This window comes from Caulobacter sp. FG121, from assembly GCF_057809815.1.
This window is the reverse complement of record NZ_JBMDKR010000008.1, coordinates 1-169,847: the sequence shown is the minus strand read 5'-3', so window position 1 is coordinate 169,847 and position 169,847 is coordinate 1. Positions and strand designations below refer to the sequence as shown.

The following is a 169,847-nucleotide window of genomic DNA, read 5'->3' as shown; positions in this document are numbered from 1 at the left end:
CAATGACCTGGCGGGGTCAAAAGTGGAGACGAGTGCGCGTTAGACTGACAGCACCACCTCGTGCATCGCGCGAAGCTTCGCCGGGAGGCCGTCGGACGCGGTAAAGGCGATACGCAGTTCATGGGCGTCCATGGGATATTTCCCGCGACTGTTGCGGCCGAAGAACTTGTCGTTGGGCTTCACGCGGTGGGGGGCCGTCAGGCTGCCGGGGGTGCGGATGACCAGGGCCCCTCGGCCCGCCTCGAACGGAATCCAGCGGAACCGGACGCCCGTGAGGCGGGGATCCACACCATCGCGCAGGAGCTGTTCCAGGCGCAGGATCGCCGCCTCCACATCGGGAGGATCAAGGCCGGGCGCGGCCTTGGCGACGCCTTTCAAGTCCTCGATCCCGAACACCAGATCGCCGCCCTGGGCGTTGGCGAGGGAGGTGACATCGGCCAGGAATTCGCGAATGTCATCGTTTTTCCCCCCTGGCAGGTCTCGCTTGAACTCCAGCGTGCGGCCTTCCTCCGCCTTGGCGCGGCAGAGTTCGAGAATGTCGGCTTCGGAGAGGGCGTCCACGGGTCTCGGGATCATGGCGTTCGCGTCATCCGGATGATTTGAAGAAGGCCATCCTGGACGCCCTGGCCCGAGGTTAGCCGTGACAACTTTGGCGTAGCGTCTCGCCCTCGCGCCCGCAATGCGCGACGACCGTCCCCGCTTCGCGACTTGGCGCGACCCGATTCGGTCCGCGACCCCCGGCGCGATATTCCCATGCCAGTCGACATCAGATCGGCTGAGGGGCATCGAAAACCCCTATTCCGCAATCGCCTCGGGCGAGGTCGTGCGCGCCGTCTGCACGGCGAAGACCACGCTCTTGTCCCCGGCCATCGCCGCCTCCAGGAAAGTCATCAGCATCGCAGCCTGGACGCGGTTCGTCCCAACCCAGCCCCGTTGGACCAAATCCTTGAACGCGCTGGCGGTCAGGTGGCGTCCGATATTCTGCGGCGTCACGCAGAGCCCGCCGCGGAGCCCCCGCACGCGGGGGTCTTCGACAAGCCGCTTCCAGTAGCTGAGCGGCAAGTAGTGGCCCGGCACCAGCCCCTCTTCGTCATGGGTGAAGAGCCTGCGGCAGAATTTGAAGAAGAAGGGATCGGGTCCCAAACGAAACCCGTCGCAGCTGAGGTCTTCGTCGCCCTCGGCGAGCCGGGCCGCCGCCTGGTCCATGCGGGCGATCTCATGGGCGAGCTGCGGGTCGGGCCGGTATCCGCCCTCGCCATCCACACCTTCGAAGGTCTTGTACTGCACGAAGACCACGGACCCCAGCGTCTCATTGACGTAGATGAGGTCGACGCCCAGCTGCCGTTCAAGGTCGAGCTTGTTGGCCAGGATGACGGTCAGCCGGCTGTCGGGCCCTTCGAAGGTCCTGGCCGGATAGCGATGGCGAAGGGTCAGGTTCCAGTCCTTGGCCCCTTCGAGATCATGCAGGACCAGCATGTCCTCCAGCGCGCGCAACTCATCGGCCTGGTCAAAAATCGAAGCACGGCCCGGTTCGAGGACGCCAAACTGCGCCGGCGTGTCGAGCCCCGCGCGGGGGATCTTCGCCAGGTCCAGCGCGGTGCGCACCGCATCCCGCTGAAAGGCCCAGTTGGCCCGCGCTCGACCCGGGTCGGCGCCGCCGGCGCTGCGTCGGCGGATCAGCCCCATCGCCGCCGCGTGGGCTTCAGGCGCCGCGGCCTCGAGCGCGCCCAGGACGCGATCCAACGCCTGGGGCGGCAGGTGGCCACCGAACGTCACCGCCTTTCGCGCGTGCGCCACGCGGCCGCCCGTCAGGCGCCGCAGGAGCTTGTCGATGCTGACCGGCGCCGGAAGCTTCACCACTGAGCCGAGGTCGAGGCGGTCACGGCCGGATCGGGCGAGGTAGCGCACCTCGCCACGCGCCACATGGGTGATCTCGCCGGCCGTGAAACTCAGGAAACTGAGAAGTGGCTGGCCGCGGAGGGCCTTGGTGATCGTCGGAACCTCTTCGTGGCAGACACCCCAAACGTCGAGATCATCCTGCAGCGCCTCGGTCCGGCTCGGATCCAGGCGCAAGACATAGCCGAACTTGGGCGCCCAGACGCCGGTCCAGAACGTTTGGAGCAGCTGGGACGCCATCTCACGCCCGTTCCGCGACGAGGCGATCATAGGCCTCAAGGACATAGGTCACATAGCTGCGCGCGAGGTTGCAGTAGAGCCGGGCCTCTGTCTCCAGGACTGGCTTAAGGTCGCTGACATCGGCGCCATGCCGGACGCCACCGCCCGATGGGGAGGACAGGAACCCGTGGAGGGGCCGGATCCAGTCCAGGACCTGCGCCATCACGCTCTCCCGGGCCTGGGCGCGGAATTCGTCGGCGATGCGGTTGAAATAGCGCCCCTGCACGGTCGCCGCCTCGGTCAACGGCGTGCCACGCAGGGCCGTCACCGCTGTTTCCAGCAGCCACATGGATTCCTGCACGGCCTGCCGCGGCTTGCCCGCCGCCAACAGCTGATCGGCTTCACGCCATGAGGCCTGTATCGCTTGTCGCGCCTCCGCGTCGAGCGAGAGCGCCGGGGGCGCGGAGGTGATGGCCAGGCCCTCCCGCAGCGCGACAAGGTTGGGCGGCGCGATCGCGAAGGCGCCGCCATAGCGCTGAAGGACCTGGTTGATGATGGGCCAGGCCGGAAGAAGCGCTTCGGGCCACGCCGTGCGCACGGCCTCCAGGCCATCGTGCAGCGCCTCGAGGAACAGAGGTTCGTTGGCGGCCGCCGCCTGCATCTCGGTCAGCAGATCCTGCCGCGCGAAGTTTAGATTGGAACTCAGCCAGACCGGGCGCTGCGCCGCGAGCCCGAAGTGTCGCTTCAAGGTCTCGTACATCGGCTGGGGCGGACCCAGGGGGGAAATGCGCTGGATCAGTCCATACATGGCCTCCACCGCCGCAGGCGGAAGCTGGGTGGGCGCTTCGAACCGCCAGTTCCCGTCAAAATTCAGCATGCCCATCCACGGCTTGGCGCGGTCCGTCCCTGATCCCCGCGAGACCTAAGGCGAAGGAAGCGCCATCGCAACCGCGGCGCGTGGCTGATGACCTCGCGGCCTAGACGCAGCCGGGACAGAGCTCCAGCACCGGGCATCCTCAGCGATTGATCGGCCGAGGCGATGGATGACGTCTTGTGACATGGTGCGCCGTTCCAATGCCGAGATGGACGATGGGCGAAGACGACGACGAACCCGACCCCCTTGATTTCGCCGTCCCACACCGGATTGGCGTTCCGCGAACCTGGCTTGGCAGTTCGCCGTCGCAAACGGATGGCCATCCGAGGATCACGGTTCGACAAGACCGGAAAGACGTGGGGGAGCGGAAGGCGGTCTCCGCCGCGATGCTGGCTGAGATCGCCGAACTGTTGGAGACGACCGCCGCCGACCTGGCTGGCGAAGCCGACGCCTTGGCCCAGCGCGGCTCCACCGACGATCGGGCGCCGCGCGAACGGTGCTCGACCCTGGACGTCACGGCCCTCCTGCAGGCGTTTGCGGAGGTCCCGCAGCCGCGATTGCGCGCCGCCATCGTCCGAATGGCGCGCGTCCTCGCTGACAAGGCCAGTTTTGAATCCGACGCCGACCCAGAACGCTGAGGACACCTATCAATCGCGGCCCAGCGGATAGGGCGACGAGCCCCTCAAATGGCCGGCGCTCAAGTCACGAGATCCGGGCCGGACACCAGGAACATGCGCGCAGCGACTGACCGGCGGACGCAGGCTGCCCGCGAGGGCGTCGTCGAGACCCATGACGCTCAGCCTCCCGCTGGTCGACGGCCGCGCGGTGTCCGGATCTGAAGCCGCAGCTCGGGGGACGAAGGGCGACGGCTTGGCGGCGGGAAGGAGCGAGGCTGGCATGGCGCGTCCAAAGGCTGGAAACAAGGGCCTAAGGTTCGGCCTGGGAACGCCAGGGCGGTAGGGCCGAGACGCCCAAGAGGGGAGGGGCGCTCGGCCGCTCCGCAATTCAGCTTGCCATGATGCTGTTTTAGCACTTACTACAGCGCCACGGTCGCTCCTGAAGCGACGCGACCCGCCGATCCCAGCAGAAGGTCTGCCCCATGCGTGAAGCCGTCATCGTCGCCGCCAAGCGGACGCCTATCGGGAAGGCCTATCGCGGCGCCTTCAACAACACCTATGGCGCGACCTTGGGCGCGGAAGCCATTCGCGCCGCCGTCGCTCAGGCCGGAATCGATCCGGGCGAGGTGGACGACATCGCCATGGGTTCGGCCCTGCAGCAGGGCACCACGGGCAACAATATCGCCCGCCAGGCCGCTCTTCGCGCCGGCCTGCCCAACACCGTTTCCGGCATGACCATCGACCGGCAGTGCAGTTCGGGCCTCATGGGCGTGGCGACCGCCGCCAAGTACGTGATCAACGATGGCGCACCGATCGCGATCGGGGGCGGCCTGGAGTCGATCAGCCTGGTGCAGAACGGGCAGATGAACACCTTCATGGCGCAGGATCCGGCGCTGAAGGAACGCGTGCCGGAGTTCTGGACGAGCATGATCGAGACCGCCGAAGTGGTCGCGGAGCGCTATGGCGTCAGCCGCGACGCCCAGGACGAATATGCCCTGCTGTCGCAGCAGCGCACGGCCCAGGCCCAGGCGGAAGGGCGTTTCGCCAGCGAGATCGTCCCGGTCACCACCACCATGAAGGTGGTGGTCAACAAGGAGACCGGCGAGACCGCGGACAAGGAGATCACCATCACCGGCGACGAGGGCAACCGGCCCCAGACGACCCTCGCCGACCTGCAGGGGCTGAAGCCGGTCTTCAAAGGCGGCCACTTCATCCAGGAAGGCAAGTATGTCACCGCCGGCAACGCCTCGCAGCTGTCCGACGGCGCCGCGGCCGTCGTCTTGATGGAGCGAAAGGAGGCCGAAAAGCGTGGCCTTGAGGCCCTCGGCGCCTATCGCGGCATGGCGGTTGCAGGCTGCGGTCCGGAGGAGATGGGCATTGGGCCGGTCTTCGCCATTCCCAAGCTGCTCGAACGCAATGGGCTCACCATCGACGATATCGACATCTGGGAACTGAACGAGGCGTTCGGCAGCCAAGTGATCTACTGCCGCGACAAGCTGGGGATCGATCCCGAGAAGTACAACGTCTCGGGCGGCTCCATCTCCATCGGCCACCCCTATGGCATGACCGGCGCCCGCTGCGCCGCGCACATCCTCTACGAAGGCAGGCGCCGCAAGGCGAAGTACGGCGTCGTCACCATGTGCGTCGGCGGTGGGATGGGCGCCGCGGGCCTCTTCGAAATCTTTTAGAGTTATCGCCCACGACGCCGCCTTCGATCGACGTTTCCTCGAGCACTTCTGCGAGTCCTTCGCTACCAGCGCCTGGCCGCGATCGAGCTGCTCGCCCTTCCTTTGCCCCGCTGCGGCCAGCTCGCCCTGGCCCAGCTACTGGATCGCGCCCTCGCCCCGATCTGGCGGATCTGGGCCGAGAACTCACCTTACGACCTGAAAGATCTGCTCAAGGCGCGCGGCCACCGCTGGAACGGGGAGGGGACCGCCGCGCCCAAGGCCTGGCTCGTCGATGTCGCAGACGCCGACCGCGAGGCCGAGCTCGACTTTCTCAAGACCGAGCCCTACCGCAGCGAGATCGACGGGCTGGTCCGCCGCATCGACGCCTACGACCGGTTTTCGGACCGCTACCGATCGCGGCTGGAACTACGCAATGATTTCCCGGCTTTCGCCGCCCTTCGTGCTTTTGGAAGACCGCCTGAGCCACACGGGAGGGCGCCTCTACAAGGATCCCGTCCGGATCCTGCGCTGCGACGCCTCGGACGAAATCCCCGCCACCCTCTTAGAACTCCAGGCTGCGCTCGACGAAGGCCTGCACGCCGCGGGCGTCCTGGCCTACGAGGCGGCCGGGGCCTGGGAGCCGGGTCTCTCCGGCCAGGACCGCCACGTGCGACCCGATCCACTATTCTGGTTCGGGCTGTTCCGCGACTTCGAGACGCTGAGCGGCGAGGACCTCGATGCGATGTTCGGCGCCCTTAGTCCTCGCCCCAAGCCTTGAGCACCATGTCCCTCGGGAGGGGGTCTCCGAGCAGATTAACCCACGCGGATTTTTCAGGGTCCCAGCTGACGGCGATCAGTTCAGCGCCGCCATCGAACCTGAACCACCCGCGGATGACGCGGCCGTCCTTTGGCGCGGTGTCGGAAGGGTTGGGAGTGATCATCGGGGAACTCTAGTCCGCGCTGCCGGCAACTCTATCCCATCTCGCTGCACGCGGCGCCGGCGGGAGGTGCGACGAACACGGCCGCGGGGGGTGACTTAGTTGGCCTTGTTGGGGCCGATCCCGATATACGCTCTTGGGCTCAAACCCCGCGATAGGCTGTAGGACCGCATTGGGCTCTTAGCCGCCCCTCGGAATGCCCGGTTGCGGGCCGGCACTAAACCCCAAATCTGCTGCGATCGGAGTGGAGCCTCATGCGGTTCGGGAGACACGCTGCACCTGCGCAAGTCCACAGATCATTGGGCAATTGTGAGCCGTTGCGGGGCTTAGATTTCGTGGGTCTTGCCTTCCGCAATGGAGCGAATTCGGACCTCGTTTGGGCAGGAACGCTGCGCGAGATTCGCCGCCAAACCGCCTAAGTCCTGTTTCCAAGGGGGCTGTTTACATTTGGCCAGGGTGTGGGGCCAACGAGGGCTGAGTGTGGGCGGTCGCGCCTGAACGGGAAGGGACGCGAGTCTAGGCTGGTGGCTGTGAGGAGGCGCTTTGAGATCGGTAGCAAGACAGGCTACCCACCGTTCCATCGCCGACCTGTACACACCTCCAGTTGGGATTCAGGCGGTTGATCGCCGGCGCATAGCGGTGGGCTGCTGTCTGACCAATGCGGTTGAACATCCAGATCAGCCCAGGTCGCGGCCCCCGTGTTGCGGCGAGGATATCCCGATTGGCGTCGTGATCGACCGGCACTACCAGAGACGTCACGCGCACGGGCCGATGCGCCCGCGTGAAGAAGACGCCGCCGAGGTGACGCAGGGTGTCCGGCTCCATGATCGGCGCGAGTTCATGATCCCAGACGAACACCACATCCGAGACGTTTTGCGCCATCAGGGCGTCTGAGCCGGTTTCAAACTCGTAGCGGGCCAGCTTTTGGACTGGCCCGAGCGCATCCAGCGCAGGCTTCAGCGCCGCGCCGAGACAGATCGTGATCAACCCCAGATACGCCAAGCTTGGACGAGGACTTGCGGCGGCGATCAGCACGGCCCCTAGCAGCAGCGAGGGCGCGAGGGAAATCAGGTAGCGCGGGGAAATGCCTGGGCCCAGCAGGCCGAACGTCAGCATGAAGGCCAGAGCCAATGCGCCCGCGGCGGCGGTGAGCACCAGCGGACTGGATGCGCCATCGCGTGCACCTTCGGGCTTCGATCGGCCCAAAAGCCAGATGGCCATGAGCGTCACGGCCATGGCGGGCAGGATCAGCGGTTGCGTCGGTCCGACCGCGAAGGCGACGAGCTCAAGCGCTCGTCCCGCGTCCAGAGGCGGATGCCATACTTTGGAGAGTTGGGAGTACTGGGCCAGTCTCGGCGCGTGATGGACGATCCACGCCAAGGTCGGGACGAAGGCCAGAGCCGCGGGCCAGGTGCGCAGCGCCGCCTGACGGTGGCGGCCGAGATAGACCAGCCCCTGGGCCAGGGCCACGAACAGCGCGTAGTAGTGGACAAGGATCGCCAGCGCGCAGATCGACGCCCATAGCGTCGCGCGCCGCAACCCGGGCGCATGCAACAGGCCGGCGAAGGCCAGGCACTGGGCGGTCGAGACTGCCAGGAGCAGCGCGTAGCAGCGGGCGTCGAGAAAGAAGCCGACCCCCCACCAGCCATAGATCAGGGCTGCCCAGCAGAGCGTTGCGTTCCGGCTCAGGCCTGCGGGACGCCCGACAAGCGGCAGGGCTCCAGCGATAACGACGGCAAGGAGGCTGGGCGCGCGCAGGGCCAGATCGGACGCAGCGAACAAGCCGGTCCATCCCCGCAGCAGCAGGTAATAGGCCGGGCCGTTGGAATCGAGCCAGACCTGACGCCAGAAGTCCGGCCAGTCCGGGCGCGCGATGATCGTCAGGGAAAAGGCCTCGTCGAACCACAACGGTTCGGTCGCGGCAAATCGCACCCGGGCGATGAGCAGGAGCGAAGCCGCCAGCGCCAGGCCGGCCATGAGCCAGGAGCGCCCCGCCGCGCCGGGTGTGCGCCAAGGTCCGAACTGTGACACCGCTGGCTCGTCCCCTGCCCATACGCTTAGGTCACATTCCTCGGTTGTGTGAACTTTAGGGCGAGTTAACGGCGACGCGCGCGGCTCACGTGCGTGTGATTTTGGGCGGTACGCAATTAAGGATTGCGAAGACTCTGCTCGCTAAGGCTGTCGGGGCGTACCCTTGCCGCTTCGACCGAGTTTCCTGCATGCCCGTTCCGGATTTTGTCGTCGAACATGTTCGCCAGGCCCTGGAACTCGGTTTGCTGGCGGTGGGATTCTTTGTTCTGGCCCTTTTGGTGAAAGGGGTTCGTGCGGTTTCGGATGGCCGCGCCGCCCTGGCCGAAACCCGCAGCAATCTGGGCCTCTATATCCTGGACGCGCTGACGGTCTCGCCGGCCATCGCCTTGGCGAGCACAAGCTTCTACCAGTTGCTGCACGCCCCCGGCGCCATTTACGCCGGCGAAGCGGTCTGGGCGCAGGCGCCCCCGATCGTGACCGGGATCGCGGCGGTGTTCATCTGCGACTTCCTGGGCTACTGCAATCACAGACTGTACCATACGGCGTGGCTCTGGCCGTCTCACGTTATCCACCACAGCGACACCCGTTTGACCTGGTTCAGCCTGGTGCGTTCGCATCCTGTGGACCGGTTCGGCGCCCTGTTCGACGTGATCGGCCTGATCCTTCTGGGGCTTCCGGATTGGGCGGTGGTTACAGCGGTGCTGGTCCGCCACTACTGGGGACACCTGATCCACGCGGACCTGCCCTGGACGCTCGGCCGCTTCGACCTGATCTTCGTCTCGCCGGCGATGCACCGTTGGCACCATGCGCTTGAGCAGCGCGGCGCGGGCGTCAACTTCGCGACGGTCTTCTCGGTCTTCGACCGGCTGTTCGGGACGTTTTATGCGCCCGGCGTATGCACGGGCCCGACCGGCGTCGACGATGTGATCGCGCCTGGCCTCGGCGGCAAATATCTGCACCCCTTCAAGGCCTGGCTGTCGCCCCTAAGGGCGGCGCGCCTCACGCCGCCTGCAGCCTAGACACCCCGGCGAGTACGGCGTCGCTCGTGTCGACGACATCCAGCGGTGGGACCTTCAACATCTATCTAGGGCGGCAATGCCGGGCTGCAGCGGGGTGGAGGTTTGTCGCGCCCATCGGTGAACCGGCTGCTCGACCCATCTGTGCAGGATCCACGCGGCCGCCAGGCAGAAGCCGACATACGCCACCGGCAGGCCGGAGGCCGCGATCCCGCTCGTCCCGTCTGCGCGATGCGACGCCATCCAGAGGAGGGGCGTGAGATGCACTAGATAGAGGGGGAAGGATATCTTCCCGAGAAGCACGACGGGCGCGGACGACAGCCAGCGGTCCACTTCCCCCGTCTGGAACGACAGGGTCAGGATGAGCGCGGTAAACAAGGCCGGCGTCCACAACAGGCCGGCAGGGCTCTGGAGAGCCATGATGGTTGCGCCGATCGCGGCAAGGGCTCCGACCCGGGCGAACCTCGCCGCCTGGTCGCCCAGGACGATACGGGCCTGGCAGATGGCCGCGCCGGCGGTGAAGCAACAGGTCATGCGTATCAGCGCCGAAAGCTGGTCGATCGTATTCTTCCCCACGAGTCCCGCGGCCACCTGGAACACCGCCAGGACGCCGAGGCTTGTCGCCGCGACGAGGATCGCCGTTCCAGCCGACCGCTTCGCCAGGACCCAGGCGAGCCCTGGGAAGGCGGCGTAGGCGACGAGCTCGACGCTCAAGGACCAGACGGGCTGGTTCCAATCTCCGCCGGGAGATCCGAACCAGCGGGTCGCGAGACAGGCGGTCCTGACCAGGGCGGGAAGCGAGAAATTGTCGGGGTTGCGGGCCCTGGACCACGCGACGAAGCCGGGATCGGCGCAGGCCAGCAGGACGATGAGCCCGAGCACGACGAGGCTGACCGGATAGACGCGGGCGAGCCGCAGAATGGCGAACCGCCGGACCGCCGCCCCCGACGGATGAACGAATTCCGCAGCGTGCACCCACATCAAGATGAAGCCGGAAAGGACGAAGAACAGGTCGACGCCGACCCATCCGACCTGCAGCAGGCCAAGCTCACTCACCCAGGGCGCGCCGACCTGCGGCGCAAACCGCGCGACGTGATAAAGCAGGACCCAGAGGGCGGCGACGCCCCGAAGGCCCGTGAGACTTGGAATAGTCCGCATGGCGATCCCCGGTGCGGCCACACGGTTGCACCTATGGATTGCTAAACCCTCAAGGCCCGCAGCTCTGCGTTTTCTTGCAAGCCCGCAGATCGACTGCCGCCCGCGACGGCCAATTGAAATTCCGAAACGTCTCGCGAGAAATTTTTCCGCGAATACACGTCAAGATGAAAGCGCCGACTGGCGCCACATAAAATCGTGAACCCACCGGAGTGCGCCTCAGGATTGAACAACCTGAGCGGGCGCGGCTTACTGCGCAGGTTGAGCAGGGGATTCTGATGGGCGGGCTGCGTATGGGACGAGTTGGATCCGGCGGTTTCTCGCGGCGAGAGGCGGCCTCGCTGACGCGGCCTGCCGGTACGGGGATATTCAGGGCCCTTGGCTTGGCTCTCCTGGTGCTCCTCAGCGCTCAAGTCATGGCGTTTTCCGCACACGCCGATCCGAACGGCGTGTGGCACGTCGGCTACCCGTCTGGGAATACGATGACCTTCCCCGACGCCGGTTCAGCTTGCAACTACGCCTTTAGCTCTTGGCATGCCACCGACCCCAACACGGCCCCGGACGGGATGGCGTACTACGATGACCAAGACATTTTGTGCGGCTGGCACAATACGATCCCGACCGGGCCCCCGTTCCAATATCAGCCGATGGCCTGGCTGGTCTGCAACAGCGGATACCAGGTGCAGCGTCGGGCATGCGTCAAACTCCCGGCTGGAGACCAGTGCACACCAACGCCGAACCCCATCGACATCCTGACGGGGGACAAGCGGTTCACGGTTGAGGACTATTCCACGGCAGACCGCGCCCTGCGCCTAGTGCGGAAATTCCAGTCCCAGCCCTATCCCGATCTGGATCGGAATTTCATCGAGTATCCCCTGGCCCTCACCAACTGGCGATTTGATTTTCAGTATGAGGTGCAAATCCCGCGGACCTTCAGCAGCGCCGGTTTGATCAGTCTGCTCGCGCCGGACGGCCACGCCTATCTATTCCAGAAGCAGACCGACGGCTCATTGATGCCGTACACGCCCGCCGCGCGTCCGCTTCCGCAGCCGGACTATCGACTCCAGTTCCTTGACACCTGGCCCACCAGCACCCCTTGGACCCTCGTCTACTCGAAGAGCCATTGGAAGATGACCGACGCCGACGACAACGTCTGGCTGCTGGAAACCTTCCTGGACCCCAAGCTGGGCGAGTATCGCATCGCGCGTCCGACCCAGATGACGGCGAAGTCGGGCCTGGTGCTGACCATGGCCTACGCCACCAACGGCACCCTGACGTCGATCTCGGACAATCGTGGAAAGTCCATCAGCTTCACCTGGGCGACAAAGTTCGGTTTCCCGAATGGCATCTCAGAAGCCACCTTGCCGGGTGGCGAGAAGCTGACCTACACCTACGAAAATTCGACCTCGTCAAACTTCGAGTCCGACCGTTTGAAGAAGGTAGAGCTGAAGAACGCGTCGTCCGTGGTCGTCGACAGCACCACCTATGACTACGGCAACACGAACTACCCGCTGGCGGTCACCGGGACCCGCGACAAGGACAACACCCTGCGCTGGAGCGTCACCTACGACGGGGACGGCTTGGCGACCTCCAGCTTCGGCCCAGGCAATGCGTTCAAGAGCGACGTCGCCTACGGCGGCTTTGGGACCAGCTTCACCCGTACGGTCACCAACCCGCTGGGCAAGCAGACCATCTATAACTACACGCGATCCGGCTCCACCACCTACGACCCCAAGCTAACCGGCTATACCGGCACAGCCAGCGCCAATTGTCCTTCGAGCGCCAGTTCGATGACTTGGGGGACTGACCGATTCATCGCCTCAGCGGTGGATGAGGAAGGTCGCACGACCTCCTACACCCGCGACACCCGCGGCCGGCCGACCCAGATCAAGGAGGCGGCTGGGACCGGCGTCGAACGCATCACCAACATCACCTGGAACTCGACCTTCAATCAGCCGGCTCAGATCGTCGAGCCGAAGAAGACCACTGACTTCACATACGACACCCAGGGTCGCCTGACGTCGAAGACTGAAACCGACACCACCAGCTACACCACGCCCTATTCGACCAATGGTCGTACGCGAACCTGGGCCTATACCTGGAGCACGACGGGTCAGCTTTTGACAGTTGACGGGCCTCTGTCGGGAACGGGCGACACGGTTACCTATACCTATAACACCAACGGTTTCCTCGCTTCGGTGACCAACGAGGTAGGACAGGTCACCACCGTTTCGTCGTGGAATTCCCGCGGTCAGCCGCTGACGCTTGCCGACCCCAATGGCGTTGGCACGACGCTCACCTATGACGCACGAAGTCGACCGTTGACGGTCACCCGCAACCCCGGCGGAACCCAGTCGCAGTATGCCTTCGAATACGACGCAGTCGGGAATGTGACGAAGATCACCCTGCCGGGCGGCGGCTACCTCCAATACGCCTACGACACCGCCAATCGGCTGACGCTGGTCACCAATGACCGGGGCGAGACACAGACCATCACCACCGATCTGGCCGGTGACATCACCGCCCAGGTGATCAAGACCTCGGGCGGCACAATCACTGCCCAGCAGACCGCCGCTTATGACGAGCTGACCCGCATCATCCAGTCGGTTGGGGCTGGGTCGCAGACCACCGGCTTCGCCTATGACAAGGTCGATAATCTAAAGACCGTCACCGACGCGCGCAGCAAGGTGTGGGGCCAGACCTTCGATGCGCTGAACCGGGTGACGGTCAAGACCGATCCCGAAAGTCACACGATCCAAACCGTCTATGACGCGGCCGACCAGGTCACTAGCCACAAGGATGGCCGCGCGCTTGAGACAACCCGTGTGGTCGACGGCTTTGGCCAGATCATTCAGGAGATCAGCCCCGATCGTGGCACGCTGTCCTATTGGTATAGCGCGGCTGGCTTGCTGACTAAGGTGGTGGACGGCGACAGCCAGGAGACCGACTACGCCTATGACAACGCCGGCCGCCTGGTGACATCTACCTATCCTGGGGCCAGCGCCGAGACGATCACCTACAGCTACGACGCTACCGCCAGCGGCAACAAGGGCATTGGCCGGCTGACCGGCGTGACCGAGGAATCCGGCTCGACGGCGCTGACCTATGATGCCCAGGGCCGCATCACCCAAGACGCCAAGACCATCCAGAGCAAAAGCTACGCGGTGTCCTACGCTTATGATGCCAATGGCAAGGTCACCCAGATCACCCTGCCGTCCGGTCGCACAGTGACCTACGCACGGGCCTCTGACGGTTTGGTCTCGGCGATCAGCACTAAGGCGACGCCGTCGAGCTCAAGCGAGAGCCTAGCCTCGAGCGTCAGCTACCGACCGTTCGGGCCGCTGGCCCAGCTCACCTACGGCAACGGCCTGGTGCTGACCCGCACTTACGATAACAACTACTGGCTGACCCAGACCGAGGTAAAGGCGACTGGGGTCACCCGCCTCGACCTTAGCTTCGGCCGCGACGCGAACGGCCAGCTTACGAGCGTGACCGACAACGCCTCCAGCGGCCGAGGTGCCACCTTTGCCTATACTGACGCCGGTCGGCTAAACGCCGCCACGGGCCCCTGGGGCGGCGACGCATATACCTACGACGCCGCGGGCAACCGCACCGACAAGGCGCGCACGATCGGCGCCACGACCACCCACGAGACCCCGATCCTGGCGGGGTCGAGCAATCGCGTGACCACTGTGCAGGATGCCACGGCGGCGACCCTGCGCACGCTCACCTACCGTACCGGTGGCGACCTCTCACAGGACGCCCGCGCGGGCGGGCCGACCTATGCCTACCAGTACAACGCCCGCAAGCGTCTCGTTGTGGCCAAGAAGGACGGTGTCGATGCCGGCTACTACGGCTACGACTACCTGGGTCGCAGGGTCTGGCGCACGGTGCTCGGGACCTCAACGGTGCAAAGCCACTACGTCTTCGACGCCGACGGCCACCTTCTGGCCGAGCAAGACGGCGCCACCGGCGCGGTGGTGCGGGAGTATGTCTGGCTCGACGACACACCAGTGGCGATGATCGATTCATCCTCCGGAACGGCCCAGACCTACTTTATTCACACTGGCCAGATCGAAGAGCCGTTGGTGATGACCGACAGCGCCAAGGCCAAGGTTTGGGATGGCTATGTAGAACCTTACGGCCAGGCACAGGTCTTTGGGACGCCGAGCGCAGGGTTGGATCTGCGGCTGCCCGGGCAGTGGTCGCAGGCAGAGACAGGCGGATTGAGCCAGAACTGGATGCGGGATTATGACCCGAGCTTGGGTCGATATGCCCAAGTTGACCCGATCGGACTTGCTGGTGGGCAAAACGTCTACGGCTACGTCGATGGAAATCCGCTGAATCTAACTGACTCGAAGGGACTGGCGGGAGCGATGCCGTTTCCCCTCATTCCTCCGATTCCTATGAGTCCCATCGGAAGTGGCCAATCCAACGCCAGCCGAATGGATGCGACGCTTCAGAATCTCAAAGAAGACTGCGAGTGCGCAGTTTTGTATGCTAAGATTAACTGGTTTCTTTATAAGCTGAAGCGCGCGTACAACGATTTGCTCGTGGATCAGTATAAACTGCCAGAGACTGGGACTATGAGCCGAGAGGGACACATCAAGGCATATTTTAGCTTGCAGCAGGGGCTTATAAACAACGTGCGCGCCGCAAATACACGCGGTTGCTTCCGCTATAATCCCGAGGCAGATAAATGGATGCACGTCCCGCCTCCCGTTCGCATTCCTCCCGGTGTGCGGTTACCGACATGGTAGACCTTGTTCCTGGCGACGAAGCGCTTGCGGAAGCGTGGGTAGCCTTCAATGCTCGCGCGGACCCTCGGTCCGACGGATCAGCCGAAGAATTGTTCGCGCGGGCGAGTCCTGAGGATACCTGGGCGGATCAGAAACTACTTGAAATATGCGCCATAGACGTTGATCGAGCTTACTCAATTGTGACGCATATCTTATCGACGCACGAGGATGCTTGGCTTGCGGCTGCGCTCGGGGCTGGTCCACTTGAATGGCTTCTTCTTGATGCCGGTACCCACGTTGTTCGGCGGATCAAAACAGACCTCCCGACCGTGCCTCAACTGAAAGAGGCTCTCCGTGCGACGTCCACATCTGGCATGTCCCCGGAAGTCCTCAACGCAATATCCGGCATTATTCAAACCGGGCGGTAGGTTGCCGCGTTGCCCTTGCTACAACGATGTTGTTCGGAGCGCTCTGTGTGGGACTAAGTGGGAGGCGGGCTCTTCCAGGTCACAAATGGCTCAACTTGGCCGTCTCATTGGTGCTGCATCTCGCAATCCTGGCTTTCCTGTTAACGACCGCCGGACCAAGATCGTATGGCCAGGCGGCAGGAGGCAATGGAACCGGTATTTCGGTTTCTCTCGTGGACGGTATTCCATCCGAAGGGCCGAATTCCCTTGCCCTCCATCGACCAGAAGAGTCGACCCATGTCGGCCAAGATGGCGTGCTGGGGGCAGTCGAAGATCGTAACGACCAGCCGGACATGCCCCAATCGAGCAATCTGGAGCTGGCGACGTTCACACCTCCGCCACTGGCTGAACGGCCCAAGTCGCAGGAGGCCAATGGCAGCGGTGGTGGTGGTGGCGAAACGTTGACCAGTAACGGTGGGGTGAAATCTGTTGGTGGAGATCCCGCCGCTGGGGATGAAATTCTTACACAGATCGCGCGCTGCCTTCCCCCGGATCAGCGGCCAATACTCACTCTATCAAATCTTGTTCTTGAAGTCGGCGGGGACGGTGCCTTGAAGGCTGCGCCTTATGTCTCGTCGACCCTGCCGGTGCTGTCCGCCGCCGACCGTCTCGCCGCAGACCGCGTTGTCCAGGCAGCCCTCCAGTGCGGGCCCTACGACAAGCCCAACTTCAAGAATCGCGTGATCTCGGCCGTAGTGGATTTTTCGGCTATTCAACCGACAGTGGTCGCGGCAAACCTATCGAATGGCGGGGCCGGGGCAGTCTCCACGAGACCATGAGGCGGGATTCGCAGCCGTCGATGCCATGGCGGCCTTGGCCATCGCCAGCCTGGTCGGGGCCGTGGCGGTCGAGGAGCGAATTTGGGGGCAAGTTGTGAGCGGCGTAAGGCCTAGAAATTGGGAAAGCTGCGCTACCAAAAGGACAGTCCAGCGCTTCGCGACGACCCTTTCGGTTGTGCTCATCTTTAGCGGTTTCGGCGCAGGGGGCCTCGCCAGGGCGGACGTTCTAGATATCGATCCAGACGGGATCCAGTCCTGGCATACGGTAGCTGCCGGCGCCGGAGGCTCGGCCGACGGGTCACCAAAGCGAAGTCGTCGGGATTCCGCAAGGCCCTCAAATGCCTTCAGGCAGTGGTCTTCGAGACCGGACCCAACTATCGCCCAGATGATCACGGCGGCGTCAGAGCGGTTCGGGGTGAGCCAATCTCTGGTCGAAGCGGTCGCCTGGCAGGAGTCGCGTTTCAACCCGACGGCGGTCTCGCCTAAGGGGGCCAGGGGCGTCATGCAGCTCATGCCGGCGACCGCCCGCGAGCTGGGGGTCGACGCTGGCGACATGGAGTCGAATATCCACGGCGGCGTCGCTTATCTGGGCCGGCTATTGACCCGCTATGGCGGCGATCGGGCGAAATCCCTCGCAGCTTACAATGCGGGACCCGCGGCTGTGGATCGCTACGGCGGATTGCCACCTTATCGCGAGACTCAATCCTACGTAGCGGCCATATTGGGCAGGCTCGCCCAGCCCTCAGGCCCATTGCTCGTCGCCCACCCCGCGCAGGACTACGCCGTGAAGACACCGACTCCACACAGCGCCGCAGCCACGATCACCGCCATGACCGCGCTTACCATGGCCCTCCCGGCCGCGGCCCAAGCCAATGCGGACCCTGCGGGGTCTGGCCCGATCGTCGCGGCCCTGCAGTGGGTTCAGGGGACGCTGCTCGGAACCCTGGCGACCACGGCGGCCGTCATTGCGGTCGCCGTGGTCGGCCTCATGATGCTGACCGGCCGGATCGAGTGGCGGCGTGGCCTGACCGTCGTCCTGGGCGCGTTTATCGTCTTCGGCGCGGTCGCGATTGTCTCCGGCATGCGCGGCGTGGCGCTCGGCGGCGGCTGAGCCCATGGCGCGGCTTGAGTCGGATCCCATTTTCGCGGTTTTGACGCGCCCCCAGATGATCGCTGGCGTGACCTATAGCTATGCGGTCTTCAACCTCATCGTCACGATCGAAGGGTTCCTGATCACCAAGTCCTTCTGGGCCTTGCTGGTCGCCGCCCTCCTGCATGCGGTCGGCTATCTGGGCTGCCTGCACGAACCGCGCTTCTTCGATCTTTGGATCACCCGGGTGAGCCAGTGCCCGAGGATTAGGAATTTCCGGTTCTGGTCGTCCAACTCCTATCGGCCATGACCTCGCGGTACCACACGACCTATGCCTCAAAGGTGCTGGCGCCGAAGGAAGCGCCCATTGGAGACCGCCTGCCCTATGCGCAGCACCTGGACGAGGCGACGATCCTGACCCGCGAGGGCCTTTTGGTCCAAGTGGTGCGGCTGGACGGATTTCCGTTCGAAACCGCGGATGATGAGGAGCTGAACTACCGCAAGCAGGTCCGCGACAGCCTCTTCCGCGGCTTGGCGAATTCGCGCCTGGCGCTCTATCACCATGTCGTCCGGCGACGCTCGGCACCTCTCCTTGAAGGTGAGGCGGATCAAGCGTTTTGCGTCGAGCTCGATCAACGCTGGCGCGCGAAACTCAACGAACGCCAGCTGTTCACGAACGAGTTGTTCCTTACCCTGGTCAGGCGGCCGCTCCAAGGCAACGCGGGCCTGGCAGAGCGCCTCTTCGGATCTCGGACGCGCGATCAAGCGAAGCTGTCGCAGGACTTGCGCGCGCTCCATGCGGCGCGAGAGACCCTCATCGCGGCCCTCTCTCCGTATGGCGCCCGAACCCTGACCACCTATGAGGGGGAGGGTGGCCTCTATTCCGAGCCCTGTGCGTTCCTGGCGTCGCTCGTGAACGGCGACACACGGCCGGTCCTGGTCCCGCAGGGCGACATCGGCCAAACCCTGGCGGATCGCCGGCTGAGCTTCGGACTGGACGCCATGGAGGCGGCCGCTTCTGGGCACAGCCCTGCACGGTTCGGCGCCGTGGTTTCGCTCAAGGATTATCCGGCACGATCGAACCCGGGCATGCTGGATGGCGTGGCGCGGCTTCCGTTCGAAATGGTCGTCACGGAGAGTTTCGCCTTCGTCGATCGGCAGGTGACGCTTGAGCGCATGGGCTTGGCGGGCCGCCGCCTAAACGCCGCGCGGGACGATGCCTTCAGCCTGCGGGAGGAGCTCGCCGCCGCCAAGGATCAGGTCGGGGCAGGTCGGGCCGCCTATGGCGAACATCACCTCTCGATCCTGGTCCGCGCCGAAAGCCTGGACGAGCTTGACGCCGCAGTCGCCGAGACGCAGTCGGCCCTGGCGGAGATGGGGGCGGTCGCCGTCCGCGAGGACGTCAATCTGGAGGCTGCGTTCTGGGCCCAGTTGCCGGGCAACTTCAAGTACATCGCCCGCAAGGCGCTGATCTCGACGGCGAATTTCGCGAGCTTCGCGTCGTTTCATAACCACGCCACCGGTCGCGCCGAGGAAAACCACTGGGGACCGGCCGTCACGGTTCTCGAGACCACCGCCTTCGGTCCGTACTATTTCAACTTCCACAACGGCGACCTTGGCAACTTCACTGTCATCGGGCCGAGCGGCTCGGGCAAGACGGTGCTGCTGACGTTCCTGCTCGCCCAGGCCCGCAAGTTCCGGCCGAAGGTGATCTACTTCGACAAGGACCGGGGCGCGGAAATCTTCCTGCGGGCCATCGGCGGCCGGTACGACGTGCTTCGGCCAGGGGAAGCGACCGGCCTCAATCCGCTTCTCCTGCCGGATACGGGCGCCAACCGAGCCTTTCTGGCGGAGTGGCTCGCGCAGCTGCTGTCGACCGGCGACCATGTCCTGGGCGCTGAGGACCGTGCGCTGATCGCCGAGGCCGTGGACGCCAACTTCGCCCAACCCGCCCACCACCGGCGGCTTCGCTTTCTGCGGGAGCTGTTTCACGGGGTGCGGCGGCCGAGCGCCGGCGATCTGGCCGCGCGGCTGCAGGCCTGGTGTGACGATGGCGAGCACGCCTGGCTCTTCGACAATGCCGAGGATCGCATCGACTTCGCGCTCGACGCCTTCGGCTTCGATATGACGCGGATGCTCGACACGCCCGCGACCCGCACGCCGGCCATGATGTACCTATTCCACCGCATCGAGCAGCAGCTGGACGGGACCCCCACGATCATCGTCGTGGACGAGGGCTGGAAGGCGCTCGACGACGAGGTGTTCGTGCGGCGACTGAAGGATTGGGAGAAGACCATCCGGAAGCGCAACGGGGTGATCGGCTTCTGCACCCAGAGCGCCGCCGACGCCTTGGAGAGCCGCATAAGCTCCGCCATCGTCGAACAGGCGGCGACGCAGATTTTCTTTCCCAACCCCAAGGCGCGCGCGGTCGATTACGTGGAGGGCTTTGGGCTATCGGAGCACGAGTTCGATCTCGTTCGCACGCTGCCTGACACGTCGCGATGCTTCTTGGTCAAGCAGGCGGACCATAGCGTGGTCGCGCGCCTGGATCTCACGGGCCTGAACGACGAGCTTAAGGTCCTGGCCGGCACGGAACGCTCGGTGCGTCGCCTCGACGCCTTGCGTGACGAACTGGGGGACGACCCAGCCGCCTGGCTATCCGCCTTCGTCGCCCCAGAGGTCTCTCGACGGGCGGGGGCTCGCACATGAGCGCGGTGTGCACGCCCACTGGGGGCGCGGGTCTCGTGCGCGACGTCTTCGACGCCGTCGACTGCAACGCCCGGACATTTTCCGAGGCCGGCTACCACGCGCTGGCGGGGCCGCAGTCCGTATTCCCAATGGCCTTGACGATCATGCTCACCGTCTATGTGGCGTTGATCGGGTACCGCCTGCTGATGGGCGCGGGCGGCATACGGTTCGCCGATACGCCGCTGATCGCGCTGAAGATCGGCGCCATCTTCGCGCTGGCGCTCAATTGGACTGTGTTCCAGACCACGGTCTTCGATCTCGCGTTCGACGGCCCGCCTCAGATCGCGAGGATCATCACGTCGCCCGTAACTGGCGACGCGAACACCACCGATCCGCTCGCCGCCGCGCAGAGCGCCTATGACGAGCTGAGGGCGAGCGCCCAGGAGTACAGTCGAATCGCCGGGTTCAACCCGAATGCGGGCTTCAACCTCCAAGGTGGCGCGGCCACGGCGCTCCAACGGGCCTCCGTGGCGATCCTGGCGGGAACGGCTGGGATCCTGTCGATTGCGGCCATCGCGATCGGTGTGCTGACGGCGGTCGGACCCATCTTCATCGCGCTGTTTCTGTTCGGCGCGACCCGGGGATTGTTCGCCGGGTGGGTGAGGGCGCTGACCGCTGCGGCTCTCGTGCCCCTCTGTTGCTGGGTCGCCAATGGGATGATGCTGGTGACGATCGCGCCGCGGCTGATCCTACTGGCGCAGCAGCGCGCAGCCCATCAACTCGACCCGGACACGGCGACGTCGGTCGCAGCCCTCATCTACATCTTCGCGGGGGCTCAGATCGCCCTTTTGGTCGCCTGCGGAGCCATCGCAGGCGGGTTCAAGATCAGCACGCCATGGCGCGCTGGAGAGATGGCTCAGAATGCACCGGCGACAATTCAGCCGGCTGCGGCGCAGCAGCCGTCTCGGACGGACATCCTCGCGCAGTTCGTTCAACGGTCGTTCTCCGCTGATGCCGGTCTGCGGCCTGCATCGAGTTCGGCCGGTGTCGACCGGGGGGCTTCGGGAAGCCGCGCGCTATCCGGAAGGCCGCCATTTGAGGCGATGACGCGGGTTGGCGAAGTGGCGCGGCGCGGCCGGCCCGTCGGGCGTTCGGGTCAACGTTCAGGGGGGCGTCGATGAAACGGGCGGTGGTTTTCCTCGCAGTCTGTTGGCTGTTCGTTGCGGTGTCAGCGTTCGCCGCGGTGACGCCGTCGCCGGGCCCGGGCGATCCCCGCTACCGGGTGGTGCGCTACGATCCCGACCAGGTTGTCTCGCTCAGGGCGACGTTTGGCTATCAGCTCGCCATCGAGTTCGGCGAGGATGAGCGCATCGAGAACGTCTCGATCGGCGATAGCTTGGCGTGGCAGGTGACCCCAAACCGCAAGGCCAACATCCTGTTTCTCAAGCCGGTGGAACGCGCCGCGCCGACGAACATGACCGTGGTCACCAATCTGCGTCGCTACGGCTTTGACCTTAGCGCAGGGGCCGCGAAGCGAACCGGCGTCGTCTTCGGGCTGCGCTTCGAATATCCAGAACCGATCACCTTGGTGGCCGAGCTCGCGCCTGAAATCCGCCCCGCACCGCCTCAGGACGTGAACCATGCCTATAGCTATGCGGGCGTCGGCACGCACCTGCCCACCCGGGTCTTCGATGATGGGCGCTCCACCTATTTCACCTTTGCCGAAGACGACGCCTACCCGGCCATCTTCGCTGTTGAAGCCAACGGCGCGGAGGCTTCGGTCAACGTCGCTGTCCGAGACGGCTATGTGGTCGTCGACCAGGTCGCACGCGGGTTCGTACTGCGGCACGGGGGTGAGTTGACCCGGTTGTTCAACGACGGATATCGCGAAGCGGGGCCTGGGTCGTTAAGTCCCACGCCGCGCCGGCCACAGAAGGGGAAATACTGATGGCGGCCCCTCCAGAATTCGGCGGCGCCTCGCCGGTGTTTCAACGATCCTCGCAGACAACGCCTATGGTGGCGGCGAAGGCGCCCAGCCTGGGGTTCGCCGCGGGCATTGGGGGCATTGCGCTCCTCGCCGTGATCACGTTTGGCTCGCTGACTCAAGCGCGGATGGCGCGAGCGTCCGTGACGCCAAACAAGCCGCCGCCGCCGCCGACGCAGGCCATCATCCGGCCGAATGTCGTGACCGAACCTCAGCATTCTCCCCCCCCCGCGCCCACGCCAACTCAGCCGGTCGTTGCCGCGCCGAAAGTGCCTGAGCCGGATCCCGTGGCGCGCTGGCACGCGCCGGCCGTGGTGGTCGACCTGGCGCAGAACACGCAGACAGCGCCCGACATGCCTGCGGCCGTGAGCGCGCCTGTGACCCATCCGCTGGCGCCAGTCGATGCGTCCGCTTCTGATCGGCAATTCGCCAACCGGGTGGCCGGAAGTCAGCCGGAAACCGTCTACGCCACCCGCCTGCCGGACGTGGCGCTCGTGGTGACCCAAGGAACATTGATCTCCGCGGCTCTTGAAACCGGTATCAATTCCGATCTCCCCGGGTTCGTCAGAGCGGTCGTCACTCGTGACGTCCGTAGCTTTGACAGCTCGGTGGTCCTGATCCCGCGCGGGTCCACGCTGATTGGCGAGTACAAGAGCGGTGTCGCCCTGGGGCAGTCCCGAGCCTTCGTGGTCTGGTCGCGACTGCTCACGCCGGACGGGGTTTCGATCAATCTTGGCTCGCCCGGAACGGACGCCGTCGGGCGGGCGGGGCTGCAAGGCGAGACCAATAGCCACTTCCTGCAGCGGTTTGGCGCAGCGGGCCTGATGTCGGTGCTGACCACCGGGCTCCAGGCCGTCGCCAACAATTCCAGCCGGGGCTCGACGGCGATTGTCATCGGCTCGCCGCAGCAGGCTACCAACGTCGCCAACATCGCCCTCCAGAAGCAGATCGATATCCCGCCGACGATCACCATCGCCCCTGGCGCGGTGGTTCGCGTTTTCGTGGCGAAGGATCTCGACTTCTCAGGGGTGGTGCGGCGCTAGCATGACCGCCAACGTCTACCTCAAGAGCTATCTCGAACCGTTCGAGCCGTGGCTGTCGCGGCCGGATGTCACCGACATCCTCGTGAACCAGCCTGGCGAAGTGTGGATCGAGACGGCGGCGGGGACGATGAGCCGGGTGGATGCGCCTGACCTGACCGATACGGCGCTCACGCGCCTTGCGCGTCAGGTCGCCGCCGGCTCGAGCCAAGGGGTCAACCGCGAGCAGCCGTTGCTTTCGGCGAGCCTGCCGGATGGGGCCCGAATCCAAGTGATTGGCCCGCCTGCGACCAGGCGGGGAGCCGCCCTCGCGATCAGGAAGCATTCCGTGTCGGACCTGTCACTGGCGTCGCTAGCGGAAGGTGGGATGTTTGGCAGGCCCGACGGACGCCGCTCCGTCGAGGAATCGGATGCGGAACTGCGCGCCCTGCTCGATCAGGGGCAAACCCTCCAATTTCTTAGCCAAGCCGTGAAATTGAAGAAGACCATTGTCGTTTCGGGAGGCACGTCCTCCGGCAAGACGACCCTGCTCAATGCGCTCGTGAAGGAAATTGAGAGAGGGGAACGCCTCCTGGTCATCGAGGACGCGCCGGAGATACGGCTTGAGCACCCGAATTCTTTGGGTCTGCTCGCGGTCCGCGGAGATTTGGGCGAAGCGCGGGTCGGCGTCGAGGAACTCCTGCAGGCCTCACTGCGCATGCGCCCAGACCGCATCCTTCTTGGAGAGCTGCGCGGCAAGGAAGCCTTCGCCTTCTTGAGGGCGGTCAACACAGGTCACCCTGGATCGCTCACGACGGTCCACGCAGATTCGCCGGCCGGCGCCCTGGACCAAATCGCGATGCTGGCCTTGCTCGGGGGTGCCGACGTCAGCTGGATTTCCCTAAGGGATTACGCCCGCCAGGTTGTCGACGTCATTGTTCAGCTAAGCCGGTTCGAAGGGCGACGCTTCGTCAGCGACATAGTGTTCGAAGGCCGAGGGGCGCCGTGAACACGAACCAGTCCGAGTGGCCCTAGCCATGCTTGCCGAAGGTCTGCTTGCGGCCCAGTTCCCAACGTGATCTCGGGACCCACAGCGGAAGTCGCCGGTTCGAATCCTGTGAGTCGAAACGAACCGAACGACAGACCATCTGAACGTCGGGTTGGGGCTCATCAGCGACGTTGGGAAGGTCCGCAGTAGGGCAACGGCTGTGCATCCCTTGGCGACGCGCGCCCCCGGCCGTCAGTGACTCGTCAAGGCAATGAGAGAGGTACACGGGGATCGAGTTCTTTTTTCGTTCCGCCGATTTGGGTATCATCGGGCATGGCTAGTGGATTCGAATTCAAGCTCGGCGGCCGCAAGGTGAACCAGAAGCAGTTCTTCGACGGCATCCGTCAGCAGATGCTCGACAAGGCGCTCAATCACATCGAGGACAAGGTTCGCGGAGCAGCCTCTTCGATCGTTGATCCTGCGACCGGCAAGCGGCCGGCGGTCTTTGTTCGACGGCGCGGCAACGACGGCCATGTCATTCGAACGGAGGGCTCCCCCGAATTCGCGCGTGAGTTGGAACGTCGCCTCGGCGTCGACAAAGGATCAGTGGAGACAACGATGGCCGTGGCGCCGACGCCATACGTCTACCTCGCGCACGCGTCGGAAGATCACGAGACACTCGCCAAGCCACTCGCGGAAAAGCTAATGGCCGCGGGGATCAATGTCTGGCTCGACGGCTGGGAGATCCGTACCGGCGACAGCCTACGTCGGAAGATGGAAGAGGGGCTCACTGACTGCACGCACTTCATGGTGCTGCTCACGCCCAAGTCGCTCGGAAAGCCGTGGGTCGAAACCGAGATCGACGCAGGTTTCCTGAAAGCGGTGCAGGGCACATCTCGCTTCATCGGCCTTCGGCTCGATGTCGGAATCAAACAGCTGTCGCCTTTCCTTCAGACGCTCCGCTGTCCCGAGGTTGACCTATCGGATGATGCAGCGGTCGCGGAGATCGTGGCCGATATTCATGGTGTCAGCGCAAAGCCTGCTTTGGGCCCGAAGCCGCGCTACGTGCAGACAGCACCTCAGGGCGTCGATGGCTGGTCCAAAGACGCCGTCGCGGTCGCCCGGTATCTCGTACTTGAGAGCAAGGGCGGCACGTCCTTTGATCCTCAGACGACGGTCGCAAAAGTGGCCGAGGCGACCGGCCTTCCGGAGCAGGATGTCAGGCTGGGTTTGCTGGACTTAAAAGAGAGCGCCCTCGTCGATACCTCGGGCGCGAACCGCTCCCACTTCTGGCCGAAGGCCTCGCTGTTCGTTGAGTTCGACCGGCACTTTATGGACTTTGATAATTCGAAAGACGCCATCGCTCTCGCCAATCGGCTGGTCAGCGAGGACGTTAATAAAGTGAAGGTCGCAGAAGTCGTTGCGGGCTGGTTTCCGGAGTGGCCCGTCAGGCAGCTAAACAGCGCCATCGCATATCTCGACGATGCCAAGGTAATAGAGGTGCAGCACATTCTCAGCGAGCGGCCCTACGGAGCCTATGAGCTCTATGTCACCGATCGCACGAGGCGGTTTGTCCGCGATCACGGCTAGGACGCATAGCGCAGGAGTTGTTGGTCTAACTTAGGCGGTAAGATGTGCGTTGTAGTACAACGCTCACTTGCCAGGGAGGCCGGCTGCGCGCCTCCCCGGGATGCCCGGCGCGTCACGCCAGGCAAGGCCGATCGTCAGGTAGACGCGATAGTCGCGCTTCGCCGCGGCGGCATTCGCCATCGAGCGGGCCGTTTCCACGGTCGGATGGTCCGCGAAGTTTGGAGGAGGGGCGAGGCCGAGTATGCCGAGGACCGTTCCCGCGAGGAAGGCTTTCTGGGCGAGTGCCCTGGCAAGCTGCGCGCGCATAGGTGGCACCTTCTCAGCGCCGCTCTGCCTACGCAATGGCAGACAGACAAGGAGCGCATGTCTGCTTGCGGCCCCGAAGCCAAGGTCCGCAAGTGGCGCATTTCAGCAGTCTCAAGTCCGACTCGTTGGCCAACGAGGGGATCGAACCGGCGAGCTTCGCCAAAGGCCCATTCAAACTCCCGCCGAAGGGAGGCCCCGCTCAGAAGCGTGCGAGCAGAGCGCGGGCCGCGTCAGGTGGAGAACCTCGGAGCCGCTGCCGCCATCGATGGTGTCCGCGTTCGTCATGTTGGTGGAGATCGTGCCGTCGTCGACGCCGCTGTTTAGCTGATCGTGCCCTCGGCCCCCGAAGATCGCATCGTCGCCCGCCGCACCTGGCGATTGGATGAGGCGGGCTGGAGTAGGGGGGCGGGAACGGTCCCGAGACGCCAGATTGATCCGAAGCGCCGGCCGCCCTAGGTTCGGGAAATGCGGAAAGCCGACCTTGCCGAGCGCCACCACCAACGTGGCGGCGCCCATAAGATTGCGGGTCGGCTTGAGCCGGCGGAGAAGGAATTTCGCGCCGCGCTGGCCCTCGACCCCAGCCGCGCGATCTTCCGGTACTCGCTGGGGACGCTCCTGCTGAGGCGGGGGCGCTACGCGGAAGGCTTCCGGCTCTACGAGAGTCGTCACGAGATTCCAGAGTTCCGGAATCCGAAGCCGCAACTGCCCTTTCCCGAGTGGCGGGGGGAGGACGTCGCCGACCGACGGATCGCGATCTGGCCCGAGCAGGGTTTCGGCGACCAGATCCAGTCCGCCCGTTTCGCCCCCGTCCTGAAGGCGATGGGCGCGGAGGTGATCCTGCTCTGCTCGCCTGGTTTGGTCCGCCTCTTCCAGGGCCTCGACGTCAGCGTGGTCTCCGCCTCAGGGGCGGTGGAGTTTCCAGATCCCGATGCCTGGGTGATGTGTGAATCGATCGCCGGACGGCTGGGTCTTTCGGTCTCCACCCTGCCGAACGCACCCTATCTGCATTTCCCGTCGCCGCAGCGCTCCGGGCCGTTCCGCGTTGGACTGTGCACACGCGGCGACCCGCGCCACGCAAACGACCAGCATCGATCTCTCTCGCAGGCTGACGCCCGTCGCCTGTATGACATGCCGGTCGAGATCGTCAGCCTGCATCCTGAGGACAGCGGCGCGAAGGACTTCCAGGAGACCGCTGAAATCATCTCAGGCCTCGACCTGGTTATCTCGGTCGACACCTCCGTCGCACATCTGGCGGGCGCCATGGGCAAGGCCTGCTGGGTGCTGATCCCCGCGTTCAACACCGACTGGCGGTGGCTTGAGCGGCGCGCCGACTCCCCCTGGTACCCCTCGATGAGGCTGTTCCGGCAATCAACGCCAGGCGATTGGGCGCCGATGATCGAGGCGATCTCGTCGGCGATATCAGAAGCCGCCGGATAGCTCCGCCGGAGAGACGCCTAAGCTGTTTGGCCGCGGCGCCCGCGCAGCGTCGCGCCGATAGCCGTGAAGCCCAGGATCATCATCGTCCAGGCGGCTGGCTCTGGAATGGCCACAGGATCCAGCGCGATGAACTCGTAGTGCCCACCTTCACCCGGCGCGGTTATTCCGTAGAGATGCCCGACGCCGTCGGAATAGCCATATTCCGCGTAGCAGGTGGCGATGCTGGGACAGGTGGGGTCGTAGTAGTACGACTCATTTCTGATGGTGAACGTCACCAAGCCGGGGACCGCGGTCTGCGTAAAGGTGATCTCCGGGTATTTCCCGTAGCCGTCCGACTTCTTCTCGCACGGCGGCGCCGCCCCTGATTGGGGGACGTAGCAGGACTGGTCAAAGACAAAGCCCTCGTTAACTCCTCCAGCTATGCGGTTCAGTATGTACTGGACCTGGTTCATAGTTCCGCTGTCCGACGTAAAGCCGGCGTATTGGAACATGAACGTCTGCTGATACCCCGCAGCCGGGGCGACGTAGTGCCAGTTGTAGGCGGCTTCCTCACCTGGCGCGACGTCAGCCGAATAGACGACGGTTGCGGCCGCCGGCGTCGCCGCAGATGCGAGCGCCAGGACGGCGGCCCATTGAACAAACTTCATTTCCCACCCCCAAACACGACCCGTCCTGTCGCGGATTCGCTGTTGGTTGCATATCGTTCTCGCGCACAGGTTGTACGCGGAAGGGCTGTGTGCGGGGTCGGCGGGAGGGCGCAACCAACAGTCCGGGCGGCGCCTCTGGGGGGCTTCACGCCGCCGAGGCGGGGGAGCCCTGGCATATAGACAGGGCCGTGTGGACCCGGGGTCATGGTCAGCACCGACCGGCGGAGCGCGTGGCGGCCGGTCCAGGACACGTGGACCCAGCCGCTGGCCGGATCGGCGGCGCGATGGCCTTCCAGGATCAGTTGATCGAAGTCCAGATGGTCGCGGATCCAGGCCGCCAGCACGAGGTTGGAATGACCGGGCGCCTCGAGATCGGCCGCCTCCGCGCGCCGATGTTGCGAAGTGGGCGTGCTTCCCACCGCGCGGTTGACCGCGTCCGACCGGTAGCCGCTGTGCACGATCACCCGCCCGAAACGACCCCGGACCGGCTCCAGCACGTGCAGGCACAGGTCCCTGGCGTTGAGCACCAGGCCGGGTGGGATGGCGTTGGGCAGGCCGGTCTTGGTGTGCTCGAACTCGGCCAGCTCGAAATGCTCGGAGAGCCTCATGCGTCGCCTCCGTTGGGGGTTTCGGTCTTGTGGTTCATGGCCAGGGCCGCGCCCCCGGCGGCGATCAGGCCGCCCAGGCCGATGGCCACGCCCTGGGGGTCGAAGATCTGGCCGCGGGCGGTGGCGTAGGTCTCGCAGGCCATGAACCAGACGACGCCCAGCGCCCACAGGGCGCGCTTGAGGTCGAAGGTGTGGCCGTCGGCCTCGGTGAAGAGGTCCTGCAGAAATCGGAACATGAGGCGCGTCTCCCTGGCGTCATTGAGATTCGGCTGGCGTTCGACGATGCGGCCGGGTCCTCCTGGACCCGTCGCGCCGGGGCTCCGGCGCCGATCAGGGCCTTGGGCGGAGCGGCCCGGCCTGGTGTCGGGCGTCGGTGGGACTGGTTGCGGCGCCGAGCCCGGCCGCAGGCGTGTTCGAGCTGTGGGTCGAGGCACATGGGCCTGCGGCCGCGGGGCGTTGGCGTCTCCATGGGGATGCGTGCGGCCGACACCGCCGATGCAGTCACCCTAGAACAGAAAGGGAATATCCTCAAAATATTCTGTAGGAAAAATACAGTGGACGCCGCCGTAAACGGGAAGCTTCCTCCCGGGCGACCTGGGGCCTCATCGCTCCGCTCTGGACCTGCGGCGTGGGCCGGCGTTCTTCTGCGCCAGACCAAGGACCAGGTTCAGCACCTCGCGGCGCTGGACGTCGTTAAGCTGGCTCCAGGCGACGACCAGCGGCCTGTTGTCCCCATCCCGGGCGAAGGCGGCGACCACCTCGTCGTCGGGCGCGACGGTGGGGCCATCCGGCAGCAGCGCCGCCACCGTGGTCTCCAGGGCGTCGGCCACCCGCACGAGCCCCGCGGCCGAGAGCCGGTTGACCCCGGTCTCGTACTTCTGGACTTGCTGATAGGTGACCCCGATGCGGCCGGCCAGGGTCGCTTGGCTCATCCCAAGCTTGCGTCGGCGGATCCGGATGCAGCCGCCGACAAAGACATCGATCGGGTCGGGGCTCGGCATGGCCTGGGGACTCTCGCGGGCGCGGCGGCGCGGTTGGCCAGATGTCGTCGATTCTGCCGCGTCCGCACCGCCGGCGCCAGTCCGCGGAACGCTCACGCCGCCGATCAGGCCGTCGCGCGCCGGCTGGCCGGGCCCAGCCCGTGCATCGCCACCCACTGCAGCAACATGATCGTCTAGGCGAACGAGGCGCGCCTAGGCGGGCGCCTCGACCCTGTCCCCGTCGACGATGATCGCCTCGCCGTCGCGCAGGGTGCGGTGGGGGACGCCCTGGGCGGCGAGGTGGGCGGCGGCGCGGGCCGCGGCCTCGGCCTCCGGATGGTCGGACCCGAAGTGGGGGACGATGACGTAGTCGACCAGGCCCAGGCCCTCCCAGACCGGATAGGGGTCGTAGTCGGGCATGACGACGTCGGGTTCGTCCATCAACTCGATGCCGCGCAGGCTGGAGCCGGCGACCACGGCGCCGGCGCTCCAGCCGCCATAGACCAGGCTGTCCTCGGCCAGGCGGCGGCGGAGGATTTGGTCGAAGCCGCTCTGGCGCATGGCGCGGCGCAGCAGGAACGAATTGCCGCCGACCGCCCAGACCAGCTGGGCGTCGGCCAGCGCCGCCTCGAGGCCGGCGGGGTCCCAGAAATGCTCGCGCAGGTCGAGGTCGCGGGCGTCGACGCCGTGGTCGCGGAAGTGGGCGATCGGATCGAAGATGCGCTCGGCGTAGGCACGCCGGGCGTCGGGCGGGATGAAGTCGACGGCGTTGGAGATCACCACGCAGCGGGCGCCGGGGCCGGCCATCTGGAGGAGGCGGTCGAAGCGGTCGCTCATGCGGAAGGAGGAGAGGAACAGCCGCATGGGACCTCGCTCGGGGAGGGGCAGGATGGCGGCGCCCGGCGGGGTGGGCAAGGGACCGCGAAGGTCCGCCTCCGCGGCGAGCGCCGCAACTGCATCGCGCGGCCCAAGCGAACAGCTGTGTATAAAAGCTACAATTTCAGTTGCACGTTCCCTGTATGTTCCATACAATCCATCCTATGAAACACGAACCCTTGTCCCATCCCGTCAAAGCCCAGGATTACGCGGCCCTACGTCAAGGCGGGACGCAGGCCGACCGCGCCCGGGTCGAACTCGGTCTCGGGCCGGCCGCCGCCCGGGGAATGGAACGCCTGCTGCAAACTCGGACGGCGCGGGGCGCCGGCGACCGGCATCTGCCGAAGTTCGCGCGGCACGACCGGCATGTGGCCGAGGTCCTGGCCCAGGGCGGGTTCTGGGCGTTGTCGGAGCGGCGGATCGGCAAGTCCGCATTCGTCGTCTGCCTGCCGCTGCTGCCGCCGGTGCGGCCATGAGCTTCGAGGAGTCCCGGCTCGCGGCCTCGATCGTCAGTCGCGCGCTACGGCGCCCCGACCTGGCGCGCCGGGGCCTGTTCCTGCGCGAGCTGATGACCCATGCGGCCGCCGGACTCGCCCTGATGGAGGGCGAGCGCACGGCCGGCGAGGCAGTCTATCGCATCGCCGACGCGGTGGTGGATCGGCGCCGGGACTGAGCTTTGCGCGCAAACTTGGCGAGGCGCGGGCGGGCATGATAGAGTTGTATGTAAGATACATACAGTTGGCAAATTGCAAATGTATGTTACATACATCCTCAGGCCGGACCTCAATCGCGCCAGCCGCCTGCGCTCCGCTCGCGTCGCCCTGGGTTACCCGACCGCGTCGGCGGCGGCGGACGCGTTTGGCTGGAACCGTAACACCTATGCGTCCAACGAGAACGGCAACGCGCCCTACTCGTTCGGCAAGGCCAGGACCTATGCGGCGGCTTTCGGCGTCGATCCCATGTGGCTATATGACGGCGCCGAGTCGACAAGACCGGTCGCACCCCCCGCCGGGCCGCCGGCGCCGCCCGCCGCGCCGGCGGAGGTCCTCGTCCCGGTGCTCGGCCGGGTCGGCGCGGACACCGAGGGTACGGTCCTGTTCGCCACCGGGCAGGGGGCGGGGGACCTCGCGCCCTTGCCGCCCGGGGGGTCGAAGAAGGCTGTGGCCCTGCTCATCGCCGGCCATTCGATGCGCGGCCTCGCCGACGACGGCGGCCTGATCTATTTCGAGGACCAGCGCAGCGCGCCCAGCGCCGACATGCTGGGCCAGGTGGTGGTGGTGGAGACCGCCGACGACGAGGTGCTGGTCAAGCGCCTGCTGCGCGGGTCGCGGGCCGGGCTCTACGACCTGGAGAGCATCCGCGGGCCGACGCGGCGGGACTGCAAGCTGCGCTGGGCCGCCCACATCACCGCGATCATCCCGCCGCACCAGGCGCGCAAGATCCTGCGCCCCGCGAACATGTGAGGCCGCGATGGCCGGCCCGTCCGCCCCGGACCCCGCAGGCCGGCCCGCCGCGCAATACATCCGGATGTCGAAGGAGCATCAGCGCTACTCGCCGATGCACCAGAAGGCGGCGATCGCGACCTATGCGACCGAGCACGGGCACCGGATCGTACGCACCTATGCCGACGAGGGCGTCAGCGGGGTGTCGATGCGCCGCCGCGCCGGGCTCCAGGCCCTGCTGGCCGACGTCCTCGCCGGCCAGGCCGACTATGAGACCGTGCTCGTCTATGACGTCAGCCGCTGGGGGCGGTTCCAGAACCCCGACCAGGCCGCCCACTATGAGTTCCTCTGCGCCGAAGCCGGCGTGCAGGTCGAATATTGCGCCGAGCTGTTCGACAACGACGGCAGCCTGACCTCCGGCCTGCTCAAGCACCTCAAACGGGCGATGGCGGCGGACTACAGCCGCGAACTGTCTAGGAAGGTCCGCCAGGCGCAGCGCGGGATCGCCCAGCTGGGTTACTGGCAGGGCGGCCGGGCGCCCTACGGCCTTCGACGCCGGCTGGTCATGCCGGATGGGCAGCTCGGCGCCGTCCTGCAGCCGGGCGAGGCCAAGGGCGTCCAGAGCCACAAGGTCATCCTGGTCCCGGGGCCCCGGCGCGAGGTGGTCACCGTCAACCGGATCTTCCGCCTCTACGCCTTCGGCGGGCTCGGAACCCGACGCATCGCCAACCTACTGAACGCTGAAGGCCAGGTCGCAGGAAACGGCAAGCCCTGGACCGAGGTCTCGGTGAACTCGGTGGTGACCAACGCCGCCTATGTGGGCGATCTCGAATACGGACGGCTCCGCGCTCGCCTGGGCGCCAGACCCGAGCGCCAGCCGCGGTCGGACTGGGTCATCGTCAGGGGCGCGTTCGAGGCCATCGTCCCGCGCCGGGAGTTCGACGCGGCGCAGGCGGTGCGAAAGGCCCGCCACCCCATGCCCTCGTCCGAGGAGGTTCTCGCCCTCATGCGGCAGGTCTACGAAAAGCATGGAGTGGTGACCTTCAAGCTACTACGCGCCGCCGGGCCCACCGGGACCATTCATTTCATCAAGCGACATGGCGGGCTGAGGCTGGCCTGCGAGGCCATGGGCGCGCGCCTGATCGACCGGCCCCGGATGCACCGGATCACGGTCGCGGACACGCTCGCCCTGGAGCGGTTGGCGGCGCTCTATGGGCGCCACGGCTATATCTGCGAAGCCCTGATCCGGGCCGACCACACCATGCCCTCACTGAAGACCTACCGCGCGCGATGGGGCGGCCTAGCGGAGGCCTATGCGCAGGTCGGGTTCTTCCCGTTGCGCGAGGCCGGCGGCGTCCTACCCAGCGATCCGCGCCGGGCGCTATCCGTAGCCGTCCAGCGCGTGAAACGCAGGGTGCTCGCCGCGCAGGCTGCTGAGGCCACCCGTTAGAGCTATCAGGGCCGGCGGGGACGGCCTTCGGCGCTAGCCAGGCCACTGCCTCATCGGCGTGCCGGCGGAACGTCGAGGACTCCGGGGCCACGTCGATGGCGGACCTGATGCTGCGTGGCGCCCGGTGTCCGCTTGCGGTCGCGCCGCCAAGGTCCGTTCCTGGCGCATGGCGGACCCATCCCTACTGACTGAGGCAGGACAGTGGTGCGGTGCGTCGCTGAGTGTCGTCGGGTGCGCTTGGGTGGGCTCGTGGGCCTTGGCGGCGACGAGCGATCAGACGCCGGTTAGTCGTTGAAGGACGGTTCCGACCGGGGCGCACCACAGGGGGCGCGCCAGGATGCCGTCCAGGATGCGCGCGTGGGTGGCGAGGCTGACGTCGCCTGTGGTTCGCCAGTTGGGAAGCACCTCGTGGAACACCAGGATCGCCCAGCCGCCCTGCCTGAGGGCGAGGTCGAGATAACGTTCCGCCGGCTCGGCATCGTCGGCATGTTCCGTGGGTTCGAACCCGTGCAGGAAGAACCGGTCGGCCGTGACCCTGTCGGGGCGATTGGGGAGGCCGTCGGTGGTGCGGGCGGCGCGGAAGGTGCGGCTGACCAGGTCGCCATAGCGCTTTTCCCGATCGGCCCGGCGCCCCGGACCGAGTTCGGTGTCGTCGCAGGGATAGGCATAGATCCGGGCGGGCGTCACCCCCAGCTTCGACAGGATCTGGTCCTCCATCGGGCGCAGCTCACGGGCGGCGAAGCCCTCCGGCGTCTCGCGACGCAGGTCGCAGGGATGCGAGATCGTATGGTTGGCCATCTCGTGACCTGTCGCGGCGGCGGCGCGCCAGCGGTCCCATCGGCCGGCCATGTTGTCGGAGGTCAGGAAGAAGGTCGCCCGCAGCCCCCGCGCGTCGAGCTGGGGCAGGGCGTTGTCGAGCTGGCTGGTCAGGCCGTCGTCATAGGTCAGGCTGACGGCGGCGGGCCGCCCATCCGGGTAGGGAGACGCCGTCCCGGAGCGGCCCGGTCCGCCCAGAAGGGCCAGGGACAGGCCTGCGGATATCCGGATGAGGCGGCGGCGCGTGAGGTCGGGTCGGGTCAAGGGGTTGGGTTCGCGGCTCTGGCGGCCTAGCGACCGAAGGCCAGGGATACGTTGAGTCCGCCGAACGCGAAGGCGTTGAGCAGCAGGCCTTGCGCGGCGATGGCGCGCGCGGCGCCGAGCACCAGGTTCAGGTCGATCTCAGGATCGCAGCCGAGGTGGTTCAGGATCGGCGGGGCGAGGCTCGCCTGGAGCGCCTGCAGCGCGATCACCGCCTGCAGGGCCGCCGAGCCGCCGATCAGGTGGCCGTGGGCGCTCTTGGTGGCGATGACGGGATGGCGCGCCATGGCGTCGCCGAAGACGTTGCGGAGGGCCTTGGCCTCGTTGGCGTCGTTGAGCGGCGTGCCGGTGCCGTGGGCCGAGACCAGGACCTCGTCCATCCGGTCGAGGCCGGCGGCCGCGGCCGCCTGGCGGATGGCGGCGCTGGGGCCTTCCAGGCTGGGCTGGGTGATATGGCCGGCGTCGGAGGTCATGGCGCCGCCGAGGAATTCGCCAAGGATCGGCGCGCCGCGGGCCTGGGCGTGGTCGTAGGCTTCCAGGACAAGGGCCGCGCCGCCTTCGCCCATGGTCATGCCGTCGCGATCCTTCGAGAACGGATGGCAGGGGCCGGCGGACAGCGCCTGGATCGCCTGCCAGCCGCACATGCTGCCGGGGGTGGCGATGGCCTCGGATCCGCCGACCAGGGCCACCTCGACGAGGCCCGAGGCGACCAGTATGGCGCCCTGCAGGATGGCGTGGGCCGAGGAGGCGCAGGCGCTGGAGGTCGAGAAGACCGGGCCGTGGACGCCGAACTGCATGGCCACGGCGCTGGCGGGGGCGGAGACCATCACCTTGGGCACCATGGCCGGGTGCATGCGGCTGGTCTTAAGGCCGTAATAGCGCTCATATCCCTTCTCCAGGGTGGCCAGGCCCCCCATGCCGTGGCCGGTGACGATCGCCGTGCGCTGGTCGAGCACGCCGTCGCCGACCAGTCCGGCCTGGTTGAAGGCCTCGAAGGCGGCGGCGAGCTGCATCAGAGCGAAGGGGTCGAGCAGGCCGCTGATCTTGCGGCCCATGCGCGCCTCCAGTCCGGCGGCGTAGCCCGGTGAAGTCATGGCCGCCGGCAGCACCAGGGGCTCGGGACCCTGCTCACCGGGATCGAAACGCGTGGGGGCTATGCCGCAGACGCCGTCGCGCGCCGCCTGCCAGTTGACCTCGGCGCCGGCGCCGAGGGCGGAGACCGCGCCAAGTCCGGTGACCGCGACGCGGCGGCCCAGGCTCACTTGGGCTCTCCCGCCGCTTTGATCTTGGCCAGCAGGTGATCGACCATGTCGCCCAGGGTCTCCATCTGGGGCATGTCGCCTTCCTCGATCCGGACGCCGGTCTTCTCCTCCAGCTCGAACAGCAGGCTGATCACGTCGATCGACGAGACGCCCAGGTCCCCGAGCTTCGCCTCGCGGGTCAGCCGGTCGCGGTCGAGGATCGCCTCCTCGGCCAGCATGTCGAGCAGTTCGGACTCGGTGATGTTCATCTCGATCTCCGGGGATGGAGGGTTATGGCGCCGGCCAGTGATAGGTGACGCCCAGGCTCAGGTTGGGGAGGCTGCGGGTCCGCAGGATCGGGTTGCTGTCGAGCGGGCCGATCAGCCGGTCGAAGGAAAGGGCGCCCACGATCTGCAGGCGGTCGGTGACGCGCCCCGCCGCGTCGAGCTCAACGCCGGCGGTGACCATGTCGTTCTCCTGGAAACGGGGCAGGTTCATTTGCCGGGCGGCGCGCGGGCGCAGGCCGAAATAGGCGTTGGAATAGGCGCTGTCGGCCCAGGAGAGGCGGGCCTCGGCGCCCAGTTTCCAGTCGCGGTTGATCTGGCCGCCGGTGTCGAAGGACAGGTCGCCCGACCAGCCCTGATAGCCGTTGATCGCCCGGCGCAGGCGCAGTTCGACCTCGCCGAAGGGAACCCGGGCCGCGGCGAACCCGCCCGGCTCGAAGGCGCCTTCCAGCTTGTGGGCGCCGCGCGGCAGGCGGTCCGCATAGGCCTGGCGATATTCCAGCACCGGGCCGGCGGACCAGCCACCGACCTTCCAGGCCGACCACTTCGCGCCGTCATCGAGGCTGAGCTGCAGGCGGTCGCCATAGCGGATCTCGGCGACGGGGACGGCCTCCAGGGTGACGTCACGGCCCCCCAGATGATCGGGCCGCAGCCGCGCCACAGCGCCGAGATCGGCGCTCCAGCCGGGGTTCGCCGCCTGGGCGTGGGCGGCGCCGGCCCAGGCTAGGGCCAGGCTGGGAAGGGCGAGGCGCATCATGCCTCCGCCTCCGCCTCCGGCTCGGGCCGCGCGAGCCAGACCCCGGCCAGGATCGCCGCGGCGCCCACGATTTGGGGCAGGCTCGCCGCCTCGTGGAAGCCGAACCAGCCGAGCGCGATCACCAGCAGATAGCTGACCGCGGTGAGGGGGAAGGTGGCGCTGAGTTCGGCCCTGGCGAGCACGTACATCCACGCCGCGAAGCTCAGGATCTCCAGGAGGACGAGCCCTCGCGCCCAGGGCTCGGCCGCCGCGCGCACGAACCAGGAGGTCCCCAACGGAACGCCCAGGAGCGCCTTGGCCGTCCGCTCGGCGCAGAGCTGATAGGCGAGCCCCAGGACCGGCACCGCGGCGAAGGCTGCGATCCACAGCCGGCTGAGGCGAGGCGGGGGGCGGGTCGGGGCGGTCATGCGGCCTCCGACAGAGGGTCGGCCGACAGGCGCGGGGCGATCCACTGCAGGGCGTGGTTGACCAGGGGGTTGCGGTGGCGGAACCGCATGGCCGTGGGGGTCAGGGTGCTGCCCAGCCGCAGCTTGTTCGCATAGCCGGCCTGGCCGCACTGATAGCGGGTGAAGCCGCGCTCCAGGCAGAGCCGCAGGTTGGTGAACCAGCTCACGAAATAGAGGTTGAGCGCGCGACCGTGCGCCGCGTCCATACAGAAGAACTTGTCCAGCAGGGTCTGGTGGTCGTGCAGCAGCAGATTGGCGGCCAGCAGCTGGCCCTCGGCGCGGTAGAGGACGCAGATGGCGCGGCCCCGCATCCGGTCGAGCACCCCGGTGAAATAGGCGGCGGTCAGATCTTCGAACTGCATCGCGGCCCGGGCGCGGGTGTCGGCATAGAGGGCCAGCACCTCGTCCTCCAGCCCGTCCAGGTCTTCGCGGACCTCGACGGTGACATGGTCGAGGCCCCGCAGCTTGCGGCGCATGTCCTTGCGCGTTCCGGGCGACAGGCGGGCGAGATAGGTCTCCAGGTCCGGGAAGTCGATGTCGAGGTGGGCGGTCGGAAGCCCGGTCACCGGTCCGAAGCCGTGGAGACGGGCGACGGTGTTCCACAGGCCCGCGTCCGGTTCGGGGGTGTCCTTGATCGCCAGCAGCCCGCAGCGCGACGCCAGGGCGTCGGCCTCGAACGCCGACAGCAGCGCCCGCAGGGCGTCCTGGCGCGTGGCCGGGCCGAGGCCGGGGGCGAAGCCCAGCCCGACATCCTCGGTGCAGGGCGATCCCAGGGATCCGAGGCGCAGGGTGAAGGCCCTGGGGGCGATCCGCCGCACGGCCGCCACCGCGCCGCGGGCCCGCCGGGTCAGGGTGGTGTCCAGGGCGTAGTCGCTGACGAAGCCCGGCGCGGCGGCGATCGGCCGGCCGTCGGCCTCGACGAGAACATAGCGCCAGGCGAAGCCCGGCAGACCGGCCTCTTCCACCGCCATGAGATAGTCGAACCCTTCCAGGGCGTCGGGGAAGCAGACCTCCCAGCGCGCGCGGCCGATGTCCGCCAGGGACCTGTGGACCTTCGTGTCAAACATGCGCCCGCGCCCTCGCGGCCTGGGCGGATTCGGCCGGAAGACCGAAGAAGGCGGCGGTGAGGTCGCCGACCAGGTTCCGCTGGCGGTCGACGTGGATCATGTGGAAACAGTCGTCCAGCAGGTGGGTCTCCACTGGGCCGCCCAGGACGGCCCGCAGGCGATCGGCGTTGCGGGGATGGCTCATGTCGTCTTCGGTGGCGTGCAGGATCAGGGTGGGCTGACGCACCTGGCGGCCGATCCGGTCGATGTGCTCGGCCAGGGCGTGCTGCTCGTACATGGCCCCCAGGGGCACGCGGTCCAGCGCGCCGGGGATCAGGGGGTTGGCCGCATTGGCCACGCTCTGGCGCAGGAACTCGTCCTTCAGGCCGAAGGGATAGGGCTCGGGGAAGCTCAGGCTCCGGAGGCCGGGCAGGCGGGCGAAGGGCTGCACGAGGGGCGTGACCCGGGCATACCAGGCCGGCATGTTCCAGCCATCGTAGCGATAGGTCATGGAATAGACCGCCGTGGCCTTCACCGGCGCCTCGGCCGCCAGGGCCAGGCCCAGGGCGCCGCCCAGGCAGATGCCGGCCGCGTAGACGTGGTCCAGGTCCGCCGACAAGCGGGCATGGGCCTCACGGACGGTGTCCAGCCAGTCGCGCCAGGTCGTGCCGAGAAGATGAGCCTCGTCCCGGCCATGGCCCGCCAGCATCGGCGCATGGACGTCGAAGCCCTTGCGATGCAGCCGCTTGGCCAGGAACTTCATCTCGCCCGGCGCGCCGGTGAGGCCGTGGATCAGCAGGACGCCCTTGCCGTGGCCCGCCCGGAGCCGGAAGCTGTAGTCCTTCATGGCCGGGGCGCCCCTGTTGCGGGGCGGTTGGCGCGGGCCAGGAAGCCCAGGGCGTGGGACGTGCCGATCACGTGGGTTCCCGCGGCCTGCTGGGCATCGGCCGCCGCGCGGCGCAGGGCCGGAAGTCGCGTCCAGTGGACGGCCGGCCGGTAGTGGTGCTCGGCGTGATGGCCGTTGTTGAACCAGATCAGGTTGTAGAGCGGGGCATAGGTCGACACGCCCCAGGCGGCGGGTTCGTCGGGGTTTCCGCCCAGGTGCTCGTAATAGCCGTTCAGCTGCGAGAGGCAGTCGCCGAGATAGTAGAAGGGCAGCAGGAACAGCACGGCCTTCCAGTCGACGACGGCCATGCCGATGACGAAGAGCGCCACCCCGGCGATCTCGATGCGACCCCACAGCGCGTCGAAGGGGCGACGCGCCTTCAGGGCGGTGTGGATGCTGCCGCCGCCCTCGCGGAAGAAGCCGAGGAAGACATAGGACCAGACGCCTTCGGGTCGTCCGTCGCGGCCGTGGCGATAGATCGACAGCCAGTCGCGGGTGGTCCCATCCGCACCGGGGCGGTCGCTGTTGCCCTCGTGATGGCGGTTGTGGACATAGGTGTAGAAGGTCTGGGAGAAGCCGATCGCCAGAGATTCCAGCAGGGCGAAGGCGTAGTTCAGCGGCTTCCAGCGGAAATAGGGCGTGTGCAGGTGGTTGTGCGCCACGCTGTTGACGTTCCAACTGATCGCGAGCGCATAGGCCGCGCCGCAGATGAGGTTCGCCCAGGGCGGGCGGTGGGCGAAGCCGGCGACGATCCAGATCACGAAGGCCAGGTGGGCCACGGCCGCCAGCACCGAGATCGCGTCCCACGGGGACCAGGCGAACAGGCCGTGCGTTCGGCGGGGGAGGCGAAGGTCGAGGTGGGTCATGGCGGCCGACCTCACAGTCCGGACAGGCTGACGCAGGTGACGCCGACCGCGATCAGCACCGCGCCGACCATTTGCCGGCAGCTGGGCCGCTCCCGCAGCAGCAGCATCCCTCCCAGTGGAACGCCCACATAGGTCAGGGTCATCACGGGGTAGGCGAGGCTCAGGGGCGTCTGTTGCAGCACGAGGATCCAAGCCACCACCTCGATGGCCCAGATGGCCATCCCGGCCCAGATCAGGGGCGCGAGCAGGATCGCGGCCACCGGGTGGCGGTCTGGCGAGGCCCGGTTCGAGCCGGCCTTGAAGCAGAGTTGCTGGACGCTCTCGGCGGTGACGCAGAAGGCCAGCAGGCCCAGCGCGGCCGGCGTCAGATGTTGGCCGGCCGCCATCACGCCGCCTCCGCGAAGAGGTCGAGTAGGCGCAAATTGATCGCCTCGTTGACGGCGCAGGCCTTGGCGCCCTCCGGGGCGCGCCAGGGCTGGTCGAGCAGGGCCTCGCCACGCTTGCGCAGGGCCGCCAGGAGGCCGCCGCCATAGGCCGGTTTCGACCAGTCGCCCACCACGTCGGCGCCGATCAGCCGGTGGCGCGCGAGGACGGCGTGCAGGATCGCGAACAGGTCGTCGGCCGCCAGCCGGCCCTGGTCCCAGTTGGTGGCGGCGTCGGCAGGGCGCAGCACGTCCTTGTCGAGGGTGATATAGACCCGCTCGGTGACGATCTCGCCCAGCAGCCGGTCGAGGAAGGCGGCTAGGCCCAGGGTCTCGATCGTCGGCCAGGTCCGGTTGGCGAGGGTGAGGGTCTCGCCGTCGTCCGGCGCGCGATAGGCGTAGAGCACCAGGCGGTCTTCCAGGATCAGCGACAGGTCGCCCTGGCGGACCCGGGCCGCGCCGATGTCCGAACTGCAGACGCCCGCGGTCACCACCTTCGCCACGCCGGGGGTCCGGGCGGCGGCCCCGACCCAGGAGCCGCAATGCAGACCGTTGGCGTAGCGCACCCAGTCCGGGTGGTTGTCCAGGTGCAGAACCGTCACCGGCGGGCCCGGGGACGCTTCCAGGGCGCGGGCGAGGAGGGTGGGGGTGACATGGTGGAAGTCGCCGGACCCGGCGAAGACCAGCCGCGGGCCGAGGCAGGCGGGCAGGCGTTCGCCCAGCCGATCCCGTAGGGTGGCGAGAGGACCCGGCCGGCTCCAGAGCCGCAGGGCCGGCCCAAGATCGGCGCACGCCACCGCTTCGCCCCCCGCCGCCGCAGCCCGTTCGCGCAGGCGGACCTGGCCCGCCAGGGCGTCGTCGAGCTGGAGGTGGGCGGCGCGCACCTGGGCGGCCTCAGGCGGCGACGCAGCGGCGCAGCAGGGCGTCGAGCAGCTTCAGGGCCAGGTCGATCTCGCTCCGTGTGATCTCCAGGGACGGCGCGAAGGTGATGACGTTCTTGTGGTAGCCGCCGACGTCGAGGATCAGGCCGAGCTTTTCCCCGTCGATCTCGACATCGCCCTTGAGGCCTTCCTCGGAGATCTGGTCGAGCAGAGCCTTGTTGGGCGTGAAACCGTCGGCCTGGCAGATCTCGGCGCGCAGGGCCAGGCCCAGGCCGTCGACGTCGCCGATCTGGGGCCAGCGGCGCTGCAGGTCGCGAAGGCCCTCGAGGAAATAGGCGCCCTTGTCCATGACCAGGGTCTCGTAGTCGGTCTCGGCCATCATCTTCATGGCCTCCAGCGCCACGGCCGTGCCCATGGGGTTGGCGTTGAAGGTCGAGTGGGTGGAACCGGGCGGGAAGACCCCGGGGTTGATCAGGGCCTCCTTAGCCCAGAGGCCGGACAACGGATTGAGCCCGTTGGTCAGGGCCTTGCCGAACACCAGGACGTCAGGCTCGACGCCGAAGTGCTCGATCGACCAGAGTTTTCCGGTCCGGTAGAAGCCCATCTGCACCTCATCGACCACCAGCAGGATGTTGTGGCGATCGAGCACCTTCTTCAGCTCGATGAAGAAGTTGGGCGGCGGGATGACATAACCGCCCGTGCCCTGGATCGGCTCGACATAGAAGGCCGCGAACTCGGCCTGTCCGGTCTTGGTGTCGAGCACGCCGTTGTATTCGGTCTCGAACAGGCGCTCGAACTTGCGCACGCAGTGGAGGCCGTACTCCTCCTTGCTCATGCCCTTGGGGCCGCGGAAGTGGTAGGGGAACTCGATGAACTGGGCGCGGTCGCCGAAGTGGCCGAAGCGCCGCCGGTACCGGTAGGACGAGGTGATCGCCGAGGCGCCCAGGGTGCGGCCGTGATAGCCGCCCTCGAAGGCGAACATCAGGCTCTTTCCGCCCGAGGCGTTGCGCACCAGCTTGAGGGAGTCCTCGACCGCCTGCGCGCCGCCGACATTGAAATGGACCCGGCCCTTGGAGCCGAACTTCCGCTCGGCATCGCGGGCGATCACGGCCGCGAGCTCGACCTTCTCCCGGTGCAGGTACTGGGAGGCGACCTGGGGCAGCCGGTCGAGCTGGCGATGGGCGGCCGCGTTGAGGCGCGGATTGCGGTAGCCGAAATTGACCGCCGAGTACCACATCTGCAGGTCGAGGAAGCGCCGGCCCTCGGCGTCGAACATGAAGCTGCCGTCGCAGCCGTCGAAGAACTTGGGCTCAGGCATGTAATGCACCGTGTCGCCCCAGGAGCAGTACTCGGCTTCCAGCCGGCGCAGCTCGGCTTCGTCGATCTCGGTGTCGAGGGTGTCGTACATGGGGAAGCCTTGATCAGCCCGCCGCCGCCCGGCGCGCCGCGAGCGTCCGGTCGAGGGTCTGGGTCACCTGGTGGAAGTCGTCGATGAGGTGGAAGGCCATGCCGCGGTCGGCGGCGTAGTCGGCCAGGGCGGACCGGGCGAACAGGATGTCGGCGCGGCCGCTGACGCAGAAATCGGACCGGCCGTCGCCGATGAAGACCAGGGGACCGGCCTCTCCTGGGGCGGCGGCGTCGACCACCGCGCACTTGCAGACGCCGGAGCCTGCGGCGCAGCCGGCGCGGGCCCAGGGCTGGTCCAGGCCGCGCGCTGCGGCGTCGCCGACCAGGCGGTTGGAGATCACCGGCAGGTGGCCCAGGCCATGACGCTCTAGGATCCGGCGGATGAAGCGGTCCACCCCGTCGCTGACAACGGTCAGGGGGACGTCCTGGTCGGCGCACCAGGCGGCGAAGTCGACGAAGCCGGGGGTGAGGGCGACCGCGTCCAGGGCGCGGTCGAGGTCGGGATCGCTGACCTGGATCAGGGCGATCTGGGCGCGCATGCAGTCGGCGGCCGTGATCCGGCCGGCCAGCCAATCCGCCTCGAGGGTCTCCCACGCAGGTCCCGCGAACAGGGACAGGATGTGGTCGGTGGTGTCGAGCCGGGAGATGGTGCCGTCGAAGTCGCAGAAGATCCGCATGTCGCCCGCGCCGGTGGTCGGAGGCGGGAGGTCTATGCGGTGAAGCTGATGCGAAACTGATGCAACAGAGACGAAATCTAGGCGGCGGCGAACAGCACCCGCGCCTCGAGTCCGGGGCGACCGTCGGCGCGGCCGCGCAGTTCGAGGCGGCCGCCGACCAGGCGCAAGGCTTCGGCAACGATCGACAGGCCAAGGCCGACGCCCTCGGCGTCGGCGTTGGCGCCCCGATAGAAGCGTTCCAGCACCCGTTCCCGCGCCTCGGCGGGGATCCCGGGGCCGCCGTCCGTGACCGTGAACAGCCAGCCATCCGGGTCGCGGGCGACCATGACCTCGATCTCGGCGTCGGGTGGGGAATGGCGCAGGGCGTTCTCGATCAGGTTGGCGAATATGAGCCGCAGGAGGGCCGGATCGCCGCGGACAGGGGCGGGGACGCCCGTGAACACCAACTCCACCGCCTTGGCCTCGGCGAGCGGCGCGAGGTCGGCCAGCGCGGCCGCCGCCTCCAGGCTCAACTCGCCCGCGCCCATGGATTCGGTCTCGCTTTCAAGCCGGGCCAGGGTCAGCAGCCGGTCGATCAGCAAGGCCGCGCGGTCGGCTCCGCCGGACAGCTGCCGGATCAGTTCCTGACGTTCAGCGAGGGAGGTCTCCCGCTCGATCATCTGGGCCTGCAGCTTCACCACCGCCAGGGGCGTGCGGAGCTGGTGGGCCGCCTGGTCGACGAAACTGCGCTCGCGATGGAAGGAGCGCTCCATGCGCTGCAGCAGCAGGTTGACCGAGCGCACCAGGGACGACAGGTCGGCCGGCCATGCGGCGACGTCGAGGGGCGACAGATCGCGTGAACTCCGCTGCCCCAGCTCGGCCGACAGTCTGCGCAGGCCCACCAGGCCGCCATTGAGGGAGAGCCAGATCAGCAGGGCGGCGGCCGGGATCATCAGCAGCAGGGGCACGGCCAGTTCCAGGGTGATGCCGCGGACCAGGGCCGCGCGGATGCCCAGGCGCTCGCCCACCTGCACCGCCACGGGCTGCCCGGTGAGGTGGAGGGTGTAGATCCGCCACTTCCGGCGTCCCTCCACCACATCCTCGAAGCCATCCTGCGGCGCCGGCGCGTCGACCTGGGGCCCGGTGTCCGATCGCATGACCAGGCGGCCGGCCTGCCAGATGCGGAACATCCGCCAGTCGGCATAGTCGTCGAAGGCCTTGCGGTCCTCCGCGCTGATCAGGGGGGCGTCATCGACCTGGAGTTCCTCCGAGGCGTCCGCGCCGGCGCGTTCCTGGAGTTCGTCGGCCATGAGGGCGCGCAGCACATTGGCGCCCACGATCAGCTGGCCGTCATAGACCTGATCGATGCGTTCCCGGGCGCTCTGGAAGGCCAACAGTCCCACGGTCAGGACGATGGCCAGGAACAGCAAGCCGACGCGCCCGAACAGCGCCCCGATCAACGAGCCCTGCGCGCGCATCAGGCGGGCGCTCCGATGATATAGCCCAGGCCTCGCACCGTCATGATCACTCCGGCGCCCAGCTTGCGCCGCAGGGCGTAGACCGCGACCTCGACCGTATTGCTCTCGATGCTGGCCGCGTCGTCATAGAGGGCGCTCTCCAGCTCGGCCTTGGACACGAACCGGCCCATCCGGCGCGCCAGTTCCGTCAGCACCTTGAACTCCTTCGCGGTCAGGGCGACGGCGGCGCCGTCCTTGAGCACCGAGCGGGCGGCGAGGTCCAGGGTGAGGTTCCCGATACTCAGCACGTCGCTGCCGCGCAGGTCGCGACGGCGGATTTGCGCCCGGATGCGCGCCAGCAGTTCGTCCAGGTCGAAGGGCTTGACCATGTAGTCGTCAGCCCCGGCGTCGAGCCCGTCGACCTTCTGTTCGCGGGAATCCCTTGCGGTCAGCACGATCACGGGGGTGGTGTCGTGTTCCGCCCGCAAGGCCTTGAGGAAACCGACGCCATCGAGGACGGGGAGCCCCAGATCCAGGATGATGGTGTCATAGCCGCCGTCCCGCGCGACCATCAGGCCGTCGTCGCCGGTAAGCATCAGGTCGACGACATAGCCGGCCTGATGCAGCGCGCGGCGCAGCGATCCGCCGAGCATCTGATCGTCTTCCACGATCAGCAATCGCATATCGTCCGCCCCAGAAAGCGCCGACCCGATCCGGCTTGGCCCACCGACGCCGAGATTGTGGAGGATTTGGGACATCGATCGCCGGCGCGGGTACGCGGGCGGGCTGTTTCTTTTGATCAGACACCCGAATTCTGCCTGACATCGAAGTCGTGCAATGCGGTCGTTCCGCGGACTCCCTTGGGATGACCTCACACCCGATCGTCTATGGTGGCATGGCGCGGAGGTCAGCTTCCCGGCGCAGAACCAAGTTCCGCTCCTGGCGCAATGCCGCCGCGTTCTATCGGATGGGCTTTAGCCAGACTCGATGATCCGGCTGCACGCAGCCCTTAGGGCGATGCCAAACTGGCGGTCTCGCTATCGAGCTACGTATCGCAATCGGAACAGTGGCGAAACCTACGCGATGATCGGAAAACGTCATCGCCTAATTTATCTTATCGGAAATTCGACCTAATCTGGCCCGATTGAACGCACGGTCGCCCGCCATGCCGACGCCGCTCCTACGCGCCATCAATCGCGGTCTGGCGCGCCGTCGCCGGTCAGACCTGCACGAGCGAAGCCCAAACCATCAACCCCACGTTGACTCTTTTCAGCACTGGCGCCAGCGTTCAGCAAGGCTGTGCCGCTTGACCGGTGCGCTTGGCCGGCGTCAGCGCTTTGGGGGCGATCATGACCAACCTGTTCTTCGTGCACGGCACAGGCGTTCGCCAGGCCGGCTATCTGCAGACCCTGTCCGACATCAAAAAGGGCCTCGCAAATCAGGGGCGCGCCGACGTGGCGGTGTCCGGGATCTCATGGGGGGAGATGGAGGGCGTCAAGGTCACCGCCGACCTGATCAAGAAAATGCTTCCGGACGTGGGCGCCGCCAAGGGTGACGATCCCACCAGCCCCGAACTGATGGGGGCGCTGTGGGCCGAGCTCATGGACGATCCGCTTTTCGAACTGAGGCTGGTGGCGCTTCGGTCAAGCGGCCCGGTGCTTGCGGAACCCGGAGAGATGCTGGCCAGCGATGTGCTCAAGAGCAAGCTCAGGGCGATGGCGTTCGACACACCGCCGGCAGGCGGCGTGGACCCGAAGATGCTGCTGACCGTGGCTGCCTGGCTCTCCGATGGGGGCGGCTCGCATGTCCTTTCGGACGCGGCGAGCGCCCGGGGTGTGGCCAACGATCCGGTGCTCGTCGAAGCGACCGCCCGGGCGCTCGTGGCTTACGCGCTGCTGCTCTCGCGCGGCGAACCCGGCTTGGGGCCCGACGCATTGTTTCTCGTGGAGTCCCGGGCCGAACTCGTCAGCCAAGTCGAGATTCTGCTGAGCGAAGGGGTGATGGGCGTCGATGACTGGCTGAAGGACAAGATCAAGGACTGGGCCCTAGCCAAGGCCACCGCCTTCGGCCGCGACCGCCGCGATGGCCTGATGACGTCGGTGAGCCCGGGCACCGGAGACATCCTGCTCACCCAGCGCCGGGGCGAGCGCGTGCAGGCCCTGCTGAAGGCCGAGATCGAGAAGTTGGCCGGGCCGGTCGTGGTCATCGGCCACAGCCTCGGCGGCGAGCACCTCGTGAACCTGGTCACCGGTCCCAACCGCCCCGCCAACGTGACCAAGTTGATCACTGTCGCGTCGCAGATTTCCTTCTTCACCGCCTGCGACAGCATGGCGACAGTTCGGCTCGGCGCGCCTCTGCCGGCCGCCTTCCCGCCGTGGCTGAACTTTTATGACCGCAACGACTTCCTGTCGTTCTGCGCGGCCCGCTTCTTCACCGGCGGACAGGGAATTGAAGACCGGGAGATCATCTCAGGGGTCCCCTTCCCCGACTCTCATGGCGCCTACTGGAAGCTGCCGGCGCTCTACGAGAAGATCGCTCAGTTCATCTAGGAGGATTTCTCGTGAACGCCGCCGCCATCGTCGTGGGTATCGATGGGTATTCCGACTTGAAGCCCTTGGCGGGGTGCGTGCAGGACGCCTTGGACGCCGTCGACTGGCTGCTGAACGTCGGCGTTCCCGCCAAGCGCATCCGCCTGCATATCGCGCCGGCGGCCGACGCCCCGCCGGCGGACCTCCCCGCCGGAATCGTCCCCCTGGACGCCACCCGCGATGCGATCTGGGAGAGTGTCTACGGACTGAAAGACGACGCCGGAGACCGGCTCTATGTCTTCCTCTCGGGCCACGGCTACTACCTGGCGGCCACGGGCCCGATCTTCCTCGCCCAGGATTGGAGCCGCGCACGCAGCGGCAAGAACCTCGACATTCGGCCCTATGCGGACTTCTTCCAGGGCCTGGCCTTCAAAGACATCCTGTTCGTGGTCGACGCCTGTCAGAACTACGACGTCGACCCGATCTATCGATCCGGCATCACGCCGTCGGGGCCTGACGACAAAAGCGTCCTGCCCCGCCCTACCCGCGGTCTTCTGCTGTGTTGCGCCGCCGAGCAGGAGCACTATGCCCCCGTGGTCAATGGCCGAGGTCTATTGACCGGGACCCTGCTCAAGTGGCTGCGCAGCGCGCCTAAGGCCCTGCCGCCCGCCGCGGGAGACGCCCTCGTCTTCGACTGGGCGACGGGCAAGGCCCAGATCGACCTGTGGCCCCTCTTCAAGTTCGCCATCGCCCCAGAGGTGACCGCCGCCGCCCTGGCGGAGAAGCATGACCAGAAGCCGAGCATGGTCGGCCTGGGCCGGCTGGCGACCGAATGGGGCCTGGTCGCCTGCGATGCGGACATCGGTGCAGTGACGCCCTTTCGCGTGACCGCGGAGGACCTGGCCGGCCTGCAGTCCATTCGGATCGGGCTCACCCCGCCGGCGCGCGAACTCGAACTGCCGCTGGTCACCAACCCGCCCATGCCGTTCCAGGGTTTCGCCCCTGTCGGCCGACGGATGGTGGCCTATTGCACGCCGCGGGACAGCTGGGACGCCGATCCGGCCTACCGGGTGGTCCAGAAGATCGCCGGCGACGTGGACCTGCATTTCGACCTGCGCCAGCCCGGTCCGGATCCGGAGCTCGACAGCTTCAACATCAAGATGATCACCGCCGCCGGCTCCGCCGCCTACGGTGTCACCGCGGCAGATTATGAGGCGGTGGGCCTTGGCGAGGGCTCCGGCGGGCGGGCGCCGGGGGGAACGCTCCTTGACCTTGGGGCTGCCAATATTTTTGGCGGAGAGGATCAGGGTGGCGGAACCGCCTTCCCCGGCTTGGGACACGAGCATCTCCGATCTCCCGGCGGGCGGTTCGGACTCGATCAAGGGCGTCCTAGCCTGAATTTTGACGCCCCGGGACTGGGCGCCGGCGCGGTGCGGATCGAGCATCACGAAAGCGGGCCCGACCTCCATCTCGGACCTCAGGACTGGCGCCTCGGACAGGCTGCGGCGCGGGTGATCCGCGACCGGTTGACGAAACAGGTCTCCGCCCGGCTGCCTGGAACGGAGTTCATTGTGACGCCGCCGGGGCGGCGGTGGAGCTCGTCGTCGCCCAACCTCCAGCTGACCTTCCCCGACGGGGGCAAGACGGCGATCGCCGGATGGCTCGGATCGGAGCCTCTGATCCGGGTCGAGCGGATCGGAGCCGGACCAGGCGAGGCCACGAAACCGCTCACGGCGGACCGTCTCCAGCAGCGCGGCTGGCTGCGCCTCGATCCGGGCTCATATCGCATTGTCGTCGATATGCCCTGGGGACAGGGGGTGGCTGTCGCGGAGGTCGGCGAGACGCCGCAGAGCATGGTCCTGCCGGTCCCGGTCGGCACGCCACCGCTGCGCAACCTTGCGGGCGGGGAGGTGCGGAGTCGGAGCTACCGGGGCGCCCTCGTCTTGCAGGGCGAGACCTCGCACCCCGCCGATGGACAACCCACAAGCCCAAACGATCTTGAGGTCGTCACCTTCGATATCCTGCAGGCCGGAAGCGGCCCCAGCTTGCGGGTCGAGCCGCGTTCGGACCTGCCTTGGGCGGAATGGGACATGATCATGGGCGCCGGCCGGCTGGGCGCCGTCGCGCTCGACGCCGCCCTGGCCCGCCTGGGCGAAGATCGCCAGGATCGGGCGGATCTCAACCTTCTCAGGCTAGGCTTGGCCTATGCGGCGCGGGCCCAGGGCCGGCGGGACTTGATCATGCCGTTCCTCACCGCGCTGAGCGACAGGTTCGCGCGCACCTCCGACGCGCTTCTCCTGCGCCTCGAGGCGGAAGACCAAGAGACCGACATGGCGCTCGCTCCGCCGGTTCTACGCTGGGGGGCTCCCCTACTTGACCGGCGGGCCCGCCAGACCAAGGCGCTCGGCGCGCTGTTCCCACTCTCCACTGTGGCGATCTATGGCTTCATGGAGCGCCAGGCCCGAGCCCTCACGACGGCCTAGGCGCCGAGCGACGCCCTGGTCCCTCACCTCGACCACGGCGGCGCCAGCCCGCGGGACCGCTTCGTGAATCTGGGCTCTATTGTCGTGAACATGTCCGCCCTCGACTGCTAGGCGCGCCGTGGCTCAGGGGCCCCTCAAGGGCCGATGAAGGTAGCCGCTCAGATCGTTTTCCGAACGCCTGAGCTCGGCGATCCGGGCCGCGATCTGTGGACGCGCGACATAGGCGGCCAGTTCTCTCCAGGTGGAGATCTGCGCTTGAGCGCCGTCGGAGGCTCCAATGGTGTCGCATTCCGGCTCGGGCAACGGCTTGATCGAGATTTGGCCGATCGAGTGCAGATAGTCGGTCAATTCGTCGACGTTCACATCCGCCCCGTCGAGGGCGATCTGGCGGGCCAGCTCAACGCGGTTGAAGTCGCCGATCAGGAGATCGGGGCGGTTGAGGCGCACGAAGGCGATCCTGGAGGCCAGCGAGCCCATATTGTGCTGCCGATCGACCGCGAGGATCAGGCCGGCGCGGAACTTCAGCTGCGGATCCGCAAGCTGGCCGTGGGACAGGGTGATGATGTTCAGCCCGTAGCCCTGCAGGTGATACTGCGCCAGGTAGAGTTGGGTGTTCCGCGGGATCATGAAGCCGTGTGAGCGGATGGTCGCGTTCGTGCTGGGCGTGGGCCGCATCCAGGTCCGCACATAGATGAAGGTCTCGAAGAGGTCTTTGGCGACCTCCGTGCGGATCAGGGACAGCCTGAGCTTGCTGATCACATAGCTCTCTCCGCTTAAGCCCAGTCGGATCGCCGACCACTCGCCCAGAAAATCGCGATCCTCCAGCTCGCTGTCAGACGACGCGGGTTTGAGGCCCGCGAACAGATCGGAACTGAGGAGGGGCGCGAACGCCGCCTCGGTGACGCCATGGCCTCCCCGGCTCATCAGATGGTAAAACTCATGGCCCATCCGGATGACCTCGGCGCGGTTGAACGCCGTGCGGTTTTCCGCGTCGAGCTGCACCACCCGTTCGAAGGCGCGAAGCGGTTCGCAATACTGGCTGAGGACGGCAGGCACCGGAGGGCCGAAACAGGGGTGACCCCGGCGCAGCAGCACCAGGGCCCCATGGAGATAGTGCCCCAGCATCCGCGGGTTCTTCGGCCGATGATCCTGATCTTGGCCGAGGAAACTCCGCAGGGCTGCCGGCGAAGGGCCGGCCTTGAGACAGGTGAGCCAGCCGGCGGTCTCGAACAGCTTTGCAAACTGCTCCGGCGTGATCCGGTGGGGATTGTCTTTGCTGAACATGGCGACCAGCAGGGCGCGAACCATCATCAACCGCTCCGGCGAGCGCCAGATCGCCAGGCACACGCGGTCGACATCGGCCGCGACATGGGGCGGCGCCTCCGTCCTGTTGAGTGCTTCGAGAATTTCATCCAGGGCGGCGATCGCCCCGGCCTTCACGTCGGCCTGCGTTTTCTGCGTGACTCCCAACCCTCGCGGCACTAAACCCCCCAGCGCAATCTTCTCTTGTGCAACTGGTGTCTACGACAACGCCCAAGCTTGTAAAATAGACCTTCGAACGCCGCCGATTTTTGTGAATCCCGGCCGAGCGCAAAATCTAGCTGAACAGTCCTCGCGCAAATTTCGGTCTGCCCACTGAGCAGTCTTCAGCGATTCGTCGCCAGACGATTAACTATGTAAATTCAAATATTTAGCCCGACCCGAATGGGTTTTTGGGTCATTCCCCCACATGCGCGAGTATGCCAGTCGGCGCCCTTGCGCCACCAACATGGCTCACGGGGAGGAATCTGAATGAACAGACTGACGGCTCTCAAGAATCCTGCGGATGCGGTCCGCACGGTTTCGAATCGGAACGCAGGGCGGACCCAGGCCGCCGTCCGCGGCCTTCGGGCCGGCCTCTCATGGTCGGTGGCGGGCGTCGGGTCTGCTCAGATCGCCCTGAGCCAGTTCCTGCGCCAGCTCTCGGCCCACGTCATCGGCGTTTGGGTGTAGGAGGGTGGAATGTATGGAGTCCTTCAGCTCCTGCTCGTATCCGCCACGTCCGGCGGCCTGGGCGTCGTCGCCTACCGCGTCTGGCGCGCTCATCTCGACACCAAGGTGCGGCTTCGCCAGATCGACGTCATCGGGGACCTTCCCCCGGAACATCAGAAGGAAATCCTGACCTCGGGCTACTACCCCTTCTACGATCCCAAGGAGCCGCCCCCCGGCTTGGGCCCCCGGGTCGCAAGGAGCAAGGCCAGACCGTCGGAAGGCGGTGTGGATCGCCAGGTTCATTAGCGGGTTTCGCGCGCGCCCGCCGAGTTTCGCCACTGCTCCCAGGCACGGCCCAAGGGTTCATCCTGAGGCCGACGGACGGACTTCCCGAAAGGCGCCGGCGTGAGCCCTGGCCCCCCAGTTCGACGCGCCCCCGCTCCGGCGTTCGCTCCGCCGACATGGCTGGGGTCGGAAGCTGCGGACCGCGACCTCGCTCGCCCCCTCCTCCGATAGAACGGCGGTCCAGCCCTGATGTCTTCGGAGATTTTGTCGCCAATGCGATGGCCGACTTCCGTTGGGGCAGTTCAGCGCCCCACCCTCTCAATGGAACGGGCCAAAGGAACTAGGTTACGGAACAGGCGCGCCAGCCCCAGGGATGGATCGTTGCTCCGCCGGGCGCGCCCGCCTAGCTGGCGCGGGCCGTCAGCCTGTCTGTGGCGGCGGCGGCCTGCATGGCGCGCCCCAAGGCGCCGTAGAGCTCGGAGGGGTCGATGGGCTTGGCCACCACCTCCTCGATTCCCGCCGCGCGGCGCGCATCCGCATCTTCCTGGCCCACCGCGCCGGTCACCGCGATGACGGGCGTCGCGGCGTTGGGACCTCTGCCTGTGCGCAGGCGACGGGTGGTTTCATAGCCGTCGAACCCCGGCATGTTCACATCCAGCAGGATGATGTCAAAAGCCCGCGCTGTGGCAAGCTCGAGGGCCTCCGCGCCGGTTTCGGCGAGGGTGATGCTGGCTTCCAAGGGCTCAAGCAGCATGCTCAGCAGCCGGCGATTGACCTCGTGATCGTCGGCGACGAGGATTTGCAGGCCGAGGAGTTCGTCGGCGGCGTCGCTGCGCTCCGCATCGTCAGGCGGCGCGCTCTCGAATTCCGCTTGAGTCATGGGGACGCGCAGCGTGAACGCGGCGCCGGCGCCGAGGGCGCTCTCGACGGTGAGATCGCCCTGCATTGCGATGGCGAGATCTCGACTGATGGCCAATCCAAGACCTGTCCCGCCATACTGGCGAGCGATCGAGGCGTCGGCCTGCGAGAAGGGCTGGAACAGCCGACCGAGCTGCTCTGGCGACATGCCGATACCCGTGTCCCTCACAGTCACGAACAGGTCGCCGTCATAGCGGAGGCTGATCGCGACGCGGCCGTCTTCCGAGAACTTCAGGGCGTTCGAAATCAGATTGTTGAGCACCTGCTTCAACCGTGTGGCGTCACCGATCACGCGCGCGGGGACCGCGCGGGCGCCTTGAACGATCAACCGCACGCGTCGCTTGCGCGCCTCGGCGCGCCAAAACCATGCCGTGCCCGCCAATGTGCGGCGCAGATCGAAAGGCACGGCCTCGACGGTCAGACGTCCAGCCTCAAGTTTCGAAAAATCCAGGAGATCGTCCAGGAGTGTCCTCATCATGCGGCTGCCATCCAAGATGAGCTCGGCAGAGCCGCGCTCCTCCGCGCCGCCGGCGCGATCGCGCAGGGCCAATGCGCCCGCCTGGATAGCGCTCATGGGGGTTCGAAGCTCGTGGCTCACAATGGCCACGAACCGCGACTTGCTCTCGGTTGCGGCCTCAGCCCGGTCGCGCGCTTCAATCTCTGATCGGAGGACCCGGGTGAACCACTCCCACATCATCAGGCAGGTCGCCGTGGCGCCGCCGCCGCCCAGCGCCAGAATGAGAGCGTCCATAGGCGCCCCGCCGCGGTGAAGCACGATGAGCGGGATGCCCAGGCAGAGGCAGAACGCGACACTGATCAGCGCGGGCGCGAACAGCACGAGCGAGCCTCCGCTGCCGATCATCGCCGCAACCAGACACATCACCGCGAAGGTAGAGGCGAAGGTCATCCCAAGCATGCCGGGCGACATGGCGACGAAGACTTGCAGAGCCAGGAGCGCGAGAGCTTGCAGGGAAGCCACGGCGATACCGAGGTAGACCTGCCCGCGGCTCCCCAGACGTCCAAGCACTCGGCCGGAAAGGGCTGCAAATAGGAGGGCGTCAAGGCTGAGGAATGCGGCGAGCCACCCGAAGGCGAGCACCGGCCCAATGCGCGAGGTGGCGATGACATCGATCACGGCGCAGACCAGGATCACCCGCGGTAGCTGACCGCGCCATTGAACCAACGCGGCCTCAAGCCGTCCGTCGTGCTCTACAATAGTGTTGACCCCTGTCTTCACGGGGCGATGCTATCGGCGGAGCCTAAAGCAGGTATTAATTCAGGTGCGACCTGAACGCGCAGGCATTCAGGCCCGCGAACCTCTTTGGAAACACCCAGGGTCATTCGCGGCCCCGAATCTATGCTGACCGACGCCAATGGCGTCGCACATGGCGGGACGATTGGGACGAGTTGACGCACTGTGCTGGATCTGAACGGCGTCCACCCGTTTTGCTGGTCCAGTCGAACCGGGCGCCTTCCCACCCTTGGCCGACAGTTGCGCTTTCATAACCAGCCATTATCTAGCGCACGAGAAACTTGTGCGGCAGGAACTGGCTTGAAACACCGTAGCGCCGGGATGCAATTGTCCTTCGCCCTATACAGCGCGGCAAATCGGATGGTGCGTCTGCACAAGCCGATCCTTGAGCCCTTGGGCCTCACATTTCCCCAGTTTCTGGTGCTTCTGGAGCTGCTGGACAAGGCGCCCCGTCCCGTCGGCGAGCTAGGCGCCGGGCTGGATATGGATACGGGGACCATCACGCCGCTGGTCAAGCGCCTCCAAGCGGCGGGCCTGGTGACCCGTGTCCGAGATCGGGTCGACGAACGGCGGGTCATGGTCGACCTGACGGCGCGAGGTTCGGCGCTCGAGGCGCAGCTTCGCGCCGTGTCCGGCGAGATCCAGTCGGCTTGCCAGCTCACAGACAAGGGCCTGGAGGACCTCCGCCGCAGGCTAGAAGACCTCGCCCATCCCGCGGCGGTGATCCCCGTCCTCCCCTGAAGGCATGCCCAATATGATGATCGGCATTATCGGCGTCGGAAATATCGGCGGGACTCTCGCCAAGAAACTGCGGGCCGCAGGCCATGAGATTCGCGTCGCCAATTCTCGAGGGGTCGCAGGCGTTGCGGCGTTCGCCGCCGAGGTTGGTGCGATCCCATCGGACATCAGAGGTGCTGTCGAGGGCGCTGACGTCGTCATCCTTTCAATCCCCTTTTCCGCGATCGCGGCGCTGCCGAAGGATCTGTGGGGCGCGCTGTCCAAGGATGCTCCCATCATCGACACCGGGAACTACTATCCCGGCCTGCGCGATCCTCGGATCGCGGAGATTGACACCGATCTGCCGGAAAGCGTCTGGGTGTCGCGCCAGCTCGGCCGGCCGGTCATCAAGGCGTTCAACAATATTCTGGCCCATTCCCTCGCTGAGCTTGGCCGGCCGCGGGGATCGAGCGGTCGCCTGGCCGTGGCCGTGGCGGGCGACGACGGCAAGGCCAAGTCGATTGTCGAAGGCCTAGTGGACGAAGTTGGCTTCGACCCCGTCGATGCGGGGGCGCTGGCGGACTCGTGGCGACAGCAGCCGTCCACGCCAGCCTATTGCTGTGACTACGACGCTGGGCAGATGCGCGAGGCCCTGGCCGCCGCCCGACCCGGCGAGGCGCCGGAAAAACGTGATCGGATGGGTGAGCATTTGGCGAGGCTCCCCCCGGCGCCCAGCCACGCCGACATCATCGCGATGAACCGAAGGGTGAATGCCGCGCCTGAAGCCGACAGACACGGCATTCCCGCAGAGCCAGACAGGCCCGCTACTCGAGACGGATGAGCTTCGTGGCCGCAGGCGGCTCCGCCAGCCAACCCTCCAGCTGCCGAGACAAGGCGCTCGTGTAGGGTTGAGCGAAATGACTCTTGAGAGCCTCTGGGTCGTCCCACACCTCGTAGAGACACAGATCTCCTTCCGCTTCCCGGTCGGTGTGCAGCACAAACTCGCGGCAACCGGCCTCCGCGCGGGTCTGGGGCACTATCGCTTGCAGCGCGTCTTTGGCGGCTTGGCGATTTTCCGGCTTCGGCCGAAACCGCACGAACAGGACGACGGGGTCGCTCATGGGATGGGTTCCTGGATCATCGGGTTGGGAAGAAACGGCGGCGGCGTCCCATAGGCGGCCAGCACCCAGGCGACGCGAATGCGGATGAAACCTTTAGCGCCCTTGTGATCCGGCCAAGCAGGTCCTCTGCGGCCGGGCTGTCATGTCCGAGGTCGCCGACCTTGTCGTCCCCCGGGCCCGCCAGGCGAAGGGGCCGCACATCTAGGGGCGACGGCGAGTGACTCGCCGTGCCGATGAAATTGCGCCGGCCGCGGCGCGTGATGCTGTGACATTTGGGCTGAGAGGTAGCTCGATGTCCGGAAGTGGCGCCTCGATAACCCGGTCCATCAGGGTGCGCAGGTTTGCAGCTTCATGTACGCCAAAGGCAGAGGCAAAACCGGCCTGGGCCCTTTGCCAAGCCGGATGGGCCGCCAATAGAACCGCGAAGCCGCGATCGGTAATGGCTACCTCCCGCGCGCGCCGATCGTCCGCGCTAATAGTAATTTGAAGCAGGCCATCACGCTCAAGGGGGCGAAGGTTGTGGCCAACAGTTGCGCGATCCATGGTCATCGCATTCGCCAGGCGAGCCATGGTCATCGGCCCCTCGGTATTCAGGAATCCTAGCAGGGTATACTGCGTCGACCTGAGGCCCGTGCCCGCGAGACACTGGTCATAGTATCGCGAAACTTTTCGAGCTGCGCGCCGCAACTGACTACAACTGCAGTCTCTGGGAAAGTCGCTGATTTCAGCGCCACTATTCGCCAAGCTCAAGATGCTCTCCTCCACGCTCCGCGAGCCGGGGCGCCTGGTTTTCCTAGCATCGAACCCTCTTGTCGCGATGTCAAAGTTATATTGGTGTTGTTTCGGAACTCATGGCCTGTTAGGCTCATATGCGCCTATTTGGAAAGGTGGACTCTGGATCGTTTACGCCGCCCGTCGTCGCTCTGAAACCCCGCACCGGGTATCTGCAGCCCACCCGACGGAGCGCAGAACTGGCGTTGAATCATAACAAGGACTGTGAGGAAACGGATCATGGAGAATGGCGCGATCGACTGGCGTGCCGCGGCCCGGGCTGAGGCCTATGCCATGCCGCTGGAGCACATCGACCCCGTTGATAGTGAACTCTTCCGGGCGGGAACGTTCGAGTTCTACTTTGAACGTCTGCGCGCCGAGGACCCCGTCCACTATTCGGACAGGAACACGGACGGCCCATATTGGTCGGTCACCAAATACAACGACATCATGTTTGTGGACACGCACCACGACCTATTCTCCTCGGAGCCAGCCATCGTCTATCGCGACGTGGAAGAGCTGCCGCTGCCCATGTTCATCGCCAGGGATCCGCCGCGGCATGAAGCGCATCGGCTGGCCGTAGCGCCCGCCATGGCCGGCCCGAACCTGAAGGAACTCGAGCCCCTAGTCCGCGATCGGGTGGGCGGCATCCTGGACAGCCTGCCGCGCGGTGAAACCTTCGATTGGGTGGACCGGGTTTCGATCGAATTGACGTCGCAAATGTTGGCGACGCTCTTCGATTTCCCATTCGAAGATCGTCGGCTGCTTCCCCATTGGTCCGACGTGGCCACCGCTGGCGATTTGGAACTGGACTATCAAATCGCCCAGATCAGGGAGTGCGGGGCCTATTTCACCAAGCTGTGGAACGAGCGGGTGGACGCGCCGCCGCGCCGCGACCTGATCTCGATGCTCGCGCACAACGAGTCCACACGGCACATGACGCCCGAGGAATTCATGGGCGACGTCCTCCTGCTGGTCATCGGCGGCAACGACACCACCCGAAATTCGATGACCGGGGGGCTCCTGGCGCTCAACCAGAACCCCGCAGAGTACGACAAGCTCATCGCCGACCCGAGCCTGGTTCCAAACATGGTGTCGGAGATGATCCGCTGGCAGACTCCCCTCGCCTACATGCGCCGATTGGCCAAGCAGGACGTGGAGCTCGGCGGCAAGCGCATCCGCAAGGGCGACAAGGTCCTGATGTGGTACGTTTCGGGCAACCGGGACGAGGACGTCATCGCGCGGGCGGGCGAGTTCCTGATCGACCGCCCCCGCGCGCGCCAGCATCTCTCCTATGGATTTGGCATCCACCGGTGCGTGGGAAGCCGGCTCGCCGAGATGCAGCTGAGGATCCTCTGGGAGGAAATCCTCCCCCGGTTCCCGAAGATCGAGGTGGTGGGAGATCCGGTGCGCGTCGCGTCGTCGTTCGCCAACGGATACAGCCACCTGCCCGTACGCATCCCAGCGTGAGCGCGCCGCGATCGGCCAGAGGGGCATTCCATTTCGGCGCCGATTTCGGAATGCGGCCCCGGCGGACGCGATCGCCGCCCCAAAGGCCGCGCTTCGAGCTTGAGACCCAGCCAGAGCATAGTTGAGATAGGCAGACCATGAGCGACGCACCCATCCTCGTAACCAGCGCCGGCGGCCAGACCGGCTCGATCGGACGCAGTATCGTTCGCGGACTTCGCGCTCGCGGATTGCCGGTCCGCGCCTTCGTGCGAACCGACGATCAGCGGGCGCAGGACCTGCGCGACATGGGCGCCGAGGTGTTCGTGGGCGACCTTCTCAACCCCCGCGATGTCAGCGAGGCGGTGAAGGGGGTGAAGCGCATCTATTTCAGCATGAGCCTCAACCCCTACTATGCCGATGCGACCATCCTGATGGCGGCGGCGGCGAAGCGCGAAGGCGGCTGCGAGATCTTCGTGAACATGTCGGACTTCGAGCAGTGCTACATGACGCTCGACAACATGGCCCTGCCCGACGCCGAACGCATCGCGGTTCTCGGGGCGGACGTGCAGTGGTCCCCGCAGCAGTTCGTGCACTGGGCCGCGGAGCGCGCCCTGGATTGGTCGGGCCTGCCCGTTTGCCATATCCAGGCGGCCATGTTCGTCGAGAACCTTATCACGCTGTGGATCCCGGCGATGACGATCAAGCAGGATGACACGATCCGCCTGCCGTTCGGCGACGCCAAGACGGCGCCCGTGGCGACCGTGGACGTGGCCGAGGTGTGCGTCGAGGTGCTGGCCAATCCTGCGGGCCACGCCGGCAGGTCGCACAAACTGACCGGCCCGACCCGCAAGAACTGGTACGAGTTCGCGGAGGATTTCTCCGCCGCGCTGGGGCGCAAAATCACCTATGCGCCCACGACCCAGGAACACTTCCGAGAGCTTTTGCGGACCCTCGTGCCATGGATCCCCGACCATCCGGCGCTCCATCTTGAAAACCTGGCGCGGCAAAATGCTGGAGATCGGTACATCGCCGAGGTCACTGATGACGTCCAGCGCCTGCTTAACCGGCCCGCCACAACGTTCAGAACCGTCCTCGAAGCCGAAACCTGGCGGTTCGAGAAGGGCGCAGCGGACGTCATACGACATCGCGACCTGAAGAATATCGAGCGGGAAGTTAAGCCGACGGGCTGAACGCCAACGGCCGGACGGCGCGCGACCTGGTGGGCCCGCAGATATCACCTTACAGGCAGCCGCCCTCTGAAAGATTGTCGGGCGCACCAGACCCAACCGTATTCCTGCTGGCCGCCCGATCCCGCAGATCAACAGCGTCGAGCAGCGCGAGCGCGCTCACACTGCTGAGGTCGACATCGGCGTCATTCCTGCGGATGGACCAAGGAGCGCCTTAGTGGGAGCCATTGTCTCGAGACGGGCGCTCACCTCCGGGGATCTCCAGCTTGACTAGGTGTTAAAAACCAACTTACTTGCAACTGGCCGTTTCTGCGCTGAGGATTGATGACATGACTGAATTTCGCCGAGTGTCAGTCGGAGAGATCGAGCTCAATGTGGCCCTTCAGGGCGAGGGCCCCTTGGTGGTCATGGTCCATGGCTTTCCCGAGTCCTGGTATTCGTGGCGCCACCAGATGGGCCCGATCGCGGCTGCGGGCTTCACCGCCTGCGCCATCGACGTGCGCGGCTACGGCGGGTCGGACAAGCCGCACCCTATTGAGGCCTACGATCTCGAGAGCCTTTCTGGAGATGTCGCCGGATTGATCAAGGCCTTGAGCCCCGATCAGCCCGCCGTCGTCATCGGGCACGATTGGGGCGCACCGGTCGCTTGGACCACCGCCTTGGTCCATCCGGAGCGGGTGCGGGCTGTGGCGGGCCTGTCGGTGCCCTACGGCGGGGTGCCGACGCGCTCCCTCAGCGACATCATTGACGCCGTCTACAAGAGCAAGGGCCGGTTCTTCTACATGGACTATTTCGCGGCCGAGGGCGTGGCCGAGGCGGAACTTGAAGCCGATGTTCGCGGAGCCGTGCGACGGCTCTACTACGACTGGAGCGGCGAGACGACGACGGCGTGGCCCTCGGACAAGCGCCTGGGCGACAAGGTTCTGACCGGCCTTCCCGATCCCTCCCCCTTCCCGGCTTGGCTCAGCGAAGCCGATATCGACTTCATGGTCAGCGAACTCGAACATTCCGGCTTCCGTGGGGGCCTGAACCGTTACCGCAATCATGATCGCGACTTTCGGTTCTTGAGCCAGTTCAAGGGACGGCGCATCGAGCAACCCGCGCTCTTCATCGCCGGCGACCGCGACCGGGTCCTGTCCATGTTCGGGGACCGCCTGAACATCATGAAAGCTGAAGTGCCCAACCTGCGCGGGGAGCACTTGCTCTCCGGCTGCGGACACTGGACCCAGCAGGAACGACCAGCAGAGGTCAATAATCTGCTGCTGCCGTGGTTGGCCAGTCTGTAGGGGCGGCCATGGTCCGCGCGGCCGGGCGGGGATAGCTGGTTCGACTAGCCGTCACCGATCGCGCCGCCCGTTGCGCCGTTTAATCGCTCTCGGAAACGGGGCGCCGCGCGCCGGATGCGGCGGAGCCTCAGGGCAAAGCTTCGGCATGCCGATCCCGACCGGAACCCTCGCGTCCTTCCGTTCGACATGTCTTGGCCCTCAGCGTTGATCGCGCCAAGGCGCTCGTCAGGCCAGTGGCTTTCACTCAGCGAATGCGGATGTGGCTGTAGGAACGCGGAAAACCCTCCGCCTCGCCGGGTGGCTCGTCTGTCCACCGCCCCAGAAGCGCTTCGACAACGGAGCTGGGATCCGCGGATATGTCGGTGGGCCGTTGGGGGCGATAGAAGACGCCGAAACGACAGATCGGCAGATCCTCCCCCTTGACCCTGGTGACGGCGGCGCGCCGTCCGATCCAGCGGCCTGTTGAGGCGGAAGACGACGTCAGACTGCCGTTCCTCCAGGGCGCCGGCTGTAGGTGGCGCACCCTTGGCCATTGTGGGCCTGCAAAAGGCGATGCTCTGAGGTCAGCTCAGTGTGTCCTCGCAGATCGTCCTGCGGGCGGCCCAGAAACATCCGAATGCGGCGACGCCGAACAGGCTCCCGACCACCAGCGCCCATCGGACCCCTTCTGCAGGCCCCAAGCCGAAGCCGTGATTGAACAGGTCTGAGCAGGCCCCGATGGTGATCGGCCCAAGTCCAAATCCGAGCAGGTTCACGAGGAAGAGCAGGACGGCCGCCGCCGTTGCGCGCATCTGGGGCGGCACGACGGATTGGGCGGTCCCGTAGACGGGTCCGAACCACAAGGTCCCGAGGAAACCATTTAAGGGCAGGAGGGCTAGGCCAGCCGCCGCATGCGGTGCTGTGACGGCAAGAACAAAAATGGGGATGGAGAGCAGACTGGCCGCCGCAGGCGCAAGCATCCAGGCACGCAGGTCTCGGCTTCCGAGCCGATCCGACAGCCAGCCTCCGCACAAGGCCCCAAGGGCTCCGCTCACGCCGTTGATCAGGCCCAGGGCGAGACCCAAGAATCCCATCGATCGGATATGCAGCCCGAAGCGTTCGCCTGTTTGGGCGGCAAGTGCGGCGATCTCAGCGGGATGATTCCGCAAGAAGAACGAAGCCGTGAACGGAGCCGCCCCGAAGGCGACGAAGGCCGTGATCGCGCCCCCCATGGCCACCAGCCAGAATGTCCGTCGCCGGGCGAGATAGGCCATGGTCTCGCCGAACGTGGCGGCCGTCGCCGCGAGATGGGCCGCGTCCTGCGCCAGCCGCCGCCGAGGCTCGCGCAGTGTTGTGAAGGCGAGCGCGGCAAAGATCAGCCCAGGCGCGCCTGCGATCAGGAAGGCGACCCGCCAGCCATAGGCGTCGGCCACCAGGCCGCCAAGGGCCAGGCCAAGAAGCGTGCCGATCGGCGTTCCCATGGAGTAAAACGCCAAGGCCGAGGCGCGTTTTTCCCGCGGCACATAGTCGACGATCAGGGAATGGGCGGGGGGCGTGCATCCCGCCTCGCCGACGCCAACGCCGACCCGGAAGAAGACGAGCTGAGCAAAGTTTTGGGCCAGGCCCCCCAAGGCCGTGAACACGCTCCAAACGGCCACGGAGGCGCCAATGATCATTGGGCGATTGCGCCGCTCTGCAACCCGGGCGATGGGAATTCCCAACAGGGTGTAAAACATTGCGAAGGCCAGACCGGTCAGCACGCCGAGCTGCCAGTCGGCGAGCCCCAGATCATGCTTGATCGGCTCGGCGAGGATCGTGACGATCTGACGGTCCAGGAAGTTGGCGATGTAGATGCTGAGCAGCAGCACCATGGCGTAGCGCCTATAGGCGATCGACAGGGGACCGCCCGGGGGCGCCTGGACGTCCACTGGGTCGGCGATCTGGGTCGGCGGCGCGGTCATGGCATATCCTGGCGAATGGCGGCGGCCGCGCTCGGCCGGCGCCCACCCGTGAGCCCAGCTGGCGGCCGGGAATGGCTAGGCGGCCACCTGTTCCTTCAATGTCCCGAGCAACGCGACGACATCGGCCGGCTGCAGCAGCGCACGTGGATTGACCGGGGCAAACACCGACTTCACAGCGATTTCGCCAATTCGTGGGTAGTCCGTGGGCTGGATGCCCACGTCGCTCAGCTTGCCCGGCAAGCCCAACTCCTGAACCAATTGCTCCAGGGCGATGGCGGCGCTGCGTCCGGCGGCGCCCAACGCCGCTGCAATTCGGCGCTGCGCATCCTGGGTGGCCGGGAGATTGTATCGCAGGACGTGCGGCATCAGGACCGGGGTGATCAGGTAGTGCGGGACGCCGAAGGTGCCGCCAAGCACGTGGCCGATGGCATGACTCGCGCCCATCGGGACCCGGGTCTGCAGGCCAAAGGCCGAAAGCCAGGAGCCATATTGCGCAAGACGTCGCGCCTCCAGATCCAGCGGGTCGGCTTTACAGCGGCGCAGACCCTCCGCAAGCGTGCCGATCCCTTCGGTGACGACGGCGTCCACCAACGGCGTGCCAAAGCCGGAACAGAGGGCTTCGATTCCGTGGTCCATCGCTCGCGTGCCGGAACCCAACCAAAGGGTCTCGGGCGTGTGGAGGGTGATCTGCGGATCGAGAATAATTGAGAGCGGCATCATCAAGGGGTGGTGGAAGATCTGCTTCCAATCCCGCCTGGTGTCGGTCACCAGGGCGCCGGCGTTGTACTCGCCGCCGCTCAGCGTGGTGGGGACGACGATCGAGCGCACCGTTGGCGCCCGGAAGGCCTTCGAGGCGATCGGCGCGCCCGGCGCGCCCGCGGTCAGTTCGTAACCGTCGAGGCCGTCTTCCTCGAAGATTTCGTGCTCCATGCACATGGTGACGATCTTGACCACATCGACCACCGAGCCGCCGCCCACGGCGACCAGGAGGTCCGCCCCCGCCGCGCTCGCCGCTTTGGCGATTTCCACGGCGCTCGCCCGGGTCGTGTGCTGAGGCACGCCAGCGAAGGCGCCCGCGTACCGGTCGCCCAACTTCGCGCGGATCTTCTCAATCTCATCGGTCGTCGTGTCCAGCGTATGGCTAACCACGAGGTAGACGCGCTTGGCGCCAAGGCGCTGCGCCTCCCCAAGGACCGCGTCCGCTGAGGGTTGCCCGAAGATCACCCGATCCATCGGCGGAAATTGTTGCACGCCCGCGAGCCGCATCTTTCGCTCCTCCCTGGTCTTTCTATCCCGTGCGCGATGCGCGACAGGTGTCACTGACGGTAAGCGAAAACGAGAAGAACGATAGTGCCAAATTCGCACTCAATAGCGATTTTGGCGGTCAGACAATCGCCGGCTTGAACTCGCAGGCGAGACGCCACGGGTCAGCGCGGCCGCGAGCGCCCGCGCCGCACATGGGCGCGGCTCCCTCTCAGTCGCGGCGCCGGATCGCCAGGCGTTCGCCTGTCGTCACACACCAGCTTCTCGTTCGGAACGCCCCGGCTCGCCGCGGCGGTAGAGCACCTGGCTGGGGAAGGCCTCGCTCAGGTCCCAGAAGTCGATATCGTCGATGGTCCGACCCTGGCGCCCTGAGCCCTGGGCCACACCCTCGGCGGTCTCGACCATCGAGGGGGCGAGACTCGGCGCAATCGCCCCAGCTCCCGCTCGACCGCCACGACGCGGCTGACGGGGTCGTTCCGGGCCAGGCTGATCTGCGGCAGTGACGCCGCGCGGGTGATGACGGGCCGGCCTGTCACGGAGTGAGTGACCGACAATCCGAACGCGACCCGCGGGCGGCCTCGCCGGCCTAGGCGGCCTCTACGCCCCCGCTCTGCAGAACGATCTCTTCCTCGACCTCGCGGAGCCGATCCTTGCCGAAATAGAGCTCCTGGCCAACCAAGAAGGAGGGGCTGCCAAAGACGCCTGCGTTCACGGCCGCCTCGGTGTTCGCCATCAACTTGGACTTGACCTCCTCCGTCTGGGCGAGCCTCAGGATCTCGTCCTTCGGCAGACCGGCTTCCACCAACGATGCGGCGTAGACCTCCGGGTCATCCATCTTGCGACCCCGCATCCACATGTCGTCGTAGATCTGCGCCACGAACGCGTCGAACACTCCCGCCACCTGGGCCGCGACAGCCCCTCGCATCAATTGCAGGGTATTGATCGGGAAGTGCGGATTGAATTGGAAGTCGGAGAGCCCATGCCTCTTGAGGAAACGCGCGATCTCAATTCGATCGTACGCGGGCTTGTTCCTGATGTTCGCGAACGCGGTCGCCGGAGACTGATTTCCCGTCAGCTTGAAGACGCCACCCAGCAAGATGGGCTCATAGACGAACCTCGCCTTCGTCCTTGCTTCGATCGCGGGCAGCACACGGTGACACATATAGGCGTTTGGGCTGCCGAAATCGAAATAGAAGGTGACGTTCATCGATGACTTCCTGCACCCGCGCCCAGCGCGACGCCAGCCGCACCCTAAGTATTTTAATAGCACTGACAGAGGTTGCCTGCGAATTCAAGCTGTTTCCGCGCGCCGGCTGCCCCAGACAAATGTCGTCACCCCCCATCGGGGATCTCGGAGCCCAACCTTGTGAGCAGGCTCCTCTCCGTCGGCGATCGGGCCGCGCCACGAACAGGGGGCGGACGTCCGAGCGAGGAAAATTCGGTCGCGCGTGGCCATTAGCGGGTATCCGAGAGAGGCGAGACCGCCTCCATTCGACGACCGTCTTGCCTTGCTGGGGCTCGCATCGCGCTTCCTGACCAGTCGGCTTGCGCCATCGACTTGGGCGGCCCCCTGGCGATCGGACGCTTCGACTGAGATCTTTCGCAGTCCTCAGTTCCATTATCCTACTGGCGGTGCTAGATTTCGCAGAATGGCTCGCCGGCCAACGGTCGCATGGAGGAGAAAATGGACCTCGCCTTTGACGCTGCAGACGAGGCTTTTCGGCAGGAGGTGCGAGCTTTCCTGGCGGCGAACTTGCCTCGCGAGCTGGCCGAACGGGTTCGGCTGGGTAAGACCCTCAGCAAAGCGGACTTCGAGGGGTGGCAGGCGACGTTGAACGCACGCGGCTGGCTCGCCCCACATTGGCCGAAAGCTTACGGGGGCCAGGATTGGACGGCGACCCAGAACTTCATCTGGGACTACGAGTCCTCGCTTGCCAACGCGCCTCCCACGATCGCCTTCAGCTTCAAAATGCTGGCCCCAGTGCTGATCAAGTACGGGTCAGAGGAACAGAAACAGCATTGGCTGCCGCGTATGCTCAGGGGCGACGACTGGTGGTGCCAGGGCTATTCCGAGCCCGGCGCCGGCTCGGACCTTGCGGGGGTCAAGACCACGGCCGTACGGCAGGGCGACCACTACATAATCAACGGTCAGAAGACTTGGACCACCTACGCCCAGCACGCGAATATGATCTTCCTTCTGGCCCGAACGGATAGCTCGGGGAAGAAGCAGGATGGCATCTCCTTCATCCTGGTGGACATGGATCAGCCTGGCGTGGACGTGCGGCCCATCATCACGCTGGATGGGGACCACGAGGTCAATGAGGTCTTCTTCACGGACGCCCGCGCTCCGGTGGCCAACCTCGTCGGCGAGGAGGGCAAGGGTTGGACGTATGCGAAATATTTGCTGACCTACGAGCGCACGAGCATGGCCATGGTCGGGGCGTCGTCCGCATCGCTCGAGCATCTGCGGGCGATTGCTCAGCAGGAGACCAAGCGCGACCGGCCCCTCGCAGAAGATCCCTACTTCGCGGCTAGGTTCGCCAAGGCCGAGATCGAATTGGAGAATCTCAAGACGACGACCCTTCGGGTTGTCGCCGCCGCGGCCGCCGGCGGAGCGCCCGGAGCCGAAAGCTCCATGCTGAAGGTGAAGGGGACAGAGATCGCGCAGGAAATCGAGGCCCTCAGTCGTCGCGCCCTTGGCCCCTATGCGTTGCCCTTCCAGCACGAGGTTCTCGCGCCCGGCTCCAACGCCGAGCCCGTGGGCCCGGACTACGCGCCTGGCGTCACGCCGGCCTACCTCAACAGCCGAAAGCTGACGATCTACGGCGGCTCAAACGAGGTGCAGCGCAACATCATCACCAAAGCCATCCTCAAGCTCTGAGGCGGGACGCGTATGCCGAGACTGCGGACGGCCGACTCGCAAATTCGGCCAGACATTCTCAGTCGCGTCTTCGCCGAGCGCGGTCGCGAACCGCGGAAGGTGGACCATCACTTCGAATGCAGTGTCGCCCCCTAGCGAACGCCTCCATCACCGCCTTGGCGCTCGCGCCGCCAGGTCTGGCGGCGCCTTGGGAAAATCAACCGTTCAGGGTCTTAGCGACGCTCGCGTGATCGCCCAAAAGCTGCGCCATACGCGACAGTTTGACATAGCATCGCAATGAATGCCTAAGTGTTGAAAACCTACCCACCCGTCGTCATGAGCGAGCCGCGCGAGGGCTCGACAGCTCGAAGCGACACACCCCGTTGGAATCAAGGAACCGAGACATGAGCTTCAGGGCTTTGGTGGCGCGTAAGACTGACGGCAAGATCACGACCCATCTTGAGACGATGGAAGACGCCGACCTGGGCCCCGGCGACGTGACCATTGCGGTCGAATGGTCGACGGTGAACTACAAGGATGGGCTCGCGGTCACTGGCGCCGCTGGGGTCATCAGGACCTTTCCTCTGGTTCCCGGCATTGACCTGGCCGGCACGGTGGCGGCTTCCACGGATCCAAGGTTCGCCGCGGGCGACCGGGTTGTCGTCAACAGCTGGGGCCTGAGCCAGACTCATCATGGGGGCTACGCGGAACGAGCCCGGGTCAGCGGCGATTGGGTGATCAAGCTGCCTGAGGCGATCTCGACCCGCCACGCCATGGCCATCGGGACGGCGGGCTATACGGCGATGCTGAGCGTCCTGGCGCTCGAGCATGGCGGTGTCCGGCCGGACCGAGGCGATGTCTTGGTCACAGGCGCGAGCGGCGGGGTCGGCTCGATCGCAATCGCGCTGCTCTCCCGCCTCGGATATCGGGTGATCGCTTCGACCGGTCGGCTCGACGAGAAGGACTATCTCACCTCGTTAGGGGCGTCCCAGATCATCGACCGCGCGGAGCTGTCGGCGGCGGGCCGGCCCATGGGCGGGGAACGCTGGGCGGGCGCGATCGACTCGGTCGGCAGCCACACCCTGGCCAATGTCCTGGCGCAAACCCAGTATCGTGGCGTTGTCACCGCCTGCGGGCTCGCCCAGGGCATGGACCTGCCCACGACGGTGATGCCGTTCATCATGCGAAACGTCACCCTCGCGGGCATCGACTCCGTCAACGCGCCGCACGAGGTGCGCCTAGAGGCATATGACCGCCTGGCGACCGATCTCGACCTCGGCAAGCTGGAGGAAACCATCACGGAGGTGGGTCTCGAAGACGCACCTAGGGTGGCGCAGGCGATCCTGCGCGGCGAGGTGCGCGGCCGCACCGTAGTCGATGTTCGTCGATGAGGCCTTCGCGCGACCGGTGACCTTGCCCCCGGCGTCCCGGATCGGGCCGAGACGGTTGCGAAGGCCCCCTCCCGTGCCGAAAGGCCGGCGGCCCGGCCCTCCCTACTGTCCTCGTTGATCTTGAACCGTCCGGGATTCACGCGGCCGGGCGCTCGATTGGTCCGATCCCGCAGATGCCTTGGCATGGGTCGGGTGCGGTGCTGCCGCAGGTCCAGCGGCGGCGATGCCGGAGACGAACCGGCCAGGAAGGTGCTCCGCCGAGCGATGCTTGCCAAGCCTTGCGGTGTCGTGTTGGGCATGCGCGGGAGGTCGGCGCAGACACAGGCCTCGAGGGGTCGCGATTGGTCAGCGGAAAAGGGCGCTGGGAACGTCTCGCTCGCCAGACGGCGCCTGGCGAAGCCTGCAGCGCATAAGTCGGATGGCAGGGTTGAGGCGCTCGAACCCGAGCTCCCGACAAGTCGCCTAGGCCCGCCATGGATTGACCCAGGTCGCCCGGGCGGTTCGATGGCGCGGCGCGCCCCATCCCGCTGCTAGGCTATAGCGGGCACGGCTGCGAAGACGTCCCGCGATGGGTCTCGGCCTGCGGAAATGTCAGGAAGGCGTCGGCGCCCGGCGCATCTGCGCGGGCGCCGCGCGCCTTCGCCGATTGAACGTCGGCGACGCCATCGCGCCGCCGACCATGGGAGGATCAGAAGGCCCGTTGCGGCATGAGGTTGCGAACTTCACGATGCTGAAGGTGGTTCAGCGCGTCTTTCTGGAAGCGCCAGGTTTCGGCCTCGATGACGGCCTTCAAGGAGGTGGCGGGGCGACCGAGCAACCGCTCCACATCGTCGGTGACCTCGGCGATATACCGGTCCCCGCCGTTCTGCCGCGCCAGGTTCATAAGGTGCTTCGCCGGATGGTCCTCAATGGGCGGCGCCGCCTTGTACAACAGCTCCCGGAACTCCTCCAGGGTCGTGGGCACATAGGTGATCTTGCGTCCGAGCGCCGCCGAGAAGTCTTCCGCGAACTCGTACCAGTTCTTGCGGGTCGGGCCGGTCAGTTTGTGCGATTTCCCGGCATGGTCCTTGGGGTTCAAGAGCGCCTCCACGCAGACCTCGGTCACGTCCACGGTCGCCACGGGCGCCGTCTTGGCGTCGCCGAACGGCAGGCGGATCGTGTCATCCTCCTTGATCGTCATCGCCGGGATCCACAGCGTGATGGGATTCTCGACGAACATGGCCGCCTGGATATGGCAAACGGGCAGGCCCGACCAATCCAGGGCGCGCTCCGCGGCCCAGTGCACGAACTGCTGCGGGGACCACTGCACGTCCGCCCCGAGAACCGCGATGCGTTCGGCGTCGGGCAGGGCCATGTTGTCGAGCGTCATGTAGCACTGCTCGAAGTCCGACATGTTCACGAAGATCTCGCAGCCGCCTTCGCGCTTCGCCGCCGCCGCCATCAGGATGGTCGCATCGGCATAGTAGGGGTTCAGGCTCATGCTGAAATAGATGCGCTTCACCCCCTTCACCGCCTCGCTGACATCGCGGGGGTTGAGAAGGTCGCCCACGAACACCTCGGCGCCCATGTCGCGCAGGTCCTGCGCCCGCTGATCGTCGGTTCGCACGAAGGCGCGGACGGCATGGCCGCGCTCAAGCAGGCTGCGGGCGATGGTCCGTCCGACACTGCCGGTCTGGCCGCCGGCGCTGGTCACGAGGATCGGAGATGTGCTGGTCATAGAGTTACCTTTCGGAGAGATCGCTCGCGCTTTCGCGGCGCATCAGGGGTTTGAGGGAATCTCGAGTTGGCCGACGTCGGCCAATTGGGACCGTCGTCCATCGTCCAGGGGGCTGGGACTCGCACCTGCAGGCGGCGGTCGCCGTTCGCCGAGGCCGACGCCCCCGTTGCCGGGAAGCGCTGCTCGATATCTGCCCTGAAATCGAACGCGGGGCGTTACGCATGACCCGATAGGTGCATCTGCCATCCGAGCGTTCCTCGCCTTCGATTCTTCAGGGGCCGCAGTGCGGCGAGCCTATGCGCCGACCGCTAATTATGGGCATATAAGCCTTATCATCCGGTCAGTGCCGAAACAAGACTTACTGGCCGCGATGTATGGGCGCGCCGCGAGCTGCAGGGGGCCTCGGCGCCGGATTCTGGGGCTCGACCTCAAGACCCGAGGTCGGTCGCCTCGCGCCCGGATTCTCGCCCACCTGCTTCGCCAGCTCCGCGCCTGCAAGCGGCGATGGGCGAGACGCCGGATCTGGCCCATAGGGCCGACGGCGCCTCGCCCCGCCCCCATAGCCCTCTGCGGCCTTCGAGCTGCCGGCGAACGGGCGTGACGGAATCGCGCTCGTTCGCCGGCAGCCAAGACTACCAGCGCTTGGTCAGTGACAGGCCGTAGGTGCGCGGGTCGACGTAGAAGGCGTTCCGGAACGAGCCGGCGCTTTCGTCGTGCAGATAAAGATCGGTGATGGCCTTCTCGTCGGTAAGATTTTTGACGAAGCCGGCGATCTCCAGGCCCTTGCCGTCGCTCGCGACCGTGAAGGTCAGGTTGACGTTGTCCCAGGCTTTGATCAGGTCGGATGGCGCATTGTAGATGCGCGCAAAGGTCTTGGTCTGGTGATAGTAGTCCGCGCGTAGGGTGGCGTCCCATTCGCCCATGACCCAGCTATATTGGGCGCCGAAGGAGGCGGTCCAGTGCGGGGCGTTGGGCAGTTCCTTGCCATGCAGCGGCACGAGAACCCCATCGGAAATCAGGGCGCCGTAGGGGTTGGTGCCGGCGGCGAGGGCGCCGGTGCCATTGATATTGGTCCCTGCCCCCGCGGAGCTTGCGACGTCGCAGACGCCTGCCAGGACCCCGGGAATGCCGGAGATCAGGAAGGGGTTGTTGGCCGCATTCGAGATTGCCAGGGCGTTCTGGGCGCCGGCCGTGGTGACCACGCAGTTCGAGCCGAAGCTGTTCTTGACCAGCGTCAGACCGCTCTGCCCGCCTGTCCGGTCCGCCACGTCGACCGAGCCTCCATTGGCGATCTTCGTATCCAGATAGCCGATCGAAGTGTTCAGCCGCAGGCCCTTGAGCGGCTGCCAGATCGCCTCAAATTCCGCGCCGTCGACCTTGGCGTCGATGTTTTCATTGATCGAGGTGCGGCTTTGAATCTTCGAAACCTGGTAGCCCTTGTAGTCGTAGTGGAAGGCGCTCAGGTTCACTTGCAGGGTGCCATCCAGCAGTGTGTTCTTGGAGCCAATCTCATAGGAGTTGATCAGTTCCGGCTGGAACGTCGCCGGATAGGCCTGCACGCCAAGGCCAGGGCTGAACGGCGGGTTCACCCCACCGGCCTTATAGCCGCGAGAATAGAAGGCGTAGATCAGGGTCTCGTTGGTGAAGGCCAGGTCCGGCTTCCAGTCGAACCCAAACCGGCCCGTAGGCTTCTTGAAGGTCGCCTTGAGCACCGCGGGTTGACCGGGGAGCGCGCCCAGCAGGCCGATGCCAGGCTGCTGGATCGCACCCGGATGGTTGTCGATACGCTTGTCGTCGACCGTATAGCGTAGGCCCAGCGTCCACTTCAGGGTGTCGGTCGCCTGCCAATAGAGTTCGCCGAACGCGGCGTACGATTCCAAGACGTACGGCTGCGGAAGGTAGAGATAGTTGTGGCCGAGCCCGGTCGGATCGCGATTGGGGTCCACCGCGACGCATGGCGCCGCAGTGAAGCAATTCGGATTGCCGGTTTTGAGCAGGTTCTGGATCTGCGCAAACGCGGTCGAAGCGTTGAACGGCACCGCATAGACGAAGTCGCTTCGATATTTCAGATACATGCCGCCGACGTTAAAGTTGATCGGCCCCTTGTAGCTGGACTGTAGCCGGATCTCCTGGCTCCATTGATCGCTGTGCGTATTCGAGGAGTCGTAGGCCGCTTGCGAATTGAAGGCGCCGAGTTGCGGGTCATTAATGACCCCCCCCGGCAACACCATCGCATAGAGCGCCGCATAGCCCGGCACGCCCGCGAACACATTGACGGGGTTGGGGACGGCGTTGAACGGGACTGTCGCGGTGTAGCGGGTGAAGTCCTGTCGGTTGGTCTGGTCGTACAGGGCGTAGACGGTGAGCGAAGACAGTTTGACGTCGGGCGTGACGTCGAACTCCGCGTTGAGTTCATAGGTGTCCGTCTTGGACTTGTAGCGCGGGTTGAAGGGGGACTCGATGTCGCGGATATCCGACGATTGCACCTTGCCCGCGTAGGAGTCGCCGGTCTGTAGGCCGGTGAATGCGGCGAAAATGCCATTGACGGTGCCTTGCGAGTTCACGGTGCCCAGGGCGTTCGGCGCATAGGGCGAAGTCGCCAGGCAGCCCTGGTTGAAGAAGCCCCGCTGCACCTGCGCGATCGGCGGGATGGCGGAATAGGCCGTACCGCCGATGTTGGCCGGCCCTGGATCCTTCACGCAGTACTGCTTGCCGATCCGCGAGCGGCCGTCATCCTCTTCGAAGTGGTCCAGAAGCGCCCAGGCGCGGAAACGGTCCGATGGCGTGAAGCTCACGGTCAGCCGCCCGTCCCACAGTTTACGATCGTCGACGTCCGAGCCGGTGACCGTATTTTTGCCGAAGCCGTCGCGTTTCAGAAAGTAGCCGGCCGCGCGAACGGCGAAGGCGTCGCCCAGCGGCACGTTGATCATGCCGCGCAGCTTCTCGGCGTTGTAGTTCCCATACTCGGCGCTGATGTTGGCCTCGAAGGCGTCTTTCGGCCTGGCGGTCAGGAGGTTCACTACGCCGCCGGTGGCGTTGCGCCCGTACAATGTGCCCTGAGGCCCGCGGAGAACCTCCACCCGCTCCATGTCGAAGAATTCGGTTTCGAACAGATTGTTGGCGATTAGCGGAGCGTTGTTCAGATGGATGCCCGTGCCGGCGTCGCCTGAGGCGGCGAGGAGCTTGGAGCCGATCCCACGGATTTGGAAGTTGTAGCCGGAGAAGTTGTTCTTCGAGAAGTTCACGTTCGGCACGGCCAGCACGAGATTAGGGCCGCCGTCGATCTTGGCCCTCTCGAGCGATTTCTGGTCGAACGCGGAGACCGCGATCGGCACGTCCTGAAGGGCCTCCTCCTTCTTCTGCGCCGTGACGACCAGCTCTTCGATCACATTGCCGGAGTTGGTCTGGGCCACCGCCGGCAGGGCCGCCGTCATCGCGGCCGCGCACGCCCCGCAGGCGAGCAGAATTCGGCGCCCCGTCTGCGCGAATACCGCGGTCGACGTGACGAAGGGCAAACCCGCGCGCGGGAGACTCGTAGGCATCCTGATTGTTCCTTCCCTCTAACCCACCCGGCTACATTGGCCGGAGCCCGCGCCGCTCGGCACGAGCTTGAATGTGAAAACCGCACTCACCAGCGCGTCCGCACATAAGGGCATACGAGTCTATTTTTGTGAAGTGACGTCTCTCGGCTAGACGGCAGTCAGTACGAAATCATTACTCTTTGGGTTCGACTGTGGCGCAACCGCCACGAAACCGCGTCGCAGAAGCCGCAGGCCGCCTCGCTGAAGCGGCGGCGTAAGTCTGATCGAACACGCGCCTCGATGTCGGAGCGGGGGCGTTGGCGTGACCTGGCTCGCGGGGCGATCTTCCGCCCGGGTGAGATCGTCGGCCGCCCCCGTGCCCCTGATCGGCCTTAGGACCTGGGACGACTTCTCACCACGGCCGCGAAATAGAGGATTGGCTAGGCTGACCGCCTAGCCTAATGATGGGTGCCGATATAGCACCCATAAACATTGCGACGATCGACGCTCTGCCCCAGTCGCCTGCATCGGGATCTCGGATCTCGGCTTCGGTGAAGATTGCTGCAGTTCCCGAAGCCGGTCGTCATCTGCGTTAGCTGAGGCCATGGAGGATTCGCAATGCCCAGTCCCGAACACGAAGCGTTAGCCGCCCAATTTCGCGTCGGTGCGCCGGACGCAAGCCAGAGCCCAGAAGAGCTCCGCACCGGCTTTGAGGCGATGGCCGGAATGCTATCGCCGCCTCTGGATGACGCGGTGTTCGAGGCGGTCGATGCGGACGGGGTCCCGGGCGAATGGGTGAGCCTGCCGGGCGCCTCGCCATCCAAGGTTCTTCTCTACCTTCACGGCGGTGGCTACGTCTTTGGATCTGCGAAGGCTTATCGCGGCCTGGTCTCTCGCCTGTGTCGAGCCGCCGGCGTTAGGGGCTTGTCGCTGGACTATCGGCTGGCCCCTGAACACAGATTTCCGGCGGCAGTCGATGACGCTGTGGCGGGCTACCGATGGCTGCTTTCCCAGGGGGTGGCGCCAGACCAAATCGTGATCGCAGGCGACTCCGCCGGCGGCGGCTTGACCTTGGCCACGCTCCTCGCGCTGCGAGACCAAGGGGAGCTCCTCCCGGCGGCTGGGGTGTGCATATCGCCATTCACCGACCAAGCGATGGAAGGCCGCTCCATGGTCTCCAAGGTGGCGCTCGACCCTGTTCTGAGCCCCGAACTCGTCGCTGCCGTCTCGGCGCACTACGTCGGCCCGGCGGGGGACGTGAGGTCGCCTTATGTGTCACCTCTCTACGCCGAGCTTTCCGGCTTGCCGCCCGTCCTCATCCTCGTCGGCACCGCGGAGATCCTGCTCGACGACTCCATACGTTTCGCGGAAGGCGCCAAATCCGCGGGAGTGGAGGTGGAGATCGACGCTTGGGACGGCATGACCCACATCTGGCCGTTCTTCGCAGCGATCATTCCTGAAGGCCGGGAAGCGGTCGACCAGATGGGCGCCTACATTTCCCGTAAACTCGGCTGACGACTTCCGGCTTCGGAAGGGGCAGAGGCGCTCGCTCGCTTGTCGATCGCTTATGACCGCGCCGGCGCGGTCTGCGCTGGATGGGATTCAGATTGTCCAGCGCCCCTCCCCGCCCCTTTTGGCGCCAAACGGCTCAGTCCGCGCTACCGGCGCCAGTAGGGGCCTTCAGGGTTGGGCGGACCACGCGCCGTTCGCGGCGCCGAGGGCGCGACGTGGATGAGGGCCGTCTCATGTTCAAGGATGGCGTTTGACGAGCGTCTCGACGGCCTGTCGCCTAGCCTGGGATCGCATTGCCTCTGAAATTCCAACGCGTGTCAGGCTTGCGGCGGAATAGCTCCCCCGCGAGAACTCCACCTCTCTGCGTTCGGCCGTGAGGCCGCCCGCAGGTGACAGTATCGCGTCCAGTCTGGCCGAACTTGTCCGCGAACCGGTCACGCGCCGCGGATCACACTCCGTGTCGGCCCGATCATCGAATCCGCTTTGCGAGCAAACCACGGGGCGAGCTTCACAGTCGCTCCAGGGTCGCCATCTTACGGAGAAAGGCCGAAACCGCGCGTACCGGAGCAAGGCCCTTCAGTTCGGCCGGCGAGACGAGCCAATAGGTGCGCGCAAAGCTGACCCGGTCGTCCAGGATGGGACGGAGACTTGGCTCGTCGCGCGCCATGTAGCGCGGTAGGATCACGAGCCCGGCGCCCGCCATGGCGGCTTGCTTCTGCGCGTTTATGCTCGTGCTGTGGATGCCCCGGCGCGCGCGAACCAGGCTTGGGTCCAGAACCGGCAGATTGTTCGCGACAAGCAAATAGTCCACGTAGCCTATGAGCGAATGATCCCGTAAATCTGAGACCTCCGTGATGTTTGGATGTTCGGCGAGATATTTCTGCGCGGCATATAGACCTAAGCTGTAATCAGCCAACTTAACTATTGTATATGGCCCTCGCGCCGGGCGATCGATCCTTATCACGATGTCTGCTTCGTTGCGTGAAAGTTGAATGACGCGCGGAAGCACGAGCAAATCGATTTCGATCTGCGGATATTTCTGATTCAGCTGTGCAAGGTGGCGCGGCAGAATATGCGATCCGTAGCCTTCAGAGCAGCCGATACGCACCCGCCCGGCGAGCCGGCTGGCGCTCATCTCAGTCGTGAGCGCCACGTGACTGAATGCGCGCTCCATGTCGGCGGCGGCTGGGAGCAAGCGCTTGCCGCTTTCGGTAAGTATGAATTCCCGACGTGAGCGTTCGAACAAGGGGCCGCCGACTTCGGCTTCCAGGGCCTGGACCCGCCTTGCGACGGTCGTGTGCTCCACGCCAAGCCGTCGAGCCGCGGCGGTGAGCGTGCCCGAACGCGCGAGTTCTAAAAAGAACCTTAAATCATCCCAGATCATGACATTCCTGTGCGTCTTCGCACACCTACTCTGCAACGGCGGAGTGTTCAATACAGCTGGAGCAGCTGCTAGCGTTCAACGCGATACGTAACAGTCAGCCAAGTCACGAAGATAGCTGAATAACGTGAAACGGGGAGGCCAATGGCCAGCATCACTTTCATCGGATTGGGAGCGATGGGCGCCCCAATGTCCGAGAACCTGATTGCTGCTGGCCACTCGCTTTGTGTGTTCGATCTGGACCATCGCGCCATGCAGCGCCTTGAAAGGCGAGGCGCGCGGATCAGCTGCTCGGCGCGTGAGGCGGTGACGGGTGCGTCGACGATCATCACCATGTTGCCCAATGACGGCGCCCTTCGCGACCTCTACCTCGGCCCGTCTGGTGTGCTGGCGTCGCTCTCCGCCCAAACCCTGCTCATCGATTGTTCGACCATCTCCCCGGAGACGACTCGCGAGGTCGCGGCGGCCGCCGCGCGACAGGGTCTTGGAATGATCGACGCCCCGGTGTCCGGAGGCGTCTGGGGTGCGCGCGACGCCACGCTCACCTTCATTGTCGGCGGCGACGCGGCCACGGTTGCGGCGGCGACGCCCCTCCTCCGCGTAATGGGCGAGAAGATCATGCACGCCGGGGAAAACGGCGCCGGTCAGATCGCGAAAATCTGCAACAATATGCTGGCGGCGATCATCATGGCGGGAGCTGCGGAGACCCTGGCGCTCGGTGCGCGGAACGGAGTCGACGCGGCGCTCCTGTCAGAGATCATCCAGGTGAGCAGCGGTCGCAACGGCTTGATGGAGCGCTGGAATCCCTGGCCCGGGGTTCATCCCGACGCTCCAGCGAGTTGCGACTATGAGGGAGGTTTTCAGCTTCGCCTGATGCTGAAGGACCTGTCGCTGGCCTTAGGCAACGCCGAGCTCCAGCGCGCTGTCACCCCTTTGGCGGCGCTTACGCGCAGTCTCTATGAGTTGCGGGCCGCCCAAGACGCCGGCGCCGGCCAAAAAGACTTCTCGTGCATCCAGGAGATGTACGCCCCCTGCGTCCGCTGAAGGTTCGCAGTCCTCCCCCCACTACATTTCGAAAGTCTGTTCCGTGAGCACACTGCATTTGATTGATGGCCAAGCTGTTTCTGCGGGGGAGCGGTCCGGCCCTGTCTTCAACCCCTCGACCGGGGTCAAGCTCTACGATCTGGCCTACGGTGACGTAGACGTCGTCAATCGGGCGGCGACGACGGCCGCGCATGCGGCAAGCGCGTGGGGCGCAGCTTCACAGGCGTCACGGCAGCAGGTCATCTTCCGAATGCGCGATTTGGTTATCGCCAACGCCGACAAGCTCGCTCATGCCATTGGCCTCGAGAGCGGTAAGACCCTTCCTGACGCCCAGGGCGAGATCAGCCGGGCGCTCGAGGCCCTGGAGTTCGCGACCAACGCCGCCCAGGTCACCAAAGGCGAATATTCCAGGAATGTCGGCGGCGGCATCGACGTCTACTCGATCCGCGAGCCGGTCGGGGTGGTCGGATGCATCGCGCCTTTCAATTTTCCGGTCATGGTGCCGCTGATGATGGCCAGCATGGCTATCGCTTGCGGCAACGCGGTGGTGGTCAAGCCGTCCGAGAAGACCCCCTACGCGGCTTTCCTGCTGGGCGAACTCTGGAGCGAGGCTGGGTTGCCGCAGGGGGTCTGGAACACGGTCAACGGAGACAAGCAGGTCGTCGACGCCATTCTTGAGCATCCGGCGATCCCGGTCATCAGCTTCGTGGGTTCCACGAGCGTCGGCGAATATGTCTATCAGCATGGGTCCGCCTTCAATAAGCGCGTCGCCGCCTACACCGGCGGGAAGAACCACATGATCGTCATGCCCGATGCCGATCTGGAGGCCGCCGCCTCGGCGTTCGTGAGCTCCGCCTATGGATCGGCGAGCCAGCGCTGTATGGCCATCTCGCTGCTCCTCACGGTGGGCCAGGAGACGGCTGAACGGCTCATCGGTCTGCTCACGCCGATGATCAAAGCGCTTCGGGTTGGCGCCTTCGACGATCCACGGGCGGACTTTGGTCCGGTCGTCTCATCAGACTCCAGGCTCCAAGTGTTGGGGGCGATCGACAGGGCGATTGACGATGGCGCCAAGGTGATCGTGGACGGCCGGTCGTACGTGCCGGCGGATGGCGGAAATGGCTTTTATGTGGGCCCGACCCTGCTCGATCACGTCACGCCGGACATGGGCCTCTATAAGCGCGAGATCTTCGGGCCGGTTCGTGGCGTTCTCCGCGTGGAGACCTTGGAAGACGCCATCGAAATCACGAACGGGCATGAGTACGGGAATGGCGCTGTTATCTTCACTCGCAGCGGACCGGCCGCGCATGCCTTCGTGACGAGCGTGAAGGCCGGCATGCTCGGGGTCAATGTCGCTGTGCCGGTGCCGGTCGGATATCACAACTTCGGCGGCCTACGCCGGTCCAAATTCGGCGACGCTCACATGTTCGGACCGGACGCGGCTCGGTTCTATACCGACCTCAAGACGGTTTCGCAGCGCTGGCCCGAGATCGACGCGCGACAGGGCGTGTCCATGGCCTTTCCGACCAACGGCTAAGGTCCTCGGGCAGGTCCAGCCCGACAGGCCCTAGGTTTCCATAGGAGTCGATCCATGGCCTTCGCCATCCGCATTCACAAGACCGGCGACCCGAAGGTGATGGAGCTGATCCCGCTCGACGAGGTCGCGCCGGGGCCCGGCGAGGCCTGGGTTGAGCAAGAGGCCATCGGGGTCAATTACCTCGACGTGACACATCGAAACGGCGCCGTCCCCATCGCGCTGCCGAGCGGGCTGGGCATCGAGGCGGCCGGGAGGGTCGCTGCGATCGGCGAAGGCGTGCAAACTGTCGCCGTCGGCGACAGGGTGGCCTACGCTCTTGGTCCGCTTGGCAGCTATGCGAGCGGGCGGCTCTATCCGGCGGAGCGCCTCCTGCGCATCCCCGATCGCCTGAGCTTCGATGACGCGGCCGGCCTCATGGTCAAGGGCCTGACGGCGCAGTATCTGCTGCATTCCACCTACGCCGTCGGGCCGGACACGACAGTGCTGATGTATGGCGTCGCCGGCGGGCTTGGTCAGATCATGGCGCCCTGGGCGAAGAGGCTCGGCGCATATCTGATCGGCGTCGTCTCGAAGGAGGCCAGCGTTGAACGCGCAAGGCGGCTCGGGTGCGATGAGGTGCTGGTCTGGGGGACCTGCGACCTGCCCGCCGAAGTGAAGCGCTTGACCGAGGGGCGGGGCGTGGACGTGGTCTATGATGGCGTTGGCCGCGCCACGTTCGAAGCCTCCGTCGCCAGTCTGCGAGTCCGCGGAACAATGGTGTCGATCGGCGCCACGTCTGGCGTGCCCGCGCCGGTCGACCTTCGCACCATCAACCAGTCTTCGCTGTTTCTTACGCGTCCCAGCCTGGTTCACCACACCACCGCGATCGCCGAATACGCGCAGCGGGCGCGGGACCTCTTCGAGGCTGTGGAACGGGGCTGGGTCCGGTGTCAGATCTGGAAAGAACTGCCGCTCGCGGACGCCGCAATCGCCCATGAGCTCCTTGAGCAAGGCAGGTCCGCCGGGACCATTCTGCTGAAGCCCGCATGACGAGAAGCCAACAGCCGAGCCTTCCTGACGCCACAAACGTGGTCAAACGAATCGAAAACCGAAAATGAGCCAGCCGACGTCGAACCTGCTTGATCCCAGTACTTTGACGGGTCACTTGCTTGCGCAATACCGCAGCCCGGAAGCAAGCCTGGCCAATCTGCTCTGTGACCGGCATGACCCGGCGGCGCTTGCCTATCGCATTCTGTCGGCAGATCTTTCGGCCCAAGATCTGAACTATGGTGAGTTGCGCGAGGCGTCCGAACGCTTTGCCGCCGTGCTCGCCGGCCTGGGCGTAAAGCCGGGCGACCGAGTGGCGACACTCATGGGCAAGAGCCGCGACTATCTCACGACGCTCGTCGGCATTTGGCGCTTGGGGGCCGTGCATGTGCCGTTGTTCACGGCGTTCGCGCCGCCGGCCATCGCGATGCGGCTCTTGGCGAGCCATGCCGCGGTCGTCGTTTGCGACGCCAGCCAGCAGGCGAAGCTTGAGGCAGGTGAAGATATTCCGGCCACAGCGCCCTGGCAGGTGATCACGACCGGTGAACCAAGCGACGCTGCGCTGTCATTCCAGGACCTGATGAGCCAAGCGGCTCCAGGGTTCCCGGCAGCGACGCTGGGCGGCCGGGCCCCGATGATCCACATCTACACCTCCGGAACGACGGGGCGCCCCAAGGGTGTTGTCGTGCCGACGGCCGCGCTTGCCGCCTTCCATGCCTATGCCGCGCTTGGCCTCGACCTACGGGCCGACGACCTCTACTGGTGCGCCGCTGATCCGGGCTGGGCGTACGGGCTTTATTTTGGTGTGCTCGGCTCATTTACGACCGGCGCGCCCAGCTTGATGCTTTCAGGCGGTTTCTCCGCCGAAACGACCATAAGGGTGCTGGCCGAGCAGGGTGTGACCAATTTCGCGGCCGCGCCCACCGTCTATCGTGCGTTGCGAGCATCGAACATCCCGGTCCCCCCGGGCTTGAAGCTTCGCTGCGCCTCGAGCGCGGGCGAGCCGCTCACCCCGGAAGTCAACGAATGGGCCGTCCCGGCGCTCGGTGTGCCGGTCTACGACCACTACGGCCAGACCGAGGCGGGCATGCTGATCAACAACCACCATCACCCGTTGCTGAAGCGACCGCTGAAGCCCGGGTCTATGGGGCAGGCGATGCCGGGATGGCGGGCGGCTGTGCTCCACGCGAGTGAAGCGCGGGAGATCGGCGTTGGAGAAGTCGGCCGCGTGGCGATGGTGTTGGAGGACAGCCCTCTGGCATGGTTCGACGGCTATCACGGAGAACCCGAGAAGAGCGCAGAGAAGTTCGCCGGCGGCGGGCGCTGGTATCTGACGGGCGATATCGGACGCATCGATGAGGACGGCGATTTCCACTTCTCCTCCCGGGATGACGACGTAATCATCATGGCGGGTTACCGTATCGGCCCGTTTGACGTTGAATCGGTGCTGGCGCTTCATCCGGCCGTGGTCGAGAGCGCGGTGATCGCCGTTCCGGACGACGTCCTCGGCGAAGCTATGGAAGCGGTCGTCGTCCTAAGGACAGGGCACGCCCCGTGCGACGCGATGGCGCGTGAGCTTCAGCAGTGGGTGAAGACGCGCTATGCGGCGCACGCCTACCCGCGCCGGATTCAATTCGCGAACGCCCTTCCGAAGACGCCCTCGGGCAAGGTCCTGCGCTTCCAGCTTAGGCAGGAGCGACGCGCGGCGCTCCAGGCGGCAAAGGCGGAGCCAGCGCAATGACCAACCTTCCCACGCCGGGGCCGCTCTCGGTCCACGAGGCGGTCACCGGCCGCAAATCGATCCGCAGTTTCCTCCCGGCGGCCGTGCCCGAGGAGATGGTGAAAAGCATCTTGGCGGGGGCCAGCAGGGCGGCGTCCGGCACGAACATTCAGCCCTGGCATGTGCACGTGGTCATGGGCGAGGCTCGCGACCGCATGAGCGCAGCAGTCCGCGCCGCCGCGGAAGCTGGGGACGTGAGTCTCGAGTACCGCTATGCGCTGGAGGTTATGCGCGAACCCTATCTCTCAAGACGGCGCAAGCTTGGGCATGAGTTGTACAGGCTCTACGGAATCGACCGCCAGGATTTCGCGGCGCGCCAACGGGCGATGCTGCGCAACTTCGACTTTTTCGGCGCCCCCGTCGGCCTCTTCTTCACAATGGAGCGGGACATGGTGCCCGGCTCGTGGCTCGACATGGGCATGTTCATGCAAAGCGTCATGGTGCTGGCGCGCGGCCATGGCCTCGAGAGCTGTGCGCAGCAGGCCTGGTGCGACCATGGCGCGATCGTCCGTAAAGAACTGGGCCTGTCCGATAGCTATATCCTGCTCTCAGGAATGGCCCTTGGTTATGCAGACCGAAGTGCGCCTGAAAACGGCCTCGTGACCGACCGGGTGCCGGTCGCCGAGTTCGCCACGATGCATCGCTGAGTCGGCGCCAAGACCTTTCACCTCCGCGCTTCGCGCAGGTCGCCCGCCCACCGCCAAACCGGCATCGGATCGGCGCCCACGCCGCGTGCGACCTGTGGCTAACCCGGCGCCGCTTCCAGCAAATTGAGCGCCGCCTGGGCCAATTCTGGTGCGCGGTTTACGGGGTCGCGCTCGCTGGCCACCGTCCCGCTTTGGGTTCGCCGGTGGACACCCTGGGCGATCGCGGCGAGCCGGAAAACGGCGAACGCCATGTAGAAGGTCCAGTCCCTGATCTCCGTACGGCCCGTGCGGCGGCAGTAGGCGGCGACGTACTCGGCCTCGGTCGGGATACCACTCGCCTGGAGATCTATGCCGTCCAAGGTGCCCCAGGTGGCGTTGTCGGATCGCCATAGAAATGCGTTGTAGGCGAGATCGGCCAAGGGGTGCCCGATGGTCGCCAGCTCCCAATCCAGAACGGCCAGCAGCTTTGGCTCGGTGGGGTGGAAGAGGGCGTTCTCGAGCCGATAGTCGCCATGGGCTATGGTCGCGTCCTCGTCAGACGGAAACCGACCCGGCAACATCGTGATGAGACGCTCCATGGCGGGAAGGTGGTCGGATTCCGCGGCGCGGTACTGCTTCGTCCAACGGCTGTGCTGGCGCTCGTAGTAGCCGGTTGCGCGACCGAAGTTGTCGAGCCCCAAGGCCGCATAGTCGACCAGGTGGAGCTTGGCGAGGGTGGCATTGAGTTCATCGTACACCGCGCTGCGTTCGGCGGGGGTCAGGCCCGGCAGCCGGGCGTCACGGAACACCCGGCCCTCCACATAGTCCATGACGTAGAACTTAGTGCCTATGACCTCTGGATCCTCGCACAAATGGCGCATCACCGGCACGGGAATGTCTGAGGCCCTCAGAGCATCCATGATCCTGAATTCGCGGTCCACCTGGTGAGCGCTTGGCAGAAGCGGCCCCGGCGGCTGTTTGCGCAGCACGTAGCGCGCGGGGCCGCTGGCTGTAATCGTTTCGAGCAGGAAGGTTGGATTGGACGCGCCGCCCTGGAATTGACGTACGACCATATCCACGCCGAACGCTTCGATGTTGGCGCGGAGGTATCGCTCCAGCCGCTTTTCGTCGAAGCGGTGCACAGGGGCGATATGCGCCGAGAGCGGTGGATGTGGCGACATGACTTGTTCCTTGAATCACGGGGAGATTGATCGCATCCGCCATAGCTCGACCGTGACCAGAGGGTGCTCGGGAGCACGGGCTGCGGGGGGACCACGATCAACCTGGCGAGAAGCCGCTGCGGCTTGGGCCGGCCCGATTTTGGCCTAGAGCCCCTTGAGGATGCCCTCGACCATCTTCTTGGCGTCGCCGAACAGCATCATGGTGTTGTCACGGAAGAACAGTTCGTTCTCGACGCCCGCATAGCCGGAGCTCATGCCGCGTTTGACGAACAGCACGGTGCGCGCCTTTTCCACGTCCAGGATCGGCATGCCGTAGATGGCGCTGGTGGGGTCGGTCTTGGCGGCCGGGTTGGTGACGTCGTTGGCCCCGATGACGAAGGCCACGTCGGCGGTGGGGAACTCGGCGTTGATGTCCTCCAGCTCGAAGACCTCGTCATAGGAGACGTTGGCCTCGGCCAGCAGCACGTTCATGTGGCCCGGCATGCGCCCGGCCACCGGGTGGATGGCGTACTTCACCTCCACGCCCTCTTCCTTCAGCTTGTCGCCCATTTCGCGGAGCGCGTGCTGGGCCTGGCTGACCGCCATGCCGTAGCCGGGGACGATGATCACCTTGGACGCGTTCTTCATGATGAAGGCCGCGTCGTCGGCGGAGCCCTGCTTCACCGGCCGGGTCTCGACCTTGCCGCCGGCCGCCGCGGCGCTGTCGTCCGCGCCGAACCCGCCCAGGATCACCGAGATGAAGCTGCGGTTCATGGCCTTGCACATGATGTAGCTGAGGATCGCCCCGGACGAGCCCACCAGGGCCCCGGTGATGATCAGCGTCACGTTCTCCAGCGTGAAGCCGAGCGCCGCCGCCGCCCACCCCGAATAGGAGTTCAGCATCGACACCACGACGGGCATGTCGGCCCCGCCGATCGGGATGATCAGCGTGATCCCCACCAGGAGCGAGAGCGCGAAGATGCCCCAGAAGGCCCAGATGGCCGCGCCGCCGCTCATCACCAGGATGACGATCAGGGCGACGATGCCGAGCGCGATGGCGATGTTCAGCAGGTGCCGCGCCGGCAGGATGATCGGCGCGCCGCTCATATTGCCGTTCAGCTTGGCGAAGGCGATCACCGAGCCGGTGAAGGTCACCGCCCCGATGGCCAGGCCGAGCGACAGCTCCACCAGGGAGTTGAGGTGCACCTGGCCGGTGGCCGTATCCAGGATGCCATAGGCCGCCGGCGTATGGATCGCCGCCACCGCCACCAGGCAGGCGGCCATGCCCACCAGGGAGTGGAAGGCCGCCACCAGCTGCGGCATCGAGGTCATGGCGACCCGGCGGGCGATCACCGCGCCCACCCCGCCGCCGATCGCCACGCCGCCGCCGATCAGGGCCAGGGTCAAGGCGTCGAGCTTGCCCTGGCTGAACAGGGTCACCAGGGTCACGCCCACGGCGATGGCCATGCCGATCATGCCGTTGCGATTGCCCGCCTGGCTGGTGGTCGGCGAGCTCAGGCCGCGCAGCGCCAGGATGAACAGGACGCCGGAGACAATGTAGAGGATGGCCGCGAGATTGGCGTTCACTTGGAAGCTTCCTTCTTCGCGGGCTCTTTCTTCTTGTACATGGCCAGCATGCGCTGGGTGACCAGGAAGCCGCCGAAGATGTTCACCGCGGCGAAGGCGGCGGCGACCGCGCCGGCCCCCTTGGAGATCAGGATCGAGCCGGTGAGCTCACCCCCCGGGCTGTGCGCCGCGGCGGCCAACAGGGCGCCCACGATGATCACCGAGGAGATGGCGTTGGTCACGGCCATCAGCGGCGTGTGCAGGGCGGGGGTCACGCTCCAGACCACGTAGTAGCCGACGAAGATCGCCAGCACGAAGATGGCCAGGCGGAAGACTGTGGGGTCGACGGCTTCCATCGGTTCCTCAGGACTGAAGGTTGGGATGCACGACCTTGCCGCCCTGGGTCACCAGGGCGGCCTTGAGGATCTCGTCCTCATAGTCCGGGGCGAAGGCCCCGTCCTTGTCGAGCAGCAGGGCCGAGAAGGCCAGGAGGTTGCGGGCGTAGAGGGCCGACGCGTCCGTGGCGATGCGGCCCGGCAGGTTCGCCACGCCCAGGATCTTCACGCCGTTGGCCGTGGTGGCGACCTCGCCCAGCTTGGCGCCTTCGACATTGCCGCCCTGCTCGATGGCCAGATCGACCAGCACCGAGCCCGCCTTCATCGAGGCGACCTGGGCGGCGCTGACCAGGCGGGGCGCCGGGCGGCCGGGGATCAGGGCGGTGGTGATGACGATGTCCTGCTTGGCGATATGGCTGGAGACCAGCTCGGCCTGCTTGGCCTGGTACTCGGCCGACATCTCCTTGGCGTAGCCGCCGGCGGTCTGGGCGTTCTTGAACTCCTCGTCCTCGACGGCGAGGAATTTGGCGCCCAGGCTTTCCACCTGTTCCTTGGTCGCCGGCCGCACGTCGGTGGCGGTGACCACCGCGCCGAGGCGACGGGCCGTGGCGATGGCCTGCAGGCCGGCGACGCCGACCCCCATGATGAACACCTTGGCCGCGGCGACGGTGCCGGCGGCGGTCATCATCATCGGCATGGCCTTGCCATAGGCCTCGGCGCCTTCGATGACCGCGCGGTAGCCGGCGAGGTTGGCCTGGGAGGACAGGACGTCCATCACCTGGGCCCGGGTGATCCGCGGCACGAACTCCATGGCGAAGGCCGTGGCGCCCTTGTCGGCCAGGGACTTCAGGGCGTCCTTCTCGATGTAGGGATTGAGCGTGGCGATGACGACGGCGCCGGCCTTGAGCGCGGCGATCTCCTCATCGACCGGGGCGCGGACCTTGAACAGGATGTCGGCGCCCTCGATGGCGGCCTTGGCGGTTTTGGCCAGGGTCGCCCCCGCCGCCTCGTAGTCAGCGTCCTGGAAGCTTGCAGCCGCGCCGGCGCCCGCCTCGACGGTGACGGCAAATCCGGCCCCGATCAGCTTCTTGACCGTCTCGGGCGTCGCAGCCACGCGCGTCTCGTCGCCGCGGCGTTCCTTGGTGACGGCGATGACAGCCATTGGACGGGCTCCTCCTGGGGAAGTTCGAGGCTGGCCGTCTCCTACCAGTCCAGCAGACTACGGTAAATGCCATATTAGAACTGACTAGAGACACGGGTGATTATTCAGACCGCCTCAGCTCTTCAATCGGCGCCCATTCGACACCCCACGGGGCGGCTCCGAACGGTCGTACGACTTCGGAGCCTCCCAAAATGTCCCGCGTGGGCTAGCCGCCCCTCCTGGAGCGCCTTGGAAGGTGTAGGAAGGTGACACGTTGGAAACCGACGATGTCCACCGCGCCACGATGCCAGGGGCGGACGTCGGGACTCACGCGGCAGACTTTTTCGCGGGCGCCATCATCGGCGCCTCCGACGCAGCTGGGCGGCCTTCTTCGAATCGGAAGGCCACGCCAGCCGGTCGGCGCAGGGATCTTCGGCCTCGTGGGTGAAGCCCGAAGGGCGACAGGTAAGCGCTACTCGTCGCCCCGAGGGGTCAAATCATGTTCGACATGCCGAGCGCGGTGAGGAAGTCGTTTTGAATGGGCGTTACGGCCGCGTTCAGCCGTTCCACGCCGAGATCCATGCCCTCAGGCATGACGACCGTCCGCAATGGCCGACGCTCCTTGGCCTCGACCAGCCGTGCGATAGCGTCAGCGACCATCTGGGGTCGGGGTGGATTGGCCGGATCGTCGCCGTCGCTGCCATGGGCCTTGATCTGGCCCGGGATCGCGGCGACGTCCCCATAAGACGCCAGCACGCCTTGGTCGGAGGGCTCCGGACTGGACGAGAGAAGATTGCTCGGGAACGGGCCCGGCTCGACGATGACCGAGTCGATTCCGAAGCTGGACAGCTCGTAGCGATAGGCTTCTGCAAGGGCTTCGAGCGCGAACTTGCTCGTGGAGTAGATGCCGAAGAAGGGGAAAATCACGCGCCCCATCAGTGAAGTGACATGGACCAGAAGCCCGCGGCCGGCGGCGCGCATGTGCGGCAGAACGGCGCGGTCGGCGCGCACGGCGCCGAAGAAATTGACCGCGAATTGCCGTTCGACATCCGCCACCGTGTAGGCTTCCGTGACCCCGACGGCCATGGTGCCTGCGTTGTTGATCAGCACGTCTATTTTTCCGTGCTTCTTGATGACCTGGTCGATCGTCGAATTGACCGACGCCTCATCCGTGACGTCCATTTCAAGGACCTGCAGCGCATGTCCTTCCGCTTTTGCCGCCTCGATGAGCTCGCGCCGGACTTGGTCATTTCTTCCGCCGACATCGCGCATGGTCGCCACCACCAGGTGCCCTCGCCTCGCAAGCTCCAGCGCCGTGAGCCTTCCAAACCCACTGCTTGCGCCGGTCACGACAACTACTTTTTCGCTCATCGACCCTGTCCTTCCATCTGAGAGGTGTCGCCGGGGTATAGACAGACCGGTCTGTCCTTGCAATCGAAAACGGACAGACTAGTCTGTATGAGGCTTTGTAATTTATGAGGCGTGAGAAATGCGTGACGGAGACGTGGCGGAGTTTACGGCGCTCGAGGCGCAGCCGCTGACCGCCCTCACCCCGCGCGAGCGGATATTAAAGACGGCTTCGGACCTGTTTTACCGCTTCAGTGTCCACTCTGTCGGGATCGACCGCATTATCGCCGAGAGCGGCGTGGCGAAGATGACATTTTACAAATACTTTCCGTCGAAGGCCAACCTCGTCGCGACGTACTTGCACCTCAAGAGCGCTGCCTGGTTTCAAATGCTGAAAGACGCGACTCAAAAACCTGGACTCGACCCGTTGGAGCGCATCCTCGCAATATTCGACGCGCTGGACGTGTCCTTTCAGTCGCCGTCGTTCCGCGGCTGCCCGTTCGTGAAGGGGCTGGCGGAGTTCGGACCGGAGGCCAACGCGCCGGACGTCCAGGCGACCATCACCGCCTATTTCGAAGGCCTGCACGAATTTGTGGCCTCGCTCGTCGAACCGCTCGCCTTGAACAAGCCTGAAAAGGCCGTGCTCCAGATCCTGTCGCTCATCCAAGGCTCGATCGTGATGGCGCAGTCGACGCGCGCGCCGCTCCTCGCGCAGGCAAATCGCGATGCCGCCAGACTCTTGCTAGAAGACGCGGCGAGCTAAGCGTCCTCGCCCCGGGAAGCCGTGCAATTGGGCCGCCGCTGATGTTCGTCGCCAGGACGTGCCCCCTTCGGAAAATCTCCATCCCGACCGCACGGGCGGCGGGGAGAAGGTGCAGCGTCACGCGCTTGGCAGCGGTCGCGCCGCCGGTTCGCGGCGAACTCCACGGTCATGCGCCCAGGTGGCTGGAGCCAAGACCGGCGCGGCGCGCGATTTTGGCAACCTGCCGCGAACGATCACGCGCCCCCGCGTCGCCGGACCACAGCCCTTCTGCAGGACAGCAATGTGATCGCAGGCGCCGCGAAGGTGTCAGATCGGGTCTCGGACACAGCACGCTTCCGGACAGGTCGATGGAGTACGGTCATGGCCTAAAGGGGGATTGTCGGGCCGTGTACTCTATCCCCACACGGCCCGGCGCGCCCGCTTCCGCCGCCTATTCACCAAGGCTCGCCCGCAGGCCGAATCTCGTGCTCAAAGGTCCAGGCGTCCTTCGGCTGCTGGTGCAGCGCCCAATAGGCTTCGGCGACGGCCGCAGGACGCATCAAGACGCGGTCGGGCAAGGGGCCGTCGCCGGCGGCCTCGCGGATCCGCTCGCGAACCCAGGCGGTGTCCACGCCAGAGTCGATGATCAGGTGGGCCACGTGGATGCCCTTCGGCCCGAGTTCTCGGGCGGTCGATTGAGCCACGGCCCGCAGGCCAAACTTGGCGCTCGCAAAAGCCGCGTACCCAACGCCGCCGCGCAGGCCCGCCGTCGCCCCGGTGAAGAAGATCGATCCCGCCTGACGCGGCAACATGTGCTTGGCGGCTTCGCGGCCGCTCAGGAAGCCGGCGAAGCAGGCCATCTCCCACACCTTGCGGAACACGCGCGAGGTCGTGTCGACGAGAGGAAAGTTGACATTGGCGCCGATGTTGAAGATCGACACCTCCAGGGGGGCCGTGCGCTCGGCCTCCTCGTAGAACGCGATCATCTGCTCTTCGTCGCGGGCGTCGAGGCCGCGGGTCACGACGCGTCCCCCGGCCGCCTCGATTTCGGCTTTCAACGGCTCAAGTTTTTCCGCTTGGCGGCGCCCGACGAAAACCGTGTAGCCCTCGGCTGCGAACCTCTTGGCGATCTCGCCGCCGATGTAGTCCCCTGCTCCGACAACCACGGCGGTGGCGTTGCGAGCGGGCGTCTCTGACTTGGATGGGCCTGACATCTTCAATCCTGTGGCTTGCGCGCTGGACAGGCGTCGCCCAGCTGGCGCGACGACCGCGTGGTGGCCGGCGACATACAGGTAGTGCGTTCTTTTTTCATACTCGTCAAGTCGTCAAGCTGGGCGGCGCCTTCGGCTTTGCCTTCTCGTGTCTCCGATGAATCGATTCCGTTGAAGGACCTGGGTCACCTCGCAGCTACATCCAGCGCCGCTCCGAAACGTGCGCACGACTGCAGCCCGAGATCCCCCAGACAGGCTCGGGGCGGGGCGAGTGAATCGGCCCCACCCTCCCCGCCGCGCCACGCCGATGCCGCGCAACGACGCAGAAGGAGGTCGCCAGCCCGAACACGGCCGACGCGGCCCTAAGCCTCTTCGCCTTCCGGACGAAGGACCTGATCAGGAGATCATTTCTCCAGATTTGGGTGCGATACGGACCTTTGGCGTCAAGCCGTGGCGCTGAGGGCGATGTAGCGCTCGAGGTGGTGATCCTCGTCGCCCAGCTGATGGTCCAGCATAATGAGGCGTTTCACATAATGTGAGAGCGGCAGCTCCCAGGTCATGCCGATGCCGCCGTGCAGCTGGACGGCTTCCTGCGCCACGAGGGCGGACACCCGCCCGAAGGTGTATTTCGCCGCCGACAGCGCCCGCTCGCGGGAAATGCGTGGTGCGTGGAAGGCCGCCACGGCGTTCGTCAGGGCGGACCGCGCCTGCTCGATCTCGATCAGGAGCGTGGCCATCCGGTGCTGCAAGGCTTGGAAGCTGCCGATGGGCTGGCCGAACTGCTTGCGGGTCCGGAGGTATTCCGCCGTCATCTCCTTCACCACGTCCAAGGCGCCGACGCCGTCCGCACAGAGGGCGATGACGCCTGCGCCCACCGCCTTCTCGATGACCCCGAAAGCTCCGCCGACCGTGCCCAGGAGCCGGTCCTCGCCGACCTCCACCTGGTCCAGAATGACTTCGGCGCTCCGCGCGCCATCGACACCCACACTCCCCCGGATCGATAGTCCCTGAGCCGTGGCGGGGATGAGAAAGAGGGAAAGGCCAAGTTCGTCGTCGGACGCGCCAAACGCACGCGCGGACACGATGAGCTGGTCGGCGGCGTCGCCATAGGACACAACCGACTTGGCGCCTGAGATTCGCCAACCGCCGGCATCCGCCATGGCCACGGTCTCCACCCGGCTGAGGTCGTAGCGGCTTCCGGGCTCTTGGTGCGCGAAGGCGACGACGGCGTCACCGGCGATGATGCCTTGCAGCAGGGCCTCCGCCTCCGCGCCCCCGACGCTGGCGAGACAGGTCCCCGACAGCAGGTTGGCCAGGAACGGGCCCGCGACCGAGGCGCTTCCCAGCGCCTCGAACACCGCGGCGATGTCGTCGGGACCGCCGCCATAGCCACCCAGGTCCGGATCGAAGAGCGCCCCTAGCGCGCCCAGTTCGGCGAACTGCCGCCAAGCCTCGATGCTGTAGCCTGGGGCCGTATCGGCCAGTCTTGTACGCGCCTCCAGCGGGTAACGCTCGGCGACGAAGCGGCGGAGCGTGTCAGCCAGCATCCGCTGATCGGCTGTGGGATTGAAGTCCATGGCAAGTGTTCCGCTCAGAGCTTGAGGATGGCTTTGGTGATGATGTTGCGCTGCACCTCGTTTGAGCCGCCGTAGATCGTCAGCTTTCGGCTGTTGAGGTAGGCCGGCGTGACGCCAGGCGCGTAGTCCGGGCCCACAGGCTCGGCGTTGGAGCCGGGCGCGAGAACTTCGTGCTGGAAGGGCAACGCATAGGGGCCAAGGGCGCGACGCATGAGACCTCGGATCTCCTGGTGCACCTCGGTGCCCTTCACCTTCAGCATGGAGCTCTCGGCGCCGGGCGCTCCGCCGGCGGCCGCGGCGGCGACAACCCGAAGGGTCGTCGTCTTGAGGTTCTCCAATTCGATCTCGGCCTTGGCGCTTCGCGCGGCGAATAGGGGGTCATCGGACAGCGGCCGTCCGCCTTTGGTCTCGGTCCGGCCAGCGTCCCTGAGCAGCCCGAGCGCGGCTAACGAAGCGCCCACCATGGCCATGCTGGTGCGCTCATAGGTCAGCAGATACTTGGCGTAGGTCCAGCCCTGGTTCTCTTCCCCGATCAGGTTGGCCACAGGGGCGCGGGCGTCGGTGAAGAAGACCTCATTGACCTCGTGGTCGCCGTCCAGGGTGATGATCGGCCGAACCTCGACACCCGGCTGGTCCATGTCGACCAGGATGAAGGAGATGCCCTCCTGACGCTTGCCGGTGCTGGCCGTGCGCACCAGGCAGAAGATCATGTTCGCGTGCTGGGCGAGGCTGGTCCACGTCTTCTGCCCGTTGATGACATATTCGTCGCCGTCACGAACCGCTGTGGTCTTGACCGCGGCAAGGTCCGATCCGGCGCCGGGCTCAGAGTAGCCCTGGCACCACCAGTCGCTACCGTTCAGCATCCGCGGCAGCCAGTGGGCCTTCTGAGCTTCCGTCCCGAACTTGATCAACACGGGCGCCAGCATGCTGAATCCGAATGGGATCGTGCGCGGTGCGTGGGCCAGGGATGTCTCGTAGTCCCAGATGAAGCGCTGGGTCACCGACCACCCCTGGCCGCCATACGCCTTCGGCCAGTGGGGCGCCAGCCAGCCGCGGGCGTTGAGGCTGGCTTGCCACGCCTCGGTCTCGCCTTTGCTGAGGTGTTTGCCGCGCTTCACCTTTTGGGCGATGTCCGGCGGCAAGGTCTCTGCGAGGAATTTCCTCACGTCCTGACGGAAGGCCTCGTCTTCGGCGCTAAAGGTGAGCTCCATTTCCTCATCCTGGTCGGCGCAGCCCCCGCATTGGTCGAGGTTGGGCTGTCTGTCGGTGTTGATTTCCTACCTACTTGGCACGGATTAGTCGGCGCTTCAACCGACCGAACATTCATAAAATGCGGCAAATCTTCTGGGCCTGGCGCAGACAAGTCGGTTGTAAGGTTGCAAGTCGGTTCTATTTTGTGATTATTCAACGGCGACCAGCCGGATGAAACCATGCGATACAAGGCCGGACACAAACCGACGACCCGTGCGCGGCTCCTGACCGCCGCCGTAGAGTCGATCCGCACCCGAGGCGTGGCCGCGACCACCATCGGCGGCGTGAGCGCAGCGGCCGGCCTCACGCATGGCGGCTTCTACGCACATTTCCAGTCTCGAGACGAGTTGGTCGCGGCGGCGATCCAGGAGATGTTCTCGTCGCAACGGGCCGCCATGCCCCCCACGACCTCGGATGCGCGTCAGAGCTTGGCCGCGTATGTGGATTTCTACCTGAGCCGGGCGCATCGCGACCGCGTGTCCGCGACTTGTCCAGCCCCCCTGCTGATCGGTGAGGTCGAGCGGGCCGCAGATCCGGCGCGCTCAAACTTCGCCCAAGGCGTCGGCCGGCTTACGGCCGTGATCCGCCGGCAGCTCGTTAAGGCCGAGTGCTGTTCAGCTGACGAGGAGGCTCACTCCGTACTGGCCGAATTGGTGGGGGCCTTGGCGCTCGCGCGGGCCGAACCTGATCCCGAGCTGTCTGATGCTCGCCTTGAGCACTCCCGCCGCGCCATCAGACGCAGGTTGGGGCTGGGTCAGCCTGCCCCCGACGACGAAGCGCCCAGGGCCTAGCATCTCAGGATTGTCGATGGCCTCACACGCGCACGAGGAGCTCGACCGCGCCGTGGCGCATTGGTCCCCCGACCTGGCGGCGGCGATCGCGATCGAGAGCTTCCCGGCGCGTCAGGCCTGGCTTGCGACGTCGTCCCAACCGCGATGCCCTGAAGATATCGCCTCGGGGCTCCGCAGATTGGGACCTTATGGAAGTCTCGCTTAAGTCCGATAGGGAATGACGACCGGAAGGCGTTCGAAGCCGTGCACGAAGGAGGACCAATTCATCTCCGGTTCTCCGACGACATTGATTTCCGGGAAACGTTTGAGAATTTCTTCCCATATGATCGTGATCTGCATTTCGGCCACCCGATTGCCGACGCACCGGTGAACGCCAAAGCCAAAAGACATGTGCTGCCGGGAGCGTTCTCGGTCGATGATGAACTCGGTCGGCCGGTCGACCATTTCTTCGTCGCGATTGCCCGAAATGTACCACATGGCGACCCGGTCGCCCTTCCTGATGGTCTTTCCGCCGACCTCGACATCTCGCGTCGCGGTCCGCGCCATGTGGGCCAACGGCGATTGGCAGCGGATCGTCTCGGACACCATCGGCAGGATCAAATCCGGATTGGCGCGCAGTTTGGCGTATTCGCCCGGATTCTGATTGAGCATGAACACGCTGCCGGAGATCGTGTTTCGCGTCGTGTCGTTCCCGCCGACAATCAGCAGCACCACGTTGCCCTGAAAGACCTCAAGCGTCATGTTTCTCGTGGCGGGATTGTGCGCCAACATCGAGATCAGATCGTTGGCGGGCTCAGCGTCGAAGCGCTGGTTCCAAAGACCTTGGAATGTCGTGAAGCACTCCACAATCGCGGCGCCCTTCTGCTCCCAGGTTTCCACCAGGCCGTGGCCGGGCAGGATCGTCAGCATGTCAGACCAGTAGGTGAGCTTGCGACGCTGCTCGAACGGGAAATCGAATAGGGTGGCCAGGGTCATCGCCGTCAATTCCTTCGACACGAGGTCGACCCAATCGAATTCCGTCCCGATGGGCAGCGAATCGAGGATTTGACCCGCGCGCTCGCGCACCTGCGACGCCATCGCTTTGAGGTTGTGGGGACTCATGGCGGGGCTAACCGCTTTGCGGGCCGAGCTGTGCTCCGGCTCGTCCATGGTGATGAAGCCAAGATTGGCCTTCGGGCGCTTGCCCAACACCCTCTCCGTCTCCGCCTGGCCGGCGAGCGAGTCGAGGATGATGCCTTGGGCCGATGAGAAGGCTTCATGGTTGGTGTCGACCGCCAAGATGTCGTTCCACTTGGTGATTGACCAATAGGGTCCAAACTCGCTGTCGGGCGTAAAGTGGACGGGATCTTCGCGGCGCAAGCGCTCGAACACAGCCCACATCGCGCCATTGTAGAATCGATCCGGTCGGGCGGGGTTCAGCTCTGAGAGAGGCGTGGCGGCGATTTCCGCCGCAACATCGCCGGCCCGGGCTTTCAACGCGACGTTCATAGCTTCCTTCCCAATTCGAATGCGCTCAGACGACCAGGTCGCGCCCGCGGCTCATTGAATGAGCCTTTTTGACCGGAGAACTTGTTCGCTGTCCTTGAGACCGTGTCAATGCCAGTGCGTGCTCATATAGGACCCGCTAACACTTTCTCCTGCGGAAAGGCCGCGTCCGGGCTCCATGAAACTGCTGATATTATGTTCAATTTCCGCCACTCTCACCCGCTTGCCCGGCTCGCTTTTTCACACTGTATGTGACTTTGATGCTTGATGTCGCAGCGAGCATATGGCTCCTGGGCGTGACGAAGAGCAGCGCCCGGATGATTGACCGTCTTGGCGCGCCTCCGATCCGAGCGGCGACGCGACAATGCCTGAGCACCCGCCGTGGTGGCCGGTCCGGAGCGGGACGATGCGCTACGGCCAAATGGTCTCGCCGCCATTCATGGAGCACCTGCCGCAGCACATAAGGCACCGCTATGTAACGCGACGACATCGCAGCACCTGAACACTGGGAGATCTTCAATGAAATACTATCTCTGCAAGTACATCCCGCCTCGGGCCGATTTCCTGGCGACGATGAGCATCGAGGAGGGCGCCTGGATGCAGCAGCACGCCGCTTACATGGACGGCTTACTTGAGCAGGGCGTGATCGTCGCCCATGGGCCTGTGATGGATCCCACAGGCGGCTACGGCGTGTCGATCTATCAGATCGCCGATGACGCAGACATCGCCGCCTACACCTCGCAGGACCCGATCATCAAAAACGGCGCGGGCCACTACGAACACTATTCGATGCCGCGGCTGCGGTCGCGCGCATAGGCCGGCGGCCGCGCGTCAACCCCTTCGCCGACGGTTAGATCCGCCCTGACGGCCCATGCCTCCGCAGCCCGAATAGTCGCCGCCCAGGCTTCAACGGAAAGGTGGTTCGCAGGCCCCGCCGAGGCCTGGCTCGGTGACCGCATGTATGACGGCCGAACTCCGTTTGGCCGGCCGAAGAGGCGCGAAAGGGATCGCGGCCGGCGGGCCTGAGGCTAGAGGACTACGATGCGCTCGGAAGGTTGGGAGGCATAGAGGTCTTCAACGAGTTCGGCCTGGCTGGTCAGCACTGCGCGCTGGTTCACATTGCCCTTGTCGGTGACTTCGCCAGCCCCCAGGGAGGGCGGATCTTTCAAGATGGCGAACGCCCCGATGCGGCGGGTCGCGCCGGTGTTCCGGACGTTGTAGGCCTGCAGTTGTTCCGCGACCCGCGCCCGCAACGCCGCCTCCAATCCCTCGCCGCTCAGGCCGCTATCCGCCAGCTCCGCTAGCAGGGCCGGCGCGGTCCAGATCAGGAGCCGAATGTCGGTCTGATCCTGACCGGCGACGACGGCCTCGGCAATGGTCGGGGCGGCGGCGATGACCGCCGATCTCAGCTCTCCCGTGATGACCCACGACCCATTCGACAGCTTGAAATTCTCGCTCAATCGGCCCGCGAAGCGCAGACCCGCGCGGGGGTTCAGGGGATCAACGAACTTGACCGCATCGCCCACCTTGTAGAAACCCTCTTCGTCAAAGGCGGCTTCAGTGAGATCTGGCCGGCTCAGGTAGCCGGGCATGACATTCGGTCCACGGGCGCGGAGTTCGTAGCGATCTCCCGCAGGCACCAACTTCACCTCCACGCCAGGATTGGGCAGGCCAATCTCGCCGCGCCCCTCGCAGGCCCAATAGGTGCTTGAGATTCCGGGCGCAGTCTCCGTCGCGCCATAGCCGGACGTCACTGCGACCTGGCGGCCCCTCGTGGCGATCGCCTGTTCCTGCAGCCGTTCCCAGGTCTCTCGAGGAAGGGCCGCGCCGGCGTAGAGGAGTCTGCCGATACGCTTGAAGAAGCTCGTGCGCAGCTCGCCGTCATGCTCCATCGCCTCAACGAGCATCTGGATGCCGGCCGGCACATTCTGGGCGTAGGTGACCGATATCTCCTTCAGGTTCCGAATTGTCCGGCCGATCAGGTCCGGGGTCGGACGTCCGTCGTCGATATAGAGCGTGCCGCCGTCCCGCAGGATTCCGTGGAGCGTGTTGTTTCCGCCCATCGTGTGGTGCCAGGGCATCCAGTCAACCATGACCGGAGGATCCTCCAGGCGCACGAGCAGGCTCGCGCTGTGGATGGCGCTACAGAGCATCCGTTGGGTCTGCGGCACGCCTTTGGGCGTCCCGGTCGAGCCAGAGGTGAACAGAATCTTGGCGACCGCGTCAGGTCCGCTCTCGCGCAGGCGGACATCCACCTCCGCCGTGGCGAGGGACTGCTCAAGCGCTGCGAAACTCGTGGTCGTTGCGTCGGCCTCGACACTCACCCACTCCGCATTCGCGAGGCCCGGCGCCGTCCGGACCCGGTCAAGCCCCCGCGTGGACTGCACGAAGACCATGGCCGGCTTCAGGACCTCTGCGATTTCTATGAGTCGCCCCAGACCCTCCGGGTGCACGCCGTAGGCCGGCGAAATTGGCGCGACCGGCACCCCCGCCGCCATCCCCGCGAAGGTGATCAGCGCATGCTCAATCGAGTTGCCGGTGAGGACGGCGATAGGTTGGCTTTGCGTGAGGTTCCGGGAGAGCAGGGACTGAGCGATGGCGCGCACGCGGCGCCAAGCGTCGGCGTATATCAGCCTGCGCCATTCGCCAGAGCTATCGCGTTCGGCCAGGAACGTCCGGTTGGGCGCCTCGTTCGCCCAGTGGGACAGGTACTCGCAGAGATGTCTTCGGCTCTCGGTCAGGGGGATCGGCGAACGCAGGATAAGACAGCCATCGGCGCGGTAACTGATATCCACGGCCTGAGGCGCGAATCCGCTCTCTACGTCCAGGACCGCACTCAAGCTCTCACTCATCGCTTCCTCACCTTCGCCACGTGCTTCGCGGCGGCGCCCTTCGCGAGCTTCTTCCGATCCGGAGGCCCGCCGGAAGCTTACTCTAGTGCGTTCTTTTTTGGCATCCGTCAAGGAGAGGGAGGGGTGCGGGCTCTTCCCTCGACCGCATCGTCTTAAATCGGCGCATGAGGGCTGGGCGCGACCGGGCGATAGTCGCGTCGCCGCCCAGCTCAGACACCGAGGAGCCCTCCCCCGGCCGGTGGCGCGGCGTCTCGAGACGATGCCGCCTTAGAGCCATCAACTTGCGACCGTCTTTGCGCGAGACGGTGGCTGAATCTGTGCGCAAGCCTGCGGCGCGAGAGGGCCGCTACGATCAGGCGACCGCCGCGGCCTTGCTCTTCCCCTTGGCCTTCGGCTTGGCGTCGTCTTTGGCGGAGGCCTTCGGGGTCGTCGATTTGCGGCGCAGGTTCGTGGCGAGCCCGATGGGCATATGCTGTGGGTGGCGAGCGCCAGGTCCAGGCGTCGTGCGGACCTCGCGTGGATCCAGGGGTTCCTGGCACTCCGAACACACCATCACGGGATCGAACTGGTGATCGCACTTGATGTGATGGTGGAGCAGCGGCCGGCCCTTCTTGCCGGCCATGTGGACATCGCCCCAATGAACGATGGACATGATCACGGGGTAGAGATCCAAACCCTTGGAGGTAAGGCGGTATTCGTAGCGGGTGGGATTGGTTTGATAGGCCACCTTGGTCAGCACGAAGGCGTCTACGAGCTTACCCAGCCGATCGGCCAGGATGGGGCGGCCGATGCCAAGCCGTTCCTGAAAATCGTCAAACCGCCGAACCCGCAGGAAGCAATCCCGCAGGATCATGATCGCCCAGCGGTCGCCAATCACCGACAACGTGCGGGCCACAGAACATGCCTGATCCTCAAGCTCGCTCCACTGCAAGGGTAGTCTCCATTTCAATATTTTAGGGCCGGCCAATACGCCGAACACAAATGCCGAATACGAACTTATATCACACGCTGGTCGCCATGTTCCACCCCCGGTGGCGGCGCGAGGCGGAAACCGGGGCCGAACAGGATGAAACCCGACCACTCTTTCTTATCGGGAGTCTATTTCCAGCTCCTATGTATCGCCCGGCTTCCAGATGGATCGGCTACAGGCCGCGCCGCTGTGGGGCCTAGCTCACGTGACGCCGCCTCCAACCGAACGGTCCATCAGCCCTTCGAACGCTTCGATTAGGTGCTGTCGAGCGTGCTGGTCGCCCATCAGTCTCCTCGCATGGGAGTAGCCAAGGAAGTAGCTGCGGAGCTCAAAATAGGCGGCGCTTGCCTCGGTCTCGGACAAGGGCGGATCGCGAAGCAGCCGCATATCAGCCGCGACAGCCGCACGGAAAGCCGCTAGCCGCGCCTTAAGCAGATCGCGAGCGGGGCCGGGCTGGTCATCAAGCTCGGTGCTCAGCACCCTCAACGGACAACCGGCCGAGCGGCAGATTTCGTCTTCCCAGTCCAGCCAGTGCGCAAATAGAGCCTTCAGCCTCGGTCGGCCCGGAGGGTGGCCTCTGGCCGGCGCCTCGACAGCCTGGGCGAAACGTTGAGTGGCCTCGGCGACAATCGCCAATTCAAGATCCGTCTTGCAGCCGAAGTGCCTGATCACCCCGCTCTTGGAGAGCCTCGCCCGCTTCGCCAATTCGCCAAGACTTAACGCCGCCAACCCGCGGTGCGCCGCTACATTGAGCGCCGCATCCACGATCCGCGCCCGAGTTTCTTGGCCCTTACGCAAAGATGCGCCTCTTTGAGGCGGCCGATCCGCGCGCCATGCGGAATAGGTTCGCGCCGCCGGCCCACGGCTCGACAATTCCAACGCCGAGGCGCCGCAAGGACCGCGGCGGCGGCCGGAATGGTTGAGTCATGGCCCTTCCCTGGAAGGTGCAGGTGGGCCTGGATCGCCGGAAGGCCCTCTCTGCGACTCCAACGGCATTCCCGCTCCTCACGGACGGACGAGGCCCGATTGCCTCGCCAAATGAGCCGCCAAAACCTCGCGCGGCGTTCTCCTGGGAACGTGCCCGAAAATCACGGGCCAGCCGGGCGCGCGCAACGCATCGTCGACGATCAAGACCATTCTGTTTTCACACTATCTCAGCCGGGCGGTTTTCGCTCCCGTCAACCCGCGCGCGCGGCTGCGGCCGGGCGACCTCGTCGCGCTGCTCGAAACAACGGCAGAGCAGGACGCCGCAAGGCCCGGCTGAGCCGCGCGCCCCGGCGCCCGGGGCGAAACCGAGGACCTGTACGGGTGGGTGGGGGACTCCGACCGCCACCCTCGACAGCAATGCGCCCCGATTTCGCAGGCCACCGGCCCGACGCACTCGGGCGTCGGGCTTTCTGGGGTCGGAACCGCCTAGATCAGGACGGTTTCGCGTGGGGATTGGGCCAAGGTCTCGATCTGCCCGTTCAACGCTCCGGTCAGGCGAGCTCGAATGATCGCTTCCGCCTCGGACATCATCCGCTCTATGAGCGCCTTCACCGTGGGGATGTCGTAGATGAGCCCGGCGACCATCCCACAGCTCCAGGCGCCCGCATCCATGTCGCCGTCCCGCATGACGCGCGGATAAACGCCGGCGACCTCTTCGGCGATGTCGCTGAAGGTGATCGCTGAGCCTAGCGTCTTCTCCTTCTGCACCAGGCGTTCGACCCCGGCGTTGATCAAGACCCGTTCGGTGTTACGCAGGGGACGCATTACGAGCCGGGTGTCCAGCTCGCTTGCGGCCAGGAGCGCCGCCTTGACATTGGCATGGACGGGCGCGTCCTCGGTGGCGACGAACCGGGTGCCCATGTTGACGCCATCCGCGCCCAGGCTGAGCGCTGCAACCAAGGACCTTCCGTCAGCCACGCCGCCCGAAGCGACGAACGGGATCTTAAGCTCGTCGGCAGCCCGCGGCAGGAGGATGAAGTTGGGAACGTCGTCTTCCCCCGGATGGCCGCCGCATTCGAACCCATCGACGCTGACCGCGTCACAGCCGATCGCTTCCGCCTTGAGCGCGTGACGCACCGACGTGCACTTGTGGATCACCTTGATCCCCGCTTCCTTGAGAGCGGGAAGCCATTGCTGCGGATTGTTGCCCGCGGTCTCGACCGCCTTGACGCCACTGTCGATGATCACTTTGACATACCCCGGATAGTCTGGCGGAGTGACCGAGGGCAGGAAGGTTAGGTTCACGCCGAATGGCTTGTCGGTCATTGTGCGACAGCGGGCGATTTCCTTTGCCAAGTTCTCGGGTGTGCCCTGGGTCAGAGCGGTGATGATTCCCAGGCCGCCGGCCTCGGAGACGGCCGCCGCCATCTCGGCGAATCCGACATAGTGCATGCCCCCCTGAATGATCGGGTGCTTTATCCCGAAGAGGTCCGTGATCCGGGTTCTCATGGTCGCATCCTTCCGTGTCGTGCGGCGCTGGTCTTGCAGGGGGTCAAGATCCACCATGGATCGACCTTACTAGATACGTTTTTGGCACTCACTGCGGTGCCTGGCAAGGCCCGCATGCCCCGGGCGTCGGCCCGCCGGCGCCCGATCGACGGGCGCGAGCTGCGGGGTTGATTTCAAATTCGAACGCGATAAAGAGCCGATGCCCCTGTGGGCGGAGTGCTCATCCGCGACGTCGGCCGCCCGGCGATCCGATCGTCAGAAGCTTCGGCCCGCAGATCGGCAGACCTGAACGAGAGCCATCTTCATGCGCCGCGTTGTCGTCACTGGGCTGGGCGTCGTCTCGCCTCTGGGCTGCGGAGCAGAGTTGGCTTGGGCCCGGCTCCTGGCGGGGCGGTCGGGCGTCCGCTACATGGCCAGTCGCCCGGGATGGCCGACGAGCACGCAATCGCCTCGCGTCGCGGGCGCCATTCTCGGGCTCGACCAAGATCCCGAGGGCGGTTTCGATCCCGAGATCGTGTCCAGTTCGCGCGAACGACGTAAAATGGATCGCTTCGTTCTGTTCGCGCTCGCCGCGGCGGATGAAGCGGTTCGCGCCTCGGGCGTCCTGAACGGCGGTCAGACGGACCGGGCGCGGATCGCGACGGTCGTGGGCTCCAGCCTCGGGGGACTTGAATCCATCGTCGATGCGGTCCCAAGCTGTCAGGGCCTGGGGGCTCACCGGTTGTCGCCCTTCGCCTTGCCCACCTTCCTTGGAAGCATGGCGGCCAGCTGGATCTCGATCCGACACGGCCTTATGGGACCCCTTGGCGCTCCGGAAGGCTCGTTCGCGGCTGGCCTTCAAGCCTTGGGCGACGGGGCGCGCCTGATCCGCGCCCATGAGGCGGACGTGGCGATCTGCGGCGCCTCCGAAGCTTGCCTCCATCCCTTGGTGTTTGGCGGTTTTGGCGCGGCGAAGGCGCTGGCGCCGTCAGGCGAGCGCTCGCCCGAAACCGTGTCCCGGCCCTTCGATCAAGGACGGGCGGGATTCGTCCTCGCCGAGGGCGCGGCCGTGCTTGTGCTAGAAGCCATGGACCACGCTGAAGCCAGGGGGGCGCAGCCGCTGGCGGAACTCGTTGGTTACGGGACCAGTGCGGACGCCCACCATATTACGGCCGCGCCCAGCAGTGGAGAGGGCGCGCAGCGCGCCATGAAAGTCGCCCTGGCCCAAGCAGGCGTGCCGCCGGCGGCCATTGGCTATGTGAACGCCCATGCCACATCGACCCCGATGGGGGACGCCTGCGAGCTTCGTGCAATTCGCGCTGTGTTTGGCGAGGCCAGGACCGCGATCGGAGCCACAAAGTCGGCGACCGGTCATCTGCTTGGCGCGGCGGGCGCACTCGAGGCGGTGTTCACGGTGCTCAGTCTGAGAGATCAGCGCCTGCCGCCTACCCTGAACCTTATGACCCCGGACCCCGCAGCGACGGGAATGGATCTGATTCGGGCCACACGTACGGTCGATGCGCTCGCCTATGCCATGACCAACAGCTTCGGATTCGGCGGGGTTAACGCCAGCGCCATTTTCCGACGTTTTACACACTGACCGTGGCCCTAGCGGCGAATACCCAGGGTTCGATGGGCTCCTCAAACGCCCGCGTATCGGCAGACGCACTGCGCTCCCGCCTCAAGGAATTTAGTGGGTTGTGGGTATTTTTTTGACACTCATAAGGCAAATGTGTCTTGACTAGGTGGTCGCCTGAGTGGCTTTTGCCGGGGCCGTTGCGACCAAGACCGTCGCCCTGGATAGAACGGGACACCACGCATGCCTCTTTGGAAAGTTTACCACCCCGTTGGGGCCTACAGCCGAGAGGACAAGCAGGCCTTTTCGACCAAAGTGACCGACCTCTACGGGCGGATCATGCCAAGGTTCTATGTGGGCGTGGTGTTCCAAGAGGTCGCCGACGAGTCGTTCTTTATCGGCGGCGAGTCGCGCTCCAATTTCGTGCGGATCTGGATCGATCACATTGCGCGTGCTTTTCCCTCGCCCGAGGCGGCGGTCCGCTTCGTGGACAAAGCAAATGAGGTCATCGCGCCTTGGGTGAAGGACCGCGGCCTCGATTGGGAATTCCACATCGACGAGACGCCGTTCGAGTACTGGTCGATCCAGGGCCACTTCCCGCCTAGGCAGGGGACGAAAGACGAGATGCGTTGGATGCAGGAAAATCGCGCTTCGCCGCGCACACACCCCTGAACCCGCCCCAAACCTAGGATGGACGGCGCCTCATGAGTACGGCTGAATCTGGCGGCCTCGCCGTCATTACCGGAGCTTCGTCGGGGATCGGCGCGACCTACGCCCAGCGGCTGGCCGCCCAAGGCCGAGCCCTTTTGCTCGTGGCCCGCCGACAGGATCGTCTCGCGCAGCTCGCGGCTGAATTGATCTCGCGGTACCGGACGCCTGTACAGACCTTGGTGGCTGACCTCGAACAGGTTCAGGACCTGTCACGCCTCGAAGAGGTCTTGGAGACCGAACATGTCGCAATGCTGGTCAACAACGCTGGCGCTGGCTCACTCGGACCGACGGCGCATAGCACCGCCGACCGGCAAGAACGATTGATCCGCTTGAATGTCGTGGCGCTGACACGTCTCTCGCTCGCGGCCCTGACGGGGTTCCGCAAGCGGGACGCCGGGGTGCTGGTCAACATCGGCTCGATCATCGCACATGCGCCGTCGGCCGGCGCCGCGGCCTACAGTGGCTCCAAGGCCTATGTCGCGAATTTCACCCGATCCCTGCAGCAAGAATACGCTGGCAGCGCGATCCGAATTCAGCTCGTCATGCCTGGCCCGATCCGCACCGAGTTCTTCTCCTCGCAGGGCATGAGTGACGCAGTGTTCCCGGATTCCGCATTCCTCACTGCAGAACAACTGGTCGATTCCGCCCTTGCGGGCCTGGCCGCCGAAGAGCCGGTCACAACCCCCTCCATGGCGAACCCTGAGGTTTGGGATGCGTTGGAGGCGGCCCGGCAGCAATACCTGGCCGCGACGCTTTCAGGCCAGGTGGCGCCCCGATATCTCGGCGCACGAGCTGACGCCTAGGGGCCGCCCAAGAGATCTCTTCTCCGCGCAAACCGCAATTTGACGACCCTGGAGGAGGAGCTGAGGCCACGACCCTCGATCCCGTTCTACGCGTGGGACGGCCTTTGGGGGCCCAGCATCGCCTGTGGTTCCGTCGAAGCCCTGGCGGATGGTGAGAGCGGCGCCATCTTCTTGGCGGCGTTCCCCCGCCAAGCCGATTCTGACCGCCGCCTGTCCGCAATCTGAAATCAGGTCCTCCCCGCATGGACGGCGTGGATCTGGGGCTCCTGCGCCCCCAACGACGTGTTGAAGCTCGCCTGAGCTCAGCGCCATGCAGCACGAGCGACCATCGGTCTCGCCCAAGGCCCGGACTTCTTTCCCGCAGTCGCGCGGCGCCACGCTGGAGCGTCATTGGTCCAGGCCACGGGATGGGGCGGCAAGCCTTATGGCGTCAGCGCGATGAGGTCGCATGCGACGGCAAAACGAGTGTTGTTTTCGAACCGACGCAATGATAGGTCTTATATGCCCATTCTTACGGATGGCGCAGTTCGCGGGTCGCCACCAGGGGCTGCCGCTGCGGTTGTTGCGCAACCGGGCGGCATGGCGTCGACCTGATGCAATGATAAGACCGACGAGGAAACGGACAATGGACGACGGCGCGATCGACTGGCGTTTGACGGCCCGGGCGGAGGCCTACGCCGCGCCTCTGGAAACGATCGATCCGGTCGACAGCGAAATCTTCCGCAACGGAACCTTCGAATTCGTTTTCGAACGCCTGCGTTCTGAGGATCCGGTCCACTATTCGAACAACAATCCGGACGGGCCCTATTGGTCCGTCACGAAGTATAACGACATCATGTTCGTGGACATGAACCACGAACTCTTTTCGTCGGAGCCCGCGATCACCTATCGCGATCCGCCCGCGGATTTGCCGCTCAACATGTTCATCGCCATGGATCCCCCGCGCCACCAGGCGCAGCGCGCGTCCGTCGCGCCTGCGCTGAGCACTCACAATCTAAAGGAAATGGAGCCCCTGATCCGGGGTCGTGTCCGGTCGATCCTGGATGGCCTTCCGCGCGGTGAGACGTTCGACTGGGTGGATCGCGTCTCCATTGAACTCACGTCTCAGATGCTCGCCACACTGCTGGATTTCCCATTCGAGGACCGGCGCCGACTCCCGCACTGGTCCGACATCGCCACCGCGGGCAACCTGGACCGCAGCTATGTGGTGGGCGAGCTGATGGAATGCGGCGCGTATTTCACGCGCCTTTGGAACGAGCGGGTGAACGCGCCGCCGCGGGGCGACCTGATCTCGATGCTCGCCCATGGGGAGGCCACGCGGCACATGACCCCCCAGGAATTTCTCGGCAACACCATCCTGCTCATCATCGGCGGCAACGACACCACCCGTAACTCGATGACAGGGGGCCTGCTGGCGCTCAATCAGAACCCTGCAGAGTACGACAAGCTCCTCGCCAATCCCACGCTGATCCCGAACATGGTCTCAGAGATGATACGTTGGCAGACCCCGTTGGCCTATATGCGGCGCGTCGCAACACGGGACGTTGAGCTTGGCGGCAAGCAGATCCGCAAGGGCGACAAGGTCCTGATGTGGTACGTGTCCGGCAACCGGGACGAAGACGTCATTGAGCGAGCGAACGAATTCCTGATCGATCGTCCGCGCGTCCGCCAGCACCTGTCATATGGCTTCGGCATCCACCGGTGCGTTGGGAACCGGCTCGCCGAGATGCAGCTGACGATCTTGTGGGAAGAGATCCTAAGCCGCTTCCCAAAGATCGAAGTCGCCGGCGAACCCGTCCGCTCCGCCTCGTCCTTCGCCAACGGCTTCAGCCACTTGCCCGTGCGCATTCCATTGTGATGGCCGGCCGCGGATCACCCCAACCATAGGATTCCGACTTCCGGGCAGCTCTAGGGCCAGGGTGTCAGCGCACAGGCGCGGGACACCCAGCGCCGCCAAGAATCTCCCGCTCCGTCCATCAGTGAGAAATGCAGACCATGTGTGGCGCGCCGATCCTTGTAACCAACTCCGGACGTCAGGTCGGCTCCGTCGGCCGCAGCATCGTTCGCGCCCCTCGCGCCCAGGGGCTGCCGGTCGTCGCCTTTGGGCGCGCCAGCGACCGCCGCGCCAAGGCTCTCTGCAACAAAGCCAAGTTCCTCCGCCCGCCGCATCTCCTCCCAAACGGAATAGCGGGCCAACTCGGCCTGATAGGGGCATATGCCCTTATCAGGCCGGTTCTTTCGTTATTTGCCCGCCCATGAACCACGGCGTCGCCCCTAGCCGACGCTTCGACTGAATTCGAAGTCCCTGTCCGAGCCAACACCCCTCCCCCCCTTTGAGCCCTGCCTTCCCGGAGATACCAGATGAAAGCCGCCGTCCTGCGCCAAGTCGGTCAGCCCTTGCAGATCGAGGACGTTAAGATCAACAAGCCCGGGCCGCACGAGGTGTTGATACGCACCGCCGCCGCCGGGGTGTGCCACTCAGACCTGCATTTTATCGAGGGGGCCTATCCTTATCCGCTTCCCGCCGTGCTGGGGCACGAGTCTTCCGGGATCGTCGAGCAGGTGGGTTCCGAAGTTAGGACGGTAAAGCCCGGCGACCATGTGGTGACCTGCCTTTCTGCGTTCTGTGGACACTGCAACCACTGCCTGACGGGTCACATGTCGCTCTGCGTTTCGCCCGAAACGCGACGGGGAGATGACGATGAGCCGCGGTTGGCTTCGACGACCGGCGGCCTCAACCAATTCCTGAACCTGTCGTCGTTCGCCGAACACATGCTGATCCACGAACATGCGTGCGCGCCGATACGCAAGGACATGCCCCTCGATGTGGCGGCCCTCCTCGGCTGCGCGGTGACCACGGGCGTCGGGGCGGTGATCCACACCTCCAGCGTCCGACCGGGCGAGACCGTCGCCGTTGTCGGTTGCGGCGGTGTTGGTCTGGCGGCCGTCAATGGCGCGGCCATCGCCGGCGCCGGCCGCATCATCGCCATCGACACCCAGGCCAGCAAGCTCGAGCTTGCGCGCGCCTTTGGCGCGACGGACGTGATCAACGCCTCCGACGGCGACGTGGTCAAGCGGGTGCAGGAGCTGACGGGCGGTGGCGTCCAGCACAGCTTCGAGGCCATTGGCCTGAAGACTACGACTGAGCAGGCGTTCGCCATGCTGGCGCGTGGCGGCGTCGCCAATGTGATCGGCATGATCCCGGTGGGGACGAAGATTGAACTCGATGGCTACGAGTTCCTGGGCGAGAAGCGAATCCAGGGCAGCTTCATGGGGTCCAACCGCTTTCCGGTCGATCTGCCCCGGTTCGTCGACTTCTATATGCAGGGCAAGCTTCATCTGGATCAGATGATCTCCCGGCGCATCAAGCTCGACCAGGTCAACGAAGCCTTCGCCGAACTCAAGCGCGGCGAACTGGCGCGCAGCGTCATCATATTCGACGCCTAGCCCGCGCGCCGAGGTGGATGCGGCGGCTCCGAATTCCGTCGCATCTCACTTGCCGCGTCCCCAGCCAATTTTCCAGCAGGACTCACTCCATGCCGCAGATCACCTACGTCGAGCACAGCGGGCGGACTCACACCCTCGACGTCGACATCGGCGTCAGCATCATGGAAGCCGCGGTCAAGAACAGCATCCCCGGCATCGACGCCGACTGCGGCGGGGCCTGCGCCTGCGCCACGTGCCATGTCTACGTCGATGCGGCTTGGCTTGACGCCCTGCCCCCAAAGTCCCCGACCGAGGAGCAGATGCTGGAGTTCGCGGATGGCGCGACGGCCAGCAGCCGACTGTCCTGCCAGCTCAAGGTCACCGCCGCGCTCGATGGCATCCGCCTCACCATGCCCGAAAGCCAATAGCCGACGCGTCCGGCGGCGATGGATCCCGCTTCAGCCTAGGAGCGGCCCAAACGCCGCTCCCTCCCTCAGATAGAAGGCCAACACCATGAGAGACTACCGCAAGCTCTATATCGACGGCGCATGGGTCGACAGCGTGGGGGGCTCGTCGCACGATATCGTCAATCCCGCGACCGAGGCCGTGATCGGGCAGATCAGCCTGGGGACTGTCGAAGACGTCGACCGGGCCGTGGCGGCGGCGCGGCGTGCGTTCGTAGGCTTCTCGCGGAGTTCCCGCGCGGACCGGCTGGGGCTGCTGAACGCCATCCTCGGGGGTTTCGCGGCGCGCCAGCAGGAGCTTGCGGACGCCTTGGTCGAGGAGCTCGGGGCGCCGGCCAAGCTGGCGCTCGAGGCGCATGTCGGCTCTGGGCTCATGCACCTGATGACCGGTATCGAAGTCCTGAAAACCTACCCGTTCGAAACGCCGGCCAGCGCGCGAACCAATGTGCGGCGGGAGCCGGTGGGCGTGGTGGGGATGATCACGCCGTGGAATTGGCCGATCAATCAGGTGATGTGCAAGATCGTGCCCGCCATCGCCACCGGCAACACGATGGTCCACAAGCCGTCAGAGGTCACCCCGTTCACCGCTCACATCATCGCCGAAATCCTCCACGCCGCGGGCGTGCCGGCCGGCGTCTACAACCTGGTCGACGGCGAAGGCCCGACCGTTGGGAGCGCCATCTCCTCCCATCCTGGTGTGGACATGGTGTCGTTCACCGGCTCGACGCGCGCCGGCGTCGACGTGGCCAAGCGCGCCGCGGACACGGTCAAGCGCGTTCACCAGGAACTGGGGGGCAAGTCGCCCAACATCGTGCTGGAGGGCGCGGACCTGCCGCAGGCGGTCGGTGAGAACATTCACCGCCTGCTGATGAACAGCGGTCAGACCTGTCACGCCCCCACGCGCCTGCTGGCGCCGCGCGCGCGGCTTGAGGAAGTCAAGGCGATCGCCGCCCATGTGGTCGGCACGCTGCCCGTCGGCGATCCGACCGAGGGCGCCTTCCTTGGGCCGGTGGTCTCGGAGCGCCAATGGACGCGCATCCAGACGCTGATCCAACAGGGGATCGACGAAGGGGCCACCCTGGTGACGGGCGGGCCGGGCCGTCCTGAAGGTCTCGCCAAGGGCTACTATGTCCGCCCCACCGTGTTCGCGGACGTCACCAACGACATGACGATCGCCCGCGAAGAGATCTTCGGTCCGGTGCTCTGCATCATCGGCTACGACGATGTCGATGAGGCGGTCCGCATCGCCAATGACACCCCGTATGGCCTGGCCGCCTATGTGCAGGCGTCGACGGACGCGCAAGCGGAAGAGGTCGCCGCACAGATCGAAGCCGGGATGATCTACATCAACGGCGCGGGCGAGGACGGCGCCGCCCCGTTCGGCGGGTACAAGATGTCAGGAAACGGGCGCGAATGGGGAGAAGCCGCCTTCGGCGATTATCTCGAAACCAAGGCCGTCATCCATCGACCCGCAGCCAGCTAAAGTGTTAGAACAGCATCTATAATGGGAGCGCCGCGGGCCCGACACATCACGGTCGATCGGTCCGCGCGCGTCCCAGACCGCGAGGGCTCGCCACGTTCGGCGGCGGCGCCAGCCGGACTCGAGCATTTCGGGTCTGAAGGCTCCTCGGAGGGCGGAACGCCTTCCGCTCAGATCGTCGCGGCTGGGGTCGCCAGACTGTGGGCCCCGACGAGCCTGAACGCCTGGATGCATGCCCTCGACAGCCGGTCTTCGGTCGTTCTGGCGATCGTGCAGCGCGCAATCCGCCCGATGGGGCTGGCGCGACTCCGGAGCGCTCCCGAGACAGGGCCCGCTTCGCTTCCCAGGGCCGCCCCCTCGCGCCCGCGGCGCCTGCCCAGTTTTCGATGTCCGAGCGGCGAGGCGCTCCGGCAGCCGGCGCCGAGAGTCCGAAGAGGCAGCCTGATCGTCTCGTCATTGTCCTCCAACGAGGGTTGGCCCGGTTGTCGACAGCGCTACGGAGTGGCGCACCATGAAAGCTAAGCCTATCGTCCGGATGCGCCGCTCGATCGTCGGCGCGCTTCGGATCGTCGGCGACAAGTGGACCATGCTGCTGGTCCACGACATGGCCCTGGGCGTTCGCCGCTTTGATGAGCTGCGCGCCAACACCGGCATCCCGCGCAGCACCCTGACCGCCCGCCTGAGGAACCTCGAGGCGCGGGGCCTTGTCGAGCGGGTGCGCTACCAGACCCGGCCTCCCCGCGACGAATATCGCCTGACCGACATGGGTCATGGCCTCTGGACGGTGACCACGGCCCTGCGCGAATGGAGCGACCGATGGGACGTCTCCGGCGACGGCGCGCCCACCGTCTGTGTGATCGACCGCGACACCGGCCATCAGCTCCGTCTGGACCTGGTGGATCCGCTGACCGGTCAGGCCGTGCCGCGGGAGCGGGTCGAGCTGCGCGCCGGCCCGGCCGCCGACGAGGCGGTCCGCGCCCTGCTCGAGAGCCTCCGCAAAGGTAGCCTTGCCAAGGCCGGATGGCCGCAATTCTACTTCGATTTCCAAAGCCCCCAAAGCTATCTCGCGCATAGCCAGCTGGAGACGCTGGGGGCTCCTGTTCGGCTCGCGCCGATCTCTGTGGGTCAGTTGATGACATTGACCGACAAGGTGCCGGCCGCGTCCAACAGCGCGGCCGAGGCCGCCTATGTGAGCGCGGATCTCGGGCGCTGGGCCGCTCGCTACGGTGTGCCCATGATCCCTCCAGACAGGGGCCAGCTGGACCCCGAGCTTCTGCTTCGCGTGGTGATGGCGGCGCCCGACGAGGTCGTGCGGGCCGCGGCGACGGACGTGATCTTCAAGGCGGTTTGGGGTGGGCAGGGCGACGCCTCGCCTGGCGGGCTAGAGGCTCTGTTGGCGGCCCACGGCTTGCCCGCCGCCGAGCTCATCGCCGCTGCGGGCCAGGGTCCGGCGATCGCGGCGTTGTCGGCGGCGACGGAGGCCGCAGCACGGCGCGGCGTGTTCAGCGTGCCGACCTTCATTGTCGACGGCGAGATATTCTTTGGGAACGACCGGCTCGATTTCGTGCGCGAGCGCCTGACGTCCCAGGTGGAGTCCTAGAGGCCTCTCTCGGAGGCTTCGTGGACCCGCACGAGAAAAGGATAGCCGCGGGACGCCGACAGGCCAGGAATCAGCCTTCCTGGCCTGTCGGCCCGACCATCGCCTGCCGCCAGACTCGGTCCTTTGGCGCATCGGACGCGGATCCTGCGAACCTCAGCGGCTGAGCGCTCTGCTGTCCTCGAGCCCGCGGAGGATCGTGGCGACAACGGCGTTCCGGCTGGCTCTGGCGTCCAGGGCGGGCGAAAGCTTGCCCGCCAGGTCCAGCGCGAGAAGCCCATGGAGGGTCGCCCAGAACAGATGACCGGCGAGTTCCACCTCCGCGGCGGACGAGCACACTTGGTGGGAGCGCGCCAAGCCTAGCACCAAGGCCGACCGCACCCGACCCGTCACCGCGTCCAGGTCCGCATCCATCCGGTCTTGCGCAGGCCCGAGCTCGAACATCAGGCGATAGACACCAGGGTGTTCGGCCGCAAAGGTGAAGTAGGCGTCAGCGAGTTGGGCGTTCGACGCATCAGGGCGCGCGTTCACCGTTTCAAGCGAGGTTGCGAGGCGCTCGAACGCGCGGACGCACATCGCGTTCATCAGGGCCTGTTTGGTCTCGAAATAGCGGTAGGGCGTCATGGCGCTGACGTTGAGCTTGGCGGCCACCGCGCGCAGGCTCACGGCATTCGGCCCCCCCGCTTCAAGCAAGGTCTCGGCGGCATGGCAGAGACGAACCCTGAAGGCCGCGACCTCCGCGTCGTTCAGGCTCTTGGCCACTGGACGTCCCCTCCCAGCTGCTTCCCAGAAGGCTTCGCGGCCAACGCCAAGGGGTACCTCTAGAACTAGTAAGTGTTATTTTGACATCTAATGGCCGCGCGAGCAACCTTCCGTCCGTGGCCCATGGTGCGGCGTTGGCGGCGCCACGCCCGTCCCTTCTCGACCAGGGCCAGGAACATGCTGGACGGTCTGCTCACCATAAGAACGTCTGTGAGCGGACATATTCTCAGCGAAATCGCGAATGGCGCCCTGAGCTTGACCGTCAATAGGGTCGAGAAGAGGAACGCCATCACCGTTTGGGCGCCTGTCGTGTCGGCCGGGATCTTGCAGCCTCGGGCGAGCCCTTCTCGGCGGCCTGCCTAAAGTTCCACCTGAGGTTTCTCGCATCGGCGCCTGAGCGCGCCGATGTCGGCACGCACGTGCAACTAGGCTACCGCATCCAAGATCTCCACGAGGTGATCTTGCTGCACACAAAGTTGCTCACCATGCCCTGCCGATAAGAGCTTATCTTAAGGTCGGGGCCCCCGGCGCGGCGAAGCGCTTCGGTCGCCGTCCCCGAGCGCGCGCGCCTTGGCTGGACGGCGTCCCTTCTCTCCGATTTTGCGGCGCCGGGCCAGCAGGTCGTCGATGGTGTCGTAGCCGACGCAGAGGCGGATCATGTGCACGGTCATGCCGCGGCGGCCTTCTTCAGCCGGGCCAGGGCCACGCCCTCGCTGACCTGGTCCCCGGCGCTGACGCTGAGCGCCTCCACCTCCCCGTCGAAGGGCGCGGTGAGCGCGTGCTCCATCTTCATGGCCTCCAGGGTCATCAGGGCCTGGCCGCGGGAGACCTTGTCGCCCACGGCCACCGAGACGGCCACCACCTTGCCCGGCATGGGCGAGACAATGGCGCCGTCGCCGCTGACCTCGTCGAGGCTGCGCAGAGGCGGCTTGGTGGAGAGCACGTAGGTCTCGCCGCCCTCGAACACCACCACCGCGTCCTCGGTCATCAGCACGTCGGCCTCGAGGTCACCCTCGGGCAACGGGGCGTCGATGGGACGGCCGTCGAGAAACAGCCGCACAGTGGTCTGGGCGGGCGCGTTCATGCGGAAGCCGGTGAGGCCGCTCCAGGGCGACGCGGTGTCGTCCTGAGCCTCGCTGAGCGTCGCGGCGGCGGCCACCGACAGGATGTCCATGGACGGCAGGGGTTGGGCCGCCAGGGCCTCCAGGCGGGCCGGGATGAAGCCGGTGTCCACGTCGCCCGAGATGAAGTCCGGATGGTCCAGGCAGCGGGCCAGGAAACCGGCGTTGGTCCGCACCGGCCAGACCTCCACCTCGGCGCAGGCCTGGGCCAGCTCGTCGCCCGCCCCCTCGCGGGTGGGGGCATAGGCGATCAGCTTGGCGATCATCGGGTCGTAAAACGGGCTGACCTCGTCGCCCTCCTCCACCGCCGAATCGACGCGGATGCCGTCGGGCGTGTGGAAGTGTTCCAGCAGGCCGATGGAGGGCAGGAAGCCGGCGGCGGGGTTCTCGGCGTAGAGCCGGGCCTCCATGGCATGGCCGGTGAGCTTGATCTCGTCCTGGGCCAGCGGCAGAGGCTCGCCGGAGGCGACGCGGAACTGCCATTCCACGAGGTCGACCCCGGTGACGGCCTCGGTGACCGGATGCTCCACCTGCAGCCGGGTGTTCATCTCCATGAACCAGATGCGGTCGGGCTTCAGCCCCTCCGACGCGTCGGCGATGAACTCCACCGTCCCGGCGCCCACATAGCCCACCGCCTGGGCGGCCTTCACCGCGGCGGCGGTGACGGCGGCGCGGGCCGCCTCGCTCATGCCGGGGGCCGGGGCCTCCTCGATGACCTTCTGGTGCCGCCGCTGCAGGGAGCAGTCGCGCTCATAGAGGTGGACCACGTTGCCGTGGCTGTCGCCGAACACCTGCACCTCGATATGGCGCGGGCGGGTGACGTATTTCTCGATCAGCACCCGGTCGTCGCCGAACGACGATGCGGCTTCCCGCTGGCAGGAGGCCAGGGCGGCGGCGAAGTCACCGGCGGCCTCCACCTTGCGCATGCCCTTGCCGCCGCCGCCGGCCACGGCCTTGATCAGCACCGGATAGCCGGTCTTGTCGGCCTCGGCCTGCAGGCGGGCCACCGACTGGTCCTCGCCCAGATAGCCCGGGGTCACCGGCACGCCGGCCTTGTCCATCAGCGACTTGGCGGCGTCCTTCAGGCCCATGGCGTTGATGGCGCTGGGCGGCGGGCCGATCCAGATCAGCCCGGCCTTGACCACCGCCTCGGCGAAGGCGGCGTTCTCGGACAGGAAGCCATAGCCGGGATGGATCGCCTCGGCCCCCGTGGCCTTCGCGGCGGCGATGATCTTCTCGCCCACCAGATAGCTTTCACGGGCCGCGGCGGGGCCGATCAGCACCGCCTGATCCGCCTCGCGCACATGGGGCGCATCGGCGTCGGCCTCGGAATAGACCGCCACGGTGGCGATCCCCATTCGGCGGGCGGTCCGGAAGACCCGGCGGGCGATTTCGCCGCGATTGGCGACCAATATGGACTTCAGCATGCGCTCAATGAACCTCAGCCGGTACGTCCTTCAAGGATCGCACCGGGATTTCGGAGAAATAATTCCAGCGTCTTCAAGCAACCCAGGAAGGCTTCTTCTTCTCCAGAAACGCGCGGACGCCTTCCTGGCCCTCCTCGCCCACTCGCGCCCGGGCGATGCGCTTGGATGTTTCTTCCATCAGGCCGTGATCGATCTTCTGGAACGCCACGTCGTTCACCAGGGCCTTGGAGTCGGCCACCGCACCCGGCGCGCAAGCCATCATCTCGGTCGAAATCCGCGCGATCGCGGCGTCCAGGCCCGCGGCGTCGGCGACCGTCTCCGTGATCAGGCCGACCTTCTCGCCATGGGCGGCGTCGAACACTCGGCCGGTGGCCAGCAGGCCCCGCGCGTTCCGGGGCCCGATGGCGCCCACCACATAGGGGCTGATGGTCGCCGCGATCAGGCCGAGCTTCACCTCGGAGAAGCTGAACTTCGCGCCCTCGACCGCCACCGCCAGGTCGCAGGCCGCCGCCAAGCCGCAGCCCCCGCCAAACGCTCCGCCCTCGACCAGGGCCACGGTCAGCGCCGGGATGTCCCACAGGCTCTTCAGCATGCGCGCCATCTGCAAGGCGTCGTCCTTGTTGTCAGCCTCGCTCCATTCGGCCGCCTCGCGCATCCATTCCAGGTCGGCGCCGGCCGAGAAGAACGACCCCTCCCCCTTCAGGAACACGACCCGCACGCCCTCGGCCCCTTGCAAGGTCTCGAAGGCTTCGCGCAGGGCCGCGATCAGTTCGGCGTTGAAGGCGTTGCGCTGGGCCGGGCGGTTCATGGTCACGACGGCCACGCCCTCGGCGGTCGCCGAGATCTGCACGAGCTGAGAGGTGGCGTCCGAATCGACGCCCTCGACAAGGGGATCGGCGATGGGGTTGGTCATGCGGCCTCCTTGAAACCTCAGGCTACATCCTGAAGACGCCGAACCGCGTCTCCGGGATCGGGGCGTTCAGCGCCGCGGAGATCGACAGGCCCAGCACGTCGCGAGTCTGGGCCGGATCGATGATCCCATCGTCCCACAGCCGGCCGGTGGCGAAATAGGGATTGCCCTCGTCCTCGTACCTCTGCCGCACGGGGGCCTTGAAGGCCTCCTCCTCGGCCGGCGTCCACTTGCCGGCGTCGCGGTGCACGGTGGCCAGCACGCTGGCGGCCTGCTCGCCGCCCATCACCGAAATCCGGCTGTTGGGCCAGGTCCACAGGAAGCGCGGCGAATAGGCCCGGCCGCACATGCCGTAGTTCCCGGCTCCGAACGAGCCGCCGATGAGGACGGTGAACTTCGGCACCTCGGCGCTGGCGACGGCGGTGACCAGCTTGGCCCCGTCCTTGGCGATGCCGCCGGCCTCGTACTTGCCGCCCACCATGAAGCCCGAGATGTTCTGCAGGAAGACCAGCGGAATCCCGCGCTTGCAGGCGAGTTCGATGAAGTGCGCGCCCTTCAGCGCGCTCTCGGAGAACAGCACGCCGTTATTGGCCAGGATCGCCACCGGCTGGCCCCAGATGCGGGCGAAGCCGCAGACCAGGGTCGTGCCGTACAACGCCTTGAACTCGTCGAACTCCGAGCCGTCGACGATGCGGGCGATCACCTCGCGCACGTCATAGGGCGCGCGCACGTCGGTGGGCACCACGCCATAGAGCTCTTCGGGATCGAACAGCGGCGGTTTCGGCTCGGCCATCACCACCTGGTCCGGCTTCTTCGTGTTCAGGTTGGCGACGATGGAGCGCACGATCTGCAGGGCGTGCTCGTCGTCGGCCGCCACGTGGTCGACCACGCCCGAGCGCCGGCCGTGGGTGTCGGCCCCGCCCAGCTCCGTGGCCGAGATCACCTCGCCGGTGGCCGCCTTCACCAGCGGCGGGCCGCCCAGGAAGATGGTCCCCTGGCTCTCTTCGCCGGACCCGCGCACGATCACCGTCTCGTCGCTCATGGCCGGCACATAGGCCCCGCCGGCGGTACACGAGCCCATGACGCAGGCGATCTGGGCGATGCCCTCGGCGCTCATCCGCGCCTGGTTGAAGAAGATGCGCCCGAAATGCTCCCGGTCCGGGAACACCTCCGCCTGGTGCGGCAGGTTCGCCCCGCCGGAATCCACCAGATAGACGCAGGGCAGCCGATTCTGCATCGCCACTTCCTGGGCGCGCAGATGCTTCTTCACGGTCAGCGGGAAATAGGCCCCGCCCTTCACCGTGGCGTCGTTGGCGACGATCATCACCTCGCGGCCGGAGACCCGGCCGATCCCGGTGATGACGCCCGCGCCGGGGGCCTCGTCGTCATAGAGCCCGTGGGCCGCCAGGGCGGCCACCTCCAGGAACGGCGAGCCCGGGTCCAGCAGGCGCATCACCCGCTCGCGGGGCAGCAGCTTGCCCCGGCCGGCATGGCGCTTGCGGCTCTCCTCCGGGCCGCCCAGGGCGGCGGTTTCGGTGCGATCGCGCAGGATGGCGACCAGGGTTCGGTTGACCTCGGCATTGGCCTTGAAGGCGGCGCTCTTGGGATCGATCTTGGATCGCAACTTGCTCATTTTGGGAAAGCTCCCGCCCGGCTGACGGACGCCACTGGCGGCTTGCCCAGCAGGCCGGACATCCACCTGGCGGTGTCGATCAGGCCCCCCAGGTCATAGCCTGTCTCGAAGCCGGCGCGCTCCAGCATGTAGACCAGGTCCTCGGTGCCGATATTGCCGGTGGCGTCGGGGGCGAACGGGCAGCCGCCCAGGCCGCCGCAGCTCGCGTCCAGCACGTCCACGCCCGCCTCCACGCCGGCATAGGCGTTGGCCAGGCCGGTGTTGCGGGTGTCGTGGAAGTGCAGGCGCAGCGTCTTGTCGCCGATCACCTTGCGCACCGCCTCGATGCGTTTTCGGACGGTCCAGGGATCGGCCACGCCGATGGTGTCGGCGAGCGCGATCTCGGCGATGTTCAGGGCCGCAGCGTCGCGGGCCAGGGCGACCACGTGATCCTCCGAGACCTCCCCGTCGAACGGGCAGCCGAAGGCCACGGAGAAGGTGGCGCTGATCGGCGGGCCGCCCTCGGCGTCGCGCTTGGCGGCGATGTCGGCCAGGGCCTGCATCTGCTCGGCGGTCGAGGCGCCCTGGTTGCGGATGCCGAAGCCGTCGGTGGCGCAGACCACCACATTGGCCTCGTCGCAGCCGGCGGCCACGGCCCGGTCCCAGCCGCGCATGTTCAGCACCAGGCCGATGCGGGACTTCGAGGCGTCCCGCGGCAGGGCGGCGGAGACCTCCTCCGCGCCGGCCATCTGCGGCACCCGCTTGGGATTGACGAAGGACACGGTCTCCATCCGCCGGGCGCCCACCGCTTCCAGGCGCTTGATGAACTCGACCTTCTGCGGGACCTCGAGGCTGGTCTTTTCGTTCTGCAAACCGTCGCGGGGCCCGACTTCGACGATCTCGATGAAGCGGCTCATGGGGCGGGCCAGCCGAGCGCAATTTCAAAGGCCGCCTCAGTTCGCGCCTCAACCTCGGCCACCGTGACGCCGGGCGCGAGCGCACGCAGAGCTATTGGCGTCTTGCCCCGGTTGACCTCGAAGACGCCGAGTTCGGTCACCACAAGGTCGACCACCTTCTGGCCGGTCAGCGGCAGGGAGCAGGCCTTGACCAGCTTGGGGGCGCCCGACTTCTCGGTGTGCTCCATGACCACGACCACGCGCTTGACGCCGGCCACCAGGTCCATGGCGCCGCCCATGCCCTTGACCATCTTGCCGGGCACCATCCAGTTGGCCAGGTCGCCATTGGCGGCCACCTGCATGGCCCCGAGGATCGACAGGTCGATATGGCCGCCGCGGATCATGGCGAAGCTGTCGGCGCTGGAGAAATAGGACGAGCTGGCCAGTTCGGTGATGGTCTGCTTGCCCGCGTTGATCAGGTCGGCGTCCTCCTCCCCCTCATAGGGGAAGGGACCCATGCCCAGCATGCCGTTCTCCGACTGCAGGGTGACGCTCATGCCGGCCGGGATGTAGTTGGCCACCAGGGTCGGGATGCCGATGCCGAGGTTCACATAAAAGCCGTCGCGCAGTTCCTGGGCGGCGCGGGCCGCCATCTCGTCGCGGGTCCAGGCCATCAGACAGTTTCCTTGGAACGGACCGTGCGCTGCTCGATGCGCTTCTCGAAGCTGGCGCCCTGGAAGATGGCGTCCACATAGATGCCGGGCGTGTGGATGTTGTCCTTGTCGATCGCACCGATCGGGACCAGGTGCTCGACCTCGGCGATCGTGACCTTGCCGGCGGTGGCCATCATCGGATTGAAGTTCCGCGCGGTCTTCCGATAGACGAGGTTGCCCTCGGCGTCGCCGGTGTGGGCCTTGACGATGGAGAGGTCGGCGGTGAGGCCGCGCTCCATGACGTACATCTCGCCGTCGAATTCGCGGACTTCCTTGCCCTCGGCCACCAGGGTGCCGACCCCGGTCTTGGTGAAGAAGGCCGGGATGCCGGCGCCGCCGGCCCGGATGCGCTCGGCGAGCGTGCCTTGCGGGTTGAACTCCAGCTCCAGCTTGCCGGACAGGTAGAGCTCGGCGAACAGCTTGTTCTCGCCGACGTAGGACGAGATCATCTTGCGGATCTGGCCGGCGCCCAGCAGGACGCCGAGGCCGAAGCCGTCGACGCCGCAATTGTTGGAGACCACGGTGAGGTCCTTGACCCCGCTGTCGCGGATCGCCGCGATCAGGTTCTCGGGAATGCCGCACAGCCCGAAGCCGCCCGCCATGATCGTCATGCCGTCGAAAAGCTGGCCCGCCAGCGCCTCGACCGCATCCTTGCGTGTTTTAGCAGCCATTCGACATTGCCTCCTGGCGCGATTGGGCCTGCAGTCGGACCGGGACCATCAAGCGACCCCCATCGGTTCGGGCTCACCCGAAACCTGTTTCGTCAGGCTGATCCCGACCGGCCGCATGCCGAGGTCGGCCATCAGGGCCGCGTCTGTGTCCTTGTCCGGGTTGGCGGTGGTCAGCAGGCGCCCGCCGATGAACATCGAATTGGCGCCGGCCAGGAAGCACAGGGCCTGCAGTTCGCGGCTCATGTGCTCGCGCCCGGCCGACAGCCGCACCACGGTCTTGGGGCAGACGATCCGCGCCACCGCGATCATGCGCACGAACTCGAACCCGTCCACCGGGGTCGCCCCCCCGAGCGGCGTGCCCGGGATCGGCATCAGGTCGTTGATCGGCAGGCTGTCCGGATGGGCGGGCAGGGTGGCGAGCGTGTGCAGCAGGCCCACGCGGTCCCGGCGCGTCTCGCCCATGCCGACGATGCCGCCGCAGCAGGTGTTCATGCCCACCGAGCGCACGGCCTCCAGGGTGTCCAGGCGATCCTGGTAGGTCCGGGTGGTGACCACCTTGTCGTAATAGTCCGGCCCGGTGTCGAGGTTGTGGTTGTAGTAGTCGAGCCCGGCGTCCTTCAGGCTCTGGGCCTGGTGGCGGGTCAGCATGCCGAGCGTCGCGCAGGTCTCCAGGCCCAGCGCCTTCACCCCGGAGATCATGGCGGCGACCTTGGGCACATCGCGGTCCTTCAGGTCCCGCCAGGCGGCGCCCATGCAGAAGCGCTGGGCCCCGCCGGCCTTGGCCTCGCGGGCGGCTTCGATCACCGCATCGGCCTCCATCAGCTTGGAGGCCACGGTGGAGGTCTTGAAGTGCTGGCTCTGGCTGCAATAGCCGCAGTTCTCCGGGCAGCCGCCGGTCTTGACGCTGAGCAGCTGCGACAGCTGCACCTCGGCGGGGTCGAACCAGGCGCGGTGGACCTCGGCGGCGCGGAACACCAGTTCGGCGAAGGGCAGCTCGAACAGCGCCTCCACCTCGTCCAGCGTCCAGTCGTGACGGGGCTGGGCGGAATTTTCGGAAACAGCGAACCGGTTCATGCCCCGATCAACTCGCGCCCGATCAGATAGCGGCGGATTTCGTTGGTGCCTGCCCCGATGTCGTACAGTTTGGCGTCGCGCAGCAGGCGCTCCACGGGGAACTCCTTGGTGTAGCCGGCGCCGCCCAGGGCCTGGATCGCCTCGGCCGCCACCTTCACCGCGTTCTCCGAGGCCATCAGGATCGCCCCGGCTGCGTCGAACCGCGTGGTCATGCCGGCGTCGCAGGCCCGGGCCACCGAATAGACGTAGGCCCGCGAGGAGTTCAGCGCGACGTACATGTCGGCGATCTTGCCCTGCATCAGCTGGAACGAGCCGATCGGCTTGCCGAACTGCTTGCGCTCGCGGACATAGGGCAGGACCACGTCCAGGCAGGCCTGCATGATGCCCAGCGGCCCCGCCGACAGCACCGCCCGCTCATAGTCCAGGCCGCTCATCAGCACGCCAACCCCGCCGTTGAACGGGCCCATGACGTTCTCTTCCGGGATTTCGCAGTCCTCGAACACCAGCTCGGCGGTGTCGGATCCGCGCATGCCCATCTTCTCCAGCTTGGGCGAGACGCTGAACCCCTTCATCCCCTTCTCGACGATGAAGGCGGTGATGCCCTTGCTGCCCTCGCCCGGCGCGGTCTTGGCGTAGACCACCAGGGTGTCGGCGTGGGGCGCGTTGGTGATCCAGAACTTCGTGCCGTTCAGCACATAGCGGTCGCCCCGCGGGTCGGCCCGCAGACGCATGGAGACCACGTCGGAGCCCGAGCCCGCCTCGCTCATGGCCAGGGAGCCCACATGCTCGCCGCTGATCAGGCCCGGCAGGTAGCGGCGCTTCTGGTCGTCGGAGCCCCAGCGGCGCAGCTGGTTCACGCAGAGATTGGAGTGGGCGCCGTAGCTGAGCCCCACCGAGGCGGAGGCGCGGGACACCTCCTCCATCGCCACCACGTGCTCGAGATAGCCCAGGCCCAGCCCGCCATATTCCTCCTCCACGGTGATGCCGTGCAGGCCGAGCGCGCCCATCTCCGGCCAGAGGGCGCGAGGGAAGGTGTTGGTGGCGTCGATTTCGGCGGCCAGGGGGGCGATGCGGTCGGCGCAGAAGCGCGCGGTCGTCTCGCGGATGGCGTCTGCGGTCTCGCCCAGGGCGAAGTCCAGCGAAGGTCCGCCGCCGAGATTTGAAAATCCGTCCATGCGCCAAGCCTATCGCCGCAGGATGGCGAAGAAAAATTGTCCTTTCGAGACCAAGAGCATAGATTGCATCAATGATTGACCGATACCAGCTGCGCTACTTCCTCGCCGTCGTGGATGCAGGAAACTTTTCCCGCGCCGCGCAGCAGGTGAATGTCACGCAGCCCACCCTATCGGTGGGCGTCGCCAAGCTGGAGGACAGCCTCGGGGCCCGGCTATTCCTGCGCAACAGCCAGCGTGTTCAGCTCACCGAGGCCGGCGTTCGATTGCTGGCGCATGCACGCGCCATCGAAAGCGAATTCAACTCCCTCGAAGATCGTGTCATCGGGCGCCAGCCCAGCCGGACCCTACGCGTCGGGGTCCTGTCGACAATCCCGGTCCGCCTCATCGCAGGCCTCGTGGAGCGCAACAGGCGCACAGAGGCGTCACATCCGATGGAACTCATCGAGGGGAGCGAGCGCGATCTCGTAGGTCGGCTTCAACGGCGTCGCATCGATGTCGCACTGACCATCGTTCGGCGAGAAGAGACCCGCTTCGAAGCGGAGGTTCTCTATGAAGAAGGCTACGCCCTTGCCGCGCCGGACTGGCATCCTCATGCCGGCGCAAGCTCGATTTCCGGCGACCTCCTGGCCAACGAGACCATGATCGTGCGACGCCATTGTGAAGTTCTGTCGGAGACGAGTCGCTACTTCACCGAACGGGCTGTGCGGCCGCAGTTCAGCTTCCGGTCCACCAACGACGAGCGGACCGTGGCGCTGGTGAAGGCGGGGTTGGGCGTGACTGTCATCCCCGACAGCTACGCCGAGCCCGGCTTGGCCCTGATCAAGCTTTCCGGCTTCAATCAGACGCGCCGGATCGGCATTCTCTTCGCAAGCTCCGAATTTGCAGCCGACCGCCGTTCAGCCGGCCTCGAGGCGCTGAGGAGCTTGCGGCCCCAGCCCCACAACGCCGAGTAGCCGCAGGGCCGCCATGGTTTTCCCGAGTCGCCTGCAAGCGGCCCAACACAGCACCGGCCCATTCAGGCATAAGTTTCAGCGAGAGCTCTGGTGGTCGCGTTCCTGACAGCGCCGTGAAGGGCCAAGACCGCAATCAAGCCAAACTATTCCGCCAGCGGAGTCTTTCTCCCGACTCGATGACCTGTCTTTCGAGCTCGCGGGCTTGCCCACATCACACGATCTCCGAAGAGGCGGTGTCGCTCATGCCCGCCTGCTCCGCTTCGCGCATGGCGAACTTCTGAATCTTGCCGGTGACGGTCATGGGGAAAGTGTCGACGATGCGAATCTGCGCAGGAATCTTGTGGTGAGCAATGCGCTCCTTGCACCATTCGCGAATGGCTTGCGGATCCATCGGCTCACGCAGCCGAACCCACGCGCAGACCTGCTCACCGAAGCGCTCTTCGGGAATTCCAAAGACTGCGACCTCGGCGATCTTTGGATGGGTCGCGAGGAAAGCCTCGACCTCTGCGGGGTAAATGTTCTCGCCCCCACGGATGATCAGGTCCTTGATGCGACCGACGATGCGGATGCGCCCCTTCTCATCCATCGTCGCGAGATCGCCGCTGTGCATCCAGCCATCGCAGATCGCTGCAGCTGTCGCATCAGGCTGGTTCCAATAGCCCAGCATGACTCCAGGGCCCCGTGCGCAATATTCGCCCGGCGCGCCGAGAGGTACGACATCGCCGTTCTCGTCGACGATCCGCGCCGAAACGTGCGAGATGACCGTTCCGACGGTTTCGGTCCGGGTCTCTAGATCCGCATCCGGTGAGGTCAGGGTGCTCAGCGGGCTTGTCTCGGTCATGCCGTAGCCGATTGCGATGTCGACGAGGTTCATGTCCTCAATCATCCGCCGCATCATCGCTGGTGGGCAGGGCGCGCCCGCGGCGATGCCGGTGCGCAGCGAGGATAGGTCCGTGCCGCCGAAGGCCGGGTGGTCAAGGATACTTAGGAACATGGTCGGCACGCCGTGAAGGGCGGTGCAGCGCTCCTGTTGCAGGGTGGCCAGCACGACAGCGGGATCGAAGGCCTGTCCGGGGAACACCATCGTCGCGCCGCTTGTCAGGCAAGCCAGCACGCCCAGCACCATGCCGAAGCAATGGTAGAGAGGCACCGGGATGCACAGCCGGTCCTCGGGACCAAGCCGCATGCCTGCGGCCGCACTTGCACCATTGTGGAGAAGGTTCCTGTGACTGAGCGTTGCGCCCTTCGGCGCCCCGGTCGTCCCGCTGGTGAACTGGATGTTGATGGCTTGGTCGGCGTCAAGCACGGGCCAAGCCAATTCCCCCTCGCTCAGGAGGAGGGTTTCGAAACCAATGCAGGCGGTAACGCTGGGGCCGCCAATCTCAACAACATGACGTAGATCGGGGAACGCCGGATCGAACAGCGGCCCCGCTGCCCCTCCCGCGACCGCAGGCACCAGCTCGGTCAGCATTCTGACATAGTCGGATGTCTTGAAACGTGTCGCGGCGATGAGCACCCGCACGCCGGCGAGCCTGAGGGCATGCCCAAGCTCGTGGGTACGATAGGCCGGATTGACGGAGACAAGGACGAGGCCAAGGCGCGCAGTCGCCAGCTGGGTGAGAACCCATTCGGCGCGATTGGGGGCTAAGATCCCGACGCGATCGCCGGTCTGAAGTCCCAGTCCAGCCAGGCCGCGGGCGAGTTCGTCTGTGCGGTCCCGCAGCTCTGCCCACGTCCAGCGCACGTCCTGCCATGGAACAACGAGCGCTTCTCGGTCTGGAAACCTGTGCGCAGTCTGATCAAGCTGGTCGCCAATAGAACCGCCGGGGATCGGCTGGTCGGTCGGTCCGGCCACGTACGATAGCTTGGTCATGCGGCGCTGCGTTGTTGGCCCGCAGAATGGGCGCGGCTTGGGTTTCCGCCACTTCGGGGGGTTGCAACCGCGGCGGTGGAGGGGAGCAGATTGCTAACGAGAAAATGGAAAGGCTGCACGAAATGCCTTGAATTTGTTTAGCTTTACTTCAGCAATGGAACAACTGTTTCGCCTTTGAGTCAAACCAAATATGCATTCCATTTTTTGAGCTCGAAGAAACTGTGGGCGGCCCACGAAGGGATCAACACACCTGAAGGGGAGAGGAGGTGGCGGAAAGCGGCGGGCGATGTTCCCATCGGCGCGCCGACGTCCGGACATGAATCAGGTTAGGCCATTGTCGGGATCACGAAACTCTGGTCGAGCAACGCGCCCCCCTTGGGCCAGCGCTGGGTGACGATCTTCTGGCGGGTGTAGAACCGCACGCCGTCCTGGCCGTACTGGTTCAGGTCGCCGAACCCCGACCGCTTCCAGCCGCCGAAGGAGTGGTAGGCCACGGGCACGGGGATCGGCACGTTGATCCCCACCATGCCCACCTCGACCTGGTCGGCGAATTCGCGGGCGGCCTCGCCGTTGCGGGTGAAGATCGCCACGCCGTTGCCGTACTGGTGGCGGGTCGGCAGGGCCAGGGCCTCGGCGAAGCTGTCGGCGCGCACCATCTGCAGCACCGGCCCGAAGATCTCCTCCTGGTAGCTGCGCATGTCCGGCGTCACGCGGTCGAACAGGGTCGGGCCGACGAAGAAGCCGCCTTCCGAGCCCTGCAGGCTGAAGCCGCGGCCATCGACCACCAGCTCGGCCCCCTCCTCCACGCCCATCCGGACGTAGTCCTCGATCCGCGCCTTGTGGGCGGCGCTGACCACCGGGCCATAGTGGGCGTCGGGATCGCTGGAGACGCCGATGCGCAAGCCGTCGATGGCCGTGACCAGCTTCTCGCGCAGGGCCGTCGCGGTCTTCTCGCCGACCGGCACGACCACCGGCAGGGCCATGCAGCGCTCGCCGGCCGAGCCGTAGGCCGCCCCGATGATGTCGGCCACCGCCTGGTCCAGGTCGGCGTCGGGCAGCACAACGCCATGGTTCTTGGCGCCGCCCATGGCCTGGCAGCGCTTCCCGGCCGCCGCCGCCCGGGCATAGACCGACTGGGCGATGTCTGACGAGCCCACGAAGCTCACCGCCTTGATCGCCGGGTTGTCGAGGATGGCGTCGACCACCGCCTTGTCGCCGTGCACCACGTTCAACACGCCGGGCGGCAGGCCCGCCTCGATCATCAACTCCGCCAGCCGCACCGGCACGGAGGGGTCGCGCTCCGAGGGCTTCAGGATGAAGGCGTTGCCGCAGGCGATGGCCGGTCCGAACATCCACATCGGGATCATGGCCGGAAAGTTGAACGGGGTGATCCCCGCCACCACGCCCAGCGGCTGCCGGACCGAATAGACGTCGATCCCCGGCCCTGCCCCTTGCGTGTAGTCGCCCTTCAGAAGGTGCGGAATTCCACAGGCGAATTCAATGACTTCCAGCCCCCTCATGATGTCGCCACGCGAATCGGCGACCACCTTGCCATGCTCCGAGGAGAGCAGCGCCGCCAGCTCGTCCATGTGGAGATCCAGCAGCCGCTTGAACTCGAACATCACCCGCGCCCGGCGCTGCGGATTGGTCGCCGCCCAGCTCGCCTGGGCAGCCTTGGCGCTGGCCGCCGCTACGTTCAGCTCGGCGGCGTTGGCCAGGGGAACCCGCGCCTGGACCTTGCCGGTATTGGGATCGAACACGTCGCCGAAGCGGCCGGAAGCGCCTTCGACGGCGCGGCCGTCGATGAAGTGGGTCAGGGTGCGCATGGGGGTCAGGCCTTCCTGGCGATCCAGTCGTGGGCGGGGTCGTTGCGGAAGATCCACTCCCGCTTCGGGCCGGCCATGACGTTCAGATAATAGAGGTCATAGCCGTGCGGGGCGCCGACCGGATGGTAGCCGCGCGGCACCATCACCACGTCCCCGTCCTCCACCGCCATGGTCTGGTCCAGGCTGCGGTCGTCGGTGTAGACCCGCTGGAAGGCGAAGCCTTGGGGCGGGTTCAGGCGGTGGTAGTAGGTCTCCTCCAGCGCCGTCTCCTCCGAGGGCGTGGCGGTGTCGTGCTTGTGCGGCGGATAGCTCGACCAGTTGCCGCCCGGGGTGATCACCTCGACCACCAGCAGGCTCTGGGCCGGCTCGGTCTGCGGCAGGATGTTGCGCACATAGCGGGTGTTGGTCCCCTGCCCGCGCACCTCCCGGCTCATCTTCTCCGGATCGATCAGCCGGGCCTCGCCGGAGGGCGTGGCCGGCGCCGAGCAGACCGCCAGCTCCGCCTTGCCGTGGGCCGTCACCGTCCAAGCCGCGCCGCCCGGCGCATAGACCGCCGCGGGGGCCACGTCCTCGAACACGCTGGTCCGGCCGCCGATACGGGCGAACCTCTGGCCGCCGACCGCGATGTCGACCGTCCCGGTCAGCACCACCAGGCAGACCTCGCGCCCCGCCTCGCCGCCGCTCAGCACGGCGTCGGGGGCCAGCTCATGCACCTTGAAACCCACATGGCTCCAGCCGGCGCTCTTCGGCGTCACCTCCAGCACGCAGCCCGTCGTGTCGGGCGCATGGGGGCGGACAAGCAGGTCGGTCATCTCAAGCCGCCTTCTTCAGGCCGGCGGCCGCGGCTTCGCGCTCCAGAGTGCGCAGGCCGAGCTCGCCATAGCTGCGGGGATTGGCGATGGCGGGGTCCTGTTCGGCCTCCACCACGATCCAGCCGGAATAGCCGATATCGGCCAGGGCGCGCATCACCGCGCCATAGTCCAGGCCACCGTCGCCGGGCACGGTGAACATCCCGGCCAGCACGCCTTCCAGGAAGCTCCGGTTGCGCGACTTCACCCCGGCGAACACGTCGCCGCGGATATCCTTGCAGTGGACGTGGGCGATCCGTTCGGGATGGGCCCGGATGGCCTCGACCGGATCGATGCCGCCCAGGGCCGCGTGTCCGGTGTCGAGGGTCAGGCCGACGCTGGCGCTGGTGGCCTTCAGGAAGGCGGCGAGGTCGTCCGGGCGCTCCACCACCGTGCCCAGGTGGTGGTGATAGGCGAACTTCAGCCCCTGGCCCTGAATGTAATCGGCGAAGTCCGACATCCGCGCGCCGAACCTCGCCCAGCCCGCGGCGTCCAATCTGGGGGTCGTCGACAGCGGCGCGCCGCGCTCGCCATGGATGGCGTTGCTGGTCTCGGCATGGACGAACACCGTCGAGCCCATGGCCTTGAGCAATTTCAGATGGTCCTGCGCCGCGGCGATCTCGGCCTCGGCGTCGTGGACCAGCAGGTTGCCGCTGAACCAGCCGCCCACCAGGTCGAGCCCGTAGCCGGCCAGCAGCGGCTTCAGCACCGCCGCGTCCTTCGGGAACTTGCCGCCCAGCTCGACGCCGGCGAAGCCGATGTCGCGCGCATCGACCAGGATGGTCTCCAGCGGGGTGTCGCCGCCCAGCTCCGGCATGTCGTCATTGACCCAGGCGATGGGGCTCACCCCGAAACGGATGCTCATGGATCAGTCTCCCGTACGCTGGTCTTGGATCTTGGCTTCGTAGGCTTCACGCGCGGCGCGCACCTGGGGCCGCGCCGACACCTCCGGCACCGCCACGTCCCACCAGGCGCCGCCGGCCTCGGTGACGGTGACGGGGTCGGTGTCGATCACCACCACATAGGTCTTGTCGCTGGCCCGGGCGCGCACGAGCGCGGCCTCCAGCCCGGCGATCCCGGCCACCTTCTCCGACGCCGCCCCCAGGCTGGAGGCATGGGCGGCGAAATCGATGTCCGGCAGCACCTCATGGCGGGCGTCGGCCAGCAGGTTGTTGAACGGCGCCCCGCCGGTCGACTGTTGCAGGCGGTTGATGCAGCCGAAGCCGCGGTTGTCGAGCACCACAAGGATGAGCTTCTTGCCCATCATCACCGAGGTGGCGATCTCGGAGTTCATCATCAGGTAAGAGCCGTCGCCGACCATGACGATCACCTCGCGGTCGGGGGCGGCCATCTTCACCCCCAGCCCGCCGGCGATCTCGTAACCCATGCAGGAATAGCCGTATTCCAGGTGGTAGCCGCCCACCCGGCGGGTCCGCCACAGCTTGTGCAGTTCGCCCGGCAGGCCGCCCGCCGCGCAGACCACCACGGCGCCCTCGTCGGCGCCGCGCCACACCGCCCCGATCACCTGGGCGTCGGACGGCGACTCGGCGTTCGAGCTGGCGGTGGCGGCTTCCCAGGCGCGGTTCCAGGCCGAGACCCCGGCCGTTCCGGCGGCGGTCCAGGCGGAGGGCGCCGTCCAGCCGCCGAGGGCCGCCTCGAGAGCCTCGATCACCGCGCCGGCGTCGCCCACCACCGGCAGGGCGCCGTGCTTGTGGGCGTCGAAGGCCCCGACATTGACCTGGACCAGCCTGCGTCCGGCCCTGCCGAACAGGGCCCGCGATCCGGTGGTGAAGTCCTGCAGCCGCGTGCCGATCCCGACCACCAGGTCGGCCGCCTCGGCCGCCGCGTTGGCCGCGCTGGAGCCGGTGACGCCCACCGAGCCCAGGGCCTGCGGGTGGTCCCAGACCAGCGAACCCTTGCCCCCTTGCGTCTCGGCCACGGGAACCCCGGTCGCCTGGGCGAACCGAGCCAGGGCGTCCTCGGCCCCGCTGTAGCGCACTCCGCCCCCGGCCACGATCAGCGGCGCCTTGGCCGCCTTCAGCAGGCTCACGAGGTCCGCGATCTCGCGCGGATCGGCGGGCTGGCGGCGCGGACGCCAGACACGGCGGGCGAAGAAACCCTCCGGGAAATCGAAGGCCTCGGCCTGGACGTCCTGGCAGAAGGCCAGCGTCACCGGCCCGCAGGCGACCGGGTCGGTCAGCACCGCCAGGGCCCGCGGCAGGGCGGCCAGCAGCTGTTCTGGCCGGGTGATCCGGTCGAAATAGCGCGACACCGGGCGGAAGCAGTCGTTGGCGCTAACCGTGCCGTCGCCGAAATCCTCGACCTGCTGCAGCACCGGATCGGGCCGCCGGCTCGCATAGACGTCGCCGGGCAGGAACAGCACCGGCAGGCGGTTCACATGGGCCAGGGCCGCGGCCGTGACCATGTTGGTGGCCCCAGGCCCGATCGAGGTGGTGCAGACCATGGCGCGGGTCCGCGCCATCTGCTTGGCGTAGGCGATGGCCGCGTGGGCCATGGCCTGCTCGTTGTGGGCCCGCCAGGTCGGCAGGACATCGCGGGCGCCGTGCAACGCCTCGCCCAGCCCCGCCACATTGCCGTGGCCGAAGATCGCCCAGACCCCGGCGAAATAGGGAACCTCGGCCCCGTCCAGCTCGACGAACTGGTTGGCCAGGTAACGCACCGCCGCCTGGGCGCCTGTCAGCCGGATCGTGCTCACGCCGCCCGCTCCACCTTGCCCCGCGCCGCGCGCCAGGCCTCAACCAGGAAGACCAGCCGCTCGGCCAGCATCTTCACGGCGGCTGCGTCGTCGATCTCGCCGGCCAGCCAGGCCCGCGCCGGCGCCTGCCAGATCGTGCGGCCGACTGCGAAGCCTTTGACCGCGCGCACCGGCGCGGTGGCCTCGAAGACTGCCAGCAGGGTCTCGGTCGGCTGCGACAGGCCCAGCAGCACCACACCGCGGCACAGGGGATCACGTCCGGCGATCACCGCCTCGATGTTCCGCCAGGCCGCCGGGTCGTCCATGGGCTCGAGCTTCCACCAGTCCGGCTTCACGCCCAGATCGTACAGCCGCTCCAGCACCCGGGCGATGGTCATGGCGTCGACCGCCATGCCGGGCGGAGCGATGATCTCGACCAGCAGTTCGTGGCGGGTCTTGCGGCAGGCGTCGAACAGCCGGACCAGCTGCCGCTCCTGGCGCTCGCGCAGGTCGGCCGGGTCATCGGGATGGTAGAAGACCAGCACCTTGACCACATGGTTCAGCGGCCATTCCGCCAGCTCAGCGCCGACATCGGCCGAGCTCTCGAATTCCACCGGTCGCGACCTCGGGACCTCGATCGGCCGGCCGATCCAGTAGGGATAGTCGCCAGCCTTGGCGAGCGCGTCGAAGCCGAACCGCCCGTCCAGCAGGATGCCGAACCGCGGATCGCCCTGGGCGACCGCGTGCAAGGCCTCGAGCGTCAAGTTCTTGAAGGCCGGCAGGCGGTTGGCGTCGGCGCCCAGCTCGGCGACCAAATCCTCGAACTGGCTGCGATGGTCGATGGCAAGCACGGTCAGCTCATCATAAGTCCCCTGCCGGGTGGTGGCCCAGTGGATGTGCTCCAGTTGCGCGTCTTCGCGCAGGCGGAACGGGCGCTCGCGGTCGGCGAGGAAGGCCTCCATCTCGGCCCAGGTCGGCATGGCCGGCGCGCAGCCGTGGCGCGAGACCACGATGGCGCCGGCCGCATTGGCCAGCTCGCAGCAGCGCTCCAGCGGCAGGTCGCGCAGCCAGCCGCGCAGGAAGCCGCTCATGAAGGCGTCGCCGGCCCCCAGCACGTTGAACACCTCGATCCGGAAGCCCGGCCCGACCACGCCCTCGTCCAGGCTGTCGGGGATCGCACCGGGGAAGGCCGAGCAGCCGTCCGGCCCGCGCTTGCAGACCAGCAGGGCGTCCGTGCCCTGGCGGATGGCGCGCAGGGCCGCGACCGTGTCGGTCGTCCCGCCCAGGATGTGGATCTCCTCCTCGGTGCCGACCACCAGGTCGCAGAGCGGCAGCACCTGCTGCAGGATCTCAGTCACCGCCTCTTGCGCCACGAACCGGTTCTCGCCCAGGTCGCGGGAGGTCAGGCCCCAGAGCACCGGGCGGTAGTCGATGTCGAACACCACCCTGCCGCCGTGGGCCTTGGCCAGCCGAGCCGCCTTCATCGACGCGGCGCGCACCCCGGACTGGGACAGGTGGGTGCCGTTGATCAGCACCGCACCGGAGCGGGCCACCAGGGCCTCGTCGACGTCGGCCTCGCACAGCGCCATGTCGGCGCAGTCCTCGCGGTAGAAGATCAGCGGGAAGGTCTCGCGGTCGCGGATACCCAGGATCACCAGGGCGGTCAGCCGCGCCGCGTCGGTCAGCACGCCGGAGACGTCGACGCCCTCGCGCGCCAGCTGTTCGCGGATGAAACGGCCCATGTGGTCGCCGCCCACCCGGGTCAGCAGCGCCGTCTTCAAGCCCAGGCGCGCGCCGCCGATCGCGGTGTTGGTGGGGCTGCCGCCGACATACTTGGCGAAGGACGCCATGTCCTCTAACCGCCCGCCCACCTGCTGGCCATAGAGATCGACGCTCGACCGACCGATGGCGAGGAGATCCAGGGATTTGTCGTCCTGCGCCATGGTCCTCCCGCTACGTCAGATTGGCGCGCTCCGTGGCGCGACATGGAATATGTATTCTATGTCTATCATCACCGCAACTTTCATTTCACTTTTGGAACGTCAGGCCTTGGCCTGGCGACGGGCCTTGGCCTCCTCCTTGCGCGACGCTTCGAAGGCGAAGCCGATCACCAGCGCCTGGGCCAGGCAGATCGAGGCCGACAGGGAGCGGAAGGCGCGGATTTCCGACTCGCGCACCTGCAAGGTGACGTCCGCCGGCTTGGCGATCGGGCTGACAAGGCTGTCGCTGATCGACAGCACCTTGGCCCCACGGGCCGCCGCGGTCTCGACCGCATGCACGGTCTCATCGGCATAAGGCTGGTAGCTGACCGCGATCATCAGATCTTTGGGCGCGATGGTCTGCACTTGCTGGCGCGCCAGCCCCCCCACCCCATCGACGAACACCGTGCGCTTGCCAGCTTGCTGCAGTGAATAGGCTAGGTAGGACGACACCGGGAAGGCGCGGCGGAACCCCACCACATAGACGAAGTCGGCCGCCTGGATCAGGTTCACCGCCGCTGACAGCTCGGTGTCCGACACCGTCTGGCCGAGGCTCTGCAGGGCCAGCGTATTGCCCTCGACGAATTCCGAGAGCAGCTCTCGCGCCCCGCCGTTGGCCCGCTTGTCCACCGCGCGCGTGAAGGTCCGCACCCGCTCGCTGTAGCCCAGGGCCGCATGGCCCGACAGCAGCCCGTCGCGGAACAGACGCTGCATCTGGGTGGCGCCGTCGAAGCCGAAGGCCTTGGCGAACCGCACAATGGCCGAGGGCTGCACTCCAGTGCGGGCCGCGATCACGGCCAAGGTCTCCAGCGCCAGTTCATTGGGCTCGTCGAGCACATAGCGGGCGATCTGCTGCAGCCGTTTGCTCAGCGAATCGTAGCGTTCCAGGATTGCCGCCCGCAACTCCTCGGCGGTCTCGGGCGCGCCGGTCGAAATTCCTGTCGTCGCCCTCATCGCTTCCTCGATATGATCGCTTCGATTCTAGAATATCCATTCCGCGAGCGAACACAAACGTCCGGTCGACCCGGTTGCTTGTTCCAAATTCCGGCTGGAAGGCATATTTGTTCTATATTATAGAGCCGTGGAACGCGGCTCTTAGGCCGCAGGATAGACAACGCCTACCCAGCTAAATTCTGAGCATCGAGAACAACCATGCATGACATCGCAATTCTCGGCGCGGGCCGCATCGGCCGCATCCACGCCAAGAACGCCTGCAATCAGCCCGGCCTGCGGCTGAAGTATGTGGTCGATCCGATCACCGCGGCGGCGGACGACCTCGCCGCCAGCGCCGGCGCCACCGTCGCCGATCTCAACACCGCCCTCAACGACCCATCAGTGACCGGCGTTATCGTGGCAAGCTCCACCGACACCCATCTCGAGTACTCTCTGAAAGCCGTGGCGGCCGGAAAGGCCGTATTCTGCGAGAAGCCGATCGACCTGGATCTCGCTCGCGCCCGCTCAGCTGAAAGCGCACTCGGCGGCAAGGACGTAAAGCTGCTGCTGGGTTTCAACCGCCGCTTCGATCCGACCTTCCAGGCGCTGAAAGCGCGCCTGACCAGCGGCGCTTTAGGCGCGCTGGAGACGATTCACATCATCAGCCACGACCCTGCGCCGCCGCCGATCAGCTACATCGAGACGTCGGGCGGCCTTTTCAAGGATATGGCCATCCACGATTTCGACATGGCCCGTTGGCTGCTCGACGAGCCGGTCACCGAGGTATTCGCCGCCGCGAGTTGCCTGGTCGACCCGGCCATTGGCGAGGCGGGCGATGTCGACACCGCCAAGATCCTGTTGCGCACGGCCAGCGGCAAGATGTGCGTGATCAGCAACAGCCGCCGCAGCGGGTACGGCTACGACCAGCGCATCGAGGCCTTCGGCGCCATGGGGCTGGTCAAGGCTGACAACGTTATGGAGAGCACCCTGTCCGTATGGGGCGAGACCGGCGCACGAAGCGACGCCTTCCAAAATTTCTTCCTTGACCGCTACGCGGAAGCCTATCGCCGGGAGATGGCGCATTTCGCCGCCATACTGCGGGGTGAAGAGAAGGCTTCGGTACGTTATATTGATGGGATCGAAGCGCTCGCCTTGGCCGTCGCAGCGGGGCAGTCGGCCCACTCCGGCCAGGTCATCAAGCTTTAGTCGCCAACCCTCCCGACCGTGGCCTCGCCCTTGCGGGCGAAGGGCGACGCCTCGCACCGCAGCCCCCGAAGCGAGACTTTGGTGAAACAAGCCGCGCTCAGCCGCGGGCCCCCAAGCGACACCTTCACGGCTGTCAGCTGGCCGCCTTGCTCGCAAGCTTCTCAACGAATTCGTGTATCGGCGCAGGCTTGGTGACCGCGCGCTCGAGCTGATGGCGCACAGAGGCAAAGCTCGTCCCGGACGTTGGCTCGGCGACCGCGGCGATCCCACGATCGCTTGCGTCCGAAGCGGCGCGGCCCGAGCATCGGCCAACTTAACCAGGGCCTTGCGTCTATGGGGATAACGGAGGAGGGCCTGGCGACCTTTGGACCAGGAAGGGCGTGAAGCGGGTCGCGTGTGCGGGGTCACGGGGAGGTTGGAACGGCGCTCCGCCCTGAGAACTGGACGCCTCGGCGCGCAGGGGCAGCAACTTGTCTGTGATTTGCATCTCAGCGGAAACGCTCGGCAAACCACATACCCTTGGCGCGCGAGTCCGAACGCGAAACTCGACAGAAGCCGGGCCGTTTGTTGATGATGGGGCGGCCTCGCAGAGGCCGCCCCATCTCAAATCAGCAAGAATAGGGTTCCAATCGATCGAGGCGAAGCTTCAGAAAGACAAATCCAACGCCACGCCGATCTGACGGAACCCCCCGGCGCTTAGGTTTTGGATGTGATCGCCCGCAAAGAACGGATGTCCTTGGACAGTTGCGACGTAGTGCTCATTTGTGCAGTTGCGGCAGAATGCACGTAAGCTCCAGTTTTTCGCGGTCTGGTTCAGCGTCGCACCAAGGTCGATTGTCGTAAAGCCGCCCTGAACGGCGTCCGGATCCCCGTTCGAGAGGAAATTGTAGGAGGACTGGGCGACAACACCGACGTTGAAGATGGCTGCGAAGTCTCCCCCGAGCGGCTGCTCGTAGCTCACGTCGAACACGCCCTTCCACTCCGGAGCGTTGGGCAGCCTCCTGCCTGAAGAGTCCGTGGCGCCGCCCACACAGTCAGCCTGGCCGACGAAGCAGGTGTCCCCTTTGAAATCCCTAAAGCGGGCATCCGTGTAGGCCACGCCAGCATTTATCGTCAGATGAGAAGTGGGTCTCGCGATGACTTGGACCTCGGCGCCACGCGTGCGGAGCTTGCCTGCGTTCTGCAGTAGGAAGGTGAGCGTGGTGAGGTCGATGCTCTGGGCCTGGAAGTCCTTGAAGTCGGTATTGTAAGCGGACAAGTTGACCGTCAGCTTACGCTCAAATAGCTGCAGCTTCGAACCAATCTCGAAGTGCCTCGACGTTTCTGGCCTTACGTAGGAGAAGGAATACTGCGCGTAACCTGGACCTTTGTAGCCCTCGGCGGCCGTCCCATAGACCATCCAGTCAGCGTTCAGATCGTACTGAAGTGTTGTTCGCCATGAGAAGTTGGTCTCGTCGCGATCTTGGCTTCGATCTGGGGCGACCGGCAGAAGGGACAACACGCCGCCGCCCGCCGTGTTCTTAAAACGCATTTCGATCGTCTCGTGGGTCAAGCGGGCGCCTGCCGTCAACTTCAAGCGATCCGTGATCCGGTAGGTGCCCTGACCATAGGCTGCGTAGCTGCCGAGGTTCTGTCGCCAAAAGCTGTCGGACCCTAGGAAGGTCGTGAATCCCGGAGGGGGTGTCTGGCCCAGCGTCGCCGCCAGCAGGGCGTTCTCGCGAACTTGGGCTTTCAGGACGAACAGGCCGACCTGATAGTCCAGCCTTCCACCGACCGGGGAAGCGAGACGAAGTTCTTCCGACAGCTGACGTGTGGAAATTCCGCCCCCGAAGAACTGGACAAGGGGCAACGGGCTGTAATCCGCGTCGAACGCCTGTTCAGTCTTGAAGCTCCGGTAGGCCGCGATGTTCGTCAGTCGATAACCACCATCGAATTCATACGTGATACGCGCCTGACCGCCGCCCACGCTCAGGTCGTAGAAGGTCGGCCCGTTGTAAGCGCTCTTGTCGTTGTCGACGCTCGGCGTGACGCCGATGCTGGGAAGCAAGACAGAGAGCGGGCTTGCCGCCGTGGCGTTACGGATCGTCGCCACCCCGCCCCCGGCGCCCTTAGAGTCCATGTAGTCGGCTGACAGTAAGACGCTCAGAGCGTCGGTCGGCCGCCACAGGAGTTTCCCTGACCCGCCGATCTGCTTGAGGCCGCTATCGAAAGCAGGGTTGGGTACGACGTTGTCCTGCAGCGCCGAGTTCTTGACGTAGAACAGGTTAAAGCGCGCAGCCGCGTCTCCCCCAATGGCCAGGTTCGCGATGCCCTGGGCGCGAAACAACGACGTGTTATTCGAGTTGTCGAGCTTACCGTACTCGGAAAACAGTCGCCCCCCATTCATGCCGATTTCTGGGTCCCGGGTCCGGATATTGACCAGGCCGGCGGACGCATTCTTCCCGAAAAGAAACCCTTGCGGTCCGTTGAGCACTTCGATCTGGGCTAGATCCGTGAAGTTGATGACCGCGAGCTCAGACCTGATCAGCGTGACGTCATCGACGACGACAGCGACACTAGGCTCTACCGAGCGCTGAAAGCTGGATGTCCCGACCCCTCGAATTGAAAAGTTGGTGCCTTGCGCATTGGCTGCGTTGTTCTGGGTGACCAGGCTGGGTGCGAGGCGGCCGAGGTCCTCCGGATTCTGCACTCCGCGCTCCCGCAAGGTTTCACCAGCGATGGCTGTGACGCTGATCGGCACATCCTGCAGTCGCTCGGCCCTGCGATTGGCGGTGACGATGATTTCGTCGAGGTTCGTCTGGCCGCTCTGGCCGCGGTCAGCAGGTGGCCCACCTTGGCCGGGAGCGACAGCTGCAGCGACCGACGATTGAGCCGTCGCAATCGCGGGGGACAACGCCAGACAGGCGGTCGCGCACAACAGGCTGATTTTCGACGTCATTGTTTCTCTCCCCGCTTCTCATTGACCTCACCCTATTGTGGAATACAAATTCCGTCAACGATCATTTTGGATCAAACATTCGACAATGGGCTTGAGCGCCGGCGTTCCGCCGAGCATTTCGGCCGGCTGGAGGGCGCGCGTGGCGGCCCGGAGCACAATTCGGCCAGGCTGCGCCACCTGGAATATGGAATGCATATTCTTAGTTGGACGTTGACAGAATTTCCATTTCATAGATACCGGTGCGTGGAGGACCAACTGAATGTCCGATAGACACGAACCTTTGCCCTCGGCTCAGCGACAGTCCCTGAGCGCCAGGCCGCGATGGCTGGCGATACTGATGTTCCTCGCCTACGCCTCGCTGATTGCGATCTTCCAGGGCATCCAGAACATCCTCTTGCCTCCGGTCGTGGAGGCGCTGACGCCCGGCAATAAGGTGGGCACTTTGGCGGCCCTATCCACACTCGCATCGTTGACGACGATCTTGGCGCTGTTTGCGGGCGGAGCCATCTCCGACCGCACGCGCAGCCGATGGGGGCGTCGGACCCCGTCACTCGTCCTCGCCTGGCTCGCCAGCATCGCGCTAATGCCCCTTATGGCGTTCGCGCACTCTGTGGCGCAGCTCCTCATCGTCATGCCGCTGCTTTGGTTCACGCTGAACTACTATCAGTCGGTTCTGCTCGCAGCCTTGCCCGATCGTATTCCTCTGAAGGACTTGGGCTTTGCGTCGGCGGCCATCGGCCTCGGAGCGCCTGTCGGCATCTTCGGAGGCGTCAACATCGGCGCTTTCGCGCCCAACCCTGTGCTCGGATACGTCTTTCTGGCGATCCCGTTCACCATTCTGACGTTCACGCTCATTGCTTTTGAGCGAGAGCCTTCCAGCCTTGATGAGCCACGAACCCGGCGACGGCGCCTGTCTCTGACGAATGTTCTCGACGAGTTCAAAAGCCTCGGAGACCGGAATTTTGCACTCGCGGTCTCCTCCCGCTTTCTGATGTTCCTGTGCTATTTCGGAGTGAACGGGTACCTCTTCTACGTGCTGCAGGACTATGTCGGAGCGCCTAACCTGCCCCACCGGAATCCCGCTCTGGCCGTGAGCATTCTGCTCACAGTCATGACTGTCAGTTGGCTGATTGTTACGCCGGTCGTCGGCTTCGTAGCAGGTAGACTGCGCCGGACTGCGCTCATCGTGGCGGTCGTCTCGTTCGGCGCTGGGCTGGCCACGCTACTGCCCGTCCTCAATGCGGATTGGACGGTGATGGTCCTGTTTGGCATCGGCATCGGCGCGATGTTTGGCACATATTTTGTTCTCGACCTAAAGCTCGCCACTCTGGTTTTGCCCTCGGAAAAAACGTCTGGAAGAGATCTCGGGCTGCTTCTCGCAGCGGGCTCGGCGCCGGGCGTTGTCGCACCCGCACTGGCTGCCGAAATCATATCGGCAGGCGGTTACCCCAGCCTGTTTGTATTCGGCGCGCTGGTTTCAATGGCGGCTGGGGGGTGCGCGCTCTTCATTCGCCTGCGAGCGTAGCGCACGCAGGGCCCATCGCCGGGCGCAGCCAGCCAGGTGAGTTTCAGGCGCTCGACGTCGTCCGGCGCTCCGCCGGCTTCGGGAGGGCGGCCCGTGAGCCCCTTCTGACCCACCCCGAGACATCGAAGGTCTAGTCCAATGCCGACCGATACAATTGCGATTTGGCCCGCCGGTTCGCCGCATCTTGCCGCCGATATCCCGACGGAATCGTCAAGCACGATAGTCGAGCCCGCCACTGGTCCGGCCATCAGGGTCACCAACGTTTCCGTGCCCACCCTCACCTGCTTCGCGCCCCTTCCGGAAAAGGCGCATGGCGGCGCGGTCATCATTCTCCCTGGTGGCGCATTCCGCTGCCTGATGATGGACAAGGAAGGGGCGGAGGTCGCCAACTGGTTCGCCGAACGCGGTTACTTCGCCTTCGTCCTCAAGTATCGCGTTCGCGATTTCGATGACGATCATCTGAGCAGACTGCTCGACGCGGCGGAATGGCGACAGGCCATGCAGTTGATGCTGCCTGGCCGCACGCTTGCCACGGAAGATGCGCTGCAGGCCGTGCGGACGGTGCGGAGCCGCGCCTCCGACTTGGGCATCGATGCGACACGTATCGGGATGATTGGCTTCTCAGCGGGAGCTATCACGACTGCGACAACGCTGCTTGCGGAAGACGCCGTCAGCCGTCCGAACTTCGGGGCGGTCATCTACGGTGCGATGCCGGACAAGCCGGCGCCACACGACGCGCCTCCCGTGTTTCTCGTTCATGCGGACGATGATCCCTTGGTGCCTGTAAGCGAGAGCGTCCGGATTTGGGAAGCTTGGCGGGCCCGCGGACGTTCCAGCGAACTCCATAGATTCGATACCGGCGGGCATGGTTTTGGCATGCGCGCGCTTGGCCTACCGGTCGATAGCTGGCCCCAAATCCTTGAGGGCTGGTTGAATCGTCACGGCTTCAACATGCCCCGCTAGCTGGCGGGGCGAACGAATGGGGCTGCGGTCGCTCTGCCGTGGGAGGTATTCGCCAGCGGCGGGATCGGTGCAGACGCCTCCATTGTTGCTCTCAGACCTGGCAACCAACGCGGCCCGGGACCAGGGACGCCGAGTCGAACTCACCTGGTTCCGGCCGCCGAATCGACGCGCGGCAGCGCCATCGTCTTCCTGGCGCCGGGTGAACCGGTCCCGCGCAGCGGCCACCATTCGGGTGGCGTTGCGAACTGGTCGGCCCGCTCAGCCCTCTCCCGCCATCGCCGTCCCAAGCTGGCCATCGACAGAGTGTGTCCCGCACGCAGGGGTCGACCCACCGGAGGATTGGGGCCCTTCGACGTCGATGCGCTAAATTGTTTCGTGCGTCGCCCTTCCGAGCACCTTGGAAAAGCGGTCAGCGACTTCCGTGACCGCCGCCGCCGCCGCCGGCACAAGTCCAGCAAAGCCGAGGAATCCATGGGTGAGATTGTCGAATTCCATTAGTTCGACCGGCACGCCCGCTGCCTTCAAACGGTCCGAATAGGCTACGGCTTCGTCTCGCAGCGGATCAACCGAAAGCACCACCAGCAAGGTGGACGGCAAGTCGGCCAGGCTTTCCGCAGCCATAGGTGAAATACGAGGATCGCTACGATCGTTCTCGCCACAGTAGGTGGAGAAGATTTGCGGGAACGTTGTGGCTGGAAGGGTAGGATCGGCGTCCGCAAGTCGCGAGGGTAAGCTGTTCGCCTGATCGCGAAGATCCACCGCCGGGAAGAAGAGAAGTTGCGCGTCGAACCTGGGATGATCGGCGTCCCTCAGAGCAATCGCAGCGGCGGCGGCCAAATTCGCGCCCGCGCTTTCGCCGCCGATAGCCACAGGGAGGGCGGAGCCGCCAAGCTCCGCGGCGTGGCTCAGCACCCAGGACGCCGCCGTCATGACGTCTTCAAAACCTGCTGGAAACGGATCTTCGGGGGCAAGCCTGTACCCGCTGGCGACGATGACCATGGACAGCTCTCTTGTAAGCCGGCGAACGACCCCCTCGATGATATCCACGCTCCCAAGGGCCCAAGCCCCGCCATGGACGAAATGCAAGGTCCCGCGCGGTTTCGTCAACGGCCGGAAGATCCGAAGAGGCACCGGGCCTCCCTTGCCGTCAATTTCCAGCTTCTCAACGTCCGCCACGGAGATCGGGCCTTCGGGCCCGTTCAGAAGCGCGACCAAGGAGTCGGATTCCGCCCGTAGCTTCTGCCAGTCGAGCTGTCCCGACGGCAGAGGGATCTGATCGAGGATCTGTTGGAGCACTGGGTCGAGCGGCATGTCATCTTCCCCATTGACGAGCCGGAGCCGTCGGCGCGTGAAGCCTATAATTAGAGGCGAGTTCAACGAGGCCTAAGGCATCCGCCCGCACGCGCCACAGCTTTCGATGCGTGTTTCGGACCCGACCGCGTCGTGATAGAAAATATATTCTGACCCTAGACTGTTCCGCAAGATGTATTTCATCATGCCGCGCGAAATGGCAAGCTAGGCTGACACGAAACCACGAAGGGTCATCGAAGGGGGCGAGGACGCGAAGGGCCTGAAGGTCACGGCCCCCTGCTGCGCGCGGCGGCGTACTCCCCTGCAGGATGATAGTGTGAATTTCCTATTTCATTTCATACTCGAATAGAATATTCTATCCAAGATCACTCGTGAGCGTCGACGCAGCGTAGTGACATGAGCCCACGGCGGGTGGGCCAGTGGAACTAGACCGATGCTTCGACACAAGACTTGCTGTCCCGCGGCGACCGGTGAAGCCAATATTTGCACCTGTGGCGTGGTGTTCAGGGACGCGGTTGCATCGGGCGATACGGGCTTCCGAGATTCGCGCGCGGCAATACGCAGGGCGCCCGACGAGGGTCAAAGAGACTCTCAATCAGTTCGATCTGCAGCTGTTGTGCTGAATGTCCCATGACGTTGGCCAGGCGAGACGCCGAGCCCCAACCAGGACGAGCCCAGCGCGGATTATAGAACGCGCTGCTGCACGGCCCCCTAGCTCGGCGAGTGCTTGCGGTCCATGAAGCGCTCCTCGTCGACGCGCCGCGGAGATAGCCCAGCCCCCACAGTCGTCGGCGACCGGAACTTCCGTTTTGGGCTCTTAGTCGCCGTTGGGAATGTCCGGATTCGGGCAGCAGCCTCGACGCTCGCCAACGGCAACTCCGCGGCGCGACCCCACCGGGGAGAAACGACCCGTTGCGGACCCTTCGCGGTTCTGCTGATAGTTGCCAGCTATGGCCAGAACGCTCCTCTTTGTCGTCTGCTCCTGCCTTGTTGTCTTGAGCGCGGCCTTCGACGCACAGAACCCCATCCAAGCTGGGCGGTTCATGTGGACGCTGCGGGGCATAGACGGTCGAGTGCTTCTTCTGATGTTGCCATTTGGACTCGCTGTCGCGGCGTCGGCTGTCAGCCTCTTCTTCGGTTGGAAGTTATTCCGCGACAGGCGCACGACCGCAATGGTCGCCGTTCTCGTTGCTGGAGCCATGCTGCCACTGCTCGCGGCCCCGGTCGGCCACGCTGCGATTTGCTCGGTTGCCTGTCGAGAGCAGTAGCCGAGGTCCGCTCACCACCCTCTCGCGACCTTCGGAACGTCCGCTTGGAAGTTCGGTGTCCTGAGCTACCAAGCAGACGCGACTAGAATCTCAAATTTCAATCTGTTCCGAAATCTCCAAGGCGTCGTCGACTTCGATGCCAAGGTAGCGGACCGTGCTCTCTAGCTTTCGGTGACCCAACAGGAGTTGGCAGGCGCGTAGGTTTCCGGTCTTCTTGTAAACCAGGGCCACCTTAGTCCTCCGAAGGCTGTGGGTGCCGTACGCGCGCGGCTCCAGGTCGATCTTCGCGACCCATTCTCCGACCAGGCGGGCGTATTGGCGTGTGCTAACGTGGTCGCCAGGCCGCGATCGGCTGGGAAACAGCCAATCGTCCTGGCGCTTGCCGCGGCGTGCCAGCCATGCCGAAAGCGAATCCCGCGTCGGCTCGGTGATCTCAAACGGCACGGGCCGCCCCGTCTTCTGCTGGATGACGGTTGCTCGTTGCCGCAAGGTACCGCCTGGCGCGACGTCGCTGACCCTGAGCTTGACCAGATCGCAACCCCGAAGCTTTGCGTCGATGGCGCAATTGAACATGGCCAGATCGCGGACTTTGCCCGCGGTTTTCAATTGCTGGCGGATGCCCCAGACGTGCTTCGGCTTGAGAGGGGGTTTCGCGCCGATAATGCGGCCGGTGTTCCAGGGCCGCCTGGGTATGCGGAAGAGATCGATTTGAGCCATGGCTCGTCTCCGATAGGCAACGCCCACCCAGCTGACGGCATTCTACAGCTCCGTTGGCCCCGGCCGGTTAGCAGCCCTTCCGAACGACGGCGCTGGGTGGAAAGCGGCGATTGCTGGGGTAGCTGCACAATGGCAAGTTTCGGTGATGGCAATCCGTATGCACCGTCTGCGTCCCGGAGGCGGCTACTCGCGAAGGTCTTCCGCCCAGATGCGAGCAGCCTTGCTGACGCCGATCCTTCTTCTCATTGCGGGCTGCAAGAATTGCGGGGTCTACGACGCCCACTCTGCGGGCGGCGTCACCGTCGGCCAACGTTGGGACAAATCGCCAAACCAAGTCCCAAGCTATTTTTGCAAAACGCCAGGCTGGCGCGGGCAACCAGACGGGTACGGTGCTGTCTCGTATGGACCGGTTTGCCAAGCGGCTCGTGAGTTCAGCGCGGACTTCTACCGGTTTGGGCAAAGGTACGTGGCGCGGGTTCGGGATGGCGTCGTGGTTGGCGTCGGACGGCGGAGCTATTGCATCGACATGTGACGCAGACTGGGTTTCGCATTGACGGTACCCAACACCAAGATTGGTCCAAACGTCTCCTATGGGTCGCGCCCCGCCGTTGACTACCGGTCGAATAGCCGAAGTTGACCGGCCCGGCCCTAAGCAGACCTCGCTACTGCCCGCTTGGGGTGGTGAGCAGACGTTCCGTCCAAGCGTGCAATAGAGCCTAGTTGTGACTTACGTCACGGTCCCGGAGCCGCCGAACCAAGGCCCTGGCGCGATCGCGCGAGCCCTTCTCCACCCACCATGCACCGGCTGTGATCGAAAGCGCCCAGCCAGAAACTGCAATCCCGACAGACAGCCAGAGCGCCGGTAGCCAGCCTTGGGGGTGGTGAAAGACGGCAATCCCGACGGCAATGATCAGCCACCAAGTGGCGGAGTTGAGCCACTCGCGAACTTTACGTTGGGAGACCTTCACCGGAAAACTATCGCTGCCGCGCGGGATGTTGTCGAGCGTCCGCTCAGGGTCGATTGCCCCCGTTTGCATCCGAGCAACAAGCTGCCGCTCAAGGTGCGGAACCCTTGCTGGCCTGAACGGCGAGTTTGCGGACCGGTCGCGACTTCCGTTGTTGGCGCAAGCGAGACTCTACGGCGCCTCATCTAACCCGTGACCTCGGTCAATGTCCGGCCCCGCTCCACCACGGGCGCCATGCCTTCGCATGCCGCCTCCTGTTTCAGCCAGTCCACGAACCGATGGATGTCCTTGCGCTGCGGCGCATCCCTGAGCCAGACGGCGAAGAGGGTGCGGCCGGTGTCGAGTTCGATATCGAACGGGGCAACCAGCAGCCCGTCCTTGAGCCAGTGGCGGACATTGCGGAGGCTGCCGAGGGCGACCCCCTGCCCGGCCAGCGCCATTCCGATGGCCAGCGCAGGGTCGTCAACCAGGATGTCGTTGGGCCGATGACCGGATAGATCGAGGCCGGCGGTGACGAACCAGCTGCGCCAGGCCCGCGCATCATGCACGATAAGGCGGTCGCCCAGGAGATCACCACCCCCTCGCGCCCCGATGGTGCGGGTGCAGACCGGTGTCAAACGCTCGTCCCATAAAGGTTCCCCAACGAGATTGGCGGGAACATGACGAGCCAGAACCAAAGCCACATCGCACTGGGCGAAGTCAGGGCCCGCGTCGACCGAATGGGACGACACCCTAAGCCCTGGGAGCCCGGGCGGAATGTTGGCAAGGCGCGGGCTTAGCCAACCGGCGACCAGGACGGCCGGCACCGAGACGCCCAGTCTGGGCTCCTCCCTACCGCAATGCCCCCGGCTCCAGGCCCGTCCGACCAGACGTTCAGCGGCGCGATAGGCTTGCGCCAGATCGAGCGCGGCTTCCGTGGGCGTCATGCCCATGCCGGCGCGCACAAAGAGGGAGACGCCAAGTTTCGCCTCGATCCGTCCGACCGCCGCGCTGATGGCGGCATGACTGACACCGAGCTCCTGGGCGGCGCGCGAAAAAGAGCCATGACGACAGGCAGCTTCGACAAGCCGCAGAGCCGCGACATGCTTCAGCGGCCAGTCGACTGCGTGCGCGCCAGCCGGAGCGGACCGCAATCCCAATCCCTCGTCGTCCATCGATACCGCACTCAAAAAAGATTGCGCGGGCGTCCCCCGACGTAGCGCCCCTTACGTCCTCGCAAGCGTCACTGTCCATGGAGTTTTTCTTATTGTGCTAAGATTAAAATAGGGGCCGAGCCAGCAGACGATACAAATCTGCCGTGTAACTTCCGTTACCTCTTGTAACCACCGATTTCATGATTGTAATCATGCAATGCGGTCGTTTGACGCCGCATGCGTTCGCCGATAATCGCCGTTTGAGTACTAACGGTATCAAGGCGGACCGAGATGAGGCGAACTTTAATATTTCGTATGGTTACAGAAACGATCGCGGCTCTCACCTTGATGGGATCGGCGAGCAGCGCGTTCGCCCAGGAAAAGGCGGTACGCCACGTCAAGGTGTCCGACATCGCCGTGAATTCGACGTCCGGCAGGGCGTTGCTGGACGCACGGATCAAGACGGCGCTCCAGCAAGTCTGCGGCGAGGCCGACATCCGAGATTTTGCGGCGCGCGATGACCAAAAGCGCTGCAGGGCGACGACGATGGCGGAGGTGACGCAGCAGGTTCAAGAATTCCTGGCGAGCCAAGGCCAGTTCCAGACGGCAAGCGCTCCGGCCTCTTCCCCAGAGATCGCGCATGGGGCCGTCCGTCCCTGACCGCGCACGGGGCTGAACTCGGCTCTTAGCCGGCGGGCTGTAGGCGGTATTCGCCATCCGCCCAGCCCTCCACCCGGATCATGGTGTCTAACCGGCGCCCGCCAGGCACACGTTTCAGGAAGACGATTAGATCGATGGCCTGTCCGATCGACCTCAGGGGGATTTGGGACGCGGCCTCTCCGACAAGGTCCTCGAGCCGTCCGAGCGCCTCGGTCGCGCTGTTGGCGTGCACCGTCGCCAGCCCTCCGGGATGACCGGTGTTCCAGGCCTTGAGCAGGTCCAGTGCGCTGCCGTCGCGGATCTCGCCGATGACGATCCGATCCGGCCGCAGCCGCAGCGCCGCGCGGACCAGATCGGTCATGCTCACGGCCGGCGCCGCGCGACGAGTCAGGAGGGATAGTTGATCGCGCGCGGAGCATTGTAGCTCGGCGGTGTCCTCGATGAGAATGACCCGGTCCGCGGCGAAGGCGGGCAAGGCCAGGATGGCGTTGGCCAGGGTGGTCTTGCCGGTGCCCGACCCGCCGGCGATTAGGATATTCTCCCGGGCCTCCGCCGCCTGACGCAGGGCGTCCGCCTGACCACAGGTCATAACCTCGGTCGCCACATAGTCATCCAGGGTGAACACCACCGCGGGGCGTTTGCGGATCGAGAAGCATGGGGCCAAACTGACCGGCGCCAAGACCCCCTGGAATCGTTCCCCCGTCCCAGGCAGGGTCCCTGAGACCAGGGGCTGATCACGATTGACCACCTCGCCGGCGTGGTCGGCCACCAGGCGCAGAATACGCTCGGCGTCGCTGGCGGCCATCTGGTGGCCGCTGAACACGCGCCCCGTCCCCAGCCGCTCGACCCAGATTCCGCCGTCCGCATTGACCAGGACCTCCACCACCCGCGGGTCCCGCAAAGCCTCGGCCAGGATGGGGCCCATGGCGTGACGCAGCGCCGCCTGCTTGCGGTCCAGGGTCTCGGGATGGTGGTGTGGCACGGTCAGGCCTCGTCATTGTAGTCGAGGTCCGCCAGGCTGATCGCAACCCGCTCGGGAGCGCCGCCGTCGGGCCGCGGTGGGGGCTGCAGCGGCGCGACATAGGGGGCGACCGCCGTCACCCCCAGCCAGTCGATGGGCGGCCGCCCCGGCACATCGAGCTCGTCCCGGCTCTGGATGAACGCCGCGCGCTCACCGTGAAAGAAGTCGCGGGTTAGGGGCGCGAGGCTCGGTTCCTCGAAGAAGCGGATCTTCTCCGCTAGGAACGGCTTGGCGTTGTTGACGAACAGGAACTGCTTGCCGGCGTCGAGCCCGCGCACATCTTGCTCGGCCAGAACGTAACGCTCGACCTCCGCCTGGGAACGGCTGCGGTGGCCCCGCCCGAAGACGAGCCGCGGATCGCTGAAGCTCTCCCGCATCTCCAGGGCCTTGCCGGCGCGTTTGACGATCCGCTCGATGCTGCCCGGCTCGGAGGTGGCGAAGGCGGCGGTGACGTGCATGTTGTCGAAGATCGAGGTGTGTACGCCATAGTGCTTGAAGACGTCGTTGAAGCTCTGACAGATCAGGTGCGCCGACAGCCCATAGCCCGCCATCTCACCCAAGGCGTTCTCCAGAAACGGCAAGGCGCCGAGTTTTGGAAACTCGTCGAGCATCATCAGCAGGCGATGGCGCTTGGGCCGGCCGCGGCTGTCGGCGTCTATCGTCTCCATGAGGCTATTAAGGGTCTGGCGCAGCATCACCCGCACCAGGAAGGCCAGCCGGTCCGCATGGGCCTGGGGCGTGATCAGATAGAAGCTGACGGGCGCCCCCGAACAGGCCAGGTCCCCGATGCAGAAGTCCGACCAGCTGGTGGCCTCCGCGACCAGGGGATCGGCCCATAGGGCGAGCGACTTCTGGGCGGTGGCCAGGACGCTAGAACGAACCTTGTGCTCCATGTTGCGGAAGGCTGTGGCGCCCAGCCAGATCTCTGGGTGCGTCTCGGCGATCGGTGCGCCCTGCGCGTCGCGCGCCAGGCCGTCCCCCGCTTGGGGATCGGGACGCCATCGATGACGGGTGGCCAGCATGGCGTCCAGAGTCGCCTCGATATCGATCAGCAGCCGACGGACATGGGCCAGATTTTTGCGGTCGTCGGGCGCCGTGTAGAGAACGTGCAGAATCACGCCGGTGAAGAAGTTCGCCGCGCTCTGATCGAAGAAGTCGAGATTGCCCTGCCGCACCCCGATCGGATCGACGAGGATTCCGACAATGTTCTGGATATCGGCGATCTCCATCGCGCCCCGCCGCACCTCGAACAACGGGTTCCAGCGCGCGGTGGCCGGATCGGTCGGCGCGAAATAGAAGGTGTGGGAGAAGCGCCGGCGCGCGTCGGCCGTGATGTGCCACAGCTCGCCCTTGCGGTCGTAGACGAACAGACTCTGGTCCCAACGCAACACGGTGGGCACCACGTGTCCGGCGCCCTTCCCCGAGCGGGAGGCGCCCACGATGATGCAGTGCTCGATCCCCGTGAAGGTGAGCAGCCGGCCTTTCAGGCGTCCCAACACCCGGCCAAGAGCCCGGTCGCCGTTCAGCAGGCCGGCCTGCCGCGCCGCGCCGAGGTCGCCCCAAGCCTCCGTCCCAAACGCCTTGGGTCGGGCCACGAACCGACGCGTCAGGCCGATGGCCACGAGCAGCGGACAGAGGAACACCCCTAGGCCCGTCAACGTCGCCGTGTCGAAAACTTGCGGGTAGGCGTGCGCATAGGCGCCGTACCAGTCGATGATGGACCAGGGCGCATAGATCCGCGCCGCGCCCAGGTCCAGCCATCCGTCACCCAGAGCCTGGGGGTAGTCCAGCCGCCCAGCCGTCGTCTGCGTGGCCGCGGCCAAGGCGCAGACGAGCAGGACAAGGCTGAGGAGGCCGAAGCCAGTTCGTCGGCCGACGGGCGTCACGTCTTGGCTCCGCATAACCAGGGAGACGCGAGCAGACCTCGCCCCCTGCCCTCTGCCAATCCGTACTTCCCTGGAGGATCGCGGATTTCGGGGTGCGGTGACCTCATCAGCCGGACCGCTCAGAACCTCCGGGGGGCCGCTCGGCCGTGAGGGGCGCGCAGTGCGCCGCCACGGCCCTGCGCAACGCCTGCAGGCGACCCGTCAACTCGTCGAGCTCCGCGGCGCTGGTCTCGTAGGCCCGGGCGTATCGGGCCTTGACGTAGGCCTCCTTCAGGCGCGCGAACGCACGCCGCGCCGCTCGCGTGTCCCGGGGCCAGACCTCGGCGAGTTCCGGCGCCTGAGCTTCGGCCAGGCGTCGAAGCAGGTTGAGGTTGTGCGACCGCGGCAGATAGAGGGTCCGGGCGAGCAGCACCGCGCCATAATAGGCCGCCGCCGCCTCGTGCAGCGCGAAGATCGCTTCACGCGGTCGTCCCGCCTCACGGAAGAACGCCGCGCCCGCCATGAAGGCGTCTCCACTCTGCAGCCCCTCCTTCACATAGGTCCGCGCCTCGTCCCACGCGACGGCGGCGTCGAGCGGGCCGGGCGCGACGAATTCCCCCTCGCCCGCGTCGAACAGCACGACGCCTTCGCGCAGGAGATCCACGAAGAAGTACCGGCCCAGGGTCAGCATGGTGTTCACGTGGTCCAGGGTGTGGACGATCAGATCCACCGGTGTCCGCATTCGGCCGGCTTCCAGGGCGGCCAGGAAGGTCGCCTCCGCGGACGCCCAGACCTCCGCGACGTCCGCCATGGCCTCGGTGTCGACGACAGCCAGCAGGTCGAAGTCGGACACGTAGCCGCCGACGTGGTCCTCGACCCAGTCGCCCCGGGCGAAGGAGCCGAACAACACAAGCTTGAGAAGCCGCCCTTGACCCGCCCTCTCCGCAGTCTGGCCCAGGACCGAGGCCACGAACGCCAGTTCGCGGCTCTTACGCGCAGGAATATGGTCCAGGTCTGGCGTCATCGTCGTCGGAAAGGGTTGGAGCTTTTCGGTCCGTCACGCCGCGGCGCTGAGCCCTTGACCCGCCCCGGCGCGCGCGGCGCAGGCCAGGAGACAGCATCGGCGGGATTCGCCGCCTCCATATACAATATAGTGCTTCGGGAGCGACGAGCCTTACGGTCAAATCCGACATTGGACCGCAAGACGCCGGGCAAAGGCGCGCCCATGGCGCGTGATCCTGCTGTATAACATTGAAATATATAATATTTCCGGAGAGTTTGGCGGCGGCTTGTCTAGGCTTTGGTCATCACCTCAGGGTGCATCTCAATCCGAATTCTCGGAGCACGACCATGACCGAAGACACCGAACTTGACCTGATCGAACTGGGCGCCGCGTCGCAGGAAACCAACGGCCCGCCCGGCGCGTCGTTCGAGGACGTCGGCAAGCAGAAGTAGGTCTGCGCCGAAGGCCCGGGCCGGGACCTGTCCCGCGCCCGGGCCGGAGGCCCTTTTCCCGCCGGGGCGAGGACCTATGACATCACGTTCCCCAATGCCTCAGACGCGCTTCTTCGCCCAGGTTGGAGGCCGGGTGGTCGTCCTCGACATCGCTGCAGACCGCTACCTCCTGGGGAGGGCGCGAACGCCTGCGTCTGACGACACGACCGAGGTCCGTCCCCAAGACGGCCCGTCGACCGCTGGGCGCTTCTCCATCTATGCGGAAGGGTCCTGGCGAGTGGGAACGGCCTTGAAGTCCCTGTTCGCCCTCCGGGCGATCTCGCGTCGCCTCGATCAAGGGCGCTTCCAGGACATGGTGCAGCTAGTGGCCGACACGCCAACCAGCGACCGCGCCCTTGATCGCCCCGCCGCGCTCCTGGCGAGCTTCGAAGCCGCCCGCCCCTTCTTTACCCGCGCAAAGATCTGCCGCCTCGACGCACCGGCCCTTTGCCTCCTGCTGCGTCGGCATGGGCACCCCGCCCGCTTGGTGTTCGGGGCCCGGCTGCAGCCGTTCGCAGCCCATTGCTGGGTCGAGCTCGGCCAGGCGGTCGTCAATGAGCCAGAGGAGCACATCCGCCAGTTCACACCCCTGATGACGGTGTGACGGTGGACCGGTTCGTCGCCCTCATACCGCAGCATCCGGGCCCGGCCTCCCCACCGGAGCCCGCGCCCCGGGACGGTCGGGCCTGGGCCCGCGTCCATGCGTCCAAGGCCCTGACGGTCTGGACGATCACGGCCCGCCCGACGGCCATGCGGGGCTTGGGCCTGGTAGGCGGGTTCCACATCGGCCTGGACGTGGAGGCGTCCCTTGATCCTGTCGCTCCCTGGGCCGGATTCTTGACCTTCGAGACCCATGATCGGGAAGTTCGCGTGACCCGCGATCCCAGTGGTCGCTGGCCCGCCTTCGTTACGCGGCGGGGCCCTTTCCACATCGTCTGCTCCCATATGAGCGACCTCGCCGATTTTGGCGGCCTGGAGGTCAACTGGCCCTATCTGGAGACCGTCCTGGCGGGAAACACCTGGCCCGGTTCCGCCACCGGGTTCGCGGGGGTCGAGGAACTCCTCCCCGGCGAGGGGGCGGTCTTCGTCGCGGGCGAGGTGCGACGAGACCTCGTCTGGCGGCCCGAGGCCTTTTATCTCGACCCCCTTCTGGAGGCCGGCGACGCGCGGACAAGGTTTCGCGCCGCGGCCGAGCAATCCGTGGCGCGCTGGGCGGCCCCCTATCGGCGGGCCACTCTGGACCTCTCCGGCGGACTCGATTCCGCGGTCATGTTGGGCCTCCTGTCCAAAATGGCGCCGCACCTCGAGGTGACGTGCCTGAACTTCGCATTGCGGGACGCCAGCGGCGACGAACGGGCCTTTGCCCGGGCGGCGGCGAAGATGCACCGCGCGCATCTGCTGGAGCGCGACGTCGAGGCCGAGGTCACCGACTATGGCGCCACGCCCGCGATGCCTCTCCAGCCGCGGCCATCGTTCCATCTGCTGCAGGTCAGTTTCGATCGCCTGGCGCTCGACCTGAGCGCCGGGCTGGACGCTCAGGCCTATGTCACCGGACGCGGCGGCGACCACCTGTTCTTCAGCGGCGCGCCCGCCTCCGTGGCGACCGACGCCCTGCGCCTGCGCCGAAGCCTGCCCGCCTGGTTCCGCGCGGCCTACGCCGCCGCGCGCATGACTGGCGAGCCCCTGGGAGCGGTGCTGAGGAACGCTTTGCGGGAGGATTCAGCACAGGCCCGGCTCCGGAACGCGCTCGTCGCCCCAAACCCTTTCGTCGACGCGGATCTGCAGGCGCGCGGGCCCGGCGCAGCGTTCGTCCATCCCTGGCTGGACACCGCTGCGCGGCGCGCGCCGCCCGCCAAGTTCCAGCAGCTCCTGCGCATCGTCGAGCTGCAGTCGCACTATAATGGCTTCGGGCGCGCGGAGGCCATGGACCAGGTTCATCCCTTCATCTCCCCGCCCCTCATCGAGCTCGCCCTGCGGACGGCGAGCGATCTCTTCGAGGCGGGACGACTGCCGCGGCAGCTGCAGCGCCAGACCTTCGCGGACCTCGTGCCGCCCGCCATCCTGGAACGGCGAACCAAGGGCGCCACGACCCGCCGCGTGATCCAGACCTTGATCCATAACCTGACCTTCGTCCGCGAACGCTTGCTTGAGGGCGAGCTCGCCCGACGCGGCCTGCTCAATCGCGCGGCGCTGGAGCCACGGCTGACCGAAGACAGCCTGGTGGATGGACGTTTCATCTCCGATCTGGCCGACGTCCTCGCCGTGCAGCTTTGGCTCGATCAGGCCTGCCCCTACTTCGTCGGCGCGGCGGCCGTCGACGGCGGTCCGGCGGCGTCGGCGCGAAGCCGATCCCAGCGCCCATAGTCCGCGGCCAGCGCCGGATCGGCGGACCGTTCGTCCTGCAACCAGTAGGACAGCCAGGCCAGGTTCAGCTCGTAGACGGCCCGGCGGTTGGCGGGGTCGTACTTGATGTGCTCCGCCCGGTCGTGAAAGACGCGCACCTCCAAGGGACGACGCGCATCGCGCAGCGCGGCGAACCCTTCGAAGCCGAGCAGGAACTCCCACTGTGTGACATTGACCAGCAAAGGGGTCGTCAAGGCCTCGGGCCGCGGCGACCAGGCGACCTCCCGCAAGACGCCCTCCGGCTCGAAGACCCGGCCGGCGTGATACATGCGCTTGAAGTCGCCATAGAGGGGCGGCGCCATCGCCAGGAAATCGAGTTCGGCGGCCCCCGAGCTGGCGATCGCCGCCTTGAACCGGGTCGAATGCTGCAGGGTGTAGTGCAGGGTCTGCGACCCCGCGCTCAGCCCCGTGAGCGCGATCCGCCCGGGATCCACGACCCCGTCGGCCACGAGCTTGTCCAGCGCCGCGTCGATAGCGCCCTTCCAGGCGCGCCGTTCCGGCAGGCCCGGCGACAGGCGGGTGCGCTCGATCGACATGTAATCGTGCACCTGAGCCGGATCGCTGGCCTGGTGCATCACCACGACCACAAACCCCTTCTGGGCCATCGGGAAGATCGGATACTCGTCCCCGGTTCCTCCACGCAGAAAGCCCCGCGCCCGATACTGGACCACCACGGCGGGGTAACGCCGCCCGGGCTGATAGTCAGGCGGCAGCACGACATAGTGGAAGCCGGCGAAGTCTCGTTCGTCCGTATACGGAGTCTTGGAAATCGAAACCTGCGAAAGGTCGGGAAAGTTCGGGTTCGGATCGAAGACCACGGAAAGGTCGCCCGTCCGGGCGTCGATCCGAACCACCCGCGCGGGCCGCCGGACCGTCTCCATCAGGCAAAGCAGGTCGCCCTCCCCGGAAGCCTGGCAATCGTCGAGGGCGCCCTCCGTCCGTAGGAGCCGCTGGACCCGTCCGGTGGCGAGCTCCCAGCGGTAGAGCGCCGTGATGTCGAACGGTGCGCCGTCGGGCCGGCCCGATCCGCTCTCCAGGCGTTCAAAGACAACGGCGCGGCCGTCGCCGCCCCACCAGATCCCACCGATGGCGCCGACGCACGCCGCGGCCTTGCAGGGTCCGGCGCCGTCGGCCGCGACGCGGCGCGGCGGATTGGGACCAGGATAGCGGACGGGATCGGCCGCCTCGCTCCAGGCGATGCGGCCGTCCGCGCGCACAACGATATGCGCCGCCCGCCGTTCGGGCCGGTCGAGGTCATGGGCGTGCGCCGCCGCAGCTTGACCTGGCCAGCCGCCCCCGCTCGACGGGGCCGCGGGCGAGCCCCGGCCAGCTGCGCGAAGCCCGGCGGCGTCCAAGATGAACAGCCCACCCTCGCACGCCGCATCGCCAGGATGAACGCCGCAATCCGGATGCATCGGTCGCACCTCACCGGCGGAGGGCTTGAAGCGATCGTCATAGATCCAGCCACGCCGGGCCTCCGCCGCGATCAGGCGTTCGGCGCGCGGATAGTCGAGGCCGGTGCGAAAGATCAGCCGGCCGTCTGCGAGCCAGGCAAAGTCCTCGACATCGGCCTCGGTCGGCGAAACCCGCCAGGTGATCTTCCGGTCGACGTCGGCGGCCCAGAGTTGAATCTGCTCGCCGATCTGCTTTCGGAACGCCACCCAATGCCCGTCCGGCGACCACGCCGCCTTCTCCACGCCGAGGTCGCCGTTGGGTTCGCCATAGAGTCGCCCGCTGATCGGCTGGCCCGCATCGGGATCGAGCGTCGCGACAGACGCGGCGTTGCCGATCGCGCCCATGACCCATTGGGTGTCGTACCTGTTGTGCTCGGGATCGCTCCGCTGCACCAGGGCGACGAAACGATGGCCGTCCGGGGATGGCGCGAGCCCTCGAAGGTCATTGAGGTCGAGCAGATCCTCGATCAGGACCGTCGGCCTGGCGCCCGCCGTCACACCGATCGCCGGCGTCAGCAAGACCGCGATCGCCGCCAGCGCCGACGCGCGCCGCCCGACGGCCGATGGCGGCGAGGGCCGGCCTGAGCTCGGCCGCCGGTTTTCCGAAGCTTTCATGGCGCCTACCAGCGCCTCACGAGCTCAAGGCTCGCAAAACGGCCGATGATCGAGGCGTTGGCGGCGTCCCACTGGTAGCCGAAGGCGTCCTGCGCCGTTCGCGGCGGCGGCGCGTCCAGCAGATTCGTCACCGATAGGATCAGCCGCGTGTCACGCCCGTCCGGTTGCGGCGAGACGGTATAGGCCAGGCTTGCGTCAAAGGTGTTCCAAGCCCCGACCTTGACCGGCGCCGTCGCGATCCGATTGTCTACATAGCGGTCGACATAGTTCCAGAACAGGGAGGCATCCCAATGGGACGAGCTCCAGGCGGCCCCGACCCGGCTTCGAAGCGAAGCCGGCGAATAGATGGTGTCGGCGCGCTCCACCACCGGCTGGCCCGGCGCGAGCTGTTCTTGGAACCGGATGAGGTGATTCAGGCTCCAGCTGAGCTCGATATCCCCCTGAGCGAGCCGGACACGATACGCGCCGGTGAAATCGACCCCGGCCATCGACGTGGATCCGATATTGGTCGTGCGGGTGTCGACGATCGCCACCACGTCCGAGGCGGGGAAGGGCACGCGCGAGCTCACGGCGCCGGCGATCAGCGCCGTGACCTCCGCGAGGTTGGGATTGCGCTGGATAAGCTGAACCGGCGCGTTGCGGATGTCGAAGGCATAGGCGACCGTGGGGTCGGGCGAGGCGAGGCGATCGACATAGCGCACGTCGTAATAGCTGAGCGTCGCGTGGAAATCCGGGACCGCCGCCGGCCGCCAGGTGGCGCTCAGATTGTAGTTCTCGGACCGCTCGGGGCCCACCGGGCGGCCCGCGCCGATGAGGTAGAGGATTCGCGAAGCGCCCCCCGTGTCAGTGACGGTTCGGCCCAGGGCCGAGTAGGAACTGACCAGGTCGTACATCGACGGCGCCCGAAACGACTTGGAATAGGCCGCCGTAAGGTCGAGGCTGGCCGTGGGCCGCCATCGCAGGCCGATCTTGGGCACCGAGACGGCCCCGAAATCGCTGTAGTCGTCCCGACGGCCCGCCAGGGTCAGCCGCAGGTCTTCCACCCCCGGGACCCGGGCCAACGCTCCCAGCAGAGGCGCCTCCACCTCGGCGAAGACGGAGGTGACATGGCGGCTGACCGGCTCACGCACCGGACCCCGCGTGTGGGCGTCCTCGTCGCGATAGGCGAGGCCGAACGCCGTCTGGACGGCGCCGGCGGGGAGTCGGAAGGCCGGGCCCGAAAGCCGGGCCTCGACCGAGGACTCACGGTTCACCCGGTTGAGTCCGATCGCGGGGACGCCGGCGGCGCCGGTGGCCTTGCTGAGCGTTCCGGCGTAGGTCTTGGTGAGGTTGGCGTTCAGGCCAGCCGTGGCGTCCAGGGTCCAGTTGGGTCCCAGCGCGGCCGTCACGCCGGCGGACAGGGCGTACTGGGCGACCTTCGAGTCGCTGAGATAGACCGTGGTGGCGTCGGCGCTGAGGTCGCCCTTCGAGGCGCGTTGCATATAGAGCGCCGTCCCGAAGAGGTTGAGCCCCTCGCGGATTTCCATGTCGGCGGAGCCGAAATAGGAGCTCCGCGCCTGATCGCCGCTCAGGGTCCACGGTTGCGCGACATTGCGGCTGCGGTCGCGGGCCCGGGCCTGCAGATCGCCCTGCTGGAACTGCTCCATGCCCACAACCGCCGAGATGCGACCTAGACGTCCGCCGCCCAGCATGCTGCCGGTGACCGTGTCCAGGCCATCCGCGGCCCCGCCATAACGCAGACGGCCCTCGACGCCGTCGAAGGATCGCCGGGTGATCACATTGACGACCCCTGCCACGGCGTCGGCGCCATAGATGGCGGAGGATCCGTCCGCCAGCACGTCGATGCGTTCGACGGCCGAGACCGGGATGAGCGACAGGTCGACGGCGTCGCCGTCGCCCACCACCGGCAGGCGCATGCCATTGAGCAGGGTGAGCGTCGCGCCGGAGCCGAGCCCGTGCAGGTTGGCGCTGGTGGCGCGGGCCCGATTTCGGGGCGCGCCGTCCAGGGGCACGAAGCCGGTGAAGGTCTCTGGGTTAACGCCACCCCCGAAATTGACCGGCAGGCTGCGCAGCGCCTGGCCGAGGTCCAGATAGCCCCCACGATCGATGGCCACCCGGCCCACCTCGATCACCGGACTGACTGCGTCACCGCCGCGGATGTGGGAGCCGGTGACCACCAGCTCCGTGAGGGCGACCGGCTCTGGGGATGCGGCCGCCGCCTCGTCCTGGGGGCCGGCGGCCTCCGCGGCGACGATCATCACCGCCCCGGACGCGGTGACCCGCCAGGTCAGGCCGGCCCCCTCCAGCAGGCGCCTCAGCGCCTCGTCGACCCCGAGCACCCCCTGGACCGGGGGCGCGACCCGACGCGCCACCAGGTCCTCGGTGAAGATCAGCTGCCGGTCCGCCGCGCGGCCATAATCCCGCAGAGCCTTTGACAGGGACTCGGCGGGAATGTCGAAGCGGCGGGTGGGTTCGCTCGCCCAGGCGGGACCGCCGAGAAGGCCCAGGGCGAGGACGCCGATCAGGGCGGTTGTGCGGAAAAGCGGCGGCGGCTTGCGTCGCATGGTCTCTGGTCTCCCCTCCTTCGGCCAGCTCGGCCATTGGAGAGGGAAGACGCCGGACCTCGCGATATCCTCAGAACAACTACGGCGTTTATTCCGTCCGACTCCGGATGGTGCTGCGGCCGGTCGCGTCCGTCTCGGTCTCGACCGGCAGGTACTGGCTGACGGCCTCAAGGAAGGTGGCCACGTCGCCTGCGTTGAACACTCCGCTGATCCGCAGGCTGGCCGCGGCCGGGTCGGCGACCAGGACGGCGTGGTCGCTGTAGCGCGAGACCCGGGCCGCGACCTCGGCCAGGGGCGCGTTCTCGAACACCAGCTTGCCGCTGCGCCAGGCCGCCGCCCGGTCCAGCGAGACCGGTTCGACACGCGCCGCCACGCGCTGCCCCGTCACGACGATGAGCCGCTGCCCCGGCCGAAGCGCCGTCTTGCGGCCGTCCGCCAGCACACGGACCTCGCCTTCGATCAGGGTGACGGTGACCTGCCGGCCCAGCACATCCACATCGAACCGGGTGCCCAGGTCCTCCACGGTCTGATCACCCGCATGAACCCGGAACGGGCGTGCGGCGTCGTGGGTCACCTCGAAGCGGGCTTGGCCGTGGACAAGGTCCAGGCGCCGCTCGCGGGGACGCAGCCACACACGTAGCTCCGTGCCGCCGTCCAGGGTGATGCGTGTGCCGTCCGCAAGCCGGATCACTCGGCGCTCTGTGGCGGCGGTGCGGTAGTGATCAGGCGGCCGCCAGGCGTGGGCGGCGGTCACCAGGCCCAGGACCACGGCCAGGGCCGCGGCGACCTTCCAGGGCCGCGGATGACGGGCGCGCAGCATCCTCGCCGCGCGCGCGCGCGCCGCGCGATCCCGGGCGGCGCGGCGCAGCGCGAACATCTGCGGGGTCTCGGCGCCGGCCTGGAGGATGGCCTGCGGCGCGTGAACCCGCGCCCACGCCTCGGCATGCCGCGGGTCGCTCGCAAGCCACCGGTCGAACTCCGGCGTGGTCACGACGCCGGCCTGGGTCAACCGGATCGCCCAGGCTGCGGCGGCCCGCAGATGCGTGCGGGATTCACGGGGCCGATGTTCGTCCCGCCCCATGGTTCAGCGCGGCCCGTGGCGGCGCGCCAGATGGAGGCTCGCCTTCATGACGTGCTTCTCCACCGCGCTGCGGGAGACGCCATAAAGGGCGGCGATCTCCTGCTGGGGCATGTTCTCCAACCGAAACAGCACGAAGATGTCCCGGGTCCGCTCGCCCAGTTCATCCAAGCTCGCGAGCACCTCGGCCAGGGCTTCGCGGCCGAGCAGGACCCGCTCGGGCGTGCAGTCCTCGACCAGGGTCGGCCGGCCCGGCCGGGTGTCGTCGTCGAGGCTGACCGCGCGCTCGGCGGGGCGGCGCCCCGCGTCGCGGCGACGGTCGAGCAGAAGATTGGAGGCGACCCGGAAGACGAAGGCCTGGGCGTTACGGATCTCGCCGCGATCCTCGCCGCCGAGCAGGCGCAGGAAGGTCTGCTGGGTCAGGTCCTCCGCCTCGCCGCGATCACCCACCCGACGCAGGAAATAGTTCATCAGGGATCGCCGGAACCGCGCGCTCAGATCGGCGGGCGCAAGTCCAGTGGCCTCGACGCTCTGGGGGGCAGACATGGTTTGGTCCAGGTGACGCAACCTGGGCAGGGAATTGTAGAAGCTCCGCGATGGTCAAACAGGATTATAAGAAAAACTTCTCATAAGGCGATTATTGTCCTGTATTTCCACCTACATTAAAGAAATGAACCGCCCTTGGAGAAACCCGTTCTTCAACTCTTATGAGGATTTTGATGACAATTTCTTATAACGCGAACATCTCAACCATGCGCAAAAGATTTCTTGGCTTCGAGAACCTGAATTTGACCCGCGAGGCCGCTGTACAAGCGATTCCCGCTTTGCAATAGTCGGGATGGGTCAAGCGGCTCGATAACCGATTGATCCCCGCGCAATGCGTGTTTGAAGCGCTGGATTATCCCGACGCTGTCGGGCGGCCCGCGAAATATAAGACCGCTTCGGGAGCATGCCTTGGCTCCGGGCGGGAATACGCGGGGCGTGCTCACCCCGGTGCTTCGCACGTATCGACCGCCCGGCTTCGTCGCCGGCGCGCGCGGCTGGGCATGGGAACCATCGACATGGCGCGCAAGCCAAGGGGAGAAAGTCCCCAGTACGTGGATATCCACGTCGGGGGACAGATTCGGCTCCGCCGCAAGGCGGCGCGGCTCAGCATGGAAGGCCTCGCCGCGCACCTGGCGATCAGCCACCAGCAGCTGCAGAAATACGAGACCGGCGCCAACCGGATCAGTGTGGCCTTCGCCTTCGAGGTGGCCGGCGCGCTCCATTGCGCGGTCGAGGATCTCCTGGAAGGCCTCCCGCTGCCGGACACGGTCCGCGCCGCGTCCGAGCGCTCCCGCGGCGTGCTGGGCGTGTTCCTGGCCAGTCCCGGCGGCGTCGATCTGATGAACGCCTTCGTCCGCCTGCCACCCCACCTCCAGGCGCCCTTGGTGGCGATGGCCCAGGCGTCCGTGGCCATCGAGACCCCAGCGGCCGACCCGACGGCCGGGACCTGACCCGTCTCAGCGCGTCGGCCGCGCTATAGAATATAGAGGTAGGGCCTCTGCCGATCCGGGCGCCCTGATGACGCCCGAGGTCCGCGGGTTTGACGCCGCCCGCGCCAACGGGAGGCCCGATGGACAAGCCCTATGACATGGTCGAACGAACAGGCTCGAACGGAACCACCTTCTGGATCACCGGGCTGTCGGGCGCGGGAAAATCGACCCTGGCCCGACGGCTGGCCGACCGGCTGCGGGCCAACGGCCGACCGGTCGTCGAGCTGCACGGGGATCGCCTGAGGCCGATCATCGGCGCCCGCCACGGCTATGGCCGAGGCGATCGGCGCGCCATGGCGCGTGTCTACGCCCAGCTCTGCAGCGAGTTCTCGAGCCAGGGCCTCGACGTGGTCTGCGCGACCGTGTCCCTGTTCCACGACGTCCACCAGTGGAACCGCGAGCACCTGGCGGCCTATCGCGAGATCTATATCCGGGTGACCCCGGCCCTGTTGCTGGCACGCCTGCCCAAGGGTCTGCACGCCGCGGCCGCGGCGGGGCGCCTGCGCGGCGTTCCGGGCGCCGATCAGGCGATCGAGGAACCCCGCGCCGCGGATGTGGTCGTCGAGGACGACGGATCACGATCGCCCGAGGAGATCGCCCAATCGGTCTTCGCCGCCCTGTGGCCAGAACCTTGCGCCCCCTCCCCCACCCCGCGCTGAGGCGGACCCTCGCGGCGGCCCTCGATCCGGCCGCCCTGGCCGGAGGCGGGGCCGTTCTCGGCCTGTTGGTGACCGGCAATGTCGTCGCCAGCCTGTCGCCCCTGGCCTTGAAGGCGCTGGTCGACGGCCTGGCCGGGCCTGCGCCGCTCTCCCAGGCCGGCGCCGCGCGCCTGCTCGCCCTCTATGTCGGCGGCCAGCTGGCCCAGAGGCTGTTCGACCAAGCCCAGGCCTTCGCCTACGGGACTGCAGAACAGAGGCTGATCCGCCGGTTCGCGGCCATGGCCTTCCAGCACCTGTTACGGCTGCCCCTGAGCCATCACCTCGATCAGAGCGCCAGTGGGCTCGCGCAGCGCCTGTCGGATGGCATGCTGGGCCTGCGACTGGTCCTGACCCACCTCCTGACCACCGTGGCGCCGGCCCTGATCCAATTGGCGGTCGCGACAGCGGTGGTGGGGCTGGTGTTCGGCGCCTGGGGCGGCGCGCTCCTGGTCGCCACCCTCGCCCTCTATGGCCTGGCCTTCGCCCTGGCGGCGTCGCGGCTGGAGACGCCCTTGCGACGGGCCACGGCGGACGGGCGCGACGCCGCGGGCCTGCTTGCCGATGGGCTGCTCAATATCGAGGGCCTCAAGGCGTTCGGCGCCGAGAGGCCGTTCGTCCGGCGCTACGACGGGGCGCTGCAGGCCGCCGAGGCCGGCTGGGCGCTCTTCCATCGGCGAAGGTTCGCGGCAGGCCTGGTCGTGGCCGGCCTCTTTGGCCTGGTCACCGGCCTGACCTTGACCCTGGGCCTGGACGCCGTACGGCGGGGCGCCCTTTCCCTGGGCGGACTGGTTCTGCTCAACGCCTATCTTCTGCAGGTGCTCCGCCCCCTGGAGACCCTCGGCTTCGCGACCGCCGACATGGGCCGGGGGCTGGCCTGGCTCGGCGCCCTGGATCAGCTGCTGGCGACCGCCGCAGAGCCCGACCCGCCGCAGACCCTCCCGACCGCGGACCGGACCGGAGCCGCCCACCTCCGGCTCGAGGCGGTCTCCTTTGGGTTCGAAGGTCAGAGCCTGCTTCGGGACATCAGCTTCGACGCCCCGGCCGGCGGCCTCACCGCGATCGTCGGGCCCTCCGGCGCCGGAAAATCCACCCTGATCCGGCTCGTCCTGGGGTTCTTCGCGCCCGATACGGGCGAGATCCGTCTGGACGACCGGCCCCTTCAGACGGTTGGCCCGACCGCCCTGCGCAAGCAGATCGCCCTGGTCACCCAGGACACCATCCTGCTGAACGACAGCCTCGCGGCCAACATCGCCCTCGGCCAGACCGACGCCAGCCCCGCGGCGCTGCGCCAGGCGGCGGACCTCGCGGGCCTGTCGGGCCTGTTGGCCGCCCACCCCGACGGCCTCGAGACCCGCGTGGGCGCTCGGGGCCTGAAGTTGTCGGGCGGCGAGCGGCAAAGGGTGGCGATCGCCCGGGCGGCGCTGCGCGCCGCACGGCTCGTCATCCTCGACGAAGCCACATCCGCCCTTGACCCGGCCACGGAACAGGCGATTTGGGGCAGCCTCCTGGGCCTTCGCGGCCGCGCCACCCTCCTCGTCGCGACCCATCGCCTGTCCGCGGTCACCCAGGCTGACCAGATCCTGGTGCTCGACCAGGGGCGCCTGATCGAACAGGGCCGCCATGCCGACCTCCTGGCGCGCAAGGGGCTCTATGCGCGCCTGTGGCGGGCGCAGAGTCTCGCCGAGGGCGTGGGCGGTTGACGCGACGCCCTAGGGATAGGTCGCGCGCGCCGCGATGGCGTTGGCGCGGTCGACAAGGTCCGGAAGCCGGGTGCGACGGGCCGCGAATAGGCGCGCGAGCGCCTCCAGCGCGGCGGGAACGTCGTCGGACAACAGGGCTGTGGCGACACCCCGCACCTGCATCACCAAGCCGTCCCGCTGCGGGCCCAAAAAGTCCAGGTGACGGACGAGTTCGGTCCGATCCAGGATCATCGCCACGGCCCAGGCCAGGATCTCGTTACCCGACTCGACCGCCAGGCCCAGGCTGAGGCTGTCGGCGAGGCGCGCATAGGCGTCGATCTCGTCAGGGGCGCCGCGGTCGGTGAAGCCGGCGATACGCTCCGCCGCCGCCCGCGCCCGACCTGCCGCGAGGGGAACGCAAGGGCTTAGGTTGATCGCCAGGGCGTCATGCAGGTCCAGCTGCTCCTTCAGCGTGAAGGGCTTGGTGAAATAGCCATGACTGGCCTCCCAGGCGATGAAGCCTTCGGCGGCGAGCCGGACCAGGGCTTCGCGGATCGGCGTGACACTGATGCGGAACGCCGTGGCGAGGTCCGTCGCCGTCAGACGCCGTCCGGGCCGCAACTGGCCGCGGACGACCGAATCCCGCAGATGCTGATAGGCGGACACGGACTTGCCCAGCAGATCCCGGGAAGGGGGAAAGCGATCCATGCGCCCAACGCCCACGTTCCAGCATCACACCCGGCAGGTTAGGTCTCGCGTCGACCCGAGGGAATCGGCAGAAATACGGGCTGGCGCGAGCGACGGTCGACGGATCCGCCAACCCTCGCGCCCGAGCGTCGGGCCCCCCGACGCGACGTCGCATCGTCAAGGATCTCACGCCGTCGGCGTGGCGACGACTACAGGTCGATTTGAGGCCCAAGCCCCCTGCCGAGCACCAGCTTCGCCACCTTGGCCAGGGCCGCTTGCCGCGCGGGGGCGGGATGGTCGCGCAGGGCGTCGACGACTCGCCGGTCCACCGAACGCACGGCCTGTTCGACCCCCAGCCGCATCTGGGACGGCGCGGCCATGGTGCGGTGTCCCAGCTCCCGCGCCACCAGAAGCTTGGTCCGGGTTTTCGCAACATTCTCGATCCGGCGATCGGCCCTGCGGATCTTGCGGTCCAAGGTTCTTTGGGCCCGGCGCCACTCTTCGGCCGCCTGGCGCGCCGGATTGATCCGAGCGGCCAGATAGGCCCGTCCGGGGTCGCTTGCGAGCCACTCCTCCCGGACTCTGACCTGCGCCGCCGCCCGCCGCAAATCCTGCTGAGCCCGGGCCAGGGCGTTCAGTTCCGCATGCTTGGCCCAGATCATCCGCCCGGGGTTGGCGATCCACCGCGCCAAGGTCGCGCGGCGAGCCCGCCCCGCGGAGATGCGTTTCTCGGTCCAGGCCAGACGCCGCTCAGCCTCCGCCCTGGCGGCCAGGGCGCCGCTCAGGATCTCGGCGCGGACCGCCCGCGCGCCCGGCGCCGCCGCGGGCGCGGCCCGCGACCGCTCGCCGATCCACGTCGCGCGCTCCCGCACCATGGTCTCGTGGATCGCCGCGAACTCACGGATCACCGCCTCGATTGGATACTCGGTTTCCCCATGCCGGCTGGCGAGGCCGTCTTCCAGGGCGCGGATCTCACCCGGACGAAGACCCCGTTCGGCGTTTCGCGCCTTGATACGACGATTGGTCTCGCCGCGATCGGACGCCTCGCCCCGCCGTTCCATGCCCGAGGCCGCGGGCCCCAGGTGCACCGTGGGCTCCAGGCTCTCGCCCCGGTCGGCGAGACTGCGATGGCTGACCTGCGGCGCATCGGGGCCGAGATGTTCGCGAAGGCGCCGGTTCTGAATATCCGCCCAGACGCCGCGGAGGTCGCGCACGGCGTCCGGATTGTCCCAGGCCCGGACCTTGAGCCCGAAGCCTTGCGCGGTCACGGCGCGGGTGGTCACCAGGATGTGGGCGTGATGATTGCGCGCGTCGCCGTGGGTGTCTGGGTGATGGATCGCGTAGTCGGCGATCATCCCCTGTGCGACCAGCGCCTCGGCGATGAAGGCGCGCACCAGCCCATGCCGTTGGGCGTCGGTGAGCTCATGCGGCAGGGAGATCAGGATTTCCCGGGCCGTCCGGGAGTCGCTCCGCCGATCCGCCGCCTCGGCTGCGTTCCACAGGGTCTCCCGGTCCAGGTAGGCCTCAGGCGCTTGGTCCGGCGCCATTACGCCGGCAAAGGCCACGCCCCTCTTGGCGGCGTAGTCGAAGACCATCTCCAGCCGGCGATCCCGCAACATGCTCGCCGACCTGTAGGCCGCGGCCGCCACCGCCGAGCGCCCGTCGCTGCGTTTGATCGCCTGAACCTCGAGCCTGTACTGGGCCACCGCCCTGCCCTCCCACGTCACCGGTCTTCAGGGCCTGGCCCTGGATCGCTAAGGGGCTCGCCCCTTGGCCAGGATCGTCCGCACTGGACCGCGAGGCCCGGAACGTCGCGAACGCGGCCGCCGCAGGCATTGTGCAAACAATGCATAACTGCGCCCTTGCCTGCCTGACTCGCCCAGCGCTATTCTCATCCAAGGCCCTGGTCAAGATCACGGAGGCGAATTTGGCTCTGTCCGCGAGGCGCGGCCGACGAGAGGCGGAGACCGAGGAGCAGCGGGCCAAGCGCCTGCACGCCGTCGCCGTCCAGCTGGCCGACCGCGAGCATCGGGCGACCCAGGCCCTGGCCGCGGCGACGGGGGCCCTGCCCCGCGCCCGGGCCCACGTCCTGCCCTTGGCGAAGATCGAGGACGAAGCCCGACGCCTTGAGGTGTGGCGCGCCCGGATCGAGCGGCTCGAAGCCCTGCTCGACGGGACACAGCGCAAGCGTGAAACCCGGGCCAAGATCATCCTGGGCGCCACCCTCTTGGCTGAGGCCCGCGCGGTTCCCGGCGATCCTCTACTGGCCCGGCTCGTGGAGATCCTGGACCGGCGGGTCGACCGCCCCAAGGATCGGTTGGCCCTGAGCGAGGCCCTGGGCCTGCCGCTGGACCCGCTGCCCGGTCGGGGCGCCGCGGCCCTGCCGGACTTCGAAGCCTTGGTCGCACAGCTGCTCGAACGGCCAAGCACCCGCCGCCGACGCCAGGCCCGGCAGCCCGAAAGGGACCGCTAGGGGACCGGCGTAGCGGCCTGGTCGGCGGTCACCTGGCCGTCGGGCTGAACGAAGAGCCCACGTTCTCCCGCCGAAGGCGTGTAGGCCGAAGGCCCGGATGCGACGGTGGCCTTGGGCGGCGCGACGAGATCGTCCGGTGGCACGAGGATCGGATCGACGGCGCCCCGGCTGTCCGCCCGACGTGCAAAAGCCCCTCCGGCGGCCGTGGAGACATAGAAGCTGTGATCGCCGATGACGGCGCTGGGCGTCGCCCCGCCAAACGCCACCAGACGTGGGCTGACCTGCCCCGCCTGAGCGCGCCGGGCGACGATGGCGGGGTTCTGGAAGTAGCGGGCGCCCGCTGTCGGGTCCGGTAACCGGCCTTCAAGGGCCAGGTTCAGGATGGTGTCGATCCGCGCTCGCTCGGCCGGCGTCGGGGACGGAAGTCCTCGCCAGTCGCCGCCGGCCCGCAGGACCGGCTCGAACTGCGCCCGCGCGTTGACGACCGCATCGACGCTCGGGCCCCAGGCCCCCGAGTCGAGGCGATTGAGGATCGTGAACACCACCCCCGCCAGACCGACGTCCCCCTGCCCCCTCGCCTCGGCATAGGTGACCCGGGCGATCGCCTCGCGCCCCGCGTTTACGGCGCCGGCCAGATGGGCCAGCGACGCCTCCGCGGCGGGGGCCTGCCCGCAGGCGCCCAGGGCTGAGAGGACAAGAGCCACGATCCAGGGTGTCCTCATGGCCGCCCCGTCCAGAGCGGCCTGTAGACGCCGATCAAGTCCGCCTCGGCCACGGGACCATAATAGCGGCTGTCGAAGCTGTTCGGAATCCGGTTCGAGAAGGCCAGATACTCCCCGCGCGTGAGCACCCGGCAGCCGGTCCAGTGCGGGAGAGACCGTCCCGCACGGTCACGGCCCCGGATCGCGCCCAGGGGGCGGCCATTGAGACGCAGCATCCCGCCCTCGACGCAGGCGCGGTCGCCGCGCCACCCGACCAGGGTCTTCAGGATGCCGCCCGCCCCGACCTCGGGCAGATAGGCCCGGGCATAGGCGCGGCCGGCGGCCGGCGGATGGAACGCCACGAGTCGGCCCGGCGCCGGCGGCTGCGCCGAACGCACATAGAGGCCCGGAGGTTCGCTGGGCGAGGTGTTGATCAGGAAGAACGGCTGGGGCAGCACCGCGACGCCGGCGGCGAGCCCCGTCGGAAGGCAGCAGGCGAGAAGCAGGGGAAGACGGGCCATCGCCTGACCATCGCCTGGACCCTCGAGGCCGCGCAATTCCGCGAAAATACGGAACATCGACCGGGGGCGTGTTGAGACGCCTGCTCACAGTATGGGTGACAAATAATAGGGCGCGGTTACGATGCGTAACGAGGCGTCGGGCGCGGCACAGAAAGACGTTCACATGGAGGAAAATTCCTCGCTCGAGACGCTCTTTCTCCGTCTCGCCGCTGCGGAAGATGCCGTCAGTCGCCTCGACGAACAAGTCCGTCTGAGCCCCGTGCGCGCCGGCTGGACCGCCCGGCTCGATTTCGCCGAGGCGGTCGCCTGGGCCTGGGCCGCCAATGAGGTCGCGGCCCTTGAGGACCTCGTCTTGCACGACGCCCAGATGGATGTCCGCGCCCCCGACCAAGGCCTGCGCCGCGCAGACGGACTGCTGCGAGCGCGGCGTAAAGCGATGATGAGCGGTCCCGAGATTGTCTCGGTAGAGGGCGGGCTGTGGCTGGCGGGCCGCGCGCCGCGCGGTCCGCCACGGGAGGACAAGCCGCCGCCGGAGCCGCGCCTACAATCGGAGACGCCGCTGCTGGAAGATCTGGCGGAGCGGTTGGGCAGGCTTGCCGGCGGCGAAACCGGCGACCCTAGCCGGGGCCTCGCCGAATGGTGCGGGGCTGTGCATGCCGCCCAGGGGCGCGGACCCGATCTGCTGATCGCGGCCTTCGCCCTGGAGGCCTGGCGCATCATCGCCCCGTTGGAGCGGGAACCCTATGTCGGGGCCATACTGACGGCCGCCTGGCTGAAGGGCCGTGGACGAGTGACGAGCCATCTCCTGGGTCTTGAAGGCGGGCTCTATCACCAGGGCCCCTTCCCGAGCCGCGCGGCGGCGAGCGCGCCGGCCACGCGCCTGGCCTATCACCTGGAGTCCGTGCGGCAGGCCGCCCTGACCGGCAGCGAGGAATTGCGGCGGCTCGGTCTTGTGCGCCGGGTGCTGCAGCAAAGGGTGTCGGGACGACGGCGCAGTTCGCGCGCCGGGGACCTGGTCGAGCTGCTACTGGGTCACCCCCTCGTCTCCGCGTCGATGGCCGCCGCGACATTGGGTGTCAGCCAGCAGGCGATACGGGCCCTGATGCCGACGCTGGGCGCCTCCGTACGCGAGGTCACGGGGCGGCGGCGCTTTCAGGCCTGGCGCGTCTGACCAACTGGGCAAGCGTACTTTTGCCCAGTTGGGCGTTTGGACCCCAGGCTTTGGCGGGACGGACCGGCCAGCCGGCGGCGCGCCTTGGCCCGCTCTTCCCGTCCCTGCCACCCTCCCCACCCTGGGCGAAGAGCGCGGCTTTTGGGATGCGGGCGTGGTGACCAATCTTGTCAGCCGTGAAAGGCTTGGCCGCCCAAGCTCGGGGCGGACGTTGAGACCGCAAGGTGGCGAGACCCCGTCCAAGCCAGGTGAGCCAGAGCGCGCTGGCGCCTTCGGGCGGCGCGAGGCCGTGGTCCGAAGACGCGTCGCAAAAACTTGCGAGCGCCTCACGAGCCCGATGTGGGCTTGCGGCGCGAAGCGGGCTCCGCTCCGGACCTTGGAGAACGACCGCGCCAGGACCACGCAAGCGCCGAGCCACAGGTTGAGACCCACGCCGCTCGCGGCATACGACAAGGTTGGTATCGCATGTCGACCGAGCCACCAGGGGCGCCCTTTCGCAGTACTGCATTGAGATATCTACTCTTTTGATGCATTCGTACGTTTGCCCTCTTGGGCTTTCGCCCGCCTGGGCCTTTGGGCGCTTGCGCACTCGCCCCTTTTCGCTCTTGCCCTGATGGGCACTTGCCCAACAGGGCGTCCGCCCTCTCGCGCATTTGCCCAAACGTGCTATCGTCCGCACGTCCAATGGGGTTTTCGGGCGAAGGGGCGAGTGGGCCTTGGGGCAATAGGGTTAAGGGCCGATTTACCAATAGGCCGCTAGACCCGTTGGGCGAACGAACATCTTCAGGAGTGTTCCATGGCCGTCATTAGCGTCTGTTCGACCAAAGGCGGGGTGGGGAAGACCACCCTTGTCATCTGCCTGGCCGACGCGTTCGCCCGCCAGGGCGGCAGCGTCGCCATCATCGACGCAGACCCGAACGGGCACGTCATGACTTGGCGCGAGCGCGCCGGCGAGGACTGCAAGGTCGTGGTCCTTCCCGATGTCACCGAAAAGAGCATTCTGGACGCGATCGCCGAGGCGGCGAGCGCCTACTCGATCGTGTTGGTGGATCTCGAGGGCGCCGCGTCGCAGGCGGTCACCTACGCCATCGCCGAAAGCGACGTGGTGCTCATCCCCACCAAGGTTTCGGGGATGGACCTGCAGGAGGTCTTCCGGACCTACGAGGTGGTGCAGCGGGCCGAAAAGATGCTCCGCCGGCCCATCGCCGCCCGGGTTATCCTCACCCAGATGTCACCCCTGCTAAGCCGCGTCGCCATGCACGCCCGCCAGGAAATCCAGACGGCCCAGATCCCGGTGCTGCAGACCGAGATCATCCAGCGCGCCGCCTACCAGCAGATCCACTTCACCGGGGCCACCCCGGCCCACACCAGCGGGGATCCCAAGGCCGCCCGCGAGATCAACGGCGCCTTGGCCGAACTGCTGGAAGTCCTCTCGCAACAGGAACAGGCCGCCGCATGACCGACAAGCCCAGCCCCCTGGCCTTCAGGCCCGCCCCGCGCCCTGCCGCCCGGGTAAGCGCCGACATGGCCGCCCAGCTCGCCGACGCGACGGCCGACCTCGGATTCACCCGCGCCTCCAGCGCGCCCGCGGACGCGGCCGCGCCCGTCTCCGCGACGACAGAACGCCCCGCCTTCCAGCCGGCGCCCCGTCCCGCGACGAGGCCCACCGACGCCACGCCCTCGACCCCGCGGACCGCGGCGCCACGGCGACGGGACGCCCGCGGCGCCGCGCGGCCGAAAGCCTCGGCCTCCGAGGGTTCGCCCGCCGTCCTTAAACTCGACATCCCCGAAGCGCTCTGGACCACCCTGCGCATGGAGGCGGTCAAACGCCGAATCACCGTCAAGTACCTGGTCCTCGAGGCCCTGGCGGACCGGGGCTACACGGACCTTTCGGACTTCCACGAGGATGGCCGCCGCCTTCGCTAGCCGAAATCAGCGGGGAGGGGCGCAGTCCGTGAATCGAGATAGCCTGAGATGAATGTCAGCAAGCCCGGCCGGATGACCGCTCGCAAGGACCAAAGGCAGTTCGACCTGTTCATCCCGCAGATGCGGGACCTTCCGCTGAAGGATCAGCGGGAGACGATGGAACGCCCCTTCTTCTCCCTGCAGAAGCGCAAACGCCTCAAACCCATCGAGTACCAGAGCCCCGATGGCGACGTCTGGGTCAAGGTCGAGGCCGTGCCAACCTACGGCATGGCGACCATCTGGGATGCGGACATCCTGATCTGGGCGGCAAGCTCGCTCAACCGCATGAAGTCCGAGGGGCGCAACGATCTCCCGCGCGAGCGCTGTCAGTTTAACTGCCCAAGACCGCAACAATCCCATCCCCGCCGAAATCT

At 66.3% G+C, this 169,847-nt stretch carries 143 protein-coding genes and 1 pseudogene; 65 read left to right on the top strand and 79 right to left on the bottom strand.

Annotated elements, in window-relative coordinates; all coding sequences use genetic code 11:
- Positions 1–39: 39 nt before the first annotated feature.
- The 3 genes from ACODSL_RS17715 to ACODSL_RS17705 all read right to left on the bottom strand — a co-directional run bounded on the left by ACODSL_RS17715 (position 40) and on the right by ACODSL_RS17705 (position 2,992).
- The gene (locus tag ACODSL_RS17715) at positions 40–576 is read right to left on the bottom strand and encodes an AlbA family DNA-binding domain-containing protein (protein ID WP_488902052.1); all 537 of its coding nucleotides are present in this window, start codon (positions 574–576) and stop codon (positions 40–42) included.
- Positions 577–795: 219 nt separating this feature from the next.
- The gene (locus ACODSL_RS17710) at positions 796–2,136 is read right to left on the bottom strand and encodes a hypothetical protein (protein WP_488902051.1); all 1,341 of its coding nucleotides are present in this window, start codon (positions 2,134–2,136) and stop codon (positions 796–798) included.
- Between the two features lies 1 nt (position 2,137).
- Positions 2,138–2,992, bottom strand: a complete 855-nt coding sequence (locus tag ACODSL_RS17705; RefSeq protein ID WP_488902050.1) for a hypothetical protein — start codon at positions 2,990–2,992, stop codon at positions 2,138–2,140.
- 212 nt (positions 2,993–3,204) lie between these two features.
- On the opposite strand from ACODSL_RS17705, the gene ACODSL_RS17700 reads away from it, so the two are divergent.
- The 3 genes from ACODSL_RS17700 (at position 3,205) to ACODSL_RS17690 (ending at position 6,051) form a co-directional block, all read left to right on the top strand.
- Positions 3,205–3,627, top strand: coding sequence for a hypothetical protein (locus ACODSL_RS17700; RefSeq protein WP_488902049.1), 423 nt, complete (start codon positions 3,205–3,207; stop codon positions 3,625–3,627).
- Between the two features lie 461 nt (positions 3,628–4,088).
- Positions 4,089–5,294: an acetyl-CoA C-acyltransferase gene (locus tag ACODSL_RS17695; RefSeq protein ID WP_488902048.1), complete on the top strand. Its 1,206-nt coding sequence runs from the start codon at positions 4,089–4,091 to the stop codon at positions 5,292–5,294.
- A gap of 412 nt (positions 5,295–5,706) precedes the next feature.
- The gene (locus ACODSL_RS17690) at positions 5,707–6,051 is read left to right on the top strand and encodes a hypothetical protein (protein ID WP_488902047.1); all 345 of its coding nucleotides are present in this window, start codon (positions 5,707–5,709) and stop codon (positions 6,049–6,051) included.
- Positions 6,052–6,727: 676 nt separating this feature from the next.
- On the opposite strand, the gene ACODSL_RS17685 is transcribed toward ACODSL_RS17690, so the two are convergent.
- Positions 6,728–8,188 (bottom strand): hypothetical protein, encoded by a 1,461-nt coding sequence (locus ACODSL_RS17685; RefSeq protein WP_488902046.1) that lies wholly within the window; start codon positions 8,186–8,188, stop codon positions 6,728–6,730.
- A 242-nt stretch (positions 8,189–8,430) separates the two neighbouring features.
- On the opposite strand from ACODSL_RS17685, the gene ACODSL_RS17680 reads away from it, so the two are divergent.
- The gene (locus ACODSL_RS17680; protein ID WP_488902045.1) at positions 8,431–9,261 is read left to right on the top strand and encodes a sterol desaturase family protein; all 831 of its coding nucleotides are present in this window, start codon (positions 8,431–8,433) and stop codon (positions 9,259–9,261) included.
- Positions 9,262–9,315: 54 nt separating this feature from the next.
- On the opposite strand, the gene ACODSL_RS17675 is transcribed toward ACODSL_RS17680, so the two are convergent.
- Positions 9,316–10,416 (bottom strand): acyltransferase family protein, encoded by a 1,101-nt coding sequence (locus ACODSL_RS17675; protein WP_488902044.1) that lies wholly within the window; start codon positions 10,414–10,416, stop codon positions 9,316–9,318.
- 209 nt (positions 10,417–10,625) lie between these two features.
- Here ACODSL_RS17675 and ACODSL_RS17670 point away from each other — a divergent pair, with 209 nt between their 5' ends.
- The 12 genes and pseudogenes from ACODSL_RS17670 to ACODSL_RS17615 all read left to right on the top strand — a co-directional run bounded on the left by ACODSL_RS17670 (position 10,626) and on the right by ACODSL_RS17615 (position 25,757).
- Entirely contained in the window at positions 10,626–15,173 is a 4,548-nt protein-coding gene (locus ACODSL_RS17670) for an RHS repeat domain-containing protein (RefSeq protein ID WP_488902043.1), read from the top strand.
- The gene (locus ACODSL_RS17665) at positions 15,113–15,580 is read left to right on the top strand and encodes a DUF6869 domain-containing protein (protein ID WP_488902042.1); all 468 of its coding nucleotides are present in this window, start codon (positions 15,113–15,115) and stop codon (positions 15,578–15,580) included. The genes ACODSL_RS17670 and ACODSL_RS17665 overlap by 61 nt, the downstream gene beginning before the upstream one ends.
- Positions 15,581–15,687: 107 nt before the next feature.
- Entirely contained in the window at positions 15,688–16,398 is a 711-nt protein-coding gene (locus ACODSL_RS17660) for a hypothetical protein (protein ID WP_488902041.1), read from the top strand.
- Positions 16,364–17,074, top strand: a pseudogene (locus ACODSL_RS17655) (lytic transglycosylase domain-containing protein); the annotation flags it as partial. The gene ACODSL_RS17660 and the pseudogene ACODSL_RS17655, both read left to right, overlap by 35 nt.
- A complete protein-coding gene (locus tag ACODSL_RS17650; protein WP_488902054.1) occupies positions 17,060–17,509 on the top strand; it encodes a TrbC/VirB2 family type IV secretion system protein in 450 nt (149 codons plus the stop codon). The pseudogene ACODSL_RS17655 and the gene ACODSL_RS17650, both read left to right, overlap by 15 nt.
- 4 nt (positions 17,510–17,513) lie before the next feature.
- A complete protein-coding gene (locus ACODSL_RS17645) occupies positions 17,514–17,798 on the top strand; it encodes a VirB3 family type IV secretion system protein (RefSeq protein ID WP_488902040.1) in 285 nt (94 codons plus the stop codon).
- Positions 17,795–20,197 (top strand): VirB4 family type IV secretion/conjugal transfer ATPase, encoded by a 2,403-nt coding sequence (locus tag ACODSL_RS17640; RefSeq protein WP_488902039.1) that lies wholly within the window; start codon positions 17,795–17,797, stop codon positions 20,195–20,197. The genes ACODSL_RS17645 and ACODSL_RS17640 overlap by 4 nt, the downstream gene beginning before the upstream one ends.
- Positions 20,198–20,232: 35 nt before the next feature.
- Positions 20,233–21,357, top strand: a complete 1,125-nt coding sequence (locus ACODSL_RS17635) for a TrbL/VirB6 family protein (RefSeq protein WP_488902038.1) — start codon at positions 20,233–20,235, stop codon at positions 21,355–21,357.
- The gene (locus tag ACODSL_RS17630; RefSeq protein ID WP_488902037.1) at positions 21,354–22,124 is read left to right on the top strand and encodes a TrbG/VirB9 family P-type conjugative transfer protein; all 771 of its coding nucleotides are present in this window, start codon (positions 21,354–21,356) and stop codon (positions 22,122–22,124) included. The genes ACODSL_RS17635 and ACODSL_RS17630 overlap by 4 nt, the downstream gene beginning before the upstream one ends.
- Complete coding sequence (gene virB10 / locus ACODSL_RS17625) at positions 22,124–23,203, top strand: type IV secretion system protein VirB10 (RefSeq protein ID WP_488902036.1); 1,080 nt, start codon at positions 22,124–22,126, stop codon at positions 23,201–23,203. Before ACODSL_RS17630 ends, virB10 begins: the two co-directional genes overlap by 1 nt.
- 1 nt (position 23,204) lies before the next feature.
- Positions 23,205–24,188, top strand: coding sequence for a P-type DNA transfer ATPase VirB11 (virB11, locus tag ACODSL_RS17620; RefSeq protein WP_488902035.1), 984 nt, complete (start codon positions 23,205–23,207; stop codon positions 24,186–24,188).
- 312 nt (positions 24,189–24,500) lie between these two features.
- Complete coding sequence (locus ACODSL_RS17615; RefSeq protein ID WP_488902034.1) at positions 24,501–25,757, top strand: toll/interleukin-1 receptor domain-containing protein; 1,257 nt, start codon at positions 24,501–24,503, stop codon at positions 25,755–25,757.
- A gap of 63 nt (positions 25,758–25,820) precedes the next feature.
- Here the strand turns inward: ACODSL_RS17615 and ACODSL_RS17610 are convergent, their stop codons facing one another.
- On the bottom strand, positions 25,821–26,063 hold the full coding sequence (locus ACODSL_RS17610; RefSeq protein ID WP_488902033.1) for a hypothetical protein: 243 nt from the start codon (positions 26,061–26,063) through the stop codon (positions 25,821–25,823).
- A 465-nt stretch (positions 26,064–26,528) separates the two neighbouring features.
- On the opposite strand from ACODSL_RS17610, the gene ACODSL_RS17605 reads away from it, so the two are divergent.
- Positions 26,529–27,500 carry a hypothetical protein gene (locus ACODSL_RS17605; protein WP_488902032.1) on the top strand — a complete coding sequence of 324 codons (972 nt, stop codon included), beginning with the start codon at positions 26,529–26,531 and terminating at the stop codon, positions 27,498–27,500.
- A 17-nt stretch (positions 27,501–27,517) separates the two neighbouring features.
- On the opposite strand, the gene ACODSL_RS17600 is transcribed toward ACODSL_RS17605, so the two are convergent.
- The 5 genes from ACODSL_RS17600 to ACODSL_RS17580 all read right to left on the bottom strand — a co-directional run bounded on the left by ACODSL_RS17600 (position 27,518) and on the right by ACODSL_RS17580 (position 30,599).
- Positions 27,518–28,147: a PEPxxWA-CTERM sorting domain-containing protein gene (locus ACODSL_RS17600; protein ID WP_488902031.1), complete on the bottom strand. Its 630-nt coding sequence runs from the start codon at positions 28,145–28,147 to the stop codon at positions 27,518–27,520.
- Positions 28,144–28,755, bottom strand: coding sequence for a D-Ala-D-Ala carboxypeptidase family metallohydrolase (locus ACODSL_RS17595; protein ID WP_488902030.1), 612 nt, complete (start codon positions 28,753–28,755; stop codon positions 28,144–28,146). The genes ACODSL_RS17600 and ACODSL_RS17595 overlap by 4 nt, the downstream gene beginning before the upstream one ends.
- Positions 28,752–28,991: a hypothetical protein gene (locus ACODSL_RS17590; protein ID WP_488902029.1), complete on the bottom strand. Its 240-nt coding sequence runs from the start codon at positions 28,989–28,991 to the stop codon at positions 28,752–28,754. Before ACODSL_RS17590 ends, ACODSL_RS17595 begins: the two co-directional genes overlap by 4 nt.
- Positions 28,992–29,357: 366 nt before the next feature.
- Complete coding sequence (locus tag ACODSL_RS17585; protein WP_488902028.1) at positions 29,358–29,756, bottom strand: helix-turn-helix domain-containing protein; 399 nt, start codon at positions 29,754–29,756, stop codon at positions 29,358–29,360.
- Between the two features lie 192 nt (positions 29,757–29,948).
- Positions 29,949–30,599, bottom strand: coding sequence for a Type 1 glutamine amidotransferase-like domain-containing protein (locus ACODSL_RS17580; RefSeq protein ID WP_488902027.1), 651 nt, complete (start codon positions 30,597–30,599; stop codon positions 29,949–29,951).
- 191 nt (positions 30,600–30,790) lie between these two features.
- Between ACODSL_RS17580 and ACODSL_RS17575 the strand changes: the two genes are divergently transcribed.
- The 4 genes from ACODSL_RS17575 to ACODSL_RS17560 all read left to right on the top strand — a co-directional run bounded on the left by ACODSL_RS17575 (position 30,791) and on the right by ACODSL_RS17560 (position 33,503).
- A complete protein-coding gene (locus ACODSL_RS17575; RefSeq protein WP_488902026.1) occupies positions 30,791–31,087 on the top strand; it encodes a hypothetical protein in 297 nt (98 codons plus the stop codon).
- Positions 31,084–31,284, top strand: coding sequence for a hypothetical protein (locus tag ACODSL_RS17570; protein ID WP_488902025.1), 201 nt, complete (start codon positions 31,084–31,086; stop codon positions 31,282–31,284). Before ACODSL_RS17575 ends, ACODSL_RS17570 begins: the two co-directional genes overlap by 4 nt.
- Positions 31,285–31,363: 79 nt before the next feature.
- A complete protein-coding gene (locus ACODSL_RS17565; RefSeq protein WP_488902024.1) occupies positions 31,364–32,074 on the top strand; it encodes an XRE family transcriptional regulator in 711 nt (236 codons plus the stop codon).
- Between the two features lie 7 nt (positions 32,075–32,081).
- Positions 32,082–33,503: a recombinase family protein gene (locus tag ACODSL_RS17560; RefSeq protein WP_488902023.1), complete on the top strand. Its 1,422-nt coding sequence runs from the start codon at positions 32,082–32,084 to the stop codon at positions 33,501–33,503.
- Positions 33,504–33,776: 273 nt separating this feature from the next.
- Here the strand turns inward: ACODSL_RS17560 and ACODSL_RS17555 are convergent, their stop codons facing one another.
- From ACODSL_RS17555 to ACODSL_RS17490, 14 genes are all read right to left on the bottom strand, one after another.
- Entirely contained in the window at positions 33,777–34,583 is an 807-nt protein-coding gene (locus ACODSL_RS17555) for a polysaccharide deacetylase family protein (protein ID WP_488902022.1), read from the bottom strand.
- A gap of 26 nt (positions 34,584–34,609) precedes the next feature.
- On the bottom strand, positions 34,610–35,842 hold the full coding sequence (locus ACODSL_RS17550) for a beta-ketoacyl-[acyl-carrier-protein] synthase family protein (RefSeq protein ID WP_488902021.1): 1,233 nt from the start codon (positions 35,840–35,842) through the stop codon (positions 34,610–34,612).
- On the bottom strand, positions 35,839–36,090 hold the full coding sequence (locus tag ACODSL_RS17545; RefSeq protein ID WP_488902020.1) for an acyl carrier protein: 252 nt from the start codon (positions 36,088–36,090) through the stop codon (positions 35,839–35,841). The genes ACODSL_RS17550 and ACODSL_RS17545 overlap by 4 nt, the downstream gene beginning before the upstream one ends.
- A 22-nt stretch (positions 36,091–36,112) precedes the next feature.
- Positions 36,113–36,862 (bottom strand): MipA/OmpV family protein, encoded by a 750-nt coding sequence (locus ACODSL_RS17540; protein WP_488902019.1) that lies wholly within the window; start codon positions 36,860–36,862, stop codon positions 36,113–36,115.
- The gene (locus ACODSL_RS17535) at positions 36,859–37,269 is read right to left on the bottom strand and encodes a hypothetical protein (protein WP_488902018.1); all 411 of its coding nucleotides are present in this window, start codon (positions 37,267–37,269) and stop codon (positions 36,859–36,861) included. Before ACODSL_RS17535 ends, ACODSL_RS17540 begins: the two co-directional genes overlap by 4 nt.
- A complete protein-coding gene (locus ACODSL_RS17530; protein ID WP_488902017.1) occupies positions 37,266–38,375 on the bottom strand; it encodes a GNAT family N-acetyltransferase in 1,110 nt (369 codons plus the stop codon). The genes ACODSL_RS17535 and ACODSL_RS17530 overlap by 4 nt, the downstream gene beginning before the upstream one ends.
- Entirely contained in the window at positions 38,368–39,201 is an 834-nt protein-coding gene (locus ACODSL_RS17525; RefSeq protein ID WP_488902016.1) for an alpha/beta hydrolase, read from the bottom strand. Before ACODSL_RS17525 ends, ACODSL_RS17530 begins: the two co-directional genes overlap by 8 nt.
- Positions 39,198–40,106, bottom strand: coding sequence for a fatty acid desaturase family protein (locus ACODSL_RS17520; protein WP_488902015.1), 909 nt, complete (start codon positions 40,104–40,106; stop codon positions 39,198–39,200). The genes ACODSL_RS17525 and ACODSL_RS17520 overlap by 4 nt, the downstream gene beginning before the upstream one ends.
- 11 nt (positions 40,107–40,117) lie before the next feature.
- Positions 40,118–40,492 (bottom strand): DMT family transporter, encoded by a 375-nt coding sequence (locus ACODSL_RS17515; RefSeq protein ID WP_488902014.1) that lies wholly within the window; start codon positions 40,490–40,492, stop codon positions 40,118–40,120.
- Positions 40,492–41,412 carry an arginase family protein gene (locus ACODSL_RS17510; RefSeq protein WP_488902013.1) on the bottom strand — a complete coding sequence of 307 codons (921 nt, stop codon included), beginning with the start codon at positions 41,410–41,412 and terminating at the stop codon, positions 40,492–40,494. Before ACODSL_RS17510 ends, ACODSL_RS17515 begins: the two co-directional genes overlap by 1 nt.
- A 10-nt stretch (positions 41,413–41,422) precedes the next feature.
- Complete coding sequence (locus ACODSL_RS17505) at positions 41,423–42,817, bottom strand: aspartate aminotransferase family protein (RefSeq protein ID WP_488902012.1); 1,395 nt, start codon at positions 42,815–42,817, stop codon at positions 41,423–41,425.
- A gap of 13 nt (positions 42,818–42,830) precedes the next feature.
- The gene (locus ACODSL_RS17500) at positions 42,831–43,493 is read right to left on the bottom strand and encodes an MtnX-like HAD-IB family phosphatase (protein ID WP_488902011.1); all 663 of its coding nucleotides are present in this window, start codon (positions 43,491–43,493) and stop codon (positions 42,831–42,833) included.
- Positions 43,494–43,570: 77 nt separating this feature from the next.
- On the bottom strand, positions 43,571–44,950 hold the full coding sequence (locus ACODSL_RS17495) for an ATP-binding protein (protein WP_488902010.1): 1,380 nt from the start codon (positions 44,948–44,950) through the stop codon (positions 43,571–43,573).
- Positions 44,950–45,612: a response regulator gene (locus ACODSL_RS17490; RefSeq protein ID WP_488902009.1), complete on the bottom strand. Its 663-nt coding sequence runs from the start codon at positions 45,610–45,612 to the stop codon at positions 44,950–44,952. The genes ACODSL_RS17495 and ACODSL_RS17490 overlap by 1 nt, the downstream gene beginning before the upstream one ends.
- Positions 45,613–46,278: 666 nt before the next feature.
- Here ACODSL_RS17490 and ACODSL_RS17485 point away from each other — a divergent pair.
- Positions 46,279–47,478: a hypothetical protein gene (locus ACODSL_RS17485; RefSeq protein WP_488902008.1), complete on the top strand. Its 1,200-nt coding sequence runs from the start codon at positions 46,279–46,281 to the stop codon at positions 47,476–47,478.
- 11 nt (positions 47,479–47,489) lie between these two features.
- The gene (locus ACODSL_RS17480; RefSeq protein WP_488902007.1) at positions 47,490–49,940 is read left to right on the top strand and encodes a hypothetical protein; all 2,451 of its coding nucleotides are present in this window, start codon (positions 47,490–47,492) and stop codon (positions 49,938–49,940) included.
- Between the two features lie 123 nt (positions 49,941–50,063).
- Here the strand turns inward: ACODSL_RS17480 and ACODSL_RS17475 are convergent, their stop codons facing one another.
- Entirely contained in the window at positions 50,064–51,380 is a 1,317-nt protein-coding gene (locus ACODSL_RS17475; RefSeq protein ID WP_488902006.1) for a hypothetical protein, read from the bottom strand.
- A gap of 351 nt (positions 51,381–51,731) precedes the next feature.
- Here ACODSL_RS17475 and ACODSL_RS17470 point away from each other — a divergent pair, with 351 nt between their 5' ends.
- Positions 51,732–51,932, top strand: coding sequence for a hypothetical protein (locus tag ACODSL_RS17470; RefSeq protein ID WP_488902005.1), 201 nt, complete (start codon positions 51,732–51,734; stop codon positions 51,930–51,932).
- Positions 51,933–51,941: 9 nt separating this feature from the next.
- Positions 51,942–52,217, top strand: coding sequence for a hypothetical protein (locus ACODSL_RS17465; RefSeq protein WP_488902004.1), 276 nt, complete (start codon positions 51,942–51,944; stop codon positions 52,215–52,217).
- A 382-nt stretch (positions 52,218–52,599) separates the two neighbouring features.
- On the opposite strand, the gene ACODSL_RS17460 is transcribed toward ACODSL_RS17465, so the two are convergent.
- Positions 52,600–54,351, bottom strand: a complete 1,752-nt coding sequence (locus tag ACODSL_RS17460; RefSeq protein ID WP_488902003.1) for an ATP-binding protein — start codon at positions 54,349–54,351, stop codon at positions 52,600–52,602.
- Positions 54,352–54,687: 336 nt separating this feature from the next.
- Here ACODSL_RS17460 and ACODSL_RS17455 point away from each other — a divergent pair, with 336 nt between their 5' ends.
- Complete coding sequence (locus ACODSL_RS17455; protein ID WP_488902002.1) at positions 54,688–55,107, top strand: MarR family winged helix-turn-helix transcriptional regulator; 420 nt, start codon at positions 54,688–54,690, stop codon at positions 55,105–55,107.
- 13 nt (positions 55,108–55,120) lie between these two features.
- Positions 55,121–55,924, top strand: coding sequence for an NADPH-dependent F420 reductase (locus ACODSL_RS17450; protein ID WP_488902001.1), 804 nt, complete (start codon positions 55,121–55,123; stop codon positions 55,922–55,924).
- On the opposite strand, the gene ACODSL_RS17445 is transcribed toward ACODSL_RS17450, so the two are convergent.
- Positions 55,908–56,204: a putative quinol monooxygenase gene (locus ACODSL_RS17445; RefSeq protein WP_488902000.1), complete on the bottom strand. Its 297-nt coding sequence runs from the start codon at positions 56,202–56,204 to the stop codon at positions 55,908–55,910. The genes ACODSL_RS17450 and ACODSL_RS17445 overlap by 17 nt on opposite strands.
- 201 nt (positions 56,205–56,405) lie before the next feature.
- The gene (locus ACODSL_RS17440) at positions 56,406–56,969 is read right to left on the bottom strand and encodes a MarR family winged helix-turn-helix transcriptional regulator (protein ID WP_488901999.1); all 564 of its coding nucleotides are present in this window, start codon (positions 56,967–56,969) and stop codon (positions 56,406–56,408) included.
- Positions 56,970–57,215: 246 nt separating this feature from the next.
- Here ACODSL_RS17440 and ACODSL_RS17435 point away from each other — a divergent pair, with 246 nt between their 5' ends.
- The 3 genes from ACODSL_RS17435 (at position 57,216) to ACODSL_RS17425 (ending at position 60,897) form a co-directional block, all read left to right on the top strand.
- Positions 57,216–58,445 carry a cytochrome P450 gene (locus ACODSL_RS17435; RefSeq protein ID WP_488901998.1) on the top strand — a complete coding sequence of 410 codons (1,230 nt, stop codon included), beginning with the start codon at positions 57,216–57,218 and terminating at the stop codon, positions 58,443–58,445.
- Between the two features lie 137 nt (positions 58,446–58,582).
- Positions 58,583–59,614, top strand: coding sequence for an NmrA family NAD(P)-binding protein (locus ACODSL_RS17430; RefSeq protein ID WP_488901997.1), 1,032 nt, complete (start codon positions 58,583–58,585; stop codon positions 59,612–59,614).
- A 326-nt stretch (positions 59,615–59,940) separates the two neighbouring features.
- Complete coding sequence (locus tag ACODSL_RS17425) at positions 59,941–60,897, top strand: alpha/beta fold hydrolase (protein ID WP_488901996.1); 957 nt, start codon at positions 59,941–59,943, stop codon at positions 60,895–60,897.
- Between the two features lie 563 nt (positions 60,898–61,460).
- Here ACODSL_RS17425 and ACODSL_RS17420 read toward each other — a convergent pair.
- From ACODSL_RS17420 to ACODSL_RS17410, 3 genes are all read right to left on the bottom strand, one after another.
- On the bottom strand, positions 61,461–62,837 hold the full coding sequence (locus ACODSL_RS17420) for a spinster family MFS transporter (protein WP_488901995.1): 1,377 nt from the start codon (positions 62,835–62,837) through the stop codon (positions 61,461–61,463).
- A gap of 75 nt (positions 62,838–62,912) precedes the next feature.
- A complete protein-coding gene (locus ACODSL_RS17415) occupies positions 62,913–64,103 on the bottom strand; it encodes an iron-containing alcohol dehydrogenase (protein ID WP_488901994.1) in 1,191 nt (396 codons plus the stop codon).
- A 583-nt stretch (positions 64,104–64,686) separates the two neighbouring features.
- A complete protein-coding gene (locus ACODSL_RS17410; RefSeq protein ID WP_488901993.1) occupies positions 64,687–65,307 on the bottom strand; it encodes a 2-hydroxychromene-2-carboxylate isomerase in 621 nt (206 codons plus the stop codon).
- 477 nt (positions 65,308–65,784) lie between these two features.
- Here ACODSL_RS17410 and ACODSL_RS17405 point away from each other — a divergent pair, with 477 nt between their 5' ends.
- Both ACODSL_RS17405 and acuI read left to right on the top strand, forming a co-directional pair.
- Positions 65,785–66,981 (top strand): acyl-CoA dehydrogenase family protein, encoded by a 1,197-nt coding sequence (locus ACODSL_RS17405; protein ID WP_488901992.1) that lies wholly within the window; start codon positions 65,785–65,787, stop codon positions 66,979–66,981.
- Between the two features lie 383 nt (positions 66,982–67,364).
- Positions 67,365–68,351, top strand: coding sequence for an acrylyl-CoA reductase (NADPH) (gene acuI, locus ACODSL_RS17400; RefSeq protein ID WP_488901991.1), 987 nt, complete (start codon positions 67,365–67,367; stop codon positions 68,349–68,351).
- 688 nt (positions 68,352–69,039) lie between these two features.
- Here acuI and ACODSL_RS17395 read toward each other — a convergent pair.
- Together ACODSL_RS17395 and ACODSL_RS17390 are read right to left on the bottom strand one after the other, a co-directional pair.
- Complete coding sequence (locus ACODSL_RS17395; protein ID WP_488901990.1) at positions 69,040–70,068, bottom strand: NmrA family NAD(P)-binding protein; 1,029 nt, start codon at positions 70,066–70,068, stop codon at positions 69,040–69,042.
- Between the two features lie 632 nt (positions 70,069–70,700).
- Complete coding sequence (locus ACODSL_RS17390; protein ID WP_488901989.1) at positions 70,701–73,610, bottom strand: TonB-dependent receptor; 2,910 nt, start codon at positions 73,608–73,610, stop codon at positions 70,701–70,703.
- Between the two features lie 597 nt (positions 73,611–74,207).
- Between ACODSL_RS17390 and ACODSL_RS17385 the strand changes: the two genes are divergently transcribed.
- On the top strand, positions 74,208–75,104 hold the full coding sequence (locus ACODSL_RS17385; protein WP_488901988.1) for an alpha/beta hydrolase: 897 nt from the start codon (positions 74,208–74,210) through the stop codon (positions 75,102–75,104).
- 505 nt (positions 75,105–75,609) lie between these two features.
- Here the strand turns inward: ACODSL_RS17385 and ACODSL_RS17380 are convergent.
- Complete coding sequence (locus ACODSL_RS17380) at positions 75,610–76,485, bottom strand: LysR family transcriptional regulator (protein WP_488901987.1); 876 nt, start codon at positions 76,483–76,485, stop codon at positions 75,610–75,612.
- Positions 76,486–76,626: 141 nt separating this feature from the next.
- Here ACODSL_RS17380 and mmsB point away from each other — a divergent pair, with 141 nt between their 5' ends.
- From mmsB to ACODSL_RS17355, 5 genes are all read left to right on the top strand, one after another.
- A complete protein-coding gene (mmsB, locus tag ACODSL_RS17375; protein WP_488901986.1) occupies positions 76,627–77,526 on the top strand; it encodes a 3-hydroxyisobutyrate dehydrogenase in 900 nt (299 codons plus the stop codon).
- A 43-nt stretch (positions 77,527–77,569) separates the two neighbouring features.
- A complete protein-coding gene (locus tag ACODSL_RS17370) occupies positions 77,570–79,063 on the top strand; it encodes a CoA-acylating methylmalonate-semialdehyde dehydrogenase (RefSeq protein WP_488901985.1) in 1,494 nt (497 codons plus the stop codon).
- A 54-nt stretch (positions 79,064–79,117) separates the two neighbouring features.
- Positions 79,118–80,092 (top strand): quinone oxidoreductase family protein, encoded by a 975-nt coding sequence (locus ACODSL_RS17365; protein ID WP_488901984.1) that lies wholly within the window; start codon positions 79,118–79,120, stop codon positions 80,090–80,092.
- A 64-nt stretch (positions 80,093–80,156) separates the two neighbouring features.
- Complete coding sequence (locus ACODSL_RS17360; RefSeq protein WP_488901983.1) at positions 80,157–81,830, top strand: AMP-binding protein; 1,674 nt, start codon at positions 80,157–80,159, stop codon at positions 81,828–81,830.
- Positions 81,827–82,516, top strand: a complete 690-nt coding sequence (locus ACODSL_RS17355; RefSeq protein ID WP_488901982.1) for a nitroreductase — start codon at positions 81,827–81,829, stop codon at positions 82,514–82,516. Before ACODSL_RS17360 ends, ACODSL_RS17355 begins: the two co-directional genes overlap by 4 nt.
- 98 nt (positions 82,517–82,614) lie before the next feature.
- On the opposite strand, the gene ACODSL_RS17350 is transcribed toward ACODSL_RS17355, so the two are convergent.
- The 5 genes from ACODSL_RS17350 to ACODSL_RS17330 form a co-directional block, all read right to left on the bottom strand.
- The gene (locus tag ACODSL_RS17350; protein WP_488901981.1) at positions 82,615–83,676 is read right to left on the bottom strand and encodes a phosphotransferase family protein; all 1,062 of its coding nucleotides are present in this window, start codon (positions 83,674–83,676) and stop codon (positions 82,615–82,617) included.
- A gap of 144 nt (positions 83,677–83,820) precedes the next feature.
- Positions 83,821–85,242, bottom strand: a complete 1,422-nt coding sequence (locus ACODSL_RS17345) for an NAD(P)(+) transhydrogenase (Re/Si-specific) subunit beta (protein WP_488901980.1) — start codon at positions 85,240–85,242, stop codon at positions 83,821–83,823.
- Positions 85,239–85,577: a proton-translocating transhydrogenase family protein gene (locus ACODSL_RS17340; RefSeq protein ID WP_423311507.1), complete on the bottom strand. Its 339-nt coding sequence runs from the start codon at positions 85,575–85,577 to the stop codon at positions 85,239–85,241. Before ACODSL_RS17340 ends, ACODSL_RS17345 begins: the two co-directional genes overlap by 4 nt.
- A gap of 7 nt (positions 85,578–85,584) precedes the next feature.
- On the bottom strand, positions 85,585–86,718 hold the full coding sequence (locus ACODSL_RS17335; protein ID WP_488901979.1) for a Re/Si-specific NAD(P)(+) transhydrogenase subunit alpha: 1,134 nt from the start codon (positions 86,716–86,718) through the stop codon (positions 85,585–85,587).
- 471 nt (positions 86,719–87,189) lie between these two features.
- Complete coding sequence (locus ACODSL_RS17330) at positions 87,190–88,068, bottom strand: SDR family oxidoreductase (protein WP_488901978.1); 879 nt, start codon at positions 88,066–88,068, stop codon at positions 87,190–87,192.
- Positions 88,069–88,186: 118 nt separating this feature from the next.
- Here ACODSL_RS17330 and ACODSL_RS17325 point away from each other — a divergent pair, with 118 nt between their 5' ends.
- Positions 88,187–88,807, top strand: a complete 621-nt coding sequence (locus ACODSL_RS17325) for a TetR/AcrR family transcriptional regulator (RefSeq protein ID WP_488901977.1) — start codon at positions 88,187–88,189, stop codon at positions 88,805–88,807.
- Between the two features lie 434 nt (positions 88,808–89,241).
- Here the strand turns inward: ACODSL_RS17325 and ACODSL_RS17320 are convergent, their stop codons facing one another.
- The 3 genes from ACODSL_RS17320 to ACODSL_RS17310 form a co-directional block, all read right to left on the bottom strand.
- Positions 89,242–90,000: an SDR family NAD(P)-dependent oxidoreductase gene (locus ACODSL_RS17320; protein WP_488901976.1), complete on the bottom strand. Its 759-nt coding sequence runs from the start codon at positions 89,998–90,000 to the stop codon at positions 89,242–89,244.
- A 440-nt stretch (positions 90,001–90,440) separates the two neighbouring features.
- On the bottom strand, positions 90,441–91,574 hold the full coding sequence (locus tag ACODSL_RS17315; RefSeq protein ID WP_488901975.1) for an acyl-CoA dehydrogenase family protein: 1,134 nt from the start codon (positions 91,572–91,574) through the stop codon (positions 90,441–90,443).
- A gap of 14 nt (positions 91,575–91,588) precedes the next feature.
- A complete protein-coding gene (locus tag ACODSL_RS17310) occupies positions 91,589–92,785 on the bottom strand; it encodes an acyl-CoA dehydrogenase family protein (RefSeq protein WP_488901974.1) in 1,197 nt (398 codons plus the stop codon).
- Between the two features lie 219 nt (positions 92,786–93,004).
- Here ACODSL_RS17310 and ACODSL_RS17305 point away from each other — a divergent pair, with 219 nt between their 5' ends.
- Positions 93,005–93,616 carry a TetR/AcrR family transcriptional regulator gene (locus ACODSL_RS17305; RefSeq protein ID WP_488901973.1) on the top strand — a complete coding sequence of 204 codons (612 nt, stop codon included), beginning with the start codon at positions 93,005–93,007 and terminating at the stop codon, positions 93,614–93,616.
- Positions 93,617–93,817: 201 nt separating this feature from the next.
- Here ACODSL_RS17305 and ACODSL_RS17300 read toward each other — a convergent pair whose 3' ends face one another.
- On the bottom strand, positions 93,818–95,104 hold the full coding sequence (locus ACODSL_RS17300) for a cytochrome P450 (protein ID WP_488901972.1): 1,287 nt from the start codon (positions 95,102–95,104) through the stop codon (positions 93,818–93,820).
- A gap of 516 nt (positions 95,105–95,620) precedes the next feature.
- On the opposite strand from ACODSL_RS17300, the gene ACODSL_RS17295 reads away from it, so the two are divergent.
- Positions 95,621–95,917: a YciI family protein gene (locus ACODSL_RS17295; protein WP_488901971.1), complete on the top strand. Its 297-nt coding sequence runs from the start codon at positions 95,621–95,623 to the stop codon at positions 95,915–95,917.
- 212 nt (positions 95,918–96,129) lie between these two features.
- On the opposite strand, the gene ACODSL_RS17290 is transcribed toward ACODSL_RS17295, so the two are convergent.
- The 4 genes from ACODSL_RS17290 to ACODSL_RS17275 all read right to left on the bottom strand — a co-directional run bounded on the left by ACODSL_RS17290 (position 96,130) and on the right by ACODSL_RS17275 (position 101,416).
- On the bottom strand, positions 96,130–98,064 hold the full coding sequence (locus ACODSL_RS17290; protein WP_488901970.1) for an AMP-binding protein: 1,935 nt from the start codon (positions 98,062–98,064) through the stop codon (positions 96,130–96,132).
- Positions 98,065–98,305: 241 nt separating this feature from the next.
- Positions 98,306–98,884, bottom strand: coding sequence for a winged helix-turn-helix transcriptional regulator (locus tag ACODSL_RS17285; RefSeq protein ID WP_488901969.1), 579 nt, complete (start codon positions 98,882–98,884; stop codon positions 98,306–98,308).
- Positions 98,885–99,124: 240 nt separating this feature from the next.
- Positions 99,125–99,688, bottom strand: coding sequence for a TetR/AcrR family transcriptional regulator (locus tag ACODSL_RS17280; RefSeq protein WP_488901968.1), 564 nt, complete (start codon positions 99,686–99,688; stop codon positions 99,125–99,127).
- A gap of 648 nt (positions 99,689–100,336) precedes the next feature.
- Entirely contained in the window at positions 100,337–101,416 is a 1,080-nt protein-coding gene (locus ACODSL_RS17275; RefSeq protein WP_488901967.1) for an NAD(P)H-dependent flavin oxidoreductase, read from the bottom strand.
- Positions 101,417–101,663: 247 nt separating this feature from the next.
- On the opposite strand from ACODSL_RS17275, the gene ACODSL_RS17270 reads away from it, so the two are divergent.
- The 8 genes from ACODSL_RS17270 to ACODSL_RS17235 all read left to right on the top strand — a co-directional run bounded on the left by ACODSL_RS17270 (position 101,664) and on the right by ACODSL_RS17235 (position 111,398).
- Positions 101,664–102,938, top strand: coding sequence for a beta-ketoacyl-ACP synthase (locus ACODSL_RS17270; RefSeq protein ID WP_488901966.1), 1,275 nt, complete (start codon positions 101,664–101,666; stop codon positions 102,936–102,938).
- 219 nt (positions 102,939–103,157) lie between these two features.
- Positions 103,158–103,586 carry a tautomerase family protein gene (locus ACODSL_RS17265; protein WP_488901965.1) on the top strand — a complete coding sequence of 143 codons (429 nt, stop codon included), beginning with the start codon at positions 103,158–103,160 and terminating at the stop codon, positions 103,584–103,586.
- A 32-nt stretch (positions 103,587–103,618) separates the two neighbouring features.
- Positions 103,619–104,428, top strand: a complete 810-nt coding sequence (locus ACODSL_RS17260) for an SDR family NAD(P)-dependent oxidoreductase (protein ID WP_488901964.1) — start codon at positions 103,619–103,621, stop codon at positions 104,426–104,428.
- A gap of 625 nt (positions 104,429–105,053) precedes the next feature.
- On the top strand, positions 105,054–106,286 hold the full coding sequence (locus ACODSL_RS17255) for a cytochrome P450 (RefSeq protein ID WP_488901963.1): 1,233 nt from the start codon (positions 105,054–105,056) through the stop codon (positions 106,284–106,286).
- A gap of 503 nt (positions 106,287–106,789) precedes the next feature.
- The gene (locus ACODSL_RS17250; RefSeq protein ID WP_488901962.1) at positions 106,790–107,875 is read left to right on the top strand and encodes a Zn-dependent alcohol dehydrogenase; all 1,086 of its coding nucleotides are present in this window, start codon (positions 106,790–106,792) and stop codon (positions 107,873–107,875) included.
- 89 nt (positions 107,876–107,964) lie between these two features.
- Positions 107,965–108,282 carry a 2Fe-2S iron-sulfur cluster-binding protein gene (locus ACODSL_RS17245; protein ID WP_488901961.1) on the top strand — a complete coding sequence of 106 codons (318 nt, stop codon included), beginning with the start codon at positions 107,965–107,967 and terminating at the stop codon, positions 108,280–108,282.
- A gap of 85 nt (positions 108,283–108,367) precedes the next feature.
- Positions 108,368–109,801 (top strand): aldehyde dehydrogenase family protein, encoded by a 1,434-nt coding sequence (locus tag ACODSL_RS17240; RefSeq protein ID WP_488901960.1) that lies wholly within the window; start codon positions 108,368–108,370, stop codon positions 109,799–109,801.
- 508 nt (positions 109,802–110,309) lie between these two features.
- Positions 110,310–111,398 carry a DsbA family protein gene (locus ACODSL_RS17235; RefSeq protein ID WP_488901959.1) on the top strand — a complete coding sequence of 363 codons (1,089 nt, stop codon included), beginning with the start codon at positions 110,310–110,312 and terminating at the stop codon, positions 111,396–111,398.
- A gap of 153 nt (positions 111,399–111,551) precedes the next feature.
- Here the strand turns inward: ACODSL_RS17235 and ACODSL_RS17230 are convergent, their stop codons facing one another.
- The 9 genes from ACODSL_RS17230 to ACODSL_RS17190 form a co-directional block, all read right to left on the bottom strand.
- A complete protein-coding gene (locus ACODSL_RS17230; RefSeq protein WP_488901958.1) occupies positions 111,552–112,157 on the bottom strand; it encodes a TetR/AcrR family transcriptional regulator in 606 nt (201 codons plus the stop codon).
- Positions 112,158–112,824: 667 nt separating this feature from the next.
- A complete protein-coding gene (locus tag ACODSL_RS17225; RefSeq protein WP_488901957.1) occupies positions 112,825–114,705 on the bottom strand; it encodes an acetyl/propionyl/methylcrotonyl-CoA carboxylase subunit alpha in 1,881 nt (626 codons plus the stop codon).
- A 73-nt stretch (positions 114,706–114,778) separates the two neighbouring features.
- Positions 114,779–115,618, bottom strand: coding sequence for an enoyl-CoA hydratase-related protein (locus tag ACODSL_RS17220; RefSeq protein WP_488901956.1), 840 nt, complete (start codon positions 115,616–115,618; stop codon positions 114,779–114,781).
- 22 nt (positions 115,619–115,640) lie between these two features.
- Positions 115,641–117,248, bottom strand: coding sequence for a carboxyl transferase domain-containing protein (locus tag ACODSL_RS17215; RefSeq protein WP_488901955.1), 1,608 nt, complete (start codon positions 117,246–117,248; stop codon positions 115,641–115,643).
- On the bottom strand, positions 117,245–118,144 hold the full coding sequence (locus ACODSL_RS17210; protein ID WP_488901954.1) for a hydroxymethylglutaryl-CoA lyase: 900 nt from the start codon (positions 118,142–118,144) through the stop codon (positions 117,245–117,247). Before ACODSL_RS17210 ends, ACODSL_RS17215 begins: the two co-directional genes overlap by 4 nt.
- The gene (locus tag ACODSL_RS17205) at positions 118,141–118,797 is read right to left on the bottom strand and encodes a 3-oxoacid CoA-transferase subunit B (protein WP_488901953.1); all 657 of its coding nucleotides are present in this window, start codon (positions 118,795–118,797) and stop codon (positions 118,141–118,143) included. The genes ACODSL_RS17210 and ACODSL_RS17205 overlap by 4 nt, the downstream gene beginning before the upstream one ends.
- Positions 118,797–119,507: a CoA transferase subunit A gene (locus ACODSL_RS17200; protein ID WP_488901952.1), complete on the bottom strand. Its 711-nt coding sequence runs from the start codon at positions 119,505–119,507 to the stop codon at positions 118,797–118,799. The genes ACODSL_RS17205 and ACODSL_RS17200 overlap by 1 nt, the downstream gene beginning before the upstream one ends.
- 48 nt (positions 119,508–119,555) lie before the next feature.
- A complete protein-coding gene (bioB, locus tag ACODSL_RS17195; protein WP_488901951.1) occupies positions 119,556–120,581 on the bottom strand; it encodes a biotin synthase BioB in 1,026 nt (341 codons plus the stop codon).
- Positions 120,578–121,756: an isovaleryl-CoA dehydrogenase gene (locus ACODSL_RS17190; RefSeq protein ID WP_488901950.1), complete on the bottom strand. Its 1,179-nt coding sequence runs from the start codon at positions 121,754–121,756 to the stop codon at positions 120,578–120,580. Before ACODSL_RS17190 ends, bioB begins: the two co-directional genes overlap by 4 nt.
- 71 nt (positions 121,757–121,827) lie before the next feature.
- On the opposite strand from ACODSL_RS17190, the gene ACODSL_RS17185 reads away from it, so the two are divergent.
- Positions 121,828–122,709, top strand: coding sequence for a LysR family transcriptional regulator (locus ACODSL_RS17185; RefSeq protein WP_488901949.1), 882 nt, complete (start codon positions 121,828–121,830; stop codon positions 122,707–122,709).
- 211 nt (positions 122,710–122,920) lie between these two features.
- Here the strand turns inward: ACODSL_RS17185 and ACODSL_RS17180 are convergent, their stop codons facing one another.
- From ACODSL_RS17180 to ACODSL_RS17150, 7 genes are all read right to left on the bottom strand, one after another.
- Complete coding sequence (locus ACODSL_RS17180; protein WP_488901948.1) at positions 122,921–124,582, bottom strand: AMP-binding protein; 1,662 nt, start codon at positions 124,580–124,582, stop codon at positions 122,921–122,923.
- A 326-nt stretch (positions 124,583–124,908) separates the two neighbouring features.
- Entirely contained in the window at positions 124,909–126,408 is a 1,500-nt protein-coding gene (locus tag ACODSL_RS17175; RefSeq protein WP_488901947.1) for a CoA-acylating methylmalonate-semialdehyde dehydrogenase, read from the bottom strand.
- Positions 126,409–126,413: 5 nt separating this feature from the next.
- The gene (gene iolB / locus ACODSL_RS17170) at positions 126,414–127,220 is read right to left on the bottom strand and encodes a 5-deoxy-glucuronate isomerase (protein WP_488901946.1); all 807 of its coding nucleotides are present in this window, start codon (positions 127,218–127,220) and stop codon (positions 126,414–126,416) included.
- A gap of 1 nt (position 127,221) precedes the next feature.
- Positions 127,222–128,121: a myo-inosose-2 dehydratase gene (gene iolE, locus ACODSL_RS17165; protein ID WP_488901945.1), complete on the bottom strand. Its 900-nt coding sequence runs from the start codon at positions 128,119–128,121 to the stop codon at positions 127,222–127,224.
- 3 nt (positions 128,122–128,124) lie between these two features.
- A complete protein-coding gene (iolD, locus tag ACODSL_RS17160; RefSeq protein ID WP_488901944.1) occupies positions 128,125–129,972 on the bottom strand; it encodes a 3D-(3,5/4)-trihydroxycyclohexane-1,2-dione acylhydrolase (decyclizing) in 1,848 nt (615 codons plus the stop codon).
- Positions 129,969–131,894 carry a bifunctional 5-dehydro-2-deoxygluconokinase/5-dehydro-2-deoxyphosphogluconate aldolase gene (locus tag ACODSL_RS17155; protein WP_488901943.1) on the bottom strand — a complete coding sequence of 642 codons (1,926 nt, stop codon included), beginning with the start codon at positions 131,892–131,894 and terminating at the stop codon, positions 129,969–129,971. The genes iolD and ACODSL_RS17155 overlap by 4 nt, the downstream gene beginning before the upstream one ends.
- Positions 131,895–131,993: 99 nt before the next feature.
- Positions 131,994–132,884: a MurR/RpiR family transcriptional regulator gene (locus ACODSL_RS17150; RefSeq protein ID WP_488901942.1), complete on the bottom strand. Its 891-nt coding sequence runs from the start codon at positions 132,882–132,884 to the stop codon at positions 131,994–131,996.
- Positions 132,885–133,082: 198 nt separating this feature from the next.
- Here ACODSL_RS17150 and iolG point away from each other — a divergent pair, with 198 nt between their 5' ends.
- On the top strand, positions 133,083–134,069 hold the full coding sequence (gene iolG, locus ACODSL_RS17145) for an inositol 2-dehydrogenase (RefSeq protein ID WP_488901941.1): 987 nt from the start codon (positions 133,083–133,085) through the stop codon (positions 134,067–134,069).
- 646 nt (positions 134,070–134,715) lie between these two features.
- On the opposite strand, the gene ACODSL_RS17140 is transcribed toward iolG, so the two are convergent.
- Positions 134,716–137,007 (bottom strand): TonB-dependent receptor, encoded by a 2,292-nt coding sequence (locus tag ACODSL_RS17140; RefSeq protein WP_488901940.1) that lies wholly within the window; start codon positions 137,005–137,007, stop codon positions 134,716–134,718.
- A 337-nt stretch (positions 137,008–137,344) separates the two neighbouring features.
- Between ACODSL_RS17140 and ACODSL_RS17135 the strand changes: the two genes are divergently transcribed.
- Positions 137,345–138,532 (top strand): MFS transporter, encoded by a 1,188-nt coding sequence (locus ACODSL_RS17135; RefSeq protein ID WP_488901939.1) that lies wholly within the window; start codon positions 137,345–137,347, stop codon positions 138,530–138,532.
- Positions 138,533–138,670: 138 nt separating this feature from the next.
- Positions 138,671–139,495, top strand: a complete 825-nt coding sequence (locus ACODSL_RS17130) for an alpha/beta hydrolase (protein WP_488901938.1) — start codon at positions 138,671–138,673, stop codon at positions 139,493–139,495.
- Positions 139,496–139,858: 363 nt separating this feature from the next.
- Here ACODSL_RS17130 and ACODSL_RS17125 read toward each other — a convergent pair whose 3' ends face one another.
- From ACODSL_RS17125 to ACODSL_RS17115, 3 genes are all read right to left on the bottom strand, one after another.
- On the bottom strand, positions 139,859–140,806 hold the full coding sequence (locus ACODSL_RS17125) for an alpha/beta hydrolase (protein ID WP_488901937.1): 948 nt from the start codon (positions 140,804–140,806) through the stop codon (positions 139,859–139,861).
- A gap of 1,358 nt (positions 140,807–142,164) precedes the next feature.
- Positions 142,165–142,791 carry a site-specific integrase gene (locus tag ACODSL_RS17120; protein ID WP_488901936.1) on the bottom strand — a complete coding sequence of 209 codons (627 nt, stop codon included), beginning with the start codon at positions 142,789–142,791 and terminating at the stop codon, positions 142,165–142,167.
- A gap of 1,150 nt (positions 142,792–143,941) precedes the next feature.
- Complete coding sequence (locus ACODSL_RS17115; RefSeq protein ID WP_488901935.1) at positions 143,942–144,889, bottom strand: LysR substrate-binding domain-containing protein; 948 nt, start codon at positions 144,887–144,889, stop codon at positions 143,942–143,944.
- 315 nt (positions 144,890–145,204) lie between these two features.
- Here ACODSL_RS17115 and ACODSL_RS17110 point away from each other — a divergent pair, with 315 nt between their 5' ends.
- Complete coding sequence (locus tag ACODSL_RS17110) at positions 145,205–145,549, top strand: UrcA family protein (RefSeq protein WP_488901934.1); 345 nt, start codon at positions 145,205–145,207, stop codon at positions 145,547–145,549.
- Positions 145,550–145,574: 25 nt separating this feature from the next.
- On the opposite strand, the gene trbB is transcribed toward ACODSL_RS17110, so the two are convergent.
- The 3 genes from trbB to ACODSL_RS17095 form a co-directional block, all read right to left on the bottom strand.
- Positions 145,575–146,531 carry a P-type conjugative transfer ATPase TrbB gene (trbB, locus tag ACODSL_RS17105; protein ID WP_488901933.1) on the bottom strand — a complete coding sequence of 319 codons (957 nt, stop codon included), beginning with the start codon at positions 146,529–146,531 and terminating at the stop codon, positions 145,575–145,577.
- A gap of 2 nt (positions 146,532–146,533) precedes the next feature.
- Positions 146,534–148,456 (bottom strand): type IV secretory system conjugative DNA transfer family protein, encoded by a 1,923-nt coding sequence (locus tag ACODSL_RS17100; protein WP_488901932.1) that lies wholly within the window; start codon positions 148,454–148,456, stop codon positions 146,534–146,536.
- 106 nt (positions 148,457–148,562) lie between these two features.
- A complete protein-coding gene (locus tag ACODSL_RS17095) occupies positions 148,563–149,342 on the bottom strand; it encodes a HEPN domain-containing protein (RefSeq protein WP_488901931.1) in 780 nt (259 codons plus the stop codon).
- 443 nt (positions 149,343–149,785) lie between these two features.
- Between ACODSL_RS17095 and ACODSL_RS17090 the strand changes: the two genes are divergently transcribed.
- From ACODSL_RS17090 to ACODSL_RS17080, 3 genes are all read left to right on the top strand, one after another.
- Positions 149,786–149,890: a benenodin family lasso peptide gene (locus ACODSL_RS17090; RefSeq protein ID WP_488901930.1), complete on the top strand. Its 105-nt coding sequence runs from the start codon at positions 149,786–149,788 to the stop codon at positions 149,888–149,890.
- A 76-nt stretch (positions 149,891–149,966) separates the two neighbouring features.
- Positions 149,967–150,533: a lasso peptide biosynthesis B2 protein gene (locus tag ACODSL_RS17085; RefSeq protein WP_488901929.1), complete on the top strand. Its 567-nt coding sequence runs from the start codon at positions 149,967–149,969 to the stop codon at positions 150,531–150,533.
- Positions 150,534–150,766: 233 nt separating this feature from the next.
- Positions 150,767–152,293: an asparagine synthase-related protein gene (locus tag ACODSL_RS17080; RefSeq protein ID WP_488901928.1), complete on the top strand. Its 1,527-nt coding sequence runs from the start codon at positions 150,767–150,769 to the stop codon at positions 152,291–152,293.
- Here ACODSL_RS17080 and ACODSL_RS17075 read toward each other — a convergent pair.
- The 4 genes from ACODSL_RS17075 to ACODSL_RS17060 all read right to left on the bottom strand — a co-directional run bounded on the left by ACODSL_RS17075 (position 152,221) and on the right by ACODSL_RS17060 (position 158,589).
- A complete protein-coding gene (locus ACODSL_RS17075) occupies positions 152,221–154,401 on the bottom strand; it encodes an Atxe2 family lasso peptide isopeptidase (RefSeq protein ID WP_488901927.1) in 2,181 nt (726 codons plus the stop codon). The two genes, ACODSL_RS17080 and ACODSL_RS17075, sit on opposite strands and share 73 nt — an antisense overlap.
- Positions 154,402–154,406: 5 nt before the next feature.
- Positions 154,407–156,965, bottom strand: a complete 2,559-nt coding sequence (locus ACODSL_RS17070; protein WP_488901926.1) for a TonB-dependent receptor domain-containing protein — start codon at positions 156,963–156,965, stop codon at positions 154,407–154,409.
- Between the two features lie 88 nt (positions 156,966–157,053).
- Positions 157,054–158,046 (bottom strand): FecR family protein, encoded by a 993-nt coding sequence (locus tag ACODSL_RS17065; protein WP_488901925.1) that lies wholly within the window; start codon positions 158,044–158,046, stop codon positions 157,054–157,056.
- 3 nt (positions 158,047–158,049) lie between these two features.
- Entirely contained in the window at positions 158,050–158,589 is a 540-nt protein-coding gene (locus ACODSL_RS17060) for an RNA polymerase sigma factor (RefSeq protein ID WP_488901924.1), read from the bottom strand.
- A 515-nt stretch (positions 158,590–159,104) separates the two neighbouring features.
- On the opposite strand from ACODSL_RS17060, the gene ACODSL_RS17055 reads away from it, so the two are divergent.
- From ACODSL_RS17055 to ACODSL_RS17045, 3 genes are all read left to right on the top strand, one after another.
- Positions 159,105–159,539, top strand: a complete 435-nt coding sequence (locus ACODSL_RS17055) for a helix-turn-helix domain-containing protein (RefSeq protein WP_488901923.1) — start codon at positions 159,105–159,107, stop codon at positions 159,537–159,539.
- Between the two features lie 119 nt (positions 159,540–159,658).
- On the top strand, positions 159,659–160,237 hold the full coding sequence (locus ACODSL_RS17050; RefSeq protein WP_488901922.1) for an adenylyl-sulfate kinase: 579 nt from the start codon (positions 159,659–159,661) through the stop codon (positions 160,235–160,237).
- Positions 160,210–161,976 (top strand): ATP-binding cassette domain-containing protein, encoded by a 1,767-nt coding sequence (locus tag ACODSL_RS17045; RefSeq protein ID WP_488901921.1) that lies wholly within the window; start codon positions 160,210–160,212, stop codon positions 161,974–161,976. The genes ACODSL_RS17050 and ACODSL_RS17045 overlap by 28 nt, the downstream gene beginning before the upstream one ends.
- Before the next feature lie 9 nt (positions 161,977–161,985).
- Here the strand turns inward: ACODSL_RS17045 and ACODSL_RS17040 are convergent, their stop codons facing one another.
- Positions 161,986–162,663, bottom strand: a complete 678-nt coding sequence (locus ACODSL_RS17040) for a GntR family transcriptional regulator (RefSeq protein ID WP_488901920.1) — start codon at positions 162,661–162,663, stop codon at positions 161,986–161,988.
- Between the two features lie 188 nt (positions 162,664–162,851).
- On the bottom strand, positions 162,852–164,348 hold the full coding sequence (mobQ, locus tag ACODSL_RS17035) for a MobQ family relaxase (RefSeq protein ID WP_488901919.1): 1,497 nt from the start codon (positions 164,346–164,348) through the stop codon (positions 162,852–162,854).
- Between the two features lie 221 nt (positions 164,349–164,569).
- Here mobQ and ACODSL_RS17030 point away from each other — a divergent pair, with 221 nt between their 5' ends.
- Positions 164,570–165,115, top strand: coding sequence for a hypothetical protein (locus ACODSL_RS17030; RefSeq protein WP_488901918.1), 546 nt, complete (start codon positions 164,570–164,572; stop codon positions 165,113–165,115).
- Here ACODSL_RS17030 and ACODSL_RS17025 read toward each other — a convergent pair.
- Both ACODSL_RS17025 and ACODSL_RS17020 read right to left on the bottom strand, forming a co-directional pair.
- Positions 165,112–165,819, bottom strand: a complete 708-nt coding sequence (locus ACODSL_RS17025; RefSeq protein WP_488901917.1) for a cell wall hydrolase — start codon at positions 165,817–165,819, stop codon at positions 165,112–165,114. The genes ACODSL_RS17030 and ACODSL_RS17025 overlap by 4 nt on opposite strands.
- 14 nt (positions 165,820–165,833) lie before the next feature.
- On the bottom strand, positions 165,834–166,337 hold the full coding sequence (locus ACODSL_RS17020) for a S26 family signal peptidase (protein WP_488901916.1): 504 nt from the start codon (positions 166,335–166,337) through the stop codon (positions 165,834–165,836).
- Positions 166,338–166,500: 163 nt separating this feature from the next.
- Between ACODSL_RS17020 and ACODSL_RS17015 the strand changes: the two genes are divergently transcribed.
- The 4 genes from ACODSL_RS17015 to ACODSL_RS17000 all read left to right on the top strand — a co-directional run.
- Positions 166,501–167,508 carry a DUF1612 domain-containing protein gene (locus ACODSL_RS17015; RefSeq protein ID WP_488901915.1) on the top strand — a complete coding sequence of 336 codons (1,008 nt, stop codon included), beginning with the start codon at positions 166,501–166,503 and terminating at the stop codon, positions 167,506–167,508.
- A 796-nt stretch (positions 167,509–168,304) separates the two neighbouring features.
- Positions 168,305–168,967, top strand: a complete 663-nt coding sequence (locus ACODSL_RS17010; protein WP_488901914.1) for a nucleotide-binding protein — start codon at positions 168,305–168,307, stop codon at positions 168,965–168,967.
- Positions 168,964–169,434: a hypothetical protein gene (locus tag ACODSL_RS17005; protein ID WP_488901913.1), complete on the top strand. Its 471-nt coding sequence runs from the start codon at positions 168,964–168,966 to the stop codon at positions 169,432–169,434. Before ACODSL_RS17010 ends, ACODSL_RS17005 begins: the two co-directional genes overlap by 4 nt.
- A 72-nt stretch (positions 169,435–169,506) precedes the next feature.
- On the top strand, positions 169,507–169,847 hold a 341-nt coding region (locus ACODSL_RS17000), incomplete at its 3' end, for a replication initiator protein A (RefSeq protein ID WP_488902053.1).

Bases quoted from the DNA above. Each gene is read 5' to 3' on its own strand.
- ACODSL_RS17715 (WP_488902052.1), bottom strand. From the start codon at position 576: ATGATCCCGAGACCCGTGGACGCCCTCTCCGAAGCCGACATTCTCGAA.
- ACODSL_RS17710 (WP_488902051.1), bottom strand. From the start codon at position 2,136: ATGGCGTCCCAGCTGCTCCAAACGTTCTGGACCGGCGTCTGGGCGCCC.
- ACODSL_RS17705 (WP_488902050.1), bottom strand. From the start codon at position 2,992: ATGCTGAATTTTGACGGGAACTGGCGGTTCGAAGCGCCCACCCAGCTT.
- ACODSL_RS17700 (WP_488902049.1), top strand. From the start codon at position 3,205: ATGGGCGAAGACGACGACGAACCCGACCCCCTTGATTTCGCCGTCCCA.
- ACODSL_RS17695 (WP_488902048.1), top strand. From the start codon at position 4,089: ATGCGTGAAGCCGTCATCGTCGCCGCCAAGCGGACGCCTATCGGGAAG.
- ACODSL_RS17690 (WP_488902047.1), top strand. From the start codon at position 5,707: ATGATTTCCCGGCTTTCGCCGCCCTTCGTGCTTTTGGAAGACCGCCTG.
- ACODSL_RS17685 (WP_488902046.1), bottom strand. From the start codon at position 8,188: ATGGCCGGCCTGGCGCTGGCGGCTTCGCTCCTGCTCATCGCCCGGGTG.
- ACODSL_RS17680 (WP_488902045.1), top strand. From the start codon at position 8,431: ATGCCCGTTCCGGATTTTGTCGTCGAACATGTTCGCCAGGCCCTGGAA.
- ACODSL_RS17675 (WP_488902044.1), bottom strand. From the start codon at position 10,416: ATGCGGACTATTCCAAGTCTCACGGGCCTTCGGGGCGTCGCCGCCCTC.
- ACODSL_RS17665 (WP_488902042.1), top strand. From the start codon at position 15,113: ATGGATGCACGTCCCGCCTCCCGTTCGCATTCCTCCCGGTGTGCGGTT.
- ACODSL_RS17645 (WP_488902040.1), top strand. From the start codon at position 17,514: ATGGCGCGGCTTGAGTCGGATCCCATTTTCGCGGTTTTGACGCGCCCC.
- ACODSL_RS17640 (WP_488902039.1), top strand. From the start codon at position 17,795: ATGACCTCGCGGTACCACACGACCTATGCCTCAAAGGTGCTGGCGCCG.
- ACODSL_RS17630 (WP_488902037.1), top strand. From the start codon at position 21,354: ATGAAACGGGCGGTGGTTTTCCTCGCAGTCTGTTGGCTGTTCGTTGCG.
- virB10 (WP_488902036.1), top strand. From the start codon at position 22,124: ATGGCGGCCCCTCCAGAATTCGGCGGCGCCTCGCCGGTGTTTCAACGA.
- virB11 (WP_488902035.1), top strand. From the start codon at position 23,205: ATGACCGCCAACGTCTACCTCAAGAGCTATCTCGAACCGTTCGAGCCG.
- ACODSL_RS17615 (WP_488902034.1), top strand. From the start codon at position 24,501: ATGGCTAGTGGATTCGAATTCAAGCTCGGCGGCCGCAAGGTGAACCAG.
- ACODSL_RS17610 (WP_488902033.1), bottom strand. From the start codon at position 26,063: ATGCGCGCGCAGCTTGCCAGGGCACTCGCCCAGAAAGCCTTCCTCGCG.
- ACODSL_RS17605 (WP_488902032.1), top strand. From the start codon at position 26,529: ATGCGGAAAGCCGACCTTGCCGAGCGCCACCACCAACGTGGCGGCGCC.
- ACODSL_RS17600 (WP_488902031.1), bottom strand. From the start codon at position 28,147: ATGAAGTTTGTTCAATGGGCCGCCGTCCTGGCGCTCGCATCTGCGGCG.
- ACODSL_RS17595 (WP_488902030.1), bottom strand. From the start codon at position 28,755: ATGAGGCTCTCCGAGCATTTCGAGCTGGCCGAGTTCGAGCACACCAAG.
- ACODSL_RS17590 (WP_488902029.1), bottom strand. From the start codon at position 28,991: ATGTTCCGATTTCTGCAGGACCTCTTCACCGAGGCCGACGGCCACACC.
- ACODSL_RS17585 (WP_488902028.1), bottom strand. From the start codon at position 29,756: ATGCCGAGCCCCGACCCGATCGATGTCTTTGTCGGCGGCTGCATCCGG.
- ACODSL_RS17580 (WP_488902027.1), bottom strand. From the start codon at position 30,599: ATGCGGCTGTTCCTCTCCTCCTTCCGCATGAGCGACCGCTTCGACCGC.
- ACODSL_RS17570 (WP_488902025.1), top strand. From the start codon at position 31,084: ATGAGCTTCGAGGAGTCCCGGCTCGCGGCCTCGATCGTCAGTCGCGCG.
- ACODSL_RS17565 (WP_488902024.1), top strand. From the start codon at position 31,364: ATGTATGTTACATACATCCTCAGGCCGGACCTCAATCGCGCCAGCCGC.
- ACODSL_RS17560 (WP_488902023.1), top strand. From the start codon at position 32,082: ATGGCCGGCCCGTCCGCCCCGGACCCCGCAGGCCGGCCCGCCGCGCAA.
- ACODSL_RS17545 (WP_488902020.1), bottom strand. From the start codon at position 36,090: ATGAACATCACCGAGTCCGAACTGCTCGACATGCTGGCCGAGGAGGCG.
- ACODSL_RS17540 (WP_488902019.1), bottom strand. From the start codon at position 36,862: ATGATGCGCCTCGCCCTTCCCAGCCTGGCCCTAGCCTGGGCCGGCGCC.
- ACODSL_RS17535 (WP_488902018.1), bottom strand. From the start codon at position 37,269: ATGACCGCCCCGACCCGCCCCCCGCCTCGCCTCAGCCGGCTGTGGATC.
- ACODSL_RS17530 (WP_488902017.1), bottom strand. From the start codon at position 38,375: ATGTTTGACACGAAGGTCCACAGGTCCCTGGCGGACATCGGCCGCGCG.
- ACODSL_RS17525 (WP_488902016.1), bottom strand. From the start codon at position 39,201: ATGAAGGACTACAGCTTCCGGCTCCGGGCGGGCCACGGCAAGGGCGTC.
- ACODSL_RS17520 (WP_488902015.1), bottom strand. From the start codon at position 40,106: ATGACCCACCTCGACCTTCGCCTCCCCCGCCGAACGCACGGCCTGTTC.
- ACODSL_RS17515 (WP_488902014.1), bottom strand. From the start codon at position 40,492: ATGGCGGCCGGCCAACATCTGACGCCGGCCGCGCTGGGCCTGCTGGCC.
- ACODSL_RS17505 (WP_488902012.1), bottom strand. From the start codon at position 42,817: ATGTACGACACCCTCGACACCGAGATCGACGAAGCCGAGCTGCGCCGG.
- ACODSL_RS17500 (WP_488902011.1), bottom strand. From the start codon at position 43,493: ATGCGGATCTTCTGCGACTTCGACGGCACCATCTCCCGGCTCGACACC.
- ACODSL_RS17495 (WP_488902010.1), bottom strand. From the start codon at position 44,950: ATGCGCGCGCAGGGCTCGTTGATCGGGGCGCTGTTCGGGCGCGTCGGC.
- ACODSL_RS17490 (WP_488902009.1), bottom strand. From the start codon at position 45,612: ATGCGATTGCTGATCGTGGAAGACGATCAGATGCTCGGCGGATCGCTG.
- ACODSL_RS17485 (WP_488902008.1), top strand. From the start codon at position 46,279: ATGACCAACCTGTTCTTCGTGCACGGCACAGGCGTTCGCCAGGCCGGC.
- ACODSL_RS17470 (WP_488902005.1), top strand. From the start codon at position 51,732: ATGAACAGACTGACGGCTCTCAAGAATCCTGCGGATGCGGTCCGCACG.
- ACODSL_RS17465 (WP_488902004.1), top strand. From the start codon at position 51,942: ATGTATGGAGTCCTTCAGCTCCTGCTCGTATCCGCCACGTCCGGCGGC.
- ACODSL_RS17455 (WP_488902002.1), top strand. From the start codon at position 54,688: ATGCAATTGTCCTTCGCCCTATACAGCGCGGCAAATCGGATGGTGCGT.
- ACODSL_RS17450 (WP_488902001.1), top strand. From the start codon at position 55,121: ATGATGATCGGCATTATCGGCGTCGGAAATATCGGCGGGACTCTCGCC.
- ACODSL_RS17445 (WP_488902000.1), bottom strand. From the start codon at position 56,204: ATGAGCGACCCCGTCGTCCTGTTCGTGCGGTTTCGGCCGAAGCCGGAA.
- ACODSL_RS17435 (WP_488901998.1), top strand. From the start codon at position 57,216: ATGGAGAATGGCGCGATCGACTGGCGTGCCGCGGCCCGGGCTGAGGCC.
- ACODSL_RS17430 (WP_488901997.1), top strand. From the start codon at position 58,583: ATGAGCGACGCACCCATCCTCGTAACCAGCGCCGGCGGCCAGACCGGC.
- ACODSL_RS17425 (WP_488901996.1), top strand. From the start codon at position 59,941: ATGACTGAATTTCGCCGAGTGTCAGTCGGAGAGATCGAGCTCAATGTG.
- ACODSL_RS17420 (WP_488901995.1), bottom strand. From the start codon at position 62,837: ATGACCGCGCCGCCGACCCAGATCGCCGACCCAGTGGACGTCCAGGCG.
- ACODSL_RS17415 (WP_488901994.1), bottom strand. From the start codon at position 64,103: ATGCGGCTCGCGGGCGTGCAACAATTTCCGCCGATGGATCGGGTGATC.
- ACODSL_RS17410 (WP_488901993.1), bottom strand. From the start codon at position 65,307: ATGAACGTCACCTTCTATTTCGATTTCGGCAGCCCAAACGCCTATATG.
- ACODSL_RS17405 (WP_488901992.1), top strand. From the start codon at position 65,785: ATGGACCTCGCCTTTGACGCTGCAGACGAGGCTTTTCGGCAGGAGGTG.
- acuI (WP_488901991.1), top strand. From the start codon at position 67,365: ATGAGCTTCAGGGCTTTGGTGGCGCGTAAGACTGACGGCAAGATCACG.
- ACODSL_RS17395 (WP_488901990.1), bottom strand. From the start codon at position 70,068: ATGACCAGCACATCTCCGATCCTCGTGACCAGCGCCGGCGGCCAGACC.
- ACODSL_RS17390 (WP_488901989.1), bottom strand. From the start codon at position 73,610: ATGCCTACGAGTCTCCCGCGCGCGGGTTTGCCCTTCGTCACGTCGACC.
- ACODSL_RS17385 (WP_488901988.1), top strand. From the start codon at position 74,208: ATGCCCAGTCCCGAACACGAAGCGTTAGCCGCCCAATTTCGCGTCGGT.
- ACODSL_RS17380 (WP_488901987.1), bottom strand. From the start codon at position 76,485: ATGATCTGGGATGATTTAAGGTTCTTTTTAGAACTCGCGCGTTCGGGC.
- mmsB (WP_488901986.1), top strand. From the start codon at position 76,627: ATGGCCAGCATCACTTTCATCGGATTGGGAGCGATGGGCGCCCCAATG.
- ACODSL_RS17365 (WP_488901984.1), top strand. From the start codon at position 79,118: ATGGCCTTCGCCATCCGCATTCACAAGACCGGCGACCCGAAGGTGATG.
- ACODSL_RS17360 (WP_488901983.1), top strand. From the start codon at position 80,157: ATGAGCCAGCCGACGTCGAACCTGCTTGATCCCAGTACTTTGACGGGT.
- ACODSL_RS17355 (WP_488901982.1), top strand. From the start codon at position 81,827: ATGACCAACCTTCCCACGCCGGGGCCGCTCTCGGTCCACGAGGCGGTC.
- ACODSL_RS17350 (WP_488901981.1), bottom strand. From the start codon at position 83,676: ATGTCGCCACATCCACCGCTCTCGGCGCATATCGCCCCTGTGCACCGC.
- ACODSL_RS17340 (WP_423311507.1), bottom strand. From the start codon at position 85,577: ATGGAAGCCGTCGACCCCACAGTCTTCCGCCTGGCCATCTTCGTGCTG.
- ACODSL_RS17335 (WP_488901979.1), bottom strand. From the start codon at position 86,718: ATGGCTGTCATCGCCGTCACCAAGGAACGCCGCGGCGACGAGACGCGC.
- ACODSL_RS17330 (WP_488901978.1), bottom strand. From the start codon at position 88,068: ATGAGCGAAAAAGTAGTTGTCGTGACCGGCGCAAGCAGTGGGTTTGGA.
- ACODSL_RS17325 (WP_488901977.1), top strand. From the start codon at position 88,187: ATGCGTGACGGAGACGTGGCGGAGTTTACGGCGCTCGAGGCGCAGCCG.
- ACODSL_RS17320 (WP_488901976.1), bottom strand. From the start codon at position 90,000: ATGTCAGGCCCATCCAAGTCAGAGACGCCCGCTCGCAACGCCACCGCC.
- ACODSL_RS17315 (WP_488901975.1), bottom strand. From the start codon at position 91,574: ATGGACTTCAATCCCACAGCCGATCAGCGGATGCTGGCTGACACGCTC.
- ACODSL_RS17310 (WP_488901974.1), bottom strand. From the start codon at position 92,785: ATGGAGCTCACCTTTAGCGCCGAAGACGAGGCCTTCCGTCAGGACGTG.
- ACODSL_RS17305 (WP_488901973.1), top strand. From the start codon at position 93,005: ATGCGATACAAGGCCGGACACAAACCGACGACCCGTGCGCGGCTCCTG.
- ACODSL_RS17300 (WP_488901972.1), bottom strand. From the start codon at position 95,104: ATGAACGTCGCGTTGAAAGCCCGGGCCGGCGATGTTGCGGCGGAAATC.
- ACODSL_RS17295 (WP_488901971.1), top strand. From the start codon at position 95,621: ATGAAATACTATCTCTGCAAGTACATCCCGCCTCGGGCCGATTTCCTG.
- ACODSL_RS17275 (WP_488901967.1), bottom strand. From the start codon at position 101,416: ATGGTGGATCTTGACCCCCTGCAAGACCAGCGCCGCACGACACGGAAG.
- ACODSL_RS17270 (WP_488901966.1), top strand. From the start codon at position 101,664: ATGCGCCGCGTTGTCGTCACTGGGCTGGGCGTCGTCTCGCCTCTGGGC.
- ACODSL_RS17265 (WP_488901965.1), top strand. From the start codon at position 103,158: ATGCCTCTTTGGAAAGTTTACCACCCCGTTGGGGCCTACAGCCGAGAG.
- ACODSL_RS17260 (WP_488901964.1), top strand. From the start codon at position 103,619: ATGAGTACGGCTGAATCTGGCGGCCTCGCCGTCATTACCGGAGCTTCG.
- ACODSL_RS17255 (WP_488901963.1), top strand. From the start codon at position 105,054: ATGGACGACGGCGCGATCGACTGGCGTTTGACGGCCCGGGCGGAGGCC.
- ACODSL_RS17250 (WP_488901962.1), top strand. From the start codon at position 106,790: ATGAAAGCCGCCGTCCTGCGCCAAGTCGGTCAGCCCTTGCAGATCGAG.
- ACODSL_RS17245 (WP_488901961.1), top strand. From the start codon at position 107,965: ATGCCGCAGATCACCTACGTCGAGCACAGCGGGCGGACTCACACCCTC.
- ACODSL_RS17240 (WP_488901960.1), top strand. From the start codon at position 108,368: ATGAGAGACTACCGCAAGCTCTATATCGACGGCGCATGGGTCGACAGC.
- ACODSL_RS17235 (WP_488901959.1), top strand. From the start codon at position 110,310: ATGAAAGCTAAGCCTATCGTCCGGATGCGCCGCTCGATCGTCGGCGCG.
- ACODSL_RS17225 (WP_488901957.1), bottom strand. From the start codon at position 114,705: ATGCTGAAGTCCATATTGGTCGCCAATCGCGGCGAAATCGCCCGCCGG.
- ACODSL_RS17220 (WP_488901956.1), bottom strand. From the start codon at position 115,618: ATGACCAACCCCATCGCCGATCCCCTTGTCGAGGGCGTCGATTCGGAC.
- ACODSL_RS17215 (WP_488901955.1), bottom strand. From the start codon at position 117,248: ATGAGCAAGTTGCGATCCAAGATCGATCCCAAGAGCGCCGCCTTCAAG.
- ACODSL_RS17210 (WP_488901954.1), bottom strand. From the start codon at position 118,144: ATGAGCCGCTTCATCGAGATCGTCGAAGTCGGGCCCCGCGACGGTTTG.
- ACODSL_RS17205 (WP_488901953.1), bottom strand. From the start codon at position 118,797: ATGGCCTGGACCCGCGACGAGATGGCGGCCCGCGCCGCCCAGGAACTG.
- ACODSL_RS17200 (WP_488901952.1), bottom strand. From the start codon at position 119,507: ATGGCTGCTAAAACACGCAAGGATGCGGTCGAGGCGCTGGCGGGCCAG.
- bioB (WP_488901951.1), bottom strand. From the start codon at position 120,581: ATGAACCGGTTCGCTGTTTCCGAAAATTCCGCCCAGCCCCGTCACGAC.
- ACODSL_RS17190 (WP_488901950.1), bottom strand. From the start codon at position 121,756: ATGGACGGATTTTCAAATCTCGGCGGCGGACCTTCGCTGGACTTCGCC.
- ACODSL_RS17185 (WP_488901949.1), top strand. From the start codon at position 121,828: ATGATTGACCGATACCAGCTGCGCTACTTCCTCGCCGTCGTGGATGCA.
- ACODSL_RS17180 (WP_488901948.1), bottom strand. From the start codon at position 124,582: ATGACCAAGCTATCGTACGTGGCCGGACCGACCGACCAGCCGATCCCC.
- ACODSL_RS17175 (WP_488901947.1), bottom strand. From the start codon at position 126,408: ATGCGCACCCTGACCCACTTCATCGACGGCCGCGCCGTCGAAGGCGCT.
- iolB (WP_488901946.1), bottom strand. From the start codon at position 127,220: ATGACCGACCTGCTTGTCCGCCCCCATGCGCCCGACACGACGGGCTGC.
- iolE (WP_488901945.1), bottom strand. From the start codon at position 128,121: ATGAGCATCCGTTTCGGGGTGAGCCCCATCGCCTGGGTCAATGACGAC.
- ACODSL_RS17155 (WP_488901943.1), bottom strand. From the start codon at position 131,894: ATGGCGCAGGACGACAAATCCCTGGATCTCCTCGCCATCGGTCGGTCG.
- ACODSL_RS17150 (WP_488901942.1), bottom strand. From the start codon at position 132,884: ATGAGGGCGACGACAGGAATTTCGACCGGCGCGCCCGAGACCGCCGAG.
- iolG (WP_488901941.1), top strand. From the start codon at position 133,083: ATGCATGACATCGCAATTCTCGGCGCGGGCCGCATCGGCCGCATCCAC.
- ACODSL_RS17140 (WP_488901940.1), bottom strand. From the start codon at position 137,007: ATGACGTCGAAAATCAGCCTGTTGTGCGCGACCGCCTGTCTGGCGTTG.
- ACODSL_RS17135 (WP_488901939.1), top strand. From the start codon at position 137,345: ATGTTCCTCGCCTACGCCTCGCTGATTGCGATCTTCCAGGGCATCCAG.
- ACODSL_RS17130 (WP_488901938.1), top strand. From the start codon at position 138,671: ATGCCGACCGATACAATTGCGATTTGGCCCGCCGGTTCGCCGCATCTT.
- ACODSL_RS17125 (WP_488901937.1), bottom strand. From the start codon at position 140,806: ATGCCGCTCGACCCAGTGCTCCAACAGATCCTCGATCAGATCCCTCTG.
- ACODSL_RS17120 (WP_488901936.1), bottom strand. From the start codon at position 142,791: ATGGCTCAAATCGATCTCTTCCGCATACCCAGGCGGCCCTGGAACACC.
- ACODSL_RS17110 (WP_488901934.1), top strand. From the start codon at position 145,205: ATGGTTACAGAAACGATCGCGGCTCTCACCTTGATGGGATCGGCGAGC.
- ACODSL_RS17090 (WP_488901930.1), top strand. From the start codon at position 149,786: ATGACCGAAGACACCGAACTTGACCTGATCGAACTGGGCGCCGCGTCG.
- ACODSL_RS17085 (WP_488901929.1), top strand. From the start codon at position 149,967: ATGACATCACGTTCCCCAATGCCTCAGACGCGCTTCTTCGCCCAGGTT.
- ACODSL_RS17075 (WP_488901927.1), bottom strand. From the start codon at position 154,401: ATGAAAGCTTCGGAAAACCGGCGGCCGAGCTCAGGCCGGCCCTCGCCG.
- ACODSL_RS17070 (WP_488901926.1), bottom strand. From the start codon at position 156,965: ATGCGACGCAAGCCGCCGCCGCTTTTCCGCACAACCGCCCTGATCGGC.
- ACODSL_RS17065 (WP_488901925.1), bottom strand. From the start codon at position 158,046: ATGGGGCGGGACGAACATCGGCCCCGTGAATCCCGCACGCATCTGCGG.
- ACODSL_RS17060 (WP_488901924.1), bottom strand. From the start codon at position 158,589: ATGTCTGCCCCCCAGAGCGTCGAGGCCACTGGACTTGCGCCCGCCGAT.
- ACODSL_RS17055 (WP_488901923.1), top strand. From the start codon at position 159,105: ATGGCGCGCAAGCCAAGGGGAGAAAGTCCCCAGTACGTGGATATCCAC.
- ACODSL_RS17050 (WP_488901922.1), top strand. From the start codon at position 159,659: ATGGACAAGCCCTATGACATGGTCGAACGAACAGGCTCGAACGGAACC.
- ACODSL_RS17040 (WP_488901920.1), bottom strand. From the start codon at position 162,663: ATGGATCGCTTTCCCCCTTCCCGGGATCTGCTGGGCAAGTCCGTGTCC.
- ACODSL_RS17020 (WP_488901916.1), bottom strand. From the start codon at position 166,337: ATGGCCCGTCTTCCCCTGCTTCTCGCCTGCTGCCTTCCGACGGGGCTC.
- ACODSL_RS17015 (WP_488901915.1), top strand. From the start codon at position 166,501: ATGGAGGAAAATTCCTCGCTCGAGACGCTCTTTCTCCGTCTCGCCGCT.
- ACODSL_RS17010 (WP_488901914.1), top strand. From the start codon at position 168,305: ATGGCCGTCATTAGCGTCTGTTCGACCAAAGGCGGGGTGGGGAAGACC.
- ACODSL_RS17005 (WP_488901913.1), top strand. From the start codon at position 168,964: ATGACCGACAAGCCCAGCCCCCTGGCCTTCAGGCCCGCCCCGCGCCCT.